This window comes from Pseudorhodoferax sp. Leaf265 (assembly GCF_001422365.1).
In the GTDB taxonomy this organism is placed as follows: Bacteria; Pseudomonadota; Gammaproteobacteria; order Burkholderiales; family Burkholderiaceae_C; genus Pseudorhodoferax.
Genome location: NZ_LMMT01000039.1, coordinates 280,693 through 507,048, shown reverse-complemented (window position 1 = coordinate 507,048; position 226,356 = coordinate 280,693). Strand labels below are relative to the sequence as shown.

The window sequence follows — 226,356 nt, the reverse complement described above, 5'->3', positions numbered from 1 at the left end:
GGTCTCCAGCTGGGCCGGCGCGGCGCCTTCGAGCGACGCGGAGACCTGGATGGTCGGCAGGTCGGTGTCGGGAAAGTCCTGGATCTGCAGCGACCGGAAGCCGATGAGCCCCAGCACCGTGAGCAGGATGAAGGTCAGGACGGCCGGGACCGGGTTGCGGATCGACCAGGACGAGACATTCATCGCGCGGCCTCCTGGCGCGCCACCGTCACCTGCACGCCATCGGACAGGAAGGCGCCGCCGCTGGCCACGACACGCGCATCGGCGGGCATGGGCGACAGCAGCTCGACCCGGCCGTCCTGGCGGCGGCCCGTCGTCACGGCCTGCGCGGACACCTTGTCGTCGGTATCCACGAGGTAGACATAGGCGCGTCCGTCGCGCATCACGATCGCCGACTGGGGCAGCGTGACCGCCGGCACGCTGCCCAGCCGGAGCTGGCCGCTGGCGAACATGCCGGCGCGTGCGGTGCCGCCGCTGTCCAGGCTGACATACACCGTGGCGCGGCCGGTGGTGGTCGACAAAGTCGGCGCCGCGACGCGCACGGTGCCTGTGATGCGTTCGCCGTCGGGCAGCGTCAGCGCTGCCTTCTGCCCGGCTTGCACGGAAGCGATGGCGGTGGCATCGAGTTCGGGCCGCCATTCGAGCCGGCCCTGCCGAACCAGGCGCAGGAGCTCGGTGCCCGCGCTCGCCACGTTGCCGACGATCCCGGTCCTGGACGACACCACCCCGTCGTCCGGGGCCAGCACACGCGTCTGTGCGAGCTTGAGTTGCACGCTGTCCAGGTCTGCCTGCGACGCTTGGAGCGTCGCGCGCGCCGTCGCCTCCGAGATGCGGTACTCCTCGATCTGCTGGTCGGACAGCGAGCCGCTCGCCCCCACGGCGTCGGCACGCCGCACATAAGCGCTGGCCTGTTCGAGGCTGCTGCGCGCTTGCGCGACCACCGCCTGCTGCTTGCGCAGCTCGACCTGCAGGCTGTCGTCCGCCAGACGCGCGAGCACCTGCCCGCGCCGGACCACGGCACCGACATCCACCAGCAACTCGGCCACGCGCAGGCCGCCGGTCTCGGGGCTCACGACGATCTCCTGCCACGGCGCGATGGGCCCGCTGCCGGACAGGGTCTGCGGCCAATCGCGGTGGTCGGGCGCGGTCACCGCTACCGTCATGGCGCTGGCCGGCGTGGAAGCCGCCGGGGCGTTCGCGGGAGGCCGCAGCAGCAGGGCTGCACCGGCGACCGCCAGCACAACGCACACGGCGACGAGGGCGCGGCTTCGGATCCTGGGTTTGGACGGGGTGATCATGGCTTCTCGGTCTGGTCGTCGGCCGTTGTCTGGGGCTGCGCAACCGGGGTGCCGGGTTGCCATCCGCCGCCGACGGCCTTGTAGAGCGCGATCCAGTACTGGACGCGGTTCTGCTGCAGGGTGATCTCGGTGAGCTCGGCCGACAGCGCGGAGCGCCGGGCTTCCTCCAGCGTGAGCAGGCTGGTGCGGCCCGCGCGCCAGTTGCGTTCGCTCGACAGGAAGTAGCTCCGGTATTCGCGCGCGGCGGTGGCGGCCTGGTCCGCGCGCCGGCCGGCGCCGTCCAGGTTCAGCAGCGCTTCTTCCACGTCGCGCACGACGGCCCGCACACCCTGCCGGTAGCTGGCCAGCGCCGACAGGTGGTTGGCCTGGGCGGTGTCGACCGCCGCGCGCCGCTGCCCGCCGTCGAACAGCGGGATCGACAGCGACGGCCCGAACGACCACAGCGTGGCCGGCGAGGCGAGGCTGCTGGCCGACACGCTGACCGAGCCACCGAGGGACAGGCTGGGATACAGATCGGCCTGGGCCGCACCGATCTCGGCGCCCGTGGCGGCCACCTCGCGCTCGAGCGCGGCCAGGTCGGGGCGCTGGCGCAGCACCTGCGCCGGCACCGCCTGCACCTGCAGCGCGGCGGGCTGTGGAATGCGCTCCTCGCCGCCTGCGAGCAGCGCGCGCAACGAAGGCTCGTCGGCCCCTGTGAGGTAGACCAGCGACTTGACGAGCAGGCCGCATTGCGTGCGTTGCTGCAGCAGGCTCGACTGTGCGCTGGCGAGGCCCGCGCGCGCCAGCGCAGCGTCCGATGGCGCGGTGAAGCCGGCCTGCACGGCGGTGGCGGTGGCACGCTCGGTGGCGGCCGTCGAATCGGCTTCGCGCTGGTAGGCATCGGCGAGCAGCATGCAGGCGCGGTACTGCACATAGGTGTCCGCGACCTCGGCCGCGAGCGAGACGCGGGCATCGTGCCAGTCGGCGGTGCGCGCCTCGACCCGCGCCTCGGAAGCCTGGGCGTTGCGGCGCAGCTTGCCGAACAGGTCGATCTCCCAGGAGGCATCGAAGCCGGCGCTGCGCGAGGTGCCTGAGGCCACCGACTGGCCCGACTGCAACTGGTTGCTGCGCGAGGCCGATGCGTTGGCGCTCACGCCCGGCAGCGCCTGCGCCCGCGTGCTGCGCAGCGTCGCACGGGCCTTCTCGATGCGGGCCCAGGCCTGCGTGAGCGTGGGGCTGTCGCGTTCGGCCATCTCCACCAGGCGGGCGATGCGGTCGTCGTCGAACTGCTGCCACCATTGCTGCAGGTCGCCGGCGCTGCCGCCGTGGGGCAACTGCGCCTGCCAGGCCAGCGGCGCGCGCGGCTGCGGCGCGTCTTCGAGGCGGGCCGTGGCGCAGGCGGCCAGGCTCCACGCGACGCAGACCGCCAGGGGCATGGCCAGCAGGAAACGGGGGGGTGCTTTCATCAGATCTTCTTCCTGCGCCGAGCGTAGGAGCGTCTGCTGTTGGCTGCGGTCAGCCAGCGTTAAGCTGGGTAAATGTCGGCTGCCACGCGCCGGCCCACAGCCGGATCGGCGCCATACTCGTGCCGATGCACAGGGTTCTGCTTGTCGACGACGACGTCGACCTCACATCGATGCTGTCGCTGTACATCTCGCGCGAAGGCTTCGAGGTGCGCGTGGCGAACGACGGCGAGGCGGGCGTGCACGAGGCGCTGCGCGGCGGCTACGCCCTCGTCGTGCTGGACATCATGATGCCGCGCCTGTCCGGCATGGAGGCGCTGCGCCGCATCCGCACCGCGAGCAATGTGCCGGTGCTCATGCTCACCGCGCGCGGCGACAACGTCGACCGCATCGTCGGCCTGAACATGGGCGCCGACGACTACGTGCCCAAGCCCTGCACGCCCGGCGAGCTGGTGGCGCGCATCCACGCGATCCTGCGGCGCACCGGGAGCCGCAGCGAACCGGAGGCGGCGAACACGGCGCAGGCGCTGACGGCCGGGGCCCTGACCTTGCATCCCGGCACGCGCCAGGCCATCTGGCACGGCGCGCCGCTGGAGCTCACGGGCACCGAGTTCAGCCTGCTGGAAGTGCTGGCGCGCCACGCCGGGCAGCTGACCAGCAAGCAGGACATCTCGCAGGCTGCCTTCGGCAGGCCGCTCACGCGCTTCGACCGCCGCATCGACGTGCACATCAGCAGCATCCGCCAGAAGCTGGGCCTGCGCGACGACGGCCGCTCGTGGATCCAGAGCGTGCGCGGCCTGGGCTACCAGCTGCTGAAGGATTGAGAACCCATGTCGCGGCCCACGCGCCTGTTCCGCAAGCTGCTGCTCGTGCTGTCGAGCTGCATGATCTCCAGCATCGGGTTCACGGCGCTGTACCTGTGGCTGATCGGGGTGACGCCGCCGCCGGGCGATCCGGTGTTCAAGGTGGGCGGACTCCCGTTGGTGCCGCTCATGATCGCGGTGCTCGCCAGCCTGGTGTTCGGCGCGTTCCTGGCCTGGTATCTCTCGCGGCCGCTCGAACACCTGCGCTGGGGGCTGCAGCGCATGGCCGAAGGCGAGTTGGGCACGCGCGTCGAGCCGCTGATGAACGGGCGCCGCGACGAAATCACCGACCTGGCGCACGACATCGACGGCATGGCTGCGCAGCTGCAGGCCATGATCGCCGCGCGCGACCGGCTGCTGCACGACATCTCCCACGAGCTGCGCTCGCCGCTGTCGCGCATCCAGGCGGCGATCGGGCTGCTCCGGCAGGGTTCGGCGCCGGCTGACGCCATGGTCGATCGCGTGGAGCGGGAGACCGAAGGGCTGGATGCGCTGATCGACGAGATGCTCACGCTGCACCGGCTGACGGCAGCGGCACCGGTCGCGCGCAGCGCGGTCGACGTGGTGGAGATCCTGCACGACATTGCCGCCGACGCGGACTTCGAGGCGCGCGCGAAGAACCGGTCCGTGCGCATCGCAACGCCAGAACACTTTGTGGCCCAGGTCGATGGCGACCTGGTCTACCGCGCGTTCGAGAACGTGATCCGCAACGCGGTGAAGCACACCGCCGAGGGGAGCACGGTGGACGTGTGTGCGCGCGCCGGCGCCGACGGCGCGCAGCTCGAAGTGGTCGTCAGCGACTGCGGGCCGGGCGTGCCGCCCGACATGCTGGAAGCCATCTTCGAGCCCTTCGTGCGCATCGAGCAGCACGACGCGGGCCGGGGTGCCGGCCTGGGGCTGGCGATCGCACGCAGCGCGGTGCTGGCCCACGGCGGCGCGATCGGTGCATCGCTCGCCGACAACGGCGGCCTGCGCATCAGGATCGCACTGCCGCCTTGACAGGCGCTGGCGAAGGCAGGCTGCACCGTGGGCCTGGCTGACGCGCCGGGGGCGATCGCAACCGCGCCGGCGCGCAACTGGTACAACGCATGGCCAGCGCCGGCAGCCCAGGGCCGCGCGCGCCGTTACCGCATCGCTTCCATGACCTCCTCCACCGGACCGACCACACCAGCCCATGCCGCGCGCGAACTCTATGGCGCACTCTGGCGCCATGCCGAGGGCGCACGCGGCCAGCTCCTCGGCGCGCTGACCCTGCTGGGCGGCGCCCAGCTGATCCGCCTGGCCATGCCGTGGCTGGCCGCGCAAGCCATCAACGCGCTGCAACGCACGCAGCTGCAGACCTCGGCGCTGTGGATTGCTGCGCTGATGGCGGTGTACCTGGTGTCCTGGCTGCTGCACGGCCCCGGCCGCGTGCTGGAGCGCAACGTGGCCGTGCACGTGCGCGAGCAGCTCGGCGACCGGCTCTATGCGCGCATCGCGGGCGCGCCGCTGGCCTGGCACGGCACCCAGCATTCGGGCGAGCTGCAGCACCGCGTGCACCAGGCCAGCCGCGCGCTGGCCGACTTCGCGCAGAACCAGTTCGTCTACCTGCAGAACATCGTCAACTTCTTCGGGCCGCTGGTTGCGCTGACCCTGCTGTCGCGCAGCAGCGGCGCGCTGGCGCTGGGCGGCTACCTGCTGATCGCCGTGGTCGTCCTGCGCTTCGACCGCGCGCTGATGCTGCTGGCGCGCCAGGAGAACGACGCCGACCGGCGCTACGTGGCCGCGCTGGTCGACTTCATCGGCAACACCGCCACCGTGATCGGCCTGCGGCTGGCCTCGGCCTCGCGCGCGCTGATGCGGCTGCGCATGCGCGCGGTGTCGGGCCCGCTCAGGCGCGCCACCATCGTCGGCGAAGGCAAATGGTTCACGGTCGACATCCTGGGGCTGGCGCTGACCTGGGGCCTGGTGGTGCTCTACGTGTGGCAGACGCGCACGCCCGGCGAGGCCGTGCTGCTGGGCGGCGTGTTCATGATCTACCAGTACGCGCAGCAGACCGCCGGCGTGATCGGCTCCATGGCCGGCAACTTCCAGAGCTTCGCGCGCATGCACACCGACTACCGCAGCGCCGAGCCGCTGCTGACCGCGCCGCAGCGCGCCGAGGAGGCGGCCGAGGCACTGGACGCGGATGCGCGCTGGCGCCAACTGGCGCTGCGCGGGCTGCACTGGCACTACACCGACAGCGCCCGCGGTGGTGGTCTGCGCGAAGTCGACCTGCAGCTGCAGCGCGGCCAGCGCGTGGCGCTGGTCGGCCCCAGCGGCGGCGGCAAGAGCACGCTGCTGCGCGTGCTGGCGGGCCTGTACCCGCCCACGTCCGGCCAACTGCTGCTGGACGGCCAGCCGCAGGACTGGGCGCAGCTGCGCAACATCGCCACGCTGATTCCGCAGGAGACCGAGGTGTTCGAGGCCAGCGTGCGCGAGAACCTGGCATTTGGCCTGCCGCAGCACGACGCCGACCTGCTGGCCGCGATCCACACCAGCGCCTTCGACGAAGTGCTGGCCGGCCTGCATGGCAATCTGGACACGCCCCTGACCGAGCGCGGCGCCAACCTCTCGGGCGGCCAGCGCCAGCGCCTGTGCCTGGCGCGCGGTGTGCTGGCCGCGCGCGGCAGCTCGCTGCTGCTGCTGGACGAACCGACCAGCGCGCTCGACCCGGCCACCGAGGGGCGCGTGCTGGACCGCATCGCGGAAGCGTTCCCGCAGGCCTGCGTGATCGCCTCGGTCCACCGCATGGGCCTGCTGTCGCACTTCGACCAGGTGGTGCTCATGGAGGCCGGCCGCGTGCGCGATGCCGGGCCGCGCGATGCGGTGCTGGCGCGCCAGCCGCAATTGCGCGCGCAAGCCGCACCGGGCTGAGTCAGTCGATCAGCCGCGCCGAACTCGACACCGCGCGCGCGCACTGCAGCAGTGCCGGCGCCAGCCGCTGCCTGGCCTCCTCCATGGTCCAGCGGCTGGTGGGCGCCACCACGTGCACGGCGGCCACCGGCCGCCCGCGCGCGCCGAGCACCGGCGCGGCCAGTGTCATGTCGCCCAGGTACAGCTCCTCCTGGTTGGTGGCGTAACCGCGTTCGCGGGCCTGGCGCACCGCGTCCATGATGTCGTCCACCTGGGTTTTGGTGGCGGCGGTGTGCGCCACCCGGTCGGAGCGCTGCACCAGCGCGCGCGCCTCGTCCTCGGGCAGCGCGCTAAGCCAGGCCCGCCCCGAGGCGGCGCAGTACATCGGGATGCGGCTGCCGATGGGCATGTGCACCGGCACCGACTGGGCGCTCACGAAGCGCGCCACGTAGACCATGTCCAGCCCGTCGGGCTCGGTCAGGTTGCAGGTCTCGGCCGAGAGCTTGGCCAGTTCGGCCAGGAACGGATTGGCCGCGTCGATCAGCGCATTGGCCGCCAGGTAGGCGAAGCCGATCTCCATGGCCCGCGGCGTGAGCTGGTAGCGCCGCGTGGCCGGATGCTTGCGGATGTAGCCCAGCTGCTCGAAGGTGAAGACCATGCGCTGCGCCGAACTCTTGTTGATGCCGGCGGCTTCGGCGATCTCGGCCAGATGCATGGTGCGGCGCTGGGCATTGAAGGCCCGCAGCACCGCCAGGCCCTTCTCGACCGATTGGTTGAACAACAGGTGGCGCTCTTCGCCGGGAGGAATCTCCGTCATGGATGCTCTCGTCCTAAAAATCGCATATCGATTTGCAAGTGGTGCTTGTCACCATATCAGATTCAACAAGAGATGTTGTTAAATCATTTTGTTGCATGCGTGTTGCATGGAGCAATTTCATCACGCTTGCGTGCCCCATTGTGGTTCCTGTATTCCGCCGTCCAGAAGGAGTTTCACCATGCCATCGTTCACCCGCCGCTTCGCACTCGCCGCCTGCGCCACCGCATTGGCTCCCCTGGCCCCCCTGGCCCATGCCCAGGGGGCCAGGACGCTGAAGATCGGCGCCACGGCGACCGGCATTCCGTTCACCTTCCTGGACGTCAAGTCCAACACCATCCAGGGCATGATGGTGGACACCGCCACGGCGGTGGCCAAGGCAGCCGGCTACCAGGTCGAGGTGCAGCAGACGGTGTTCTCCGCGCTGATCCCCTCGCTCACCGGCAACAAGATCGACGTGATCTCCGCGGCCATGCTCAAGACCGCGGCGCGCGCCGAGGTGGTGGACTTCAGCAGCCCGGTGTACTCCTACGGCGAAGGCCTCATCGTCAAGGCCGAGGACCCCAAGGCCTACACCTCGCTGGACGAGCTCAAAGGCGAGATCGTCGGTGCCCAGGTCGGCACCGTGTTCCTGGACATGCTGAACAAGAAGGGCATCTTCAAGGAGGTGCGCAGCTACGACTCGGTGGCCGACATGACGCGCGACCTCGCGCTGGGCCGCATCAAGGCGGGCCTGGGCGACCAGCCCATCATGGCCTACCAGATCCAGCAGAACACCTTCAAGGGCATCAAGCTCGTCGCCGGCTACCAGCCCGTGAACGTGGGCGATGTCTGCCTGGTGGTGCGCAAGGGCGACGCCGAATTGCTGGCCAGCCTGAACAAGGCCATCGCCGCGGTCAAGGCCGACGGCACGCTGGCCGCCATCGTCAAGAAGTGGGGCATCTGAGCCGCGGCCTGCAGGTTCTGCCATGAATGCCCCGACCTTCCTCCAGCACGCCCGCGACTTCCTGCCCATCCTGCTGCAGGGGGCGGTGGTCACGGTGCAGGTGACCGTGCTGGCCTTTCTGCTGAGCAGCGTGCTCGGGCTGGCGCTGGCGCTGCTCAAGCTCTCGCCCTACCGCCCCGTGGCCTGGTTCGGCGCCACGGTGGTGAATCTGATCCGCGGCCTGCCGATCATCGTGCAGCTGTTCTACATCTATTTCGTGCTGCCCGACCTGGGCATCCAGCTCACGGCCTTCCAGGCCGGCGTGATCGGCCTGGGCATCGCGTACTCGGCCTACCAGGCCGAGAACTTCCGCGCCGGCATCGAGGCGGTGGAGCCGGGGCAGCGCGAGGCTGCGCAGGCCATGGGCATGCGCTCGGCCATGGTGATGCGCCGCGTGATCCTGCCGCAGGCCTTCCGCATCGCGCTGCCGCCCTACGGCAACACGCTGGTGATGATGCTCAAGGACTCCTCGCTGGTCTCCACCATCACGGTGGCGGAGATGACGCGCGCCGGCCAGCTCATCGCCGCCTCCACCTTCCAGAACATGACGGTCTACACGCTGGTGGCCCTGCTCTACCTGCTAATGAGCCTGCCGCTGGTGTGGGCCCTGCGCCAGCTCGAAGCACGCCTGGGCGCGGGGAGAAAGCGATGATCCGCATCGACCAGCTGCACAAGCGCTACGGCGCACACGAGGTGTTGCGTGGCGTGAGCCTGCATGTGGATGCCGGCGAGGTGGTGTGCCTGATCGGACCCTCGGGCTCGGGCAAGTCCACGGTGCTGCGCTGCATCAACGGACTGGAATCCTACGAAAGCGGCCGCATCACGGCCTTCGGCCAGCCGGTGGACCGCGACAGCAAGGGCATCCACGCGCTGCGCAGCCGCATGGGCATGGTGTTCCAGCGCTTCAACCTGTTCCCGCACCGCGACGTGCTGGCCAACGTGATGGAGGGGCCGGTCCACGTCCGACGCGAGGACCCGCGCAAGGCGCGCGAGGCAGCGCTGGCGCTGCTGGAGAAGGTGGGCCTGTCGGACAAAGCGGCGGCGTATCCGGCCCAGTTGTCCGGCGGTCAGCAGCAGCGCGTGGCGATCGCCCGGGCGCTGGCGATGCGTCCGGAGGCCATGCTGTTCGACGAGCCGACCTCGGCACTCGACCCGGAACTGGTCGGCGACGTGCTGGGCGTCATGCGCACGCTGGCCGACGAGGGCATGACCATGGTGGTGGTCACGCACGAGATGGGGTTTGCGCGCGAGGTGGCCGACCGCGTCTGCTTCCTGCATGGCGGCGTGATCGTCGAGGAAGGCTCGGCCGAGCAGGTGCTCGGCGCACCGCGGCAGCCGCGCACGCAGGACTTCCTGCGGCGTGTTCTCAAGGGCGGCGAGGCCGTGGGATGACGAAGCCTGCACTGTCCGGCCCGCGCGAGGCTGCCACCGGCGCCCAGCCCCTGCCGCCATCGCTGTGGGCCGCGACCGCACCGCCGGCCCCACCCACGCCCGCGCTCGCCGACAGCGTGCGCACCGACGTGCTGGTGGTCGGCGGCGGCTACACCGGCCTGTCGACCGCCCTGCACCTGGCCGAGGCCGGTGTCGCCGTGCGCGTGCTGGAGGCACAGGAGCCGGGGTGGGGGGCCTCCGGGCGCAATGGCGGCCAAGTCAACCCCACGCTCAAGCACGACCCGCAGGACCTGCTGCGCCTGTACGGCCCCGAACGCGGGGAGGCGCTGGTGCAGGCCGTCGCGCGCTCGGCCGACCTGGTGTTCGACCTGATCGCCCGCCACCGCATCGACTGCCAACCGGTGCGCCAGGGCTGGCTGCAGGTGGGCTACACCGACGAGGCGGTGGCGGCCATGCACGCGCGCGCGCGCCAATGGACAGCGCGCGGCGAGCCGGTGCAGATGCTGGCGCGCGGCGCGCTGGCGCAGCGCCTGGGCAGCAACGCCTTCGCCGGCGGCTGGCTGGACGGCCGGGCCGGCGCGATCCAGCCGCTGGCCTATGCGCGCGGCCTGGTGCGTGCCGCGCAGGCGGCCGGCGCCATGGTGCATGGCAGCACTCAGGTGGTGCAGCTGCAGCGCAGCGGGCAGCGCTGGCGCGCAACCACCGCCAGCGGTGCCGTGGTGGACGCAGACCGCGTGGTCATCGCCACCAACGGCTACACCGCGGCGCTGTGGCCGGGGCTGCGGCAGACCGTGCTCACGGCCAACAGTTTCATCGTCGCCACGCAACCGCTGCAGGGCGAGGCGGCGCGCAGCATCCTGGCTGGCGGCGAAACGGTCTCGACCTCGCAGCGCCTGCTGCTGTACTTCCGCCGCGACGCCGCGGGCCGGCTGCTGATGGGCGGGCGCGGGCACTTCGCCGACCCACGGGGGCCAGCCGATTTCGCCCACCTGGACCGCTCGCTGCAGCTGCTTTACCCCCAGTTGGGGCCGGTCGACTACGCCTACCGCTGGGCCGGCCGCATTGCCGTCACGCGCGACTTCATGCCGCATGTGCACGAGCCGGCGCCGGGGTTGAGCATCGCCCTCGGCTACAACGGCCGCGGCGTGGCCCTGGCCACCAGCATGGGCAAGCACCTGGCAGCGCGGCTGGTCCAGGCCGGTGCGGACTTTCCGTTTCCGGTCACACCGATCACGCCCATCCCCATGCACCGCTGGCAGCGCTTCTACATCGCAGCGGGCGTGGCCTGGTACAGCCTGCTGGACCGGGTCACGCGCAGCTGAGCGCGCAGGATCAAGGCCGGCGGAAAGCGACGGGCTGGCGCGACCAGTGGGGCCCGTCCAACCGGTCCAGCCGCACCGTGCCGCCCGTGGACGGCGCGTGCACGAAGCGGCCTTCGCCCACATAGATGCCGGCATGCGTGGCACGCGCGCCGAACACCACCAGGTCGCCGGTGCGCAGGATGCTGCGGTCCACTTCGGCACCCCAGCCGGCCAGCTGCGCCACCGTGCGCGGCGCCAGCACGGGCATCATGCCGTGGCGGTAGACGTAGCCGATCAGGCCGCTGCAGTCGAAGCCGCCATCGGGTGTGTTTCCGCCGTAGCGGTAGGGCGTGCCGACCAGTCCGAGCGCGTGGACGGCCACATCGCTTGCGGCGTCGGACGACAGGCGGCTCTCGGCGGGCTGGCGCCCGCGCGGCGGCGTCGTGCCGCAGGCTGCCAGCAAGGTGGCCAGCAGCAGCGGCAAAGCCAGGCGCCGCTGCATCGGTCTACTGGCGCAGCACGTCGGCACCGGCCGGCGGCTTGAACTGGAAGCTGCTGGCCGGCAGCGCCGGGTTGATCTCGACCTGTGTGAAGCGCAGCACGGAGCGCTGGCCGAAGCTGTCGGCGATCTCGAGCGCGGCCAGCTCGGGCCCCTTGTCGCCGGGCTTGAGGCCCACGCGCACGGACGACAACTGGCCGTCCTTGGCCTTGGGCGTGGCCTCGACCCACTGCAGGCCATCCCTGTCGGGCGCGGCCTTCAGGTCGAAGTCGGTGCGCAGCGCGGCCAGGTCGGGGGCGGCCGCCACGAGCGCGGCCGGCGTGGAGCCCAGCACATCGGCCTGCTTGCGCGCCGTGACCTGGTTCAGGTCCACATCGTGCATCCACAGCGTCTGGCCGTCGGCCACGATGGTCTGCTCGAAGGGCTTGGTGTAGTCGAAGCGAAAACGGCTCGGCCGCTGGAACGCGAAGCTGCCGCTGGAGGTCTTGCTGCGGGCCGCCTGGCCTTCGCGCGGCGGCGAGGTGACGGTCTGCGTGAAGGCCGCGCGGCCGCTCTTGACGGTCTTGACGAAGGCTTCGAGGCTGTCGAGCGCGTCGGCGTGGACGGCGGACAGGCCCAATGCGAGCAGACCGCCGATGGCCAGGGTCCGCAGGGGTTTGAATGGCATGGAGTCTGGGAGTCGGCCAGTGCGCACTTGGTTCATTCGGCGCGCTCGGGCACGAGGATCTCGCGCTGCCCGCTGCCGCTCATGGAGCTGACCAGCCCGGCCTTCTCCATGTCCTCGACCAGGCGCGCGGCGCGGTTGTAGCCGATCTTGAGGTGGCGCTGCACCAGCGAGATGCTGGGCTTGCGGTGCTTGAGCACGACCTCCACGGCCTGGTCGTACATCGGGTCCTTCTCGCCGCCATCTCCGCCCTCGCCACCATAGTCGGTGCTCTCGCCGTCGATGGTGCCGCCCTCGAGCACGCCTTCGATGTAGTCGGGCTCGCCTTGGCTCTTGAGGTAGGCCACCACGCGGTGCACTTCCTCGTCGCTGACGAAGGCGCCGTGCACGCGGATCGGCAGGCCGGTGCCGCTGGCCATGTAGAGCATGTCGCCCATGCCCAGCAGCGCCTCGGCGCCCATCTGGTCCAGGATGGTGCGGCTGTCGATCTTCGAACCCACCGAGAACGCGATGCGGGTCGGGATATTGGCCTTGATCAGGCCCGTGATCACGTCCACGCTGGGCCGCTGCGTGGCCAGGATCAGGTGGATGCCGGCCGCGCGCGCCTTCTGCGCCAGGCGTGCGATGAGTTCCTCGATCTTCTTGCCGACCACCATCATGAGGTCGGCCAGCTCGTCGATGATGACCACGATGTGCGGCTCGCGCTTGAGCGGCTCGGGATCGTCCGGCGTCAGGCTGAAGGGGTTGTAGATGAACTCCTCGCGCGCCATGGCCTCGTCGATCTTGGTGTTGTAGCCGGCCAGGTTGCGCACGCCCAGCTTGCTCATGAGCTTGTAGCGGCGCTCCATCTCGGCCACGCACCAGTTCAGGCCATGGGCGGCCTGCTTCATGTCGGTGACCACGGGCGCCAACAGGTGCGGAATGCCTTCGTAGACCGACATTTCCAGCATCTTGGGGTCGATCATCAACAGGCGCACATCGCGCGCCTCGGCCTTGTACAAGAGCGACAGGATCATCGCGTTGATGCCGACCGACTTGCCCGAACCCGTGGTGCCGGCCACCAGCACGTGCGGCATCTTGGCCAGGTCGGCCACGATGGGGTTGCCGACGATGTCCTTGCCCAGGCCCATGGTCAGCATGGACTTGGCCTCGTGGTAGACCTGCGAGCCCAGGATCTCGGACAGCTTGATCGACTGGCGCTTGGCGTTGGGCAATTCCAGCGCCATGTAGTTCTTGCCGGGGATGGTCTCGACCACGCGGATCGACACCAGCGACAGCGAGCGCGCCAGGTCCTTGGCCAGGCCCACGATCTGCGAACCCTTGACGCCCGTGGCCGGCTCGATCTCGTAGCGCGTGATGACGGGGCCCGGCGAGGCCAGCACCACGGTCACGTCGACGCCGAAGTCCTTGAGCTTCTTCTCGATCATGCGGCTGGTCATTTCCAGCGTGTCGTGCGAGACGGTCTCCTGGCGCTGCTGCGCGGCGTCCAGCAGGTCGACCTGCGGCAGGCGCGAATCGGGCATCTCGATGAACAAGGGCTTCTGGCGCTCCTTGACCACGCGCGCGCTGGGCGGCGGCTCGGCCAGTGTCTGCGGCTCGATGACCACCGGGGGCTTGGCCGGCTTGGGCGTGCGCACCAGTCGCGGCGGCTCCTCGCCGGCTTCAATGCGGTCTTCGAGCGCCTCCACCGGGTCCAGCGTGCCCTCGGCGCGTTCGCGCACGGCCTGCTTGCCCAGCGCACGGTCTTCGGCGGCCTCGCGCTTTTCGCGGCGCAGTTCGACCAGCGCATGCACCCGCGCGCCGACGCGCTCGGCCACCTGGGCCCAGGAGAAGCGGAACACCGCCGCCACGCCGATGATGCCGGCCACGATGGCGATCAGGCCGGAGCCAGCGAAGCCCAGCCACTTGGTGGCCAGCGGACCGACCAGGTAACCCAGCACGCCGCCGGCATCGCCGGGCAGGCCGGGTTCCAGCCGGTACAGGCGCGACCACTCCAGCACGCAGCTGGCCAGCAGCAGCACCGCCAAGCCGATGTAAAAGCCCAGCAGGCCCCCGCCGACGGCGCGGCGCGGCGGCTGGGCACCACGCATCCAGCGCGCCAGGTGGGTCAGCCAGGACCGCACGCCAGCGGCGACGCACCACCAGACCGAGTAGCCCAGGGCGAAGTAACTGAGATCGGCCACCAGGGCGCCGAGCCGGCCGCCCCAGTTGCGCGTGCCGCCCGGCCCTCCAGAGGTGGACCAGGCCGCATCCTGCGGCGAGTAGCTGATCAGAGCGATGAACCAGAACGACAGGGCCAAGAGGCCCAGCAGCAGGCTGAACTCGCGCGCGAAACGGACGATGCCCGAGCGCGGCGGCTCCGCGCCCTGTGATGAATTGAGGGTATTGAGCGAATAGGTCATGGGGGCAGCGCGCAAGCTTACCCGATGCCCTCCGGACTCAGGCCAGGCTGGTCAGCCGTTCCTTGATGTGGATGGCGCCGCTTTCCTGCGTCTCGATGTAGCCGCGCTCTTCGAGGTCCTTCATCACCCGGCTGACCATCTCACGCGAGGCGCCCACCATCTTGGCGATGTCCTGGCGCGAAATCTTGTCGCGGATCTGCAGCACGCCGGCCGCATCGGTGCTGGCCTGCTCCAGCAGCGCATGGGCGACGCGGCCGTACACGTCCATCAGGGCCAGCGATTCGATCTTCTGGTCGGCGCGGCGCAGGCGCTTGACCAGGCCCGTCATCACGGCGCGCGCCATCTGCGGGTTGTCGGCCACGCAGCGGTCGAACTCGGCGCGACCCAGCACCAGCACATCGGTCTGCACCTCGGCCAGCACCGTGGCCGAGTGCGGCTCGCTGTCGATCAGGCTCATCTCGCCAATACAGTCGGCCGGCCGCAGCGTGGCGATGATGACCTCGCGGCCACGCGAATCGGTGGTCACCACGCGGCAGCGGCCACTCAGCAGGATGAACAGCGCATTGGTCTTGCGGCCCTGCTCGACGATGGTCTCGCCGCGCTTGACGCGCCGCTTGCTGACCGCCTGCGCCACCAGATTGGCCTGCTCTCCGCTCAGCATGGAGAACAGGGGCACGCGCAACAGCAACTCCAGATTCGACAGCATCGACACGACCATGACTCCTTGTTGTTGGTTGACCCCCGCTCTGCAGAGCAAATGGCGATCAAGGGCAAAATCCACACCCTGCGGCGCGGGCAGGCGCCCTCGCTTGATTCTGTGGGAAAACACCTCACCTGTACACACTATGTGTGCAAATTCCGCTCGAAAGAACCGCTGATGTCGACTGAAAAACACGCCAAAGTCCTGATCCTGGGCTCGGGTCCCGCGGGATATACCGCCGCTGTCTACGCGGCACGCGCCAATCTGAAACCCTTGCTGATCACCGGCATCGCCCAGGGCGGTCAGCTCATGACCACCACCGAAGTCGACAACTGGCCCGCCGACGTGCATGGTGTACAAGGCCCCGAGCTGATGCAGCGCTTCTTGGAGCATGCGGAGCGCTTCAACACCGAGATCGTGTTCGACCACATCAACAAGGTCGACCTCAGCCAGCGCCCGTTCCGGTTGACGGGCGACAGCGGCACCTACACCTGCGATGCGCTGATCATCGCCACCGGCGCCTCGGCCCAGTACCTGGGCCTGCCTTCGGAAGAGGCCTTCATGGGCAAGGGCGTCTCGGCCTGCGCCACCTGCGACGGCTTCTTCTACCGCGACCAGGAGGTCTGCGTGGTGGGCGGCGGCAACACCGCCGTCGAGGAAGCGCTGTACCTGTCCAACATCGCACGCAAGGTGACGCTGGTGCACCGCCGCGACAAGTTCCGCGCCGAACCCATCCTGGTCGACAAGGTCGCGGAGAAGGTCAAGGAAGGCAAGATCGAGCTGCAGCTGTTCCAGACGCTGGACGAGGTCAAGGGAGACGCCAGCGGCGTCACCGGCATCCGCCTGAAGGACCAGCGCGATGGCTCCACCAAGGACATCGACCTCAAGGGCTGCTTCATCGCCATCGGCCACCGGCCCAACACCGAGATCTTCCAGGGCCAGCTGGAGATGAAGGACGGCTACATCGTGACCCAGTCGGGCCTGAAAGGCATGGCCACCATGACCAGCGTGCCCGGCGTCTTTGCCGCGGGCGACGTGCAGGACCACATCTACCGCCAGGCCATCACGAGCGCCGGCACCGGCTGCATGGCGGCGCTCGACGCCCAGCGCTTCCTGGAGCAGGAGTAAACGCGGCTATAATCGCGGGCTTTGCCGGAATCGCCCGGCAAACGACAGGAAACCGCCACCTGCTTCTTGGCGAGGTCAAGCTGCAAAACACCCGGCCGCGTCTTCCGCGCGGCATGGTGCCAGCTGTCATTACGAGGAAGTGACCCATGTCACGCGTATGTGAAGTCACGGGCAAGGGCCCGATGGTCGGGAACAATGTTTCCCACGCCAACAACAAGACCAAGCGCCGGTTCCTGCCGAACCTGCAATACCGCCGCTTCTGGGTGGAGACCGAGAACCGTTGGGTGCGCCTGCGCATCTCCAACGCCGGCCTGCGCCTGATCGACAAGAACGGCATCGACGCTGTGCTCGCAGACCTGCGCGCACGCGGCCAAGCAGCTTAAGCGAAGGGGAATCACCATGGCTACCAAAGGCGGACGCGAGAAGATCAAGCTGGAATCTACTGCCGGCACCGGTCACTTCTACACCACGACCAAGAACAAGAAGCTCATGCCCGAGAAGATGCTGATCACCAAGTTCGATCCCAAGGCTCGCAAGCACGTCGAGTACAAGGAAATCAAGCTGAAGTGATGGCTGGGCTCCGGCCCGCAGCACCCTCCACGAACCCGCTCCACCGAGCGGGTTTTGTTTTTTGGGCGGCCACTGCCGCCGGGGCGACCTTCGAGAATGGAGGGTCCACCTAGAATGCCCGCCGTGCCTTCCATCCTCAACGCCGACCTGCATTGCCATTCCGTCGTCTCCGACGGCACGCTGACCCCGGAGGAGCTGGCGCAGCGCGCAAGCGCCAACGGCGTCGAACTGTGGGCCCTGACGGACCACGACGAGATCGGCGGCCAGCAGCGCGCCGCGGCCGCGGCCAAGGCCCATGGCATGCGCTACCTGACTGGCGCCGAGATCTCCGTCACCTTCGCGGGCGAGACCGTGCACATCGTGGGCCTGGGCTTCGACGCCGAAGACCCGCGCATGCAGCAGGGCCTGGCCGACACGCGCGACGGCCGTGGCCCGCGCGCGCGGGAGATGGCCGAGGGCCTGGCCAAGGTCGGCATCGTCGGGGCCTACGAGGGCGCGCTCAAGTTCGTCGGCAACCCGGCACTGATCTCGCGCACCCACTTCGCGCGCTTCCTGGTCGAGGCCGGCCACTGCAAGGACACGCCCGAGGTGTTCCGCAAGTACCTCACCGAAGGCAAGCCCGGCTACGTGCCGCACCGCTGGGCCAACCTCAGGGACGCCGTCACCTGGATCACCCAGTGTGGCGGCATCGCCGTGATCGCCCATCCGGGCCGCTACAAGTTCAACGCCACCGAGGAATACGCGCTGTTCAGCGAGTTCAAGGCCCACGGCGGCCGCGGCGTCGAAGTCGTGACCGGCAGCCACACGCCAGCCGAGTACGTGGAGTACGCGGGCGTGGCACGCGAGTTCGGCCTCGCGGCCTCGCGCGGCAGCGACTTCCACAGCCCGGGCGAGAGCCATTGCGACCTGGGGGCGCTGCCCTACCTGCCGGGCGACCTGACCCCCGTCTGGGAGCTGCTGGCGGACCGCATCCAGTGAGTCCGGCCGCACCGCCCGCCTCGCCATTGGGCGGCATTGCGCTGGTGCTGTGCGCCGTCGCCTGCTTCGCTGTGCTGGACACCACCACCAAGGCCGTCACCGTGACCGTGCCGCTGCTGATGGGCCTGTGGTTCCGCTACGCATTCCAGGCCATCGCCACCACGGCCATCGTGCTGCCGCGCCAGGGCCTGAAGATGCTGCGCACGGCCCATCCGCGCTTCCAGCTGCTGCGCGGGGTGCTGCTGCTCACCAGCAGCCTGCTGGCCTTCCTGAGCCTCAAGACCATGCCGGTCGGCGAGTTCACGGCCATCGTCATGATCACGCCGCTGGTCATCACCTTGCTGGCCGCGCGCACGCTGGGCGAACGTGTGTCGCCGCAGCGCTGGGCGCTGGTGATCGGCGGCTTCGTCGGCACGATGGTCATCATCCGGCCCGGCGACGAAGCCTTCGACTGGCGGCTGCTGCTGCCGCTGGCCCTGGTGGCGACCAACGCCTGGTTCCAGGTGCTGACCAGCAAGCTCGCGCGCACCGATGCACCGCTGACCACCCACCTGTACACCGGCTGGATCGGCACGCTGGCGGCCTCCATCCCGCTGCCCTTCGTCTGGGTGCAGTTGCCGGATTGGCGGCTGTGGGCCGGGCTGCTGCTCATGGGCATGATGGCCACCGTCGGCCATTTCCTGCTAATCCTGGGCTACTCGCGTGCGCCGGCCGCCACGCTGACGCCTTACCTCTACGGCCAGATCGGCTTCGCCATGCTCGGCGGCTGGCTGGTCTTCTCGCACGTACCGGACGGCTGGTCGCTGCTGGGCATGGCGCTGGTCGCCGTCTGCGGCGCGCTTGGCGCCTGGCTCACGCTGCGCGAGGGCCGTCTTTCCAGGTGACACCATGGCCCAGTACTTCGAACTCCATCCCGAGAATCCGCAGCCGCGCCTGCTCAAGCAGGCCGTGGCGCTGCTCGCCAAGGGCGACGTGATCGCCGTGCCGACGGACTCCAGCTACGCGCTGGTCTGCCACCTGGACGACAAGTCCGCCGTGGACCGCATGCGCCGCCTGCGCGGTGTGGACGAGAAACACCACCTCACGCTGCTGTGCCGCGACCTGTCCGAACTCGCCAACTACGCGCGCGTGGACAACAAGCAGTACCGGCTGCTCAAGTCGGCCACGCCAGGCGCCTACACCTTCATCCTGGAAGCCAGCAAGGAAGTGCCGCGCCGCGTGAGCCATCCCTCGCGCAAGACCATCGGCCTGCGCGTGCCCGAGCACAAGGCGCTGCAGGACCTGCTGGCCCTGCACGGCGCGCCGCTGCTGGCCACCACGCTGATCCCGCCTGGCGAGACCGAGCCGCTGCACGACGCGGCCGAGATCCGCGAGCGCTTCGAGCACCAGCTGGCGGCCGTGCTCGACGCTGGCGCCTGCCCGTCCGAGCCGACCACGGTGATCGACCTGGTGCCCATGGGCACGGGCGGCGAGCCCGAGATCGTGCGCGAAGGCCGTGGCTCCCTGGCCGCGCTGGGCCTGTGAGAATCCGCCCGTGAATTTCGACGCCATCCTCCAGAACCTGCTGATCTTCGCGCTGCCCGTGCTTTTCGCCATCACGGTGCACGAAGCGGCCCACGGCTACGTGGCCCGGCACTACGGCGACAACACCGCCTACCTGCTCGGCCGCGTGACGCTGAACCCGGTCAAGCACATCGACCCCCTGGGCACCATCGTGATGCCCATCATGCTGTACCTGGCGACCTCGGGCGCCTTCGTGTTCGGCTACGCCAAGCCCGTGCCGGTTCAGTTCGGCCGGCTGCGCAACCCCAAGCGCGACATGGTCTGGGTGGCCCTGGCCGGCCCACTGGCCAACCTGGTGCAGGCCCTGCTGTGGGGCGTCGCGTTCTACCTGCTGGTGGCCGTGGGCGTCACCGAGCCCTTCTTCGTCAAGATGTGCCAGGCCGGCATGCTGGTCAACGTGGTGATGTTCGCCTTCAACCTGTTCCCGCTGCCGCCACTGGACGGCGGGCGCGTGCTGGTCGGGCTGCTGCCGTACAAGCAGGCGGTGCTGCTGTCGCGTGTAGAGCCCTGGGGCTTCTTCATCGTCATGGGCCTGGTGCTGGCCGGCGTGGTCGGCACGCTGTGGCTGCGCCCCATCATGGGCCTGACCTTCGAGTTCCTCGACCTGCTGCTGACGCCTTTTTCCCTCCTGATCCGCTGAGACCCCTCCCATGAGCACGCTGCGCGTCCTGACCGGCATCACCACCACCGGCACCCCCCACCTGGGCAACTACGTGGGCGCCATCCGCCCAGCCATCCGCGCCAGCCAGGCGGCCGGCACCGACAGCTTCTACTTCCTCGCCGACTACCACGCGCTGATCAAGACCGACGATCCGCAGCGCATCCAGCGATCCACGCTGGAGATCGCCGCGACCTGGCTGGCCGGCGGGCTGGACCCCGAGCGCGTGACCTTCTACCGCCAGTCCGACATCCCCGAGATCCCCGAACTCACCTGGTTCCTGACCTGCGTGACGGGCAAGGGCATCCTGAACCGCGCCCACGCCTACAAGGCCGCGGTGGACCGCAACGCCGCCGCCGGTGCCGAGCCCGACCACGACGTGACGGCCGGCCTGTTCATGTACCCCGTGCTGATGGGCGCCGACATCCTGATGTTCAACGCCCACAAGGTGCCCGTGGGCCGCGACCAGGTACAGCACATCGAGATGGCGCGCGACATGGCGCAGCGCTTCAACCACGCCTATGGCGAGCATTTCGTGCTGCCCGAGGCGGCCGTCGAAGAAGACGTGGCACTGCTGCCCGGGCTGGACGGACGCAAGATGAGCAAGAGCTACGACAACACCATCCCGCTGTTCGCGCCGCGCGAGCAGATGCGCAAGCTCATCGCCGGCATCGTGACCGACTCGCGCGGCCCCGGCGAGCCCAAGGACACCGAGGGCTCGGCCCTGTTCCAGATCTACCAGGCCTTCGCCGAGCCCGCCGAGACAGACGCCTTTCGCCGCGCGTTCGAAGGCGGCATCTCCTGGGCCGATGCCAAGCAGGCCCTGTTCGAACGCATCGACCGCGAGGTCGGCCCCATGCGCGCCACCTACCAGCGCTGCATCGACGATCCCGCCAGCGTCGAGCGCGTGCTGCTGGCCGGTGCCCAGAAGGCCCGCCGCACGGCCAGCCCCTTCATCGCCACGCTGCGCCACGCCGTGGGCCTGCGCCCGCTCGGCGCCCAGGTGCAAACGGCCAAGCCTGCGAAGGCGGCCAAGGCCGCGCTGCCGGCCTTCAAGCAATACCGTGAGGCCGATGGGCTGTTCTACTTCAAGCTGGTCGATGCGGGCGGTGCGCTGCTGCTGCAAAGCCAGGGCTTTGCGTCGCCCAAGGAAGCCGGCCAGGCCATCGCGCAACTGACGCGCGACGGCGCCGCCGGCCTCACGGCCCTGGCCGCGCAACTCGCGCGCACGGAGCCCGGCGCCGCTGCGGCGTTGGCCCAACTGGCTGCCCCCAAGGCCGACAACGGCTCGGTCGCGGGTGAAGAAGACCCTGGATCTGCGGTCGAACCTCAGGCCTGAAGCGTCGCCGAGAGCGTGATCTCGGGCACCGCGGCCAGCGCCTTGGACAGCGGGCAGCCGGCCTTGGCACCCCGGGCCAGCTCCTGGAATTTGGCCTCGTCCAGCCCCGCCGCCTTGGCGGTCAGCGTCAACGCGATGCGGTCGATCTTGAAGCCCTCACCGTCCTTGACGAGACGCACGCTGGCCTGGGTGTCGGCCTGCTGCAACGCCACGCCGGCTTTCTCGCACGCGAAGGCAAACGCCATCGTGAAGCAGGCAGCGTGCGCGGCGCCGACGATCTCCTCCGGATTGGTGCCACGCCGGTCGTCCTCGAAGCGGCTGGCAAATCCATAGGGGTAGTCCTTCAGCGCGCCGGTCTCGGTGCTGATCGCGCCCTTGCCGGTCTTGCCGGCCCCTTCCCAGTGCACGCTGGCCTTCTTCTCGCTCATGGTGGTTTCCTTTCGGGTTGAAGTGTTCACTTGCACCGCGGGCTGACGAGGCCCGCATCGGGCCGGAGCAGGCGCGCCCGCACGCGCCGCGTGGTCCATGGTTCAGCGCAGATGGCGCGAGGTGGGCACGCTGCCGACCACGGCGTCCAGCCGCGCGGGCTCGATCACGCCGCACAGCACGCGGCCGCCCGAATTGCCGGCCGGGTTGGTCCTGTAGTCGTCTGCGTCGGCGTGCACGACGAGCGAGCGGCCGAGCACGGAGTTCTTGGCCCCCCGCAGCAGCGTGATCTTGGGGTTGGTGAAGCGCAGCACGCCCTTGCCCTGGCCATCGACGAGCAGGTTGGGCACATCCCCGGCATGGCGCTGCGCGTCGTGTTCGGGGTGTCCATGGCGCCCCGTGGCCTCCGGGTCGAAATGCCCGCCCGCGGCACCGAAGGGGATGGTCTTGCCGCTGGGGTCGGGCCCCGGCGCGCACTGGCCGTTGACGTGGATGTGCAGGCCATGCAGGCCCGGCGTGAGGCCCTCGGCGTTCACGACGATCTCCACGCCCTCGGCCACGGAGCTCAGCACGGCCTGCCCGCGCGGCTGGCCGTCGACCGCCACGAGTTTGACCAGCGCACTCGATCCGGCGCGCGGCGTCGGCACGGCGGCTGGATTGCCGACGCCCTGCGCGCAGCCCGCCAGCAGGGCAGCTGCGGCCAGCAGGGTCGGCAAGGGGTGGCGTGCGGGCTGGTTCATGCGGGTCTCCTCGTAAGGCGCGTACGGCGCGGCCAATCTAGCACCGTAGCAATAGCCCGCGCGTAGGAAAGCAGCGCTTGTCACACCAGGTCATGCTCGACTGCGCGACCGGCCGCGCGTGGTACCACCGCATCCGCTTTCCGATGCAATTGCGCGACATGCGGCCAAGTCCGGCGGCCCGGCCCGTAGGCCGCGCCGCCCTGACCACCCTTCACGGACCGGCTTCGAGCACCAGCTCCAGGCCGAGCTTGCCGACCAGGAAGGCGATGGCCGACAGCATGAACAGCCAGGCCAGGGCGAGCAACTGCTCCATGTGGTCACCGGGCGCCAGCAGCATGCCGGCGAACGCCAGGCAGGCCAGCATGATCGCGGCGTAGAAGCCTTCGGTGGTGCGGCGGTTCAGCAGCGCAAGCACGCTGCGGCTCGCATGCGTCATGGACGATTCTCCGGATCGGACGATGGGGACACGGAACAACCGTCACCGTGACGGGTTGCCTGCAGCCTATGACCCCCTCCGAGCGTGCCGGATCGGTGCGCGGCGCAAGCCGCAGTAGGAGAACGCCCTACCCCGCCGGACCCTGCGTCAGCACCATCATGGCGTGGGCCTTGAGCCGCAGCTTGGCACCCGGCGCGATGCGCCGGGCGCGCCGTGCCGGCAGCTGCGCGCGGTCGGTCGCGATGCGCAGCTGCCAGGCCGGGCCGAAGCGCGTCTCGGGCGGAACCGTGAACAGATGCGCCTCGGGCGCACCGTTGAACAGCAGCAGCACCGAGGGGCCGGGCTGCGTCGCACGGCCCTTGGCGTGGTCGGCAGCCCCGTCGAACACGAGTTGCAGGCAGCGCGCACCAGGGTGCTGCCACTCGTCCTCGGTCATGGGCAGGCCCCAGACGCTGTACCAGGTGGCGTCGGGATGCTCGCCATCGCCCACCGGCCAGTGCGGGCTGCGCAGCACGGCCAGCTCCTTGCGCAGCCGGATCAGCTTGGCCGTGAACGCGAACAGCGCGTCGTCGCGCGCGCCGTCGCTCCAGTCGAACCAGGAGATCGGGCTGTCCTGGCAGTAGGCGTTGTTGTTGCCCTGCTGGGTGCGGCCGATCTCGTCGCCGCCCAGCAGCAGCGGCACGCCGCGCGACATGAACAGCGTGGCCAGCAGGTTGCGCTGCTGGCGCGCGCGCAAGGCCAGCACGCCGGCGTCCTCGGTCGGACCTTCGGCGCCGCAGTTCCAGCTGCGGTTGTGGCTCTCGCCATCGCGGTTGTCCTCGCCGTTGGCCTCGTTGTGCTTCTCGTTGTAGCTGACCAAGTCGCGCAGCGTGAAGCCGTCGTGCACGGTCACGATGTTGACACTGGCCGAGGGTGGGCGGCGCGAGGGCGCGAAGATCTCGGGCGTACCGCACAGCCGGGAAGCGAAGGTGGGCAGGCTGTCGTCGGCATTGCGCCAGAAGTCGCGCACCTCGTCGCGGTAGCTGCCGTTCCACTCCGACCAGCCGACCGGAAAGCCGCCGACCTGGTAGCCGTAGTCGCCCAGGTCCCAGGGCTCTGCGATCATCTTGACGCGGCGCAGCACCGGGTCCTGCGCCACGGCCGAGAGAAACGGCGTGCGGTGGTCGAAGGCGCCCGCCGCGTCGCGCGAGATCGCCGGCGCCAGGTCGAAGCGAAAGCCATCCACGTGCATTTCCTCGACCCAGTAGCGCAGGCTGTCCATGACCATGCGCAGCACGGGCGGGTTGCTCACGTCCAGCGTGTTGCCGGTGCCGCTGAAGTCGTTGTAGTAGCGCCGGTCTTCCGTCAGCCGGTAGTAGGCCGCGTTGTCGATGCCCTTGAAGCACATGGTCGGGCCCAGGTGGTTGCCCTCGCAGGTGTGGTTGTAGACCACGTCCAGGATCACCTCGATGCCGGCCTGGTGCAGTGCCTTGACCATGCCGCGGAACTCGGCCACGCCGCCGTCCGTGCCCTTGAAGCAGTAGCGTGGCTCCGGCGCGAAGAAGCCGATGGTGTTGTAGCCCCAGAAATTGGCCAGGCCCGCGTCGACCAGCCGGCCCTCGTCGTTGAAGGCCTGCACGGGCAGCAACTGCACGGCCGTGACGCCCAGGCGCTTGAGGTAGTCGACCGCCGCCTGGTTGGCCAGGCCGGCGAAGGTGCCGCGCAACTCCTCGGGCACGCCCGGCATGCTCTTGGTGAAGCCGCGCACGTTGACCTCGTAGAAGATCGAGTCGGCCATGGGAACGGCCGGCGGCCGGTCGCCCTGCCAGTCGAAATCGGGCGCGATCACGACGGACTTGGCCGCCACGGCCGCGCTGTCGCTGTCGTCGCGCGCGAGGTCCTGCTCCTCATGGCCCAGCGGATAGCCGAAGGTCACGGCATCGCCGCGCAGCGGCCGGTCGATGGCGCGGGTGTAGGGGTCCAGCAGCAGCTTGGCCGGGTTGCAGCGCTGGCCGTTGCCGGGATCGAAGGGCCCCAGCACGCGCACGCCGTAGCGGGTGCCGGGCTCGAGACCGGGCACGAAGCCGTGCCAGATGTCCTCCGTGCGCGCCGGCAGCCGGATGCGCCGCAGCTCCTCGCGCCCCTCGGCATCGAACAGGCACAGTTCGACGGCTTCGGCCGCACTCGAATAAAGCGCGAAGTTCGCACCGCCGTCGCGCAGGTGCATGCCCATGGGCCAGGGAAGGCCCGGATCGCAGGTGTCTGTCATAGGTTCTTGTGGCAAGCAAGCGCCGGGCCGCGGCGCGGGGATCGGGTTCGCGTCCGACTCAACGGACGAACAAGGCGATCAGGATGATGATGGGGATGGGCACGCCGAGAAAGAACAGCAGCAGGGAGCGCATGAAGACCTCCGGGTTGTGTGAAGAGGATGGAAGGGAGAGAACTCAGGCGTCGCGTTCGCGGCCGCCCCAGGTGGCCGCCAGGCTGCCGCTGAAGGCGCCCAGCAGCATGGAGACGAACAACCACAGCGTGGCCGTGATGCCGGCCTTGCGCGCCTTCTCGGCAGCGTCGCGCGCAGCGGCTTCGGCCTCGCGCGCCTTGGCCTGCATGCGGGCCACGGTGTCGGCCACACGCTGCTCGGCCTCCTGCGGGGACAGACCCGTGCGCTCGGTCACGAGCTGCCCCAGGTAGCGCTGGTCTTCGGCCGCCAATGGCTTGTCCTTGCCGGCCTGCGCCAGGATGCGGGCCACCTCGGCCGCGGGCACCGGTTCGGCCGCAGCCACCTCGCCGGCCTGGGCCGGACCCGCCGGGCGGCGGAACATGCTGTCGATGAAATAACTGGCCGGGCCCTCGCCGCCCGATGCGCCCGCGTCCTGCGCGGCTGTCGCCACCGCGGCGGTGGCGGCACCGCCCGCCACCGTGGCCCCCACCTTCACCGCACTGCCCACCACGCTGCCGATGGCGGTCGTCAGCAAGGCGGCCGTGGCCAGCGTGGCAACGGCCCAGGCCAGAAAGCCGTGGGCGGTGTCGCGGAAGAACACCTCGTCGCCCTGCACACCGGCCCAGCGCGTGCGCAGCCGGCCGGCGATGTAGCCGCCCATGCCCGATGCCAGCGCCTGCGTGACCATGACCCAGACGATGGCCGACATGCCCAGCGCCATGGCGCTGGCGCCTGCACCGCCATACGGCGACAGCGAGGTCAGGCCCAGGCCTGCACCCAGGATCAGCAGGATCAGCGAGAGCGCCGCGGCGGCGGCGCCGCCTGCCAGGATGGCGCCCCAGGAAACGGCGCCGGCCGGTGCGTCGACGGCGGTTTCAAGCCGCGTCGATGCCAAGGGAAGGGAAGCTGCCACCGGTCTCTCCTGTTGTTGAGGTCTGCGCCATTGTTCGCAGCGCCCCGCGCGGAATTCGTCGGACGGCGAGGCCGCCGCATGTAGGAAATCAGGCCCGCTTGTGCAGCAGCCGCCTGGCGTTGTTCAGTGCGGTGTGAAGCCGATGGTTTTCATCGCGGTCTTGAGCGAGGTGGCGGCGCGCGCATAGCCCTGCCAGGGCGCGTTGCCCACGTCCAACCGCTCGTGCACGTTGCGCACGTTCCATTGGTCGCTGCTCTTCAGGGAGGCCAGCTCATCCCAGGCCAGCGGCACCGAGGCGCCCATGCCGGGCCGCGCGCGCGCCGACCAGGCGCAGACCGTGGTCGCCCCCTGCCCGTTGCGCAGGTAGTCCACGAAGATCTTGCCGACGCGGTTGCGCGGCCCGCTCTTGGCCACGAAGCGGTCGGGGATGGTGCGCGCGAGGTGCTGCACGACGGCCTGGGCGAAGCCCTTGGCATGGCCCCAGCTGTGCAGCCGCTTGATCGGCACGACCACGTGCAGCCCCTTGCCGCCGCTGGTCTTGAGAAAGGCCGGCAGGCCCAGTTGCTCCAGGAAGGCGTGCACGAGTTCGGCCGCCTCCTGCATCTGGCGCCAGCGCACGCCCTCGCCCGGGTCCAGGTCGAAGACGAGCCGGTCGGGCCGCCCGAAGGACGCGGCCAGGGCGTTCATGGAATGCAGCTCCACCACGTTCCATTGCGCGGCCGACAGCAGGCCGCGCGCGCTGGCCACGGCCAGCAGCGGCGCGTGGCCGGGGTCCAGCGCCGGATCGAGTTGGCGCAGGCCGGGCAGCTTCTCGATCTCGGCATGCTTCTGGAAAAACAGCTGCTTGCCGATGCCGGCCGGCGCGCGCACCAGCGCCACGGGCCGGTGGCCCTTGAGGTGCTCGAGCACCAGATCGCCCACCAGCGCGTAATAGCGCACGAGGTCCATCTTGGTCGTGCCGGTGCTGGCGTCGATCACGCGCTCGGGGTGCGTGACCTTGAGCCTGGTCGACAGCGCGTGGCTGCCGCTGTCGTCCGGTGTCTTGCGTGGTACGGCCTTGGGCGGCGGGGCGGCGCGCTCGCGCACGATGGCCTGGGCCGGCTTGTCGCTGCGCAGGCCGTGGAACACCGCATGGCGGATGCGGCCACTGCGCGTCCATTCGCCGAACGTGACCTCGGCCACCAGTTGCGGCTTCACCCAGTGCGGCTTGCCCTCCACATCGGCCGTGTCCGCCAGCGGGCTGCGTGGCGTGGCCAGGTCTGCCAACTGGCGCGCGAGCTTCTTGAGCGCGGTCTGGTCGAAGCCCGTGCCGACCTTGCCCGCATAGACCAGCTTGCCATCCTTGCCGTGCACACCCAGCAGCAGCGCGCCGAAGCCGGTGCGGCTGCCCTGCGGCTCGGTGAAGCCCACGACCACGAACTCCTGGCGCTGGCTGCACTTGAGCTTGAGCCAGCTGTCGCTGCGGCGCGAAACGTAGGGCGCATCCTTGCGCTTGGCGATCACGCCTTCCAGGCCCAGCTTGCAGGCGGTGCCGACCACCTCGCCGGGCGGTGCGTCGAAGGTGGCCGAATAGAACACGAGGTCGGACTTCTTGCCCTCCAGCAGCGAGGCCAGCAGCGCGCGACGCGCCTGCAGGGGCTGCTCGCGCAGGTCGTGGCCGCCGCAGTAGGGCAGGTCGAACAGGTAGTAGACGATGGATTGGGTCCGGGAGGCGTCGAAGGCCTGCTGCAACGCGCCGAAATCGGGCAGTCCGTTGTGGTCCATCACGACGATCTCGCCGTCGTACCAGCCCTCGGGCAGGTCCAGGCGCAGGAGCTCGGCATGCAGCGCCTTGAGCTTGTGCGTCCAGTCGTTGCCGTTGCGCGTGAACAGCTGCACCCGCTGCTTGCTGGCGCGGCCTTCGACGCGCGCAAGCAGCCGGTAGCCGTCGAACTTGATCTCGTAGACCCAGTCGGCCGGATCGGCCGGCGGCCGGCTCGCGAGCGTCGCCAACTGTGGCACGAGCGTGGCCGGCAACGCGGCCTGCGGCGGCTGCGCCGCCTTCGGCGCTGGCGGCACAGCGAGGGCCTTGACGCTGTCGGGCATCTCGTCGACCACACTGAACTCCGTGGCCGGCCGCTCGAACGCGTCCTTCTCCTTCACCAGCAGCCAGGGCGGCTGGCGGTCCTTGCCCTTGCCGTGCATGCGCACGAGCGCCCAGCGGCCTTGCAGCTTGTGGCCGTGCAACTCGAACTTGAGGTTGCCCTTGGCCAAGCCGGCCGCGGGATCGCCCACCGGGGTCCAGTGGCCCTTGTCCCAGACGATGACCTTGCCCGCGCCGTACTGCCCCTCGGGAATCTGGCCCTCGAAGCTGGAATAGGAGATCGGATGGTCCTCCACCTGCACGGCGAGCCGCTTGTCGTGCGGATCGAGACTGGGGCCCTTGGGCACGGCCCAGCTCTTCATCGTGCCGTCGATCTCGAGCCGGAAATCGTAGTGCAGACTGCTGGCCCAGTGCTTCTGCACGACGAAGCTCAGCTGGCCGGCCGGCGAGCGCTTGCCGCCGCTGCGGGGCTCGGAGGTGCGACCGAAGTCGCGCTTGGCGTGGTAGGCGGCGAGGGCGGCAGGAGTGGCCATGGTCCGACCAGCTTGCCGCCAGACCCGTGCGGACGGCTGTCGTCGCGCAACGCCAAGCCCTGTCAGCCACCGCCGTTCGCCTACAGCCGATGGCAAGCTTGCCCCACAGCCGGCACGCACAATGGCCATCAAGCTCCAGGCTCCTGGAGAATCCTCACATGAGCGCCCTGCCCCAATCCTCACGCCACTTCTCCATGCTGCGCGGCTTCCACCTCGCGGACTTCTTCACGCTGGGCAACGCGGCCTTCGGCATGGCCTCGGTGTTCCTGGCGATGCAATTCCTCGTCACGCGGGACACGGCGCACTTCCTGCTGGCCGCGCTGATGACCCCGATCGCGTTCGTGTTCGACGTGCTCGACGGCCGCATCGCGCGCTGGCGCCAGCAGCATTCGGCGCTGGGGCGTGAGCTCGACTCGCTGGCCGACGTCATCTCGTTCGGCGTGGGTCCGGCCACGCTGGGCTTCGCGGCGGGCCTCACCGGCGGCTGGGACATCGCCGTGCTCGTCTACTTCGTCTGCTGCGGCGTGAGCCGCCTGGCGCGCTTCAACGTGACGGCCGAGGCGCTCGCCGAGGGCAGCGAGGGCGGCAAGGTCAAGTACTTCGAGGGCACGCCGATTCCCACCAGCGTGGTACTGACAGGCGTGCTGGCCTTCGCTGCATGGCAGGGCCGCATCGGCGACGGGCTCTACGGTGGCGCCTGGCTGCTGGGGCCATGGACGCTGCACCCGATGGCCTTGCTGTTCGCGCTGTCGGGCACGCTGATGATCAGCAAGACCCTGCGCATTCCCAAGTGGTGAATGCGGGGGAGCCGGCCGCTCAGGGGCGCCGAGCCGAGCCGGGCGGCACGAGGCCGCGGCGTTCGATGGGGGTGGAGAACACGATGGACGTGCGCGTCTCCCCATAGCCGTTGATGGTCCCGATGAAGCGCTCCAGGTCGGCCAGACCGGTGGCCACGACGGTCATCAGGTAGGAGTCCGCGCCAGCGACGTGGTGGCATTCGATCACCTCGGGCGCGCGCCCGAGCCGCTCCAGCAGCGCCTTCTTGCCAGGCTGGGTGGTGGTGATGCCCACGATGGCCTTGACGGGGTAACCCACCTTCGCCGCATCCACCTCGGCCACGAAGCGCTGGGCGATGCCGGCGTCCTGCAGCCGCCTGAGCCGCTCCGCTGTGGCGGCCACCGAGAGGCCCGCCGCCTCGGCAAGCGCCTTCAACGGCGCGCGCGCGTCCGCCTGCAATGCACGCAGCAGGCGCCAGGCCACTGCATCCAACACCGTCTTGTCCATCTGTGCCATCGGTGGATTTCACCAGAAGAATGCACGGTGAGACCGCGCCATGGCCGTCAAAAAGCACTGTGCGGGCGCGGGCTGGCGGCCGATCATCGTGGACCACTTCGGCTCCAGCGCACCTGCACCATGCTCGACATCCAGAACTACACCAGCTTCGTCACCGCCATCCTCGTGTTCCAGGCCGTCCCTGGCGCGGGCACGATCGCCATCCTCGACGCCACGGCACGCCAAGGCCGCGCGGCGGGCATGGCCGCGGTCCTCGGCACGCTGCTGGGCGACCTGGTTTTCATGGTGGGCGCTGCCCTGGGCCTTGCAGCCCTCATGCAGGCCCGGCCGGTGGTGTTCCAGGCGCTGCAGTGGTTTGGCGTGGCCTACCTGGTCTGGCTGGGTGTCCAGCTGCTGCGCAGCCCGGCCAGCGGCGGCCCGGCCCAGCCGGCACCCGCGCAGCCCGCGGCGGCCTACTTCCGCAAGGCGGTCCTGGTCAGCCTGACCAACCCCAAGGTCCTGCTGTTCTTTGTCGCGTTCTTCCCCTTGTTCCTCAAACCGGGGGCGTCCGCGGCCACGCTGCCTGTGATGATGCTGCACGTCACCGTGCTGAGCCTGGCCTACCAGGCGGCGCTGGTGCTGGTGGGAAACCTCATCGCCGTGCGCCTAGCAGGCTTTGCCGGGGCCAGGAGGGCCGCAACCCGGCTGGCGGGCCTGGCGCTGATCGGATTGGGCGCCAAGCTCGCCAGTGGCGTTCGCTGAGCTGCCGGCTGTTGGCCGGCCGCGGATGCCTCCAGGGCCGTCACGCGAACGCCCAGACCAGCAGCCCATCGTCACCGGGCGCCGTGCGCCCGGCGCGGCCGACAGGGCTGCGGTCGGCGTTGGTCAGCACCGCCAGTGCGGCGGCATCGTGCGGCGGCACGCGCGCCATCAGGCGTGCGCCGGTCGGTGTGCGCGCGATCACCACGCCGTGGGTGGCCTGGCCGTCGCGGCCGTAGATCACGGTGAAGGTCTCCAGCTGCGCCGCGCCGGCGTGGTCCAGCACCAGCGGCGGCACCGCGCCGCGCCGCGCATCCGCCGCAGCCTGCACGCTGTAGTCCTCGGCCAGCGCGCCGGGCGGCGCCGGATCGGCGCCCAGCACCAGCGCATGGTGCTTGGTCACGTACTCGCCCTGGCCGTACAGCAACCCGGCCTTGCCTGGCGCGGCACGCAGCGCCCGCACCAGGCCGCAGGCCGCGTGCGTCATGTAGTTGTTGAGCGGTGCGCCGAAGAAGCTCAGGCCACCGGTGGACGTCATGCGTGCATCGGCCGCCAGGCCCAGCGTGCGGCGTGCCATCTTGGGCACGACCGGGAAGCAGCTGTACAGCTCCAGCATGTCGAAGGCGGCGGCGTCGCCACCGGCCTGCGCCAGCACGGTCTCCATGACCAGGTCTTGCGCGTGCGAGCCGACGTAGTGGTCGCGCTGCAGGTAGTCGCGCGGCTCGCGCGCGGCCGCGCCGCCCCAGAGGTGGACCCAGCGCGCCGGCGGGATGCCCAGGGCGCGCGCCCGGCCTACGCTGGTCAGGAGCACACCCGCGCCCATGTTGACGACCGGGTTGGCCACCATGTGCTTGGTGTAAGGCCAGGCGATCAGCCGGTTGGCGGGGCCGGGCTCGGCCACCTCCTCGGGCGCGAAGCGCCGGTGCAGCCAGGCGTGCGGGTTGTCGGCGGCCACCTCGGAGTAGCGCGCCCACAGCCGGGCCGACTCGGCGTGCGCCTGGCGCGGTGTGAGCCCCCAGTGCGCGAGCGTCGCGTTCTCGTAGAACGGGTAGATCGTGGTGGGCATGAAGGCGCCCAGTTGCACGGCCACGGGATGGCACAGCACGGTGCCGCGCACGAGCTTGACGCTGTCGTCGCGCGGCGTCCAGGGCAGCGCCACGCCGGCCTTGGCCGCGGCGTCCACCGTGTAGCGTGCCTCGGCGCCGACGATGGCCGCCACCTGGCTCTCGCCGCGCGCGATGCGCAGCGCGGCCTCGTGGATGAAGCGCACGGGCGATTCGCCGCCGGTCTCGCCGTAGACGCTATGGGCCGGGCGGCAGCCCAGGCGCGCGGCCAGCAGGCCGGGCGCGTCGCTGTAGGGCCAGGAGTACTCGCACACCACGTCGAGCGCGTCCAGGCCCGCCAGCAGCGGGGCACCGGCGTCCTGCTCGGCTGCGCGCAGCGACTGCTCCATGAGCGCCAGCGGTTCCAGGCCGGGCGGCTCCTTGCTGCGGTGGACGGCCTCGCCGATGCCGACCAGGATGGGGGTGTTGTCGGGCAGCGCCGCCGTCATGCAGCGGCCTCGGCCAGATCGGCCACGCGGCGCAGGTGCCAGGACACCGGGCCGAACAGACCCTCGATCAGCGTGGCGCGCCGCATGTAGTGGCCCACCGCCAGTTCCTCGGTCATGCCCATGCCGCCGTGCAGCTGCACCGCCCCCTGGCCCACGGCCTTGCAGGCCTTGGACGCGGCCACCTTGGCCGAGGACACGGCGCGCGCGCGCTCGGCCGGCGTGAGACCGCCGGCCGCCAGCCGTTCGCCGACCTGGCCCGTCAGCGCGATGGCCTGCTCCAGCGCCATGTGCATGTCGGCCAGCCGGTGCTGCACGACCTGGAAGCTGGAGAGCGCGGCACCGAACTGCTTGCGCTGGCGCACGTAGTCCAGCGTGTCGCGCAGCAGCCGGCGCAGCACGCCCAGCGATTCGGCGCAGACGGCCAACGTGGCTTCGTCCAGCGCCTGCTCGATCTGCGGCAGCGCCGCGCCGGCCTCGCCCAACAGTGCCGTGGCCGGCAGGCGCACGTCGTCGAAGGCCAGTTCGGCCGCGCGGTCGCCGTCGCGCAGCGGGTAGGCACGCAGGCTGAGGCCCGGTGTATCGCGCGGCACCAGCAGCAGTGACACGCCCTGCGCCGCCTCCGGCGCGCCGGCGCTGCGCGCGCTCACGATGAAGTGGCTGGCCCAGGGCGCGGCGTGGACGACGGCCTTGCGGCCGTCCAGGCGCCAACCCTCGCCGTCGCGCGCGAGGCGCGTCTGCACCCAGCTGCGGCTGTGGCGGCCCTCGGCCTCGCCATGCGCGAAGGCCAGCACGGCGCGGCCTGCGACCACCTGTTCCAGCAGCGCATCGGCCGCGGCACCGGGGTGGCGCTGCAGCAGTCCGGCCCCCAGCACCATGGTGGCCAGGTAGGGCTGGGCCGCGAGCGAGGCGCCCAGCGTTTCCATGATGGCCAGGTGCGCGGCCAGGCCCAGGCCGAGCCCGCCCTGGGCCTCGGGCAGCGCGGCGCGCAGCAGGTCGAGTTCGCGCGCCAGGCCAGGCCAGAACGGCGGCGGCGCGGTGTCGGCATCGCGCAGCGCGGACAGGCGCGCTTCGAAGCCGTGGCAGTCTTCCAGGTAGCGGGCCAGGCTGTCCTGCAGCATGACCAGAGTGTCTTCGTGTGCCATGTCAGTTGGAAAGCAGGTGGGCGGCGATCAGGTTGCGCTGAACTTCGTTGGTGCCGGCATAGATGCTCGCAGCCCGGTCGTTGAGGTAGGCCGACATCGCGTAGACGGCCTCTTCGGGCAGCGGCAGCGGGCCGTCCAGGCGGTCGTCCAGCGGCAGGCCCACGGCCGCGTACTGGGCGGCGATCTCCACGGCCAGCTCGTCCAGGCGCTGGCGCAGTTCGGTGCCCAGGGTCTTGCCCATGGACGGCCGGATGCCACGCGGCTCGCCGCGCACCTGCGCGCGCAGGGCGGCCATGTCCATGGCGTCCATCGCGTCGACCGCGCACTCCAGTTCGGCGAGCTGGAGCGCCAGGTCGCCGGCCTCCGCACCGTGCAGGTTCGCCTGCGCGAACGCGCGGCGCTGGCGCCGCAAGCGCGCGCGCAGCTGCGGCGCATAGCTGCCGCCGCGCTCGTGCTGCAGCAGGTACTTGGCAATCGTCCAGCCCTGGTTCTCCTCGCCGATGCGGCCGGACACGGGCACGCGCACGTTGTCGAAGAACACCTGGTTCAGCTCGTGGTCGCCCGAGATGCTGATGATGGGCCGCACCGTGATGCCGGGCGTGTCCATGTCGAAGCACAAAAAGCTGATGCCGGCCTGCGGCTTGCCGCCGGTGGCCGTGCGCACCAGGCAGAACATGCGGTTGGCGTACTGCGCGTGCGTGGTCCAGATCTTGGTGCCGTTGATCACGTAGTCGTCGCCCTCGCGCACGGCGCGGCACTGCAGCGAGGCCAGGTCCGAGCCCGCGCCGGGCTCCGAGTAGCCCTGGCACCAGTAGTCGTCGCCGCTGCGGATGGCGGGCAGCCAGCGCTGCTGCTGCTCGGGCGTGCCGAAGGCGATGATGACGGGCGCCACCATGCCCGGCCCCATGGGTGCGCGGGGGGGCGCGTCGGCCGCGGCCAGCTCGCTCGCGAAGATGTGGTGCTGCACCGGCGTCCAGCCCGTGCCGCCATGCTCCACCGGCCAATGCGGCACGCTCCAGCCGCGCTGCGCGAGGATGCGGTGCCAGCGGTTGCCGTCGTGGTATTCGGTGAAGATGCCGCTGCAGCGCCGGCCGGCCAGGCGCAGCTCGGGTGTCAGCGCGTGCGCGAGGAAATCGCGCACCTCGTCGCGAAACCGCAGTTCTTCGTCGTTCAGTGCCCCAGACACAGGTCTTCTCCCTTCGATGGCCAAGCCTGCACTGTGCGCGCGCGCGACCGCACGCGAATCGTCGGAACGGACGACGGCGTCACCCGGGGGACATCTGATCCGGTCCAGCCCCGGCGAACTGATGCTGTCTTGCCACTGCGGCTTGGGGCATCATCGACCGCCGTGAACACCAGTCCTGCCACGCGCGCTCTGCGCCCAGCCCTGCTCCTTTCCCTGGCACTGCTGGGCGGCGCCGCCCAGGCCGCGCCGCCCACCGTGCAGGACACCATGGCCCAGCGCATGGTGGCCTGCGCGGTCTGCCATGGCCCCGCGGGCCGCGCCGGGCCCGACGGCTACTACCCGCGCATCGCGGGCAAGCCGGCGGGCTACCTCTACCACCAGTTGCTGAACTTCCGCGACGGCCGGCGCCACTATGGCCTCATGACGCAGATGGTGGACCGGCTCAGCGACGACTACCTGCGCGAGATCGCGGGCTACTTCGCGGCGCTGGAAGTGCCCTACCCGCCCCCCGCACCCGCAGCGGCGCCGGCCGCGCTGATCGAACGTGGCCACCAGCTCGTGCAGCACGGCGATGCCGCGCGCGGCCTGCCGGCCTGCGTGCAATGCCATGGCGCGGCCATGACCGGCGTGGCGCCCAACGTGCCGGGCCTGCTGGGCCTGCCACGCGACTACCTGAACGGCCAGCTCGGTGCCTGGAAGACCGGCCAGCGCCGCGCGCTGGCGCCCGACTGCATGGCCCATGTGGCCCAGCGCCTGGCCGATGCCGACGTGGCGGCGGTCTCAGGCTGGCTCGCGGCCCAGCCCGTGCCCGCCGAGGCCAAGGCCGCGGCCCAGGCACCTGCCGGCAACACGCTGGCCTGCGGCAGCGCGCCCGAACTCGGGGGTGCGCGATGAAGCGCCTGTCGCAGCTCCTCGGCGCGCTCGTGCTGCTGCTGGCCGCCGCCAGCGCGCTGGTCTGGTGGCTCAACGTGCGCGGCGAGCCGGACCTCTCCGTGGCCGAGCCGCCCGTGCCGGCCACGCCCGCGTTGATCGCGCGCGGCGCCTACCTCGCCCAGGCCGGCAACTGCGCGGCCTGCCACACGGCGCGCGGCGGCGAGCCGTTCGCGGGCGGCACGCCCATCCCCACGCCCTTCGGCACGGTCTACGGCAGCAACCTCACGCCCGACCCCACGCACGGCCTGGGCGCCTGGAGCGCCACGGAATTCTGGCGCGCCATGCACCATGGCCGTTCGCGCGATGGCCGCCTGCTCGTGCCGGCCTTCCCGTACACGAGCTTCACCGAGGTCACGCGCGCCGACGCGGACGCGCTGTTCGCCTTCCTGCGCAGCCAGCCGGCCGTGGCCCGGCCCAACCTCGCGCACGAGCTGCGCTTCCCCTACAACCAGCAGGCCGCGCTGGCGGTCTGGCGCGCGCTGTACTTCCGGCCCGGCGCGTACCAGCCCGAGCCCGCGCAGACGGCCGAGTGGAACCGTGGCGCCTACCTCGTGCGCGGCCTGGGCCATTGCGCGGCCTGCCACACCACGCGCAACGCCTGGGGTGCCAGCGACGAGCGGCTGCCGCTGTCCGGCGGCCTGATCCCGATGCAGAACTGGTACGCGCCCGCTCTGACCGCCGCCAGCGAGGCCAGCGTGGCCGACTGGCCCGTGGACGAGGTCGTGGCGCTGTTGCGCAATGGCGTGGCGCCGCGCGGCTGGGCCGCCGGCCCCATGGCCGAGGTGGTGCTGCGCAGCACCCAGCACCTGACGACCGAGGACCTCACGGCCATGGCCGTCTACCTGCAGGCGCTGCCGCAGCAGCCGGCCCCGCCGCCGCCCGCGCGCGTGGCGCCCAGCGCGGAGACTGCCACACTGGGCCGCCAGCGCTACGAACAGCATTGCGCCCAATGCCATGGCGAGCGCGGAGAAGGCGCCGGCCTGGCCTACCCACCGCTGGCCGGCAACCGGGCCGTGACCATGGCGTCCACGGCCAACCTCGTGCAGGTGGTGCTGCATGGCGGCTTCACGCCGGCCACGGCCGGCAACCCGCGCCCCTACGGCATGCCGCCCTTCGTGCTGGCATTGACGGACCGCGAGATCGCGGCCGTGCTGACCTATGTGCGCGGCGCCTGGGGCAACCAGGCGGCCAGCGTCAGCGAGTTCGACGTGAGCCGGCTGCGCGCGAGCACGCAGCGCTGATCAGTGCGCCGCGGCGCCGACCGTGGTGCGCTCCACCACGTGGCGCGCCATGGACTGCGCCAGCTCCTGCTCGCCCAGGAACACGCGGCCGGCCTGCTCCTCGTTGAGCAGCCGCGCCTCGGTCTCGCTGTGCGTGCGCACGGCGATCTCGATCCCGGGATTCAGCGCGCGCGCCACCGCGATCATCTGGCGCACGTTGAGTGAATCGGGCGTGGCGATGACCAGCATGCGCGCGCGTGCGATGTGGGCCTGGACCAGCGTGGACGGCTCGGAGGCATCGCCGAACACCGCCGCCACCCCCTCGCCGCGCAGGCGCTCCACGGTCTCGCGGTTCTGCTCGGCCACGACGAAGGGAATGTGGTGTGCCTGCATGGTGGCCGCGATGCGCCGGCCGACGCGGCCGTAGCCCACCAGCACGACCTGCTGGGCCAGGTACTTCTGCTCGGTGTGCGTGGGCAGTTCGGCCATGGGGTCGTCGCGCGCCTCCATGCGCCGCGCCGCGGCCGAGCGCGCGAGGATCCAGCGCTGCATGGGCTCGGAGCAGTAGAAGGCCGCGGGGTTCAGCGCGATCGAGATCAGCGCGCCGGCCAGCACCAGGCTCTGGCCCTCGGGCGGCAACAGGCCCAGCGAGGCGCCCAGGCCCACCAGGATGAACGAGAACTCGCCGATCTGCGCGAGGCTGGCCGAGACCGTCAGCGCCGTGTTGAGCGGGTAGCGGAAGGCCAGCACCAGGGCCGCGGCGGCGATCGACTTGCCGACCACGATGATGCCGACCACGGCGATCACCTGCAGCGGCCGCTGCACCAGCACCATGGGGTCGAACAGCATGCCGACCGAGACGAAGAACAGCACGGCGAAGGCGTCGCGCAGCGGCAGCGATTCCTCGGCTGCGCGGTGGCTGAACTCGGACTCGCGCATGACCATGCCGGCGAAGAAGGCGCCCAGCGCGAACGACACGCCGAACAGCGCGGTGGAACCGAACGCGATGCTGACGGCCGCCGCGACCACGCACAGCGTGAACAGCTCGCGCGAACCGGTGCGCTGCACCTGCCAGAGCAACCACGGGAAGAAGCGCCGCCCGACGATCAGCATCAGTGCGACGAAGCCGCCGACCTGCAGCAGCGTGAGGCCCAGCGTCTTCCACAGCGCGTTGGCATCGGCCACTTCACCACCAGCCAGCCAGCCGCCCAGCGGCGGCAGCAGCACGAGCACCAGCACCATGGCCAGGTCTTCGACGACCAGCCAGCCCACCGCGATGCGGCCGTTGAAGGAATCGAGCACACCGCGGCTCTCCAGCGCGCGCAGCAGCACCACGGTGCTGGCCACCGACAACGACAGGCCGAACACCAGCGCGCCGCCCAGGTTCCAGCCCCACAGCGTGGCCAGCGCCATGCCCAGCGCCGTGGCCACGGCCATCTGCACCACCGCACCGGGCAGCGCGATCTTGCGCACGGCCAGCAGGTCGTCCAGCGAGAAGTGCAGGCCCACGCCGAACATCAGCAGCATCACGCCGATCTCGGCCAGTTGCGCGGCGATCTCGGCATCGGCCACGAAGCCGGGCGTGAACGGGCCGATCACCACGCCCGCCAACAGGTAGCCCACCAGGGCCGGCAAGCGAACGCACGCGGCGAGAAAGCCGAACACCAAGGCCAGGCCCAGACCGACGGCGATCGTGCTGATCAGGGAAACGCTGTGCGGCATGTCGGTGGTCTTTCGGGTTGGTCTGTGGTGCCTGGCCAGGTGCAGGCCAATTTACCGTAGCGCTGCGATGCGTCCGGCCCCGAAACGAAAAAACCCGCCGAAGCGGGTTTGCTGTGACAAGGCCGAGGCCGTGTCAGCCCATGTGCAGGCCGCCGTTGACCGAGAAATCGGCCCCGGTGGAGTAGCCGCCTTCGTCGGAGGCCAGCCAGGCGATGATGGAGGCGATCTCCTCGGGCTGGCCCAGGCGCTTGACGGGGATGGTGGCGACGATCTTGTCGAGCACGTCCTGGCGGATGGCCTTGACCATGTCGGTGCCGATGTAGCCCGGGCTCACGGTGTTGACGGTCACGCCCTTGTTGGCCAGCTCCTGCGCCAGCGCCATCGTGAAGCCGTGCATGCCGGCCTTGGCGGCCGAGTAGTTGGTCTGGCCGGCCTGGCCCTTCTCGCCGTTCACGGAGGAGATGTTGACGATGCGGCCCCAGCCCTTCTCGACCATGTCGCCCACCACCTGCTTGGTGACGTTGAACATGGAGTTCAGGTTGGTCTCGATGACGGCGTCCCAGTCCTCGCGCGTCATCTTGAGGAACATGCGGTCCTTGGTGATGCCGGCGTTGTTGACCAGCACGTCGATGGATCCATGCTCGGCCTTGGCCTTGGTGAAGGCCTCGACCGTGGAATCCCAATTGCCTACGTTGCCCACCGATGCGTAGAAGGTGTAGCCCTGGGCCGCCTGTTCAGCGATCCATTTGGCGTGGTCGCGCGTGGGGCCGCAGCCAGCGATCACTTTGAAGCCTTCCTTGTGCAGGCGCCGGCAGATGGCGGTCCCGATGCCGCCCATGCCGCCGGTGACGTAAGCGATCTTCTGTGTCATTTCAAAAATCTCCGTAGTAGGTCCAACCGACCTATCAAGAACTGTACCGAAGATGAAAACCCCCTCGCCCCAGGAAAACACTGAAGGTGGTATGCGTTTGTCACACGCATTGATGACGGTCATGCTCTTGCACGCACTGCGGCGGTGCACAACGACAGGGGCCACGGGTGCTGGAGCCCACGGCGGTGCCATGGCGATGCGGCACACTCGCGCGCATGCAACGCTTCACCATCTCGCTGGACGATGCGCTGGCCCGGCAGTTCGATGAACTGATCGCGGCCAAGGGCTACGAGAACCGCTCCGAAGCCGTGCGCGACCTGATCCGCTCGCGCCTGGGCGACGCCTCGCTGGCGACCCCGGCCAGCGCGGCCTTCAAGCCCGTGGACCCATGGTGCGTGGCCACGGTGAGCTACGTCTACGACCACCACGACCAGACTGTGGCGCGGCGCGTGCTGGACCTGCAGCACGAACACCACGACCTCGTGGTCAGCAGCCTGCACACGCACCTGGACCACGAGGATTGCCTGGAAACGGCTGTGCTGCGCGGCCCGCTCGCCGCGGTGCAGGCCTGTGCAGAGCGGCTGGTGGCGCTGCGCGGCGTGCGACACGGCGCCATGCACCTGGTGCCGCTGGCGGCCCCGGACCACGGCCACACGCACGGCCATGGGCTGGCGCGGCACCAGCACCAGAAGCCGCTCAGCTGATCAGCGGCCGGTCCAGTTCGGCTTGCGCTTTTCCGCGAACGCGGCCGAACCTTCGCGGGCATCGGACGAGGTGAACACCGGGGCCGCGATGGGCTTTTGGCGCTCGAACATCTCGGCCTGGCTCCAGTCGGCCGATTCGCGCACGATGCGCTTGCTCGTCGCCACGGCTAGGGGGCCGTTGGCGGCCACGCTCTCTGCCAGTTGCAAGGCGCCGGCCAGCGCCTGGCCCGGCTCGGCCAGGCGGTTCACGAGGCCCAGGGCATGGGCGCGCTCGGCGTCCAGCATGTCGCCCGTCAGCGCGAACTCCATGGCCACGTGGTAGGGGATGCGGCGCGGCAGACGGATGAGCCCGCCCGCGGACGCCACCAGGCCGCGTTTGGCTTCGGGCAGGCCGAACTTGGCAGCGCGCGACGCCACCACGAGGTCGCAGGCCAGCACCATCTCGAAGCCGCCGGCCAGCGCATAGCCCTCCACCGCGGCGATCAGCACCTTGCGCGGCGGCCGCTCGGTGAGACCCGCGAAGCCGCGGCCGTCCACGCTCGGCCGCTCGCCACGCAGGAAGCCCTTGAGGTCCATGCCGGAGCAGAAGGTGCCGCCGGAGCCCGTGACGATGCCCAGGCGCAGGTCGTCGCGCGCATCGAGTTCGTCGAGCGCGGCGGCCAGCGCCTCGGCGGTGGCGCGGTCCATGGCGTTGCGCGCCTCGGGCCGGTGCATGGTCATCACGAGCACGTTGCCGCGCACGTCGGTTTGCAGGCTGTCTGCCATGGTGGTGTCCTTTCGATGAGGGTCCGCGACATCGCGATGCGGCGAGTGTTGGAAGCTTTGCGCCGCTGACCTGTTGCCTGTGCGACAGGCTCGGGGTAACCACGGGTCCGTGGTGCTTTGGCAGCACGGGATCATGACTTTCTCAAGCCTTCCACGAGATCCCATGACACCTCCGCTCACCGGGTGGTTGCCCCCCTTGCCGGTCGGCGTCGCAGCCGACAAGCCGGCCTTCATCGACGGCGGCAGCGGCCGCGCTGTCACGCACGGCACACTCGCCCTGCGCGCCGCGCGCATCGGCGGCTGGCTCGTCGGGCTGGGCCTCGCCCCCGGCGACGGCATCGCGATGCTGCTGGAAAACCGCGCCGAGCTCGTCGAGCTGGCGCTGGGCGCCGAACGCGCGGGCCTGTACCACACGCCCATCGGCACGCAGCTCTCGCCGGGCGAGATCGACCACCTGCTGCGCGACTGCGGCGCCCGCGTGTTCGTGGCCTCACAGGCCATGCTGGAAGGACCGGGTGCCGGCCTGGACCTGCCACCCGGCCTGACGCTGGTGGTGCTCGACGGCCCGCGCGAAGGCTGGTCGGACTACGAGGAGGCACTTGCCAGCGTCCCGGCGCAGCAGTTGCCGGCCATCTGGGAGCAGCTCTCGCAGCGCCCGCAAGGGCGCGACCTGCTGTACTCCTCGGGCACCACGGGGCGGCCCAAGGGCGTCAAACGCGCGCTGGTGCCACGCCTGCCCGTGGGGCAGGTGCCGCCCGACATCGACAGCTGGCGCCAGCTCTACGGCTTCGGCGCCGACACGGTCTACCTCTCGCCCGCGCCGCTGTACCACGCGGCACCGCTGCGCTACACGCTGCGCGTGATCGGACTGGGCGGCACGGCCGTGGTCATGCCGAAATTCGATGCCGAACAGGCGCTGGCCCTGGTCGAACGCCACCGCGTGAGCCACAGCCAATGGGTGCCGACCATGTTCGGCCGCCTGCTGCGCCTGCCCGAGGAGGTGCGTGCGCGGTACGACCTGTCGTCGCTGCGCGTGGCCATCCACGCGGCCGCGCCCTGCCCCGTGGAGGTCAAGCGCGCCATGCTCGACTGGTGGGGCGATGTCATCCACGAGTACTACGCCGGCTCCGAGGGCGTGGGCATCACGGTCGCCGGGCCGCAGGAATGGCGGGCGCGGCCGGGCACGGTCGGCAAGGCGCTGGGTTGCGGCGTGCACATCGTCGGCGAGGACGGCGCCGAGCTGCCTGCCGGTGAGATCGGCGCGATCTACTTCTCGGGCATGCCCGGCGCAAGCTACCTCAACGACGCGGACAAGACACGCGGCCTGTACAACGCACAGGGCTGGGCCACCTACGGCGACATCGGCCACCTGGACGCCGATGGCTACCTGTTCCTGAGCGACCGGCGTGCCGACCTGATCCTGTCGGGCGGCGTCAACGTCTATCCAAAGGAGATCGAGGACGCACTGGCGCCGCATCCGGACGTGGACGACGTGGGTGTGGTCGGCGTGCCCGACGCCGACTTCGGCGAGGTGCCCAAGGCCATCGTGCGCCTGCGCCCCGGCCTCAGCGCGGACGCCGCGCGCGCCCAGGCCCTGCTGGCCTACCTGCAGGGCCGCCTGGCGCGCACCAAGCTACCGCGCTCCGTGGTGTTCGATGCGGCCTTGCCGCGCATGGACAACGGCAAGCTGCTGCGCCGCGTGCTCAAGGAGCGCTACCGCGACCAGCCCGGGGCTGGCTTCACATTGCGGCCGCCCGCGCACTGAAGCCTGCGGAACGGCGCCGCCCGGCACGCCAGGGCTGCACGAACGGAGTGGCGAGCAACGTCCTGAAAAAGCTGCAGTCTCCTTTCCGGCTATGCTCGCGCCCTTTTTCGAAGGAATCAGCAATGACCGAAGCCACCTCCCCCAAAAAGCAAACCGCCTTCAACAAGCCCCTGCGCCCCAGTGAAGCACTGGCCCGCGTCGTGGGTGCCGAGCCCATCGCCCGCACGGAGGCCACGAAGAAGCTGTGGGACTACATCAAGGCCCAAAAGCTGCAAAACCCTGCAAACAAGCGCAACATCCTGTGCGACGACGCGCTCAAGGCGGTGATGGGCAAGGACGAGGTGACCATGTTCGAGATGACGGGCCTCGTCGGCAAGCATCTGGCGGCGACCTGAGCCAGGTTCACGGCGCACGCGGTGCCGATCCAGCAACCACGCGTGCGCCGGTTCCCACCAATGCGTTGAATCGGCGCCGCAAACAAAAAAGCCTTGCAAGTCACGACTTGCAAGGCTTTTTGCTTTTGGCGGAGAGGGTGGGATTCGAACCCACGGTACCTTGCGGTACGCCTGATTTCGAGTCAGGTACATTCGACCACTCTGCCACCTCTCCTGAAATCCTTGTGGCACCCGGCGGTCGACCCGGGTTGCGAAGCCCACGATTCTAGCAGGACAAACGCGCGATTCCGCCAAGGTAGGGCCGCAAAACTTCCGGGACCGTCACAGAACCATCTTCGTTCTGGTAGTTCTCCAGCACCGCGACCAGCGTGCGGCCCACGGCCAGGCCCGAACCGTTGAGCGTGTGCAGCAACTCGTTCTTGCCTTGCGCGTTCTTGAAGCGCGCCTGCAGCCGGCGCGCCTGGAAGGCCTCGCAGTTGGAGACGGAGCTGATCTCGCGGTAGGTGTTCTGCGCCGGCAGCCAGACCTCCAGGTCGTGCGTGCGCGCGGCACCGAAGCCCATGTCGCCCGTGCACAGGCACAGCACGCGGTACGGCAGGCCGAGCTTCTTGAGCACGGTCTCGGCGTGGCCGGTCATCTCGTCGAGCGCGGCGTAGCTCTTCTCGGGGTGCACGATCTGCACCATCTCGACCTTGTCGAACTGGTGCTGGCGGATCAGGCCGCGCGTGTCGCGCCCGGCGCTGCCGGCTTCGGAGCGGAAGCACGGCGTGTGCGCGGTCAGCCGGATCGGCAGCTCCGACTCGGCCACGATGCTGTCGCGCACGAAGTTGGTCAGCGGCACCTCGCTCGTGGGGATCAGGTACAGAGCCTGGTGGTCCGGCACGGGCTCGGACTCCTGGCCGCCCTTCTTGGCCGCGAACAGGTCGCCCTCGAACTTGGGCAGCTGGCCCGTGCCCTGCATGCTGTCGGCGTTGACGACGTAGGGCACGTAGCACTCGGTGTAGCCATGCTCCTGCGTCTGCACGTCCAGCATGAACTGCGCGAGTGCGCGGTGCAGGCGTGCGATCTGGCCTTTCATGACGGTGAAGCGCGAACCCGAGAGCTTGACGCCCATCTCGAAATCCAGGCCCAGCGGCGTGCCGATGTCCACATGGTCGCGCGGGGTGAACGCCAGCGGCCTGGGGTCCTGGCCGTCCGGGCTCCACCGGCGCAGCTCCACGTTGCCCTGCTCATCGTCGCCGACCGGCACGCTCTCGTGCGGTAGGTTGGGCACGGCCAGCAGCAGTTGCTGGAGTTCGGGCTGCAGCTGGTCCAGGCGCGCGGCGGAAGCCTCGAGCTCGGCTTTGAGTGCGTTGACCTCGGCCATCACGGCGTCGGCGCTCTCGCCCCTGGCCTTGAGCTGGCCGATCTGCTTGGACAGCGCGTTGCGTTTGGCCTGCAGTTCCTCGGTGCGGGTCTGCAGCGTCTTGCGCTCGGTTTCCAGCGCCTTGAAGGCCGCCACATCGAGATAGGGCTGCGGGCTCTTGCGCTGCGCGAGCCGCGCAACCACGGCGTCCAGGTCTTTTCGGAGAAGGGTGATGTCCAGCATCGGATGATTCTAGTTTTCAGGCCAGGGTGGCCGGGTCCACGTTGGCGCCGCACAGCACCAGGCCCACGCGCTCGTCGGTGCGTGGCACGTAAGCGCCGCTCTGCAGTGCAGCGAGGCCCAGCGCCGCGGCCGGCTCGACGGCCAGGCGCAGTTCGCGCCACAGCCATTGCTGGGCCTGGCGGATGGCGTCGTCATCAAGCAGCAGCGCGGTCTGCACATGCTGCTGCGTGGTGGCCCAGCCGATCGCGCCGATGCGCTTGGCGCCCAGCGAATCGGCGGCCACGCCGCCCACATCGACATCGACGGGTGCGCCGGCTTCGCGTGCACGGAACAGCGTGGGCGCCAGGGCCGGCTCCAGCGCGACGACATGGCAGCGGTCTTCGCACCACGCCGCGATGCCACCGATCAGGCCGCCACCGCCTACGCTGACGAGCAGGCTGTCGGGCAGGCCCCCGGCCTGCTCCTCGATCTCGCGCGCCAAGGTGCCGGCACCGGCCACGACCTCGGGCTGGTCGTAGGCATGGGTCAGCAGCGCACCGGTCTCCTGCGCGCGTGCCATGCAGGCGGCCAGGGCTTCCGAATAGGCCGCGCCGATGACGTGCACCTGCGCACCCAGCGCACGCAGACGCGCCTGCTTGGCCGGCGAAGAGATGGTCGGCACGAACACCTCGCAGCGCACGCCCAGGGCCTGGGCGGCCGCGGCCGTGGCGATGCCGGCGTTGCCGCCTGAGGCGACGATGACGCCGGCCGCAGGAATCGGCTGCGCGAGCAGCCGGTGCAGCATGCCGCGCGCCTTGAAGCTGCCCGAGACCTGCAGCTGCTCGAGCTTGAGCCAGACCTCGGCACAGGCCAGGCCCAGCGCCGCGCCGGGCAGGCGCCACAGCGGCGTGGCACGCAGGAAGTTGGCAGGGCCCTGGCGCAGGCGCTCGTGTGCGGCTTCGATCTCCGCGCGCGTGGTGCCGGCGGGCATCAGTAGCTGTCGTCCGAGCCGGCCGCGAGGCTCTCGAACTTGGTGATGTTGCGCAGGAAGGCGAGCTTGACGGTGCCGGTCGGGCCATTGCGTTGCTTGGCAATGATCACCTCGGCCACGCCGGGCTCCTTGCAGGCGTCCTTGGTGTAGTACTCGTCGCGGTAGATGAACATGATGATGTCCGCGTCCTGCTCGATGGCGCCAGACTCACGCAGGTCGCTCATCATGGGGCGCTTGTCGGGGCGCTGCTCCACGCTGCGGTTGAGCTGCGACAACGCGATCACCGGGCACTGCAGTTCGCGCGCGAGCATCTTGAGGCCCCGCGAGATCTCGCCGAGTTCGGTAGCGCGGTTCTCGTCGCTGCCGCCGCCCGAGCCGCTCATCAGCTGCAGGTAGTCGACCACGATCAGGCCCAGCTTGCCGCACTGGCGCGCCAGCCGCCGCGCATTGGCGCGCAGTTCGCTGGGCGACAGTCCCGGCGTCTCGTCGATGTGCAGCGAGATGCTGCGCAGCTTCTCGATGGCCTCGGTCAGGCGCGGCCATTCGTCGTCGGTCAGCCGGCCGTTGCGCAGGTGGCTCTGGTCGACGCGGCCGATGGAGCCGACGATGCGCACGGCCAGCTGGGACGCACCCATTTCCATCGAGAAGATCGCGACAGGCAAGCCTTCGTTGAGCGCCACGTGCTCGGCGATGTTCACGGCGAAGGCGGTCTTGCCCATGGAGGGGCGCGCGGCCAGCACCACCATGTCGCCGGGCTGCAGGCCCGAGGTCATGCGGTCCAGGTCGTAGAAGCCCGTGGGCACGCCCGTGATCTCGTTCTGCTGGTCGGCCATCTCCTGCACACGGTCCAGCAGGTCGACGACCAGCGACTCCATGGCCTGGAAGCCCTGCTTGTTGCGCGCACCCTCTTCGCCGATGTTGAAGATCTTCTGCTCGGCTTCGTCCAGGATCTTGTCGACCGCGCGGCCCTGGGTGTTGAAGGCGCTGGTGGCGATCTCGTCGCTGGCCGTGACCAGCTTGCGCAGGATGGCGCGCTCGCGCACGATTTCGCCGTAGCGGCGGATGTTGCTCGCGCTGGGCACGAACTGCGCCAGCGAGTTCAGGTAAGACAGCCCGCCCACGTCATCGGCCTTGCCGACGGACTGCAGCACCTCGTAGACCGTGATCACGTCGGCCGGCTTGTTGGCATTCACGAGATCGCGGATGGCCGCGAAGATCAGCCGATGCTCGTAGCGGTAGAAGTCGCCGTCCTTGAGCACGTCGCCGACGCGGTCCCAGGCCGCGTTGTCCAGCAACAGGCCGCCCAGTACGCTGGATTCGGCCTCGATGGAATGTGGCGGTACGCGCAACTGCGCGATCTGGCGATCCTGCGGATCGTCATCGATAGAGAACATGGCAGACATCGGGGTCCTCGAAGACAAGCGCGGCATGCTACGCCGCTACAGCGCTGACCGCATGGACAAGCATGGGACAAGCCTGTGCATAAGCAGTGGAACAGCAGTGACTTACCTGCTGCAAGCTGTGGGAAACGGAGGCCGGAAAAACAAAAAGCCGCCGGGCTCGCGCCTGGCGGCTTCTCTGCAGACCGCAGGGGTCAGGCGGTTTCGCCGTACACCGAGACGTTGATCTCGACGACCACGTCGGTGTGCAGGGCCACGCCCACGGTGCTTTCGCTGACGGTCTTGATCGGACCGTTGGGCATGCGCACTTGCGACTTGGCCACCTTGTAGCCGAGCTTGTCCAGTTCTTCGGCGATGTCGGCGTTGGTCACCGAGCCGAACAGACGGCCGTCCACGCCGGCCTTCTGGGTCAGCTTGACGGTGGTGCCGGACAGCTTGTCGCCTTGCGCCTTGGCTTCGGCCAGCTTGGCAGCGGCGGCCTTTTCCAGCTCCGCGCGGCGCGCTTCGAATTCGGCCTTGGCCGATTCGGTGGCACGGCGGGCACGGCCGGTCGGGATCAGGAAGTTGCGGGCGTAGCCATCCTTGACCTTGACGATTTCGCCAAGGTTGCCGAGGTTCACGACCTTGTCGAGCAGAATGATTTGCATGGTCATCGCTCCTTAGATGCGGTGCTGGTCGCTGTACGGCAGCATCGCGAGGAAACGCGCGCGCTTGATGGCCGTGTTCAGCTGACGCTGGAAGAAGGCACGGGTGCCGGTCAGACGCGCCGGGATGATCTTGCCGTTCTCGGCAATGAAATCGCGCAGCGTGTCGATGTCCTTGTAGTCGATGTGTTCGACACCAGTCACGGTGAAGCGGCAAAAGCGCTTGCGCTTGAACAGCAGCGATTGGGTGTTGCGCTTGGGACGCTTGTCCTTGTTGTTGAAACGCCTAGGTCCGGCCATGGTGGGCTCCTGATGAATCTGTTGAAACTGGTTGAAACTCTTGCACGTGCAGAACGAGACCTTTGCCAGCGCGCGGATTGGTGACGAAGCCAGCGAACCGCCAGCTGCTGCCAACCACCTGCCTGCGCATCCGCTCGGCTACGGCACCGAAGGCCACAGCACGGATGCTTGCCTTGATGTGCCGGGTCTGGCCCGCCTCCTCGACCTCTGACTCGTGTTCCAGCACCAGATCCTGGGCGGGCAAGCCGGCCGGGGTGTAGCGCAGGGCCTTGAGTTCGGCGATCGACGCGGTCAGCAGCAGGTGGTTCATGCCTGCCAAGCCTGCACGCGGCGGTGCGTTGCGTTCTGCTGCAGTGCCGTCCTCAATGCTGGCCGGCGGTCTCGGCCTGCTGGGTCTTGCGGGCTTCTTCGCGCTCGACGGTCTTCATCATCGAAGACGGGCCGGTTTCGGCCTTCTTCAGCTGGACCGTCAGGTGGCGCAGCACGGCATCGTTGAACTTGAAGGCGTGCTCGAGCTCGCTCATCACGGCCTGGTCGGCCTCGATGTTGACGCACAGGTAGTGCGCCTTGGCCAGCTTGTTGATCATGTAGGCCAGTTGACGGCGGCCCCAGTCTTCCACGCGGTGGATCTTGCCGCCGCCGTTGGTGATCATGGACTTGTAGCGTTCCAGCATGGCCGGAACCTGTTCGCTCTGATCCGGGTGGATCATGAGGATGATTTCGTAATGACGCATGAACTCTCCTTAAGAGTAAAGCCCCGCCCTCTTTCAAGGGTTGGAGGCCAAAACCACCCGCGGCGTCAACTGCAGTGTGGCAAGGCAAAGCCGAGCATTATAGCCCGGATTTCCGAGTGAGCAAAGTGGCCACCACAATGGCACCTGTTGCAGCAGCCAGGCCGAACACGCCGGACGCCGCAGGTTGGATGCCGAACCACAGGCCCGACCCGGCAAAGCCGGTCCAGCCGCGCACCACGGGATGGTGAGCCAGCATGTAGCCCAGCGTCACGCCGGCACCGGCCAGCATGCCGGCCACCACGCCGGCGCGCGAGGTGCGACGCCAGAAGATGCCAGCCACCAGGGCCGGGAAGAAGGTCGAGGCGGCCAGTGAAAACGAGGCCGTGACCAGGTACAGGATGTCGGCCGAACGCCAGGCCGCCACGTAGGCGGCCGCCAGCGCCACCATGAGCAGCGCGAACTTGGAAAACACCACGCTGTAGATCGCCCCCACGCGGCGCCGGCCGCTCTGCAGGTACAGGTCGTGGGCAAAGGCGTTGCCCATGGTCAGCAGCAGGCCGTCGGCTGTGGACAGGGCGGCCGCCAGGCCGCCGGCCGCCACCAGCCCGGCGATCACATAGGGCAGCCCGCCGATCTCGGGCGTGGCCAGCATGATGAGGTCCGCGCCGAGGCGGATCTCGGCGAACTGCAGGATGCGGTCGCCGTTCACGTCGGCCACCGAGACGAGCGCGGGGTCGACGCGCGCCCACTGCGCGATCCAGGCCGGCAGGTCATCGAAGCTCTTGCCCACCAGTTCGCTGAGCACCTCGTGCTTGACCAGCACGGCCAGCGCCGGCGCCGCGATGTACAGCAACGAGATGAACAGCAGCGACCAGGCCACCGAACTGCGCGCGCCCGCGACCGAGGGCGTGGTGAAGAAGCGCGTGAGCAGGTGCGGCAGGCCAGCCGTGCCCAGCATCAGGCACAGCATCAGCGCGAGGAAGTTGAGCCGTGCTGTCGAGAAGGCGGCACGCTCAGCCGGCGTACCGTCGGGATGGCCGCCGAAGGGCGTGGCCATGGGCGCCACGCCACCCAGCGGGCGCGAACGCTCGTGCATCTCCGCCAGCGCGCGCGTCCAGCGTTCGCGTGCGGCCTGCTCGGTCGTGGGCAGCGCGTTCAGCACGCGGCTGGCTTCGCGCAACTCGGCATCGGATGCACCAGCCGCGCGCAGCTGCTGCAGACGCTGCTGCGCCTGCAGGCGCTCGCGCGTGAGCGCCGCGGGCACGTCGCGCAGCATGGCCTCGTAAGCGGCGGCGCGGCGCGCGAACTCGGCCACCACGGCCTGCTCGGCCGGCGCCGCGGCGAGCTCGGCCTCGCGCACGGCGATCTGCCCCAGCTGCGGCCCGTAGACGAAGGGCGCCGCCGGATGGCCGAGCTGCTTGTAGGCCAGCCAGGACACCGGGATCAGGAAGGCCAGGATCAGGATCACGAACTGCGCCACCTGCGTCCAGGTGACGGCCCGCATGCCGCCCAGGAAGCTGCAGACCAGCACACCGCCCAGACCGAGCAGGATGCCGATCTCGAACTGCACGCCGGTCAGGCGCGAGGCGATCAGGCCGACACCGTAGATCTGCGCCACGACATAGGTGAACGAGCACAGCACCGCCGCCAGCGCCGCCAGCACGCGCGGCCAGCGGCCGCCGAAGCGCTGGGCGAAGTAGTCGGGCACGGTGTAGATCTCGGCGCGGCGCAGGGCCGGCGCGATCAACAGCGCCACCAGGCAGAAGCCGCCGGTCCAGCCCAGGACATAGGCCAGGCCGCCGGCCTGGCCGGGCAGGCCCGAGAAGCCCTGCAGGTACAGCCCGCCGGCCAGGCTGATGAAGGAGGCCGCGCTCATCCAGTCGGCGGCCGTCGCCATGCCGTTGTAGACGGGCGGCACGCTGCGGCCGGCCACGTAGTACTCGCGCGCGTCCGACGTGCGGCAGAAGATGCCGATGCCCGCGTACAGCGCCAGGCTGGAGAACAGGAAGATGGCGCCGATCCAGGGGCGTGGCAGGCCGGCCCGCTCGGCCAGCGCCATCGCGGCGAGGAAGGCCAGCAGGCACAGCACGTAGAGCCCGAAGATGCGGTGCAGCCGGCCATGGGTGCTGGGCGCGGCGGCCTCGCTGCCGCGCTTGGCCCGCGCGTAGACCGCCACGATGGCGATGAAGCCGAGCACGGCGCCCTGCGCGCAGAGCCAGTAGTTCAGCGGCCAGCCGGCAACGGTGGCGTCGAGGTCGCGGGCGAACCAGGCCGGCCCGAACGCCAGCAACGCCCACAGCAGCAACAGCAGACCTCGCAGCAATCCGTCGTCTCCTCTGCACCACGCACGGGCGCGGCCGTTCTCATAAAAAAGGGCGCCCGAAGGCGCCCCGATGGTGCGGATGGCTGCTGCGCCCTCAGCGCGCCAGCTGCTGCCAGGTCGCGACCACCGTGTCCGGGTTCAGCGAGATCGATTCGATGCCCTGGTCGGCCAGCCACTGTGCGAAGTCCGGGTGGTCGCTGGGGCCCTGACCGCAGATGCCCACGTACTTGCCCTTGGCCTTGCAGGCGTCAATGGCACGCTTGAGCATGGCCTGCACGGCCGGGTCGCGCTCGTCGAAGTCGGCGGCCAGCAGCTCCAGGCCGGAGTCGCGGTCCAGGCCCAGCGTGAGCTGGGTCAAATCGTTCGAACCGATCGAGAAGCCGTCGAAGTACTCCAGGAACTGGTCGGCCAGGATGGCGTTGCTGGGCACCTCGCACATCATGATGACCTTGAGGTCGTCCTGGCCGCGCTTGAGGCCGTGCACGGCCAGCAGCTCGGTCACGCGCTCGGCCTGCTTCAGGGTGCGCACGAAGGGCACCATGATCTGCACATTGGACAGGCCCATGTCGTTGCGCACCCGCTTCAGGGCCTGGCATTCCATCGCGAAAGCCTCGCCGAACTCGGCGCTGATGTAGCGCGCCGCACCGCGGAAGCCCAGCATCGGGTTCTCTTCCTCGGGCTCGTAGCGGCTGCCGCCGATCAGTTTGCGGTACTCGTTGGACTTGAAGTCCGACAGGCGCACGATCACAGGCTTGGGCCAGAAGGCCGCGGCGATGGTCGCCACGCCCTCGGCAACCTTGTCGACGTAGAAGGCGCGCGGCGACGCATGGCCGCGGGCCACCGACTCGACGGCCTTCTTGAGGTCGGCATCGACGTTCGGGTAGTCGAGAATGGCCTTGGGGTGCACGCCGATGTTGTTGTTGATGATGAACTCCAGCCGCGCCAGGCCCACGCCCGCGTTGGGCAGCTGGCAGAAGTCGAAGGCCAGCTGCGGGTTGCCCACGTTCATCATGATCTTGGTCTTGATCTCGGGCATGGCGCCGCGCTCGACCTCGGTCACTTCGGTTTCCAGCAGGCCGTCGTAGATGTGGCCGGTGTCGCCCTCGGCACAGCTCACGGTGACCAGCGTGCCGGTCTTCAGCCGCTCGGTCGCGTCGCCGCAGCCGACCACGGCCGGGATGCCCAGTTCGCGCGCAATGATGGCCGCGTGGCAGGTGCGGCCGCCACGGTTGGTCACGATGGCGCTGGCGCGCTTCATGACAGGCTCCCAGTTCGGATCCGTCATGTCGGTCACGAGCACGTCGCCGGGCTGCACCTCGTCCATCTGGCTGATGTGGTGGACCAGGCGCACCGGGCCGGTACCGATCTTCTGGCCAATGGCTCGACCTTCTGCCAGCACGGCGCTGCGGCCCTTGAGCTTGTAGCGCTGCTCGGCCTTGCCGGCCTGTTGGCTTTTCACGGTCTCGGGGCGGGCCTGCAGGATGTAGAGCTGGCCATCGGTGCCGTCCTTGCCCCACTCGATGTCCATCGGGCGGCCGTAGTGCTCCTCGATCACCAGGGCGTACTGGGCCAGTTGCTCGACCTCGGCGTCGGTCAGCGAATAGCGGTTGCGCAGCTCGGTCGGCACGTCCACGGTCTTGACCAGCTTGCCGCTGGCCTTCTTTTCCTCGGGGGTGGCGAACACCATCTGGATCAGCTTGCTACCCAGGTTGCGGCGGATCACGGCCTTCTTGCCGGCCTTGAGCATGGGCTTGTGGGCGTAGAACTCGTCGGGGTTCACGGCGCCCTGCACCACGGTCTCGCCCAGGCCGTAGCTGGAGGTGATGAACACCACCTGGTCGAAGCCGGACTCGGTGTCGATCGTGAACATCACGCCGGCCGCGCCCAGGTCGGAGCGCACCATGCGCTGCACGCCGGCCGACAGAGCCACCACGTCATGGGCGAAGCCCTTGTGCACGCGGTAGCTGATGGCGCGGTCGTTGTACAGGGAGGCGAAGACCTCCTTCATCTTGTGCAACACGTCCTCGATGCCGACCACGTTCAGGAAGGTCTCCTGCTGGCCTGCGAACGAGGCGTCGGGCAGGTCTTCCGCGGTGGCGGAGGAGCGCACGGCGAAGCTGGCCTGGTCGTTGCCGGCCGAGAGCTTGGCGAAGGCATCGCGCACGCCCTTCTCCAGTGCCGCCGGGAACGGCTGGGCCTCGATCCAGCCGCGGATCTCGGCACCGGCGGCGGCCAGCGCGCGCACGTCCTCAATGTCCAGCGTGGCGAGCCGCTGCGCGATGCGCTGGGTCAGGCCTTCGTGCGCGAGGAATTCGCGGAAGGCGTGGGCGGTGGTCGCGAAGCCCGTGGGCACGCGCACGCCCTGGGGCAGCTGCGAGATCATTTCGCCGAGGCTGGCGTTCTTGCCGCCAACCGCCTCGACGTCGGTCATCCTCAGGTTCTCAAACGGTACGACCAGGGCGGTCGCCTCAAAGAGTGCAGACATGGGAAAGCTCCAAAGGTTGAAAAACCGTCTGCACGCTGCCCGCAGGACACCCCGCCGTCAGCAACGTCGTCCATGCCGGCGGCGCAACGTCGTTGTCGTTGCTGTGTGTGCGCGCACCACATGGTGAAAATCTGGGACATTGGGGCGGCATTGTAGGGGCCAGCCCGCGCGCGGTGTGTAGGCACAGTTCCTGCAAAATGGCCGCGCAGTTTCTGGAGCACCTATGACGACCCGCACCGTATTCTTCATTTCCGACGGCACGGGCATCACTGCCGAAACCTTCGGCAACGCCATCCTGGCGCAGTTCGACATGAAGACGCGCCACGTCCGCCTGCCCTTCGTCGACACCATCGACAAGGCCCACCAGGCCGTGCGCCAGATCAACCACACGGCCGAGGTCGAGGGTCGCAAGCCGCTGGTGTTCACGACCATCGTCAACGTGGAGGTGCTGCAGTTCTTCGAGCAGCACTGCAACGGCATGCTGCTGGACATGTTCGGCACCTTCGTGCGGCCGCTCGAAGTGGAGCTGGGCATCAAGTCCCACCACCGTGTGGGCCGCTTCAGCGACATCAGCAAGAGCCAGGCCTACAACGACCGCATCGCGGCGATCAACTTCTCGCTGGAACACGACGACGGCCAGAGCGACCGCGACCTGCAGCAGTCCGACGTGATCCTGGTCGGCGTCTCCCGCAGCGGCAAGACGCCGACCTCGCTCTACCTGGCCATGCAGTACGGGCTGAAGGCTTCCAACTACCCGCTGATCCCTGAAGACTTCGACCGCAACCACCTGCCACCCGCGCTGGTGCCGCACCGCGCCAAGCTGTTCGGCCTGACCATCAACCCCGAGCGGCTCTCGGAGATCCGCAACGAGCGCCGGCCCAACTCGCGCTATGCCTCGATCGAGAACTGCCGCATGGAGGTGGCCGCGGCCGAATCGATGATGCGGCGCAGCGGCATCCGCTGGCTCAGCACCACGACCAAGTCGATCGAAGAGATCGCCACCACCATCCTGCAGGAGGTGCGGCCCGAGCGGCTCACCTACTGAGCCGCCTGGCGCGCTGACCCGCTCAGGCCCCGACCGGGGCCGAACTGCGGATCAGGTGGTCGAACGCGCTGAGTGCCGCCTTGGCGCCCTCGCCCGCGGCGATCACGATCTGCTTGTAGGGCGTGGTCGTCACGTCACCCGCCGCGAACACGCCGGGCACGGAGGTCTGGCCCCGTGCGTCGACGATGATCTCGCCGTGCTTGGACAGCTCCACCGTGCCCTTGAGCCACTCGGTGTTGGGCACCAGGCCGATCTGCACGAACACACCCTCGAGCGCCACCAGGTGCTCGGCGCCGGTCGCGCGGTCCTTGTAGCGCAGGCCGTTGACCTTGCCGTCGGCACCGGTGATCTCGGTGGTCTGGGCGTTGGTGTGCACCGTCACGTTGGGCAGGCTCAGCAGCTTGCGCACCAGCACGGCATCGGCCTTGAGCTGGTCGGCGAATTCGACCAGGGTCACGTGGCTCACGATACCGGCCAGGTCGATCGCGGCCTCGACACCCGAGTTGCCGCCACCGATGACCGACACGCGCTTGCCCTTGAACAGCGGGCCGTCGCAGTGCGGGCAGTAGGCCACGCCCTTGTTGCGGTACTCGGCCTCGCCGGGCACGTTGACGTTGCGCCAGCGCGCGCCGGTGGACAGGATCACGGTCTTGCCCTTGAGCACGCCGCCGTTGGCCAATTGCACCTGGACCAGCCCACCGGGTTCGGTCGCGGGCACCAGCTTGTCGGCGCGCTGCAGGTTCATGATGTCGACCTCGTACGCACGCACGTGGGCCTCCAGGTTCGCGGCGAACTTGGGGCCATCGGTCTCCACGATGGAGATGTAGTTCTCGATGCCCAGCGTGTCGTTGACCTGGCCGCCGAAGCGTTCGGCCGCGACGCCGGTGCGGATGCCCTTGCGCGCCGCATAGACGGCGGCGGCAGCACCGGCCGGGCCACCGCCCACGATCAGCACGTCGTAGGGGTCCTTGGCCGACAGCTTGGCTCCCTCGCGCGCAGCCGCGCCGGTGTCCAGCTTGGCGACGATCTCTTCGAGCGACATGCGGCCCGCGCCGAACACCTCGCCGTTCAGGAACACCATGGGCACGGCCATGATCTCGCGCTCGGTCACTTCCTTGTGGAAGGCATTGCCCTCGATGACGACGGTCTGCACACGCGGGTTCAGCACGGCCATCAGCGACAGGGCCTGCACCACGTCAGGGCAGTTGTGGCAGTCCAGGCCCATGAAGACCTCGAACTGGTAGTCGCCGTCCAGCGCCTTGATCTGGTCGATCAGGTCCTGCTCGACCTTGGGCGGGTGGCCGCCGGTCCACAGCAGGGCCAGCACCAGCGAGGTGAATTCGTGGCCCAGCGGCAGGCCAGCGAAGCGCAGCTGCGTGTTGGTGCCCGTGCGCTGCACGGTGAACGAGGGCTTGCGCGCGTCGTTGCCATCCAGACGCAGCGCGATCTTGTCGCTGCGCAGGCTCTGGATCGTTTCCAGCAGGCTGCGCATGTCGCGGGCAGTCTCGCTGTCGTCCAGGGAAGCCACCAGTTCGAACGGCTGCGTGACGCGCTCCAGGTAGGCGCCGAGCTGGGTCTTGAGTTGGTCGTCGAGCATGGTGGATTCCTTTCGGTATGGAGTTATGTGGGGATCGAACGGGCGAAAAAAAGCCGGACGGCATGGCGCGTGAACGCCATGACGCTGTCCGGCTGGTGGGGCGCTGCACGCGCCCTGCCGTTGCCGGGGCTACTTAGATCTTGCCGACCAGGTCCAGCGAAGGCGTCAGCGTCTTCGCGCCTTCCTTCCACTTGGCCGGGCAGACCTGGCCAGGGTTGGCGGCGGTGAACTGGGCGGCCTTCAGCTTGCGCAGGGTTTCCGACACGTCACGGGCGATTTCGTTGGAGTGGATTTCCAGCGTCTTGATCACGCCATCGGGGTTGACCACGAAGGTGCCGCGCAGTGCCAGGCCTTCTTCGGGGATGTGCACGCCGAAGGCGTTGGTCAGCTGGTGCGTCGGGTCGCCGACGAGCGGGAACTTGGCCTTGCCGACGGCGTCCGAGGTTTCGTGCCAGACTTTGTGCGAGAAGTGCGTGTCGGTGGTCACGATGTAGACCTCGGCGCCTGCCTTCTGGAATTCGGCGTAGTTCTCGGCAGCGTCTTCGATCTCGGTCGGGCAGTTGAACGTGAAGGCTGCCGGCATGAAGATCAGGACGGACCACTTGCCCTTCAGCGTCGCTTCGGTCACTTCGATGAACTCGCCCTTGCCGGCGCGGTTCACGAAGGCGGTGGTCTTGAAGGGTTGGACTTGCGTGTTGATCAAAGACATGTTGTTCCTATGAAGGCAGTTGGGAAATCGCGAAGCCCGAACTTTAACCCCCGCACCCAGGCGCAGACCAATCGTTTGCCGATATGGGCTGCATTGAAAAAGCCAATGCGCGGCCACCGGTCTGTCACGCTCTGAGCAAGAACGCCTATCAATGTCAGCCGCAGCCACACCGCGAATGCGGGGGCTTTGTCTGGTGCCCGCCTTGGAGGAGCACGAGAATGCGCGGCTTGATCCACACCACAGCAGCATAAGAAGGAATACCCCATGCAAGGCGACCCCCAAGTCATCGCACACCTGCAGGCGCAACTCAAGAACGAGCTGACCGCCATCAACCAGTACTTCCTGCACTACCGCATGCTCAAGCACTGGGGTCTGACCAAGCTGGCCAAGAAGGAATACGAGGAATCCATCGGCGAGATGAAGCATGCCGACAAGCTCATGGACCGCATCTTCATGCTGGACGGCCTGCCCAACCTGCAGGATCTGGGCAAGCTCATGGTGGGCGAAGACGTGCCCGAGCTGCTGAACTGCGACCTCAAGATGGAATACGGCGCGCAGGCCACCATCAAGGACGGCATCGCCCATTGCGAGACCGTGCGCGATTACGTTTCGCGCGACCTGCTGCAAGGCATCCTGGACGACACCGAAGAGCACATCGACTTCCTGGAAACCCAGATCGACCTGGTCCAGAAGGTCGGCCTGCAGAACTACCTGCAAAGCCAGATGGGCGAGCTCGAGTGACGCAGCGCTGAAATCTCCGATGGCAACGGCGGGGTTCTCCCCGCCGTTTTTCATTGGCGCAATGGCTTTACCGCAGCGCCATGTTCGGGCAACACAATGCAGATCGGCTGCGGGCCGTGTGCCGGCATACTCGCGCGCTACTGTCTGTAACAAATTTCAGTCCGCACCTTGCCCTCTACCCGAAAACCCCTTTGGCCCCGCGTGATCGGCCTCGTGGCGGCCGTCGCGCTGCTCGCGGGCGGCAGCTACCTGAGCTGGAAGACCTGGCTCCAGGCAGAGAACCCGCGCGACCAGTACCAGATCGTCCAGGTGCAACGCGGCGACATCGAGGATCTGGTCACCGCCACGGGCACGCTGCAGCCGCGCGACTATGTGGACGTGGGCGCCCAGGTCAGCGGCCAGCTCAAGCGGATCCATGTGGAGGTGGGCTCCATCGTGCAGCAGGGCGACCTGCTGGCCGAGATCGACCCCACGGTGCTGCTGGCCAACGTGGACGCCAGCCGCGCCGGACTGCGCAGCCTGCAGGCCAACCTGCTCGTGCGCGAGGCGGCCCTGGTGCTGGCGCGCGACCAGCACCTGCGCCAAAAGAACCTGATAGCGGCCGACGCCACCACGGTCGAGGCGCTGCGCACGGCCGAGAACAACCTGCGCTCGGCCGAGGCCCAACTGGCGGCGCAGAAGGCCTCGATCGAGCAGACCCAGTCCCTGCTCCGGGCCAGCGAGGCCAACCTCAACTACGCCCGCATCTACGCCCCGATCTCGGGCGCCGTGGTCTCGGTCACGGCGCGCCAGGGCCAGACGCTCAATGCCAACCAGTCCGCGCCCATCATCCTGCGCGTGGCCGACCTGTCGACCATGACGGTGCAGACGCAGGTGTCGGAGGCCGACGTGGGCCGGCTGCGCGTGACCATGCCCGTGTACTTCACGACGCTGGGCAGCCAGGGCCAGCGCTGGTACGGCCGGTTGCGCAAGGTGGAGCCCACACCCACCGTGACCAACAACGTGGTGCTCTACAACGCGCTGTTCGACGTGCCCAACGCCGACCAGCGCCTCATGACCTCGATGACGGCCCAGGTGTTCTTCATCGCAGCCCAGGCGCAGGGCACGCTGCTGGTGCCGGCTGGCGCTGTGCAGAGCCAGCCGCGCGGGCCGCGCCGCCAATCGGGGCCTGGCGGTCCGGCTGGCGCGGCATCGGCGCCCGCGGCCGCCGCCTCAGGCGCGCGTGCACCGACCGAAGGCCAGCCGGCCGATCCGCGGCGCGAACGCGAGGGTGCCGAGGCCGGTCCCCGCACGCCCGTGAAGGCCGATGCGCCGCCGGCCGAGCGTGTGGCCGCCGTGCGTGCACCAAACCAGGCTGCCGAGGCCGTCAACCGTGGCCTGTTCATGGGCCCGACCGGCATGCCGCCGCGCGGACCGCGCCAGGCCACGGTGCGCGTGATCGACGCAGAAGGCCGCACCGAGGAGCGCCGCGTGGAGATCGGCATCGGCAACCGCGTGCAGGTGCAGATCCTGTCCGGCCTGGCCGAGGGCGACGAGGTCATCGCCGGCCTGCGCCAGCCGGCCGGCGCGGCCTCGGGTGCGAGGGGCAACCAGGGCGCCGGCCAACAGCGCTCCGGCCTGCAGGGCGGTGGCGGCATGCCCATGCTGCCACCTGGAGGCCCGCGCTGATGAAGCCGGTGGAAGACCCGGCGCTGACGCCTGCGGCCTTCCCGCCGGGCGCACCGCTGATCGAACTGAAAGGCGTCACCAAGACCTACGCCAACGGCGACCTGTCGGTGCAAGTGCTGCACGGCATCGACCTGACCATTCGCGAGGGCGAGTTCATCGCCATCGTGGGCGCCTCGGGTTCAGGCAAGTCCACGCTCATGAACATCCTGGGCTGCCTGGACCGACCGACCACGGGCAGCTACCACTTCCTGGGCCGCGACGTTTCGCAGCTCTCGCGCGACGAGCTCGCGCTGCTGCGCCGCGACGACTTCGGTTTCGTGTTCCAGAGCTACAACCTCATCGCCACCGCCAGCGCGGCCGAGAATGTCGAGGTGCCGGCCATGTACTCCGGCATGCCGGCGGCCCGGCGCCATGCGCATGCATTGGAGCTGCTGAGCGGGCTGGGCCTGGGCGCGCGCCACCACCACCGGCCCAACCAGCTGTCTGGCGGGCAGCAGCAGCGCGTGTCGATCGCGCGGGCACTCATGAATGGCGGGCGCATCATCCTGGCCGACGAGCCTACGGGCGCACTGGACAGCAGGAGCGGCGCCGACGTGATGGCCTTGCTGGCCGACCTGTCGGCGCGCGGGCATACGGTGATCCTGATCACGCACGCCCGCGAAGTGGCAGAACACGCGCACCGGCTGATCGAGATCAAGGACGGCCACATCCTGTCGGACAGCGGCACCGCCGACCGGCCGCCCGAGACCACCGCCTTCACGCCGCCGCCGCACCGCGGTGGCGGCTCCTTCCTGGGCGACGTGGTCGAGGCCGCCAAGATGGCGCTGCGCTCATTGCGCGCCAACGTGTTCCGCTCCGTGCTGACGCTGCTGGGCATCGTGATCGGCGTGGGCTCGGTGATCGCCATGCTGGCCATCGGCGACGGCGCCAAGCAGGCCGTGATCGACCGCATCAGCGCCATGGGCTCCAACCTGCTGCTGGTGCGGCCGGGCGCCCCCAACCAGCGCGGCTTCAACAGCACGGCCACGCTGGTGCTGCCCGACGTCTACGCCATCGACGCGGTGCCCAATGTGCTGGCCGCCGTGCCGGAGCAGACCAGCACGGCCACGCTGCGGCGCTCGGGCGCCGACTACAGCACGACCGTGACCGGCACCTCGGCCAAGTTCCCGATCGCGCGGCAATGGCCGGTGGCGCAGGGCAGCTTCTTCAGCGAGGAGGACGACCAGACCTACGCCAAGGTGGCGGTGCTGGGCCAGACCGTGGCCAACGCCCTGTTCGCCGACGGCAGCGACCCGGTGGGCCAGTACGTGCTGATCAACAACCTGATCCTGCAGGTGGTGGGCGTGATGTCAGAGCGCGGTGCCTCGCCCACGGGCAGCGACCAGGACGACGTGGTGTTCCTGCCCTATGCGACAAGCAGCCTGCGGCTGTCGGGCCAGCGCTTCCTGCGCAACGTGACGGTGGCGGTGGACGATGTGTCGCGCATCGACGAGACGCAGGAAGCCGTGGAGAAGCTGCTGCTCGAGCGCCACGGCGTGGTGGACTTCCAGATCCGCAACATGGCCTCCATCCTGGCGGCCAGCGCGCAGACGCAGAACACCATGACGATGCTGCTGGGCTCCATCGCCGCGATCTCGCTGTTGGTCGGTGGCATCGGCGTGATGAACATCATGCTGGTCTCGGTGACCGAGCGCACGCGCGAGATCGGCATCCGCATGGCCACGGGCGCCCGCGAGCGCAACATCCTGCAGCAGTTCCTGATCGAGGCGGTGGTGGTCTCCGCGCTGGGCGGCGCCATCGGCGTCGCCGGCGGGCTCGTCACCGCGGCCATCATCGCGGCCTTCGACACGCCGATCCAGTATTCGCTCACGCCCGTACTGCTGGCCTTCGGCTGTGCGTTCGCCACCGGCCTGGTGTTCGGCTGGCTGCCGGCGCGCAAGGCCGCGCGGCTGGACCCGGTCGTGGCCCTGTCTTCCGAATGAGTGATTTCCCCATGCTTTTTCCGCCTTTTCGGCGCACTGCCCTCGCCGCCCTGTTCGCGCTCGTGGCCGCTGGCTGCGCCGCGCCGCCGGTCGAGCCGCCGCGCGCCGAACCCGTCGTGCCGACCCAGTTCGCCGAAGCGCCGGCTGGCCTGGATGCGCTGCAGCCAGACTGGTGGAACAGCTTTGCCGCGCCCGAGCTCGCGGCGCTGGTCGAGCAGACGCTGGCCGGCAGCACCGACCTCGCGATCGCGGCCGAACGCGTGCGCCAGGCCGAGCTGGCAGCGCGCAATGCCGGTGCCTCGCTGTTCCCCTCGCTCTCGGGTGGCGCCAGCACGGCGGACCGCTACACCGATCCCCCGGGTGCCAGCGGCAGCAGTGCGCGCTCCTCGGGTGTGTCGCTGTCGGCCAGCTACGAGATCGACCTGTGGGGCCGGCTGGCCGCCAACGTGGACAGCGCCCAGGCCGCGCTGACGGGCAGCCGCTACGACCTGCAGACAGTGCGCCTGTCCGTCAGCAGCGCGGTGGCCAATGCCTACTTCCAGGTGCTGGCGCTGCGCGTGCGGCTCGCGATCGCGCAGGAGAACCTGGCCATCGCCGAGCGTGTGTTCCGCATCGTGCAGGCGCGCTACGACAACGGCGCGGCCTCGGCGCTGGATCTGTCCCGCCAGCGCACCACCGTGCTGAGCCAGCGCGCCACTATCGAGCCGCTGCAGGTGCAGCAGCGCCAGGCGCTGACCGCGCTGGCCTTGCTGCTGGGCCGCGCGCCGCAGGGTTTCACGGTGGCCGGCATGCCGCTGGACGCGCTGGCCGTGCCGGCCGTGGCGCCGGGCCTGCCGTCGGACCTGCTGTTGCGCCGCCCGGACCTGGCCAGCGCCGAGGCCGCACTGCAGGCGGCCGACGCCAATGTGGCCGCAGCCCGCGCGGCCCTGCTGCCCAGCATCGAGCTCTCGGGCTCGACCGGCCTGGCCAGCAGCGCGCTGCTGTCGCTCGCGAACCCGAGCTTCAGCGTGGGGCTCACGGCCTCGGTGGCGCAGACGCTGTTCGACGGCGGCCGGCTGCGCAACCAGGTGCTGCTGAGCGAATCGCAGCGCCGCGTGCTGGTGGAGAGCTACCGCGCCTCCATCCACAGCGCGCTCAAAGAAGTGGAGGACAGCCTCTCGAACATCGCGCGCAACCGCAGCCAGGAGCAGTCGCAGCTGGCGATCCGCGACGAGGCCCAGCGCTCGCTGCGCCTGGCCGAACTGCGCTACCGCGAAGGCGTGGAAGACCTGCTCAGCACGCTGGACGCGCAGCGCACGCTGTTCTCGGCCCAGGACAGCCTGGCGCAGCAGCGGCTGGCGCGGCTGACCTCGGCAGTGGACCTGTACAAGGCACTGGGCGGCGGCTGGGTGCGGCCGCCACTGTGAGACGTGACGTTGTCGTCACACAACGTCACACTTCCCAAGAAGAATGAGAATAAATATCATCTGTACGCCTTGTGCGGCCGTTGACCGGCGGCACATTCCCTAGCCCGCCACCCGCTCCTTTGCGCCCCTCCGGGGCCGATCTGCGCCAGCCAGCCAGGCCACCCCCGCAGATCCAACGGAGCATCCATGTCTTACATCACCAGCCGCAAGCACCCGCGTGCGGGCAGCGCCGCGGCCGCGACCCTGGTCGCCATGGCCGCACTGCCGGTCGCCGCCCAGACCACGTCCGGCACCTTGCGCGAAGTCCAGGTCCAGTCCACCGCCGAAAGCGAATACAAGGCCGAGCGCGCCTCGTCGCCCAAGCTCACGCAGCCGCTGGTGGACACGCCGCAGACCATCACCGTCATCAAGAAGGAAGTGCTGCGTGACCAAGCCGCCACCACGCTGACCGACGCGCTGCGCAACACGCCCGGCATCACCCTGCAGATGGGCGAGAACGGCAACACGGCCACCGGCGATGCGGTCTACCTGCGCGGCTTCGACGCACAGGGCAGCATCTTCGTGGACGGCATCCGCGACGTGGGCACCATCACGCGCGACATGTTCAACATCGAGCAGGTCGAGGTGGTCAAGGGCCCGGCCGGCACCGACATCGGCCGCGGCTCGCCGAACGGCTACATCAACCTGCAGAGCAAGCTGCCGTTCGCCGAGAACGACGCCAGCGCCACCGTGAGCCTGGGCAGCGGCAGCCACAAGCGCAGCACGCTGGACCTGAACCGCAAGCTCAACGAAACCGGCACGGCCGCGTTCCGCCTGAACCTGATGGCGCAGGACAGCGGCGTGGTCGACCGCGACGAGGTCAAGAACAAGGGCTGGGGCTTTGCGCCCTCGCTGGCCCTGGGCCTGGGCACGCCGACGCGGATCTCCTTCTCGTACCTGCACATGAACCGGCGCAACCGGCCGGACGGCGGCTTCGTGACGACGCGGCTGCCCGGCTGGTCGGCATCCGCGCCGCGTGGGGCGACCAGTTTCCCCGCGGTGGACGAGAGCAACTTCTACGGTTGGTCCTCCGACCACGACGACGTCGATTCCGACATGTTCACGGCCCGCATCGAGCACGACCTCGCGCCAGGCGTGACGGTGCGCAACATCACGCGCTGGGGCCGCACCAAGCAGGATTTGGTGTTGACCGCGCCCTTCTCCAACGGTTTCGCGCCGGGGACGAATGCGGCGGACCCGGCCTCGTGGATGATCCGCGTGCTGCCGCAAGGCAAGCTGCAGCGCAACGAGATCCTGGCGAACCAGACCAATATCACGGCGGACCTGAAGCTCGGCGGGCTGGACCACAGCTTCAGCGGTGGCCTGGAACTGGCGCGCGAGAAGCAGACCAACGGCACCCTGGCCGCGAACATCAACGCCAGCAACGGCGTGCTGATCCCGGCCAGCACCAACCCCACCACCGGCGTCGTGACGCCGGCCAGCTACCAGGCCTTCGCCAGCCTCTACGCGCCGGACATGGGCCGCCCCCTGGTTCCGGTGACACCGAACGGCGCCAGCACCCAAGGCGAGGTGACGACCACTGCAGCCTACCTGTTCGACACCATCAAGCTCAGCCCGGCCTGGCAGGTCAGCGCGGGTGTGCGCTGGGAACACTACCGCACCGAGTACCTGAGCCTGCCGGCCACGGGCGCGACCACGGCCGCCACCAGGCTGTCGGACTCCGACAGCCTGTTCACCGGCAAGCTCGGCGTGGTCTACAAGCCCGCGCCCAACGGCAGCCTCTACGCGGCCTACGCCACGTCGGCGCGGCCGCCAGGCAGCGACTTCGCGCTGAACACCACGGCTGGCAACAGCAACAGCCCGAACATGGGCCCGCAGAAGGCCCGCACCGCCGAGCTGGGCACCAAGTGGGATGTGCTGGACAAGCGCCTGGCACTGACCGCCGCCCTGTTCCGCACCGACAACACCAACGAGGTCGGCACACCCGATCCAGTGACCGGCGCGGTCGACCAGTACGGCAAGACCCGCGTGCAGGGCGTGGAGCTCAGCGCCATCGGCCAGATCACGCCGGCCTGGCAGTTGATCGCTGGCGTGGCCAACACCAGCGCCAAGGTGATCGAGGGCTTGCGCACGGCGACGACGACGGGCGCTGCCGTGCGCTATTCGCCCAAGCTCACCGCCACGCTGTGGAGCACCTACAAGCTGCCCTTCGGCCTGACCGTGGGTGGCGGCGTGCGCTACGTGGACACCCAGGCCCGTTCAACGAATGCGGCGGCAGTGGCCTTCGTGCCGCAGATCCCGAGCTACACCGTGCTGGACGCCATGCTGGGCTACGAGGTCAACAAGAACTTCTCGCTGCAGCTCAACGTGTTCAACCTGACCGACAAGTTCTACATCGCGCGCATCAACAACGCCGGCAACCGGGCCACCATCGGCACGCCGCGCTCTGCCGTGATGACGGCCACGCTGAAGTTCTGAGCCCGGAGACCGCCGTGTTGCTGCATGTTCCCGAGGTGCTGGACGCCGCTGCCGTGCAGGCCATGCGCACTGCGCTGGCGGCCGCCGACTGGCAAGACGGCCGCAGCACGGCGGGCACCCAGGGCGCAGCCGTCAAGCGCAACCTGCAGCTGCCCGCAGGTACGCCCTTGGCGCGCCAGCTGGGCCAGCAGATCCTGGCGGCGCTGTCGCGCTCGGCGCTGTTCCACGCTGCGGCCCTGCCGCGGCGCTTCACGCCGCCGCTGTTCAACCGCTACGAGGGTGGTGGCCAGTACGGCATGCACGTGGACAGCGCCCTACACCACCTGCCCGATGGCAGCAGCTTGCGCACCGACCTGTCATGCACCTTGTTCCTGACCGATCCCGGCGCGTACGACGGCGGCGAGCTCGTCGTGTCCGACACCTACGGCACGCATGCTGTCAAGCTGCCGGCCGGCGACCTGATCCTCTATCCCTCCAGCAGCCTGCACCGCGTGGAGCCGGTCACGCGCGGCACCCGCATCGGCGCCTTCTTCTGGCTGCAGAGCCTGGTGCGCGACGACACCGAGCGCCACATGCTGTTCGAGCTGGACCAAACCATCCAGAAGCTGCGCGCCCGTGGCGGCGACAGCGCCGAAGTGCTGAGCCTGACCGCGCTGTACCACAACCTGGTCCGGCGCTGGGCCGAGACCTGAGCGAGGGCGCTTGCGATACTGGCGGCATGCCTGCAGCCCCACCGCCCGTTCCCGCTGTCGACCGCCTGCCTGCAGGCCTGGCCACGCTGGCAGACCACGAGGTCCATGCCCGCACACGGCTGGACGACAACGCCTGGGCCTACTTCAGCGGCGGTGCGGGCGACGAAATCACGCTGCGCGCCAACCGCGCAGCCTGGGACGCACTGCAGCTGCACCCCCGCGTGCTGCGCCCGCTGCAAGGCGGGCACACACGTGTGGAACTGCTGGGCCGCCAGCTGGCCCACCCCATCCTCGTGGCCCCGGTGGCATTCCAGCGCATGGCGCACGGTGACGGCGAGCTGGCCACAGCCCACGCGGCGTCCGCGCTCGGTGCGGGGCTGGTACTGAGCACCCAGGCCAGCACGCCGCTGGAAACCATTGCCGCAGCCATCGCGCACGCGCCCGACCGCGGCCCGCTGTGGTTTCAGCTCTACCTGCAGCACGACCGCGGCTTCACGCGCGAACTGGTGCAACGCGCTGAGCAGGCCGGCTACGAGGCCCTGGTGCTGACCGTGGACGCGCCGACCAGTGGCGCGCGCGACCGCGAACGCCGTGCCGGCTTCCAGGTGCCGCCCCATGCGGCAGCGGTGCACCTGGCGGGCTTGCCCCCGGCGCCGCCCGTCACGCTGGCGCCAGGCCAAAGCGCGATGTTCGACGCCCTGCTGCGGCACGCCCCGACCTGGGACGATGTGCAATGGCTGCAGTCCATCAGCCGGCTGCCGGTGCTGCTCAAGGGCATCACGCATGCCGATGACGCGCGCCAGGCAGCGGCCTTGCAGCTGGGCGGGATCATCGTGTCCAACCACGGTGGCCGGACCCTGGACACGATGCCCCCCACCGCAGCGTTGCTGCCGCCCATCGTCGACGCGATCGGCAGCGCCCTGCCCGTGCTGGTGGACGGCGGCATCCGCCGCGGAACCGATGTGCTGAAGGCCATGGCGCTGGGCGCTCGCGCCGTACTGGTCGGACGGCCAGTGGTGTGGGGCCTGGCCAACGCCGGCGCAGTGGGCGTGGCCCACGTGCTGCGCCTGCTGCGCGACGAACTGGAGATCGCCATGGCCCTGTGCGGCTGCGCCAGCCCGGCCGATTGCAGCCCGAAGACGCTCTGGCGTCCGGCGGAATGACGCCCCAAAACCCCACTCTGCAACCGCCTTCACGCCAATCAATTGCACAAATGCGATGAATTCGTATTTATAATCGCGAGCAACACTCACCAGCCAGCCACCAACCCGCCTTCACCGCCATGATCGTCTGTGTGTGCAACCGGATCTCCGACCGCGAAATCGTCCGCCATGTGCGGGCCGGTCTGAGCTTCGACGACATCCAGCTCGAGCTCGGCGTGGCCACGCAATGTGGCCGCTGCGAAGGGTGCGCCCGCGAAGTCGTCGACCAGTGCAGCCGCATGCACCCCGTCGCGGCCTTGCACAGCGCCATCGGGCCCGATGACCGCGGTCTCGACGCCCCGGTCCCCAAGCTCGCCAGCAGCATCACGGAAGGCGTTGCATGGACCTGTTCTCTCTCGGCGGCAGCCTGATCCTGGTCGTCGGCTCGGCCTGGTGGATCTTCCGCAGATAGGCCCGGGCCGCCACACTCCGCCTTGCGCGTTTTTCCACCAGGCGCCGCTGTGGCGCCTGCTTCGGCATTTGTCTTTTCCACCATGGCTTCCAGCACCTACCCCGAACGCAGTGGCCTGAGCCGCAACACGGTCATCGTCGGCAGCGTGATCGCCTTCCACGCCGCGGCCCTGTGGGCTCTGCAAAGCGGCCTGCTGGTCCGCGCCGTCGAGGTGATCGTGCCGGTCGAGATCCTGTCGCAGTTCATCGAGCCGCCCAAACCCACGCCGCCCCCACCGCCGCCGCCCGCACCGCCGACACCGCCGAAGGTGACCAAGCCTGTGGTTGCGCCAAAGAAGCCGGCGCTGCCGCCACCGCCGCAGCCCCAGGCGATCCAGGACCCCACGCCGGCACCGGCTGCGCCCACCGGCGTGGTCGCGCCGCCAGCGCCGCTTCCGCCGATCGAGCAGCCTGTCGCGCCGGCGCCCGAACCGCCGCCGCCCGCACCGCCGGCACCGCCCAAGATCCAGCTGCCGTCCAGCGACGCCAGCTACCTGCAGAACCCCAGCCCCGTCTACCCGGCCATCAGCCGGCGCCTGGGCGAACAGGGCAAGGTGCTGGTGCGCGTGTTGATAGGCACCAACGGCCAGCCCGAGCGCGCCGAGATCAAGCGTTCCAGCGGCTTCGAGCGGCTGGACCGCTCGGCCATGGAGTACGTCATGAAGTGCCGCTATGTGCCGGGCAAGGTCAACGGCGTGGTCCAGGCCATGTGGTACGAAGCGCCAGTCAACTACGTCCTCGAATAACTTTTTTCTTCTTTCTCCTGGAGTAACGCATGGAATCCCATTTCGGCCTCGCCAACGTCTGGCAACAAGGCGACATCGTGACCAAGGGTGTGGCGATCATGCTGCTCGTGATGTCGCTGTCGTCCTGGGTCGTGATCCTGATCAAGACGCTGGACATCATCCGTTACAAGAAGATGGCCAACGCTTCCGACGGCTTCTGGCACAGCGAGGACTTCGCCACCGGCATGTCCAAGCTGGGCAAGGACCCGAGCAACCCTTTTCTGCGCCTGGCCGAGGAAGGCCGTGAAGCCACCGCCCACCACCGCAACACCAAGGCCCATCTGCACGACACGCTGGACGTGAGCGACTGGGTCACGCGCACGCTGCGCAACAGCATCGACGCCACCACGGCCCGCATGCAGTCGGGCCTGGCCATCCTGGCCTCGGTCGGCTCCACCGCGCCATTCGTGGGCCTGTTCGGCACGGTCTGGGGGATCTACCACGCGCTGCTGGCGATTGGCCTGTCGGGCCAGTCCACCATCGACAAGGTGGCCGGCCCCATCGGCGAAGCGCTGATCATGACGGCCCTGGGCCTGGCGGTCGCCATCCCCGCCGTGCTGGGCTACAACGCGCTGGTGCGCGGCAACAAGTCGGTGCTGAACAAGCTCAACAGCTTCGCGCACGACCTGCACGCCTACTTCGTCACCGGTGCCCGCGTGGCCACGGGCGGCACGGCCAACGTGGTGGCCATGAAGAAGGGAGCCTGAGATGGCCTTCGGCACCCAGGACGACGCCGACGAGGTGATGAACGAGATCAACATGACGCCGCTGGTCGACGTCATGCTGGTGCTGCTCATCATCTTCATCATCACCATCCCGGTGATGAAGCACGCGGTGAACATCGACCTGCCCCGCGCCAGCAGCGAGCAGGAGGACGCCAAGCCGGAAACCATCCGCCTGTCCGTGGCCGCCGATGGCGGCTACTACTGGAACGAGAACCGCATCACCGACGAGGATCTGCTGCCGCGCCTGCAGGCCGAAGGCAGCAAGGAACCGCAACCGGAGCTGCACATCCGCGGCGACCGCGAAGTGCGCTACGAGCGTGTGGCCCAGGCCATGTCGTTCGCCCGCCAGGCCGGGGTGCGCAAGATCGGCTTCATCACCGAACCCAAGCCTTGACCGTGCAACCCTGATGGAAGAAGGGGCGAAAAAAACATCGCCCCTTTTCTTGACTCTCAACTGCGAATCGTTATCATTAACCTCATCGCAAGTTGACCAAGGGACCAATACCATGCACGCAGCCACCCATCCCCTGATGTCCGGCAACGCCGCAGCGCTCCAACGCTTCGCCGCTGCGGGCATGGCGCAACTCAGCGCGGCGGACGCCATCGCTGTCGACAGCCACGAGTTGCTGCGCGGCCAGAAGGCCGTCGAGATCAAGCACAACGGCGCGATCTACCGCCTGCAGACCACCAAGCTCGGCAAGCTGATCCTGACCAAATAGGTTTCATCGTGGGGCGACTCCAGGACTGATCCTCAGTCTCCAAGGGTCGTTTTTGCCAGCCACCGGGCTTTGCCCCGCCAGCCACGCATTTTTTTCCCCACCAAAACGACAAAGCCGGCCCGAGGGGCCGGCTTTTGTTTTGGGGGACGACGCGATTACAGGCCGATGGCGGCAATGCCGGCGCGGGCGATCTGTGCGTCCTCGGTCGATTTCACGCCGCTCACGCCCACGGCGCCGATGCAATTGCCGTCCTTCAGGATCGGCACACCGCCCTCGAGCAGGCCCTTGAGGTCGGGTGCGCTCAGGAAAGCCGTGCGGCCGCCGTTGACGATGTCCTCGTAGACCTTGCTCTCGCGGCGGCCCAGTGCGGCCGTGTTGGCCTTGGCCGGGGCAATGTGGGCCGACACGGCGGGCGCGCCGTCCAGGCGTTGCAGCCACAGGAGGTGGCCGCCGTCATCGACGATGGCGATGGTCACGGCCCAGTTGTTCTTGAGCGCTTCGGCTTCGGCGGCGGCGGCGATCGCCTTCAGGTCGGACAGTTCGAGAAAGGACTTGGTCTTCATGGTGGCTTTTTGCAAAGGAAAGACGGCGAGCATAAACAAAACCCGCCCCGCTGCCGGCACGAACGGCCCGAAGAAATCCCTTTGCACAATAAGGGTGGACCCTGCAGTGGTATTGCAGCCGGCCTCTTGAATCTCCCTAGAATTCCCGCAACTGCCGATCAAGGCAATGAGGAGCTCGTCCATGACCAATCAAGTACGCACTTACGACGCCGGCTACGGCGGTTTTGAGGTTTCCCAGGAACAGCGCAACAAGGTACTGCGCAACACCTACTGGCTGCTGGCGCTGAGCCTGCTGCCTACGGTGCTGGGCGCCTGGGTCGGCGTGTCCACCGGGATCACGGCCGCACTGAGCGGCGGCCTGGGCCTGATCGTGTTCCTGGGCGGCGCCTTCGGCTTCATGTTCGCGATCGAGAAGACCAAGAACTCGGCCGCCGGCGTGCCGGTGCTGCTGGGCTTCACCTTCTTCATGGGTCTGATGCTGTCGCGCATGATCGCGATGGTGCTGGGCTTCTCGAACGGTGCCGAACTCGTCATGACCGCTTTTGGCGGCACGGCTGGTGTGTTCCTGGCCATGGCCAGCCTGGCCACGGTCATCAAGCGCGACCTGTCCTCCATGGGCAAGTGGCTGTTCGTCGGCGCCATCGTGCTGCTGGTGGGTGGCATCGTGAACGTGTTCGTGGGTTCCACGGCCGGCATGATGGCCCTGTCGGTCGCCGCCATTGGTATCTTCAGCGCCTTCATGCTGTATGACCTCAAGCGCATCATGGACGGCGGCGAGACCAACTACATCAGCGCCACGCTGGCACTGTATCTGGACCTGTTCAACGTGTTCCAGAGCTTGCTGGCCCTGCTGGGCATCATGGGCGGCGAACGCGACTGAGCACCCCTCCCTCGCACGAAAGGCCCTTCGGGGCCTTTTCCATTTGCGCGCACTTTTCGCTCAACGTCTTGGGCACCCGTGCCGATAATGAACGCATCCCCCGTCCGAGGCCGCCCATGTCTGCACGTCTTTTCGCCATCCTGAGCGTCGCCTCGCTGCTGGCGGGCTGCGAGATCCCGGGCATCTATCCCGACCCCAAGGTGCTCGCGCGCGAGGCCGACGCCAAGGCCACGGGCGGCGGCTGCCGCCACGCCCAGCGCGCGCTGGAAGACTGCTACACGCTGAACCCGAAGGCGCCGCGCGCGGCCATCTTCGCCGGTTGGCGCGAGATGGACCAGTACATGCGCGAGAACAAGGTCGAGGGCGTGCGAGCCGTGATCCCCTCGCCCAAGGCCGAGGCCACAGAGGAATCGGTGGCCAGCAGCCCGCCCGAGGGCAAGACCGAACGCCGCAGCGCCCGCGGCTCCTGACGGTCCACCTCAGCGCGGTACCAGTTCGAACTGCGCAATGCTTTCCACGTGCGCAGTGTGCGGGAACATGTTCACCGCGCCAGCGGCCACGCAGCGGTAGCCCCCCTCGTTGACCAGGATGCCGGCATCACGCGCGAGCGTGGCAGGGTTGCAGCTCACATAGACGATGCGCCGGGGCGGCTGCCAGTCGCCGCGCTCGGCCCCCTGGCGCAGCTGCGCCAGGGCCTGGACCAGCGCATGCGCGCCTTCGCGCGGGGGATCGACCAGCCACTTCTGCGCCGTGCCGTCGGCCACCAGTTGCTCGGGCGTCATCTCGAACAGGTTGCGCGCGGCGAAGCGCGTCGGTGCCAGCGGACCATGGCTGCCGCGCGCGGCCGCGTTGCGCTGGTAATTGTCGCGGGACCGGGCCACCAGCGCCTCGCTGCCCTCGATGCCCATCACTTCGCGCGCCTGCGTGGCCAGCGGCAGGCTGAAGTTGCCCAGGCCGCAGAACCAGTCGATCACGCGCTCGTCGCGCTGCACTTGCAGCAGGCCCAGTGCGCGGTGCACGAGTACGCGGTTGATGTGGGCGTTGACCTGCGTGAAGTCGGTCGGCCGGTAGGGCATCTCGATGCCGTATTCGGGCAGGCGGTAGCTCAGCTGCGGCCCGCCCTCGTCCAGCAGGTGCACGGTGTCCGGTCCCTTGGGCTGCAGCCACCACTGCACGCCGTGGGTGCTGGCGAAGGCCCGCAGTTGCGCGAGATCGCCCGCGCTGAGCGGCTCCATGTGGCGCAGCACCAGCGCGGTCACGTCGGCGCCCACGGCCAGTTCGATCTGCGGCAAGGTCTCGCGCGCGTCCATGGCGCCGATCAATGCGCGCAGCGGCAGCAGCAGCGCGCTGACATGGGGCGGCAACACTCGGCATTCGCGCATGTCGGCCACGTAGCGGCTCTTGCGCTCGTGGAAGCCCACCAGCACCTCGCCCTTCTTGCGCACGTAGCGCACCGACAGGCGGCCGCGGTCGCGGTAGCCCCAGGCCGGGCCCTCGATCGGGCGCAGCACCCGCTCAGGCCGCAGCCTGCCCAGGTGCCAGAGGTTGTCTTCCAGCACGCGCTGCTTGACGGCCACCTGCGCCGCCACGTGCAGGTGCTGCATCTTGCAGCCGCCGCAGGCACCTGCGTGCAAGCCGAAATGCGGGCAGGCCGGCTGCACACGCTGGGCAGATTCGCGCAGCACCGCCGTCAGGCTGGCATGCTCGAAATGGCTCTTCTTGCGGTACACGTTGGCCAGCACGCGCTCGGTCGGTAAGGCCCCTTCGATGAACACCACCTTGCCATCCGGGCGCCGCGCCACACCCTGCGCTTCGAGGTCGACCGCATGCACCTCCAGCCAGGGTGGCGGCAAGCTGGCGTCGGTCGCGGTGTCGTGGGGGGCAGCCAAATCAAGGAGAGAAACGTCGGACATGGCCCGATTGTCTCAGGCCACCCCGTGCGGCCGGCCGCGGCTACAGCAGTGCGTCGCGGTCGACGCCGTTGCGACCCAGGTGCTGCTTGAGCTTGCGCAGCGCCTCGTTCTGGATCTGGCGCACGCGCTCACGCGTGAGGCTCAGGCGCTCGCTGAGCGTGTCCAGGGTCTCCGGCTCGCGGTCGTGCAGGCCGAAACGGCCATCCAGCACCTCGCGCTCGCGCGCGGACAGCGCGCCGATCCAGGTCTCCAGCAATTCTTCGACCTCGCGCGAGTGCGTGAGGCTGGACGGGTCGGGCGACTGGTCGTCGGTCAAGGTGTCGACCAGGGTGCCGCTCTCCTCCGTGCGGTCCAGCGAGGCGTCCAGCGAGCGCGGCGTCTCGGCCAGCGCCAGCAGGTCAGCGACCTCCTGCACGTCGCGGCCCAGCAGCGAGGCCACGTCGTCCACGCGCACGCCATCGGGACGCAGCGCCTGGAAGGCCGAATCGTTCTCCAGCGAGCGCCGCGCCCGCAGCACCTGCTGCAGTTCGCGCACCACGTGCACGGGCAGGCGGATCACGCGGCCCTGGTTCATCACGGCCCGTTCGACCGACTGGCGGATCCACCAGGTGGCGTAGGTCGAAAAGCGAAAGCCACGCTCGGGCTCGAACTTGTCGATGGCGTGCATGAGGCCGAGGTTGCCCTCCTCGATCAGGTCGCTCATGGGCACGCCGCGGCCCAGGTAGTTCTTGGCGATGCTGACGACGAGCCGCAGGTTGTGCTCGATCATGGCCTGGCGGGCTTCGAAATCGCCGGCACGCGCGCGCATCGCGGTGTCGAACTCTTCCTGCGGCGTGAACAGCGCGGTGCGCCGCACGTCGCGCAGGTACATGGTCAGGATGTCACTGGATTCGCCGTCGAGCGGTGCATCGTCCAGCAGGGCCGACCGTTCACTGGATGGCGTCGCCTGCGGTTCGGAAGAAGGCGCCTTCAACGCATCCGGCTCGGGGGCTGGGCTGGATGCGTTGCGCTTCTTCATGTCACGGCGCCGGGCGCGGCGGCAGGTACTTGAGTGGATCGACCGGCCGCCCCTGGCGCCGGATCTCGAAGTGCAGCTTGACGCGGTCGGCGTCGCTGTTGCCCATCTCGGCCACCTTCTGACCCTTGCGCACGGTCTGGTCTTCCTTGACCAGCAGCGACTGGTTATGGGCGTAGGCCGTGAGGTAGGTGTTGTTGTGCTTGAGGATGATCAGGTTGCCATAGCCACGCAGGCCGGCACCGGCATAGACCACCTTGCCGTCGGCCGCGGCCAGCACGGCATCGCCGGCCTTGCCCGCCAGATCCACGCCCTTGTTCTTGGCCTCGTCGAAGCCGCCGATCATGCTGCCCGAAGCCGGCCAGATGAAGACCATGTCCTCGCCGCCGCCCGTGGCGGCCACGGCCGGCGGTGCCGCAGGTGCCGGCGGCGTGGGCTCGGCCACCGGTGCGGCGGCCGCGCTCGCGGCAGGTCGCGGCGCGCTGGCCGAAGCAGCCGGGCCCAGCGGCGTCGCCTGCGCGCTGCTGGACGGCGCCACGGGCCGCGAGACCACACCGCTCTCTGCCACATGGGCGCCCGGCGGCACCACGCGGAAGACCTGGCCGACTTCGATCAGGTTGGGGTTCTCGATGTTGTTCCAGCGCACGATGTCGCGCCAGTTCTGGCCCGTGTCCAGGCCGATGCGGATCAGCGTGTCACCGGGCTTGACCGTGTAGTAGCCCGGCTTGCCCGCATTCGGGTCCACCGGTTTGGCCGGCGCCTCCGCCGGCACCGACGCGATCTGTTCGCCTGCGCTGGTGCCGCGGTTTTCCACCGGCGCGCCCCGCACAGGCGCATTGCGGCTCGCGCACGCCCCCAGGGCCAACGCCACCATCAGCGCCACCACCCCGTGCCATCGCCGCCCTTCGCCCAACACCATGTACGCACTCCGTTTAAGCAACGCCGGATTTTAAAGGCACGAAATGCACAGCCTCGAGCAGCTGCTGACGCAGCCCCTGGGCCGTGCGGTCGATCACCACCAACGCCTGCTGTCCACTGTGCCCAGCGACCGGCGCGACCAGGCGTCCGCCGACGGCCAGTTGGTCCAGCCAGGCCTGCGGCACAGCCTCGCCACCGGCCGCGGCGATGATGGCTGCGTAAGGCGCGCCCCTGGCGTAACCGGCCATGCCGTCGCCGAACAGCAGGTGCACATTGGGCAGCCGGAACGGGCGCAGGTTCTCCCGCGCCTTCTCGTGCAGGCCGCGCAGGCGCTCGATGCTGTAGACCTCGCGCGCCAGCAGCGACAGCACGGCCGCCTGGTAGCCGCAGCCCGTGCCGATCTCGAGCACGCGCGCGGGCTTGCCCTCGCGCGCGAGCTCGGCACCCAGCAGGAGTTCGCACATGCGTGCCACCACGTTGGGCTTGGAGATGGTCTGGTTCAGACCGATCGGCAGGCTGGTGTCTTCGTAGGCCTGGGCCACGAGCGCGCTGTCGATGAAGCGGTCACGCTCGACCGTGCCCATGGCTGTGAGCACCGCCTGCGATTGAATGCCGCTGGTCGCCAGCCGCCGCACCATGCGCTGGCGCATGGCACTGAAATCGGCGCGGGCCGGTGCCATCGGCACCGACGGCTGCGTCGTCACGCGTGCGCGCGCAGGCGCAGCCGCGGGGGCCGGGCCGTTGTTCAGACGTGCGGGAAAGCTCGGACGCGTGCCCATCACGCCGCGGAGCGCGCCCCGCCCGATACGCCGGCGAGCAGGTCCGCCCAGTGCGCCAGCCGCGGGTGGTCCGTGAGATCCACCTGCAAAGGCGTGATCGACACATGGCCCTGGGCCGTGGCGTGGAAATCCGTGCCGTCGGCGCCGTCCTTGGCCGCACCGGCGCCGCCGATCCAGTACATGGTCTCGCCGCGCGGGCTGTCCATGGTGATCACGCGCTCTGCGGCATGGCGCCGGCCCAGGCGGCAGACCTTGGCCGGCTTGAGCTGGTCCAGCGGCCGGTTCGGAATGTTCACGTTGAGCAGCCAGGGCGCGTCGCCCACGGCATGGCGCTGCATCAGTTGCTGCACCAGCGCGCGGGCCGTGGCACCGGCAGCGTCCAGGTGCTGCCAGCCCTTCTCGGTCTGCGAGAACGCCAGGGCCGGCACACCGAACAAATAGGCCTCCATGGCCGCGCCCACCGTGCCGGAATAGATGGTGTCGTCGCCCATGTTGGCGCCGTTGTTGATGCCCGAGACCACCAGATCCGGCCGGTAGCCGAGCAGCCCGGTCAGCGCGATGTGCATGCAGTCGGCCGGGGTGCCGTTGACATAGCGAAAGCCGTTGGCGCCCTGGTGCACGTAGAGCGGCGCGTTCAGCGTCAAGGCATTGGACTTGGCGCTGTTGTTCTGTTCGGGTGCGATCACCTCGACCTCGGCGACGTCCTTGAGCGCCTCGTACAGCGCGGCGACGCCGGGTGCCTGGTAACCATCGTCGTTGCAGATCAGGATCTTCATGGGCATGGCTCGAAGTGCCGGCATTGTAGGGGCGCGATGTCTGGCGTCATGGGCGTCGCCGGCGGGACAAAGCACCGCCCGGCCCACCCGAGCCGCCGCCTATCATGCGCCCCATCCGTCAAGGCTGAACCCAAGGAGACACGAGATGCAGGCATGGTTGTGCGAGAACCCGGTGGGCGTGGACGCATTGGTCTGGAAGGAATTGCCGACGCCGCAGCCCGGCCCGGGTCAGGTGCTGGTGCGCATCCACGCGGCCAGCCTGAACTTCCCCGACCTGCTGATCGTTCAGAACAAATACCAGATGAAGCCCGAGCTGCCCTTCGTGCCGGGCTCGGAGTTCGCCGGCGTGGTCGAGGCTGTGGGCGAAGGCGTGCGCAATGTGGCGGTCGGCCAGAACGTCGCCTGCCTGGCCGGCACCGGCGGCTTCGGCACCCACGCGCTGGCGCAGGCCGCCACCTGCATGCCATTGCCGGCCGGCTTTCCGCACGTGGATGCGGCGGCCTTCATCATGATCTACGCCACCTCGCACCATGCGCTGGTGGACCGAGCGCAACTGAAGGCCGGCGAGACCGTGCTGGTGCTCGGCGCGGCCGGTGGCGTGGGCACCTCGGCGATCCAGATCGCCAAGGCCATGGGTGCGCGCGTGATCGCGGCGGCCTCGAGCGAAGAGAAGTGCGCGCTGTGCCGCTCCCTGGGCGCGGATGCGACTATCAACTACAGCGAGCACACCGCCTCGGGCAGCCTGCGCGACGAGATCAAGAAGCTCACCGACGGCAAGGGTCCCGACGTGGTCTACGACCCGGTGGGCGGCGAGTTCGCAGAGCCGGCCTTTCGCTCGATCGCCTGGCGCGGCCGCTACCTGGTGGTCGGCTTCGCCTCGGGGCCCATCCCCTCATTGCCGCTGAACCTGGCCCTGCTCAAGGGCGCATCCATCGTCGGCGTGTTCTGGGGTGGCTTCTCGCGCCAGGAACCCAAGGCCAGCGCAGCCGCCCTGGCCGAGCTGGCGCAGTGGTACGCCCAGGGCAAGATCAAGCCCGTCATCGACAGCACCATGCCCATGTCCGAACTGAAGGCTGCCTATGCCCACATGGGCTCGCGCGGCGTCAAGGGCAAGCTGGTGCTCGTGAACCCCGGAGCCTGAGCGTTCAGGACGCGCTCAGCCGGGCGCCGAAGGCCTCCGGCCGCAACGGCCGGTCGAACAGATAGCCCTGCGCGAAGGTGCACTGCAGGTGCTTCAGCCGCTGTGCGACGGCCTCGGTCTCCACACCCTCGGCCAGCACCGACAGGCCCAGGCTCTGCGCCAGCGAGATGATGCCGCGCACGATGGCGGCGTTGTCCGGGTCGTCGATCAGGTCGCAGACGAAGGAGCGGTCGATCTTGATCTTGTCGAACTTGAAGCGGCGCAGGTAGGCCAGGCTGGAATAGCCGGTGCCGAAGTCGTCCATCGATAGCTTGGTGCCCAGGGCCTTCAGGCGGCGCAGCGTGGCCATGACCGCGTCACCGTCGTGCAGCAGCACGGTCTCGGTCAGTTCCAGTTCGAGCCGGTCGGGCGCGATGCCCGAGGCCACGAGCGCATCCTCCACCTGCTGCAGCACGACCCCGCGCTGAAACTGCCGCGCCGACAGGTTCACCGCCATCATGAGTTCGGTGTGGCCCGCGTCATGCCATGCACGCAGTTGCAGCGCTGCGGTCTTGAGCACCCAGCCGCCCAGCGCCTCGATCAGGCCGCAGTCCTCGGCAATCGGGATGAACACGCCAGGCGGCACGGCGCCGCGCTCGGGGTCGTCCCAGCGGCACAGCGCCTCGGCACCGACGATGCGGCCACTGGCCAGGTGCACCAGCGGCTGGTACTCCAGGCGCAGCGCCTGGTTCTCGATCGCGCGGCGCAGCGAGGCCTCTATCTGCAGCCGGTCGATGGCGGCTTCATTCATGAGCGCGCTGGCGAACTGGTAGGCCGCCCGGCCCTTGCGCTTGGCGGCGAACATGGCGGCATCGGCCCGGCCGAACAGCGTGTCGAAGTCGGTCCCGTCGCTGGGAAACATGGCGATGCCGGCGGAGACCGAGACGTTCACGGGCAGATCGCTCAAGACCACGGGCTGGCCCAGCAGGTCCATCAGCGCACGCACGGCATGGGCGGCCTCGGTCGTGCTGTGCACGCCCGACAGCAGCACCATGAACTCGTCGCCGCTCAGGCGGCCGACCATGGTGCGCTCGCGCGCCTGGCCCAGCAGGCGCGCGCCGATCTCGCGCAGCAGCTGGTCGCCCACGCTGTGGCCCAGCGAGTCGTTGAGCGTCTTGAAGTTGTCGACGTCGATGACGATCAGGGCCACGCGGTCGTTGGTGAGCTCGGCATGCTTGAGCGCCAAGCTGGCCTGCAGCGTGGCCTGGGCGCGGTTGGGCAGGCCGGTGATCACGTCCTTGCTGGCCAGGTAGGCGATCTTCTCCTCCGCCGCCTTGCGCGAACTGAGGTCGGAGAAGGCCGCCACGTAGTGCGTGATCTCGTCCGTGCTGCGCTGGCGCAGTGCCGACAGGCTCAGCCACTGCGGGTACACCTCGCCATTGCGGCGCCGGTTCCAGATCTCGCCGCTCCAGCGGCCCTGCTCGGCCAGCACGGCCCACATCTGCGCGTAGAAGGCCTTGTCGTGCTGGCCGGAGGCCAGCATCCGCGGGTCGCGGCCCAGCACCTCCTCGGCCTGGTAGCCGGTGATCTCGGTGAAGGCCGCATTGACCATGATGATGCGGTTGTCCGCGTCGGTGATGATGATGCCGTCGGTGCTCTGCTCCAGCACGCGACCGGCCAGTTCCAGCTTGGTGGCCGCGACGCGCTGGTCGGTCACGTCGCGCCGCACCACGAGCAGGTGCAGGCGCTGGCCGCGCCGGCCGAAGGTGGGCACGCGGATCACGTCGTAATAGCGCAGGTTGCCGTGGCCGTCGTCGTTGGCCTCCTGTACGTGCGAGAGGCGGCCGGACTGCCAGGTCGCCTCCTCCGTGAGCGCGCTGTGGTTCAGGTCGATGGCCGCCGGGCGGCTCGGCTCGACCACCTCCAGGCTGCTGGAACTGCGGCCCGCCTGCTCGGCCAGGCCCAGCACGGCGCGCGCGGTCGGATTGGCGAGCAACCAGCGGCCCTCGCCATCCTTGAGGTAGACCATGTCGGGAAGGTGGCGGAACACGGAGGTCAGCAGCTTGTCGCGGTCGCGCAGCAGCCGGTGCGACTCCGAATGCGCCGTGATGTCCAGGCCGAGGCACCAGCGCTGGCCGCCCTGCGCGGCCAGGCCCCGGATCGAAGACCAGGCGATGCGCCGCTTGCCGTTGGCCTTGCTGCTCAGTGTCCATTCGAGCCCGCGAAAATGCGGGCCCTGGGCCACGATGTCGGCCGTCTTGCGGGCCAGGTACAGCGGCTCGGGATAGAGCAGCTGCAAGGCGCCGGGATTGCCCACGATCTCGGCGGCGCTGTAGCCGGAGCAGCGCTCGCACTCGTGGTTCCAGTACAGCACCGGCACCTCGGCGCCGAAGTCCATGCAGCAGACCATGACGGGCAGGTTGTCGAACACCGCCACGAGTTCGGCCGGCATGCCTTGCAGGCCCGGCGCCTCGGCACCTTCGTCGAGGTAAAAGTGGTCCGCCGCCAACGCGCCTTCGATGGCATGTTCGCCCGACGGATTCCCACTGCTGTTCAAGCTTCTTCTCCCATGTGCCGGCACGGCGTGCGGACGGTGGACCGCAGGCCCGGCGAAGCAACGGCACACACTAGCACATCCGTGCGGGTTGATGGTCAAGTCTCGCCGCCACTGTTGCAGAAAATGCGCAGCTGTACAGCGCAGCTTGCGATACGGAAAAAAAAATGCCTGACCTCGGAAGGTCAGGCATCTGGCTGGTCAGCCTGCATCACGCAGGCTTCACGGCAATTCGGTGGGGTGACTGATGGGGCTCGAACCCACGACAACCAGAATCACAATCTGGGACTCTACCAACTGAGCTACAGCCACCACGAAAGCTCAGCAGTATAACCCAGCTTTGAGTCTCATTGCGCCGGCATCCCCGCAGGCGCCGCAACTTCCATGCGGACCTTGAGGCGCTCCTTGAGCAGGTTGTAGTAGGCCACGGTCTCGGCCGCTGCCCAGGTCTGCGCGTACTGCTGGCGCACCTGCTGTTCGGCCTCGGCCGGCAGCGCGCGTGGCGGCGCGATCTTGTCGACACGGACCACGGCATAGCCCTGCTCCGCCAGGTCGACACCCAGCAGCGCCGGCAGGGCGGCGGGATCGGCGCGCAGCGCGGCATCGATGAGCTTGGCCGGGAACTGGTGCGTGTCGTCGCGCGCGATGGTCACGGCCGCGGGCAGCTTGGCCTTGTCGCCCTGCGTCTTCCATTCGGCGAGCTGGGCCTCGCCCTTTTGCTTGGCGAGCTCGGCCGCGCGCTGTGCGGTCCAGCGGGCCCGCACCTGGTCCTGCACTTCGGCCAGCGCCTGCGTGCGGGCCGGGCTGTGTTCGACCACCCGTGCGGAAACCAGTTGGTTCGTGCCGACCTCGACGGCCTCGGTGTTGCGCTTTTGCTGCGTGGCGTCGGCCGAGAACACCGCCTCGAGCAGGCGGGCATTCGCCAGAGGACCGGTGGCGCCGGCCGCCGGCACGGGCGTGACGGTGGCGGTCTGGATCTGCAGCTTGAGCTTGTCGGCCACGGGCTTCAAGCTGTCGGACTGTTCGTAGACGGTGTTCGTGAAGGTCTCGGCGGTTTCGGCGAACTGGCGCTGCGCCTGCTGGGTGCGCAGCTCGCCCTCCAGCTGCGTGCGCATCTCCGCAAAGCTCGGCACCTTGGGGGCGCGGATGTCGGTCAGCTGGATCACGTGGAAGCCGAAGTCCGACTCCACCACATCGCTGATGTCGCCCTTCTTGCCGAGGCCGAAGATGGCATCGGCGATGGGCTTGTCGATCGCGCTGCGGGTCAGGTAGTCCAGATCGCCGCCGCCGGCCGCGGAGCCCTTGTCGTCAGAACTCTTGCGGGCCACGTCGGCGAAGCTGGCCGGGTTCTTGCGGACTTCGGCCAGCAGCTGCTCGGCACGGGCCTTGGCCTTGGCGCGCTCATCGGCCGAGGCGCTCTTGGGTGCATCGACCAGGATGTGGCTGGCGCGGCGTTCTTCCTTGCCGGCCAGTTGGGCATTGTTCTGCGTGTAGAAGGTCTTGAGGTCGTCCTCGTTCACCGCGATGTTCTTCTTCACGGCGTCCAGGTCCAGCACCACGTATTCGATCTTGGCCTGCTCCGGCGCGCGGAACTGCTCCACGTGGCCCTTGTACCAGGCCTCCAGTTCGGCCTCGGTCGGCTTGAGCCCGGCGCTGAAGTCGCCGGCCGGGAATTGCGCCACCTGCACTTCGCGCCGCTGCAGGAAGGCACCGAAGGTGGCGTCCGCCGCAGCCGCCACACCGAACGCCGATTCGCCCACGCCGGCCATGACCTGGCGCGTGGAGATCTGGCGGCGCGCGTTGGCCTCGAACATCTCGGGCGTCATCCCTTGGGCGCCCACGAGCAGGCGGTAGCGCTCCACGTCCAGACTGCCGTCCGGCTTGCGCAGGCTGGCGATGGCCGGGTCTTCCTGCAGCGCGCGCGCCAGGCGGCCATCGGTGGTCACGAGATGGGCTTCGTCGGCCGCGACGGCCAGCACGCGGTCACGCACCAGGCGCTCCAGCGTGGCGTACTTGGCTTCGGGCGAATCGAGCAGGCGCGCGTCCAGCGTGGGCGTCTGCGCCAGCATGCGTTGCACTTCGTTGCGGTGCGCGTTGTCCCATTCGATCTGCTTGATCTCCGAGCCGGCCACGCGCGCCACCACATGGCCGCCTTCGTTCATCCGCGTGTAGCCTTCCAACCCGAAGAACACGAACGACGGGATGATCAGAAGGAACAGCAGTCCCATCATGATCTTGGTGTGCTGGCGGACGAAATCGAACATGCAAATGGTCTCGCAGAAAAACGAAAGGCGAACGCAACGTTCGCCTTGGCCGGAGTGGGTGGTGGGTGCTGACGGTCTCGAACCGCCGACCTACGCCGTGTAAAGGCGCCGCTCTACCAACTGAGCTAAGCACCCCACTGCAAATCGGATCAGTTCAGGGCGTCTTTCAACGCCTTGCCCGGACGGAATTTGGGAACCTTGGCAGCCTTGATTTTAATCGCCGCGCCGGTGCGGGGATTTCGGCCCGTACGGGCCGCGCGTTTGCCAACCGCGAAGGTACCGAAGCCCACCAGCGACACCGTGCCACCCTTCTTCAGGGTTTTCTTGACCGCCTCGATGGTCGACTCCAGGGCGCGCGTGGCGGCAGCCTTGGAGATGTCGGCGTTGTTGGCGATGTGTTCGATGAGTTCAGTCTTGTTCACGAGGGTCCCTCACTTGGGTTGTGTGGTCGGATTCGACACGAAATGTTTCCACGGCCCGCACGAGAAGCGGCGCGCATCTGGCTGGGGGAGTGGGAACGAATTGTTGCGGCGTCAGCAATGCCGCGACCACCTCGAAACAGGCTTGCAAGCCATGGTCTCTCGTGCGGCGCGGACGCGGATTCTAGACGCATTTGGGGTGCGCCAAAACGCCTCGCGCGCACCCGCATCCACCAGTTTGCAGGCGCGCTCAGAGCGCCTGCGCAATCGCGCGGCCCAGGTCCGAAGTCGAGGCCTTGCCGCCGATGTCCGGCGTGCGCGGCGCGCCGCTGCCGGGCTGAAGCGCGGCCTCGATCGCCCGGAGCACGGCGTCGTGCGCGTCCTTGTGGCCCAGAAATTCCAGCATCATCGCGCCGCACCAGATCTGGCCGATCGGGTTCGCGATGCCCTTGCCCGCGATGTCCGGCGCGGAGCCATGCACAGGCTCGAACAGCGAAGGTGTGGTGCGCTCGGGGTTCAGGTTGGCACTGGGTGCGATGCCGATGGTGCCGGTGCACGCCGGGCCCAGGTCGGACAGGATGTCGCCGAACAGGTTCGAGGCCACGACCACGTCGAAGAAGTCGGGTCGCTGCACGAAGTGCGCGGTCAGGATGTCGATGTGGAACTTGTCGAGCGTCACGCCCGGATAAGCCTTGGCCATGGCGGCCACGCGCTCGTCCCAGTACGGCATGGTGATCGCGATGCCGTTGGACTTGGTGGCGCTGGTCAGATGCTTCTTGGGCCGCGACTGCGCAAGCTCGAAGGCGAACTTGAGCACGCGGTCCACGCCGTGGCGCGACATCACGGTCTCCTGCATCACGATCTCGCGCGGTGTGCCCTCGTACATGCGCCCACCGATCGAGGAGTACTCGCCTTCGGTGTTCTCGCGCACGATGTACATGTCGATCTCGCCGGGCGCGCGGGCGCTGCCGTCGCGCCGCACCACGGGCGCCACGATGCCGGGCATCAGCCGCGCAGGGCGCAGGTTGATGTACTGGTCGAACTCGCGGCGGAACAGCAGCAGCGAGCCCCACAGCGACACATGGTCGGCAATCTTCTCGGGCCAGCCCACGGCGCCGAAGTAGATCGCGTCGTGGCCACCGATCTGCTCCTTCCAGTCGTCGGGCAGCATCTTGCCGTGCTTCTCGCAGTAGTCCCAGCTGGAGAAATCGAAGTGGTCGAACTGCAGGTCGATGTTGAAGCGGCTGGCGGCCGCCTCCATCACGCGCAGGCCCTCGGGCATGACTTCCTTGCCGATGCCGTCGCCGGCGATCACGGCGATGCGTTTCTTGCTCATGGTGTGCTCCTCTTGGTGGTGGCCGGCGGGCGCACGACCAGCGCCACGCCGAAGGCCGTCAGCGCCGTGCCGGCCAGGGTGAAAACAGTGATGGGCTCGCCGAACAGCAGCCACGCCATGAGCGCGGTGGTCGGCGGCACCAGGTACAGCAGGCTGGTCACGGCCGTGGCCGCGCCGCGCTGGATCATCAGGTACAGCAGCGAACTGCCGCCCAGCGTGAGCACCAGGACCGACCAGGCCATGGCGCCGATGAAGTCGGCGTTGAAGCGGATGGCCTCGGTTTCCAGCAAGAGCGCCAGCGGCAGCGTGACCAGCAGCGCGGCCAGGTTCTGCACACAGTTGGCCGTGGGCACGGCACAGGGCGCAAGGTAGCGCTTCTGGTAGAGCGTGCCGATGGTGATGCTGGCCAGCGCCAGCAAGGCGAGCATGAGGTTCTGTCCGCCGACCTCGCCGTGCCCCAGCTTGTGCCAGACCACCAGCGCCAGGCCACCGAAACCCAGCGCCAAACCGGTCCACTGTCGGCCGGCGACCTGGCCGCCGCGCGAAGCGACCCAGATCGCCGTGAGCACGGGTTGCAGCCCCACCAGCAAGGCCACCAGGCCCGCCCCCATGCCGAGCTTGACCGCGGCCCACACACCACCCAGGTAGCCCGCGTGCATGAACACGCCCGTCGCGGCCAGGTGCAGCCACTGCCGGCCGCTGGCCGGCCAGGCCGCGCGCGCCAGGCGCGCCCAGGCACCGAAGCACAGCAATGCCAGCGCAAAACGCAGGGCCAGGAACTTGAGCGGGGGAGACTGCGGCATGCCGTAGCGCGCCACGATGAAACCGGTGCTCCAGATCAGCACGAACACCACCGGCATGGACCGTACCCAGCCGCTGGACAGGCTCATTTGGCGCGGGCCCGGATCTCGGGGATCGCCTTCTGCAGGTAATAGACCATGGACCAAACCGTCAGCACGGCGGCGACCCATATCAGCACGATGCCCCACAGCGCGGTGTCGACGAAGCCGAACAGCCGGCCGTCGTAGAGCAGGAAGGGGATGGCCACCATCTGCACCGTGGTCTTGAGCTTGCCGATCATGTGCACGGCCACGCTGCGCGAGGCGCCGATCTGCGCCATCCATTCGCGCAGCGCCGAGATCGCGATCTCGCGGCCGATGATGATCAGCGCCACGAACACGTCGGCCCGGTTCAAATGCACCAGCACCAGGAGGCTCGCGCAGACCAGGAACTTGTCGGCCACCGGATCGAGGAAGGCGCCGAAGGCCGAGGTCTGGTTGAGCTTGCGCGCGAGGTAGCCGTCCAGCCAGTCGGTGGCGGCGAACACCACGAACAGCACGGTGGCGATCAGGTTGCAGGTGGCCACCGGCAACGGCAGGTAGAACACCCCCACAATGATCGGGATCGCGACGATGCGCGTCCACGTCATGATGGTGGGAATCGTCCAGAACATGGCGGGCATTGTGGCATGCGACCGAACGCCTTATTTGCGTCCGGCCATGGCGCCGGTCCGGGTCTCAGTGCAAGGCTTTGTAGATGCGTTCGGCGAGTTCGCGCGACACCCCTTCGACGGTGGCGATGTCGTCCACGCTGGCCGCGGCCACACCGCGCACACCGCCGAAGCGCTGCAGCAGCCGGGCCCGGCGCTTGGGGCCGATGCCCGGGATCTCCTCGATGCGGCTACCGCCCGTGCGGACCTTGGCACGCGCCGCGCGCATGCCCGTGATCGCGAAGCGGTGGGCCTCGTCGCGGATCTGGGCCACCAGCATCAGTGCGGCCGAATCGCGCGCCAGTTGGGCCTTGGGCCGGCCGTCGGCGAACACGAGTTCTTCCAGGCCGACCTTGCGGCCCTCGCCCTTTTCGACACCGACGATGAGGCCGATATCCAACCCCAGGGTCTGGAACACCTCGCGCGCCATCGAGACCTGGCCACGGCCGCCATCGACCAGCACGAGGTCCGGCATGCGCGCCTTGGATGGCGGCGCCGCCTCGGCCTGCGGTTCGAGCTGTGCAGCCTTCCCCGCTTCGGCCGCCGCCTCTGCAATGGCCTGCGGCGAGAACTTGGCATAGCGCCGCGTGAGCACCTGGCGCATGGCGGCGTAGTCGTCGCCGCCCGTGATGCCTTCGATCTTGAAGCGCCGGTACTCCGAACTCTGCATCCTGTGCTGCTGGAACACCACGCACGACGCCTGCGTGGCCTCGCCGGCCGTGTGCGAGATGTCGAAGCACTCAATGCGGAACTGCTCCAACGCGTCCGGCGCCAGGTCCAGCGCCTCGACCAGCGCGCGCGTGCGCGCCTGCTGCGAGCCCTCCTCGGCGAGCAGCCGGGCCAGCTGCAGCGCGGCATTCTTCTCGGCCATCTCCAGCCACTGGCGGCGCTGCTCGCGCGGCTGGTGCTGGGCAGTCACGCGCTGGCCGCTGTCGGCCGACAGCGCCGCGATGAGGTCTTTTGAAACAGCCTCGCTGGTGATCAGCAGCGGCGGCACGGCCACACCCGTGTAGTGCTGGGCGATGAAGGCCTCGAGCACCTGCACTTCCACCGGTGTGGCGGCCTGCGCATCGCTCTCGGCCTCGGCCGCCTGCAGCGCCACGGCATCGTCCACATGGCTCGGGAAGTACGGCCGGTCGCCCAGGTGGCGGCCACCGCGCACCATGGCCAGGTTCACGCAGGCGCGCCCGCCCTGCACCTTGACGGCCAGGATGTCGGCGTCCTTGTCCGAACCGGTGTCCACCGACTGCTGGTGCAGCACGCGCGACAGCGCGCCCATCTGGTTGCGCAGTTCGGCCGCCTGCTCGAACTCCAGCTTCTCGGCGTGCGCCATCATGCGTTGCTCCAGGCCCTGCAGCACCTGCTGGGTCTCGCCGTCGAGGAAGCGCTCGGCGTTGCGCACGTCCTCGGCATAGTCGCCCGGGGCAATCAAGTGCACGCAGGGGCCCGAGCAGCGCTTGATCTGGTAGAGCAGGCACGGTCGCGTGCGGTTCACGAACACCGTGTCTTCGCAGGTGCGCAGGCGGAACACCTTCTGCAGCAACAGGATGGATTCCTTGACCGCCCAGGCGTTGGGGAACGGCCCGAAGTAGCGGTGCTTCTTGTCCACCGCGCCGCGGTAATAGGCCACGCGCGGGAAGTCCGTGGGCGCGGTCTGGCGCGAGGTCGACTGCTCGGTCGGCCCGGCACCGGTGATCTTGAGGTAGGGGTAGCTCTTGTCGTCCCGGAACAGGATGTTGTACTTGGGACCGAGCGCCTTGATCAGGTTGTTCTCGAGCAGCAGCGCTTCGGCTTCGGAGCGCACCACGGTGGTCTCCATGCGCGCGATGCTGGCCACCATGTGGCCGATGCGCGTGCCGCCGTGGGTCTTCTGGAAATAGCTGGAGACGCGCTTCTTGAGGTCGCGCGCCTTGCCGACGTAGAGCAACTGGTCGGCAGCGTCGAAATAGCGGTACACGCCCGGCAGTGCGGGCAGCGCGGCCACCTGGGCCAGCAGTTCATCGGAATGCATCGAGGGCATGGCCGTATTGTGGCCGTGCCCCCGCCCCGCTGGCGCCGTGGTGCTACTCGGCTTCGATGCGCGCGCTCTTGACCACCTCGGCCCAGTTGGCCAGGTCGGCCTTGACCTTGGCCCCCAACTGCGCCGGGTCCTGGTAGTCGGCTGTGGCGCCCTGCTCTTCGGCCTTCTTGCGGAATTCGGCGCTCTGCACCACGGTGCGCGCATCGGCCGTGAGCTTGTCGACGATGGCCTTGGGCGTGGCAGCCGGCGCGAACAGCGCGAACCATGAGGTGGCGTCGACCTTGGGCAGGCCGGCTTCCGCCGTGGTCGGAACATCCGGCAGGCTTGGGAGGCGCTGCTTGCCGGTGACGGCCAGCACGCGCAGCTTGCCTGCCTGGATGTGCGGCATGAACGGCGGTGCGGTGCCGAAGGTCAGGTCGACCTGCCCGCCCAGCAGGTCCTGCAGCGCCGGGCCCGTGCCCTTGTACGGCACGTGGACCATCTTGATGCCGCCCTGCTGCTCCAGCATGGCGCCCGTCACGTGCTGCAGCGAGCCGTTGCCCGAGGAGGCGTAATTGAGCTTGCCGGGGTTGGCCTTGGCATAGGCGATCAGCTCGGCCAGCGTCTTCACGGGCAGGCCCTCGCGCACCACGATGATCTGCGGTGCCGAGATCACGTTCGCGACGGGCTGGAAGTCGGCCTGCTCCCACTGGTGCACCTTGGTGAGGTGCGGCGAGATCACGTGGTAACCCGAATACTGCATGAGCAGCGTGTAGCCGTCCGCAGCCGCGCGCTTGGCGATCCCGGCCGCGATCGCGCCGTTGCCGCCGCCCTTGTTGTCCACGATCACGGACTGGCCCAGCACGGGTGTCAAGGCCTGGGCCAGCATGCGGGCCGACAGGTCGGTCGTGCCGCCCGTGGCCGTGGGCACGACCATGGTGATGGGCTTGTTCGGGTAGGCCTGGGCCAGGGCGGCACCAGAGATGGCGCTCAGCGCGGCCAGCGCGAGAAGGGAGCGGCGAATGCGTTGCATGGGTTCATGTCTCCTGGTTTCAAAAAATCAATCCACCTGGGCACCGGTCTCCTTGACCACGCGCGCCCATTTGGGCAGGTCGGACTGCACCAGCGCAGCGAGCTGCTGCGCCGAGCCCTTGAAGGGCTCGCAACCCACGCCGGCCAGCTTCTCCACCGTCTCCTTCTGGTCCAGCGCGGTGGCCACGGCAGCCTGCAGGCGCGCAACGATGGGCGCCGGTGTGCCGGCCGGCGCGAACATGGCGTACCAGGGCGCCTGGCCGAAGCCTTTGAGCGTCTCGCCGATGGTGGGCACCTCGGGCAGCGCGGCCACGCGCTTCTCGTTGACCACGCCCAACACCTTGAGCTTGCCGCTCTTCACCAGGCCGATCACCGACGGCAGGCTCTGCACCGACAGCGGCACCTGGCCGCCGGCCACATCGGCAGCCGCCGCGGCCGAACCCTTGTAGGGCACGTGCTGCAGCTGGATGCCGGCCGCCTTCTGCAGCATCTCGCCGATCAGGTGGTTCAGCGTGCCGTTGCCGGCCGAGGCGTAGCTGTACTTGCCCGGCGCGGCCTTGGCCAGCGCAATGAGTTCGGCCACGTTGTTGGCCGGGAATGACGGGTTGGCCACCACTGTGTAGCCGGCCGTGGCGATGGGTGCCACGGGCGTGAAGTCCTTGACCGGATCGAAGCCCGGGTTCTTGTAGAGCGCGGGGCCGATCACGTGCGCGCTGTCGGCCGTCACCAGCAGCGTGTAACCGTCGGGTTTGGCACGGGCGGTGTTGGCCGTGGCCAGCGTGCCGCCGGCACCGGGCTTGTTGTCCACCACCACGCTCTGGTGCAACTGCTCGGACAGGCGCTGCGCCAGCACGCGGGCGATGGCGTCGTTGGCACCGCCAGCTGCCTGCGGCACGATCAGCGTGATGGGTTTGCTGGGGTAGGTGTCTTGCGCCTGGGCGGCCAAGGCGCTGGCGGCCAGGGCCAGCAGCAGGGTGCGTCGGACGATCATGGTGTGTCTCCTTGAAAAATGGATTCAGGCACGGGCCAGGGCCCGGGCACGCGTGGCGGCGAAGCCCGCAGGCACGGGGTGCAGGTCCAGTCGCCGGCCAGCCTTGACGATCTGGCCCGGCAGTTCATGGCCGATCAGTGCCGGCAGGCGCTGGGCTGCGGCAATCAACAGCGCCAGGTCCACGCCAGTGTCGTACCCCATGAGCTGCAGCGCATGCACGATCTCCTCGCTGCAGACATTGCCGGACGCACCGGGCGCGTAAGGGCAACCGCCCAGGCCGCCCAGCGAGGTGTCGTAGCAGTCCACGCCGGCGGCGATGCCAGCCAGCACGTTCGCCAGGCCCATGCCGCGCGTGTTGTGGAAGTGCAGCGTGAACAGCACCCCGGGCCAGCGGGCACGTGCGGTGGCGGCCAATGGCAGCACCTGCGACGGGTAGGCCATGCCGGTGGTGTCGCACAGCGTGATGCCGGCCACACCCAGTTCGGCGAAGCGCTGCACCCAGCCGAACACGGCCTCGGTTGCCACATCGCCCTCCATCGGGCAGCCGAACACACAGGAAAGCGACACATTGACCGGCACGCCCGCGGCCTGGGCCGTGGCGATGACCTGGGCCAGCGCCGCGAAGGACTGCTCCTGCGTCATGCGCAGGTTGGCCAGGTTGTGCGTCGCACTGGCCGACATGACCAGGTTGAGCTCGTCGGTGCGGGCCTCGATGGCACGCTCGGCCCCGCGCACATTGGGCACCAGCGCGGTGTAGACCACGCCGGGGACCCGGGTGATCTCGCGCATCACGGTCTCGGCATCGCGCAGCGCGGGAATGGCGCTGGGCGAGACGAAGGACGTGACCTCGATCTTGGACAGCCCCGCCGCCGACAATGCGTTGGCCAGCGCGATCTTGTCTTCGGTCGGCACGAAGGCCTGCTCCATCTGCAGGCCGTCGCGCATGCCGACCTCCTGGATGTGGATGCGCCGGCCGGCGCCTTGCCAGATGTCGGTCGTCATGCAATCACTCCTTTGCTGCGCAACAGCGCGATCTGTTCGCCCGTCAGTCCGGCCTCGGCCAGCACCGCGTCGGTGTCGTCGCCCAGGCGCGGCGCGCTCGTGCGGATGCGGCCCGGCGTGGCCGAGAGCTTGGGCACGATGCCCGGCACGGTCACGGTGTCGCCATCGCGCGTGGTCTGCTCCAGCAGCATGTCGCGCGCCCGGTAGTGCGGGTCTTCGGCGATGTCGCGCGCGGTGTAGACCTTGCCGGCCGGCACGCGCGCCTCGCCCAGCGCGTCCAGCACCTGCTGCACGGTGCGCGCCGCCGTCCATGCACCGATGGCCGCGTCGATTTCGGCCACGCGCGCCACGCGGCCGGCGTTGTCGGCCAGGTCGGGCGCTGCGCCCAGGTCGTCGCGGTCGATGGCGGTCATCAGGCGCTTGAAGATGCTGTCGCCGTTGCCAGCGACCAGCACCCAACCATCGGCACAGGGGTAGGCGTTGCTGGGCGCGATGCCGGGCAGTGCACTGCCGGCGGCCTCGCGCACGGCGCCGAAGGCGCTGTACTCGGGCACCAGGCTCTCCATGCAGTTGAACACGGCCTCGTGCAGCGCCACGTCGATGACCTGGCCCTGGCCGCCGTTGACCTTGCGGTGGTACAGCGCCGTCAGCACACCGATGGCGCCGTGCAGCGCGGCCAGTGTGTCGCCGATCGAGATGCCGCAGCGCACCGGCACGCGGCCCGGCTCGCCGGTCAGGTGGCGCAGCCCGCCCATGGCCTCGCCAACCACGCCGAAGCCGGGCATGTCCCGGTAGGGGCCGGTCTGGCCGTACCCCGAGATGCGCAGCATGACCAGGCCAGGGTTGAGACTGTGCAGCGACTCGGGCGACATGCCCCAGCCCTCCAGCGTGCCGGGGCGGAAGTTCTCGATCAGCACGTCGGCCTCGGCGATGAGCTTGCGCGCGATGTCCTGGCCCTCGGCCTGCCGCAGGTCCAGCGCCAGCGAGCGCTTGTTGCGCGACTGCACTTGCCACCAGACCGAGGTGCCATTGCGCAGCATGCGCCAGTTGCGCAGCGGGTCGCCGCCGCCGGGCGCCTCGATCTTGACCACGTCAGCGCCGAACTCCGCGAGCGTCTTGCCGCAGAAGGGGCCGGCGATCAGCTGCCCCATCTCGACCACGCGCACGCCGGCCAGGGCCAGCGGCTTGTCTGTCTCCATCGTCTCGTCTCCTGCGTTGCAAACGGCGCGCATCATGCGCCAGGCCGCTGCCGGTGCAAAATCCCGATGCGCGAAGCTGCCATCGCGATCCGGCATGGCGGCTACGATCGCAGCCCATGAAGCTGGACCCGGTCTCCTTGCGCCTGTTCGTCGCCGTGATGGAAGAGAGCGCCATCGCGCGCGCCGCCGCACGCGAGAACATCGCGCCTTCGGCCGCGAGCCGGCGCCTGGCCGAGCTGGAGCAGCAGCTGCGCGTGGAGCTGTTCGCGCGCAGCAACCGCGGCATGCAGCCGACCGACGCGGCCTGGGCGCTGCTGAACCTCGCACGCGGCGTGCTGCATGACCTGGACGGCATCGCGCTGCAGATGCGCGAGTACGGCAGCGGTCTGCGCGGCCAGGTGCGGCTGGTGGCCAACATCTCGGCCATCACGCAGTTCCTGCCGGGCGAACTGCAGCGTTTCATGGCCAGGCACCCGGGCGTGCAGGTGCAGTTGCAGGAGCAGATCAGCAGTGCCATCGCGCGCAGCGTGGCCGAGAACGCGGCCGACCTGGGCATCCTCAACGAGGGCAGCTACGGCGCCCATCTGCGGCTCCTGCCCTACCGCGAGGACGAACTGGTGCTGGCCCTGCCGGCCGGCCATGTGCTGGCGCGGCGCAAGCAGGTGCGGCTGGCCGAGGTGCTGCCCTACGAGCTCGTCGCCACGCACCCGGGCAGCGCCATCCACCACCAGCTGCAGCGCGGGGCCGCCGAGGCCGGGCTGCCGCTCAAGTTGCGCATGCAGGTCTCGGGCTATGACGCGCTGTGCCTGATGGTCGCGGCCGGCATGGGCCTGGGCGTGCTGCCGCGCGGCAGTGCGCAGATCTACAAGAGCGCGCTGTCGATCCGGCTCGTGGCGCTCGACGAGGCCTGGGCCCGGCGCCGGCTCATGCTGTGCCTGCGCGCGGACGAGCAGCCGGGCGGTGCGGCGCGGCTGCTGGTCGAGCACCTGCAGGCCGATGCAGGGGTGCCGGCATGACCTGGGACATCCTGTGCCGCGTGGTGGACAACCACGGCGACCTGGGCGTGTGCTGGCGGCTCGCGGCCGACCTGGCGCAGCGTGGCGAGCACGTCCGCCTGTGGTGCGACGACGCCAGCGCGCTGGCCTGGATGGCGCCGCAGGGCCAGGCCGGCGTGCAGGTCCACCCCTGGCCGGAAGCGGCGCCGGCCGGTGGCCTGGGCGAGGTCGTGGTCGAGGCCTTCGGCTGCGAGCCGCCAGCGGCCTGGCTCCAGGCCTTCGGCCAGGCGGAGCCACCTCCGGTCTGGATCAACCTGGAGTACCTCTCAGCCGAGGCCTATGTGGCGCGCTGCCACGCCCTGCCCTCGCCGCTGATGACCGGCCCAGCCACGGGCCGCACGCGTTGGTTCTACTACCCCGGCTTCACGCCCGACACGGGCGGGCTGCTGCGCGAGCCCGACCTGCTGCAGCGCCAGGCCGCATTCGACAGGACCGCCTGGCGCCGCCAGCAGGGCCTGGCGGACGGCGGCCTGGCCGTCTCGCTGTTCTGCTATGAGCCACCGGCCCTGCCGGCGCTGCTGCAGCGCGTGGCCGAGGCCAGCGCCCAGTTGCTCGTCACGCCGGGGCGCGCAACGGCCGCGGTGCGCGCTTTGCACCTCCCACCCGGCCTGCGCGTGCACTGGCTGGCGTCCCGGCCCCAGCCGGAATTCGACGCGCTGCTCTGGGCCTGCGACCTCAACTGCGTGCGGGGCGAGGATTCGCTGGTGCGCGCGCTGTGGGCTGGCCAGCCCCTGGTCTGGCAGATCTACCCGCAGCATGACGGTGCCCACCACGAGAAGCTGCAAGCCTTCTTGGACTGGCTCCAGGCCCCGCCCTCGCTGCGTGCCTTCCACGCCGCCTGGAACGGGCTGGCCAGCCCCGCGCTGGCGCCGCTGAGCGCCGCCCTGCTGAGCGAATGGGGCGCCTGCGTGCAATCGGCGCGCGAAAGACTGCTCGCACAACCCGACCTCGTCGGCCAGTTGCGCCACTTCGTTGCCGAAAGGCGATAAAATCGCGGGCTTTGCGAAATTTCCCAAAGAAATCTCGCAACCTTGACGCAGCCCGCAGAGTACAGGGTTGCGCCCCGGCACCCTAACGGGCCGGGCAACCAACCTCTCCGCAGAACGCTTATGAAGATCGCTCAAGAAATCCGCGCCGGCAACGTGATCATGCACGGCAAGGACCCCATGGTCGTGCTGAAGACCGAATACAGCCGCGGCGGCCGCAACTCCGCCACCGTGCGCATGAAGCTCAAGAGCCTGATCGCCAACTTCGGCACCGAAGTGGTGTTCAAGGCCGACGACAAGATGGACCAGATCGTGCTGGACAAGAAGGACTGCACGTACTCCTACTTTGCCGACCCGATGTATGTCTGCATGGACTCCGAGTACAACCAGTACGAAGTCGAAGCCGAGAACATGGGCGACGCACTGAACTACCTGGAAGACGGCATGGAGCTGGAAGTCGTGTTCTACGACGGCAAGGCCATCTCGGTGGAACTGCCGACCAGCGTCGAGCGCGAAATCACCTGGACCGAGCCGGCCGTCAAGGGCGACACCTCGGGCAAGGTGCTCAAGCCAGCCAAGATCGCCACCGGCTTCGAAGTGCCGGTGCCGTTGTTCGTGGCGCAAGGCGACCGCATCGAAATCGACACCCGCACGGGCGAGTACCGCAAGCGCGTCTGAGCGAGCGGCTCCCCCATAAAAAAAGCGCCCTCGGGCGCTTTTTTGTTGCCCGCGCCATGATGGCACGGGATCTGGCAAGCACCGATCAGCGCTTGAGCAGCACCTTCAGCACGTTCTGCACCCTCCGGGCGGTGCCTGCGTCGTAGGGGCTCGCCAGCACCTTGGCGGTGTCCTGCGCCCAGGTCTGGGCCGGTGACGGGTCGTTGCGGCGCGTCAGCAGTTGCAGCTGCAGCATGCGGCGCGCGCTGATCTGCTCGGCCGGCGTCGGCGCCTCGGCAGCGATCTCCAGGCGCAGCAGCGCTTCGGCAGCCGCCTTGTCATCGCCGGCAGGCGCAGCGATGCTCTGCACCCACTGGCCGCGCACCGCCGAATTGACGCCGCCGCCCAATTCCTGCGCGCTGGGCACCTGCTCGGCGGCGCGCTTCTCCCAGGCACCCAGCAGATTGGTCAGCACTTCGCCGTGGGCCTGGGCCGCCAGCTTGCGCAGCGCGGCCTGGGCGTGTTCGGTCGCCTCGCGCTGGGCGCGGAAAGCAGCATCGCCCAGGCGCGGGCCGCGGTCTGCCATGGGCGGGCGGTCGCCGAAGCGGCCACCGTCACGGCCGTCGCGGCGCGGCTCGAAGCGGTTGTCACCGGGGCGTGCGGAGCCGCGATCCCGGTCGCCGAAGCGCGCGCCGCCGCGGGCGGGCGCTGGCTGGGCCTTCTGCATGCCGGGGCGGTCGTCGCCGCGCATGGCCACCACGGGCTTGCGCACGGGAGCCGGTGCGGGCGCTGGAGCCGGCGCTTCGGCGGTGGCTTCGCCTTCGGGCGCTGCGTCGGCCGGTGCATCGGCCGATGTGGCGGCTGCGTCTGCAGGCGCTTCGGCAGCCGCAGGCGCGGCCACCGGCGCCGCTGGCACGGCCGCCGCCGCAGCGGCAGCGGCCTGGCCACGCGTGGCAGCCTCCAGCGCGGCCAGCGCGCTGCGGATCTTCTGTGCGTCACCGCTTGCGTTGGCGGCCTCCACCGCACGGGCCGCATCCAGCACGGCACGGTCGACCTGGCTCATGGCACCGGCGGCCTTCTCGCGCTCTTCGGTCTTGCGCTGGAAGGCTTCGTCGATCGGCTTGCGGAAGGCATCCCACAGCTTCTGCTCGAACTTGCGCTCCAGCGGAATGGTCTGCGCCTCGGACTGCCAGCGCTGCTGCAGCGCCTTGACGGCATCGATGCGCAGCATGGGGGCCGCGCCCAGGACCTTGGCTTCCTCGATCAAGGCACGGCGGCGGTCGATGCTGGCCTGCTGCGCCTGTTCCAGCGGCGCCGCAGTGGCCTGGATGGCTTCCTTCCACTGGTTCTGCAGGTCAGCAAAGGCCTTCTCGCCCAGATGACCGGCTTCGCGCCAGCGGTTCTCGAACTGGTGCAGGGAACGGCCTAGCAGCTTCCAGTCGGTCGATGCGGCATGTTCTGCGGCCCAGGCCTTCAGTTCTTCCAGCAACGCCAGACGCTGGGCCTTGTGCTCGGCGGCTTCGGTCTTGCGCTTGTCCAGCCACTCTTCGACGACCTTGTGGGCCGCGTTGCAGGCTTCGTCGAAGCGCTTCCACAGTGCGTGGTTGGCGGGGCCGCCCTGGTCGGTCTGCTTCCACTGCTCGCGCATCTGGCGCAGCGTGTCCTGCATCTTGCGGCCGCCCAGCGCATGGCCTTCGGGCCGCTTGAGCAGGCCTTCGGCCTTGATCACGAGCTCTTCGCGCAGTTGGTCGGCGCGCCAGCGCTGCCAGCCTTCGAGTTCACCGGCCGAAACCAGCGCGGTGTGGACTTCGGCCTCGAGCTTGTCGCCGACATGGCGGCCATGGTCCTTGAGCACGGCACGCAGCGCGGTAGCGGCGGCGCTGCTGGCCTTGCCGTGGCCTTCGGCCACTTCCTGCTGCAGCTTGGCCAGGGCCTCGCTCACGCGCGCCTCGGCTTGCTCACGCTGGGCCGGATCGACGGCGGGGCGCGCCGGCTTGGGCGCCGCAGCCGGGGCAGCCACGGGCTCGAGCACTTCGCCGCGCGCCAGGCGCAGCGCATCGGCCCAGACGCGCACGGGCGGCAGCGGCGCATCGGCGTCTTCCGAAGCCAGGCGGGCTTGCTCCAGCGAAGCCTGGAAGGCATCCCAGACCACCAGCAACTGGGCCTTGGAGGCGTCCAGCAACGGCGGGAACTTGCCGTCCACGCTGGCCCAGTTGGTGTCCTGCGCCAGCGTGTCGGCCTGTTGCTGCCAGGCGGCGACGTCGGTGCGAAGGGCTTCCAGCGCGGCCTGTGCGTCCTGCCAGGGCTTGGTCGACAGCACTTCGATGCGTTGGGCCAGCAGCACGGCGGCCTCGCGCTGCACCTGCACGCGGTGCTGGAGGTCCTCGATGCCGCGCACGCGCTCGGACAGCTGCGTCCTGAACGAGGACAGAGGCTCCTTGGACAGCGGTGCGCCGGCCTTGGCCGCGTCGCGCTGCCAGGCCATGGCGTCGGCGATGTTCAGACGCGGCAATTCCAGCAAGGCCTGGGCCTTGGCGGCCCATTCCGATGCGAGGGCTTCCTGGCCACGCGCGCGCTTGATCTCGTCGAGCTTCTCGCGCAGTGGCTTGGCAGCACCGCGGTCGCGCACGCTGAGCTCCTGGAACACCTGCTGGATCAGCTCGGCATCCGGGTTGCCGGCCAGCCAGTCGCGGATGCGCGCAGCGCGCTCGCCCGAGGTCGGCGCGGAGAAAGCACCACCGGTCAGGGCGTCCAGCGCCTGGGAGTCATGGGATTTGGAAGGAGTCGTTGTCACCACGGGTGTTCTGCGAAAAGAAGCGGCCGCCTCGGCAAATCGGGCGGCCGCAGGATCCATGAGGGGCGCACCGGTCGGCGCGCCAAGCCCGCCATTTTCGCTGGTTTTGCGCCGGTACCGCTGTGCGGTGGTTTCAGGGCGTGGCCAGCTCCAGTTCCGCGTGCGGTGCCCAGCCGGTTCCGGACGCCACGGTGCGCGGCGCGCCGAGGAACAGGCGCTCCAGCGGAACCTGCTGCGCGGCCAGGTAGTCGCGCACGGCCACGCTGCGCTGCACAGCCAGGTTGCGCACGGATTCGTCGGAGACCTGCATGTCGGCCAACAACAGTGCCTCCATCTCGGGCACGGGCAGTTCCTTGGCCATGCCCAGCGCATTGCGCGGCTTGTCGGCCAGCTCGGCGCGGGCGTAGAGCGACTTCAACAGGGCCGGGTACTCCTCTGCGCTGACCGCGGTCGGCGGGGCGCCGACCCCCTGCGCAGGCAGCGGCTGGCCCGCGGCCACGACTTCGCGGCGCTTTTCGGCCTGCACCAGGCGCCCGAGCCGTGCGCGCTTCAAGGCCTCGCGCTCGGCCTCGGGGCTGGCCGTGCCGATCACCGAGAGTTTGAGGCCCGGCCGGTCGGTCAATGCACGCGCGACCTTGTCGAGCCGCTGCTCGGCGTCCTTGTCGAGCGTGGCGAGGCCAGGCGCGAAGGCCACCTTGCCGAGCTCCTCCCCGCCACCGCCGAAGGCACTGGCCAGCAGGCTGAACGGCGCGGTCACCGCCTTGAGGATCAGGTTGCCGAGGATTTTCAAGATCACCGGTCCGATGCTGAACTGCGGGTCGTTGAGCGAGCCCTGGATCGGCAGGTTCAAGTCGATCACACCATTGCGATCGGCCAGCAGGGCCGTGGCCAAGCGCACGGGCAGGCTGGCCGGCGCGCCCGGCACCGGATCGCCGAAGGTCAGCTGGTTCAGCACCAGGCTGTTGCTGGCCGTGAGCTGGCCGTTGGGCAGCACCTCGTAGTGCAGGTCCACGCTGAGCTTGCCACGCTGGATGCCGTGGCCGGCGTACTTGACGGAGTACGGCGACAGCGGCGGCAGCTCCAGATCGCGCACCTTGGCACGGATGTCCAGCGCCAGCGGCTTGGCCAGCGGGTTGAGCTTGCCGTCGATCTCCAGCGAGGCCGTGCCCTCGGCCCGGCCGCGCAGCGTGAGGTCGGCCATGGCCGGCTGGCCGCCCACGGCGCCGGCCGAATCGAAGGCGCTGAGACGGCCCTGCAGCTCAGTGAGGTTGGCCGTGTAGTTGGGCTTGACGAAGCGGTCGGAGAACAGCACACGGCCGCCCTGCACCTGGATCGGCCCGAAGCGGATGTTGGGTGCCGGGCCGGCCGGCGCGGCAGTGGCCGTGGCATCCGCGGGCGCGGCCTTGACCAGGTCCTGCAGGTTGATGCGGCCGGTCTCGTCGACGATCACGCGCGCGTAAAAATCACTGAGCGCCGTTTCCTTCACGGCCAGAGCGAGCGCCGCGCCGGGAGCCATCTCGAGCGCCAGGCCGCGCATGCGCAGCGTGTTCCAGGTCAGCAGGTCGCGCCCGCCGGCGGCTTGCGCGGCGTCGGCAGTGCCCTGCTGGGCGCGCAGGTCGTCGATGCCCAGGTCGCCCGCCACGCGCAATGCCGGGCCGCCGCTCTGCGCCGCGTAGCGCAAGCTGCCCTTGAAACTGGTGTCGGCGCGCTGCAGCCGCACGTTGAGCGCCTCGCCGAAGTAGGGCTCCAGGGCGTGCAGGGGCAGCGACTGCAGGTCAAGGTCGGCCTGCAAGACCGTCGGTTCCAGCGCCAGCTGGCCGCGCAGCGACAGCCTGCCCGGCGCGCTCTTGCCGGCAGCGACGGCGGCCGACAGTTCCACGGGCATCGCACGCGCGCGCTGGTCGAGCTGCAAGGGACCGGCGCGCAACTTGAGCGCCGAAACGGCCAGCGCGACCGGCCTCGCCGTGGACTGGTCGGCGTAGCCCAGCGTACCTTCGTCGACTTCGATGGAACGCAGACCGATGTGCCAGGGCACACCTTCCGACGCCGACGCAGGCGCGGGCTCGGCGCGCGCGGGCACCAGCCACTCCTCGAACATCCAGCGCCCCTTGGCATCGCGCGCGAGCGCCAGGCGGGGCCGTTCCACCTGCACACGGCCCACATCCACAGAGCGGTTGGCCAGATCGACGCGGGCGTCGCGCACTTCCAGCTTGCGGATGTCGGTGGGCTCGGCGGTGGCCAGCGCGAGCTGCGTGACGCTGAGCTGCTCGGCGTTGAGCACCAGGCCGCCCTCGGCCTTCCAGGCCAGCGCCAGGCGCGCCGACAACTCGCCCTTGAGGCGCGGCTTGACCACGCCCGCCAGGTAGGGCGCGCCCAGTTCCAGCGGAGCCTTGTCAAGCGTGGCATGCAGGTCTGCGGCCTGGTCGGTCGCACTGCCCTCGAAGGCCAGCGCGGCGGCACCGCCGATCTGGGCCGAGCCCTGCAGGCGCATCGGCTGGGCGAAGGGATAGGCCAGGTCCTGCAGCGCCAGCGTCAACTGGTCCACCGCGAGTTCGGCCGGCGGCCCGCCGGGTGCCGCCAGTTGGTCGCGCCAGGCGATGCGCCCGCCTTGCAGCGCGGCCTTGTCCAGCACCACCGACCAGGCCGGCGCAGAGGCGGCCGGCTCGGCGGCTGGCGCAGGCTCTGCTGTCGCTGGCGCAGCAGGCAACAGGTTCAGCCGGCCGGCGCCGTCACGCTCCACCCGCAACTGCGGTCCGTCGACCTCGAGCGAGGCCAGCCGCAGCACCCGCTGCAGCGGGCGCAACTCGGCCACGTCCAGCGCGATGCGCTCGACCTGCAGCAGCTCGCCACCGCCAGCGTCCTGCAGTTGCAGGCCATGCAGGCCCAGCTGGCCTTTGACGACCACCGAGGCCGCCGGTGTCTGCTCGAAATCCATGGCCAGGTCGGCCTCCAGAACGCCGGCTTGCAACTTGACCGGTAGCCCGTGCGGCCAGTAAGGCAGGTAGGGCTGCACGTCGAAACCACGGATGGAGAAGTGCGCCGCCGTCTTGCGCGAATCCAGGAACGGCGTGCTCTGGGCTGAAGAGTCGAAGGTGCTGCCGTTGAGCGTGAACGCCAGCCGCGGCTGGGTCTGGATTTCGCGGTCGGCCTGCAGGTTGCTCAGGAAGGGCAGGCTCAGCTGGAGCCCACGCAGGCTGTGCTGGCGACCCACCACGTCATCCTGGAATTCGACGGCCCCGTCCATGAGTGCCAGGTTGTAGAGCGCGAACTTCGGTGGCTCGCCCGGGGGCTTGTCCGAAGGCGCCGACAGGCGCGCCAGGATGTCGTCGATGTCGTAGTGCCCCTGCGACTGCTGGCGCAGCTGCAGCCGCGGCTGGCTCACTTCCAGCGCATCGAGCACGGGTGCCAGGCGCCAGAGCGAGGCCAGCGCCGCGTTGACGTAGATCTGGCCGATGTGCAGCTGGTCGCCTGCGCCGTCCTGGGTGCGCACGGCCAGATCCTGCAGTGTGAGTTCCAGGCTCCAGGGGCGGAATTCCACCTTGCCGATCTGCACGCTGCGGCCCAGCGCATCGCCGATGGCGTGCTCGGCCTGGGGCTTGAGCAACCACGGCACCCACAGCATGCCGGCGCTCCAGAAAAACGCCAAGACAAGGAGAGCCAGGGCCAGGCATTGCAGCCAGAGGGGAAGACGGGAGCGAAGCGCTGCGAGCATGCCCGCATCCTACTGCGCCGGCCCAACAAGAAAGCCCGGCGCCAGGAAGATCCTGGACGCCGGGCCGGGCAGCGGACTCATCGTCTTTCGCCGCCGTTTTCGCAGGCTGGAGGTCAATGTCCTGCCATGCGGTGGAAGCAAGGGATTGCCTCCAAGGGGTGACCGGGGCTGCAACCCTTGGCACGAATGCCGCAGAACTGCTCCTACCGGTGGAATGCTCGCTGTCAGGCAAGCGCCTTCACTCTAGTCGCCACAACAAGCTCTGGCAAAGCCGGTATTTCAATGACAAAAGTGTTCGCCATTGATGCGCTTGTGTTGACACAAACCGCCTGGCGCGCCCACTTTTAAAATTCCCACAGAGAATAACGAATAAATTTGATATTCTTGACTTGTTATTAAAGCCACTTCTAGAATCCGCCAGCCCCAACAGGGGCCCCTGGGGTTTTCCCGTAGTGCCACAAGGCCAAGAGTCGCATCCTTCTGCAGGAACACCGCGATTCCGGACATGGACCCCATCCGATCGACAAGCCCTTCCGCCACAGCCCCGCGCCGTGGCGGCGGGCTTCTGAGAGAAGGAAGGCTATGGAGCTTTTACAGAACATCGGGCAAGGGCTGAGGACGTTCGCGTCCGACGTCGCCCAAGGGTTCTTCGAGATCACCCACAACGGCTTCGCCCTGCTGGGATTGGTCGTGGTGGTGTGTGCCGGTACCGCATTGGCGCGGCCCGACCTGCGTCAGTCCGCGGAAGTGGAGTTGATGGGCTGGCTGCAGGAGCGCCACATCGCCACCACCGAAGCCGCCTGGCAACCGTCCGAGCCCGGCGCGATCGAGCGCGCCACCGCCACCAACCCGGCCGAGCTGCCCAAGCAGCAGGCCGCCGTGGCGTTCTGGCTCAGCAAGAAGTACCGCGTCGCGCCCGAGCCGCTCGGCGCGCTGGTGGCAGAAGCCTACGAGGTGGGCCGCCAGACAAAGCTCGATCCGACCCTGATCCTGGCCATCATGGCGGTCGAGTCCGGCTTCAACCCGTTTGCGCAGAGCACGGTGGGGGCCCAAGGCCTGATGCAGGTGATGACGCGCGTGCACACCGCCAAGTACGACCGCTTCGGCGGCACGCTGGCGGCCTTCGATCCGGTCACCAACCTCAAGGTCGGCGTCAAGGTGCTGCAGGAGTGCATTGCCCGCGCTGGCTCCATCGAGGGCGGCCTGCGCCACTACGTGGGCGATGGCCTCGGTGAACAAGGCCAGAACTACGCGCTCAAGGTGCTGGCCGAGCATGCCCGGCTATTCCAGGTGGCGACCGGCCGCACGCTGCCGCCGCCCGAGCCGCGCGTGATCCCCGCAGCTGCGCCGGCCACCGACCCGCAGATCGATCCGGTGCAGACCAAGGCCGACGACACGCTGCTGTCGCTGTCCCAGAGCGCCTCCTGATGCAGGCGGCCGGGCCGGTGGCTCGGCTACACTAGCGCCCGTACGCAACTGGCGATAGGCAACGGTCAAGCGCAGACCGCATGCTGACGTGGAACCGCCGGACTTTCATAAGCTCCTCGACAACCACTGGGAAGCGTACCGCAGGATCCTTGTGATCCCCCGCGTTCAGCCGTTCGCCTGGGCAGCCCTTGTACTGATACAAGGCCATACCTCTGAGGACTGCCATGTACGACCGCAACATCCTGATCGAGCAAACCGACCCCGAGCTGTACGCTGCCATCCTGGCCGAAAACCGTCGCCAGGAAGACCACATCGAGCTGATCGCCAGTGAGAACTACGCCTCGCCCGCCGTCATGGCCGCGCAGGGTTCGCAGCTGACCAACAAGTACGCCGAAGGCTATCCCGGCCGCCGTTACTATGGTGGCTGCGAGTACGTGGACGTGGCTGAGCAACTTGCCATCGACCGCGTCAAGCAGCTGTTCGGCGCGGACGCCGCCAACGTGCAGCCGCACTGCGGTGCCTCGGCCAACCAGGCCGTGTTCCTTGCCTTCCTCAAGCCCGGTGACACCATCATGGGCATGAGCCTGGCCGAAGGCGGCCACCTGACCCACGGCATGGCGCTGAACATGAGCGGCAAGTGGTTCAACGTGGTGAGCTACGGCCTCAACGCCAAGGAAGAGATCGACTACGACGCGATGGAGCGCCGTGCGCACGAAACCAAGCCCAAGCTGATCATCGCTGGCGCCTCGGCCTACAGCCTGCACATCGACTTCGCGCGCTTCGCCAAGGTGGCGCGCGATGTCGGCGCGATCTTCATGGTCGACATGGCGCACTACGCCGGCCTGGTCGCCGCGGGCGTCTACCCCAACCCGGTGCCGCATGCCGACGTGGTGACCTCCACCACGCACAAGAGCCTGCGCGGCCCGCGCGGCGGCATCATCCTCATGAAGTCCGAGCACGAGAAGGCCATCAACAGTGCCGTGTTCCCCGGCCTGCAAGGTGGCCCCCTGATGCACGTGATCGCCGCCAAGGCCATTGCCTTCAAGGAAGCCCAGGCGCCCGAGTTCAAGGCCTACCAGCAACGCGTGCTCGACAACGCCCGCGTGGTGGCCGAAACGCTGACGGCGCGCGGCCTGCGCATCGTCAGCGGCGGCACGCAAAGCCATGTGATGCTGGTCGACCTGCGCGCCAAGGGGATCACCGGCAAGGAAGCCGAGGCTGTGCTGGGCGCTGCCCACATGACCATCAACAAAAACGCCATCCCGAACGACCCGGAAAAGCCGATGGTCACGAGCGGCGTGCGCGTCGGTACCCCGGCCATGACCACGCGCGGCTTCGGTACGGACGAGGCCCATGCCACGGCCCACCTGATCGCCGACGTGCTGGACAACCCGCGCGACGAAGCCAACCTCGCCCAGGTGCGCATCAAGGTCGCCGCGCTGACCAAGCGCTTCCCGGTCTACCGCTGAATCAGCGGCCAAGCAAAGCCCCCCGTGCGCTGCCCCTTCTGCGGCCACGCCGAAACCCAGGTCGCAGAGACCCGGGTTTCGGAAGACGGCGACTTCATCCGCCGGCGCCGGCGCTGTGCCGGCTGCGACAAGCGTTTCACGACCTACGAGCGCGCCGAAGTCAGCTTTCCGGCCGTGGTCAAGAAAGATGGCCGGCGCACCGAGTATTCGCCGGTCAAGCTGCGTTCGTCCTTCGCGCTGGCGTTGCGCAAGCGGCCCGTCAGCACGGAGCAGATGGACGCAGCGATCGAGCACGTCGAAGAGAAATTGCTGAACCTGGGCGTGCGCGAAATTCCATCGCAATCCATTGGCGAACTCGTCATGCGCGAGTTGAAGAAGCTCGACAAGGTGGCCTACGTGCGCTTTGCCAGCGTCTACCGCAGCTTCGCCGACATCGAGGAGTTCAAGACACTCGTTGACGAGGTCAAACGCTGAAAAATTCGCAAATCGTATGCAAAGAGATTCTCTGTGAACTTTGCATCTTTTTTGTAAGCAATTGAATCCTTAGACTGCCTCCTGCCACTGCGCTGAGAGGTTGTCATGAGGCTCTTCCATTTGAGGATTGGCGCGCACAGCGCCATTGCAGGCATGACCTTGGTCGAGACCATGGTCTGCCTGTTGATCGTCGGCGTGCTGGCCTCGCTGGCAGGGCCTGCGTGGCGCGATCTGTTGCAGCGCCAGCGCGTCGCCACGGTGCGCACCGAACTGACCAGCGCAATGCAGTTGGCACGCTGGGAGGCGGTGCGACGCAACGCCCCGGTCGCACTGCAGCGGCGGATCGACTGCGGTGCGCTGCTGGCCACCGTGCACGACTGGAGCTGCGGTTGGGATGTGCAAGCGGCACTGCCGGACGAAGCACGGACACTGCAGCGCTTCGTTCCGCCACCCGGCGTTCGATTGACGCACCCAGGCGGCGGACCCGCGATGGAGTTCGGCCGAAGCGGCGTGCCTGTGCTGGTTGCCCACAAGTTTGTCATTGCTCCAGCAGCAGAAGTCACACCGATGACCACCGTCTTGTGCGTCAACCGCACAGGACGTGTGCGCACCGTCACGGGGACGGCCACATGCTGAACCGCAACCACCGCACGCACCAGACCGGTATCACCTTGCTGGAATCGCTGGTGGCCATGCTCGTGCTGTCGGCCGGCATCGGTGCGCTGGCCTGGACCCAGGCGCGGCACCTGGCCGATGGCCGCGACACCGCCGCACGTAGCATGGCGCTTCTCCTGACCGAGGATCTCGCAGACCGCATGCTCTTCAACCGCAACGCAGCAGCAAGCGGTAGCTACCAGCTGGCTTGGGGCGAGCGTCCGGCGCCGGCGGATTGCCGCAGCGCGCCCTGCCTGGGCAGCGCATTGGCACGCGCCGACTTGTCGGCATGGCGCGATGCCTTGGCGCAAGCGCTTCCTGGCAGCGACGCCCATGTGTTCGCCGCGGGCGGAAGCGCTCGACAGATGGGCATCGCCATCTCCTGGCGTTCAACCGGCGCCAGCGCCTTGGCGCCAGCGACGGGCCTCGATTGCCCTGTGCAGAGCAACTGCCATGTCACCTACGTCCCATTCTGAGCGGCAAGGCGGCCGCATGCTGCTGGAACTCGTCGTGGCGCTCGCAGTGGGAATGGGTGTCGTGCTGACGGCCATGGGAACACTGGCATTCGTGCAGGCCAGCGCCGCCGTCCACGGCGATGCGCTCCGATTGCAGCAGCGCGCGGACACCGCGCTGCGCACCATCGGCATGCAACTGCGCCAAGCTGGCGCCGTCGATCTGGTGGAGAACACCGACGGCAGCGTGCGCTTCAGCACCGCGTTCGACGGCTATGCGACCGGTGGCTACGCCGTGCAGGGCGAGAATGGCCGCCCGGGCGCGCCCGACGCGTTGAGCGCCAGCTACCAAGACAACGGCGAGGCACACGATTGCCTTGGCAATCGCCCGGATGCCGCGGCCCAAGGCATTCGCATCGACAGCCGCTTTTCCGTGGTCAACGGCAGCCTGCGCTGCCTCGGGGCGCAGGCTGCCAGCGGTAGCCAGGTCATCGTGGACGGCGTGGAGGACTTCCAGGTGCTTTATGGGATCCGCTCAGCCGGCTCCGGTGGCGACCAGTTCCGGTTCGTCGACGCCGACGGTGTGGCCGGCCGGTGGGCCGACGTGGCTGTCGTCCAAGTCTGCTTGCAGCTGCGCAGCGAGGGTCCGCACCCACAGGCGACAAGCGTGCGCGACTGCCAGGGCGTGGACCAGGCCGCAGATGGCCGGCTGCACCGCGTGGCCTACGCCACATTCAGCCTGCGCAACCTCCATTCCACTGGCCAGTGAGATCAGCATGCAAGAACGTGGCATCGCTCTGCTGAGCGTGATGGTGGCCCTGGTGCTTGCCGGTCTGGCGGTGCTGGCCGGCGCCCGCGCCGGATTGCTGCACGAGATGGTGGCTGGGCACCAATCCGACCGCCTGCGCGCGCAGGCCATGGCCGAGGCCTTGCTGTTGGACGCCGAGGCCGACATCCTCGGACGCCGTGGCGATGCGCCCTGCCGCCCCAGCCCTGCGGAGCCGCAGCGCACTGCGAGCGGCTTCATCGGCTGCCGCGAACGCGGCACGGCATCGGTCGCCACGGCCCCCTATTTTCCGCAAGATACCGAGGAGTTCGACGAGGTGCGCGCCCTGCTCCAGGTCGGCGCGGCGGTGCCCTGCCGCGATGGCATCTGCGTGCCCAGCAGCCTGCAGGCCTTGGCCCGCACCGGCGCCCTGCCACAACCGCTCGGCGCTCGTCTTGGGCAGTTCACCCTGGCGAGCGATGGCGCGGCGCCGGAACCCAGTGTGCGCGGCTGGTACTGGGTCGAGATTTTCCTGTTCCGCGGCGCAGGACCCACACCGGCCCACCTACAGCATGCCTTGCCGGACCCGGCGCGCCCGTTCGTCTACCGCATCACCGCACTGGCAGAAGGCCACAAGCCGGGCACGCAGGTGGTGCTCAGGAGTCTGTTCGTACCCCATCCCAGGAGCCAGCTGCAATGAAACCGCCCCTGCGCGCCTGTGCTGCCTTGCTCAGCGTACTCGCGACCAACGCCACGGCCGAGCCACTGCCCAGCACGGTCGCCGCCGCCTCCGGCAACCAGATGCAGAGCCAGCAGCTCTTCGTCGGCTGGTACGACAACGCTACCGGCGATGTGCAAGCCCTGGACAGCCTAGCGGCAAGCCATCCGCGCTGGAGCGCTGCCAGGCAGTTGCAAGGCCTGAGCGCTGCATCGCGCGTCCTGGCCAGCGCAGGGGTGGAGCGCCGCAGCGCCGATTGGTCCGCATTGGTCGCGCAGTACGGCGACGCGCCCTTGGGCGCGGTGCGCAACGCCAACCTGTGGTTCGTCGCGGGGCGTGCCGGCGCCCAGGCACGCCCTGCCATGGTCTATGCCGGCGCCACCGACGGCATGCTGCACGGGTTTGCCGCAGACGATGGCAGCGAGCTGCTGGCCTATGTCCCGCGCCGACTACTGCAACGCCGGCCCGGCACGGCCGCGGTCGATGGACCGCTGTTCGGCGGCGAAGCCCCTGTCGGCCCACAAGCTGCGCCGCGCAGCCTGCTCGTCGCCGGTCTCGGCATGGGCGGGCCGGGCTACGTGGTGCTGGATGTGGGCGCGCCCGACCGCTTCGCCTCGGCCAGCGGTGCCGACCTCGTCGTCGCCGACACCACCGACGGCACGGATGCCGACATCGGCCAGTTGCATGCGCCGCCCGTGCTCGACGACGCAAACGCCAACCGCGCCCGCCACATCGTGCAGATGGCCAACGGCCGCTGGGCGCTCGTGATCGGCAACGGTTACTTCAGCGGCGCAGGTCGGCCGGTTCTGCTCGTGCAGTACCTCGACCAGGCCCGTGAACTGCTGCGCCTGTCGCCCTGCATGGCGGATGGACCATGCGCCTACGCGGGCAACAACGGCCTGACCATGCCAAGACTGCTCGACAGCGACGGCGATGGCCGCGTGGACCTGGCCTACGCGGGCGATCTCCAGGGGCAGTTGTGGCGCTTCGACCTGGGCGGTGCAGAAAGCGGTTGGCGCGCCAGCCGCATCTTCACCGCCTGCGACGCGCAAGGCCGCCGCCAGCCCATCACCACGGCGCCCTATGCGCAGCCGCATCCCCAGGGGGGATGGATGCTGGCATTCGGCACCGGCCGCCACCTGTTGGACCATGACGGCCCCATCACCAACCCGCAGTCGCTGTACGGCCTGCATGACCGCGGCCCGTCCGACCCGCTGCAGCCCGACGAAGCCGCCTGCCGGCGCCCCGACACGCTGAGCGCGTTGGCCTACGGCGAGGCCAGCATCTCGCAAGGCACGGACTACCACCGCATCCTGAGCCTGGCGCAACCCGAGGGCGCGGCACGGCCGCGCGGATGGTGGATCGATCTCCCGCACCCCGGCCAGCGCGTGCTGCACAACCCGCAGCTGTTCGAAGGCTACAAGCTGCTGGTGCGCAGCGTGGCGCCCTTCGGCGGCAGCGGGCCGCGCAACGCGGGGCGCAGCTGGGTGTCGGTGCTGAACCTGTTGACCGGCATGCCGCCGGCCCAGCCGCCCTTCGTGCTGGCCGACACCAGTCTGCAGGCGCAGCCGCTGGCCATGGCCAGCGCGCCGGCCGGCCCGGCGTTGCTGTCGCGCCGCCTCGGCCACCGCGACGCCTTGCTGCGCTCCGCCTCCGGCCAGCAAATGGCGCTGCGCACCAGCGCGACCGTGGGCGCGCGGGCCGGCTGGCGCGAGCAGCCCTGAGCGATCCCCGACAATCCGGGCGTGACCCCCGATTTCATGCCCGAGGCAATGGCGCTGGCCGAACAGGCGCTGACCCTGTCCAATCCCAACCCACGCGTCGGCTGTGTGCTCAGCGACGCCCACGGCCGCGTGCTCGGGCGTGGCTTCACGCAGCAGGCCGGTGGGCCGCATGCGGAAGTCATGGCGCTGCGCGACGCCCAGGCGCAAGGCCATTCGGTGGTGGGCGCCACAGCCTGGGTCACGCTGGAACCCTGCGCCCACCATGGCCGCACCGGCCCCTGCTGCGATGCGCTGATCGCCGCCGGCGTGGCCCGCGTCGTCGCGGCCTGCGAAGACCCCAACCCCAAGGTGGCCGGCCAGGGCCTGGCTCGCCTCGTGGCGGCCGGCGTCGCAGTCGAGTGCGGGCCGGGTGCCGCCGCTTCGCGCGCGCTCAACATCGGCTTCTTCAGCCGCATGGTCCGCGGCCAGCCCTGGGTGCGCATGAAGATCGCCGCCTCGCTGGACGGCCGAACGGCGCTGGACGATGGCCGCAGCCAGTGGATCACCGACACGCCCGCCCGCACCGACGGCCATGCCTGGCGCGCGCGTGCCTGTGCCGTGCTGACCGGCATCGGCACCGTGCTGCAAGACGATCCCCAACTCGACGTGCGCCTGGTGCCGAGCACGCGCCAGCCACACCTGGTGCTGGTCGACAGCCGGCTGCAGCTGCCGCTGACGGCCAAGCTGTTCGGTCCCGAGCGCCAGCTGCTCATCTACACCGCCAGCGACGATGCGGCCAAGGCCGATGCGCTGCGTGCGCGCGGCGCCACTGTCACCGTCTTCCCCGGCCCGACACCGCAGACCGCGGCCAAGGTCGACCTGGCCGCCCTGCTGCGCGATCTGGCCGCGCGCGAAGTCAACGAAGTCCACGTGGAGGCCGGCACCCAGCTCAACGGCTCGCTGCTGCGAGAGGGGCTGGTGGACGAGTTGCTGGTCTACCTCGCCCCCAAGCTGATCGGCCAGGGCATGGGCATGGCCCGCCTGGGGCCGCTGGACAACCTGGCCCAGGCCCAGGCGCTGGAATGGGGCACCGTAGAGCGCGTCGGCGCCGACCTGCGCATCCTCGCCCACATCCCCGGTCGCGACCGGTTCTGACCCCACGCGCCCGGCGCGGGCGCAAAGCCTGCGAAAATGCGCGGCTATGTTCACGGGAATCATCACCGGAGTGGGGCGCATCGCCGCCGTCCACGACCTCGGCAGCTCCTCCAGCTACGGCAAGCGGCTCGTCGTCGAGACGCCGGCCGCCTACCTCGACGACGTGGGCCTGGGCGACAGCATCGCGCTCAACGGCGCCTGCATGACGGTCACGACGCTGGACGTTCCCGGCCTGCGCTTCACGGTCGACGTGTCGGCCGAGTCGCTGGCCCGCACCGCGGGACTGGCCGACACGGGCCGCGTCAACCTCGAGAAGGCGCTGCGTGCGCACGACCGGCTCGGCGGCCACATCGTCTCGGGCCATGTCGACGGCCTGGGCCATGTGCAGCGCTTCGAGCAGGTCGGCGAAAGCTGGGCGCTGGACATCCTGGCGCCCACCGAACTGGCCCGCTACATGGCCTACAAGGGCTCGGTCACGGTCCAGGGCGTCAGCCTGACGGTCAATACCGTCGAGGATGTGGCCGGCGGCTGCGTGATCCGCATCAACCTGATCCCGCACACCGTAGAGCACACGACCCTGGGCGACCTGCGCCAGGGCTCGCCCGTGAACCTCGAGATCGACACCATCGCCCGCTACGTGGAACGCATGTTGCGGCTGGGCAAGGACAACAACGCATGACATCCCCTACCCCCGCTCCGATCTCCCCGGTGCAGGACATCGTGGCCGAGCTGCGCGCCGGCCGCATGGTCATCCTCGTGGACGAGGAAGACCGCGAGAACGAAGGCGACCTGGTGCTGGCCGCCGACCACGTGACGCCCGAGGCCATCAACTTCATGGCCCGGCATGCGCGCGGCCTGATCTGCCTGACGCTGTCGCGCGAACTGTGCGAGCGCTTGCGCCTGCCGCCCATGGTGGCGCGCAACGGCGCCAAGCATTCGACGGCTTTCACCGTTTCCATCGAAGCCGCCGAGGGCGTCACCACAGGCATCTCGGCCGCCGACCGCGCGCGCACCGTGCAGGCCGCCGTGGCGCCGAACGCGCGCGCCGAGGACCTGGTACAGCCCGGCCACATCTTCCCGCTGCAAGCCGTGGACGGCGGGGTGCTCATGCGCGCCGGCCACACCGAAGCCGGCTGCGACCTCTCCGTCATGGCCGGCTGCAGTCCCGCCTCCGTGATCTGCGAGGTCATGAACGAGGACGGCACCATGGCCAGGCTGCCGGACCTGCAGCTCTTCGCCGCCCAGCATGGCCTGAAGATCGGCACCATCGCCGATCTGATCGAGCACCGCAGCCGCACCGAATCGCTCGTCGAGCGCGTGGGCAGCCGCGAGATCCAGACCGCGTATGGCCCGTTCACCGCCCACGCCTACCAGGACAAGCCCAGCGCCAGCGTGCACCTGGCCCTGGTCAAGGGCAGCTGGAGCCCGGACACCAGCGTGGCCGTGCGCGTGCACGAGCCGCTGTCCGCGCTCGACCTGCTGGAAGTTGACCGCTCCATGCACTCCTGGACGCTGCCGTCCAGCCTGGAGCACATCGCGCGCGAAGGCGCTGGCGTGGCCGTGCTGCTCAACTGCGGCGAAAGCGCGGCCGAGCTGCTGGCCCAGTTCGAGGGCACGGCCCGCGCCGCCCAGGCGCCCGAACGCGGCCGCATGGACCTGCGCACCTACGGCGTGGGCGCGCAGATCCTGCGCGACTGCGGCGTGCAGCGCATGCGCTTGATGGGCAATCCGCGCCGCATGCCGAGCATGACCGGCTACGGCCTGGAAAACACGGGCTATCTGACGCCCGGCCAAGACAAGGAACACGCATGAAGGGCGCCAACCAGGGCGAGCTCGCTGGCAACGACCCGCGCATGGACGGCCGTGGCCTGTCCATCGGCATCGTGCAGGCCCGCTTCAACGCCGGCATCACGGACGCGCTGGCCAACGCCTGCAAGCAGGAACTGGCCGCGCTGGGCGTGGAGCCCGAACAGATCCGCCACGAAACCGTGCCCGGCGCGCTGGAAGTGCCGATCGCACTGCAGGCCATGGCCGCCTCGCGCCGCTACGACGCACTGGTCGCGCTGGGCTGCATCGTGCGCGGCGAGACCTACCACTTCGAACTCGTGGCCAACGAATCGGGCGCCAGCGTGAGCCGCATCGCACTGGACCACAGCATCCCGATCGCCAACGCGATCCTGACCACCGAAAACATGGAGCAGGCCGTCGCCCGCCAGACCGACAAGGGCCGCGACGCGGCCCGCGTGGCGGTCGAGATGGCACGCCTGCTCGAACAACTGCGCCCATGACCGAACCCCAAGACGACAGCGCTCCCGAGGCCCCGCAGGGCCACCAGACCCGCACCGGCCGCACCGCCACCGGCGCGCGCAAGGCCGCGGCCAAGAACGCACGCAGCCGCGCACGCGAGTTCGCGCTGCAGGCGCTGTACCAGCACGTGGTGAGCGGCAACGACGCGGCGGCCATCGACGTCTTCACGCGCGACCTGTCGGGCTTCCACAAGGCCGACGCCGTGCACTACGACGCCCTGCTGCACGGCTGCATCGCCGAGGCGGGTCAGATGGATGCGCTGATGGAGCCGCTGCTGGACCGCACCATGGAGCGCATCTCGCCGATCGAGCATGTGATCCTGTGGATCGGCATCTACGAGATGCGCCACTGCCCCGACGTGCCCTGGCGCGTGGTGCTCAACGAGTGCATCGAGCTGGCCAAGGAATTCGGCGGCACCGACGGCCACAAGTACGTCAACGGCATCCTGAACGGCCTGTCGCCGCAGCTGCGCGCCACCGAGGTCGAGGCCGACCGCGGCAAGAAGAAGCCGCCAAGCGCATGAGGATCTCGCGCCGGGCCCAGGCCATCGAACCCTTCTACGTAATGGAGGTGGCCAAGGAGGCCGCCGCACTCGCGCGCGAGGTGGCCGGCGGATCGCAGCCCATGGTGTTCCTGAACATCGGCGAGCCCGACTTCACGGCGCCGCCGCTGGTCCAGGAAGCCGCAGCACGTGCCGTGCGCGATGGCCGCACGCAGTACACCCAGGCCACCGGCCTGCCCGAGCTGCGCGAACGCATCAGCGCCTGGTACGCCGAGCGTCTGGGCGTGCAGGTGCCGGCGCGGCGCATCGTGGTCACGGCCGGTGCCTCGGCCGCGCTGCAGCTGGCCTGCCTGGCGCTGATCGAGGCCGGCGACGAAGTGCTGATGCCGGACCCGAGCTATCCCTGCAACCGGCATTTCGTCAGCGCCGCCGAGGGCCGCGCCGTGCTGCTGCCAACGACCGCCGCCGAGCGCTTCCAGCTCAGTGCCGACAAGGTCGCAGCGGCCTGGAACGCGCAGACGCGCGGCGTGCTGCTGGCCTCGCCGTCCAACCCCACCGGCACCTCGATCGCGCCGGACGAGCTGGCCCGCATCCACGCCCAGGTGCAGGCGCGTGGCGGCATCACGCTCGTCGACGAGATCTACCTGGGCCTGTCCTACGACCCGGCCTTCGGCCGCAGCGCGCTGGCGCTGGGCGAGGACGTGGTCAGCATCAACAGTTTCTCCAAGTACTTCAACATGACGGGCTGGCGGCTGGGCTGGCTGGTCGTGCCCGATGCGCTGGTGCCGGTCGTCGAGCGCATCGCGCAGAACCTGTTCATCTGCGCCAGCACCGTCGCACAGCACGCCGCGCTGGCCTGCTTCGAGGCCGAGAGCCTCGCGCTGTACGAGCAGCGCCGTGCCGAATTCCGCGCGCGGCGCGACTACTTCGTGCCGGCGCTCGACGCGCTGGGCCTCAAGGTGCCCGTGATGCCCGACGGCGCCTTCTACGCCTGGGCCGATTGCAGCCAGGCCTGCGAACGCCTGGGCGTGCAGGGCAGCTGGGACCTCACGTTCGCGCTCATGCGCCAGGCCCACCTGGCCGTGACGCCGGGTCGCGATTTCGGCCAGGCCGACACCGGCCGCTTCATCCGCTTCTCCACCGCCAGCTCCATGGCCCACCTGCAGGAAGCCGTGGCGCGCCTGCGCACATTGCTCGCATGACGGCCGATGTCTTTCACTTCCCGGTGCGCGTGTACTGGGAAGACACCGATGCCGGCGGCATCGTGTTCTACGTGAACTACCTGAAGTTCTTCGAGCGCGCCCGCACCGAATGGCTGCGCGCGCGCGGCATCGGCCAGCGTGCGCTGAAGGACGCCAGCGGCGGCATGTTCGTCGTCAGCGCGACCGAGGTGCGCTACCTGCAGCCCGCACGGCTGGACGACGAACTTCTGGTCACCGTGCGCGTGGAACGTTTCGGCGCCGCCTCGCTCCTACTGGCCCAGCAGGTGCTGGCAGGGCCGGCGCCCGGCGGGCCTGTTCTTTGCGAGGGAAGCATCCGCATCGGTTGGGTCCAGGCCGACACGCTGCGCCCTGCGAGAATCCCGCCCTCGGTTTTGAACGTGCTCGAACAAACATGACGCCTATCCTGTGCCCGTCCGTCCGGAGTTCCCGATGAACCAGGACATGTCCATCCTGCATCTGGTGCTCAACGCCAGCTTCGTCGTCCAGTTCGTGATGGCGCTGCTGGTCTGCGTCTCCATCGCCAGCTGGGCGGCGATCTTCCGCAAGCTGTTCGCGCTCAAGAAGGTGCACGCGCTCAACGAGGAATTCGAGCGCGACTTCTGGTCCGGCAGCAACCTCAATGAGCTGCACGCGGCCGCCACGCAGAACGCCAAGAGCGCCGGCCCCATGGAACGCATCTTCGCCAGCGGCATGCGCGAGTACCAGAAGCTGCGCGAGCGCCGCATCACCGACGCCGGCACACTGATGGACGGCGCCCGCCGCGCCATGCGCGCCAGCTTCCAGCGCGAGATGGACGTGATCGAAACCAACCTCTCGTTCATGGCCTCGGTCGGTTCGGTCTCGCCCTACGTCGGCCTGTTCGGCACGGTCTGGGGCATCATGCACGCCTTCACGGGCCTGGCCAGCATGCAGCAGGTGACGCTGGCCACGGTGGCACCCGGCATCGCCGAAGCCCTGGTGGCCACGGCCATCGGCCTGTTCGCCGCGATCCCGGCCGTGGTGGCCTACAACCGCTTCGCACGCGACATCGACCGTACCGCGATCCGCCTGGAAACCTTCATCGAAGAGTTCTGCAACATCCTGCAGCGCAACGTGGCGACGCAGTCGCCATCCGGGCACTGACATGCCGGGAACGATCTCCAGAGGCCGCGGCCGCCGCACCATGAACGAGATCAACATGGTGCCCTTCATCGACGTGATGCTGGTGCTGCTGATCATCTTCATGGTCACGGCCCCCATGGTCACGCCCAGCCTGATCGACCTGCCCAGTGTGGGCAAGGCCGGCCGCCAGCCCGACAAGATCATCCAGGTCGTCATCAACAAGGACGAGCGGCTGGAGGTCAAGGGCGGTGACGGCAGCCAGCAGGTCTCGCAGCGCGAACTGGCCGCAGCCGTCAAGCGCGCGCAGGGCGAAGACACCAATGCACCCGTCGTGATCAGCGCCGACCGCAACGTGAAATACGAGACCGTGGTCAAGGCCATGGACGCACTGCAGCGCGCCGGCGTCGCACGGGTGGGCCTGTCGGTGCAGCTCGGCCAGTAAGCGAGGGCTATGGCCACCTTGACCCACGCCGCGCTGGACCCGTCCAGCCTCGCACCACCGCAACAGGGCGGCCTGCTGCGCGCCGTCGGCCTGGCGCTGGTGGCGCATGCGCTACTGATCGCCGCGCTGACCTGGGGCGTGAACTGGAAGTCGCAGGACACCCCGGCCGTGGAAGCCGAGATCTGGTCGTCCGTGCGCCAGCAGGCGGCGCCGCGTGCCGTCGAACCGCCGGCCGTGCAGCCCGAGCCCGAACCGCCCAAGCCCGAACCCAAGGTCGAGCCGCCGACGCCACCAGCACCGCCCAAGGCCGCCCCGCCGCCGGACACCAGCGTGCGCGATGCGCAGATCGCGCTGGAGCGCGAGAAGCAGGAACGAGAGCGCAAGGAGCGTGAGCGCGAACTGGTCGAGCGGCGCGAACAGCAGAAGAAGGCGGCGGCCGAGAAGCAGCGCCAGGAAGACCTGGCCGAAGCCAAGCGCGAAGCCCAGCAGAAGGCCGAGGCGCAGAAGAAGCTCGAAGCCCAGAAGAAGGCGGAAGCGCAGAAGAAGGCCGAGGCCGAGGAACGCAAGGCGGCCGAGGCCGCAGAGGCCAAGCGCAAGCAGCAGCAAGCCGCGGCCAAGGCCGCCGAGGAAAAGGCGGCCGAGGCCCGCCGCCAGGAGAACATCCGCCGCATACAAGGCATGGCTGGCGCAAGCGGTAGCCCTTCTGCCACGGGCAGCGCATTGCAGTCCTCGGGGCCCTCCGCCACCTACGGTGGCAAGGTGGCGGCGCGCGTGCGCCCGAACATCGTGTTCCCCGACAACGTACCGGGCAACCCCGCCGCCGAGGTCGAGGTGCGCACTGCGCCGGACGGCACCATCGTCGGCCGCCGTCTCACCAAGTCCAGCGGCATCAAGGCCTGGGACGACGCCGTGCTGCGCGCGATCGACAAGACCGAGACCATGCCGCGCGACACCGATGGCCGCGTGCCTTCGCCGATGACCATCAGCTTCCGGCCCAAGGACTAGGGGTTCCTCCACCCACCAAAGAAAAAGCCCGCGATGCGGGCTTTTTCTTTGGTCAGCGGGCTGTACGCCCGCCGGAGGTCAGGCCGAGACCTTCTCCGCCACTTCCGTGTAGTCCTGAATCTTGTCGAAGTTCAGGTACTGGTAGATCTGGCCGCTGGCGGCCGTCAGCACGCCCATGTCGGCCAGGTACTCTTCCTTGGTCGGAATGCGGCCCAGCTTGGAGCAGATCGAGGCCAGTTCGGCCGAGCCCAGGTACACGTTGGTGTTCTTGCCCAGACGGTTCGGGAAGTTACGGGTGCTGGTCGACATGACGGTCGCGCCTTCGCGCACCTGGGCCTGGTTGCCCATGCACAGCGAGCAGCCCGGCATTTCGGTACGGGCACCGGCATTGCCGAACACGCCGTAGTGGCCTTCTTCGGTCAGCTGGTGCGCGTCCATCTTGGTCGGCGGGGCGATCCACAGCTTGACCGGGATGTCGCGCTTGCCTTCGAGCAGCTTGGAGGCGGCGCGGAAATGGCCGATGTTGGTCATGCACGAGCCGATGAACACTTCGTCGATCTTGGCGCCGGCCACGTCGGACAGCGTCTTCACGTCGTCCGGGTCGTTCGGGCAGGCCACGATGGGTTCGTGGATGTCCGCAAGGTCGATCTCGATGACCGCCGCGTACTCGGCGTCGGCATCGGCCTTGAGCAGTTGCTGGTCCTTGAGCCAGGCTTCCTGTGCGGCGATGCGGCGTTGCAGCGTGCGCGCGTCGGCATAGCCCTCGGCGATCATCCACTTCATCAGCGTGATGTTGCTGTTGATGTACTCGGCGATCGGCTCCTTGTTCAGGTGCACCGTGCAGCCGGCAGCGGAACGCTCGGCCGAGGCATCGGACAGCTCGAATGCTTGTTCGACCTTCAGGTCCGGCAGGCCTTCGATCTCGAGGATGCGGCCCGAAAAGATGTTCTTCTTGCCCTTCTTCTCGACCGTCAGCAGGCCTTGCTTGATGGCGTACAGCGGGATCGCGTTGACCAGGTCACGCAAGGTCACGCCGGGCTGCATCTTGCCCTTGAACTTGACGAGCACGGACTCAGGCATGTCCAGCGGCATCACGCCGGTGGCGGCCGCGAAGGCCACCAGGCCAGAGCCGGCGGGGAAGCTGATGCCGATCGGGAAACGCGTGTGCGAGTCGCCGCCTGTACCCACGGTATCGGGCGTCAGCAGGCGGTTCAGCCAGCTGTGGATCACGCCGTCGCCCGGGCGCAGCGAGATGCCGCCGCGGTTGGCCATGAAGTCCGGCAGTTCGTGGTGCATCTTCACGTCCACCTTCTTGGGGTAGGCGGCCGTGTGGCAGAACGACTGCATGACCAGGTCGGCCGAGAAGCCCAGGCAGGCCAGGTCCTTCAGCTCGTCGCGCGTCATCGGGCCGGTCGTGTCCTGCGAGCCGACCGAGGTCATCTTGGGTTCGCAGTAGGTGCCCGGGCGCACGCCCTGGCCTTCCGGCAGGCCGCAGGCGCGGCCGACCATCTTCTGCGCCAGCGAGAAGCCCTTGCCCGAATCCACGGGCGCTTGCGGCAGGCGGAACAGCGTGGACGCCGGCAGGCCCAGCGCTTCACGCGCCTTGCCCGTGAGGCCACGGCCGATGATCAGCGGAATGCGGCCACCAGCACGCACTTCGTCGAACAGCACGTCGCTCTTGACCTGGAACTCGGCGATGACCTTGCCATCCTTCAAGGCCTTGCCTTCGTAGGGGCGCAGTTCGACCGTGTCACCCATGTTCATCTGGCTCACGTCCAGCTCGATCGGCAGCGCGCCTGCATCTTCCATGGTGTTGTAGAAGATCGGCGCGATCTTCGTGCCCAGGCACACACCGCCGAACTTCTTGTTCGGGATGAAGGGGATGTCCTCCCCCGTGAACCACAGCACCGAATTGGTGGCCGACTTGCGCGAAGAACCGGTGCCGACCACGTCGCCCACGTAGGCGACCGGCAGGCCGCGGGCCACCAGTTCCTGGATGAACTTGATCGGGCCGCGCTTGCCGTCTTCCTCGGGCACGAAAGGCGCGCCTTCGCGCTTGTTCTTCAGCATGGCCAGCGCGTGCATCGGAATGTCCGGGCGCGTGGTGGCGTCGGGCGCGGGCGACAGGTCGTCGGTGTTGGTCTCGCCCGGCACCTTGAACACGGTGAAGGTGATGCTCTGCGGCACTTCCGGGCGGCTCGTGAACCACTCCGCATCGGCCCAGCTTTGCAGCACGGCCTTGGCGTTGGCATTGCCGGCGTCGGCCAGTTCCTTGACATCGTGGAACTGGTCGAACATCAGCAGCGTCTTCTTGAGGCCGTCGGCGGCCACGGTGCCGACCTCGGCATCCTTGAGCAGGTCGACCATGGGGCCGATGTTGTAGCCGCCCAGCATCGTGCCCAGCAGCTCGGTGGCCTTGGCGCGCGAGATCAGCGGGCTCTTCTCGGTCCCGTGCGCCACGGCCGCCAGGTAGCTGGCCTTGACCTTGGCGGCGTCATCCACACCGGCCGGCACGCGGTGGGTGATCAGGTTCAGCAGGAACGCCTCCTCGCCCGCGGGCGGTGCCTTCAGCAGCTCGATGAGCTCGGCCGTCTGCTTCGCCGACAAGGGCAGCGGCGGGATGCCGAGCGCGGCGCGCTCGGCAACATGTTCACGGTAGGCTTGCAACATGGCGTTCTTCTCCGGTTCTGGGATGTGGGGAAAGGGGTGCGCGCGCGGTCAGCGGTTGGCCGCCGGCTGCGCAGCAACGGCCGTGCCAGCGGGCAGTTGGGCCGGTGCCGGCGCGGCGTCGAGCACGCTGGGCGGCGGTGTGAGCTTGAACTGCTCGGCCACGGCCACCTGCTGCGGGCTCTTGCATTCGTCGGCCATGCGCTGACCGAGCTTGTGGTTCATGAGCATGGACTTGTTGGCCAGCTGCAGCCAGACGGCGCCGGAATGCGCGTCTTCCAGGCGGATGGCGCCGGTGGTGGTGGCCACAGGAATCAGGCGGTAGCGTGTCTTGGCGATCTGCAGGTCGAAGTAGCCCGGCTTGGCAGCATCGGCCGTCAGCTGCACGGTGTTGCCCAGTTCGCAGGGCAGCGCACCGACGTGCACACGTTCGGCGATCGCCAGTTCGGCGGCGCCCAGCACGGCTTCGGTGGCGGGCGTGTGTGCAGCCAGCTGGTCCACGTCGAGCTTGCCCTTGGCGGGCGCGGCCTTCTTGGCGGTGGTCGTCTTGGCCGTGTTCGTCTTGGTGCTGCTGGCGGGCGCCTTGGCCGCGGTGCTCTTGGCGGCCGGCTTGGCCGCCGCCCTCGCAGGCGCCTTGGCGGCGTCGCTCTGGGCCAATGCAACACCGGCCGAGGCGGCCAGAACCAGGGTCAACAGCGTGGACTTCATCATGCTCATGCCTCCTTGGCCGGCGCGGTCTGGGCCGGATGGTCGGAAAAATAGGACTGCATTTCGGCTGGCAGGCGCCGGCCGGTCTGGTGTGCACGTTCCAGCACCTGCCAGAAATAGCGGTAGCTGGCACGGTCGTGCAACTGCTTCTCGAACGCGACAGGCGCCCACTCGGCCGACACCGCGGCCTCGATCAGGCGGCTCGCGGTATCGATCTCTTCGGCGCTGGGGGCCAGTGCCTCGACGATGGGACGGATCTGCGCGGGGTGGATGCTCCACATGCGCGTGTAGCCGAACTCGCGCGCGGCGCGGCGGGCGGCCGCGCGCATCGCGTCGGCGTCGCTGAACTCGGTGACCACACAGTGCGAGGGCACCTTGCCATGTGCGTGGCAAGCCGAGGCGATCTCGAGCTTGGCACGCACCACCAGCGGATGCGTGAACTGGCCCTGGGCGCTCATGCCCTCGGCCGGGATCGCGCCCGCATGGGCAGAAACGAAGTCCATGAGCCCGAAGCTGATGGACTGCACGCGCGGATGCGCGGCGATGTCGAAGGCGCGGTGCACGGCGCCGGGCGATTCGACGAGCACCTGCAGCGGCAGGTCGGCGGCACCGGCGGCCAGCAAGGCGCGCTCGGCCCGTTCGACGTCCTGCACGCTCTCGACCTTGGGCACCATGATGTGGGCAAGCCGGCCGCCGACCTGGCCGGCGATGGTCGCCATGTCGGCCTCGAAGCAAGGATGGTCCACCGGGTGCACGCGCACGGCCACGCGGGCACGCGGGCCGGCGGCCTGCGCGAGGGCGACGACCAGCGCGGCGTGGTCGGCCTCGCCGCCGACGGGGGCGCCGTCTTCGCAGTCCAGCGTCACGTCGAACACGCAGGCGCCGAACTCCTCGATCATCTCGGCCTGCAGCGCCAGGCTCTTGCGCATGCGCAGCTCGACGCCGCTGTAGTGGTCGCACACCGGCAGCACGATCTGGCCGGCGTGTGCGCCCAGCAGCACGTCGCGTGGATGGGCGGGGCTCGAACGGGTCATGGCGCGGAGTCTTCGGCCTTGCGGGCCACGAGAAACAAGCGCGGGAAGGCCAGCAGGCGCTGGCCGTCTGCGCGCAGCGGATAGGCCGCGTCGATGCGGCGCTCGTACTCGGCCAGGAAGCCGGCCCGCTGCGCATCGGACAGCGGATCGACGAAAGGCCGCAGGCCGGTGCCGCGCAGCCATTCAACGATGGCACCAGGACCGGCCATGCGGTGCTGGTAGATGGTGTGCCAGACATCGACCTCGGCCGCCAACGGCGCCAGCAGGTCGTAGTAGCGGCCAATGCCCAGCAGCGGCGTGCGCAGGCTTTCCGCATCGCCGATCTGGGCGGCCCATGCCGCGTCGCGCGCGACTTCGCGCATCAGGCGGTGCGAGGGCTCCTGCCAGTTGTCGGGCATCTGGATGGCCAGCACGCCACCCGGGGCCAGCAGGCCGAACAGGCGCGGCAGCAGTTCGGCATGGTCAGGCACCCATTGCAGTGCCGCATTGGCGAACAGCAGGTCGGGCGCCTCGCCCGGAGCGGGCGTCCAAGCGGCAATGTCGGCCTCTGTGAATTCGGTGTCGGGCAGGCGCGCGCGCGCGCTGACCAACATGGACGCCGAGTTGTCGACGCCCAGGGTGCGGGCCTGCGCAAAGCGCTTGACCAGCAATTCGGTGGAATTGCCCGGGCCGCAGCCCAGGTCCACCGCGAACGTCGCACGTCCCAAAGGCACACGGGCCAACAGCTCGGCCGCCGGACGCGTGCGCTCGTCCTCGAAGCGACGGTACAACGCAGGATTCCAGTCGGCCATGGGAGCGTGCGAACGTCCGAGGATCAGAGCAGGTGGGCGACGCCGGCCTGCTCGTCCTGCAGTTCCTTCAGCGTCTTGTTGATGCGCTCCTGGCTGAACGCGTCGATCTCCAGGCCCTCGACCAGCTTGTACTCACCGTTTTCGCAGGTGACGGGGAAGCCGAACATCACATCCTTCGGAATGCCGTACTGGCCATCCGACGGGATGCCCATGGTGACCCACTTGCCGTTGGTGCCCAGGGCCCAGTCGCGCATGTGGTCGATGGCGGCGTTGGCGGCCGAGGCAGCCGAAGACAGGCCACGGGCTTCGATGATGGCAGCGCCGCGCTTGCCGACGGTGGGCAGGAAGGTGTCCGCGTTCCAGACCTGGTCATTGATCAGCTTGGCCACGCTCTCGCCCTTGATGGTGGCGAAACGGTAGTCGGCGTACATCGTCGGCGAGTGGTTGCCCCAGACGGTCAGCTTCTCGATGTCGGCCACGGGCTTGCCGGTCTTGGCGGCCAGCTGGCTGGCAGCGCGGTTGTGGTCCAGGCGCAGCATGGCGGTGAAGTTCTTGCGCGGCAGGTCCGGCGCACTCTTCATGGCGATGTAGGCGTTGGTGTTGGCGGGGTTGCCGACCACCAGCACCTTGACGTTGCGGCTGGCGACGGCGTTCAGTGCCTTGCCCTGGGCCGTGAAGATGGCGCCGTTGACGGCCAGCAGTTCGGCACGTTCCATGCCGGGGCCACGCGGACGCGAGCCGACCAGCAGCGCGTAGTCGGTGTCCTTGAACGCGGTCATCGGGTCGCTGTGGGCCTCGATGCCGACCAGCAGCGGGAACGCGCAGTCGTCCAGCTCCATGATCACGCCCTTGAGCGCCTTCTGGGCCTTCTCGTCCGGGATCTCCAGCAATTGCAGGATCACCGGCTGGTCCTTGCCCAGCATTTCGCCCGACGCGATGCGGAACAGGAGGGCGTAACCGATTTGACCAGCTGCACCAGTGACGGCCACGCGGACAGGCTTTTTGCTCATGAGGAAGGCTCCGAAAAGGAAGGAGGGAGAAACACCCCCGCCCAGGCGACGGAACAGTGAGCGCGCAGGCCCGGGGGACAGCCCTAGAGTTTACCCGTGTTCCATGAAAGTGGTCAATTTGTCTTATGTCTTATATAAGATAAGATTGCCCACCCCGCAGCCGCGCGCTGCGGCGCCGCGTGCGCGGGCATGGAAGGCTGGCGGAGACGCCGGCCGTCCGCGCGTCACCCAACCCCGCCAGGCGTTCCGACTCCCGGCACCTGCCCCAAGTTCCATGCCCGCACCCACCCCTGGCAACGCCGCCGAGCCCCCCCTGGAAACGGGTCCGAATGCCACACCGGCCTTCAGCCCGCTGTACCAGCAGATCAAGGGCCTGATCCTGCAGCGGCTGCAGGCCGGCGAGTGGAAGCCCGGAGAGCTGATCCCGAGCGAGATCGAGCTGGCCGCCCGCTTCCGCGTGAGCCAGGGCACGGTGCGCAAGGCGGTCGATGAACTGGCTGGCGAAAATCTACTGGTGCGGCGCCAGGGCAAGGGCACCTTCGTCGCGACGCACACCGAGCAGCATGTGCGCTACCGCTTCTTGAAGCTCGTGCCCGACGACGGCGACGTGGACCGCGAAGGCCCGGCGCAGCGCAGCTTCCTCGAATGCAAACGCACCCGCGCCAACGCCGAGATCGCGCGCGCGCTCGGCCTGCGCGGCGGCGATGCGGTGATGCAGGTGCGCCGTGTGCTCTCCTTCGCCGCCGATGGCGGCGCCCAGACGCCGACCATCCTCGAAGACCTGTGGCTGCCAGGCGGCCCCTTCAAGGGCCTGACGGCCGAGCGCATGGCGGGCTTTCGCGGCCCCACTTACGCGCTGTTCGAAACCGAGTTCGGCGTGCGCATGGTGCGCGCCGAAGAGAAGATCCGCGCCGTGCTGCCCGACACCGAGCAGGCCGCTATCCTGCAGGTCGCACCCGCCACGCCGCTGCTCAGCGTGGAGCGCGTGGCCTATACCTACAACGACACGCCGATGGAGCTGCGGCGCGGCCTCTACCGCACCGACACGCACCACTACCGCAACGATCTGAGCTGACCTTCGCACAGCGCCAGACGCATGCGCGACTGGCTTTGCAAAGCTTCGTCGCGTTTGCCCTGTTGCATTGCAATAGAATTTTGGGTTAACCGCCGCGACACAATTACAAGGCAGTTACATCCACGAAAGCGCATTCATGACAGAAGCCGCCTCCTCAGCACGACCCAAACGCCCCGAGTTCCGCAACATCAACGCCCTCACCGATCTGCCGACCTACCGGCTGCCGGCCGCAGGCTGGGTGTCCATCCTGCACCGCGCCAGCGGCGTGCTGATGTTCCTGTTGATGCCCTTCATCATCTGGATGTTCGACACCTCGGTCACCTCCGAGCTGTCGTTCGCACGCTTCAAGGCCGCATTCAGCACCGGCCTGGGCTTCGCACCCGGCTGGTTCCTCAAGCTGGTGGTGCTGGCACTGATGTGGGCCTACCTGCACCATTTCATCGCAGGCCTGCGTCATCTGTGGATGGACGTGAGTCACAACGCCGTGAACAAGCAGTTCGGCAAGACCTCGGCCGTCACCGTGCTGGCGCTGAGCCTGGGCCTCACGCTGGTGCTGGGTTTGAAGCTGTTCGGCGTCTACTGATCACAACAAGGAAAAGTCTCCCCATGGCTGTCAACTACGGATCCAAGCGCATCGTCGTCGGTGCGCACTACGGCCTGCGCGACTGGCTCGCGCAGCGCGTCACCGGCGTGCTCATGGCGCTGTTCACCGTCATCGTGCTGGCGCAGCTGCTGCTGACCAAGGGCCCCATCGGCTATGACCTGTGGGCCGGCATCTTCGCGGCCCAATGGATGAAGGTACTGACCTTCTCCGTCATCGTCGCCCTGCTCTACCACGTGTGGGTGGGCATGCGCGATGTGCTGATGGACTACATCACCGCAGCAGTCTGGCTCCGTCTCGTGCTCCAGATTTTCACCATCGTCTGGCTGGTCGGCTGTGCCGGCTGGGCCATCCAAGTCCTCTGGAGACTGTGAGCATGAGCTACACCAAGCAGAACATCAACAAGCGCAAGTTCGACGTCGTGATCGTCGGCGCCGGCGGCTCCGGCATGCGCGCCGCACTCGAACTCTCGCGCGCCGGCCTGTCCGTCGCCTCGCTGTCCAAGGTCTTTCCGACGCGTTCGCACACCGTGGCAGCGCAGGGCGGCGTGTCTGCCTCGCTGGGCAACATGTCCGAGGACAACTGGCACTACCACTTCTACGACACCATCAAGGGCTCCGACTGGCTGGGCGACCAGGACGCCATCGAGTTCATGTGCCGTGAAGCGCCCAAGGTCGTGATCGAGCTCGAGCACTTCGGCATGCCGTTCGACCGCAACCCCGACGGCACGATCTACCAGCGCCCCTTCGGCGGCCACACCGCCAACTACGGCGAGAAACCCGTGCAGCGCGCCTGCGCCGCGGCCGACCGCACCGGCCACGCCATGCTGCACACGCTGTACCAGCAGAACGTCAAGGCCAAGACCAACTTCTTCGTCGAGTGGATGGCGCTGGACCTGATCCGCGACGCCGATGGCGACGTGGTCGGCGTGACCGCCCTCGAATTGGAAACCGGTGAGCTCTACGCGCTGCAGGCCAAGGCCGTGCTGCTGGCCACCGGCGGTGCCGGCCGCATCTTCGCGGCATCGACCAACGCCTTCATCAACACCGGCGACGGCCTGGGCATGGCGGCACGCGCCGGCATCCCGCTGCAGGACATGGAGTTCTGGCAGTTCCACCCGACCGGCGTGGCCGGTGCCGGCGTGCTGCTGACCGAAGGCTGCCGCGGCGAAGGCGCGATCCTTCTGAACAGCAACGGCGAACGCTTCATGGAGCGCTATGCGCCCACGCTGAAGGACTTGGCACCGCGCGACTTCGTCTCGCGCTCCATGGACCAGGAAATCAAGGAAGGTCGCGGTTGCGGTCCCAACAAGGACTACATCCTCATGAAGCTGGACCACCTGGGCGCCGACACCATCCGCAAGCGCCTGCCCTCGGTGGAAGAGATCGGCCACAACTTCGCCAACGTCGACATCACCAAGGAACCGATTCCCGTGGTACCGACCATCCATTACCAGATGGGTGGCATCCCGACCAACATCAACGGCCAGGTGGTCACGCACGACGGCCAGCAGAACAACATCGTCAACGGCCTGTACGCGGTCGGCGAGTGCTCCTGCGTGTCGGTGCACGGCGCCAACCGCCTGGGCACGAACTCGCTGCTGGACCTGCTGGTGTTCGGCAAATCCGCAGGCAAGCACATCGTCGAGTTCGTCAAGGGCTCGGGCGAGCACAAGCCGCTGCCGGCCGACGCGGGCGACAAGACGCTGGCCCGCCTGAACCAGCTGCAGGACTCCACGGGCGGGGCCTACGCGCAGGACGTGGCCAACGACATCCGCGCCACCATGCAGCAGCACGCTGGCGTGTTCCGCACGCAGGCCAGCATGGACGAGGGCGTGACCAAGGTGAACGCCATCCGTGACCGCGTCTCCGGCGTCACGCTGAAGGATAAGTCCATGGTCTGGAACACGGCCCGCATGGAAGCCCTGGAAGTCGACAACCTGATCGAAGTCGCCCAGGCCACCATGACCTCGGCCGCCGCCCGCAAGGAATGCCGCGGCGCCCACACCGTCTACGACTACGAGCACCCGGCCGACCACGCCGAGTTCCCGCTAGGCCGCAACGACAAGGAATGGATGAAGCACACGCTGTGGCACAGCGAAGGCAACAACCTGACCTACAAGCCGGTCAACCTGAAGCCCCTGACGGTCGATTCGATCCCGCCCAAGGTCCGTACGTTCTAACAAGGTCCCACACGATGAAGCGCACATTCCAGATCTACCGCTACGACCCGGACAAGGACGCCAAGCCCTACATGCAGACCGTCGAGATCGAACTCGACGGCAGCGAACGCATGCTGCTGGACGCCCTGGTCAAGCTCAAGCAGCAGGACCCGACGATCTCGTTCCGCCGCTCCTGCCGCGAAGGCGTCTGCGGCTCGGACGCGATGAACATCAACGGTAAGAACGGCCTGGCCTGCCTGACCAACATGAACACGCTGAAGGACCCCGTGGTCCTGAAGCCGCTGCCCGGCCTGCCCGTGATCCGCGACCTGATCGTGGACATGACGCAGTTCTTCAAGCAGTACCACTCCATCAAGCCCTACCTCATCACCGAGAGCCTGGCACCCGACAAGGAACGCCTGCAATCGCCCGAGGAGCGCGAGGAGCTGAACGGTTTGTACGAGTGCATCCTGTGCGCGAGCTGCTCCACGAGCTGCCCGAGCTTCTGGTGGAACCCGGACAAGTTCGTCGGCCCGGCCGGCCTGCTGCAGGCCTACCGCTTCATCGCCGACAGCCGCGACGAAGCCACGGCCGAGCGCCTGGACAACCTGGAAGACCCGTACCGCCTGTTCCGCTGCCACACGATCATGAACTGCGTGGACGTGTGCCCCAAGCATCTGAACCCGACCAAGGCCATCGGGAAGATCAAGGAGATGATGGTGCTTCGCACCGTCTGATGCCGTGGCCCAAGCGCAGGAAGTTCTCGACGAACGCGCGCTGGCGATGCTGCGCTGGCGCTGCCGGCGCGGCCTGCTGGAGAACGATCTGTTCCTGGAACGATTCTTCGAACGCCACGGTCCAACGGTCACGGCGGCACAGGCCCAGGCCCTGTCGCAATTGATGGAATTGGGAGACCACGACCTGCTCGACCTGCAACTGGCACGCAAGACGCTGGAACAGGTCAGTCCTGCGCTGGACAACGCGGAGACGCGCGCTGTCCTGAATCTGTTACGAGAAAACCGCTGAAAGGGTGAACATGAAACTAGCCGAAAACAAAGCCACGCTGTCGTTCAGCAATGGCAGTCCGAGCGTCGAGTTGCCTGTGTACCAGGGCAACGTCGGTCCGGATGTCGTGGACATCCGCAAGCTCTACGCGCAGACCGGAATGTTCACCTACGACCCGGGCTTCCTGTCCACGGCGTCGTGCCAGTCCGCCATCACCTACATCGACGGCGACAAGGGCGAACTGCTGTACCGCGGCTACCCGATCGAACAGTTGGCCACCAACTGCGACTTCCTGGAAACCTGCCACCTGCTGCTGTACGGCGAACTGCCGAACACCGAGGAAAAGAGCAAGTTCACCAAGCTCGTGACCAACCACACCATGGTCAACGAGCAGATGCAGTTCTTCCTGCGTGGCTTCCGCCGTGATGCGCACCCGATGGCCATCATGACGGGCCTGGTCGGCGCGCTGTCGGCCTTCTACCACGACAGCACGGACATCAACAATCCCGAGCACCGCAACATCTCCGCGATCCGCCTGATCGCCAAGATGCCGACGCTGGTCGCGATGGCCTACAAGTACACCATCGGCCAGCCGTACATGTACCCGCGCAACGACCTCAGCTATGCAGGCAACTTCCTGCACATGATGTTCGCCACGCCCTGCGAGGAGTACAAGGTCAGCCCGGTGCTGGAACGCGCGCTGGACCGCATCTTCATCCTGCACGCCGACCACGAGCAGAACGCATCCACCTCCACGGTGCGCCTGTGCGGCTCCTCGGGCACCAACCCGTTCGCCGCCATCGCCGCCGGTGTCGCCTGCCTGTGGGGCCCCGCCCACGGTGGCGCCAACGAGGCGGCGCTGAACATGCTCTACGACATCCAGAAGGAAGGTGGCGTGGAGAAAATCGGCGAGTTCATCAAGAAGGTCAAGGACAAGAACTCCAGCGTCAAGCTGATGGGCTTCGGCCACCGGGTCTACAAGAACTACGACCCGCGCGCCAAGCTCATGCAGGAAACCTGCAACGAGGTGCTGACCGAGCTGGGCCTGGAAAAGGACCCGCTGTTCAAGCTGGCCAAGGAACTGGAAAAGATCGCCCTGGAAGACGAGTACTTCGTCTCGCGCAAGCTGTACCCGAACGTGGACTTCTACTCGGGCATCGTGCAGCGCGCCATCGGCATCCCGGTGCCGCTGTTCACGGCCATCTTCGCGCTGGCCCGCACGGTCGGCTGGATCGCCCAGCTGAACGAGATGATCGGCGACCCCGAGTACAAGATCGGCCGTCCGCGCCAGCTGTTCACGGGTTCCACCAAGCGCGACGTGCAGCCGCTCGCCAAGCGCTGATCGACTGCCGCCACTAGGTTCACCAAGCCCCGCCGGCCTGCTGGCCCGCGGGGCTTTTTCTCGTCCACGGCCGGCAGGAGAGGCATCGTGATCCGCGATGCCCTGCGCACGAAAACCGTAGGAAAATGGCCGCCCCGTCGCCACAGGCGATGCCCCACCATGATGAAGCCTTCCGAACGCAACTTTGCCCGCCGCATCGACCTCACGTCCTTGCAGCTGTTCGTGGCCGTCTACGAATTGGGCAGCATCGGCAAGGCGGCGGAGCGCGAATTCATTGCCGCCTCGGCCGTCAGCAAGCGGCTGTCGGACCTGGAAACCCTGCTGCAGACCACGCTGCTGTACCGCCATGCGCGCGGCGTGGACCTCACGCCGGCCGGAGAGAGCCTGCTGCACCACGCCCGCTCGGTGCTGTTCAGCCTGGACCGCATGCAGGGTGAGCTCAGCGAGTACGCCGACGGCGTGCGCGGCCATGTGCGCGTGCACGCCAGCATCTCGGCCATCGTGCAGTTTCTGCCCGAGGACCTGGGCGCCTTCGTGCGCGCCCATGGTGGCATCAAGATCGACCTGGAGGAGCACCTGTCCAGCGAGATTGTGCGCGCCGTACAGGAAGGCGCGGCCGACTTGGGGCTGTGCAATGCCGCGGCCGCCGAATCCGCTGGCGAGGCGCTGCAGACGCGCGCCTACCGGCGCGACCGGCTCGTGCTGATCGTGCCGCGTGGCCATGCGCTGGCCGGCCGCGGCGCCGTGCCGTACGAGGCCTCGCTGGCCTTCGACCAGGTCGGCCTGCCCAGCAACAGCTCCATCCACCTGGCCACCCGCAGCGCCGCCGCGCAGCTGGGCCACGCCATCAAGCTGCGCATCCAGGTCACGGGCCTGGACGCCATGTGCCGCATGATCCACAACGGCCTGGGCATCGGCGTGATGCCGCAGCGCGCGTTCGAGCTCATGCACGGCGTCGGCGACCTCGAACACGTGCCGCTCAGCGACACTTGGGCCGAGCGCCAGATCCGCATGGTGGCGCGCGACTTCTCCACGCTGCCTGTCACGGCGCGGCTGCTCGTCGAGCACCTGGCGCCGCCACCCGAAGCCATCGGCGAGCCGCAGTCCACGGACCAGGCCGTCGCCGTTTGAACCAATCAGTCCCCCACGAAAGAAGCCCATGAGCCTCACCACCAGCCAAGCGGGTGCGCGCACCCTCTACGACAAGATCTTCGACGAGCACACCGTCCACACCGAGGAAGACGGCACGGCGGTGCTGTACATCGACCGGCACCTGGTGCATGAGGTCACGAGTCCGCAGGCCTTCGAGGGCATCCGCCAGGCCGGCCGCAAGGTCTGGCGCGTGAGCTCCATCGTGGCCACGGCCGACCACAACACGCCGACCACGGGCTGGGAACAGGGCTACGACGGCATCGCCGACCCGATCAGCAAGGAGCAGATCACCACGCTGGACAGCAACATCAAGGAGTTCGGCGCGGCCGCGTTCTTCCCCTTCATGCACAAGCGCCAAGGCATCGTGCACGTGATCGGCCCCGAGAACGGCGCCACGCTGCCAGGCATGACCGTCGTCTGCGGCGACAGCCACACCTCCACCCACGGCGCCTTCGGTGCGCTGGCGCACGGCATCGGCACCAGCGAGGTCGAGCACGTGATGGCCACACAGACGCTCTTGGCCAAGAAGGCCAAGAACATGCTGGTCAAGGTGGAGGGCCAGCTGGCCAAGGGCGTGACCGCCAAGGACATCGTGCTGGCCATCATCGGCAAGATCGGCACGGCCGGCGGCACGGGCTACACCATCGAGTTCGCCGGCTCGGCCATCCGCGGTCTGTCCATGGAAGGCCGCATGACGGTGTGCAACATGGCCATCGAAGGCGGCGCACGCGCCGGCCTGGTGGCGGTGGACGACAAGACCATCGAGTACGTCAAGGGCCGCCCGCTGGCACCTACCGGCGTGGCCTGGGACCAGGCCGTGGCCTACTGGAAGACGCTGCACTCCGACCCCGGCGCGAAGTTCGACACCGTGGTCGAACTGGACGCCACGCAGATCGTGCCGCAGGTCACCTGGGGCACCTCGCCCGAGATGGTGCTGGGCATCGACGGCCGCGTGCCCGATCCCGACAAGGAGAAGGACGCCAACAAGCGCGGCGCCATCGAGCGCGCGCTGACCTACATGAACCTGGAGCCGGGCAAGGCGCTGGACGACATCTTCGTCGACAAGGTCTTCATCGGCAGCTGCACCAACAGCCGCATCGAGGACATGCGCGAGGCCGCCGCCGTGGTCAAGAAGCTGGGCCAGAAGGTCGCCAAGAACGTCAAGCTCGCCATGGTCGTGCCGGGCTCGGGCCTCGTGAAGGAACAGGCCGAGCGCGAAGGCCTGCACGAGATCTTCAAGGCCGCAGGCTTCGAGTGGCGCGAGCCGGGCTGCTCCATGTGCTTGGCCATGAACGCCGACCGGCTGGAGCCGGGCGAGCGCTGTGCCTCCACGAGCAACCGCAACTTCGAAGGCCGCCAGGGCGCCGGCGGCCGCACCCATCTGGTCAGCCCGGCCATGGCTGCGGCCGCGGCGGTGCACGGCCATTTCGTCGACGTGCGCCAGTTCGCCTGAAGGAGCCACACACCATGAGAGCCACCACTGCACTGCTGCTGGCCGCCGCCCTCGCGCTGGCCGCCTGCAACACCGTCAAGGGTGTTGGCAAGGACGTGCAACGCGCCGGCGAAGCCATCGAGCGCTCGGCCAAATAAACCCAGGAACATCGCCATGCAGAAATTCACCATTCACAAGGGCCTGGTCGCGCCCATGGACCGCGAGAACGTCGACACCGACGCCATCATCCCCAAGCAGTTCCTCAAGTCGATCAAGAAGACCGGCTTCGGCGTGAACCTGTTCGACGAGTGGCGCTACCTTGACAAGGGCGAGCCCGGCGTGCCGGAATCCGCGCGCAAGCCGAATCCCGACTTCGTGTTGAACCAGCCGCGCTACAAGGGCGCCTCCATCCTGCTGGCGCGCAAGAACTTCGGCTGCGGCTCCTCGCGCGAGCATGCGCCCTGGGCGCTGGACCAGTACGGCTTCCGCGCCATCCTGGCGCCGAGCTTCGCCGATATCTTCTTCAACAACAGCTTCAAGAACGGCCTGTTGCCCATCGTGCTGCCCGAGGCCACGATCGCCCAGCTGTTCGACGAGTGCTTCGCCTTCCCGGGCTACCAGCTGACCGTGGACCTGGAGCGCCAGGTCATCGTGCGGCCGCAGGGCGAGGAGATCGCGTTCGACGTGCAGCCTTTCCGCAAGTACTGCCTGCTCAACGGCTTCGACGACATCGGCCTGACGCTGCGCCATGCCGACAAGATCCGCGCCTTCGAGGCCGAGCGCCTGGCGGCCAAGCCCTGGCTGGCCAACACCATGCTGTCCGCCTGATCCTTCAACCAACTTTCTACGCACATGAAAATCGCAGTTCTGCCGGGTGACGGCATCGGCACCGAGATCGTCGAACAGGCCGTCCGCGTGCTCAACGCCCTCGACCTGAAGCTCGAGATGGAGACCGCCCTGGTCGGCGGCGCAGCCTACGACGCCCACGGCCACCCGCTGCCCGAGGCCACACTCAAGCTGGCCAAGGAAGCCGACGCCGTGCTGTTCGGCGCCGTCGGCGACTGGAAGTACGACACGCTGGACCGCCCGCTGCGGCCCGAGCAGGCCATCCTGGGCCTGCGCAAGAACCTGGGCCTGTTCGCCAACTTCCGCCCCGCCATCTGCTACGAGCAGCTCGTGGGCGCCTCCAGCCTCAAGCCCGAGCTGGTCGCGGGCCTGGACATCCTGATCATCCGCGAGCTGACCGGCGACATCTACTTCGGCCAGCCGCGCGGCCGTCGTGTCTCGCCCGACGGCCACTTCCCCGGTGCCGAGGAAGCCTTCGACACGATGCGCTATTCGCGCCCGGAGATCGAGCGCATTGCGCGCGTGGCCTTCGAGGCCGCCCGCAAGCGCAACAAGCGCGTGACCAGCGTGGACAAGGCCAACGTGCTGGAGACCTTCCAGCTCTGGAAGGACGTGGTCACCGAGATCGGCAAGGAGTACCCGGACGTTGCACTCGACCACATGTACGTGGACAACGCCGCGATGCAGCTCGTCAAGGCGCCCAAGAAGTTCGACGTGGTCGTGACCGGCAACATGTTCGGCGACATCCTGTCCGACGCCGCCGCCATGCTGACCGGCTCCATCGGCATGCTGCCCTCGGCCAGCCTGAACAGCAGCAACCAGGGCCTGTACGAGCCCAGCCACGGCAGTGCCCCCGACATCGCCGGCCAGGGCGTGGCCAACCCGCTGGCCACCATCCTGTCGGCCGCGATGATGCTGCGCTTCTCGCTGAACCAAGTGGCCGCTGCCGACCGCATCGAGGCGGCCGTGCAAAAGGTGCTGGCGCAGGGCCTGCGCACGCCCGACATCTACAGCGAAGGCACGACCAAGGTCGGCACGCGCGAGATGGGCGATGCAGTGCTGAAGGCGCTGGGCTAGAATCTCGCCCCATGTCCGCCGCCGCCTGCTCCGCAATCCTGTCCATGCCGCTCGGCATGGCTGCGGCGGCCGACATCTCCACCAAAACCACGACCACCATTACGGGCTGACGCAGCCTGGTTCGTCGTGCGCCCTTCCTGGCCTCCGACGCGCCAGGCGAGCAGTCCATCAGGCGCTGTTTGTTTTTTTACTTGAAAGGGCAATGTGATGAAGGTAGGTAATCTGGTCGGCCTCGTCGGCTGGCGCGGCATGGTCGGCTCGGTCCTGATCGATCGCATGCAGGCCGAGGGCGATTTCGCACTCATCGAACCGGTGTTCTTCTCGACCTCCAACGCAGGCGGCAAGGCGCCTGCGCAGGCCAAGAACGAAACCACGCTGCAGGACGCCTACGACATCGCCGCGCTCAAGCGCTGCGACATCATCATCACGGCCCAGGGCGGCGACTACACCACCGAGGTCTTCCCCAAGCTGCGCGCCGCCGGCTGGAACGGCCATTGGATCGACGCCGCCTCCACGTTGCGCATGAAGGACGACGCCGTCATCGTGCTCGACCCGGTCAACCTGCCCGTGATGCAGCGCGCGCTGGCCAAGGGCGGCAGGAACTGGATCGGCGGCAACTGCACCGTGAGCTGCATGCTGATGGGCGTGGGCGCGCTGTACAAGGCCGGCCTGGTCGAGTGGATGAGCACCATGACCTACCAGGCCGCGTCCGGCGGCGGTGCCCAGCACATGCGCGAGTTGCTGACGCAGTTCGGCAGCATCCACGGCGAGGTGCGCGACCTGCTCAACGACCCCAAGTCCGCCATCCTCGAAATCGACCGCAAGGTGCTGGCCAAGCAGAAGGCCCTGACGGCGGATGAGACCGCCAACTTCGGCGTGCCGCTGGGCGGCAGCCTGATCCCCTGGATCGACAAGGACCTGGGCCTGGGCAAGTCGCAGGACGATGCCGAATGGGGCATGTCCAAGGAAGAGTGGAAGGGCGGCGCCGAGACCAACAAGATCCTGGGCCAGGGCCCGTCCTTCGGCACGGGCATCACCCCGGTCGACGGCTTCTGCGTGCGCATCGGCGCCATGCGTTGCCACAGCCAGGCGCTGACCTTCAAGCTCAAGAAGAACGTGCCGCTCGCGGACATCGAAGCCATGATCGCGCAGGACAACGACTGGGTCCGCGTGGTGCCGAACACCCGCGAGGACACGCTCAAGGGCCTGACGCCCGTGGTCACCACCGGCACGCTGAACATCCCGGTCGGCCGCATCCGCAAGCTGGCCATGGGCCCGGAATACGTGGGCGCCTTCACGATCGGCGACCAGCTGCTGTGGGGCGCGGCCGAGCCGCTGCGCCGCACGCTGCGCGTGCTGCTGCAGGCCTGAACTGCCCACGCCCATGACACGGCCCGCCCCTGGCGGGCCGTTGTCGTCTGGCAACATCGCAGTGCAGCGAGAATGCGCGCTCCAATGCAGCGCCGGCTCCCAAGCCGCTTGAGCTTGTCAGCCTAAAGCATTGCTGCTACCGTTCTTTTTAGTAACCAAGTCGGCCCGTCCATTTGCATGATCAAACGTTCCAATGCTGTTGAACAGGCTGATGACAAACCAAAGTTGAAGCTGGCGTCGCAGAGCTGGAAGCGCAGCATGGTGGCGGCGACCGCCACCGCGGCCCTCTTCGCCCCGCTGCAGCAGGCCCAGGCTTTGACGCTGGGCCGGGCCACGGTGCAATCGGCCCTCGGCGAGCCCTTGCGCGCCGAGATCGAGCTGCCGGACATCACGGAAGAAGAGTCCCGCACGCTGCAGGCCGCGATCGCCACGCCGCAGGCTTTCCGCGCGGCCGGCCTCGAGTACAACGCCGCCTTGGGCACGGTGCGTATCGAACGTGCGCGACGGGCCGATGGCCGCGCCGTGTTGCGGCTCAGCAGCGACCGCCCCGTCAGCGAACCCTTCATCGACCTGATCCTGCAGGCCAACTGGGCCTCTGGCCGGGCGGTGCGCGACTACACCTTGCTGCTGGACCCACCGCAGCAGCGCCAAGCCGCTGCGCCGACGGCCCCGCAGTTGCCGCCCAGCGCCGCCGTGGCACCGCCGCCCGCTCGCCCGCCGGCGCCCCCCCCGGCTGCTGCAGTGCCGACGCCAGCGCCGAACCCTGCGTCGACCCCTGTCCCAGCGCCGGCCCCAACGCCAGCTTCCGCAGCGCCGCCGGCGCCGGCAGCACGGGCGGCGGCATCGGCACCAGTGCCCAGCGGCGTACCCGGCACCGCCACGGTGCGCCGCGGCGACACCGCCAGCCGCATCGCCTCTGCCAACAAGCCGCCCAACGTCTCGCTCGACCAGATGCTGGTCGCCATGCTGCGCAGCAATCCGAACGCCTTCATCGACGGCAACGTCAACCGCCTGCGCGCAGGCGCGGTGCTGGACCTGCCCAGCGCGAACCAGGCTGCCGCCGTTCCCGCGGACGAGGCCACGCGCACCATCGCGGCCCAATCGCGCGACTTCAATGCCTACCGCAGCCAGCTGGCGGGCCAGGTGCCATCGGTCCCTGGCAGCGCCCAGCGTTCGGCCAGTGGGCGCGTGCAGGGCAAGGTCGAAGACAACCGGCCCGCGGCGACGGCGCCGGACCGGCTCACCCTGTCCAAAGGCGGCGTGCAGAGCCGCGCGCAGGACGAAAAGATCGCCCGCGACAAGGCCGGCAAGGAAGCGGCGGACCGCGTCGCGGAACTGTCGCGCAACATCGACGCGCTCAACAAGCTGGGCGCCGGTGGCGCAGCCCCGACCGCATCCGCGCCGGCTCCAGCGCCTGCTCCCGCACCGGAGCCGACGGCCTCGGCTCCAGCACCGGCCCCGGGCCCCGCAACAGCCGCGCCGCCCGCGCCCGCGCCGGAACCTGCCGCACCGGCACCCGCCGCAGAGCCGGCCTCCGCCGCCAAGGCCTTGCCAGCGCCCGGACCCGCGCCGGCCGTGCAGGAAGACGGCGGCCTGCTCGACAGCCTGCGCCACAGCCCCTTGCTGCTGGCTGCGGCAGCGGCACTGATCGCCTTGCTGGCCGCGCTGGGCATCTACCGTGCGCGCCAGCGCCGCCAGGTGGCCGAGGAAGAAAGCCGCCTGAAGGAGCCAGTGGAGTCGTTCTTCGCGAGCAGCGGCGGCCAGCACGTGGACACCGCCGCCGAGAGCGAGGCGGCGGCCTCGGCCGTGTACTCGCCGAGCCAGTTCGACACCAGCAGCGAGGTCGACCCCGTGGCCGAGGCCGAGGTCTACATGGCCTATGGCCGTGACCTGCAGGCCGAGGAAATCCTCCAGGAAGCCCTGCGCAGTACGCCCCAGCGCGTGGCCATCCACGCCAAGCTGGCCGAAATCTACGCCAAGCGCCGCGACGCGATCGCACTGCAGGCCACGGCCGAGAAGGCGCATGCGCTGACCGGCGGCACAGGTCCCGAGTGGGAGGCCATCGCCGCGCTGGGCCGCGAGCTGCAACCCGAGCACCCGCTCTGGCGCGGTGGCGCAGTGGCCGGCCTCGGCGCTGCAGCCGCTGCTGCCGCCGTCGCAGGTGCTGCTGTGGCGCCGCGCCCGGCTGCGGCCGAAGACAGCGACGAATCGCTGTGGCCGGACCCCGTGCTGACGCCCCCCGCGCCACCGGCGCCCGCGCTGCAGCCCATGCCAGACATCAGCCTGGACCTCGGCGACGACGACAGCCCAACCCCGCTGCCCGTGCCAGCCAAGCCCGCGTCCGACGCTGACGAGCCCCTGGCGCCGCCCATGGCCGAGGCCATGGACCTCGATTTCGACGTGCAGAGCACCTACAAGGCACCGCTGGCGGCGCCCACGCCCGCACCGGCCGCCGATTCCGACCTGCTGCCCTTCGACCTGGGCTCGCTGTCGCTGGATCTGGGTGAACCTGATGGCAAGGCCGCGGCTGCCGAGCCCGCCGCCGAACCGGAGGCCGACGACCCGCTGGCCACCAAGCTGGCCCTGGCCGAGGAGTTCCAGGCCATCGGCGATGACGACGGCGCGCGCGCGCTGGCCGAAGAAGTACTGGCCGAGGCCACCGGGCCGCTCAAGGCCCAGGCCCAGCGCTTCCTGGCCGCCCTCGGCTGAGCGGCGCGCGGGCAAGGGGATCGCTGGTGCGTCTGGCACTCGGAGTCAGCTATGCGGGCCAGGCCTACGACGGCTGGCAGAGCCAGCCTTCGGGCAAGACCGTGCAGGACAAGCTGGAGCAAGCGCTGGGCAACTTCGCGCAGCAGGACATCGGCACCATCTGCGCCGGCCGCACCGATGCCGGCGTGCACGGGCTCATGCAGGTCGTGCACTTCGACACCACCGTCGCGCGTGAAACCCATGCCTGGGTGCGAGGCACCAACAGCTACCTGCCCGGCGACATCGCCGTGCAGTGGGCCCACCCGGTCACGGAGCAGTTCCACGCGCGCGCCAGCGCCATCGGCCGGCGCTATGCCTACGTGCTCATGGAGTCGCCCGTGCGGCCCAGCGTGGAGCGTGGCCGCATCGGCTGGGTGCACCGCCCGCTGGCGCAGGCCCCCATGCAGGCCGCCGCCGCGCTGTTGCTGGGCGAGCACGACTTCACCTCATTCCGCGCGTCGCAATGCCAGGCGCGCACGCCGGTCAAGACCATGCGCCGCATCGAGGTCTCGCGGCGTGGTGCCTACTGGCGCTTCGAGTTCGAGGCCGACGCCTTCCTGCACCACATGATCCGCAACCTCATGGGCTGCCTGTTGGTCGTGGGCAAGGGCGACCAGCCCGTGGCATGGATGGCCGAGGTGCTGGCCGCACGCGACCGCCGCGTGGCCGCGCCCACCTTCTCGCCCGACGGCCTGTACTTCCTGGGGCCACGCTACGAAGACCATTGGGGCCTGCCGGAACGCACGGCTGCCTATGATTGGCTCCCCTGAGCGCTGCCCCGCCTGAGAGAGCGCCCCACTGCCGCCCACCTGGGCAGAGGTTTCCCCATGACCAGAACCCGCATCAAGATCTGCGGCATCACGCGCGAGCAGGACCTGGAGGCCGCCGTCGCTGCCGGTGCCGACGCCGTCGGCTTCGTGCTCTACGACAAGAGCCCGCGCTACGTCACACCGCGCCGCGCAGCCGAGCTCGCCCGCCGGCTGCCACCCTTCGTCACGCCCGTGCTGCTGTTCGTCAACACGCCGCCGCAAGAGGTGGCCACCACCTGCGACCAGGTCCCGGGCGCCATGGTGCAGTTCCACGGCGACGAAACGCCGGCCCAGTGCCTGGCCGCCACGGCCCACCCTGCCCGCCCCTTCGTGCGCGCGGCCCGCATCCCGCTGGATGAAAACGCAGCCCCCTTCGACTTGGTAAGATTCGCAGCCGAATTTTCCCAAGCCCAGGCCATCCTGCTCGACGCCCATGTCGAGGGATACGGCGGCGGCGGCAAGGCATTCAATTGGTCACTCCTGCCAACAAGCGTCGACTCTCACCTCGTCTTGAGTGGTGGACTCACGCCTGCAAACGTGACCGATGGCATCTTGCAGGTGCGGCCACGCGCGCTGTCGCTGGCCGTTGATGTGAGTTCCGGCGTCGAGGCCTCCAAGGGCATCAAGGACGCCGACAAGATCAACCGCTTCGTCGCGGCCGTCCGCGCCGCCGACGCGCACTTTGCAAAGATTCAACATGTCGACCCCTTATCAACAGCCTGATGCCTCGGGCCATTTCGGCATCTACGGCGGCAGCTTCATCTCCGAGACGCTGACCCACGCCATCGCCGAACTGCGCGAGGCCTACGCCCGCTACCAGAACGACCCCGAATTCATCGCCGAATTCAAGAGCGAACTGGCCCACTTCGTCGGCCGGCCCTCGCCCGTCTACCACGCCGCGCGCAGCAGCCGCGAACACGGCGGCGCGCAGATCTTCCTCAAACGCGAAGACCTCAACCACACCGGCGCGCACAAGATCAACAACGTGATCGGCCAGGCCATGCTGGCCAAGCGCATGGGCAAGCCGCGTGTGATCGCCGAGACCGGCGCCGGCCAGCACGGCGTGGCCACGGCCACCATCTGCGCGCGCTACGGCCTGGAGTGCGTGGTCTACATGGGCAGCGAGGACGTCAAGCGCCAGAGCCCCAACGTGTTCCGCATGAAGCTGCTGGGCGCCACCGTGGTGCCCGTGGACAGCGGCAGCAAGACGCTCAAGGACTCGCTCAACGAAGCCATGCGCGACTGGGTCGCCAACGTGGACAACACCTTCTACATCATCGGCACCGTGGCCGGTCCGCACCCCTACCCGATGATGGTGCGCGACTTCCAGAGCGTGATCGGCAACGAATGCCTGGTGCAGATGCCCGAGATGCTGGCGGCGGCGGGATGCAAGAACGACCAGCCCGACGCCGTGCTGGCCTGCGTGGGCGGCGGCAGCAACGCCATCGGCATCTTCTACCCGTACATCGACCATGCAGGCACCCGCCTGATCGGCGTGGAAGCCACTGGCCAGGGCCTGGACAGCGGCAAGCACGCCGCTTCGTTGCAACGCGGCAGCGCCGGCGTGCTCCACGGCAACCGCACCTACCTGCTGCAGGACGAGAACGGCCAGGTGACCGAGACGCACAGCATCAGCGCCGGCCTGGACTACCCGGGTGTGGGGCCGGAACATGCCTTCCTGAAGGACATCGGCCGCGCCGAATACGTCGGCGCCACCGACGCCGAAGCGCTGGATGCCTTCCACTATCTGTGCCGCACCGAGGGCATCATCCCTGCGCTGGAGTCGGCCCACGCGTTCGCTTACGCGCGCAAGCTGGCACCAACCATGCGCCCGGACCAGAGCATCCTGGTGAACCTGTCCGGCCGTGGCGACAAGGACATCGGCACCGTGGCCGACCTGTCGGGCGAGGACTTCTACGACCGCCCCTCCATGCGCGGCCACGCCGTGAAGGGAGGCCAGGCATGAGCCGCATCGCCACCACCTTCGCGCAGCTGAAGCAGCAAGGCCGCAAGGCCCTGATCCCCTACGTCACGGCCGGCTTCCCCTACGCCGACGTCACGCCCGAACTCATGCACGCCATGGTCGCGGCCGGCGCCGATGTGATCGAGCTCGGCGTGCCGTTCAGCGACCCCATGGCCGACGGCCCGGTGATCCAGGCAGCCGGCGAGAAAGCCCTGGCGCTGGGCGTTGGCATGGTCCAGGTGCTCGCGATGGTCAAAGCCTTCCGCGACAAGGACCAGCAGACGCCCGTGGTGCTGATGGGCTACGCCAACCCGGTCGAGCGCTACGAGCAGCGCCATGGTGCCGACAGCTTTCCGCGCGATGCGGCGGCCGCCGGTGTCGACGGCGTGCTGGTCGTCGACTACCCGCCCGAGGAGTGCGTGGACTTCGCGGCCCGCCTGCGCGCCAAGGACATCGACCTGATCTTCCTGCTCGCGCCCACGTCCACCGACGAGCGCATGCGCCAAGTGGCCGAGGTCGCCAGCGGCTACGTCTACTACGTCTCGCTCAAGGGCGTGACGGGCGCCGGCACGCTGGACACGGCCGCGGTCGAGGCCATGCTGCCGCGCATCCGCCGCCATGTGCAGCTGCCCGTGGGTGTCGGCTTCGGCATCCGCGACGCCACCTCGGCCCAGGCCGTGGGCCGCGTGGCCGACGCCGTGGTCATCGGCAGCAGGATCATCCAGCTGCTCGACGACCAGCCCCGCGCGCAGGTCGCCCCCACGGCGGCCGCGTTCCTGCGCGGCATCCGTTCGGCGCTCGACGCATAATCCCCACCCCGTTCGTCCCTCCGGAGTAGCCAATCCCATGTCCTGGCTCGAAAAACTGCTTCCCGCCAAGATCCAGCCCAGCGACCCCGCCGAGCGCCGCCAGGTGCCCGAGGGCCTGTGGATCAAGTGCCCGAGCTGCGAGAGCGTGCTCTACAAGACGGATCTGGAAAAGAACCTGAACGTCTGCCCGACCTGCGGCCACCACCACCGCATCGGCGCACGCGCGCGCCTGGACAGCTTCCTGGACCCCGAAGGCCGCTACGAGATCGGCCACGAAGTCCTGCCCATGGACCCGCTCAAGTTCAAGGACAGCCGCAAGTACCCCGAGCGGCTCAAGGAAGCGCTGGACAACACCGAGGAGACGGATGCGCTCATCGTCATGGGCGGCGCGCTCCATGGGCTGAACGTGGTGGTGGCCTGCTTCGAGTTCGAGTTCATGGGCGGCAGCATGGGCAGCGTGGTGGGCGAGCGCTTCGTGCGCGGCGTGCACGCGGCCATCGACCAGAAGGTGCCCTTCATCTGCTTCACCGCCACCGGCGGCGCGCGCATGCAGGAAGGCCTGCTGTCGCTGATGCAGATGGCCAAGACCAACGCGTCCCTGACGCGCCTGGCCAAGAAGGGCCTGCCCTACATCAGCGTGCTGACCGACCCGACCATGGGCGGCGTGAGCGCCGGCTTCGCCTTCGTCGGCGACATGGTCATCGCCGAACCCAAGGCGCTGATCGGCTTCGCCGGCCCGCGCGTGATCGAGTCCACCGTGCGCGTGACGCTGCCCGAAGGCTTCCAGCGTGCCGAGTTCCTGCAGCAAAAGGGTGCGGTCGACCTGATCTGCAACCGCAAGGACCTGCGCCGCACCATCGCCAGCTCGCTGGCCATGCTGCAGCGCCAGCCGGCCGACGCGGTCAGCGCCAGCTGATTCTCAGAAGCTCATGCCGCCCAGCACGCCGCGCAAGGCGTGCTGCAGCACGATGGACGCCACCTGCAGCAGCACCAGCAGGATCAGCGGCGTGAGGTCCATGCCCCCCACCAGCGGCACCATGCGCCGCAGCGGCCGCAGCGGCGGCGCCAGCAGGCGGGACAGCACGTCGTAGAGCGGCGACTGCGTCTGCACCCAGGACATCACGGCGTAGACGATCAGCAGGCCCGTGAGGCCGTAGATCACGAGGCCGATCACGCCGAACAAGGCCATGACCGGCACCACGACGAGTGCGCCGCCCGTCATGAGCCACAGCAGGAAGTATTGGGCGAGCTTGAGCAGGAATGCGCCAACCAGGCTGGCCAGATCCCAGCGGCCCACCGGACGCACGACCTTGCGCAGCGGCAGCACCAGCCAGTCCGTCAGCGCGAACACCAGGCTGCCGATGGGATTGCCGAACGGGATGCGCTGGTGCTGCATGTACAGCCGCAGCAAGCAGGCGCTGCCCAGCAAGCCGGCGACGACCTCGAGCAGAAAAGCGAAGATTTGGTACAGCATGCGGCCCTATGAAAAGCGCATGGGATGATAGCGGCTGCAACAATCCGGCCGGCCCCTTGATCCCCTCACCCCTGCCACTGTTTCCGCTGTCCACCGTGCTGTTCCCGGGCGGCCTGCTGCCGCTGCGCATTTTCGAGGTGCGCTACCTGGACATGGTCGGCCAGTGCCAGCGCGAGGGCCGTCCCTTCGGCGTGGTGGCGCTGCACCAGGGCAGCGAGGTGCGCCGCGCCGGCGCGCCAGCGGAGGAGTTTTTGCAGGTCGGCACGCTGGCCCATGTGCGCACGGTCGAACGGCCGCAACCGGGGCTCATGAACATCGTCTGCGAGGGGGGTACGCGCTTTCGCATCGGGGCGGCACGCCAGCTGCCGCATGGGCTGTGGACAGCCGATGCACAAGCGCTTCCCGACGACGCGCCCGTGGCCGTGCCGGATGACCTGCGCGAGGTGGCGACCGGACTCGAACAGCTGCTGGACAGTTGGCGCGCGCGCGCCATCCCCGAGGAGCAGTGGCCATTGCGCGCGCCCTGGCACTGGGACGACTGCGGCTGGCTGGCCAACCGCTGGTGCGAGTTGCTGCCCTTGCCGCTAGCCGTGAAGCAGCAGCTCATGGAGCTGGACAACCCGCTGGTGCGGCTGGAGCTGGTGGGCGATCTGCTGGCACGGCACGACAAGGCCTGATGCCGGCAGCGCGCAGCTCTTCCGCCGTGCTCGGCTGGCCACGCGCCGTCAAGCGCGCAGTGGTCGTGGCCACGGACGTGTTCCTGTCGTTGGCCGCGACCTGGCTGGCCTTCACGCTGCGCCTGGACACTTTGCACTGGCCCGAGCAAGATCAGTGGGCCGTGTACACGGTGGCACCGCTGCTGTCGGTGCCCGTGTTCGTGCGCTTCGGCCTGTACCGCGCCATCTTCCGCTATACGGGGGTGGCCACGCTGGTCGCCACGGCCCAGGCCATTGCGCTGTACGCGCTGATGCTGCTGGCCGCACTGGCCGTGATGCAGAACGCGGGCCTGTCGGTGGTACCGCGCAGTTTGGGCATCCTGCAGCCATTGATTTTCCTTCTGCTGGTGCTGGCCAGCCGCACACTCGCGCGCGCATGGCTCGACGCGCAAGCACGGCACGGCCTGCGTGCCCCGCGTCGGCTCATGGTCTACGGCGCAGGCCAAGCGGGCGCCGAGGCCGCTGCCGCGCTGCTGAACGGCCACCAGCCCTACCGGCTGCTCGGCTTCATCGACGACGACGCGGCCAAGGTCGGCCGCAGCATCCACGGCGTGCGCGTGTTCGCGCCGCGCGAGCTGCCCGCGCTGGTCGCACGCCTGCGCGTACAGGACATCCTGCTGGCCATCCCGAGCGCGGCCCGCGAGCGCCGCAACGACATCCTCAAGAGCCTGCAGCCGCTGCCCGTGCACGTGCGCACGCTGCCCAGCCTGGCCGACCTGGCCAGCGGCCGCGTGAGCGTGCAGGACATTCACGAGCTCGACATCGAAGACCTGCTGGGCCGCGAGCCGGTACCGCCGCGGCCTGAACTGCTGGCGCGCAATTTGGCCGGCTGCACGGTGCTGGTCACGGGGGCAGGCGGCAGCATCGGCGGCGAGCTGTGCCGCCAGATCCTGCGCGAACGGCCGAAGCGGCTGGTGCTGCTGGACCACAGCGAGTTCGCGCTGTACAGCATCCACGCGGAGCTGCAGAGCCTGGTCGCGCGGCAAGGCGGTGGCGTGGAACTGGTGCCCGTGCTGGGCAGCGTGGTGCACTACGCCCGTCTGGCAGCGCTGTTCCAGCGCTGGCAGCCCACCACGGTCTACCACGCCGCGGCCTACAAACACGTGCCGCTGGTCGAGGACAACGCGGCCGAAGGCGTCATGAACAACGTGCTGGGCACCTTGAATCTCGCGCGCGCGGCCATGGCCAGTGGCGCCGAGCACTTCGTGCTGATCTCCACCGACAAGGCCGTGCGGCCCACCAACGTGATGGGCGCGAGCAAGCGGGTGGCCGAGCTGATCCTGCAGGCGTTGGCGGCCACCCCCGTGGCGGCCTTCGACACGCCGCGCAATGCGCCGCCGGCCGAACTGCGCAACAACACGCGCTTTTCGATGGTGCGCTTCGGCAACGTGCTGGGCTCCAGCGGCAGCGTGGTGCCGCTGTTCCGCCGGCAGCTTGCGGCCGGCGGGCCATTGACCGTCACCCATGCGGAGGTCACGCGCTACTTCATGACGATTGCCGAGGCCGCGCAACTGGTGTTGCAGGCGGGCGCCATGGCGCGTGGGGGTGATGTGTTCGTGCTGAACATGGGGCAGCCCGTGAAAATCATGGACCTAGCGCTGCGCATGGTCGCCCTGTCAGGCTTGCGCGTGCGCGATGCAGCGCATCCGCACGGCGATGTCGCCGTGACGGTCACGGGACTGCGACCGGGGGAGAAGCTCTACGAGGAACTGCTCATCGGCGACAACCCAGAGCCGACGGAGCATCCGCGGATTCTGCGAGCGCAGGAAGAGTATCTGCCATGGCCGAGGCTGCAGACCCCGCTGAAGGCTCTGCTGGATGCAGCTTGCCAAGGCCGCCCCGACCGGTCGCGCGCGCTGCTGCGCGAGCTGGTGCCAGGCTTTCTGCCGAGCCAGTCGCCCTAGCATGAGGGTACACGCCATCCACGTTGCTGGACGCGGCCAGGCCTGGCCGCGCGAGCGGCCCGCGCACCGAATGGCGACCCGCGGTCGCTGCCAGTGCTATCGGGTTGATCCATCCGGAGTCCTGGTCGCAGGACAGCGCATCTCCAACTGAAGCATCGGAGCAGCCGACTGCCAACCCACACCGATGCGCAACTTCCTGAGTGCCCTCGCGCAACTGCTGGCCCCTGGCGGTACGACGCCGTCCAGTGCCGACGGCCGCTCTGCCGAACGCTACCGCCTTGCCGCCTTGAACAGCCTCAGCAATGCCTTGAGTTCTGCGGCGGGCGTGGCCAATCTGCTGATCCTGGTGTCACTGACGCTGCCCGCACTGCAGCCAGAGCGCTTCGGCATCTGGATGAGCGTAGCCAGCGTCGCCAACGTGCTCATGTTCCTGGACCTCGGCGTCGGCAACGGCCTGGTCAATCGCGTGGCTCGGGCCCGGGCCGTCGAATCGGCACACCGCCTGCGGCAGATCGTCGCCCGCGGATTGCTGCTGCTGACGGCGATGGGGCTGGTCGCAGGCGTGGCGCTCATGGCACTGACCCATCTGTTTTCCCTTGATCGCCTCATCCGGGTCAGCTCAGATACCTTGCGGGCCGAGACGCGGCAGACCGTGGACACCTTCATAGGGCTGTTTGCCATCGGCCTGCCACTGTTCGGGGTGCAGCGCGTCTTCTTCGGCCTGCAGCACGTCTGGATCGTTCACCTCACGCGAGCCGCCGGCTACGTGGTGTCGCCGCTGTTCGTCTACCTGCTGGTCCAACATGACGCCTCGATCCCGTGGCTACTGTTTGCCACCTACGGCTTTCAGACCTTGCTGCCCCTGGCACTGTTGCCCTTGTTATGGCGCAAGCTGCGTCCCGCGCGCTGCGAAGCCCCTGACGGACCGCACGTTTCGGGGCGCAGTGACTTGCGCAGCCTGATGGGCATCTCCAGCGTCTTTCTGGCCTTGCAGATCGGCAGTGCGATCGGCTGGCACAGCGATGCTTTAATCGCGGCATCAGTGGTCGGCGCCGCAGCAGTGACACCGATGGTGCTCGTCCAAAGACTGTTCCAGTTCGTCACGGTTCCGTTGAGCGTCGTGAACACACCACTGTGGGTTGCCTACGCCGATGCCCAAGCGCGCGGCGATGCAAAGTTCCTACGCCAGACACTGCTGCGCTCCATGAGGTGGACGCTGGTCTATGCAACGGTGGCCAGCGTCACACTGGGGCTGCTCGCAGAACGTCTGATCGCGCTGTGGCTTGGGCCGGGGCAAACCGTGCCCACGCGCCTCGTCGTCCTGTTTGGGATTTGGGTGGTCCTCGAGGCGCTGGGACATTGCATCTCGATGTACTTGAATGGCCGCAGCCTGATGAAATTCCAGTTGATCGTGACCATGGCGTTCTGCACCGTCGCTCTGCCGCTGAAGTTATGGCTGCCATCGACCCTCGGCGTCGACGGGATTGTCGGCGCGACCGTGGTGGGCTACGTGCTTTGCATCATGCTCCCCTACGCCGTGTTCCTGCTGCGGCATCTTCGGGGTACGCCATGAGGTCGCCTGACGCCGGCTATGTCCAGGCATGCACCCGGCCCTTGCTGATCGTCGGCGTTGCGCGCAACATCGACCGGCACGTCGCGGCTGAGATCGGCGCCTTGCAATCCGCCTTTGCCGGCTTCACGCACCGCCAGTGGCTGATTGTCGAGTCCGACAGCACAGATCGCACCGTCGAAGTGCTGCAGGCCATGGGCGCCAGCATGCCCGGCTTGCGGACGCTTTCGCTGGGCCACCTGCGCACGCGGCTACCGCTGCGCACCGATCGGATCGCGCACTGCCGCAACCGCTACCTGCAGGAGATCGACAACAACCCCTTGTATGCCTCGGTCCAATGGGTCGTGGTGGCAGATCTCGATGGCACCAACCATCTGCTGGACCGCAACGCCGTGGCCTCATGCTGGCGCCGCGGCGACTGGGATGTCTGCTGCGCCAACCAGCGCGGTCTGTACTACGACATCTGGGCATTGCGCCATCCGACGTGGAGCCCCGACGACTGCTGGGCGCGTTACCGCCAGTTGGTGGCTCAAGGAACGCCCCGGTACGCGGCGCGCTGGTCGGCCGTTTACTCCAGAATGCGCCACATCGCTCCGGACCAGCCCTGGATTGCAGTGGACTCCGCCTTCGGCGGTCTGGCCATCTACCGCCGTTCGGTGCTGTCGGGCGCGCGCTATTGCGGCGTCGGCCCGGCGGGCGAAGAGGTGTGCGAGCACATTGCCCTGCATGCGCAGTTGCGGGCACGAGGCCACACGATCATGCTCAACCCCGCCTTGCTCAATCTGGATGAATCCGAACACACCCGGCCTGCCCGCATGGGCCGTGTCGGCCGCTGGCTCGACCAACTGCGCTGCGACGTTGCCGGACCACTGCTCGGCCGCTGAACGGAACTTGCACATGCATCACCGGAGCTGTCCCAAGGTCAGCGTGGTCACGATTACGCTCAACAACCGCGAAGGCTTACGCAGCACGATGGCATCGGTGTTCGCTCAGACCTATCCGGCTTTGGAGTACATCATCGTGGACGGCCAGTCCACCGACGGCTCCGTCGCGCTCATCGAATCGCAGGCGCAGCGCATCGCCCGCTGGGTCAGCGAACCCGACAACGGCATCTACGATGCGCTCAACAAAGGCATTGCCCTGAGCCAGGGAGAGTGGATCATCTTCATGAACGCAGGCGATGTCTTCTTCGACGCCAGCACCTTGCGAACGGTGTTCGCCAATCCCATTGCGCCCGGCGCCGTGTTTCTCTACGGGCATCACCACACACGGTATCCGGACCACATCATGCCGAGAACCGCAGGTGCGCTGCGCGACTTCTGGCGAGGACCGCCGTTCTCCCACCAGGCGCTGCTGGTGCGCAGCGCCTTCCAGAAGGCGCACCGCTACAACGTGCGCAACCGCATCGCTGCAGACTTCGAACTGCTGTTCGGAGCGTTCCAGCGCGGCTATGGCTTCCAGGCCATCGATACCCCCATTGCCATCGTTGCGGCCGGTGGTGTGTCCGACCGAGATCGGCTCCAGAGCATCTGGTCGCACTATGGCGTGGTGCGCACGTTCGACGCCAGCACCAGAGTGCATGCGTACTACCTTGGCGCCGCTCTTGCCTGCTTGCTCAAGCAGGGCATCGCGGCCGTCCTGCCACGCTCCTGGACCGACCGGATCCGCCGGCATCGCCATCTGAGTTGATGCACACGACCGTCATCACCGTGAGCTTCAACAGCGCGGCGACTCTGGCGCGCACCCTGGCGTCCGTCGCCACGCAAAGCTACCCGTACGTGGAGCACATCGTGGTGGATGGCGGCTCCACCGACGGCACCGTCGATCTCGTGCACCAGCACGGCGCACATCTGGCCCACTTCATCAGCGAGCCCGACCGCGGCATCTACGACGCGATGAACAAGGGCCTGCGCATCGCCAGCGGCGATGTCATCGCGTTCCTCAACGCAGACGACCGGTACGCGAACGGACAAGTGCTGGAGCGCGTTGCCGCGTTGATGGAGCGGGAGGGGCTTGACGCCCTGCTCGGCGACGTGGCCTTCTTCCATGCCCAAGCGCCGGACCGTCTCGTCCGCCGCTACGATTCCGGCCGGTTCCGGCCCGAGCGATTGGGCTGGGGCTGGATGCCCGCGCACCCCGCGTCCTTCTTCCGGCGCAGCGTGTTCGTTCAGACAGGCGAGTTCAGGACCGACTACCGCATTGCCGGAGATTACGAGTGGATTGCGCGCGCCTTCCAGCGCAGCCCGCTGCGCTACCGCCATGTTCCCGAGGTCTTGGTGCACATGCAGACCGGCGGCATCAGCACACGCGGCTGGCGCAGCACGCTTGTATTGAACCAGGAGGTGCTGCGCGCCTGCCGCGAGAACGGCATTCCAACCCACTGGGCCAAGATCCTGTCGAAGTACCCTCGCAAGCTGCTGGAGTGGATGCGGAGATGAGCACGTTGCTGACCGGCGCAAGCGGTTTCGTCGGGAGCGCCCTGCTGGCGCGGCTGGCGACGCGCGCGCAAGAGCAGACTGTCGTCGCCTCGCGAGGGCCCTTGCAGCAGACCTTGCCGTTGGTGCGTGTCCATGACGTCGGCGATGCCACCGGCTCGCCGGATTGGTCTGCGGCGCTGGAAGGCGTGGCCGTTGTAGCCCACCTTGCAGCGCGTGCACACGTGTTGAACGACCAAGCCGGCGACCCGCTCGCGGCCTACCGGGCCGTCAACACCCTGGCGACGCTGCGTCTTGCCCAGCAAGCCGCCTCCGCCGGCGTACGCCGTTTCGTCTTCGTCAGCACCGCCAAAGTGCATGGCGAACTCTCGCCGTCCGGCCGGCCCTTCACCGAAGCCATGCCCCCGATGCCTGGCGACCCCTATGCCCTCAGCAAATGGGAAGCGGAACAGGGCCTGGCCGCCATTGCCGCGCGCACCGGCATGGAGGTTGTCATCGTGCGCCCCCCGCTGGTCTACGGTCCAGGCGTCAAGGCCAACTTCGCCACGCTGCTGCACGCTGTCGCACGCGGCTCGCCGTTGCCACTGGCGACCATTGACAACCAGCGCAGCCTGGTTGGCCTGGACAACCTTGTGGACTTCCTGCTGCTGTGCCTGGAGCATCCCGCCGCTGCGAACCAGACCTTTCTGGTCAGCGATGGCAAGGACCTGTCCACACCGCAGCTCCTGCAGCGTCTGGGTCAGGCCATGGGCCGCTCCGCGCGCCTGTGGCCCATGCCAGCCGCGTTGCTGATGGCCGGAGCCACGCTGCTGGGCCGCGGCGCGGTTGCGCAACGCCTGTGCTGCAACCTGCAGATCGACATCACCAAGGCCCGCACAATGCTGAACTGGTCGCCACCAGTCAGCGTCGACGAGGGACTGCGCCGTGCGGTCCAAGGGCTTGCGCCATGAAACGCCTGCTCGACCTCCTGCTGGCTCTGGCCCTGCTTCCCATGCTCGCCCTGCCCTTGCTCTCCGTCGCCCTGGCCGTCCGCCTCACCTCCCCCGGCCCCGCCCTCTACTGGTCCGACCGCGTCGGCCGCCACAACCGCATCTTCCGCATGCCCAAGTTCCGCAGCATGCGCACCGACACCCCTGCCGTCGCCACGCACCTGCTCGAACGCCCCGAGCAGTACCTGACCCCCATTGGCAGCTTCCTGCGCAAGAGCAGCCTGGACGAGCTGCCCCAGCTCTGGAGCATTCTCCTGGGCGACATGAGCTTCGTCGGCCCCCGCCCGGCCCTGTTCAACCAGCACGACCTGGTCGCACTGCGCACGCAACACGGTGTCGATGCACTGGCGCCCGGCCTCACGGGCTGGGCGCAGATCAACGGCCGCGACGAGCTGCCGATCCCCGCCAAGGTCGCGTTCGACCACTGGTACCTGCAGCACAGCAGCCTGCGGTTGGATCTGCTGATCCTGTGGCGCACCGCGCGCAAGGTGCTGGCCCGCGACGGGGTGTCCCATTGAGCTTCTAAAATGGCGGGTTCGCCGCAGGCAGCCCGCCCGCGCGCCACCCGTTCTTTTCAGCCATGTCCGAACCCACCAGCACGCCCACCGCCACCGACGACAACCAGCTCATCGCCGAGCGGCGCGAGAAACTCAAGGCCTTGCGCACGCTGCAAGCCGAAGGCGGCGGCGTGGCCTTCCCCAACGACTTCAAGCCGCAGGACAAGGCCGCCGCGCTGCAGGCCGCGCACGAAGGCGTGGCCAACGACGCGCTCGAGCCCCAGGCCGTGCGCGCCGTAGTGGCCGGCCGCATGATGCTCAAGCGCGTCATGGGCAAGGCCTGCTTCGCCACGCTGCAGGACGCCACCGGCCGCATCCAGCTCTACATCACGCAGGACCTCGTCGGTCCCGAAGTGTTGGCGGCCTTCAAGCACTGGGACCTGGGCGACATCGTCGGCTGCGAGGGAACGCTGTTCCGCACCAAGACCGGCGAACTCTCGATCAAGGCCACCAGCGTGCGCCTGCTGACCAAGTCGCTGCGCCCGCTGCCCGACAAGTTCCACGGCATGCAGGACCAGGAGCAGAAGTACCGCCAGCGCTATGTGGACCTGATCACCGACGCCGACGCACGCGCGCGCTTCACGGCGCGCAGCCAGGCCGTCTCCGCCATCCGCGGTTTCATGGTGGAGAACGGCTTCCTGGAAGTGGAGACGCCCATGCTCCACCCGATCCCGGGCGGTGCCAATGCCAAGCCCTTCGCCACGCACCACAACGCGCTCGACCAGGAGATGTTCCTGCGCATCGCGCCCGAGCTGTACTTGAAGCGCCTGGTCGTCGGCGGCTTCGACCGCGTGTTCGAGATCAACCGCAACTTCCGCAACGAAGGCATCTCGGTTCGGCACAACCCCGAGTTCACGATGATGGAGTTCTACGCGGCCTACTGGAACTACCGCGATCTGATGGACTTCACCGAGGCGCTGGTCCGCCACGCCGCGCAGACCGCCTGCGGCACGCTGGCCCTGACCTACGGCGACAAGCCGGTGGACCTGGCCCAGCCGTTCGCACGCCTGACGATCCGCGAGGCCATCGTGGCCCACACCGAAGCCGGCGACAAGGTCGACAGCACCGAGTGGCTCATCGCCGCACTGCGCAAGCTGGGCATGACCGAAGAGAAGGACCGCCTGTCCAAGCGCAGCCTGGCCAGCCTGCAGGTGCTGTACTTCGAGGAGACCGTGGAAGAGAAGCTCTGGCAGCCGACCTTCATCATGGAGCACCCGACCGAGATCTCGCCGCTGGCGCGCGCCAACGACGCACGGCCCGAGGTGACCGAGCGCTTCGAGCTATACATCACGGGCCGCGAGTTCGGCAACGGCTTTTCCGAGCTCAACGACGCGGAGGAACAGGCCGCCCGCTTCCAGGCGCAGGTGGCCGCCAAGGACAGCGGCGACGACGAGGCCATGTACTTCGACCACGACTTCGTGCGCGCGCTCGAATACGGCATGCCCCCCACGGGTGGCTGCGGCATCGGCATCGACCGGCTCATGATGCTGCTGACCGACAGCCCCAGCATCCGCGACGTGATCCTCTTCCCCGCTTTGCGCCGCGAGGGCTGAGTTGTTGCGCTTGCGCGAGTACCTGCCCCTGTGGGCGCACGAGTGGATCGACGTCATCGTGCCGGGGCTGCAGATCGTCGGCATTCTGGTCGTGGCCTGGCTGTTGCAGTACCTGCTGCGCCGCCTGGTCTCGCGCGTGGGCCTGCGCTACCAGCTGCCAACCGATCTCGTCGCGCCCGTGCGCAACATGCTGCGCTACCTGATCTACGGTGCAGCCTTCCTGCTCGTGATGGAGCGCCTGGGCGTCTCGGCCACGGTGCTGTGGACCGGCTTCACGGGCTTCGTGACGGTGGCGGCCGTGGCCTTCTTCGCGGCCTGGAGCGTGCTGTCCAACCTGTTCTGCGCAGTGCTGATCTTCAGCACGCGGCCGTTCCGGCTCGGTGACGTGGTGGAGCTGATCGACTCGGGCGACAAGCCCGGCATCAAGGGCCGCGTGATCGACATCCAGCTGGTCTACACCACGCTGGAAGACGTGACGGCCGAGCACGCCGGCGCGCTGCTGCAGGTGCCCAACGCGCTGTTCTTCCAGAAGTCGCTGCGCCGCTGGCGTACCGACCCGGGCACGCTGTCGCTGTGAAGACCTCCGCGCCGGCACTCGGCATCGACTTCGGCACCTCCAACTCGGCCGTCGCCTGGGTGGGCGCCAATGGCCTGGCGCAGGCCCTGGCTGTGGAAGGTGCGGCCACCACGCTGCCCACGGCCGTCTTCTACAACACCGAGGAAGGCCAGCGCCACTTCGGTCGCGACGCCATGGAGCAGTACCTGGCGGGCCTGGAAGGCCGGCTCATGCGCTCGCTCAAGAGCGTGCTGGGCAGCGCGCTGATGCAGGAGACCACGGCCATCGGCGACCAGCTGGTGCGCTTCGAGGACGTGGTGGCGCTGTTCCTGTCCGAACTGGCATCGCGCGCCGAACGCCAGTTGGGTGCGCGTCCGCGCCGCGTGGTGCTGGGCCGGCCTGTGCACTTCGTCGACGACGATGCCGCGCGCGACCGCCAGGCCGAGGACAGCCTGCGCGCCGCCGCGCTGACTGCCGGCTTCGAGAACATCGCCTTCCAGTTCGAGCCCATCGCCGCGGCGCTGGACTACGAGCGCCGCATCGCGGGCGAATCGCTGGTGCTGGTGGCCGACATCGGCGGCGGCACCTCGGACTTCACGGTCGTGCGGCTCGCGCCCGGCCGGGCCGATGCCACCGACCGCAGTGCCGACGTGCTGGCCACGCGCGGCGTGCACATCGGTGGCACCGACTTCGACCAGCGGCTCAACCTCGCGCGCGTGATGCCCGCACTGGGCTTCGGTCACCACGGGCCGGACGGACGCGAGGTGCCCAGCGGCATGTTCTTCGAGCTGTCGTCCTGGCACCTGATTCACTGGGTGTCGGGACCGCGGGCGCTGCGCGAGGCGCGCGCACTGCGCGTGAACTACAGCGATTTGCGCCTGCACGACCGCCTGCTGCACGTGGTCGGCGAAGGCCAGGGCCACCGGATTGCCGAGACCGTGGAGCGGGCCAAGATCGAGGTTTCGCTGCGCGATGCCGAAGCCTCGATGGCGCTGGCTGACATCGAACCCCGCCTGGCCATCGCGCTGACGCCTGCGCAGTTGGCGGAAGAACTCGACGCGCTGCTCGCCCGCGTGGTCGTCTGCGCGCAGGACTGCGTGCGCGCGGCCGGCATCGCACCGGGCGATCTGCAGGCCATCTACCTGACCGGCGGCTCGTCGGCACTGCGGCCGTTCCAGGCGGCCTTGCGGGCCGGCTTCGTGGGTGTGCCGCTGGTCGAGGGCGACCTGTTCGGCGGTGTGGCCGCCGGCCTGGCCTACCAGGCGCGCACGCTGTACGGCGCCTGAAGCGTCAGGGCAGCTTCCAGAGCGCCTGCATGTAGGCCGGCAGCGTCATGAGCGCATCCCAGTCCGCGGCCGGCGTGCGCGGCAGCAGGGCCAGGCGGCGCTGCTCGGAGGCCTCTGACGGTTGCCAGCGGCCCTCGATCTGCGCCCGGGCCAGGCCATTGATGAGTTCATCCAGGGCGGCGCCCTCGCCCAGCGACTGGTTGCACAGCAGCGCGAGGTCGCAGCCCGCCTGCAGCGCGGCCTGTGCCGCCTCGGTGTAGCTGAGCGTGCGGCCGTCGAGCTGGCGTGCGCCGGCCATGCTGAGGTCGTCGCTGAACACGGCACCGTCGAAGCCCAGCTGGCCACGCAGGATGTCCTGCAGCCAGCGTGGCGAGAAGCCGGCCGGGCGCGCGTCGACCTTGGTGTAGACCACGTGCGCGGGCATCACGGCCGTGAGCACGCCCTCCAGCCAGCGGTAGGGCTGGGCGTCGTCGGCCAGGATGGCCTTGAGGCTGCGGCGGTCGATGGGGGTGTCGGTGTGCGAATCGGCACGAACGAAGCCGTGGCCGGGGAAGTGCTTGCCGCAGTTGGCCATGCCGGCCTGCAGCAGGCCCTGGGCGAGCCCGCGCCCCAACATGGCGACCACGCGCGGGTCGCGCGCAAAAGCGCGGTCGCCGATCACGCCGCTGCCGCCGTGGTCCAGGTCGAGCACGGGCGTGAAGCTGAAATCCACGCCACAGGCACGCAGCTCGGCACCCAGCACATAGCCGCAGGCGGTGGCAGCGGCCATGGCGGCCATCGCGCCTTCGCCGGGCTGCTGCTCGTCGGCGCGCAACCAGAGCTCGCCCAGCGCGCGCATGGGTGGCAGGTGCGTGAAGCCATCGCTCTTGAAACGCTGCACGCGGCCGCCTTCGTGGTCCACGCAGATCAGCAGGTCGGGGCGCAGTGCGTGGATCTCGGCGCACAGCGCCGTGAGCTGGGCGCGGTCCTGCCAGTTGCGCGCGAAGAGGATCATGCCGCCCACAAGCGGATGGCTCAGGCGGCGGCGGTCGTCGTCGGAAAGTTGGGTGCCGGCGATGTCGAGGATCAGGGGAGCGTGTTGCATCTTCAGTTTTTTTCCACGACGACAAAGCTCGCCGCGTAGTCGGTCTCGTCGGTCAGCGTGACGTGTGCCGTCAGGCCCTGCGCCTCGAACCAGGTCTTGAGCACGCCGTGCAGCACGATGACGGGCTGGCCGCTCGCAAGGTTGGCGATCTCGCAGCTGCGCCAGGTCATGGGCATGCGCATGCCCAGGCCGATGGCCTTGCTGAAAGCCTCCTTGGCCGAGAAGCGCGTCGCCAGGTAGCGCAGGCCGCGGTCGGGCCAGCGTGTGCTGCGGCGGCGGTAGACGGCCAGTTCGGCCTCGCTGAGCACCTTCTCGGCAAAGCGCTCGCCATGGCGCTCCACGCTCTCGCGGATGCGCCGCACATCGCAGATGTCGGTGCCCAGGCCGTGGATCATGCGGTTGCTATGCAGGCCAGGTAGGCGCGCACGGTCTCGGCGTAGCCCAGCTCCAGCGCGTCGGCGATCAGCGCATGGCCGATGGAGACTTCCTGCACGGTCGGGCAGGCGGCCAGGAAGGGTGTGAGGTTGTCGCGGTTGAGGTCGTGGCCGGCGTTGACGCCCAGGCCAGCGGCAGCGGCGGCTTGTGCCGACTGCGCGAAGGCCTGCAGCACCGCGGCCTGGCGCGGACCGCCGAAGGCGGCCGCATAGGGCTCGGTGTAGAGCTCCACACGGTCGGCACCGACGGCACGGGCCGCGGCCATGGCGCCCGGTTCCGGGTCCATGAACAGGCTCACGCGCACGCCCAGGGCCTGGGCCTCGGCGATCAGCGGGCGCAGGCGCTCACCGTCCTTGGCCAGGTCCCAGCCATGGTCGCTCGTGAATTGGTCTTCGCCATCGGGCACGAAGGTGCACTGCGCAGGCCGCACGGCGCGCACGAAGTCCATGAGGTTCTGGAACGGGTTGCCTTCGATGTTGTACTCGCGGCCCGGCCAGGCCTGCATCAGCGTGGCCAGCTCGTGCACATCGTCCGCGCGGATGTGGCGCGCATCGGGCCGCGGGTGCACGGTGATGCCTTGTGCGCCAGCTTGCAGGCACAGCTCGGCCGCACGCAGCACGCTGGGGATGCCCAGGTGCCGTGTGTTGCGCACCAGCGCGACCTTGTTGACGTTGACGGACAGCGCGCAGCGCTGCGGGGAGTGAGAAGTCATAGGGCTTGCAGGTCCATCATCAGCTGCCGGGTGTGCAGCGGGGTACCGCCGCAATGGTAGTGCAGCAGGGTGCGCAGCTGCGGCTTGAGCGCAGACGCCAGGTGGGCGCTCGCATGCAGCGTGGCCATGAAGGGCGCGGCGTCCAGCAAGGCATCGTGCAGCGCAGCCCATTGCGCGCCCGACAGACCGGCGCGGTCGTCGCCATGGCGCTCGCGCAGGCCGCCTTCGGGCACCAGCGTGTACTGCGTGTCCTGATCGAGCGGCGCCAGCGTGGCAGTCTGCAGGTCCAGCGCGGGCAGCACGCCGGTCTCGCGCAGCAGCAGCAACTCGAAGCTGCGCAGCACAGGCTGCAGCGCCTCGCCGTGCTCGGAGGCCAGCAGTGCCACGGCCTGACTGTAGGCATCGAACAGTTCGGGGTGCGCGTCCTCGCGCGCGAGCAGGCGCTGCAGCAGCTCGTTGAGGTAGTAGCCGGCCAGCAGCGCGTCGCCGGTCGGCATGACATGGCCGCCGCCCCACTCCGCGCCCTTGAGCGTGCGGATCTCGCCATCGCCGCCGAAGGCCAGGCGCAGCGCCTGCAGCGGCAGCAGCACGGGGCGGAAGCTGGAACTGGGCCGCTTGGCGCCTTTGGCCACCAGCGCCACGCGCCCATGGCGGCGCGTGAACACGTCTAGGATCAGGCTGGACTCGCTCCAGTCGTAGCGGTGCAGCACATAGGCCGGCTCGTCGAGAACCCGTCGGACGGCCACATGCTCACTCGTAACCGAACGAGCGCACGCGCGCTTCGTCGTCGGCCCAGCCCGAGCGCACCTTGACCCACAGCTCGAGGAAGACCTTGGCGTCCATGAGCTTCTCAAGCTCCACCCGCGTCTCGGTGCCGATGCGCTTGATGCGCTCGCCCTTGTCGCCGATCACCATGGCCTTGTGGCCGTCGCGCTCGACCACGATGGTCGCAGCGATGCGCACCAGGCGCTTGTTGGGGCCGCGGCCCGGCTCCTCGCTGTACTGGTCGATGATGACGGTCGAGGTGTAGGGCAGTTCGTCGCCGGTCAGGCGGAACAGCTTCTCGCGCACGGTCTCGGTGACGAGGAACTTCTCGCTGCGGTCGGTCAGCTCGTCCTCGGCGTAGAACCAGGCCTGTTCGGGCAGGTACTTCTCGCAGATGCCGAACAGGCGCTCGATGTCCTTGGCGTTCTTGGCCGACATGGGCACGAACTCGGCGAACGCGTGGCGCTCCTGCATGGACTTGAGCCAGGGCGCGATCTCGGCGCGCCGGTGCACGTTGTCCAGCTTGTTGGCCAGCAGCACCACGGGTGTGCCCTCCTTGAGCAGCGAGAGCACCTTGGCGTCGGCCAGCGTGAAGCTACCGGCCTCCACCACGAACAGCACCAGGTCCACATCGCCGACCGCGCCCAGCACGGTCTTGTTCAACGAACGGTTCAGCGCGTTGTCGTGCCGGGTCTGGAAGCCCGGCGTGTCCACGAACACGAACTGCGTGGCCCCGCGCGTGCGCATGCCGGTGATGCGGTGGCGCGTGGTCTGCGCCTTGCGCGAGGTGATGCTGATCTTCTGGCCGACCAGCGCATTGAGCAGCGTGGACTTGCCCACGTTGGGCTTGCCGACGATGGCGATCAGGCCGCAGCGCTGGCCCTCGGCGCCCGGCGCTGGCGGGATCTCGGGCAGAGGGGGATTGGCTTCTTCGCTCATGGCTTGCTCACTTTCAGTTTGGCCAGCATGGCGGTGGCGGCGGCCTGTTCGCCGGCACGGCGCGAACCGCCGATGCCGCGTTCGCGCAGGCCCATCTCCTCGATGGCGCACTCCACGTCGAAGGTCTGGCTGTGGGCCGCGCCCAGGATGCTGACCACGGTGTAGGCAGGCAGCTTCATCTTGCGGCCTTGCAGCCACTCCTGCAAGGCCGTTTTCGGATCCTTGCCGATGGCCTGCATCTGCGGGTTGATGGCGACCTTGGCGAACAGGCGCTGCACCAGGGCCTCGCCCGCGGCGAAACCACCGTCCAGGTAGGTGGCGCCGATCACAGCTTCCAGCGCATCGGCCAGGATGGACGGCCGCCTGAAGCCGCCCGAGCGCGCCTCGCCCTCGCCCAGGCGCAACACTGCCGCCAGGTCCAGGCCGACGGCGATGCCGTGCAGCGTGTCCTGCTTGACCAGGTTGGCACGCACGCGCGAGAGGTCGCCTTCGGGCAGGTCGGCCAGGCGCTGGTACAGCAGGCCTGAGATGGACAGGTTCAGCACCGAATCGCCCAGGAATTCCAGGCGCTCGTTGTGGTCGGCCGAAAAGCTGCGGTGGGTGACGGCGCGCAGCAGCAGGCGTTCGTCGGAGAAGCGGTAATGCAGGCGCTGCTGCAGCGCCGCGAGGTCAGGGTTCACGCGGAAACACTAGCGGGACCGGCCCTGGTACTTGAGCAACAGGTAGGCCGGGCCGAACAGCTCGATCTCCTTGTTGTAGGCGAAGGACACGACGACCTTCTCGCCTTCCTTGCTGACGGCCAGGTCCGTGCCTTTGATGGACGAAATGTCATCCACGGCAGCGGAACGGTCGAACAGGGATCGCACCTCGGCCACCGTCGTACCCGCGGCAGCGCGGTCGGCTGCCTTGCGGATGGCCTGGTACTCCACCACGGTCGGCACGATCTTGGCGCCGACCACGAAACAGAACACCACGATGGCGCCGAGGATGACAACGCCGAAGAAGCTCAGGCCGGTCTGCCGGCCACCCAGACGCCGATGCTGCGAAAGAGTCCCCACTGTCCGCCTCCTCAATTGAAGGCGCCGATGCGCCCGAAACTGCCGAAGTTCATCCAGATGAAGAAGGCTTTGCCGACGATGTTGGCGTCCGGCACGAAGCCCCAGTAGCGCGAGTCCAACGAGTTGTCGCGGTTGTCGCCCATCATGAAGTAGTTGCCCTCGGGCACCTTGCAGACCACGCCCTCGACACTGTAGCGGCACTGGTCCTTGCCGGCGAAATTCTCCACGCCGGGGATGAAGGCGGGGCGATCGTCGTCGATCAGCAGGCGGTGCGGCTTCTCGCCGAGCTTTTCCTCGTACTGCTTGAAGTAGCGCATCGCGTCCTGGTCGAAGAACTCGGGCACGGAACTGGTGGGCACGGGCTGGCCGTTCACGGTCAGGCGCTTGTTCAGATAGGCCACTTCGTCGCCAGGCACGCCGACCACGCGCTTGATGTAGTCCAGGCTGGGCTTGGGCGGGTAGCGGAACACCACCACGTCGCCGCGCTGCAGCGGATTGCCTTCCGTGATCTTGGTGTTGATGACCGGCAGGCGCACGCCGTAGTGGTACTTGTTGACCAGGATCAGGTCGCCCACGAGCAGCGTCGGGATCATCGAGCCCGAGGGGATCTTGAACGGTTCGAACAGGAAGGAGCGCAGCAGGAACACCACCAGGATCACCGGGAACAGGCCGGCTGTCCAGTCCAGCCACCAGGGCTGCATGAGCAGGCGGCTCTTGGCCTCGGCCAGGTCCACGTTGTCGACCTGGGTGATGCCCTTGGCGGCCAGGTCCTGCTTGCGTTGCGCGGTCTGCTGCTCAAGGAGTGCCACGGCCTTGCGCCGTCGCGGCAGGAAATAGAGGCGCTCGGCCAGCCAGTACAGGCCCGTCACGAAGGTTGCGAGGAACAGCAACAGTGCGAAGTTGCCTTCGAGGCGCCCAAGGTACCAGGCCCCCGCGTAGGCGACGAAGCCGGCGAGGATGGCGGTGGTGATGACCGGCATCAGTCTTCCACCTGCAAAATGGCCAGGAAGGCCTCCTGAGGAACTTCCACCGAGCCAATCTGCTTCATGCGTTTCTTGCCAGCCTTTTGTTTTTCGAGGAGCTTGCGCTTGCGGGAAATATCGCCGCCGTAGCACTTGGCCAGGACGTTCTTGCGCAAAGCCTTGATTGTCTCACGCGCGATGATGTTGGCCCCGATGGCAGCCTGGATCGCCACGTCGTACATCTGGCGCGAAATGATCTCGCGCATCTTGGCCACGACCGCACGGCCGCGGTACTGCGACTGGCTGCGGTGCACGATGATGGACAGCGCATCGACCTTGTCGCCGTTGAGCAGGATGTCGACCTTCACGACGTCGGAGGCGCGGTACTCCTTGAACTCGTAGTCCATGGACGCGTAGCCGCGGCTGACGGATTTGAGCTTGTCGAAGAAGTCCAGCACGATCTCGCCGAGCGGCATCTCGTAGGTCAGCACCACCTGGCGGCCCTTGTAGGCCATGTTCATCTGCACGCCACGCTTCTGGTTGGCCAGCGTCATGACCACACCCACGTATTCCTGCGGCATGTACAGGTGCACGGTGACGATGGGCTCGCGGATCTCGGCCGTCTTGCCGATGTCGGGCATCTTGGACGGGTTCTCGACCATGATCACTTCGCCGTCGTTCTTCATGACCTGGTAGACCACGCTGGGCGCGGTCGTGATCAGGTCCTGGTCGAACTCGCGCTCGAGCCGCTCCTGCACGATCTCCATGTGCAACAGGCCCAGGAAGCCGCAACGGAAGCCAAAGCCCAGCGCCTGGCTGACCTCGGGCTCGTAGTGCAGCGAGGCATCGTTGAGCTTGAGCTTCTCGAGCGCGTCGCGCAGCGAGTCGTACTCGCTGGCTTCGGTCGGGTACAGGCCGGCGAACACCTGCGGCTGGATCTCCTTGAAGCCCGGCAACGGCGCCTCGGCCGGGCCCAGGTTGTTGGGGAGCTTCTTCTCCAGCGTGACGGTGTCGCCGACCTTGGCGGCCTGCAATTCCTTGATGCCCGCGATGATGTAGCCCACCTCACCCGCTTCGAGCGCAGGACGCGGCTCGTTGGCCGGTGTGAAGACGCCAAGGTTGTCGGCGTTGTAGGCCGCGCCCGAGGCCATCATCTTGAAGCGTTCGCCCTTGACCAAGCGGCCGTCGACCACGCGCACCAGCATGACGACGCCGACGTACGAATCGAACCAGCTGTCAATGATCATCGCGCGCAGCGGTGCATCGGCATTGCCCTTGGGCGCGGGCACGTTGGCGACCACGGCCTCGAGGATCTCGTCGATGCCGACGCCGGTCTTGGCCGAGCAGGGAATCGCATCGGTGGCATCGATGCCGATCACGTCTTCGATCTCGGCGCGCGCGTTGTCCAGATCGGCGTTCGGCAGGTCGATCTTGTTGAGCACAGGCAGCACCTCCACACCGAGGTCCAGCGCGGTGTAGCAGTTGGCCACGGTCTGTGCTTCGACGCCCTGCGACGCATCCACCACGAGCAGCGCGCCTTCGCATGCAGACAGCGAGCGGCTCACCTCGTAGGAGAAGTCGACGTGGCCCGGCGTGTCGATTAGATTGAGGTTGTAGACCTTGCCGTCACGCGCGGTGTACTTCAATGCCGCCGTCTGTGCCTTGATAGTTATCCCACGCTCTTTTTCGATGTCCATCGAGTCGAGCACCTGGGCTTCCATCTCGCGCTCCGCGAGGCCGCCGCAGCGTTGGATCAGGCGGTCTGCGAGCGTCGATTTGCCATGGTCGATGTGCGCGATGATCGAAAAATTTCTGATGTGCTGCATCAACGGGAAGCTTTAAGTAATTGAATTTAGAGGGCGCACAAAAAGAAAAAGGGCGCGTCGATCAACGACGCGCCCAGAACCAACAATCTTTGGCAACTGCGATAGTTGGAACTTCATTGTAGGCAAAAAGGCTGAACTGCATAGCCGAGGGAACTGGTCCAAGGGGTCGTTGCAGGGTCACAACAAGCATTTTATCTACAACTTATCCACAGGATTCCTGGATAGGGCTCTGGACAACTTGTGGGCGCCCTGTGGATCGCCGGGTGGTTGCCTGTTGGCATCCCGCATCGTGGATTGGCAGACGGTTCAATATGCCCAGTCCGCCAACATCGCACGCTTAATTCTATCCAAACCGCTTGATGGCCTGAAAAAGCTGGCGGGCGCTAACTTCCAAGTCAGAAAAAAATACTGTTGAAAAAAACAGCCAAGAGTCGCATCGGCGCCACCATTGCCAGCCCCATACCCTGCAAACCTGAGCAGAGACTGGGGCCTTTATCAGCGGCAATCCGCTCAGCGCTGCGCGCGAATGAGCGCGTACTGTGCCCAGTCTCCGCGCCGGAACAATACGTTCACTGGCTTGCTGCGGTCGACCTTGGCGATCACGGCCTCGAAGTCCTTGACGCCCGCGATCTCCGTGTTGGCGATCGCGACGATCACGTCACCCTCACGCAGGCCCGCCTGGGCAGCACCCTCGGTGGCAGCGTCGACCTTCACGCCGCCCTTGACGCGCATCTCCTTCTTCTGCGCATCGGGCACCTCGCTGACCACCAGGCCCAGGGCTTGGCCCGCGGCGGAACCGCGTGGGCGCTCTTCCTTGGCCGGGGCTTTGGCAACCGGCGTTTCGGCTTCGATCTCGGCCACGAGAATGCTGAGCTCCTTGGTCGCGCCGCGGCGGAACACGGTGATCGCGCTCTTGGTACCGGGCTTGGTATTGCCGACCTGGCGCGGCAGCTCGCCGAAGCGTTCGATCACACGGCCTTCGAAGCGCGTGATGATGTCGCCCGCTTCGATGCCGGCCTTCTCCGCCGGCGAGCCGGGCTCCACGCTGCGCACCAGCGCACCCTGCGGCTTGCCCAGGCCGATGGACTCGGCCACGTCCTTGGTGACCTGCTCGATCTGCACGCCGATCTTGCCGCGCGAGACGCGACCGGTCGCGCGCAGCTGTTCGCTCACGCGCGTGGCCTCGTCGATCGGAATCGCGAACGAGATGCCCATGAAGCCGCCCGAGCGCGAGTAGATCTGGCTGTTGATGCCCACCACCTCGCCGCGCATGTTGATCAGCGGCCCGCCGGAGTTGCCGGGGTTGATCGCCACATCGGTCTGGATAAAGGGCAGGTAGTCACCCGTGTCGCGCTGCTTGGCGCTGACGATGCCGGCCGTCACCGAGTTCTCCAGGCCGAACGGCGAGCCGATGGCCATGACCCACTCGCCCACGCGCAGGCGGTTGACGTCGCCCAGCCTGACGGCCGGCAGGCCCGTGGCTTCGATTTTCACGACGGCCACGTCGGTGCGCTTGTCCGAGCCGATCAGCTTGGCCTTGAACTCGCGCTTGTCGGTCAGCGTGACCAGCACCTCGTCGGCGCCGTCGACCACATGGTGGTTGGTCATGATCAGGCCGTCGGCGCTCAAGATGAAGCCCGAACCCACGCCACGCGGCTGCGAATCGCCATCAGGCTGCTGCGGGCGCGGGCCCTGGCGCGGAACGTTGGGCAGCGGAATGCCGAAACGGCGGAAGAACTCCAGCATCTCCTCGTCCGTGCCACCCGGGCCCGGGCGCGCGGCCGCGCGCTCGACCGTCCGGATGTTCACCACCGAGGGACCGACCTGGTCAACCAGGTCGGTGAAGTCCGGCAGCGCGCGCACCTGCTGCGCCAGGACCGGCGTGTGCGGCGCGAGCGCCAGGGTTGCGGTGAGCGCCATGGCCCAGGCCATGGCCTGCACGCGCAGTTGTCGTCCGGCGAAGCTCGACATCGTCATCCACCTCTCTCCATCACATGGTTCACAGGGGCCTGCGCCCCATTGCTCGTCTATTTGCGGGTGCGCTGCAGCGCTGCGGCAAAGCTCTTGAGCGTGGCCACCGGGACCTCGCCCACGGCGGTCAGCCACCAGTCCTCGCTGCGGCGCATCAGGGATTGTGTCGCGCCCATTCCCACCAGCCCCTCCTTGAGGTGGCGCTGTGCATCGTACGGCTCCACGAACAAGGACACCGAGGCCAGGCCGTCGGAGAACACCCATTGCATGGTGCTGGGCGGCATGCCCGGCTGCGGCGCGCGCTTGATGCAACTCATGGAGCGAAAGCCCGGCACGGGCTCGCTCAGCGCCCAGCCCTCGGCAGCAGGGTCTGCCACCAGCGTCTCCACGCGCTCGGTGCGGTAGCCCGCTGTCTTGTTCATCATGCGCGCCAGGCTGTCCAGGCGCACAGGCGCGTCGATCTGCAGCTCGGAGAAGGCGGCCTGCTCGAGCACCTTGCCGTCCACATCCAGCGTCTGCAGCTTGATGACCAGGCCGGACTTCTTCTCGCTCCAGACCCGGTAGCCGAAGCGCAGTTTGTCTTTGGGCTTGAGCAGCACGATGTCGGCCTCAAAACCAGCCACGCGGTCCTGCCCGAGCCGTTTGGCGCCGTAGAACTCGGCGATCGAGGTGTCGGCGGCTTGCAGCAGATTGGGGAACAGCCCCAGGGCCTCGCGCTTTTCCATGCGCGCGACCTTGCTGTCCTGCAAGAAGGTGACGACATGGTCATTGCGCCTGAAGGTGGTGCGCGGCGGGCCCGTCAACGCGTCCACGCGCTCGATCTGTTGCTCGCCTTCGCAGGCGTGCCAGATGCGCGCGCTGGCCAGCATGGCCTCCGACGACACGACGAAGGTGCCGGTGTAGGCGCGCTTGCGCGAGGCATCATGCATGCGCGTCAGCCACTCGCCGATGCTGCGCTGCTCCACCGCCGCAGGTGCGGCGTCCACCGTCGCTGGAGCGGCCTGCGCCAGCGCGGTGCAGGCGGCCAGACCCAGGGAAACCACGGCCACCGCAGCGCGGCCGGACGACAGCATGGACATCGACAGCAAACTCACCCTTGACCGGCCATCAACGCTCCGGCGCCGTGAACGTGGCGCTGCGCAGCAGGCCGGCGGGCACGGGCATCTGCAACGCGCTGGAACTGCCCGCCTGCTTGTGTGCGGCCAGCAACTCGTCCAGGCGCGCATCACGCAACATCACCTGCGCCTCGCCGCTGGGCAGCCGCACTTCCTGCTCGACGACCTGCGGCGCCGCCTTGGCCTCCACGACGGGCGACTCGACGGCGGCCACCTGGGGCTGCGGCACGGGGGAACCTGCGCCACCGACCACAGTCCAGGCCAGCGCCGCGACCGCGACGAAGGACGCGCAACCCGCCACCATCTTCCAGCGGAAGCTCGCATCGTTGGCCGGCTCGCGGCCATGCACCACCACGGCCACCGACTCTGCCACCGGCATGGCCACTGGGCGCGCAGGCACCAGTGGCGGCTCCTGCGCCAGCCGTGTCTGCAGGCGCGACAGGAAGTCGGAAGAGGCGTGCACGGCGGTCTGCTCGCCACCGCGCAGCACGTCGCCGATCAGGTGGTAGGTCTGCCAAGTCGCGTGCAGGCCATCGCGCCCGGCCCGGGGCGCCGCCATCAGCTGCGCGGTCTCGTCGCCATCGAGTTCGCCGTCGGCCAACGCCGAAAGCCGTTCGTGCAGCTTCAACACATCGTCCTGGTTCATCGTCGTCACCTGCATCACTGTTTCCGCCGCGCTGTCACCAGCGCTTGCCCGACTGGTTTTCCAGCAGGGGCTTGACCTTGGCCGAAATCGCCTCGCGCGCACGGAAGATGCGGGAACGCACCGTTCCAATGGGGCAATCCATGGCTTCGGCAATTTCTTCGTAGCTGAGACCTTCGATCTCGCGCAGCGTCACGGCCTGGCGCAAATCCTCGGGCAAGGCTTCCATGGCCATGTTCACCACCGAGGAGATTTGCTTGGCCGCCAGCACGGTGTCCGGCGTCTCATGGCTGATTGGTTCGGTTTCGCCGCGGTAAGTTTCATCGTCGTCGTCACCGGAGCGCAACGCGGCCTCCGCAACGGTGGGATCGCGCTTGAAATCCATCAGCGTCTTCTTGGCCGTGTTGACCGCGATGCGGTACAGCCAAGTGTAAAACTGTGCATCGCCGCGGAACTTCGGCAGCGCGCGGTAGGCGCGGATGAAGGTTTCCTGGGCGATGTCTTCGACGAGGTCCACATCGCGCACCATGCGGGCGATGAGCCGCTGAATGCGGCGCTCGTACTTGAGCACCAGCAGTTCAAACGCGCGCTGGTCGCCGGCAACCGCGCGCTCGACCAGCACAAGGTCGCTGTCGCCGGCCGGGGGCGTCGCCCCGCTCACCGCTGAGGCTCCGGCGACGTGGGTGCCGCAGCGCGGCGCTGGCACAGGGCACGGCGCAGGGCGCTCCAGCCGGCAGGCGCAGCGGCACGCTCCAGCCAGCGCCAATGCACGCGGCCGGGCGCGCCCACCATGCGCACGAGCACGGCCGCTTGCAGGTCCAGGTGAAGGGCCACGGTCACGGCGCGCTCATCCGTCTGCGCAGCGGCGTCCGGCAGCCACCACCAGGCCTGACCGTCCCAGCGCAACTGCCCGGCATGCATGCCGCGCCATTGGAGAAAGAGGACGGCCGCTGCCAGCAACCAGCTGGCACCGACGACAGCCAGTGCCGCTGCCGACAGGCCGGATACCCAGCAGTACAGGTAGGGAGCGGCCGGCATCAGGCATAGCCATGCCAGTGCGTGGCCGGCGCGCGCGGACCGCGGCACCGGATAACGGACCGCCGGAGCGCTGTGCATGCCGAACAGGATGGGTGCGGATGGCTCAGATGCGCTTGAACACCAGCGAACCGTTGGTGCCGCCAAAGCCGAAGTTGTTCTTCAGCGCCACATCGATGCGGGCATCGCGGGCCGTGTTGGCGCAGTAGTCCAGGTCGCACTCCGGGTCCGGATCGGTCAGGTTGATCGTCGGCGGAATCTTCTGGTGGTGCAGCGCCAGAATCGTGAACACGCTCTCGATGCCACCCGCGCCGCCCAGCAGGTGGCCGGTCATGGACTTGGTCGAGTTGACCGCCAGCTTGTACGCGTGCTCGCCGAACACCGCCTTGACGGCGTTGGTCTCGTTCGCGTCGCCCAGCGGCGTGGAGGTGCCGTGCGCGTTCAGGTGCTGGACCTGGTCCGGATTCAGGCCCGCGTTGCGCAGCGCCATCTGCATGGAGCGGCGCGGGCCGTCCACGTTCGGCGCAGTGATGTGGTACGCGTCGCCCGACATGCCGAAGCCAACGACTTCGGCGTAGATCTTGGCGCCGCGGGCCTTGGCACGCTCGTACTCTTCGAGGACGACCACGCCGGCCCCCTCGCCGAGCACAAAGCCGTCGCGTCCCTTGTCCCACGGACGCGAGGCGCCCTTGGGATCGTCGTTGCGCGTGCTCAAGGCACGTGCGGAAGCGAAGCCTGCGATGCCCAGCGGCGAGACCGTGGATTCGGCGCCGCCGGCCACCATCACGTCGCAATCGCCGGACTCGATCATGCGGGCCGACAGGCCGATCGCATGCAGGCCGGTGGTGCAGGCCGTGACCACGGCGATGTTCGGGCCCTTGAAGCCGTACTTGATCGAGACGTGGCCGGAAATCATGTTGATGATCGAGGCCGGCACGAAGAACGGCGACACCCGGCGCGGGCCGCGGTTCACCAGTTCGGCGTGGGTCTGTTCGATCATGGGCAGACCGCCGATGCCCGAGCCGATGTTGCAGCCGATGCGCGTGGCCTCTTCCTCGCCCAAGGCTTCGCCCGTGGCCAGGCCGGAGTCCGCGACCGCCTGGCATGCCGCAGCAATGCCCAGGTGCATGAAGCGGTCCATGTGGCGCGCTTCCTTGTCGGGGATGTAGCTGGCGACGTCGAAGCCCTTGACTTCACCTGCGAACTTGCAGGCCAGGTTGCTTGCGTCGAAGCTCTGGACCAGATCGATGCCGGACTGGCCGGCCAGCAAGGCCTGCCAGGACGACTCCACCGTTGCTCCAACCGGGCTCAGGCAGCCCAGACCTGTGACGACGACACGACGACGCGACATAAGCGGCGGTTCCCTTCGGCCTCAGGCCTTCTGGTGGCTGTTGGCGTAATCGATGGCGTTCTGCACCGTGGTGATCTTCTCGGCGTCTTCGTCCGGGATCTCGATGCCGAACTCATCTTCCAGCGCCATGACCAGTTCAACAGTGTCGAGCGAGTCGGCGCCCAGATCGGCAACGAACGACTTCTCGTTCGTGACTTGCGACTCCTCCACCCCCAGTTGCTCGGCAATGATCTTCTTGACGCGTGCTTCGATATCGCTCATGGTTCCCTCTTAGGGTTTGTAAAGAATCGGTGATTTTAGCGAGGCGGCTTCACCGGCAGTTGTCCCCCGCTGCGCAGGGAATCCGCCGGCTGACCCACCGGCTACATGTACATGCCGCCGTTGACGTGCAGTTCCTGCCCCGTCACGTAGGCCGCCTCGGGCGAGGCGAGATAGGCCACGGCATGGGCCACATCGGATGGCTTGCCCAGTTGGCCCAACGGGATCTGGCCGAGCAGCGCCTTGTGCTGCTCGTCCGAGAGCTTGTCGGTCATGTCGGTGGCGATGAAGCCCGGCGCGACGCAGTTGACCGTGATGCCGCGCGAGCCGAGCTCGCGCGCCAGTGCGCGCGTCATGCCGGCCACGCCGGCCTTGGCGGCCGCGTAGTTGGCCTGGCCCGGGTTGCCGGATGCACCCACCACCGAGGTGATGTTGACGATGCGGCCGTAGCGCTGTTTCATCATCGCGCGCATGACGGCGCGGCTCATGCGGAAGACAGCCTTGAGGTTGGTGTCCAGCACCGCATCCCAGTCCTCGTCCTTGAGGCGCATGGCCAGCATGTCGCGCGTGATGCCCGCGTTGTTGACCAGCACGTGCAAGGCGCCATGCTCCTTGGCGATGGCCTCGACCAATGCTTCGCCAGCCTTCGCATCGTTGACGTCCAGCACGCGGCCGCTGCTGCCGGCATGGCCGGACAGCGCCTGCGTGATGTTGGCAGCGCCGGCTTCGCTCGTGGCCGTGCCGACCACCTTGAAGCCGCGTTGCGCGAGCTCCAGGGCAATGGCGGCGCCGATGCCGCGCGAGGCACCCGTGACCAGCGCGACCTGTTCGGAAATGGCGGGTGCGCTCATGCCGTCGCTCCTTCGACCTGTGCCCTGGCCTGGGCCAGCGTGGCAGGGTCGTAGATGGCGGCCGAGGCCAGTTCGGCGTCGATGCGCTTGACCAGGCCGGCCAGCACCTTGCCAGGGCCGCACTCGATCAGCGTGCCGATGCCGCGCGCCTTGATGGCCTGGACGCACTCGACCCAGCGCACCGGACCGAAGGCCTGGCGGTACAGCGCATCGCGGATCGCGTCGGCTTCCTGCTGCACGGCCACGTCGATGTTGTTGAGCACGGGAATCTGCGGCGCAGCCAGCGCGAGACCGGCCAGGCGTTCACGCAGGCGCTCGGCAGCGGGGCGCATCAGGCTGGAATGGAACGGCGCGGACACGGGCAGCGGCAGCGCGCGCTTGGCGCCCTTGCTCTTGAGCAGCTCGCAAGCCTTCTCGACCGCCAGCTTGCTGCCGGCGATCACGGTCTGCGCCGGGTCGTTGAAGTTCACGGCCTCGACGACTTCCCCTGCTTGGCCGAGCGCGGCCTGCGCCTCGGCGCAGCCGGCCGCGACCTGGGCACTGTCCATGCCCAGGATGGCAGCCATCGCGCCGGCTCCCACGGGCACGGCCTCCTGCATCGCCTGGGCGCGAAAGCGCACCAGCGGCGCCGCCTGGGCCAGCGTCAGCACGCCGGAGGCGACCAGCGCCGAATATTCGCCCAACGAGTGGCCCGCGACCACAGCCGGCGCCAGACCGGTCTCGGCCATCCAGGCACGGTAGGCGGCCACACCGGCCACCAGCATCACGGGCTGGGTGTTGGTGGTCAGCGCCAGGGCTTCCTTGGGACCTTCGTGGATCAGCCTGGCGACATCCTCGCCCAGCGCCTCGGAGGCCTCGGCCAGCGTCTGGGTCACGACGGCGTGGCCTTGCCAGCCGTCCAGCATGCCGACGGCTTGCGAGCCCTGGCCCGGAAAAACGAATGCGAATGGTGTGGTCATGTGGCATGGAAGGCGCGTGGAAGCCTTGGCAGGCGCCCGTCGCGCACGGTTTCCTCAGAAATTCAGCAGGACGGCGCCCCAGGTGAACCCACCGCCGACGCCTTCGAGCATCAGCAGATCGCCCTTCTTGACCTGGCCCTGGCGCACGGCATGGTCCAGGGCCAGCGGAATCGAGGCCGCCGAGGTATTGCCATGCTGGTCCACGGTCACGACGACCTTGTCCATCGGCAGCTTCAAGCGCTTCGCCGTGCTCTGCATGATGCGGATGTTGGCCTGGTGCGGAATCAGCCAGTCGATCTGGTCCTGCGTCTTGCCGGCCTTGGCCAGCGTGGCACGCGCCGCGTCTTCGAGCACGCCAACGGCCAGCTTGAACACCGCCTGGCCATCCATCTTGAGCAGTGGATCGCCCAGCACCGCGCCGCCGGACACGTGGCCGGGCACGCACAGGATGCCGACATGCTTGCCATCGGCATGCAGGTCGCTGGCCAGGATGCCCGGCGTCTCCGACGCCTCCAGCACCACAGCGCCGGCACCGTCGCCGAACAGCACGCAGGTCGTGCGGTCGTTGAAATCGAGGATGCGTGAGAACACCTCGGAACCGACCACCAGCGCGCGGGTGGCGTTGCCGGCGCGGATCATTGCGTCGGCCACGGTCAGAGCGTAGACAAAGCCGCTGCACACGGCCTGCACGTCAAAAGCCGGGCAACCGGCGATGCCGAGCTTGTGCTGCAGGATCGCGGCAGCCGAGGGGAACACCATGTCCGGCGTGGACGTGGCCACGATGATGAGGTCGATCTGCTGCGGCGCGATGCCCGCGGCTTCGATGGCCGCCTGCGCGGCCGGCACGGCCAGGTCGCTGCAGGTCACGTCCGGCGCTGCGAAGTGGCGCGCCCGGATGCCGGTGCGCTCGACGATCCATTCGTCGGAAGTCTCGATACCCTTGGCGGCCAGTTCGGCGGCCAGGTCAGCGTTGCTCAGGCGGCGCGGCGGCAGGTAGCTGCCGGTCCCCGTGATGCGGGAATAGGTGGGCATGGATGCTTGTCAGTGGGCTGCCAGCTCGACCGGGGCCGAAATTCCCGAATCGAGAGCCTGCTGCGGCGCGGTCTTGGCGATGCGTGCCTGCACCTGCTCCAGCAGCTTGTTGCGCGCCGCATCATAGCCGCGGTTCAACGCCTGCTCGAACGCAAAGGCGTCAGCCGAGCCATGGCTCTTGAACACCAGGCCACGCAGCCCCAGCAGCGCCGCGCCGTTGTAGCGCCGGTGATCGAGCCGGCCCTTGAGCGCCTGCAGCACCGGATAGGCGACCAGCGCAGCGGCCTTGGTCCAAACGCTGCGCGAGAACTCGGCCTTCAAAAAGCCGCTGATCATCGACGCCACGCCTTCGCTGCTTTTGAGCGCGACATTGCCGACGAAACCGTCGCAGACGACGATGTCGGTCGTGCCCTTGTAGATGTCGTTGCCTTCCACATTGCCATGGAAGTTCAGATGGCCGGCAGCGTGCGCGGCCTGGAACAGCTCGCCCGCCTGCTTGATGACCTCGCTGCCCTTGATCGCCTCTTCGCCGATGTTGAGCAGGCCGACCGTGGGCTCGTCGTGCCCCTTGAGCACCGACACCAGCGCAGCACCCATGAGGCCGAACTGCAGCAGGTGTTCGGCCGTGCAGTCCACGTTGGCCCCCAGGTCCAGCACCGTGGTAACGCCACCGCGTGCATTGGGCAATTGGGTGGCGATGGCCGGGCGGTCGATGCCGGGAACGGTCTTGAGCAGGTAGCGTGCGATCGCCATCAGCGCGCCGGTGTTGCCGGCAGACACGGCCACGTCAGCCGCCTGGTCCTTGACCTGGGCAATCGCCACGCGCATGGACGAGTCGCGCTTCTTGCGCAGCGCCACCTCCACCGGGTCGTCCATGCCGACGACCTCGCTGGCCGGAACGGCGCGCGCACGCGGGTGCGAGAAGTCCTTCAGGGCTTCGGGCAGGCCGACCAGCAGCAGTTGTGCATCGGCATGCTTCGCCAGGAACGCCTGGCACGCCGGCAGCGTGATGCCGGGGCCATGGTCGCCCCCCATACAGTCGACAGCCACAGTGATCATGGGCGCGACTGTACGTCCACGGGACGCACGAATTCGAGATGAAAGTGAACGGTCACCAAAACAAAGGCCCGTCGGCTACGCGAGGCAGCCACGGGCCTTGTGGGCGAAACGATCAGGCTTCGGACTTGTTCTTGAGCACCTGGCGGCCACGGTAGAAGCCGTTCGGGCTGATGTGGTGGCGCAGGTGGGTTTCGCCGGTGGTGGGTTCCACGGCGATGCCGGGCACGTTCAGCGCGTTGTGCGAACGGTGCATGCCGCGCTTGGACGGCGATTTCTTGTTTTGCTGGACTGCCATGCTTGGCTCCTTGGGTCAAAGTAGAGGTTTGCGGGGATCGCAACCCGAAAACTCTCACCGAGGGAGATATCTGGAGCGATCTGGCCAAAATCGAGCCCGACAACATCAGGCCCGCGGCACGCGAAGCCGGCCATTATAGCCCGGCTTCGAACACTTCGGCTAGCGAGCGTCCCCGCCGGGCTTTCGCTTGAAGTCGGCCAACACCTCGAAAGGGTTGGGCTTGTCGGCCAGGGCCTGCGCAAAGCCGGGATCGGTCACCTCCATCCGCACCTCGCCGGGGCAGTGTTCGTGGCGCGGCACCAGCGGCAGCGCCATCAGCAACTCGTCCTCGACCAGGGCCTGCAGGTCGAAGGCCGGGTCCAGCACCAGCACATCCTCGTCGGCATCCTCGTCCTCGCGCGCAGCCTGTGCCTCGTCGGCCACGAAGCGGAACCAGCGGTCCACCGCCAGCGGCTCGTCCACCGGCTCCAGGCAGCGCTGGCAGGTCAGCGGCAGCTCGGCTTCGGCCATGAGATGCAGCCAGATCTGCGGCGCCACGCCCGCCGCATCGCGCATCTGGCCCACGGCGCGCCAGCGCACGGGCCGGTCGGCGCCACGGCCCGAGGCCTCTTCCAAAAGTCGCGGGTGGTCGGCGAGTCGGTCTTCCTGCTGGCGATCGCCACCCGATTGGGCGAAGGCCTTGATGTCCAGGCCACGTGCCTGCTTGGGGACTGTCATGCGGGGCAGTGTAAGAGAATCGCGCCATGCCACGCCTCATCCTGGGATCGACCTCGCGTTACCGCCGCGAACTGCTGACACGTTTGCGCATCGCCTTCGACGTGGTGGCGCCCGAGGTCGACGAAACCCCGCTCGCCGGCGAAGCGCCGGCCGACCTCGCCCGCCGCCTGGCCCTGGCCAAGGCCCAGGCCGTCGCCACCCAACATCCGGACGCCGTGGTGATCGGCTCCGACCAGGTCGCCGACCTGCACGGCCAGCCGCTCGGCAAGCCCGGCGACCATGCGCGCGCCACCACCCAACTGCGCGCCATGCGTGGCCAGACCGTGGTGTTCCAGACCGCGCTGTCGGTCGTGCACGCCGCGCAAGGCTTCGCACAGACCGCCCTGGTGCCCGTGCAGGTGCGCTTTCGCAACCTGGACGACGCCGAGATCGAGGCCTACCTGCAGGCCGAGCAGCCCTACGACTGCGCCGGCAGCGCCAAGAGCGAAGGCCTGGGCATCGTGCTGCTGGACGCCATCACGAGCGACGACCCGACCGCCCTGATCGGCCTGCCGCTGATCCAGACCAGCCGCATGCTGCGGGCCGCCGGCGTGAAACTGTTGTGACCGGCCGCCTGTACCTGGTGCCAGCACCGCTGGACTTCGGCTGCGCCGAGCAAGCCCCGCTACAGGACGCGGTGCCGCTGGGCACGCTGCAGGTGGCGGCGCGCCTGTCGCACTGGATCTGCGAGAACGCCAAGAGCACGCGCGCCTACCTCAAGCGCGTCGACGGCGTCGTGCCGCTCAGCATGCCGCTGCAGCAGCAAACGATGACGGAGTTGCCGCGCGAAGTGCACAAGAAGGGCGACCACGGCCCCGGCTTCGACGCGACGCCACTGCTGGCGGCTGCGCTGCAGGGCCACGACATCGGCCTCGTCAGCGAAGCCGGCATGCCCGCGGTGGCCGATCCGGGCAGCTCGGTGGTGCGTGCTGCCCATGCCCTGGGCGTGGCGGTCGTGCCGCTGGTCGGACCCAGCGCGCTGCTGTTGGCGCTGGCCGCGAGCGGCCTCAACGGGCAGAGCTTCGCCTTCGTCGGCTACCTGCCGCAGGATGCCGAGGCCCGCACCGAGCGCGTGCGCCAGCTCGAAGCCCTTGCGCTCAAGACCGGCCAGACCCAGCTGTGCATCGAAACACCTTACCGCACGGAGACCCTGCGCCGCGCACTCGTGCAGACGCTGCAGCACAACACGCGGCTGGCGATTGCCACCGGCCTGACGCTGGACAAGGCCAGCATCCTGAGCCAGACCGTGAAGGCCTGGCGCCAACACGCCGAGCCCCTGCCCAACGCGCCGGCGGTCTTTGCGATCGGGCGCTGAAAGCGCTCAGCGCAGCGCCGGCACCGACTGGAGCGCGCGCAGGGCGCCCTCGCCCATGGCCGCACCGAAGCGCTTGGCCAGCCGCTCGGCCACGTTCTCGCGGCGCGTGTAATCGACGATCTCCTCGGCCTTGATCACGTCGCGCGCGACGTAGTCCAGGCTGCCCAATTGGTCCGCCAGACCCATCTGCACCGCCTGCTCGCCGCTCCAGAACAGGCCGCTGAAGGTCTCGGGCGTTTCCTTGAGCCGGTCGCCGCGGCCCTTCTTGACCACGCCGATGAACTGCTGGTGGATGGTGTCCAGCATGTTCTGGGCCAGCGTGCGCTGGTGTTCGCTCATGGGGCTGAACGGGTCGAGGAAGCCCTTGTTGGCACCCGCCGTCAGCAAGCGGCGCTCCACACCCAGCTTGTCCATGAGGCCGGTGAAGCCGAAGCCGTCCATCAGCACGCCGATGCTGCCGACGATGCTGGCCTTGTCGACGAAGATCTTGTCGGCGCCCACGGCGATGTAATAGGCGGCCGAGGCACAGGCCTCCTCCACGACGGCGTAAACCGGCTTATTGTGCTTGGCCTTGAGCCGCAGGATCTCGTCGTTGACCATGCCGGCCTGCACCGGGCTGCCGCCGGGCGAATTGCACAGCAGCACGACGGCCTGGGCACCTTGGTCCTCGAAGGCGCTGCGCATGGCAGCCACGATGGATTCGGCGCTGGCATCGGCACCGGAGGCGATCTCGCCCTTGATCTCGACCACGGCGGTGTGCGTGGACGAAGTGTCGGTCGTCGGCGCGGCCCGCAGCAGCAACAGCCAGGCCAGCGCGATGAAGAAGCCCAGCCAGGCCAGCCGCGTGAAGATCTTCCAGCGGCGGGCAGCGCGCTGCTCTTTCAGCGATGCAAAGGCCAGCCGCTCCAGCAGGCTGCGCTCCCATTGCGGATCGGACGGGGGGGAGCCGGCGGGGTGCGGGTCACTCATGGCGTTAAGGCTACTAAAAGAAAACGGGTTGCAATTGGGGCTGAGTATGCCAATGCACGACGCCGTCCGACTCGGACAGCGCAATCTTGACCAGACCACCGCGGCATGGGCCGCCGCCGCAGGCCCCGGAATCGGGCCGGTAGGCGGCGCCGTGGGTGGCGCACAACAGCCACTCGCCGCTGTCGTCGAAGACGCGGTTGGGCTGGTAATCCATCTCCATGGCCACGTGCGTGCAGCGGTTCAGGTAGGCGTGGGCCTGGCCGCGCCAGCGCACGGCGAATGCGCGGCAGGTCTGGCCCTGGTAGAGCACATCGAAGGGCACGGCCTCGCCGCCCTCGGCGAGGTCACGGGAATTGCACAGGGCGACGCGGTCCATGGCGGCGCTGCTTGCAAGCTTCAGGCCGGCACCAGCAGCCAGTCGTGCAATTCGCGGACCGAATGGGCCACGAACAGCGGCTGCAGCGCGGCGAATTCGCCGTGGGGATGCGCACCATAGCCCACGCCCACGCTGGAGCAGCCGGCGTTCAGCGCCATCTGCAGGTCGTGCGTGGTGTCGCCGACCATGAGAGTGCGCTCGGGCGCCACGTCGAATTCGCGCATGAGTTCGTGCAACATGCGCGGATGCGGCTTGCCGGCGGTCTCGTCGGCCGTGCGCGAACCGTCGAACAGGCCTTGCAACTCCACCACGCGCAGGGCCTCGTCCAGGCCGCGGCGCGACTTGCCGGTGGCCACGGTCAACAGGATCTGCTGCTGCTTGAGCGCGCGCAGCAGCTCCAGCACGCCGTCGAACAGCACGATGTCGTTCTGGTGCTGCATGTAGTGCACGCGGTAGCGCGCTGCCAGTTCGGGGTAGCGCTCGCGCGGAACGTCCGGTGCGGCATGGGCAAGCGCCTGCGGCAGCGCCATGCCGATCACGAAGGAAGCTGCGGTGTCCGTGGGCACGGTGCCGCCGACATCGCGCACTGCCTCCTGGATGCAGCGCGTGATGATGGCCGTCGAGTCGAACAGCGTGCCGTCCCAGTCGAAGGCGATCAGGTCAAAGCGTCTGGCTTGCATGCGGCGATTGTCACCCCTGGACCGTGACAACAGGCCGGCAGGCAGCCAGGAAACCGGTCAGCTCCGGCGGCAATGCCGCCTCCAGCTGCACCGTCTCGCCACTGGCTGGGTGCGTGAGCCGCAGCCGCCAGGCGTGCAGGAACATGCGCGACAGCCCCTGGCGGACCAGCGCCTTGTTCAGTGCGAAATCGCCGTACTTGTCGTCGCCCGCGATTGCATGGCCCTCGCTGGCCAGGTGCACGCGGATCTGGTGCGTGCGGCCGGTCTTGATGGTCACTTCCAGCAGGCTGTAGTCGGCAAAGGTCTCGGCCACCCGCACCAGCGTGATGGACCGCATGCCCTGCGGATCGTCAGCGGCCGCGATGCGCACACGGCGCTCGCCCTCGGTGCCGGGCTTGCCAGGCAACAGGTAGCGCACCAGCGGCTTGTCCAGCACCTTGCGCCTGGCCGGCCACTGGCCCAGCGCCAGCGCGAGGTAGGTCTTGCCGGTTTCTCGCTCGCGGAACTGGTCTTGCAGCTGCCGGAGCGCGCTGCGCTTCTTGGCCACCAGCAGCACGCCCGAAGTCTCGCGGTCCAGCCGGTGCACGAGTTCCAGCATGGGTGCGCCGGGCCGGGCCATGCGCAGCTGCTCGATCACGCCGAAATCCACACCGCTGCCGCCGTGCACGGCCACGCCGGCCGGCTTGTCTATGGCCAGGAAGGCCTCGTCCTCGTACAGCACCGGAAAGCTGCGGGCCGGCGTGCTGCGTGCCATGGCATCGGCCTTTTCCTCGGCGCGCTCGGACAGGCGCAAAGGAGGCAAGCGCACGCTGTCGCCCAGTGCCAGCCGCGTGGCGGCCTCGGCGCGGCCCTTGTTCACGCGCACCTCGCCGCTGCGGATGATGCGGTAGACATGGGTCTTGGGCACGCCCTTGAGCACGCGCAGCAGGTAGTTGTCCAGGCGCTGGCCCTCGGCATCGGGGCCGATTTCAACGAACTGTGCAGCCGGCGCTGACGGCCCCTGCGCTGCACCTATAATATTTTTCACCAGCGTCTCGGCCTAAGTGCTTGATAAACCACGAGTTTAGAGCACGACCCCGAAGACACTGGGAGGCGATGCCACTTGCAGGCGTCGGCAGCAGACCCCCGGCCCGCGCGGCCTCAGGTGGCAGCCGGTGGCTTGTGAGGCGGGCTGACGCAATTGAAACCCTGATACGGAATACCCCAAACCGGCCTGGCCGGGCTGCCCATGGCAGCGCAGCCAGGCTGGCGGATCAAAGCAAGAACATGGTGTGGAGGCCCCCTTCCCGAACCTGCCAGCCCGGGCGCGCGCCCGCCTGGCCGGGTTTGCGCGCAAGCCACGCACCACCCCGGCACGCCTGGCCGACCGCCGCACACGCGGCCCGGACAGGCCCTGCACAACCCTTGCTCCATCCACGCGCCCATGCCCCATTGCGCGAGCCCGATGGCTCGTGAATGACGGCTCTCCGGCAATTCCCTTCGTTTCAAGCGCGTTCGTTCAGGCATCAAACAGGTTCCCACGGGACCACGACGTTTTGACGACACACCGGGCTCCGCTGGAGCCCAGAGGACGCTACCCATGAAACGGATGCTGATCAATGCCACGCAGGCCGAAGAGCGCCGCCTGGCCATCGTTGACGGGCAAAAACTGCTCGATTACGAAATCGAGATCGAAGGGCGCGAGCAGCGCAAGGGCAACATCTACAAGGCCGTGGTCACACGGGTCGAGCCTTCGCTCGAAGCCTGCTTCGTCGACTACGGCGAAGACCGCCACGGCTTCCTGCCGTTCAAGGAAATCTCCCGCCAGTACTTCGCAGAAGGCGTCTCGGTCAGCCAGGCGCGCATCAACGATGTGATCCGCGAAGGCCAGGAACTGGTCGTGCAGGTCGAGAAGGAAGAGCGCGGCAACAAGGGCGCGGCCCTGACCACCTTCATCTCGCTGGCCGGCCGCTACGTGGTGCTGATGCCCAACAACCCGCGCGGCGGCGGCGTCTCGCGCCGCATCGAGGGCGACGACCGGGCCGAGCTCAAGGAAGCCATGGACCAGCTCGAGTACCCCAAGGGCTCGAGCATCATCGCGCGCACCGCCGGCATCGGCCGCAGCGCCCCCGAACTGCAGTGGGACCTGAACTACCTGCTCAAGCTCTGGAAGGCCATCGACGAAGCCGCCAAGAGCCTGCGCAAGCCCGAACTGATCTACCAGGAATCCAACCTGGTGGTGCGCGCACTGCGCGACTACTTCAACCACGACATCGGCGACATCCTGATCGACACCGACGACGTGTACGAGCAGGCCCAGCAGTTCATGGCGCACGTGATGCCCGAGCACGCACCGCGCGTGAAGCGCTACCGTGACGACGCCCCGCTGTTCAGCCGCTTCCAGATCGAGCACCAGATCGAATCGGCCTACGCGCGCACCGTGACCCTGCCCTCCGGCGGTGCCATCGTGATCGACCACACCGAGGCGCTGGTCTCCGTCGACGTGAACTCGGCCCGCTCCATCCGCGGCGGCGACATCGAGGAAACCGCGACCCGCACCAACCTGGAGGCCGCCGAAGAAGTGGCGCGCCAGATGCGCCTGCGCGACCTGGGCGGCCTGATCGTGATCGACTTCATCGACATGGAGGAGTCCAAGAACCGCCGCGACGTCGAGAACCGCCTGCGCGATTCGCTGCGCCAGGACCGCGCCCGCGTGCAGTTCGGCACGATCAGCAAGTTCGGCCTCATGGAGATGAGCCGCCAGCGCCTGCGCCCGGCCCTGTCCGAAGGCGCCTCCATTCCCTGCCCGCGCTGCGGCGGCTCCGGCCACATCCGTGACACCGAGAGCTCGGCGCTGCAGATCCTGCGCATCATCCAGGAGGAGTCGCAGAAGGACAACACGGCCTCGGTGCTGTGCCAGGTGCCGGTCGAGGTCGCCTCGTTCCTGCTCAACGAGAAGCGTGCCGAGATCGCCAAGATCGAACTGCGCCAGCGCATCAGCGTGCTGATGGTGCCCAACAAGACGCTGGAAACGCCGAACTACCGCATGGAGCGGCTCAAGCACGACGATCCGCGCCTGGACCAGATGCAGGCCAGCTACAAGCTCGCCGAAGAGGTCGAGGACCGCACCGGCGTCACGCGCCGCTCGCAGGAACCCACCAACAAGCAGACCCCGTTGATCAAAGGCGTGCTGCCCGACGCACCGGCCCCGCAACCCGTGGCCAAGCCCGTCGAGGCACCCGCCCCGGCACCTGCGCCGGCACCCGCCGCCTACGTGCCGCCCGTGCACGAGGAAAAGGGCTTCCTCGGCTTCATCAAGAGCCTGTTCGGCGCCCGTCCGGCCCCCGCGCCGGCGCCCGTGGCGCCCGCGCCCGTGGCTGCGCCCGCACCCGCGGCTGCGCCCAAGGCGGAAGGCCGTGGTCCACGCGGCGAAGGCCAGGGCCGTGGCGGCCGTGGCAACCGTGGCCGCAACGGCGAAGGCCGCGAAGGCCGCGAAGGGCGCGAGCCGCGCGAAGGCCGCGAAGGCCGTGAACCGCGCGAGGCCCGCGAGCCACGTGAACCCCGCGCACCGCGCGCCGACGAGGTCCGCGGCGAAGGCGCCGAGGCCCGCGGCCGTGGCCGCGGTGAACGCCAGGGCGGACGCCAGCGCGCCGATGCCGACGCCCGCAACGAAGGGCAGGCTGCGCTGCCGCTGAACGGCGAAGCAGGCGCAGACCAAGCCCCGGCCGAGCGCCAGCGCCCGCCGCGCAATGCCGAGCGCAGCGAGCGCGGCGAAGCACGCGAGCCGCGTGAACCCCGTGAGCCGCGCGAGCCACGCGAAGGCGGCCGGGGCCGCGGCCGGGGCCGTGGCGAGCGCGAGGAACGCATGGGCGGCGATGCCGAAGTCACCGGCAACACCGGCGAAGAGGCGGTAAACGATGCCCCAGCCCGTGCGGAGCGCGCCGATCGCGCGTCCTACTTCTCGGCACCGCAGGCGCCGGAAGCCGCACCACAGGCCGAAGGCACCGCCGAAGCCCCGTCCGCTGACGCCGATGAAGCCGCCCCGCGTGCCGATGCAGAAGAAGCGCCGCGCCGCGAGAAGCGGTCGCGCGACCGCTACGGCCGCGACCGCCGCGAGCGTGGTGGCGAGCGCGGTCCGCGCCCGGCCGACCAAGCCGATGGCGAGGCCGCCGACGCGGCACCCGCCACGCCCGTCGCGCCGCAAGCCGCGGCCGCATCGGAACCTGTGCAAGCGGCGGTGGCTCCACCCGTGGTGGCCGCACCGGCACCGGCACCGGCACCCTTGCCCGCACCGGCTCCCGTCGCCGCGGCACCCGCCGCGGCCGTCCTGCCCCAGGTGCCGGCCTTCACGCTGCCGGTCGGCGAACTGGAGCAGATCGCGCTTGGCTCCGGCCTGCAGTGGATCTCCACCGACACCGCCAAGAGCGCTGCCGTGCAAGCCGCCATCGCCGCCGAGCCCAAACCCGTGCATGTGCCGCGTGAGCGCCCGCCCGTGGTCCAGATCTCCGACGAGCCGCTGATCCTGGTCGAGACCCGCCGCGACCTGGGCAGCATGCAGCTGCCGTTCTGAAGCCGGTAGCGCCCCAACGAAAAGACCGCCTCTCGAGGCGGTCTTTTTTTGCCCGGCGTTTTCAGCACACCAGGCTGAGGTCCGGCATGGGATGCGCGGCGTCACCGTGGACGGCGTGCAGAGCGCGGCGCCGGGGTGCAGTCACCAACTCCGGCAGGAGGGCGACGTTGTCGCAGCGCCGCACGCCCGCGGCGGCCTTCGCCGAGCCGGGATCTACAGCAGCGCAGCCTCGCGCAGCGCCTGCTGCGAAGCGGCGCTGTCGCCGCGCTGCTCGGCCAGCGCCGCCAGCGCGCGCCAGGCATTGCGCCTGAGCTCCGCATCCTGCAGCCGGCCCTGGGCCTGCGTGAGCAGTTGCTGGGCCTTGCCCCACAGCTGGTGGCGCAGGCAGGCGATGCCAGCCAGGTACTTGAGTTCGGCGCTCTCGGGATGCTGGCGCTGGGCGGCTTCGATGCGTTCCAGCCATTGCAGGTCGCTCGCGCCGGCTTCTGCGCCGAAGCCTTCCTCCAGCGCATGGATGAGCTTGACCAGCACCGGCACCTGCTCGCGCAGGTTGGGCGCGCGCAGCAACTCGTCCCACACCGGCAGCAGCCATTGGCGCGACAAGGCCACATCGCCCTCCAGGGCCGCGAGGCGGTGGCCGGCCTGGATCGCGACCTCGGCCATGGTCTGCTCGGCCGGCTCCAGCTCGGCCCAGGCGCGCTGCAACTGCACGGGATCGTGTGCGCCCTGGATCAGCTCCAGGGCCAGGCCCTTCAGGATCAGGTGCGCGGCCTCGGGCGAGAACGCCCGGTGCTTGGCCAGCAACCGCGCCGTCTCCAGCGCCGGCAGGGTCTGGCGCGACAGCCGCGTGGCCTTGAGCCGCGCCCGCAACGCCAGCGTGCGGCGCGATGCGCCCTGCGGCATCGCGTCCAGCCACTGCAGCGCAGCCTGCGGATCGCGGTCGGCCAGCGCCCAGCGCGCGGCCTGCAGTTGCACGCCTTCGCGCGTCTCCTGCGCTTCACGCGCATCGGTTTCCTTGAGCAGCTGCTGCAGGTGCGTTTCGCGCGTCGTGCGGTCCTGCAGCGCGTGGGCACTCTCGGCGGCCACGAGGTGGGCGGTGGCCCGCAGCTTGCCGGCATGCTGGACCGGATGCCCACTGGCCGCCAGCATCTCTTCCTGCTGCAGCGCCGCCTCGGCCGCCTTGCGGGCCCGCAGGAAGCGGCCGGCCTGCTGGTGCGTCAGCGCATCCAGCACGGCGGCGTGCATGGCGCGCTCGCGCTGCTGCAGGCGCCAGCGCTGGGCCTGGCGCGGCATCGAGAACAGGGCCGACAGGCCGCGCAGCGCCAGGTGCAGCAGCACGAAGCCCAGCGCCAGCGTGGCCAGCACCAGGTTCAGCGACAGGTCGACACGGTAGGGCGGCAGGAACAGCGTGACCGTCCCCTGGTTGTTGCCAGCCAGCAGCGCAGCACCGGCCGCCAGGCCGAACAGCGCGAGGAACCACAGCAGGGCGCGCATCATGCGGTTCAGCGCCCCGCTGCCGCCGTGGCCAGGGCCGACAGCGTTTCGTCGATGCGCGGCAGCTCCACCGCCTTCAGTTGTGCCTGCACCTCGGACAGCGTGTTGGCGAACTGCTGCGTGCGCCGCGCCGCCGGATCGAAGTAGCGGTGCAGCATGAAAGCCGCGGCCGCTGCATCGGCGCGGGCCGACGGAAATTGCCGCGCCAGCAGGCCCATGCGCACGTTCAGCAGGCGCAGCTTGAGGTTCTCGCGCAGGAAGTAGGTCTGGTCGGGCGCGAGCAACGCGGCTTCGGGCTGGTCGATGCGCGACACGCGCATGAGCCGCGCGGCCTCGGTCCGCACCAGTTGCCAGATGCGCAGCCACCACTGCTCGGAAGGCGGCTCGGCCTCCACCTGCCCCTTGGCGAGGTTGGCGGCCAGCACGGCGTTGAGCATGGGCACGTCGTCGATCTGGCGCACCAGGTCGTCGAGCTTCTCGAGGATGGTTTGGGTGTCGGCGATCTGCGTGGAGCGAATCGCCTCGGTGTCGCGCGCAACCGCGCGGCGCACGGGCTCCAGCCGCGGCTGGGCCGCGCGTTCGAGGCGTTGGTCGGCCGTGCGCAGCGCCGCCAGCAAGGGCTCGGCCGTCAGCGTCAGCTGGGCCTGCTGCTGGGCCAGCCGCAGCGAGGACTCGAGGTCCACGACCAGGGTCTCGTCACGCGAGCGCGACAGGCTCGCGAGCAACTCGTCGATCTGCCCACGCTGCAGCGTGGCTTCGCCGAGCTTGGTGTCGGTCACGGCCTGGCGGGCGGCGGTCTCGCGGGCCAGGTCCTGCGCTTCGCGGGCCGCCGCCCGGGCTTCCATGGCGCGAGCCTGCGTGTCGGCACTTTGCCGGGCGAGGTTTTCCTGCATGCCGCCGACCTTCTGCCACAGCAGGCCGACCGCAGCCAGGGCCAGAACAACCAGCAAGGCCAGGAACAGCACGAGCACCCGCGGTGCGGTGGTGGCCGGCGGCCGGGCTTGGGGGGCTGGCCCTGCAGCGGCTTGGCCCGGCAGGGGTTCTGAAGACAGCTCGGCAGCGTTCATCGGGCGGATTCTATCGACGCGACCATGTCGTCCAGAGCGGGGCGCACGGTGTCGACCCGGCCGAAACCGGCCGCGCGTGCCGCCTCGGCGATGCGCGCATGCGTGGCCAGCGCGCGCGTGGTGCGCCAGTCGGCGCCAGGCAGCAGTTGCTGCAAGTGGCGCACCGCGTCGGAACTGCTGAACAGCCACAGCGCGTCGGTCGCGCCCGCGGCACGTTCACGCGTGGCCACATCCCAGCGCGGCAACTGGCGCGCATAGGCGGCCAGCGCATGCACGGTCGCGCCGACGGCTGCGAGCTGGTCGGCCAACCAGGGCCGGCCCGCCAGGCGGCCATCGGCATCGGTGCCTCGCACGATCAGCACCTGGGCACCGGCCAGGCTGGCATCGGTGCCGACCAGGCACCACAGCGCCTCGGAATCGAACTGCGGCGCATCGGCAGGCGGCGCGACCAGGGCCTGCGCCGGCACGCCGGCCGCCCGCAGAGCGCGCGCCGTGCCGGGGCCGGTGGCCCAGGCCGCCGTCTGCGCGGGCCAGCCGAGTGCAGCAGGCTTCGCCGCAAAGAAGGCCTCGACCGCATTGGCGCTCACGAACATCGCGGCGCGGCAGTCCGCCAGCTGGCCCCAGGCCGCGCCCACGGGTGCGGGATCGGCGGGTCGGATGTCGATCAGCGGCAGCGGCTCGGCCGCGAGGCCACGTGCGCGCAGCTGCTCACACCAGTGCTGCGCTTCGCGCAGCGGCCTCGTGACCAGCACGCGCATGCGCGCGTCAGCCCGCTTTGCGGGCACCACCGGCCTGCAAGGCCTCGGCCACCTGCAAGCCCAGCGCCTCGGCGGCGGCCAGGCTGTCGACCGGCCCCGCGACTTCTGCCCGCACGATGGCCCCCTGGCCATCCTGGTCGCCCCAGGCGGCACGCAGCTGCAGGCCACCATCGGTCCAGCGCGCATGCGCGGCCAGCGGCATCGAGCAGCTGCCGCCCATGGCACGGCTCACGGCACGCTCGGCAGCCGTGGCCAGCCAGGTCGGTTGGTGGGCCAGCGGCGCCAGCAGGGCCAGCAGGTCGGCACGGTCGGACCGCACCTCGATGCCCAGCGCGCCCTGCCCGGCCGCGGGCAGCATGCTGTCCTGCGCGAAGACTTCGCGGATGCGCTCCGCGAGACCCAGGCGCTTGAGGCCGGCCGCAGCCAGCACGATGGCCGCGAACTGGCCTTCGTCGAGCTTGCGCAGCCGCGTGTCCAGGTTGCCGCGCAGCGGCTGGATGTCCAGGTCGGGCCGCAGCGCCCGCAGCAGCACGGTGCGGCGCAGACTGGAAGTGCCGACCACGGCGCCCTGCGGCAAGGCGTCCAGCGACGCGTGGTGCGGCGAGACGAAGGCGTCGCGCGGATCCTCGCGCTCGAGCACGCAGGCCAGCACGAAGCCGGCCGGCAACTCCATCGGCACGTCCTTGAGCGAATGCACGGCGATGTCGGCGCTGCCATCCTCGAGCGCGGCTTCGAGCTCCTTGACGAACAGGCCCTTGCCACCCACCTTGCTCAACGAGCGGTCCAGGATCTGGTCGCCGCGGGTGGTCATGCCCAGCAGCTCCACGCGGTGGCCGCGCTGCGCCAGCAGGGCCTGCACATGTTCGGCCTGCCACAGCGCGAGGCGGCTTTCCCGGGTGGCGATGACGATGGTGGAAGAGGGAGAGGAGCGCACGCAGGTAACCAGTTCGTAATCGGCCACGGGGGCCGGATGCTAGCATGGGGTCAACCCGCATCAGGGCATGGCATTCTTCTTGCAGGGCGCTTGCACAGCCCCCGTTCCAACATGAAAACACAAGACCAGGCGCCCTCTTCCACCGCTGCGGCCGCAGCCCCCGCCAACGACGAGACGCCCCAGCGCAGCCGTGCCGCGGCGCGCGATGCGGAGCGGCCCCTGGTCGAGGACATCCGCCTGCTGGGCCGGCTGCTCGGCGACGTGATCCGCGAGCAGGATGGCGCGCCCGCCTTCGAACTCATCGAGCAGGTGCGCAAGCTCTCGGTCGCCTTCCGCCGCGACGCCGACGAAGAGGCCGACAAGGCGCTCAAGAAGCTGCTCAAGAGCCTGACGGCCGACCAGACCGTCAGCGTGATCCGCGCCTTCACCTACTTCAGCCACCTGGCCAACCTGGCCGAGGACCGCCACCACATCCGCCGGCGCGCCGTGCACGAGCGCGCCGGCAACACGCAGGAGGGCAGCATCGACGTGGCGCTGTCGCGCCTGCGCTGGGCCGGCATCTCGCCCAAGGCCATCGCGATGACGCTGGCCACGAGCTATGTCTCGCCCGTGCTCACGGCCCACCCCACCGAGGTGCAGCGCAAAAGCATCCTGGACGCCGAGCGCGACATCGCCCAGCTGCTCACCGCGCGCGACGAAGTGCGCCAGCGTGCTCAGCTGGCCGGCGCTGGCCGCGACGCGCTGACGCCACGCGAACTCGCCGCCAACGAGGCCCAGTTGCGCGCCCGCGTGATGCAGCTGTGGCAAACCCGGCTGCTGCGCTTTTCCAAGCTCACGGTGGCCGACGAGATCGAGAACGCGCTGTCCTACTACGAGGCGACCTTCCTGCGCGAGATCCCCAAGCTCTACGCGCAGCTCGAGCGCGAGCTCGGCCAGCAGAACGTGGCCAGCTTCCTGCGCATGGGCCAGTGGATCGGCGGCGACCGCGACGGCAACCCCAACGTCAGCGCCGAGACCATGGAATACGCCATGCGCCACCAGGCCGAGATGGCGCTGCGCCACTACCTGACCGAGGTGCACCACCTGGGCGCCGAGCTCTCGCTGTCGGCGCGCCTCGTCGACATCCCCGCCGAAATGCAGGCCCTGGCCGAGCGCTCGCCCGACACCAGCGAGCACCGCAAGGACGAGCCCTACCGCCGCGCACTGACCGGCATGTACGCCCGCCTGGCGGCCACGCTCAAGCAGCTGACCGGCGGGGACGCCGCGCGCCACGCCGTGGCGCCGCAGAACCCCTACCTGAAGGCCGAGGACTTCCTGGCCGACCTGCGCACCATCGAGGCCTCGCTCAAGTCGCACCACGGCGCGGCCTTCGCGGCGCAACGCCTGCACCCCTTGATTCGCGCCGTCGACGTGTTCGGCTTCCACCTGGCCACGCTGGACCTGCGCCAGAGTTCCGACAAGCACGAAGAAGTGGTGGCCGAACTGCTGGCCACGGCGCGCCTGGAGCCGAGTTACGCCGGGCTCGACGAAGCCGCCAAGCGTGCGCTGCTGCTGCGCCTGCTCAACGACGCGCGCCCGCTGCGCGTGCTGGGCGCGCAATACTCCGAGCTGGCGCGCCACGAGCTCGCCATCTTCGAGAACGCGCGCAGCGTGCTGCAGCGCTATGGCCGCAACGCCATCCGCCACTACATCATCAGCCACACCGAGACCGTCAGCGACCTGCTGGAGGTGCTGCTGCTGCAAAAGGAAGTGGGCCTCATGCACGGCCTGCTGGAAGACAACAAGGGCCAGGGCGCCAGCTGCGAACTGATCGTGGTGCCGCTGTTCGAGACCATCGAAGACCTGCGCAACGCCGCGCCCATCATGCGCGAGTTCTATGCGCTGCCGGGCATCGCGCGCCTGGTGCAGCGCTCCGGTGGCGAGCAGGACATCATGCTGGGCTACTCGGACAGCAACAAGGACGGTGGCATCTTCACGAGCAACTGGGAGCTGTACCGCGCCGAGCTCGCGCTCGTGGAGCTGTTCGACGAACTGTCCAGCAGCCACGACATCACGCTGCGCATGTTCCACGGTCGCGGCGGCACCGTGGGCCGTGGCGGCGGCCCGAGCTACCAGGCCATCCTGGCACAACCGCCCGGCACCGTGCGCGGCCAGATCCGCCTGACCGAACAGGGCGAGGTGATCGGCTCCAAGTACGCCAACCCCGAGATCGGCCGGCGCAACCTGGAGACCCTGGTCGCCGCCACGCTGGAGGCCACGCTGCTGCAGCCCACCAAGGCTGCCACGCCGGCCTTCCTCGACGCAGCCGCCCTGCTCTCCGAGGCCAGCATGCGCGCCTACCGCCACCTGGTCTACGAGACGCCCGGCTTCACCGACTACTTCTTCGAGTCCACGCCGATCCGTGAGATCGCCGAGCTCAACATCGGCTCGCGCCCGGCCTCGCGCAAGGCCAGCCAGAAGATCGAAGACCTGCGCGCCATCCCCTGGGGCTTCAGCTGGGGCCAGTGCCGGCTCACGCTGCCGGGCTGGTACGGCTTCGGTTCGGCGGTCGAGACCTTCCTGGCCGGCGACGGGCAGGACGAGGCCGCCGCGGGCCGCAAAAAGGTGACCGCTGCCAAGGACCGCCTGGCCCTGCTGCAGAAGATGTACCGCCAGTGGCCCTTCTTCCGCACGCTGCTGTCCAACATGGACATGGTGCTGGCCAAGAGCGACCTGCAACTGGCCTCGCGCTATGCCGAACTGGTCAGCGACGCGCGGCTGCGCAAGAAGGTGTTCGGCGCGATCGAGGCCGAGTGGCAGCGCACGGCCCAGGCGCTGGCGCAGATCACGGGCGAGAAGCAGCGCCTGTCCGGCAATGCATCGCTGCAGCGCTCGATCCGCCACCGCTTCCCCTACATCGACCCGCTGCACCACCTGCAGGTGGAACTGGTGCGCCGCTACCGTGCCGGCCAGACCGACGAGCGCGTGCGCACCGGCATCCACATCTGCATCAACGGGATCTCGGCCGGGCTGCGCAACACCGGCTGATACGCCGGTGGCGGCTCAGGCGTAGACGTCGAGCCGCGTGCCCAGCATGCCCTGCGGCACGGGCGGTGGCGGCGGCAGGGATTCGATCAGCGCAGCCGCCGCGGCCTCCTGCGCGTCCAGGGCCTTCTTCAGCACGCGCACCTGGACGCTGGCCTGCACCCCATCGGCCGGCGCCGACGACGATGCCGCACTGGCCGTGGCGGCCTGGACGGCGGGCGTGCTGGAGATGTTCATTGCGAACGGCCGTAGACGTCCTCGAAGCGCACGATGTCGTCCTCCCCGAGGTAGCTGCCCGACTGCACTTCGATCATCTCCAGCGGCAGGCGGCCCGGGTTCTCCAGCCGGTGCGTGGAGCCCAGCGGGATGTAGGTCGACTCGTTCTCGGAGACCAGGTAGCTTTCCTTGTCGCGCGTGACCCTGGCTGTGCCCGACACCACGATCCAGTGCTCGGCGCGGTGGTGGTGCATCTGCAGCGACAGCTGGCCGCCCGGCTTGACCACAATGCGCTTGACCTGAAAGCGCGCGCCGTTGTCCACGCTGTCGTACCAGCCCCAGGGCCGGAACACCTTGCGGTGCAGCTGGCCTTCGGAGCGGCCTTCGCGCTTGAGCGCGTCGACGATCTTCTTGACGTCCTGCGTCTTGTCCTTGTTGGCCACGAGCACCGCGTCGGCGGTCTCCACCACGATCAGGTTGTCCACGCCCACGCAGGCGATCAGCCGGCCTTCGGACAGCGCGAGCGTGTTGTGGCTGTCGTGCAGCAGCACATCGCCCTGCTTCACGTTGCCGCTCTCGTCCTTGGGCAGCACCTGCCACAGCGCGTCCCAGGCGCCCACGTCGGACCAGCCGGCCGACAGCGGCAGCACCACGCCGGCAGGCAGGTCTTCGCGGCCACCGGCGGCCAGGCGCTCCATGACGGCGTAGTCGATGGAATCGCTCGGGCAGGCCGTGAAGGCGGCCTTGTCCACGCGCAGGAACTCGCCATCGGCCGAGCCCTTGGCGAAGGCGTCTTCGCAGGCGGCCAGGATGTCGGCGCGGCAGGCCGCGATCGCCGCCAGCCAGACCGAGGCCTTGAGCATGAACAGGCCGCTGTTCCAGGCGTAGCCGCCCGCGTCCAGGTAGCCCTGGGCCGTGGCGCGGTCGGGCTTCTCGACGAAGCGCGCGATGCGGTGCGCGCCCCCCTCGAAGGCCGCGCCGGACTGGATGTAGCCGTAGCCGGTCTCGGGCGTGTCGGGCGTGATGCCGAAGGTCACCACGGCGCCGGCCTCGGCCAGCTGCGCGCCCTGCACCACGACGGCCTGGAAGGCCGGCACATCGACGATCACATGGTCGGCCGGCATCACCAGCAGGACCGGGTCGGCGCCGTCGCGGCGCGCCGCCAGCGCGGCCAGGGTCAGCGCGGGTGCGGTGTTGCGGCCAGAAGGCTCCAGCACGATGGTGCCGGGCTTGCCCATCAGGCGCAGCTGCTCGGCGATGACGAAGCGATATTCCTCGTTGGAGACCACCATGGGCGCGGCCACGGACACACCGACCAGGCCCTCGACACGGCGCACTGTGGCCTGCAGCAGCGAGTCCTCGCCGATCAGCGGCAGCAGCTGCTTGGGGTACTTCTCGCGCGACAGCGGCCACAGGCGGGTGCCGGAGCCACCGGACAGGACAACAGGTTGGATCAGCATGGTTGCTTCAGACGGAGTTGGAATGGGGTTCAGGCGGCGTAGCCGTTGGGGTTGCTGCTCTGCCAGCGCCAGGCGTCTTGGCACATGGCGACGAGGTCGCGCTCGGCACGCCAGCCCAGCACGGCCAGCGCCGCGGCCGGGTCGGCATAGCAGGAGGCCACGTCGCCAGCGCGGCGCGGGGCCAGCTGGTAGGGCACGGGCTTGCCACTGGCCTCTTCGAAGGCGCGCACCATGTCGAGCACGCTGTAGCCGGTGCCGGTGCCCAGGTTGACGGTGAGACCGCCCGCCTGCGCCTGCAGGCGCTCCAGCGCACGCAAATGGCCGACGGCCAGGTCCACCACGTGGATGTAGTCGCGCACGCCGGTGCCGTCGGGCGTCGGGTAGTCGCTGCCCCAGACCTGCAGCTGCGCGCGCCGGCCGATGGCCACCTGCGCCACGTAGGGCATCAGGTTGTTCGGCACGCCGCGCGGGTCCTCGCCGATCAGGCCGCTGGCATGCGCGCCGACCGGGTTGAAGTAGCGCAGGATGGCGATGCGCCAGGACGCGTCGCTCACCTGCAGGTCGCGCAGCATGTCCTCGATCATGAGCTTGCTGCGGCCATAGGGGTTGGTGGCAGAGAGCGGGTGGTCCTCGGTCAGCGGCAGGCGCTGCGGGTCGCCATAGACCGTGGCCGACGAGCTGAACACCAGCTGCTGCACACCGCACTCGCGCATGGCCTCCAGCAGGCGCAGCGTGCCCACGACGTTGTTGTCGTAATAAGAGAGCGGCTGCTCCACCGATTCGCCCACGGCCTTGAGCCCGGCGAAGTGGATCACGGCGCTCGCGCCGCTCGTCTTCAGTGCATCGACGAGCGCGGCCCGGTCGCGGATGTCGCCACGCACCAGTCTGGGCGCCTTGCCCGCGATGCGTTCGATGCGCGCCACCGACTCGGGGTTGCTGTTACAAAAATTGTCAAAAATGGTGACGTCGTGGCCGGCTTGCAGCAGTTCGACGCAGACATGGGAGCCGATGTAGCCGGCGCCGCCGGTGACAAGAATCATGTGGTGTTCTTTGCAATGCCGGCGCGGGCCGGCGGGAGATGGTTCTTGCCGCGCCGTCCGAGGCTCTGGGCCCTCCGGCGACTGTGGCGCGGCAAGAATAGCATGGGCCGTGCCAACCCTTGTGTCAGCCATGCGGCGGCCAGGGAAGGCCCCGTCAGCCTTGCAGCGCCTCCAGGAAGGCCCCGCGAAACCACTGCGACGCCGGGTCCGCATCGGCCGTCGCATGCCAGTACACGAAGGTCTCCAGCGCCGGCAGCGCCACCGGCAGGGCCAGCACCTGGATGCCGGCCTGGGCGTTGTCCAGTTCGGCCTGCGAACGCGACATGGTGGCCAGCAGGTCGGTGCGCGCGACGATGGCACTGGCGGCGCCGTGGCGCTGGCAGCGCACGCGGATCCGGCGCCGCATGCCCAGGCGGCCGAGCGCCACGTCTTCGAGCCCGACGCCGCGCCGGCGCCCCGTCACCAGCACATGCTCCTGCGCCAGGTAGGCCTCCATGTCGAAGCCCGGGCCGATGGCCGGATGGCCGATCCGGGCCAGCACCACGAGTTCGCTCGCGCCGATCTGCTGGCGCCGGATCTCTGCCGTCAGCGGCAGGCCGATGTCCAGCGCCAGGTCGAGCTCGCCGCTGCGCAGGTCTTCCTCCAGATTGCCGCGGTCGGCCCGCACCGTGGCCAGACGGATGCCGGGCGCCTCGCGCGCCACGCGCTCGGCCAGGTCCGGCAGGAAGGACAGTTCGGCCGAACCGCTGGTCGCCACCTTGAACAGCCGCTGGCTGCTGGCCGGGTCGAACTGCCCGACCTGGCGCAGCGCCTGGTCCAGCCCGCCGAGCGAGGAGCGCACCGTGCCGGCCAGGCTGCGCGCCATTGGCGTGGGCGTCATCACATTGCCCTGGCGCTCGAACAGCGGGTCGCCCAGCAGTTCGCGCAAGCGCGCCAGCGCATGGCTCACCGCGGGCTGCGACAGATGCAGCTGGCGCGCGGCCGCCGTGATGCCACGCTCGCGGTAGATCGCGTCGAAGACGGCGAACAGGTTCAGGTCGATTCGGGACAGCTGCATGGTCTCGCGCCAGGGTTGGGCAGGCTATGCACGCGGCACATACCGCGTGATGCGCACATTGCATTCGCCATCGGAAGGCACCGCTGGCAAGCTGCGGGTCTCCCCGGCCTGCCGTCAGCGGGCCATTGTCCTTCCTCAGCAACGCCGCTCCACCCGTGAACCTGCACGCACCCGCCGTCTCCGACCGCTTCGTTCCGCTGCACGCCCTGGTCTGGCGCCCCGAGCCTGGCTCGAACGCCAACCTGCGCTCCTGGACGCTGGAGCGGCCACGGCCGCCCCTGGCCTCACCGGCGCAGCAGCGCACCCTGCTGGCGGCCGATTGGCTGGCCGACGTGGGCAGCGCCGCACGCGAAGCGCTCGTGGAATCGCTGCAGCCCAGCTCGATGAAGGCCGGCGAGCAGATCCTGCACCAGGGCGCACAGGCCACGGCCTGGCATGGCGTGGCCAGCGGTGCGGTGCGCCTGAACAGCGTCAGCGCCTCGGGCCGGCAGCTCAGCACCGCGCTCGTCGCGCCGGGCGAATGGTTCGGCGAAGGCGTGGCCGGTGACCTGCCCGAGGCCTGCAGCGCGCACGCCCATGTCGACAGCGTGGTCGTCTCGCTGCGCGCCGATGCACTGCGCCGGCTCACCGCCCACCATGCCGACCTGCGCCATGCCTTGCTGCGCTGGAGTTCGGCCCGCCAGAGCGCCTGGATGCAGGCCGTGGTCGAAGCCGCGAGCGCGCCGCTGAGCCAGCGCCTGGCCGCCTGCCTGCTCGACCTGGGCCAGCGCTTCGGCCAGCCGCAGGACGAGGGCTTTCGCCTGGCGCTGCCGCTCACGCAGACCGACCTGGCGCAACTGGTCGCCACCAGCCGCCAGCGCCTGAACCAGGGCATGCAGGACCTGCGCCGCATCCGCGTGCTGGACACGCAGGACGGCCAGCTCAACGTGCTGTCGACCGAAGTCCTGCAGCGCCGCGCCGGCCTGTTCGGCTGAACGTCATTCCAGCCCCATCAGCAGGGGCCGCACGTAGAGTTCCACGGCCGCCTGCGGCGTCGTGCCCGGCACGAAGCGCTGCAGCTCCGCCGCGGCGTTGATGCCCACCATTGCCAGCTGCGCCGCCTGCATCGGGTCCAGCGGCCGGACCGAGCCGTCCACCATGCCGCCCACCACCAGCGAGGCCAGCCGCTCGCCGATGCGGCCCAGCGCCTGGCGGATGCGGCTGCGCTCGGCCGCATCCGGCAGCGCGGGCACGGCCGACCACTGCAGCAGCGGGCTGCCGTCCGGCGTGATCTGGAACAGCACCAGCGCGCGCACCACCGCGCTGAGCCGCTCCCAGCCGCACGCCTCCATCTGCTCGGCCTGGGCCAGCGCCTGGCGCACGATGGCGAAGGTCTGGTCGAAGCAGCAGGCGACGAGGTCGTCCTTGGTCTCGTTGTGGTAGTAGAAGCCGCCCTTGGTCATGTTCAACCGCTCGGCGATGCGGTTGACCGATGCACCGCGGTAGCCCTGCTCGTTGATGAGCTGCGTGGCCGTGCGCAGGAAGGCAGCCGAGGGCGAGAGGTCGGCCGAGCCCAGTTGCCAGCGCGCCTCGCAACCCTCGGCCTGCCAGCGCGCACCGGGCGCCATGAGTCCGCGCAGCAACAGCCCCAGCATGCTGTCGGCCACGGCGCCGAAGCGCTCGGGCTCGTGCCGCAGCAGCCACACGCGCTGCGCGTTGACCACGCCCAGCACGATGTGCGTGCGCGCATTGGCGGCGCTGCGGTCCGCCGTGGCCTCGTCGTCGTTGAGCAGGCGGCGCAGCCGGCGGAACATGTCTTCGTAGGCCGCGTACACGGGCACCATGTGCTCGCCACGCAGCGCACGCAGGTCGTGGAAGCGCGTCACGGGCGCATGCCGGCCCTGCTCCACGGACGCCTGCAGCTCCGCGTGCGCCCGCAGCAGCGCGCCCAGCCGCGCGGGCAGGCCGGTCTGCGCCATGGCCTCGTCGGTCAGGCGGTTGTACAGCGCGATGCTGCGCAGGTAACAGGCCGCCGCCAAGTCTTCCTTGCGCCGGAAGTAGTAGGTGACGCTGTTCTTGACGAGGCCGACGCCCTCGGCCACGGCCGACAGCGTGGTGCCGCGGATGCCGTGCTCGTTGAGCAGGCCGGACGCAGAAGCGATCAGCGCCTCGCGCTTGTCGGCGAACTTGGTGGTCTGGGCGGGAGAGGTGTTCATGGGGCGGCCGCGATTGTCCGCGAGCCGCCGCCGTTCAGTTCCGGAACACCGCCGCCATGCTGGCGTCGTCGTCCTTGCCGCCTTCGTGCATGCGGATCTCGTTGCGGCCCACCACCAGGTGGTGCACCTCGTCCGGGCCGTCCGCCAGGCGCAGCGTGCGCTGCTGCGCATACATGTGGGCCAGCGGCGTGTGCTGCGACACGCCCAGCGCGCCATGCATCTGGATCGCCTGGTCGATGATCTTGCAGACGCGCTCGGGCACCATGGCCTTGACCATGTGCACCCACTGGCGCGCCTCGCGGTTGCCCAGCACGTCCATGGCCTTGGCCGCCTTGAGCACCATGAGCCGCATGCTCTCGATCTCGATGCGCGCGCGCGAGATGATCTCCACGTTGCCGCCCAGCCAAGCCAGTTGCTTGCCGAAGGCCTCGCGCGAGATGCCGCGCTCGACCATCAGGTCCAGCGCCTTCTCGGCCGCGCCGATGGAGCGCATGCAGTGGTGGATGCGGCCCGGGCCCAGGCGCAGCTGCGAGATTTCGAAGCCGCGGCCCTCGCCCAGCAGCATGTTGGACTTGGGCACGCGCACGTTGTCGAACACGATGTGCATGTGGCCGTGCGGCGCATGGTCCTCGGCGAACACGTGCATGGCGCCGACGATCTTCACGCCCGGCGTGTCCTTGGGCACGAGGATCATGGACTGCTGCTTGTGCGCCGGCGCATCGGGGCTGGTGCGCACCATCGTGATGAAGATCTTGCAGCGCGGACTGCCGGCGCCGGAGATGTAATGCTTCTCGCCGTTGATGACCCACTCGTCGCCGTCCAGCACCGCGCTGGTGGCCACGTTCTTGGCGTCCGAGGAGGCATGGTGCACCTCGGTCATGGCGTAGGCCGAGCGGATCTCGCCGTTCAGCAGGGGCTTGAGCCAACGCTCCTTCTGCTCGGGCGTGCCCACGCGCTCCAGCACCTCCATGTTGCCGGTGTCGGGCGCGGAGCAGTTCATGCTCTCGCTGGCCAGCGGCACCTTGCCGAGCTCGGAGGCGATGTAGGCGTAGTCCAGGTTGGACAGCCCTTCGCCCGTCTCGGCGTCGGGCAGGAAGAAGTTCCACAGGCCTTCCTTCTTGGCCTGGTCCTTGGCGGCGTTGAGCAGCTCCAGCTGGCCGGGCGCGTACTGCCAGCGGTCTTCGCCGTAGCGGTTCTTGCCCAGCGCCTCGTACTTCTCGGCCATGGGCGTCACGGTCTCGGCGATGAAGCGCTTGACGTGCTCGTACAGCGGCATGGCCTTGGCGGACATGCGCAGGTCGTTCAGTTCGTCGGTGGGATTGAACCCGAATGCCGGGGTGGGTTTGCTCATGGTCGGAGGGTCTCCAGGCGTGCTGTTGATCGGTGTGTCTGCGGTGGTTTCAGACATGCAGTATGGAAGATCGCCATGCGCTGCGGAGTCCAATCCGCGACAGCGATTTGCAGGGTTTGCACCGAGCAGAATGGCCGACTGCACCGCTACCATTTTTGGCGTTTCATCCCTGAGGTACGGCCTGTCCCGCACCGGACACGCAGCCCGCCCCGCGCCCTTCATCCCCAACCCACAGGACACCCCATGCGCCAAGCCGTCATCGTCTCCTATGCCCGCACCGGCCTCGCGAAGGCCGGCCGCGGCGGCTTCAACGACACGCCCGCCATGACCATGCTGGGCCATGCCATCCGCCATGCCGTGCAACGCTCGGGCGCCGACCCGGCCGAGGTCGAGGACGTGATCGCCGGCTGCGTGGCCTCGTCGGGCAACGTGGCGCGCGCCGCCGCGCTGCTGGCCGGCCTGCCCGTCACCACAGCCGGCATGACGCTGCACCGCGCATGTTCCTCGGGCCTCAACGCCATCGCCGTGGCAGCGCACCACATCGTCGAGGGCAACGCCGATGTCATGGTCGGCGGCGGTGTGGACTCCATCAGCCTGCAGGGCGGCGGCGGCGGTGGCCGCGACCCCCTGCTCGAGCAGCAGCACCCGGCCTTCTGGATGCCCATGATCGACACAGCCGACATCGTGGCCGAGCGCTACGGCCTGTCGCGCCAGTACCAGGACGAGTACGCGCTGCGCTCGCAGCAGCTCATGGCCGCGGCCCAGGAGGCCGGCAAGTTCAAGGACGAGATCATCTCGGTCAAGACCCGCATGAAGGTCGTCGACAAGTTGACCAAGGCCGAGAGCTACGTCGATGCCGTGGTCGACCGCGACGAGTGCAACCGCCCCGACACCACGCTGGCCGGCCTGGCCAAGCTCGAACCCGTCAAGGGCCCGGGCAAGTTCGTCACCGCGGGCAACGCGAGCCAGCTGTCCGACGGCGCCGCCGCCGTCGTGCTCATGGAGGCCAAGGAGGCCGAGCGCCGCGGCCTGCAGCCGCTGGGCGCGTTCAAGGGCTGGGCCGTGGCCGGCTGCGAGCCCGACGAAATGGGCATCGGCCCCGTGTTCGCGATCCCGCGTCTGCTGGAGCGCCACGGCCTGAAGATCCAGGACATCGACCTCTGGGAGCTCAACGAGGCCTTCGCGAGCCAGTGCCTGTACAGCCGCGACAAGCTGGGCATCGACCCCGACATCTACAACGTCAACGGCGGCTCCATCGCCATCGGCCACCCCTTCGGCATGACCGGCGCACGCCTCACGGGCCATGTGCTCATGGAAGGCAAGCGCCGCGGCGCCAAGCATGTCGTGGTGTCCATGTGCATCGGCGGCGGCATGGGCGGCGCGGGCCTGTTCGAGGTGTTGTGACGGCGGCCACCACCGCTGCAGCACGGCCCGCACGCCGACGCCCGGCCGCCCAGGCGCCGGCCAGCCGCACCACCGACCGCTTCCAGGTCAAGCGCGAGGCCATCCTGGCCGCCGCCGCCGAGGAATTCAACCGGCACGGCATGAAGGGCGTCACGCTGGCCGGCGTGGCCGAGCGCGTGGGCCTGCACAAGGCCAGCGTGGGCTACTACCACCGCCGCAAGGAAGACCTCGCGGCCGACTGCATGCTGCAGGCTGTTGCAGCCATGCAGGAGGTGGTCAAGGCCGCCCTGGCCGAGCCCACACCCGAGCGCCGCATCCGCGCCTTCCTGCGCGGCGAGGCCGCGCTGCTCGCCGACATCGCCACGGGCCGGCGCGGCGCACTGGTCTCGTTCAACGAGATCCGCGCGCTGGCGACGCCACAGGTCGACCAGGTCGTGGCAGCCTACAACACGCTGTTCCGCAGCCTGCGCCAATGCTGGCCCAGCGCCGGATGGACCCAGGCCCAGCGCAACGCGCGCACGCACCTGCTGCTGGCCCTGGCCAACATCATGCGCACCTGGATCGACCGCTACGAGCCGCACGACTATCTGCGCGCCGCCGACGCGCTGGCCGAGCTGCTGATCGGTGGCCTGGCCGCCGACCCGCGGCGCTGGCAGGCCCAGCCCGGCCCCCAGCTGCAGGCCGCGCCCGCCGAAGGCACCGAGGTGCGCGAGGCCTTCCTGCGCGCGGCCACCGCGCTCATCAACGAGCAGGGCTTTCGCGGCGCCTCGGTCGATGCGATCTCGGCCCGGCTGCACCTGACCAAGGGCTCGTTCTACCACCACCATGCAAGCAAGGACGAGCTCGTCGCGCAGTGCTTCGAACGCAGCTTCGGTGTGATCCGCCAGACCCAGCTGCAGGCCATGGCACAGACCGCCTCGGGCTGGGAGCGGCTGGTGGCCAGCAGCTGCGCGCTCGTGCGCTTCCAGCTGTCCGAGGCCGGGCCGCTGCTGCGCTCGTCGGCGCGCAGCGTGCTGGCCGAGGGCGCGCGCCACGACCCCATCCAGCGCGGCAACCAGCTGACCGAACGCTTCGGCCTGTTCATCGTGGACGGCATGCGCGAAGGCGCCATCCGGCCCGTCGACGCGAGCCTGGCCGCGCAGCAGGTGGCCGGCATGGTCAACGCCGCCTCGTCGCTGCGCACCTGGGTGGCCGGCATCGGCATGGACGATGCTGTGCCGCTCTACGCCCAACCGCTGTTCACCGGCATCCTGGCGCCACCGGAACATTGAGATGCAGATGGCTTGCCCATCCACACTCCCGTGCGGCCGAGCGCAGCGAAGGCCCGAACCCCAGGCCGAGCGCAGCGATGGCCCGGATCGAAAAATCCCCTGTGCCCCTGCCGAGGAGCGCAGCGCGATGGGCTGCGCGGGGAACCTCGCGCTTCAACATCTGACTCATTGCGCTTGTCCGAGCGCAGTGAACGCAGTGAACGMAGCGAGTTGCGCAATGCAGCCCATGGCGCGAGCACCGCAGGTTGCCCGGAGCGCYAGCGSAGGGWCAGGGGCRCCGGGGTCGCCTTCTTTTGCCTACTTTTCTTGGCGAAGCAAGAAAAGTAGGTCGGGGCGTGGGGGTGAAGCCCCCACCTCCTCACCTCGATCAACCGTAGTGTCATTTGCTGGAACCAGAGGCCGGGATTGCCCCCGGCAGTGCAGTCACTTTCTCTTGTTTCGCCAAGAGAAAGTAACCAMAGAGAAGGCGMYCCCGGTCCGCGCTCCGGGCAACCTGCGGTGCTCGCGGCCTGGGCGCATTGCACAACTCGCACCACTCACTGCGTTCGTTCAGCTCGAACAAGTGCAATGAGTCAGATCACAAAGCGCGAGGTTCCCCGCGCCACCCAGGCCACTGCGCTCCTCGGCGTGGGAACAGGGGCCCCGGGAAGCGGGAACCGACTCGGGCCATCGCTGCGCTCGGCCCCGTCCCTTCCGTCACCGCCCATCGATCACTGAAACGACAACCCACTTCGGAGACATCCCATGACCGCTGCCACCGCTCCCACCCGCACGCTCGCCATCGAAGGCGACATCGGCGTCCTCACGCTGAGCTACCCGCCCGTCAACGCGCTCTCGCAGCTCATGCGCGAGGCCATCGTGGAAGGCGTGCGCGAGGCCAATGCCAACCCTGCGATCAAGGCCATCGTGCTGGTCTGCGACGGCCGCACCTTCCTGGCCGGCGCCGACATCACCGAGTTCGGCAAGCCACCCAAGGCGCCCTCGCTGCGCGAGGCGCAGGACCAGATCGAGAACGCGGGCAAGCCCGTCATCGCCGCCATCCACGGCACGGCCCTGGGCGGCGGCCTGGAGGTGGCCCTGTGCTGCCACTACCGCGTGGCCGTGCCGAGCGCCAAGTGCGGCCTGCCCGAAGTGCACCTGGGCCTGCTGCCCGGCGCAGGCGGCACGCAGCGCCTGCCGCGGATCGTGGGCGTGGAGCAGGCACTCGACATGATCCTCAACGGCAGCCATGTGCCCGCCAAGAAATGCCTGGAGATGGGGCTGGTCGACGCGCTGGTGCCCGAGGGTGAACTGCGCGCCGGCGCCATCGCCTTCGCGCGCACCGTGCTCACCGAGAACCGGCCGCTGCGCAAGGTGCGCGACAACGACGACAAGCTCATCGCCGCGCGCGCCCATCCCGAGATCTTCGCCAAGGTGCGCCAGGCCAATGCGCGCAAGTTCCGCGGCTTCCCGGCCCCCGAGGCCAACATCCAGTGCGTCGAGGCCGCCGTCAACCTGTCCTTCGAGGAAGGCCTGGCCACCGAGCGCCGGTTGTTCACCGAACTCGTGGCCGGCACGCCTTCCATCGCGCAGCGCTACGCCTTCTTCGCCGAGCGCAAGGCCACCAAGATCCCCGACGTGCCCGAGGACACGCCCACCGCCCGCGTGGCCAAGGTCGGCATCATCGGCGCCGGCACCATGGGCGGCGGCATCGCGATGAACTTCGCCAACGTGGGCATCCCGGTCGTGCTCGTGGAAACCCAGCAGGCCGCGCTGGACCGCGGCCTCGCGGTGGTGCGCAAGAACTACGAGAACTCCGCCAGGCGCGGCCGCTTCACCACCGAGCAGGTCGAGCAGCGCATGGCCCTGTTGACGGGCAGCCTGCAGATGGAAGACCTCGCCGACTGCGACCTCGTCATCGAGGCCGTGTTCGAGAACATGGCCATCAAGAAGGAGATCTTCGGCAAGCTCGACCGCATCTGCAAACCCGGCGCCGTGTTGGCCACCAACACCTCGGCGCTCGACGTGAACGAGATCGCGAGCGCCGCCACCTCGCGGCCCGAGGCCGTGGTGGGCATGCACTTCTTCTCGCCGGCCAATGTCATGAAGCTGCTCGAAGTCGTGCGTGGCGCTAGGACCAGCCACACCGCGCTGGCCACGGCCATGCAGATCGCCAAGAAGATCGGCAAGGTCGCGGCCGTCTCGGGCGTGTGCCCGGGCTTCATCGGCAACCGCATCCTTGCCGCGCGCAGCGCCCAGGCGCAGGCCATGGTGCTGGAAGGCGCCATGCCCTGGGACATCGACGAGGTGCTCTACGACTTCGGCCTGCCCATGGGCCCCTTTGCGATGAGCGACCTGGCGGGCCTGGACATCGGTTGGAGCAAGGAGACCAGCAAGAGCGCGACCATCCGCGAGCGGCTGTGCGAGATGGACCGGCGCGGCCAGAAGAACGGCGCCGGCTACTACGACTACGAGGTGGTGGACGGCACGCGCACCGCCAAGCCCAGCGAGGTCACGCGCGGGATCATCCGTGACCTCATGGGCGAGCAGGGCAAGGTGGCGCGGGAGATCGGCAAGGAGGAGATCCTCGAGCGCTGCGTGTACGCCATGGTCAACGAGGGGGCCAAGATCCTGGACGAGGGGATCGCGATCCGGGCCAGCGACATCGACGTGGTGTGGGTCAATGGGTATGGGTGGCCGGTGTACCGGGGTGGGCCGATGTTCTATGCGGATACGGTGGGGCTCAAGACTGTCGTCGAGAAGCTCAAGGCGTACGGGGAGCGGATGGGGGCAGGGTTCAGCGTGTCGCCGTTGCTGGAGAGGATGGCGGCGGACGGGAAGTCGTTCACCAGGTGAGAACGGCGCCGACGCTGCTGTGCTGCTGGCCAATGCGCGAGGCCGCCTGAGACTGGTTGCGGCGGATCGGCGTCGACCGGTTGAATCCGCCGCCCGAAGCGGCTGTACGGTCTGCTCTGAAGCAGTCCCTCAGTGATGAGCGAAGGATTCAACGCCGTGGACAAGCATCCCCGCCGCCTTTCGATTCAGGTGGCGTCAGCCAAGGCGATAGCGTCAGCCCCTGCCGCGAAGCGCAGCCGCTCGGATCGGTCGTTGGCAGCCTGCCAGACCACCTCCGCCACATCCTGCTCGGTGGTGACGGCCGCCGGTTGAGCAAAGGCCGCGAAGATCGGGCCTGCGAAGGGCATGTAGGCCTCCGGGATCAGGCCCTGGATGCGCGCGGCGCCGTTCTCGGCAAAGCGGGTCGTGGGGGCATACCCCGGCTCGACTAGCTTGACGCGCACATCGAAGGCCGCGAGTTCCAGAGCCACCGAGCCGGTCAGGCCGGTGATGGCGGTCTTGCTGGCCGTGTACACGCCGGCGAGCGGCATGGCCGCCAGGGTGACGCTGGAGGTCACGTTGACGATGACGCCCGTGCGACGCTCCCGGAACTGTGGGATGACGGCCTGCATCATGGCCATGACGCCGAAGGTGTTGGTCTCGAACACTTCCCGCGCCAGCGCCATCGACGTTGCCTCGAAGGCGCCGACGACGCCGATCCCGGCGTTGTTGACCAGCACATCGATGGGGCCTGCGGCTTCGATGGCCGCGGCAATGCTGCCGGGCTTGGTCACGTCGAGCGCCAGCAGGCGCAATCGGTCCGACCTCGGCAGGAGCGCTTCGCGTGGCGTCCGCATGGTAGCGATGACATTCCAGCCCTGGGCGAGGAAGTGGCGGGCAGTTTCCAGGCCATAGCCCGAGGAGCAGCCGGTGATCAGTACGGTTTTCATGTGCGGTCCTTGTGGAGTGCTGAGTGGAGTCCTCACGGTATCCACACCAAACCGGACTTGAAACCTGAAAGAATCCCTTCTTTTTTAGCCAACGTCCAATCCATCGCGTATGAGCATGGGCGATCCGCTCACTGAAGTCGTCCGGCTGCTGAAGCCGCGCGCCGTCTTTGCCAACCTCATCAGCGGCAAGGGGGACTGGGCGGTACGTTATGCCGAATACGGCCAGCCCAGCTTCTGCATCATGTTGGAGGGCCACTGCCTGTTGGCGGTCGACGGGCACGAACCGGTGACGCTCAGCGTCGGCGACTTTGTGCTGTTGCCGTCGACCCCGCCCTTCACCCTCTCCAGCTTCGGCCCGGCCCCGATGGTTCATATCGATCCCAAGGTTGTGCCCGGTGGCGAGGGCGAGCGGCGCCACGGCGACATGGCGGGCGAGCCAGACATGCGTTCGCTGGGCGGCGCCTTCCTGTTCGACGGCGCGGACCCCAAGCTGCTCGTCACCCTGCTGCCGCAGGTGGTCCATGTAAAGGGTTCGCAACGACTGGCGCAGCTCGTGCGGATGGTGGGCGATGAGTACGAAGACCCGCGACCGGGCAAGGAGCTCGTGCTGTCGCACCTGATCGGCGTGCTGCTCATCGAAGCGATGCGCTGGACCACGGCCGGCGCCGCGCCACCCGGCCTGCTACGCGGATTGGGCGACACGCGCCTGGCACCGGCACTCGAGCAGATGCATGCGGACGTGACACGCGCCTGGACCGTGGCGCAGCTGGCGGAAATCGCCGCCCTGTCCCGTTCGGCGTTCTTCAACCGGTTCACCCGCACGGTCGGCGCCCCGCCGATGGACTACCTGCTGCGCTGGCGCATGGAGATCGCCAAGAGCCTGCTGCGTCACGAACGCATGGCGGTCGCCACCGTGAGCGAGCGCGTGGGGTATGGCTCGACGAGCACCTTCAGCGTCGCGTTCACCCGGCACGTCGGGCAATCGCCCAGCCGCTACGCACGGGACGGCCCGCCTGTCGCGTAAGTTGCAGCATTGGCCACGACACCCATCCGCCGCCAGGAAGGGAAGTCGATGTTTCAAGCGTGCTTTCGCTCGCGCTGATGAAACTTGATTCCGAGCAGAGGATGCTTCACCCAAACGTCGGGTTTTGGCCGAAGACAGTCGCTCGGCGCTGCGAAGCAGCTAGCCCCCCGCAAGGCTAACCATCGACGCGCCGTCCCATGCTGATGCGATCCTCCACAAGATAGCCCAGCGATTCGTAAAACGGCACAACTCCCGTGTTGCTGCCGACCACCTGCAAGTTGACCTTCATACAGCCGCGTGAAACCAGGGCACGCTCCGCATGTCGTACAAGCTCTGCGCCGACCTTGGATCGCCGAAAAGCGGGGTCAACAGCAACCGAATAGAGCCAACCCCGGTGGCCGTCGTACCCGGCCAAAGTCGTTCCCACGACGCGTCCGCCAACCGTTGCCACGAAGAACAGCCCATCGTTGACTGCCAGCTTCTTGTCGATGCTGAGCCGAGGTTCGTTGTGACCTATACCTGACCCAAACGCTACTGCCCAAAGGTCGACGACAGCCTGTCGGTGGACACGGTCCTCATACGGAACGATGCTGTGCATGCGCTTACGCCTTCAAGTGTTGACGATGACTCGCGGGCGAAGAGACGAACCGCACCGGAACACACCGAAGCCCTTGTTTTTCATCATGTTCCAGTAGCTCACACAGGGCAACGCACGATCCCGGCGATGTCGTGCTGACAAAAGCTGAAGATCGCGTCACGCTGCCGGACTGCGGCCCCGTGGTCGCAGCCATCTTCCCCTGCCAGGCCAGCCCACCTACTTCAGCGAATTCAACAAAACCTCCCGGATCTTCCCGTCCTCCACCACCGCTGCCCGCCCATCCGCCTCCGAGCTGCCCGTGGCATCAACCCCCGACACCCCGAACATGTTCTCCCTGCGCGGCATGGTCTTGAAGGCCTCGCTGAGCTTGGCGCGGATGGCCGTGGCGTCGGTCACGCTGCCGGCCAGCTTCATGGCCAGGGCGGTGGCATGGACGGCGCTGTAGTTGAGCGAGGTCTCCGAGGTCACGAGCCGGTTCGGGTAGAGCTTCTGGAAGCGCTGCACGAACGCGACCGACTCGGGCAGCTTGTCTTCCATCACGGGCAGCACGCCGATGGCACCGTTGAGCGAGGCGTAGCCGCCGCTGACCTTGGCCACCTCGTCCAGCTTGGCCTGGTCGATCAGGATGAAGCCGCCCTTGAAGCCGAGTTCGCGGGCCTGCTTGACCACGAGACCGGTCGGCTCCGAGGGCCCGCCGATGAACAGCACGTCGGGCTTGCCGGCCAGCGCGCGGCTGACACCGCTGTAGAAGTCCGTCGCCCGCGTGTAGCTCATGGGGTTGTCGGCCACCACCTTGCCGCCGGTCTTCTCGAGCAGGGGCTTGAACGCAGCGTTCCAGGCCTTGGCGTAGTCGTGGTCGGCATCGGCGATGGCCACGTTCTTGCCGAACTTCTTGGTCGTGTAGTGGATGAAGGGCTCGATGTAGGACGTGAAGTCCGGCGGAATCCGCAAGGTCAGCTTGTTGCCGCGGGCGGTGATCTGCGGCGTGCTGCTGTAGGCCAGCACCAGGTACTTCTGCGCTTCGTTGTTGGTCTGCAGCGCGTAGATGCCGCCCGAGTGCGGCACGAGGATGGCCGGCGTCTTGCTCTCCTGCACGAGGCGCTGCGCGTTGATGGCGGTCTCCGACGGGTTGTACTTGTCGTCCAGCGCGGCGATCTCCAGCTTGTACTTCTTGCCGGCCACCTCGAAGCCTGCGGCATTGATCTCGTCCACGGCCATGTTCATGCCGTCCAGCACGTTCTTGCCGTACAGGGCAGCGCCGCCGCTCAAGGGGCCCGAGAAGCCGATCTTCACGACCTCCTGCGCCCAGGCAGGGGCGCTGAGCACCAGCCCAGTAGCAAGTGCGGTGGCAAGACGGGTGGGGTGCAAACGCATGGCAGTCTCCTTCGTGTGTAAAAAAATAGACGCTCAGGCACCGATGTAGGCGCGCCGCACGGCTTCGTTGTTGAGCAGGCTGTCGCGGTCGCCTTCGAGCACGATGCGCCCACGCTCCAGCACGTAGGCGCGGTGCGCGATGCGCAGTGCCGCGAACGCGTTCTGCTCGGCCAGCAGCACCGTGGTGCCGGCCTGGTTGATGCGCTGGATGACCTCGAACACCATCTTGACCACCAGGGGCGCGAGGCCGAGCGAGGGTTCGTCCAGCAGCAACGCCTTGGGCCGGCCCATCAGCGCGCGGCCGATGGCCACCATCTGCTGCTGGCCACCGCTCAGGGAGCCGGCCGGATCGTCCTTCTTCTCGGCGAGGATGGGAAACATCCCCAGCACCTCGTCCAGGATCTTCTGGTTGCCGGCACGGTCGCCGCGGTGCACATAGGCGCCCAGTGTGAGGTTCTTCAGCACCGACATCTGCGGGAACAGCTTGCGTCCCTCCGGACACTGCACCACGCCGGACGCGACGATCTGCGACGGCTTCATGCCGACGAGTTCCTGGCCCTTGAATTGGATGCTGCCGCCGGCTGCCTTGTGCAGGCCGCTGGCGGTCAGGAAGATCGAACTCTTGCCGGCGCCGTTTGCCCCCAGCAGCACCACGAGTTCGCCCTCGCGCGCATGCAGGCTCACGCCGTCCAGCGCACGAAAGCTGCCGTAGTTGAGGCTGACCTGGTCAAGCGCGAGCATCGGTGGACTCCAGGTGGTCGATCCCCGCGTGGTCGGTGCCCAGGTAGGCATCGATCACGGCCGGATTGCTGCGGATCTCGGCCGGCGTGCCTTCGGCGATGCGCTCGCCATGGTTCAGCACCAGGATCTTGTCGGCCAGGCTCATGATCATGTCCATCTTGTGCTCGATCAGGCAGACGGTCAGGCCGCTCTTCACCATCTTGCGGATCAGCTCGGCGAGGCCGAGCGTCTCGTCCGGGTTGACGCCGCCGGCGGGTTCGTCCAGCAACACCAGTGACGGGTCGGTCGACAGGGCCAGCGCGAAGGCCAGGCGCTTGCGCTCCTCCTGCGAGATGTCGCCGGCCACCCGGTGCTCCAGGTGGGCCAGGCCGACGAAGTCGAGCGCCGCACGCGCCTTCTCGCGGCAGACCTGCTCCTCCTGCCGCAGCCGCCGGGAGCCGACCACCACGTCCCAGAGGCCGGAGCGCGTGCGCAGCCGGTGCCCGACGATCAGGTTGTCGAGCACGCTGGCCACGTCGAACAGCGTCGTGGTCTGGAACGTGCGCGCGATGCCCAGGCGTGCCATCTGGTCCGCCGGCAGGTTGGTGACGTCCTGGCCCTGGAAGACGATGCGTCCGCTGGTGGGCCGGTGCACGCCGTTGATGAGGTTGAAGAAGGTGGTCTTGCCGGCGCCGTTGGGGCCGATGATGGCGTTGATGCGGCCGGCCTCGATGGTGGTGCTGACGTCGTGGACGGCCGCCAGGCCGCCGAAGCGCTTCGTGAGGTGGCTGATCTCAAGCATGGCGATCTCCTCCAACCGACGCAGCCGGCGCGCGCTGCGCCGCGGCGCGGCGCACGCGCCAGGCCAGGAAGCTGCCGACGATGCCGTGCGGCACGAAGATCACCAGCAGGATCAGGATGGGCCCGAACACGATGAAGCGGTACTCCTGCAGGAACTGCAGGTACTGCGCAAGCCAGGGCATCATGATGGCGCCGACCAGCGGCCCGAGCAGAGTGCCCAGGCCACCGACGATCATCGATACCGTCATGTCGAAGGTGGTCTCCACACCCGCCAGGCCCGGCCCCAGGAAGCGCACGAAGCCGGCGTAGAGCCCGCCGGCCATGCCCGCGTAGAACACCGACAGCATGAAGGCCAGCAGCTTGGTGCGCATCAGGTTGATGCCGATCGACTCGGCCAGCGCGTCGCTGTTGCGGATGGCCATGAACGAGCGTCCGAGCAGCGAGCGCGTGATGCGGTGCATCAGCCAGACGCCCACCATGAGCACGGCGAACACGAGGTAGTACAGCGACAGCGGCGTCTCGAAGCGCAGCGGGCCGATCGGCGAGGGCACCGGGATGCCGATGATGCCGACCGGGCCGTGCGTCAGGCTGTCCCACTTCTCGATGACGAGGAACATGATGTAGCCCACCGACATCGTGAAGATCGAGAAGAAGTGCCCCTTCAGCCGCAGCGACACGATGCCGACGAAGAAGCCCAGCACGGTGGCGAAGACACCCGACAGCGCAAACGCGATCCAGAACGGCACCTGGTGGTCGACCGTCAGGATGCCCACGGTGTAGGCACCGACCGCCATGAAGCCGCTGTGGGCCAGGTTGAACTGGCCCGTGTAGCCCACGATGAGGTTCAGGCCCAGGGTGGCCAGCGCGAAGATGTAGGCGGTCGACATCACCGTGAGGTGGTAGTCGTTGCGGGCCAGCAGGGGGAACGCCAGGCCGGCCGCGAACAGGACGGCCCAGCCGATGCGTGCAGCGCTCGGACTCATCAGTGCGCTCCCTTCGAGAAGATGCCCTGCGGGCGCAGCGACAGGATCAGCACCAGGATGGCGAAGGCGATGATGTCCTTGTAGTCGGTCGAGATGTAGAAGGCGCCAAAGCTCTCGGCGAAGCCGATGATCAGGCCGCCGACGATGGCGCCCGGCACGCTGCCCATGCCCCCCAGGATGATGATGACGAAAGCCTTGGTGATGACCAGGTTGCCCATGGCCGGAAAGACCAGGTTGATCGGCGCGAACAAGGCCGCCGCGACGGCGGCGAGCACGCCCGAGATCGCGAACGTCAGCATGGCGACGCGGTTGGCGTCGATGCCCACCAGCGAGGCACCGTCGCGGTTCTGGGCCATGGCGACGATGGTCGAGCCCATGACCGTGCGCGTGAGGAACAGGTGCAGTGCCAGCATCAGCGCAAAGGCGGCGCCGATGATCAAGAGGCGCTGCACCGGCGCGGTGACGCCGGCCACCTCGACCATGCCACCGTAGGGCGTGGGCATGCGGTGGAAGTCGGCGCCCCAGATGGCCTGCGCACCGGCCTCCAGGAACAGCAGCAGGCCGATGGCCGCGATCATGGGGTGCAGCCCGCTGGCGTTGCGCAAGGGGTGGAACACCAGGCGTTCGGCCAGCGTGGCGAGCGCCGCCACGCACAGCGCGGCACCGGCCATGGCCACCCAGTAGTTCAGCCCCCACGCCACCATGAGGTGGAAGGAGACGAAGGCGCCCACCATGTAGAACGCGCCGTGGGCGAAGTTGGGCACATGCAGGATGCCGTAGACCAGCGTCAGCCCGAGCGCCACCAGGCTGTAGATGCCGCCCAGCGTCAGGCCGTTGAGAACCTGCTGAAAGAAAAGCTCCATCTCGTCTCCATTCCTTGAGGGGTGAGCCGCCGCGCGGGGGATCTGCTGCAGCGTTCAGATCCGGTACACCCGCTGGGCCGTCCCCCAGAACATCGCCTCCTGCTCCCCTGCCGAATACCCCTTGGCGATCTTCTTCATCGCGTTCCAGTAGCTCACATAGGGCAGCGAGCGCCGGTCCACCGGAAAGTTGCTTTCGAACATGCAGCGCTGCGGCCCGAAGCACTCGATGGTGTGGCGGTAGTAGCGGCCCTGGGCCTCGACCAGTTCGTCCGAGTTCGCAGGCAGCGCGCGCCGGTCCCAGCCGAAGCCGTTGTCGGGCATGGCCAGGCCGCCGAGCTTGGCGACCACGTTGGGGCAGCGCGCGATCTCTTCGATGTCGCGCTGCCACTGGCTGAAGATCGCATCGCGCTGGCCCGCGTAGCCGCCCACGCCCAGCGGCGTGCCGAAGTGGTCCAGCACCAGCGTCGTGCCCGGCACCGCGCGCGCGAGCGCGGCGAAGGCCGGGTTCTGGTGGTGGTAGTGCCAGGTGTCGTAGGTGTGGCCCAGACGGCCCAGCAGGGCCACGCCGGCGCGGAAGTCGGCGTCGGCGTACAGGCCCTCGCTGCCGCGGCCGGGAATGGTCAAGGCCTCGGGGTGGGGGTCGCGCGCACCGGCATGGCGGATGCCGCGGAACAGGCCTTGCGCCGCGTCGGCCTGCGCGGCCAGCACCTCGCGCAGCTGGGCTTCGCCCTGGCGCAGGTCGGTGTGGCCGACGAAGCCCGCGATCTCGGCGCCACCACCACCTTCCCGGCTCGCGCGCGCGATGCCAGCCACGAATTCAGCCTCGCCCACGCTGCGCAGGTGTTCGGGTCCGTCGGCGCGGTAGCTCGCCCGGCATTCGATGAACACGGTCTTGCGGATGTTGTGGCCGGCGCCTGTGTCGGCCCACAGCTGGCCGAGCAGGTAGGGGCCCCAGTCGCCGCGCGAGTGCCACAGGTGGTGGTGCGGGTCGATGATGGGGCGGTCCGGATCGATGGGTTCTTCGCGCACCTGGTGCAGCCAGGCGTCGGAACCGGGGGCGGGATGGGTCATGGTCAGGTCTCCTGAACGTGGATCTACACGAGGTTGCGCGCGGGCTTGGGCGACAGGCCGATCACACCCTCGGCCACCAGCGCGTCGAAGCGCGCCGCGCCGATGCCGGCATGGGCCTGCAGCGCGGCCTGGCTGTGCTCGCCGAGCAGGGGCGCCGGGCTGTGCGCACCCAGGCGCTGGCCGTCCTGGCGAATGGCCGGGCCGACCTGGCGCTGCGGGCCGGACACGGCGCGCTCCAGATCGATGAACAGGTCGGCACCGGCCAGGTCGGGGTCGGCTTCCAGCTCGTCGGCGCGCAGCACCGGTGCCGCGGCGATGCCGGCCGCACGCAACGCGGCTGCGGCCGCGGCGGGCGCCTGCGGGCGCGACCAGGCGGCGATGGCCGCGTCGATGGCGTCCTCATGCGCACGCCGGCCGGCCAAAGTGCGCAGCGTCGGGTCCCGCACCCAGTCGCTGCGGCCCAGCAGCTGGCACAGCGCGGCGAAGCCCTGCGCATCGGCCACCTCCAGCGCCAGCCACTGGTCGTCGCCGGCGGCCGGGTAGATGCCGTGCGGCACGGCATGGCCGCGCCGGTTGCCGCGCCGCAGTGGTGCGGTGGGCGCCAACTGGTGCGCCAGCAGCGCCGGCGTGGTGAACTGCAGCATGGCCTCGACCATGCTGATGTTCACGTATTGCCCCTGGCCGTGCCGGCGGCGGTGCACCAGCGCGGTCAGCAGGCCGGCGCAGCCGTAGAGGCCGCCGACCGGGTCGCCGTGCGCCAGGTGCGTCATGGTCGGCGCGGTGCCGGGCGTGCCCGTGAAGCTGGGCAGGCCACTGCCCTGCTCCAGCGTGGAGCCATAGGCCCGCGTGCCGGACCAGGCGTTGCCCGTGCCGAAGCAGGACATGGACGCCATCACCACGTCGGGCCGCACTTCGCGCAGCTGTGGGTAGTCGAGCCCGAACTTGGCCATCACGCCGGCGGCCTGGTTCTCGACCACGGCGTCGGCGCCGCGCACGAGGTCGAGTGCGATCTGCCGGCCGGCCGGGGTGGTCAGGTCGATGCTGACGCCCTGCTTGCCGCGGTTCATGCCGCAGAAGATGCTCGACAGCTCGTAGCCGCGCTCGGCGATGAACTCGGGCGTCCAGTTCATGCCGCGCCACCAGTCGGGGTAGCGCGCCGCCTCGATCTTGACCACGGTGGCGCCCAGATCGGCCAGCAGGCGCGCGGCCAGCGGCCCGGCCCAGCCCATGGAGAAGTCGACCAGCGTGATGCCCTGCAGCGGCGGCGTGTGGGCGCCCGCGGACGCTGCGGCATCAGCCTGCGCCTGGCTCGCCGGGTGGTCGGCCGCCACGGCGCGCGCGGGCGCCAGCGCGTTCGGCACCGGCGTTTCCGTGAGGCCGAAGGGCGTGCGCGGCACCTGTACCGCGCCGCCGGGCAGCGCGAGCCGGCTCATCGATGCGCGCGCGCCGAAGACCGGGTGCTGCAGGATGCCCTCGGCATCGGGCACCACGACGATGGGCACGCGGTACTCCCGCCCGACCGCGGCCCATTCGGTGGCCGTGCGCCGGGCCAGCGCGGCGCACAGGCCCCGCTCCACCTCGTCCAGCCGGCCGAAGCGCAGCTCGCGCGTGGCCAGGCCCTCGTCGGCGGCCATGGCCCGCAGGTCCAGCGCCTCGCACAAGGCACGCCACTGGTCGGGCGTGGCCACGGTGATGCCGACCCAGCCCTCGCGGCACGGGTAGATGCCCACCGGGCTGTTGGGCGCGAAGCGGTTGATGCCCCAGCGCCGCATCGGCTGGCCGTCGCGCTGGAAGAAGTACATGTGCATCTCGGCCAGCACCAGGTTGGCCTCGGCGATGGACACCTCGAGGCGGCGCGGCGCGCCCGCAGGTTCGGCCAGCAGCGCGGCACAGGCGGCGATGTAGGCCGTGACACCGCCGACCATGGTGGCCTGCCGGTCGCCGTTGGCCAGCGGCGGGCCGTCCTCCTTGCCGACCATCTGCGGCATGCCGTTGAGCGCCTGCACGACCAGGTCGCTGCCGGGCCAGCCGTGGCGTGGGTCCCAGCGGCCGAACCACGACAGATCGACGCTGGCCACGCGCGGCTGCAGCGCGCCGGCATCGCACTGCGAGACCTCGCCCACCAGCACCAGGTCGAAGCCACGGCTCAGCGCCTGCAACGCGTCTTGCCCCATGGTCGGCAGCAGCGCCTTGCCGGCCGCGAGCCAGTGGCCGTAGGCATGCTCGACGGGGTCGTCGGCGCGCACGATGCCGGCCAGGCGCAGCGGCTCGCGCAGGGCCGTGCTGCAGACCTCGGCGCCGGCATCGGCCAGCAGCCGGCCGCAGTAGGCCGCGGCCGCGCCGCCGCCGATCTCCAGAACGCGCAGGCCGGCCAGAGCGGCACGCTGGGGTGTGGCGCCCGTCATCGGCCGCCCCTCACGGCCGCATGGCCGGGCCGCTGCGGCCCGGCGTGCGCAGCGGCTCAGCCAGGTGCACGAAATCGACCAGGCGCTCGCGCGTGGCGCGCGGGTCGATGATCTCTTCGACCCAGAACTTCTCGGCGCTGCGGAACGGCGAGCGCAGCGCGTTGAGGCGGGCCTCGATCTTGCGCAACTCGGCCGCCGGGTCTTCGGCCGCGTCGATGTCGGCGCGGTAGGCCGCCTCGATGCCGCCCTCCAGCGGCAGCGAGCCCCAGCTGGCCGACAGCCAGGCATAGCGCAGCGACAGCCGGCCGCTGGGCTGGTGGGCCGCGCCCGCCACGCCGAAGGCGTTGCGCACGATCACCGTGCACCAGGGCATGGTCGTCTGGTTCATCGCGGCCATGGCGCGCACGCCGTGGCGGATGGTGGCCGTGCGCTCGGCCTCCTGGCCGATCATGAAGCCCGGGCAGTCCATCAGGTAGACGACAGGCAGGTGGAAGGTCTCGGCCAGGTCGACGAAGCGCACCAGCTTCTGGCAGGCGTCTGCGCTCCAGGCGCCGCCGTAGTGGTAGGGGTCGCTGGCCAGCAGCAGCACGGGGTGGCCGTCGATGCGTGCCAGCCCGGTGATGATGCTGCGCCCGAACTGCGCGCCCATCTCGAAGAAGCTGCCAGCATCGACCACCGAGGCGATGATGGGCCGCATCTTGTAGACCTGCCGCTTGTTGCGCGGCACGGCCTGCATGAGCGCCTCGTCGACGCGCGCGGGGTCGTCCTGGCTGGGCAGCACGGGCGGCACGCCGTGGACCGAGGACGGCAGGTACGAGAGAAAGCGGCGCACGCAGTCGAAGGCCTCCTCCTCGGTGTCGACCACCTGGTCGATCGCGCCGCTCCTGGCCTGGATGTCGGCCCCGCCGAGTTCCTCTTTGGACAGGCTCTGCCCCAGCCGCGCCACGAGCGGCGGTCCCGCAACGAACATGGCCGAGCTGCGCGTCATGACCGAGTAGTGGCTGGAGGCCAGCCGCGCCGCGCCGAGCCCGGCCACCGAGCCCAGGCCGAGGCCGACCACGGGCACCTCGCCCAGGTTGGCCGTCATCATGTAGAAGCCGCGCGTCTGGTCCACGCCGCCCGGCAGGTTGGACGCGCCCTTGGTCTCGATGGTCTTGACCGAGCCGCCACCGCCCGAGCCTTCGATGATGCGCACGATGGGCAGGCGGAAGGTGGCCGCCATGTCTTCCGCCATCATCGGTTTGGCGGCGATGGACGCATCGGCCGAACCGCCGCGCACCGTGAAGTCGTCGCCGACCAGCACCACGGGCCGACCGTCCACGCGCGCGCGGCCGAACACGCAGTTGGCGGGCGTCACCTGCTGCAGCCGGCCCTCGGCATCGTAGGCCCCGATGCCGGACAGCTCGCCCACCTCGTGGAAGCTCCCGGCATCGGCCAGCCGTGCGATGCGCTCGCGCACCGTCAGCCGTCCGGCAGCGTGCTGGCGCTGCACCTTGTCGGGCCCGCCCATCTGCCGGGCCATGCCCTGGCGCTGCTTCAGTTCCTCGAGTTCGGGGGTCCAGCTCATCGGTGTGTCTCCTTGTCGTTCAGCGTTTGGTGGTCGGGTCCAGCGCCACGCGCAGGGACTCGCCCAGCGTGTTGAAGGCCAGCGCGGTCAGCAGGATGGCCATGCCGGGCGCGTACATCTGCTCGGGGGCCAGTTCCATGTTCTGGTAGGCCCGCGCCAGCATCGAGCCCCAGCTCGGGCTGGGCGGCTGGATGCCCAGGCCCAGGAAGCTCAGCGAGGCCTCGGCCAGCAGCGCCGCCGCCAGCAGCAGCGTGACCTGCACGATCACGGGCTGCACGGTGTTGGGCAGCACATGGCGCCACAGGATGCGCGCCGTGCTCGCGCCGAAGCAGCGCGAGGCATCGACGTACAGGTCCTGCCGCACCACCAGCGCGCGCGCCCGCACCAGCCGCGCCAGCTGCGGCGAGAACACGATGCCCACCGAGATCATCCCGTTGGTCAGCCCGATGCCGAGTGCGCCGGTGACGGCAATGGCGAGAACGATGGACGGGAAGGACAGCAGCGCGTCGATGAAGCGGCTGATGCCATCGTCCACCCAGCCGCCCCGGTAGCCGGCCAGCAGGCCCACGGGCACGCCCAGCACGATGGCGATGCCGACCGCCAGCAGGCTGGCGTACAGCGTGCTGGCGGCGCCGTGCAGCATGCGGCTGAACACGTCGCGGCCCAGGTCGTCGGTGCCCAGCAGGTGCGCGGCGCTGGGCGCGGCCAGTGTGTTGTCCAGGTCCTGCGCCTCCACGGTATAAGGCGCGATCAGCGGTGCGGTGAGCGCAAGCACCACCAGCGAGGCCAGGAACGCCAGGCTCAGCGCGGCCCGCAGGTCGCTGCGCAGCCAGGCCAGCAGGCGGCGGATGCCGGTCGGCCGGGCCGCCGGCTGGCGGACCACGGTGCCGACACCTTGGAGAGGTTGGACGGTGCTCATGCGATGCGCGGGTCGAGGAAGGTGTAGAGCAGGTCGGCCGTGAGGTTCACCGCGATGACCACCAGCACCATCACGAACACCACGCCCTGCACCACGGGCAGGTCGCGCGTCAATGCAGCGTTGACGATCAGGTTGCCCATGCCCGGGATGGCGAACACGGCCTCGACCACCACGGTGGCCGCCAGCATGCGGTTGAACAGCAGCATGACCACGGTCAGCAGGTTGACCCCGGCGTTCTTGAGGCCGTGCTTCCACAGGATGGCCGCGGGGCTCAGGCCCTTGGCGCGCAGCGTGCGCACGGGCGGCGAGGACAGGATCTCGACCAGCGAGCTGCGCAGCTGACGCGAGACCTCGGCCACGCCGCCCGCGGCCAGCGCCAGCGCCGGCAGGATGGCGTGGTGCAGCGCGGGCCACAGGCCGTCCTGCAGCGGCTTGGCGCCGGTGGCCGGGAACCAGCCGAAGTCCAGCGCCAGCCAGGCCACCAGCAGCATGGCGAGCCAGAAGTTGGGCACGGCGATGCCCAGCGAGGCGATGGAGGTCACGGCGCGGTCGCGCAGCCCGTCGGGCCGGCTGGCTGCCAGCATGCCCAGCGGGACGCCGAGCAGCAGCGCCACGCCCATGGCCAGCACCACGATCAGCAGCGTGTTCGGGAAGGCCCGCGCGATCGAGCGCGCCACCTCCTCGCCGGTGGCCAGCGAGCGCGACAGGTCGCCCTGCACGGCATGCGCGAGCCAGCTGCCGTACTGCACGAGGAAGGGCCGGTTCAGGCCGTAGATCTCGCGGATCTCGTGGATGCGGGCCTCGGTCGCGTTCTCGCCGGCCAGCGTGATCGCGATGTCGCCCGGCATCAGCTTGAGCAGGCTGTAGACCACGAAGGTGGCCAGCACCAGCACCGGCAGCGCCTGCAGCAGCCGCCGCCGCACCACGCGCAGGCGGCCGGCGCTCAGCATGGCGCGGCCCCGCTCTTGTGGGTGGCAGCGTTCATTGCAGTGCGATGAACTCGTACTTGGGCTTGCCCAGCAGGTTGGACGCGTAGCCCTGGACCTTGGACGAGGCCGCCACCAGCTCGTACTGGAAGGCCAGCGGCACCACCAGCGCGTTCTCCATCACATGGCGCTGCAGGCGCCGGAAGATCAGCGTGCGCGACTCGATGCGCTCGGCCACGCGGCTCTCGGCCAGCATGTCGGCCAGCTCCTTGCCGGTGTCCACGCGGCCGGCGTTGAAGTAAGCGTCTTTGCTGTACATCAGGCTGTAGGTCATGCTCGGATCGGGCCGGCCGGTCCAGGCCGACAGCAGCATGTCGAACTTTTTCTCGGTGCCGAAGAACTGGCCGCTGATCTCGGGGATGGTGCCGGTGATGAACTTGAGCCGGATGCCGGCTTCGCGCAGCTGTTCCATGACGATCTCGCTGCGCCGCACCGAGTCCTGGTCGGTGTAGCTGCCGACGCTTAGCTCGATGCCGTCCTTGTAGCCGGCTTCGGCCAGCAGCGCGCGCGCCTTGGCCACGTCGCGCGGGTACAGGCCCACCAGGCTGTCGTCGAAGGCCCAATGGCTCTTGGGCAGGTTCATGTAGGCAGGCTCGCCCACGCCGGCCAGCGTGCCCTTCACGAAGGCCTGGCGGTCCACGGCATGGTTCAGCGCCTGGCGCACCTTGAGCTTGTCCAGGCCCGGCTTGGCCAGGTTCAGGTACAGCTGCAGGCAATACAGCGTGGGGCCGCTGATCTGGCGCAGCTGCTTGGCCTTGGTGATGATGGGGATCAGCCGCGGCGGCACCTGGTAGGCGAAGTCGTTCTGCCCGCTGACCACCGCGCGCAGGCCCGTGGCCAGCTCGGGGATGATGAAGAACTCGATGCCGTCGACGAAGCCACGGTCCTTGCGCCAGTAGTTGTCGGCGCGCGTGACCTCGACCTTCTCGTTGGCCGACCAGCGCACGATCTTCCAGGGGCCCGCGCCCACGGGCTTGCGGTCGTGCTCGGCGCCCAGGGCCTGCACGGCCTTGGGCGAGACCATCATGCCCGCGCGGTCCGACAGGATGGCCGGCAGCGCGGTGTCGGGCCGCTGCAGCTTGACCGTCACCTGCAGCGGGCCGCTGACCAGCACCTCGCCGACGTTCTGCAGGTCGGCCTTGATGTTGGAGCGCGGGTCCTGCCGGTTGCGGTCGAAGTTGAACTTGACGGCTTCGGCGTTCATCGGCGTGCCGTCGTGGAAGACGATGCCGGGCTGGATGTCCAGCACCATGGTCAGCGGGTCCGGGAAGCTGTACCTGGCCAGGCCCGGCTTGGTCTTGAGCGTCTGGTAGTCCCACTCGACCAGGGTGTCGAAAATGGTCCACAGGAAGGTGTGGTCGGAGCCCGCGCCGCCCGTGGCCGGGTCCAGGCTGGAGGGGTTGGCGTTGGCCGAGACCTTGAGCACGCCGCCGCGCTTGGGGGCCGCCGCCTGGGCCCAGGCGCCGCCCGCGGCGGCTGTGGAGGCAATGGCGCCTGCCATCACCATGAGGTCTCGGCGCGACAACGCCATGGGGCCTGGCCCGGACGCACGGTCGGTTTCGGATGCGGATGCTGGCTGGCTCATGCTTGTCTCCTTCTGTGGTGTTCTGGAACGCTGTGCCGCGGGCCGCCCGCTCAGGGGCCGTGTCGCTGTGGCGGCCCGTCGGCCGTGGCGTAGTGGCAAGCTGCCCAGTGCGCGGGCCGTAGCTCGCGCCAGGCTGGCACCTCGTCCGTACAACGCTGCTGCGCGCTGGGGCAGCGCGTGCGGAAGCGGCAGCCCGAGGGCGGATCGATCGGGCTCGGGATCTCGCCCTGCAGCACGATGCGCTTGTGGGTGCGCAGATGCGAGGGCAGCGGCAGCGGGTCGGCCGACATGAGCGCCTCGGTGTAGGGGTGCAGCGGGCGTTCGCCCACGGCCTCGGTCGGCCCGACCTCCATGAGCCGGCCCAGGTAGGTCACGGCGATGCGGTCGCTCACATGCGAGACCACCGACAGGTCGTGCGTGATGAAAACGTAGGTCAGGCCCAGCTCGCGCTGCAGGTCGGCGAACAGGTTCAGCACGTCGCCGCGGATGGACACGTCCAGCGCGGCCACCACCTCGTCGCAGACGATGAGCTTGGGTTGCAGCGTGAGCGCGCGCGCGATGTTGATGCGCTGCTTCTGCCCGCCCGACAGCATGTGCGGGTAGCGCTGCGCGTACTCGGCCGCGATGCCCACCCGGTCCAGCGCCTGCAGCGCGCGGCGCTCGCGTTCGGCCGCGCTCAGGCCGCCGGCGATCTCCAGCGGTTCGCAGACGCTGTCGAGCACGCGCTGGCGCGGGTTCAGCGCGGCATGCGGGTCCTGGAAGATGATCTGGTAGTCGCGCCGGTGCGCGCGCAGCGCGCGTGCGCCCAGCGTCTGCGGGTCCACGCCGGCGTGCAGCACCTGGCCTTCGGTCGGCGGCAGCAGGGATACCAGGGCGCGGCCCAGCGTGGTCTTGCCCGAGCCCGACTCGCCGATGATGCCGAAGGTCTCGCCGGCCAGCACGTCGAAGCTCACGCCGTCGACGGCGTGCACGGTCTGGCCGCGCTCGGGCAGCGGGAAGCGGATGGCGAGGTCGCGCACGCTGAGCAGCGGCGGCGCGCCGGCGGCGCTAGCGAATGCAGTCAACTCGGCTCTCCCCGGCACGTCACGCCATCTCGCAGAGCACGCAATCGGCTCGCAAACAGAGGTTCGAAAGGCCGCGGAGCAGGCGATGCCAGCGGACGCCGCGGAACTGGCTCTGCCAGGCCGCTGGCGGCGCCCCTGGAGGCGGATGGAATGGCTACACGCAGTGAGCCATTCAAACGGGGTGGTCTCATTGCAGCACCCCCGGCAGGCGCAATTCTGCGGCGCGTTCGCAGCGTGCGAGGTGGCCGGCCTCGACCTGCTGCGCCACCTGCTCCTGGCTGCAATGCGGCAGGGCATGGTCGCAGCGTTCGCGGAAGCGGCAGCCCGCGGGCATCTCGCTCGGCGAGGGCACGCGGCCGCGGATCGAGGGCAGGACCCCGCGCCGCTGGGCCAGCCGCGGCAGCGAGCGCAGCAGTCCCGAGGTGTAGGGATGGCGCGGCCGCACGAGCGCCGCGTCGACCGGGCCGTCCTCCACGATCTCGCCCGCGTACATGGTCAGCATGCGCGTGCAGACCTCGGCCACCACGCCCAGGTCATGGCTGATGAACATGAGGGCCGTGCCGGCACGCTCGCTGAGCTCGCGCAGCAAATCGGTGATCTGGGCCTGTACCGTCACGTCCAGCGCGGTGGTGGGTTCGTCGGCGATCAGCAGCTTGGGCTCGCAGATCAGGGCCATGGCGATCATCACGCGCTGGCGCATGCCGCCGGAGAACTGGTGCGGGTACTCGTCGAAGCGGCGCGCGGGCGAGGGAATGCCGACGCGCGCGAGCGCCTGGACCGCGCGCTCGCGCGCCTCGGCCGCGCTCACCGGGAAGTGGCAGCGGTAGGCCTCGGCGATCTGGTGGCCGATGCTGAACACCGGGTCGAGCGCCGTCATCGGCTCCTGGAAGATCATCGCGATGTCGCGCCCGCGGATGGCCTGCATGCGCGCCTCGGACAAGCCGACCAGGTCCTGCCCCTGCATGCGCACGCGGCCCTCGATCACGGTGTTCTGCGGCGGCAGCAGCCGCAGGATGGACAGGCCGGTGACCGACTTGCCGCAGCCGCTCTCGCCCACCACGCCGAGCCGCTCGCCGGCCGCGATCGAGAAGTTCAGCTTGCGCGTGACCGCCACCCGACCATGCGCGGTGAGGAAGGACACGGAGAGATCCTGGACTTCGAGCATGGTGGGGCGGTGTGGGTGTCCGGGCCTCAGAGCACCTGGCGGCGGAAGGCATCCGCGTCGTCGGCGTCCATGAGTCCCAGGTAGTGCAGGACCTCGTCGCGGGTGTTGGTCATGATCTTGCGCATCAAGGCCTCGGCCGCATCGGCGTCGCTGGCGCGGATCTTCTCGAGCAGTTGCGCGTAGTCCTCGTAGGTGGCGGTGCGCCGCGCCGAACTCTCGTAGTCTGGCGGCGTGGGCTTGACCCACAGCATGCGCCACAGCGCATCGTGCGGCAGGTCGCGGTAGGTGGTCTGCAGCACCTTGGGGCTGCGGCAGGCGGCCAGCAGGCCCATGGCCACGCGGCCGGTGGCCTGCGCGAAATCGAGCAGCGAGGGCTTCTTCTGTCCGGCCAGCCTGCGCAGCTGCGCCAGCCGCGGATCGACCTCGGCGAGGCCGGACTTGTCGGGGTTGCGCGAGAGGTAGCGCACCGCCAGGCCCAGCAGCACGCCGCGCACGTTGAAGATGTCGGCGACCTCGTTGTGCGAAAGATGGCGCACGCGTGCGCCGCGGCGCGCCTGGATCTCGATCAGGCCCTGGCGTTCGAGGATGCGCAGCGCATCGCGCACGGGCCCGCGGCTGACCGAGAACATCTCGGCCACAGCCTGCTCGCCGACGCGCGCGCCGACCGCGTGGCGGCCTTCGAGGATGGCCTGGCCGAGCTGCTTGGCGATCTGCTCGCCGGTGGTGGCGGTGGTGGCCGTCGTCGCCGCGGCGGCGGTCTTCGCGGCCTTGCGCACGGTGCGCCCCGTCGACGTTCCAGCGGTGCTGGACGAGACCTTTGCAGCGGTTTTGGCAGGGGTCTTGCGGGCGTGTGGCATCTCTGACATGCACCTTGGCGCGTTGATTCTAGAAATCCGAGGTGCCCATTGAAACTGTCATTTGTTAACAATTTCGGAGTGTTTTCCCCTATGTCTCGCAGACCCGCGCGCCGGTCCAATCGAGCAGCCATTCGCACTGGAGACACCACACCATGGGCATGCACCGCATCGAATCCCCCGTCACCGGAAAAGTCTGGAAGCTGGAGCGCCAGGTCGGCGACCAGGTCGCCGCCGGCGACACGCTGCTGATCCTCGAATCCATGAAGATGGAGATTCCGCTGGACGCCACCGCCAACGGCGTGCTCCAGCAGCTGCTGGTCGGCGAAGGCGACGAGGTGCAGGAAAACCAGGTGCTGGTCATCGTCGCCTCCTGAGGCGCGGCTACTCGCCGAAGTGCGTATCGGCCGCGGCGGCGGCCGCCGCCGTGCTGGCCAGAGGACTCAGCATCAGCGGCCTGCGCCGCCAGCCGCCCCAGCGGAAATAGGCCCAAGCCAGCAGCGCCGAGGTGATGCTGCCGAACGGAAAGCTCCACCAGATCGCCGCGCTGCCCAGCCAGGGTTCCAGCCACACCGCGAACGGCACACGGAACAGCCACATCGTGACCACGAAGACCAGCGTCGGCGCCAGCATGGCCCCGTTGGCGCGCACCACGGCGAACAGGCCCATGGTGATGGACAGCGCGATCCAGCCCCACAGCGCGATGAAGTTGATGCGGCGCGCCTGCGCCAGCACCTCGCCATCCGCATCGCCGTCGCGGATGAACAGGCGCAGCGGCAGGTCGTCGAAGGCCGCGCCCAGCGCGTAGATCAGCAGCGTGGCTGTGGTCGAGACGGCCAGGCTGGCCAGGCAGCCGCGCAGCGCGATCTGCTCCACGCGCGGCCAGCGGCCCGCGCCGATGTTCATGGCGGCCATCGCCGACATGGAGGCGGCCAGCGCGTTGCCGGGCACCTGCACATAGGTCCAGAGCTGGGCCGCGCCCGCGTAGGCCGCGGCCGTGGCGGCGCCGTAGCGGTTGACCAGGCCCAGCAGCGCGAAGTAGGCGCCCTGCGTGACGATGGATTCCAGCGCCATCGGCACGCCGCGGCGCAGCATGAGCAGCAGCAGCGCGCGCTCGGGCCGCAGGTGGCGGATGTCGTCGCCATGCAGCGCGATGGGCAGGCGGCGGCGGTAGATGGTGCGCAGCAGCGCCGCCAGCGCGGTGCCTGCGCTGAGCAGGTTGGCCAGGCCCACGCCCGCGATGCCGAAGGCGCGCAGCAGCACTGGCACCAGCAGCAGCGACAGGCCGATCCAGACCAGCGTGAAGCGGAACGGCGTGCGCGCATCGCCGCTGCCGCGCAGCATCATGACCAACACCAGGTAGACGAAGATGGCCGGCATCGACAGACAGGTGAAGCGCAGGTGCACGACCGCGTAGGTGCGCACCTCGGCAGGTGTGCCCAGCGCGTCGATCAGCAGCGGCGCCAGCACCCAGCCCGCTGCCGCGACGATGAGCGAAAAGCCGGTGACGAAGGCCAGCGCGCAGCCCGCCACGCGCTTGACGGCATGCAGGTCGCCCGCCCCCAGCGACTGGCCGATGGCCACGCCGGCAGCCGTGCCCATGCCCATCACCGCGCCCATCAGCATGAACAGCAGCACGGCGGCGGTGGCCACGGCCGGCAGCGCGCTGGCGCCCAGCAGCTGGCCGACCCACACCGCCGCCCAGGTGCCGGTCGCCGCGTGCAGCAGGTTGGTGGCCAGCAGCGGCAGCGCAAAACGCATCAGCGTGGGCGCGATCGGCCCGGCGACGAAGCGGCTGGCCAGGCTGTGACTGGACGCGGTGACGGGGGCGCTCACACGCTGGCGGCGTGGCCCGGGTGTTCCGCCAGCGCTGCCTGCCGGATCTGGCGCTTGAGGATCTTGCCGGACGGCGTGCGCGGCAGCGGCCCGGGCGCCACCCGGATGTAGCGCGGGATCTCGAACCGCGCCAGGTGCTGGGCCAGAAAGTCGCGCAGGGCCTCTGCGTCCAGGCCCGGCGCGCCGTACACCGTGGCGCCCACCTCCTCGCCCATGCGCTCGTCGGGCACGGCGTAGACGGCAGCCTCGTGCACGTCGGGGTGCAGCAGCAGCGCGGCCTCCACCTGGCCGCAGCCGATGTTCTCGCCGCCGCGGATGATCAGGTCCTTGATGCGGTCGACGATGAACAGAAAGCCTTCTTCGTCCAGATAGGCCACGTCGCCCGTGCGGAACCAGTCGCCGTCGACGAAGCTGCGCGCATTCGCCTCGGGCCGGTTCCAGTAGCCCGGGAACACCGAGGTGCCGCGCACCAGCAGTTCGCCGCGCTGGCCCGCCGGCAGGGTCTGGCCGGTCTCGTCGACGATCCGCAGCTCCAGCACCTGGGCGCAGCGGCCCGAACTGGCGGGCCGGGCCAGGTAGTCCTCGCCGCCGATGCCGGTGCCGATGGCGTTGGTCTCGGTCATGCCCCAGCCGGTGTTGGGCAGGGCCTGGCCGAAGCTTGCGCCGATCTGGCGCACCTGCTCGGGTGCGCGTGGCGCGCCGCCGCCGCCCACGGTCACCAGCGAGGCCAGGCTGTGCTTGTTCTGCCGGGCCACGCGGACCAGATCGCCGGTCATCGCGGCGGGCGCGTTGACCGAGGTCAGGCGTTCGCGCGCGATGAGCTCGGCGGCCTGCTCGGCGTCCCAGCGGTACATGGCCACCATGCGCCGCTGCATGCGGTAGCCGACCAGGTAGGAGGCGTGCAGCCCCGACACATGGAACAGCGGAATGGCCAGCAGCGTTCCGGGCTGAGGCGGTGGCACGGCGGGGGGCTCCAGACCGGCCATGCTCTCGGCCACGGCGCGGTCGAGCTCCCAGGACAGCAGGGCCGACAGGATGTTGCGGTGGGTGGAGACCACGCCCTTGGGGTGGCCGGTCGAGCCCGAGGTGTAGAGGATGGTGGCGTAGTCGTCGGGCGCGATGTCGGCCGCGGGCATGGGCACCTCGCCTGCGGCGTCCGTCAGTGCCTGCAGCGCGCGCACACCGGCCGGCAGCTCGGGCGTGCGCACGGCCAGGCACTGCAGTTGCGGCAGCGCCGCGCGCACCTGGGGCTGGGCGAGACGGGCCAGGCGTTCGGCATCGGCCAGCACCACGCTGGCGCCGCTGTCCTGCAGGCCGTAGAGCAGCTCGTCGGCCTGCCAGTGGCCGTTCATGGCCACGGCCACCGCGCCGATGCTGGTGATGGCCGTGAAGGCCAGCACCCACTCGGGGTAGTTGCGCATGGCGATCGCCACGCGGTCGCCCTGGCGCACGCCGCAGCCGTGCACCAGCACATGGCCGATGCGGCTGGCCGCCAGCCAGGCCTCGCGGAACGTCATGCGTTCGTCCTGGTAGACCAGGAACGGCAGGTCGCTCGCGGTCTCTTCGTACAGCGCGCGCAGCGATGCGGGGGCATTGGCGAACACGCGCACGCGGCGGCCCAGCGCGGTGGCCTCTTCCAGCGCATAGGGCATGCCGGGCGCGGTCAGCGCGGCGATGGCGTCGGCGCGTGTGGTCGGCTGGGCCATGTCAGCGGCCGTTGAACACGGGTTCGCGCTTGGCGACGAAGGCCTTGGTGGCCTCGCGGTGGTCCTCGGTCTGGCCGCAGTGCACATGGTGCGTGGCCTCCAGGTCCATGCAGTCGTCGACCTCGCCGGCCAGCGCGCGGTTGAGGTTTTCCTTCATGTAGCGGTAGGCCACGGTGGGGCCGGTGGCCAGGCGCAGCGCCAACGCGCGCGTGCGCTCGGCCAGTTCCTCGGGTGCGCAGACCCAGTTCGTCAGGCCCAGGCGCAGCGCCTCGTCGGCACCCACGCGCTCGGACAGGAAGTACAGCTCGCGCGCCTTGGCCGTGCCCACCAGCTGCGTGAGGAAGTAGCTGCCGCCGTAGTCGCCCGAGAAGCCGACCTTGGCGAAGGCCGTGGTCATGACGGCCGTGCTGGCCATGATGCGCAGGTCGCAGGCCAGCGCCATTGCCAGGCCGGCGCCGGCCGCCGCACCGGGCAGCGCGGCGATGGTGGGCTTGGGCATCTTGAACAGCTCGCCGGCCGTGGCGCGCTGGTTCACGCGCTGGCGGTGGATGGCCTGGTCGATGGTCTGCGCGCCCACGGTGCCGTCGCCGCTGGCGGCCATGCCCTTCACGTCGCCGCCGGCGCAAAAGCCCTTGCCGGCGCCGGTCAGCACGATGCAGCGCACGGCGTGGTTGAACTCGGCCAGCGCCAGTTGCTCCTGCAGCGCGGTGTTCATGGCGCGGCTCATGGCGTTGCGCGCGTCGGGGCGGTTGAGCGTCAGCGTCAGCACGCCGGCGTCGAGTTGGGCCAGCAGGTCGGGCGTGCCGGTATCGATCACGGTGGGTTCGGGCATGGAGGGGCTCCTGGTGGGTTTCAGTGGTAGCGGAAGCTGGCGTTGGAGACGACGGTCTTGTCGCCCACCCGCCCTTCGAAGACCAGTTGGCCGGGGCCGTCGTGCCAGCCAAGGATGCGCAGCCGGTCGCCCGGGTAGACCGGTGAGGAAAAGCGCAGGCCGAGCGCATGGAAGCGCGCCGCGTCGCCGCCACACAGCGCGCCCAGCAGCAGCTGGCCGCAGTGGCCATAGGTGCACAGGCCATGCAGGATGGGCTGCTCGAAGCCGCCGAACCGGGCCGCCTCGGGCGCGATGTGCAGCGGGTTGTAGTCACCCGAGAGCCGGTAGATGTGGGCCTGGTTGGCCGGGATGTCCACCGACAGATCGAGGTCGGGCGCGCGCTCGGGCATGGTGCGCTTGGTCGAGCGCGCGATGCCGGCGCCCTCGAAGGGCTCGATGTCGCCCAGCGCCGCCACGCCGCGCCGGAACGAGCCGCTGACCATGCGCACGCAGACCCGTCCGCTGGCATCGATGACCTCGGCCTCGACCTCGGCGAAGGCCGCGCCGCGCGGGCGCGGATGCACGGACAGCAGCCGCGCGCGCACCTGCACGGTGCCCTCGGTGGGCAGCGGCGCCAGCTGTTCCAGGTAACGCTCGGCGTCCAGCATGAGCGGGCCCGGCGAGTTCGGGATGGCATCGGTGTCGAGCTTGAGGCCGGCCGCGCCCCAGCGGATCGCGAAGGTGGGGAACACGGCGAACTGCGGATGCTGCTCGTAGACATGGCGCAGGTCGCTGCAGCCGATGCCCACGGCGTACAGCAGCACGTCGCGCTGCGCGTAGGCGATGGAGACGGGATCGCTCCAGGGGCCGGGTTGGTCGTCGGGCAGCAGCGCGCGCGGGCGGTAGGTGGGCATGGGCTTGTCTCCTTCGGAATGCGTTCAGGCTTGTTGTGCCTGTTGCGCCCATTGCCAGGCACGCCGCGCGCGCGGCGCGGCGCTGGCGCCGGCCGCCTTGGCCTGGGCGCTGGACGCCGTGCCGGCCTCCACGCGCTTGGCGATGCCCTGGGCGATGGCCGCCAGGCGGAACAGGTTGTAGGCCATGTAGAACGACCAGTCCTGGCGCAGCACCGCGGGCGTGCTCAGGCCGCTGTTGGCGCAGTACATGGCCATGTAGGCGTCCAGCGAGGGGATGCCCAGCGCCGCCAGGTCCAGCCCTTCCAGGCCGCGCTGCGTGGACGGCTCCACATGCCAGACCATGCAGTGGTAGCTGAAGTCCGCGAGCGGGTGGCCCAGCGTGGAGAGCTCCCAGTCCAGCACGGCCAGCACGCGTGGCTCGCTGGGGTGGAAGATCATGTTGTCGAGCCGGTAGTCGCCGTGCACGATGCAGGCCTTGTCGTCGCGGCCGCTGGCCGGGATGTTCAGCGGCAGCCAGGCCAGCAGCGCGTCCATCTCGGGGATGGGCTGCGTGATCGAGGCCTGGTACTGCTTGCCCCAGCGGCCGATCTGGCGCTCCAGGTAGTTGCCGGGCTTGCCGTAGCCTGCCAGGCCACGTT

213 protein-coding genes, 3 tRNA genes and 1 riboswitch (2 of these 217 cut by a window edge) are annotated in these 226,356 nt (G+C 68.9%); of the genes, 99 read left to right on the top strand and 117 right to left on the bottom strand.

Annotated elements, in window-relative coordinates; translation table 11 throughout:
• The 3 genes in view from ASF45_RS31300 to ASF45_RS31290 are tightly spaced (each overlapping or abutting the next) and all read right to left on the bottom strand, a layout consistent with a single transcriptional unit that may run on beyond the window.
• Positions 1-183, bottom strand: the 5' end (the start) of a protein-coding gene (locus tag ASF45_RS31300; RefSeq protein ID WP_056672785.1) for an efflux RND transporter permease subunit. 2,892 nt of this gene lie to the left of the window's left edge; 183 of the gene's 3,075 nt are visible here — the first part of the coding sequence; the start codon lies at positions 181-183; its stop codon lies off the left edge, out of view.
• The gene (locus ASF45_RS31295; protein WP_056672784.1) at positions 180-1,298 is read right to left on the bottom strand and encodes an efflux RND transporter periplasmic adaptor subunit; all 1,119 of its coding nucleotides are present in this window, start codon (positions 1,296-1,298) and stop codon (positions 180-182) included. The genes ASF45_RS31300 and ASF45_RS31295 overlap by 4 nt, the downstream gene beginning before the upstream one ends.
• Positions 1,295-2,743 carry an efflux transporter outer membrane subunit gene (locus tag ASF45_RS31290; protein ID WP_056672783.1) on the bottom strand — a complete coding sequence of 483 codons (1,449 nt, stop codon included), beginning with the start codon at positions 2,741-2,743 and terminating at the stop codon, positions 1,295-1,297. Before ASF45_RS31290 ends, ASF45_RS31295 begins: the two co-directional genes overlap by 4 nt.
• A gap of 125 nt (positions 2,744-2,868) precedes the next feature.
• On the opposite strand from ASF45_RS31290, the gene ASF45_RS31285 reads away from it, so the two are divergent.
• From ASF45_RS31285 to ASF45_RS31275, 3 genes are all read left to right on the top strand, one after another.
• Positions 2,869-3,564, top strand: coding sequence for a response regulator transcription factor (locus tag ASF45_RS31285; protein ID WP_056672782.1), 696 nt, complete (start codon positions 2,869-2,871; stop codon positions 3,562-3,564).
• A gap of 6 nt (positions 3,565-3,570) precedes the next feature.
• On the top strand, positions 3,571-4,602 hold the full coding sequence (locus tag ASF45_RS31280; protein WP_056672781.1) for an ATP-binding protein: 1,032 nt from the start codon (positions 3,571-3,573) through the stop codon (positions 4,600-4,602).
• A gap of 141 nt (positions 4,603-4,743) precedes the next feature.
• Positions 4,744-6,498: an ABC transporter ATP-binding protein gene (locus ASF45_RS31275; protein WP_056672925.1), complete on the top strand. Its 1,755-nt coding sequence runs from the start codon at positions 4,744-4,746 to the stop codon at positions 6,496-6,498.
• A 1-nt stretch (position 6,499) separates the two neighbouring features.
• Here the strand turns inward: ASF45_RS31275 and ASF45_RS31270 are convergent, their stop codons facing one another.
• Positions 6,500-7,294 (bottom strand): IclR family transcriptional regulator, encoded by a 795-nt coding sequence (locus ASF45_RS31270; RefSeq protein WP_056672780.1) that lies wholly within the window; start codon positions 7,292-7,294, stop codon positions 6,500-6,502.
• Between the two features lie 178 nt (positions 7,295-7,472).
• Here ASF45_RS31270 and ASF45_RS31265 point away from each other — a divergent pair, with 178 nt between their 5' ends.
• The 4 genes from ASF45_RS31265 to ASF45_RS31250 are packed head-to-tail and all read left to right on the top strand — an operon-like array spanning position 7,473 to position 10,990.
• Positions 7,473-8,237, top strand: coding sequence for an ABC transporter substrate-binding protein (locus ASF45_RS31265; protein ID WP_056672779.1), 765 nt, complete (start codon positions 7,473-7,475; stop codon positions 8,235-8,237).
• A gap of 22 nt (positions 8,238-8,259) precedes the next feature.
• A complete protein-coding gene (gene ehuD / locus ASF45_RS31260) occupies positions 8,260-8,928 on the top strand; it encodes an ectoine/hydroxyectoine ABC transporter permease subunit EhuD (RefSeq protein WP_056672778.1) in 669 nt (222 codons plus the stop codon).
• Entirely contained in the window at positions 8,925-9,668 is a 744-nt protein-coding gene (locus ASF45_RS31255; protein WP_056672777.1) for an amino acid ABC transporter ATP-binding protein, read from the top strand. The genes ehuD and ASF45_RS31255 overlap by 4 nt, the downstream gene beginning before the upstream one ends.
• A complete protein-coding gene (locus ASF45_RS31250) occupies positions 9,665-10,990 on the top strand; it encodes an FAD-binding oxidoreductase (RefSeq protein WP_056672776.1) in 1,326 nt (441 codons plus the stop codon). Before ASF45_RS31255 ends, ASF45_RS31250 begins: the two co-directional genes overlap by 4 nt.
• 10 nt (positions 10,991-11,000) lie before the next feature.
• Here ASF45_RS31250 and ASF45_RS31245 read toward each other — a convergent pair whose 3' ends face one another.
• Genes ASF45_RS31245 through ASF45_RS31230 form a run of 4 tightly spaced genes read right to left on the bottom strand, consistent with a single transcriptional unit; the run spans position 11,001 to position 15,252 of the window.
• A complete protein-coding gene (locus ASF45_RS31245) occupies positions 11,001-11,471 on the bottom strand; it encodes a C40 family peptidase (protein ID WP_056672775.1) in 471 nt (156 codons plus the stop codon).
• A 4-nt stretch (positions 11,472-11,475) separates the two neighbouring features.
• Entirely contained in the window at positions 11,476-12,135 is a 660-nt protein-coding gene (lolA, locus tag ASF45_RS31240; RefSeq protein ID WP_082551378.1) for an outer membrane lipoprotein chaperone LolA, read from the bottom strand.
• A 32-nt stretch (positions 12,136-12,167) separates the two neighbouring features.
• Entirely contained in the window at positions 12,168-14,534 is a 2,367-nt protein-coding gene (locus ASF45_RS36990) for a DNA translocase FtsK (RefSeq protein ID WP_056672774.1), read from the bottom strand.
• 37 nt (positions 14,535-14,571) lie between these two features.
• On the bottom strand, positions 14,572-15,252 hold the full coding sequence (locus tag ASF45_RS31230) for a Crp/Fnr family transcriptional regulator (RefSeq protein WP_056672773.1): 681 nt from the start codon (positions 15,250-15,252) through the stop codon (positions 14,572-14,574).
• A 159-nt stretch (positions 15,253-15,411) separates the two neighbouring features.
• Between ASF45_RS31230 and trxB the strand changes: the two genes are divergently transcribed.
• The 8 genes from trxB (at position 15,412) to ASF45_RS31190 (ending at position 21,470) form a co-directional block, all read left to right on the top strand.
• On the top strand, positions 15,412-16,362 hold the full coding sequence (gene trxB / locus ASF45_RS31225; protein WP_056672772.1) for a thioredoxin-disulfide reductase: 951 nt from the start codon (positions 15,412-15,414) through the stop codon (positions 16,360-16,362).
• 146 nt (positions 16,363-16,508) lie between these two features.
• The gene (gene rpmB, locus ASF45_RS31220; RefSeq protein WP_056672771.1) at positions 16,509-16,745 is read left to right on the top strand and encodes a 50S ribosomal protein L28; all 237 of its coding nucleotides are present in this window, start codon (positions 16,509-16,511) and stop codon (positions 16,743-16,745) included.
• A gap of 16 nt (positions 16,746-16,761) precedes the next feature.
• Positions 16,762-16,932 carry a 50S ribosomal protein L33 gene (rpmG, locus tag ASF45_RS31215; protein ID WP_056672770.1) on the top strand — a complete coding sequence of 57 codons (171 nt, stop codon included), beginning with the start codon at positions 16,762-16,764 and terminating at the stop codon, positions 16,930-16,932.
• A gap of 123 nt (positions 16,933-17,055) precedes the next feature.
• Entirely contained in the window at positions 17,056-17,910 is an 855-nt protein-coding gene (locus ASF45_RS31210; RefSeq protein ID WP_056672913.1) for a 3',5'-nucleoside bisphosphate phosphatase, read from the top strand.
• Positions 17,907-18,794: a DMT family transporter gene (locus ASF45_RS31205; RefSeq protein WP_235581083.1), complete on the top strand. Its 888-nt coding sequence runs from the start codon at positions 17,907-17,909 to the stop codon at positions 18,792-18,794. The genes ASF45_RS31210 and ASF45_RS31205 overlap by 4 nt, the downstream gene beginning before the upstream one ends.
• 4 nt (positions 18,795-18,798) lie before the next feature.
• Entirely contained in the window at positions 18,799-19,434 is a 636-nt protein-coding gene (locus ASF45_RS31200; protein WP_056672769.1) for an L-threonylcarbamoyladenylate synthase, read from the top strand.
• A gap of 10 nt (positions 19,435-19,444) precedes the next feature.
• Positions 19,445-20,113: a site-2 protease family protein gene (locus tag ASF45_RS31195; RefSeq protein ID WP_056672907.1), complete on the top strand. Its 669-nt coding sequence runs from the start codon at positions 19,445-19,447 to the stop codon at positions 20,111-20,113.
• A 10-nt stretch (positions 20,114-20,123) separates the two neighbouring features.
• Positions 20,124-21,470: a tryptophan--tRNA ligase gene (locus ASF45_RS31190; RefSeq protein WP_056672768.1), complete on the top strand. Its 1,347-nt coding sequence runs from the start codon at positions 20,124-20,126 to the stop codon at positions 21,468-21,470.
• Here the strand turns inward: ASF45_RS31190 and ASF45_RS31185 are convergent.
• From ASF45_RS31185 to ligD, 6 genes are all read right to left on the bottom strand, one after another.
• A complete protein-coding gene (locus ASF45_RS31185; RefSeq protein ID WP_056672767.1) occupies positions 21,461-21,898 on the bottom strand; it encodes an OsmC family protein in 438 nt (145 codons plus the stop codon). The genes ASF45_RS31190 and ASF45_RS31185 overlap by 10 nt on opposite strands.
• 102 nt (positions 21,899-22,000) lie before the next feature.
• Positions 22,001-22,636: a superoxide dismutase family protein gene (locus ASF45_RS31180; RefSeq protein WP_056672766.1), complete on the bottom strand. Its 636-nt coding sequence runs from the start codon at positions 22,634-22,636 to the stop codon at positions 22,001-22,003.
• A 211-nt stretch (positions 22,637-22,847) separates the two neighbouring features.
• A complete protein-coding gene (locus ASF45_RS31175; protein ID WP_056672765.1) occupies positions 22,848-23,072 on the bottom strand; it encodes a hypothetical protein in 225 nt (74 codons plus the stop codon).
• Positions 23,073-23,199: 127 nt separating this feature from the next.
• Entirely contained in the window at positions 23,200-25,320 is a 2,121-nt protein-coding gene (glgX, locus tag ASF45_RS31170) for a glycogen debranching protein GlgX (protein ID WP_056672764.1), read from the bottom strand.
• A gap of 175 nt (positions 25,321-25,495) precedes the next feature.
• Positions 25,496-26,404 (bottom strand): hypothetical protein, encoded by a 909-nt coding sequence (locus ASF45_RS31165; RefSeq protein ID WP_200932236.1) that lies wholly within the window; start codon positions 26,402-26,404, stop codon positions 25,496-25,498.
• A 123-nt stretch (positions 26,405-26,527) separates the two neighbouring features.
• The gene (gene ligD / locus ASF45_RS31160; RefSeq protein WP_056672762.1) at positions 26,528-29,020 is read right to left on the bottom strand and encodes a DNA ligase D; all 2,493 of its coding nucleotides are present in this window, start codon (positions 29,018-29,020) and stop codon (positions 26,528-26,530) included.
• 158 nt (positions 29,021-29,178) lie between these two features.
• On the opposite strand from ligD, the gene ASF45_RS31155 reads away from it, so the two are divergent.
• The gene (locus ASF45_RS31155; RefSeq protein ID WP_056672761.1) at positions 29,179-29,817 is read left to right on the top strand and encodes a phosphatidylcholine/phosphatidylserine synthase; all 639 of its coding nucleotides are present in this window, start codon (positions 29,179-29,181) and stop codon (positions 29,815-29,817) included.
• Positions 29,818-29,836: 19 nt separating this feature from the next.
• Here the strand turns inward: ASF45_RS31155 and ASF45_RS31150 are convergent, their stop codons facing one another.
• Positions 29,837-30,304: an Lrp/AsnC family transcriptional regulator gene (locus tag ASF45_RS31150; protein ID WP_056672904.1), complete on the bottom strand. Its 468-nt coding sequence runs from the start codon at positions 30,302-30,304 to the stop codon at positions 29,837-29,839.
• Between the two features lie 129 nt (positions 30,305-30,433).
• On the opposite strand from ASF45_RS31150, the gene ASF45_RS31145 reads away from it, so the two are divergent.
• On the top strand, positions 30,434-31,054 hold the full coding sequence (locus ASF45_RS31145) for a LysE family translocator (protein ID WP_056672760.1): 621 nt from the start codon (positions 30,434-30,436) through the stop codon (positions 31,052-31,054).
• Positions 31,055-31,094: 40 nt separating this feature from the next.
• Here ASF45_RS31145 and ASF45_RS31140 read toward each other — a convergent pair whose 3' ends face one another.
• From ASF45_RS31140 to ASF45_RS31130, 3 genes are read right to left on the bottom strand one after another with little or no spacing between them, the layout of a single operon-like run.
• Entirely contained in the window at positions 31,095-32,603 is a 1,509-nt protein-coding gene (locus ASF45_RS31140) for an acetyl-CoA acetyltransferase (protein ID WP_056672759.1), read from the bottom strand.
• A complete protein-coding gene (locus ASF45_RS31135; protein WP_056672758.1) occupies positions 32,600-33,745 on the bottom strand; it encodes an acyl-CoA dehydrogenase family protein in 1,146 nt (381 codons plus the stop codon). The genes ASF45_RS31140 and ASF45_RS31135 overlap by 4 nt, the downstream gene beginning before the upstream one ends.
• A gap of 1 nt (position 33,746) precedes the next feature.
• Positions 33,747-34,931: an acyl-CoA dehydrogenase family protein gene (locus ASF45_RS31130; RefSeq protein ID WP_056672757.1), complete on the bottom strand. Its 1,185-nt coding sequence runs from the start codon at positions 34,929-34,931 to the stop codon at positions 33,747-33,749.
• A 162-nt stretch (positions 34,932-35,093) separates the two neighbouring features.
• Here ASF45_RS31130 and ASF45_RS31125 point away from each other — a divergent pair, with 162 nt between their 5' ends.
• A complete protein-coding gene (locus ASF45_RS31125) occupies positions 35,094-35,825 on the top strand; it encodes a c-type cytochrome (RefSeq protein WP_056672756.1) in 732 nt (243 codons plus the stop codon).
• The gene (locus ASF45_RS31120; RefSeq protein ID WP_056672755.1) at positions 35,822-37,105 is read left to right on the top strand and encodes a cytochrome c; all 1,284 of its coding nucleotides are present in this window, start codon (positions 35,822-35,824) and stop codon (positions 37,103-37,105) included. The genes ASF45_RS31125 and ASF45_RS31120 overlap by 4 nt, the downstream gene beginning before the upstream one ends.
• Here the strand turns inward: ASF45_RS31120 and ybaL are convergent, their stop codons facing one another.
• Both ybaL and phbB read right to left on the bottom strand, forming a co-directional pair.
• Positions 37,106-38,806, bottom strand: a complete 1,701-nt coding sequence (ybaL, locus tag ASF45_RS31115) for a YbaL family putative K(+) efflux transporter (RefSeq protein ID WP_056672754.1) — start codon at positions 38,804-38,806, stop codon at positions 37,106-37,108.
• 133 nt (positions 38,807-38,939) lie between these two features.
• On the bottom strand, positions 38,940-39,677 hold the full coding sequence (phbB, locus tag ASF45_RS31110) for an acetoacetyl-CoA reductase (protein WP_056672753.1): 738 nt from the start codon (positions 39,675-39,677) through the stop codon (positions 38,940-38,942).
• A gap of 215 nt (positions 39,678-39,892) precedes the next feature.
• Between phbB and nikR the strand changes: the two genes are divergently transcribed.
• A complete protein-coding gene (nikR, locus tag ASF45_RS31105; RefSeq protein WP_056672752.1) occupies positions 39,893-40,381 on the top strand; it encodes a nickel-responsive transcriptional regulator NikR in 489 nt (162 codons plus the stop codon).
• Here nikR and ASF45_RS31100 read toward each other — a convergent pair whose 3' ends face one another.
• Positions 40,382-41,146: a crotonase/enoyl-CoA hydratase family protein gene (locus tag ASF45_RS31100; RefSeq protein ID WP_056672751.1), complete on the bottom strand. Its 765-nt coding sequence runs from the start codon at positions 41,144-41,146 to the stop codon at positions 40,382-40,384.
• A gap of 163 nt (positions 41,147-41,309) precedes the next feature.
• Between ASF45_RS31100 and ASF45_RS31095 the strand changes: the two genes are divergently transcribed.
• Together ASF45_RS31095 and ASF45_RS31090 are read left to right on the top strand one after the other, a co-directional pair.
• Positions 41,310-42,911 carry an AMP-binding protein gene (locus tag ASF45_RS31095; RefSeq protein ID WP_056672750.1) on the top strand — a complete coding sequence of 534 codons (1,602 nt, stop codon included), beginning with the start codon at positions 41,310-41,312 and terminating at the stop codon, positions 42,909-42,911.
• Positions 42,912-43,033: 122 nt separating this feature from the next.
• Positions 43,034-43,306 carry an SWIB/MDM2 domain-containing protein gene (locus ASF45_RS31090; RefSeq protein ID WP_056672749.1) on the top strand — a complete coding sequence of 91 codons (273 nt, stop codon included), beginning with the start codon at positions 43,034-43,036 and terminating at the stop codon, positions 43,304-43,306.
• Positions 43,307-43,432: 126 nt separating this feature from the next.
• Here ASF45_RS31090 and ASF45_RS31085 read toward each other — a convergent pair.
• The 10 genes from ASF45_RS31085 to ppsA all read right to left on the bottom strand — a co-directional run bounded on the left by ASF45_RS31085 (position 43,433) and on the right by ppsA (position 53,750).
• Positions 43,433-43,520, bottom strand: a tRNA-Ser gene (locus tag ASF45_RS31085).
• A 51-nt stretch (positions 43,521-43,571) separates the two neighbouring features.
• Positions 43,572-44,894 carry a serine--tRNA ligase gene (serS, locus tag ASF45_RS31080; protein ID WP_056672748.1) on the bottom strand — a complete coding sequence of 441 codons (1,323 nt, stop codon included), beginning with the start codon at positions 44,892-44,894 and terminating at the stop codon, positions 43,572-43,574.
• A 16-nt stretch (positions 44,895-44,910) separates the two neighbouring features.
• Positions 44,911-45,864, bottom strand: a complete 954-nt coding sequence (locus ASF45_RS31075; RefSeq protein WP_056672747.1) for a threonine/serine dehydratase — start codon at positions 45,862-45,864, stop codon at positions 44,911-44,913.
• Positions 45,864-47,267, bottom strand: coding sequence for a replicative DNA helicase (gene dnaB, locus ASF45_RS31070; protein WP_063887829.1), 1,404 nt, complete (start codon positions 47,265-47,267; stop codon positions 45,864-45,866). Before dnaB ends, ASF45_RS31075 begins: the two co-directional genes overlap by 1 nt.
• Positions 47,268-47,458: 191 nt before the next feature.
• The gene (gene rplI, locus ASF45_RS31065) at positions 47,459-47,911 is read right to left on the bottom strand and encodes a 50S ribosomal protein L9 (protein ID WP_056672897.1); all 453 of its coding nucleotides are present in this window, start codon (positions 47,909-47,911) and stop codon (positions 47,459-47,461) included.
• 12 nt (positions 47,912-47,923) lie between these two features.
• Positions 47,924-48,208: a 30S ribosomal protein S18 gene (gene rpsR, locus ASF45_RS31060; protein WP_056186748.1), complete on the bottom strand. Its 285-nt coding sequence runs from the start codon at positions 48,206-48,208 to the stop codon at positions 47,924-47,926.
• Positions 48,195-48,518, bottom strand: a complete 324-nt coding sequence (gene priB, locus ASF45_RS31055) for a primosomal replication protein N (protein WP_056672745.1) — start codon at positions 48,516-48,518, stop codon at positions 48,195-48,197. The genes rpsR and priB overlap by 14 nt, the downstream gene beginning before the upstream one ends.
• A gap of 52 nt (positions 48,519-48,570) precedes the next feature.
• Entirely contained in the window at positions 48,571-48,942 is a 372-nt protein-coding gene (rpsF, locus tag ASF45_RS31050; RefSeq protein WP_056672744.1) for a 30S ribosomal protein S6, read from the bottom strand.
• A 97-nt stretch (positions 48,943-49,039) separates the two neighbouring features.
• Positions 49,040-51,265, bottom strand: a complete 2,226-nt coding sequence (locus tag ASF45_RS31045) for a VC_2705 family sodium/solute symporter (protein WP_156473245.1) — start codon at positions 51,263-51,265, stop codon at positions 49,040-49,042.
• Positions 51,266-51,359: 94 nt separating this feature from the next.
• Positions 51,360-53,750, bottom strand: a complete 2,391-nt coding sequence (ppsA, locus tag ASF45_RS31040) for a phosphoenolpyruvate synthase (RefSeq protein WP_056672743.1) — start codon at positions 53,748-53,750, stop codon at positions 51,360-51,362.
• A gap of 223 nt (positions 53,751-53,973) precedes the next feature.
• On the opposite strand from ppsA, the gene ASF45_RS31035 reads away from it, so the two are divergent.
• Positions 53,974-54,795, top strand: a complete 822-nt coding sequence (locus tag ASF45_RS31035) for a pyruvate, water dikinase regulatory protein (protein WP_056672742.1) — start codon at positions 53,974-53,976, stop codon at positions 54,793-54,795.
• A 22-nt stretch (positions 54,796-54,817) separates the two neighbouring features.
• On the opposite strand, the gene ahpF is transcribed toward ASF45_RS31035, so the two are convergent.
• Complete coding sequence (gene ahpF, locus ASF45_RS31030; RefSeq protein WP_056672741.1) at positions 54,818-56,392, bottom strand: alkyl hydroperoxide reductase subunit F; 1,575 nt, start codon at positions 56,390-56,392, stop codon at positions 54,818-54,820.
• Positions 56,393-56,525: 133 nt separating this feature from the next.
• On the bottom strand, positions 56,526-57,101 hold the full coding sequence (gene ahpC, locus ASF45_RS31025) for an alkyl hydroperoxide reductase subunit C (protein ID WP_056672739.1): 576 nt from the start codon (positions 57,099-57,101) through the stop codon (positions 56,526-56,528).
• Between the two features lie 264 nt (positions 57,102-57,365).
• Here ahpC and bfr point away from each other — a divergent pair, with 264 nt between their 5' ends.
• The 12 genes from bfr (at position 57,366) to hemP (ending at position 69,949) form a co-directional block, all read left to right on the top strand.
• Positions 57,366-57,842 (top strand): bacterioferritin, encoded by a 477-nt coding sequence (bfr, locus tag ASF45_RS31020; protein WP_056672737.1) that lies wholly within the window; start codon positions 57,366-57,368, stop codon positions 57,840-57,842.
• A gap of 201 nt (positions 57,843-58,043) precedes the next feature.
• On the top strand, positions 58,044-59,510 hold the full coding sequence (locus ASF45_RS31015; RefSeq protein WP_235581082.1) for an efflux RND transporter periplasmic adaptor subunit: 1,467 nt from the start codon (positions 58,044-58,046) through the stop codon (positions 59,508-59,510).
• Entirely contained in the window at positions 59,510-61,492 is a 1,983-nt protein-coding gene (locus ASF45_RS31010) for a MacB family efflux pump subunit (RefSeq protein WP_056672734.1), read from the top strand. Before ASF45_RS31015 ends, ASF45_RS31010 begins: the two co-directional genes overlap by 1 nt.
• 11 nt (positions 61,493-61,503) lie before the next feature.
• On the top strand, positions 61,504-62,898 hold the full coding sequence (locus ASF45_RS31005; protein ID WP_056672733.1) for an efflux transporter outer membrane subunit: 1,395 nt from the start codon (positions 61,504-61,506) through the stop codon (positions 62,896-62,898).
• A 186-nt stretch (positions 62,899-63,084) separates the two neighbouring features.
• Positions 63,085-65,376 carry a catecholate siderophore receptor Fiu gene (locus ASF45_RS31000; RefSeq protein WP_056672732.1) on the top strand — a complete coding sequence of 764 codons (2,292 nt, stop codon included), beginning with the start codon at positions 63,085-63,087 and terminating at the stop codon, positions 65,374-65,376.
• 14 nt (positions 65,377-65,390) lie between these two features.
• The gene (locus tag ASF45_RS30995; RefSeq protein WP_056672731.1) at positions 65,391-66,068 is read left to right on the top strand and encodes a Fe2+-dependent dioxygenase; all 678 of its coding nucleotides are present in this window, start codon (positions 65,391-65,393) and stop codon (positions 66,066-66,068) included.
• Between the two features lie 26 nt (positions 66,069-66,094).
• Positions 66,095-67,231 carry an alpha-hydroxy acid oxidase gene (locus ASF45_RS30990; RefSeq protein WP_082551375.1) on the top strand — a complete coding sequence of 379 codons (1,137 nt, stop codon included), beginning with the start codon at positions 66,095-66,097 and terminating at the stop codon, positions 67,229-67,231.
• Positions 67,232-67,350: 119 nt separating this feature from the next.
• Positions 67,351-67,641, top strand: coding sequence for a bacterioferritin-associated ferredoxin (locus ASF45_RS30985; RefSeq protein WP_056672729.1), 291 nt, complete (start codon positions 67,351-67,353; stop codon positions 67,639-67,641).
• Positions 67,642-67,764: 123 nt separating this feature from the next.
• Complete coding sequence (locus ASF45_RS30980) at positions 67,765-68,466, top strand: energy transducer TonB (protein WP_056672727.1); 702 nt, start codon at positions 67,765-67,767, stop codon at positions 68,464-68,466.
• 29 nt (positions 68,467-68,495) lie between these two features.
• On the top strand, positions 68,496-69,212 hold the full coding sequence (locus ASF45_RS30975; RefSeq protein WP_056672726.1) for a MotA/TolQ/ExbB proton channel family protein: 717 nt from the start codon (positions 68,496-68,498) through the stop codon (positions 69,210-69,212).
• 1 nt (position 69,213) lies between these two features.
• Entirely contained in the window at positions 69,214-69,624 is a 411-nt protein-coding gene (locus tag ASF45_RS30970) for a biopolymer transporter ExbD (protein WP_056672725.1), read from the top strand.
• Between the two features lie 112 nt (positions 69,625-69,736).
• A complete protein-coding gene (hemP, locus tag ASF45_RS30965) occupies positions 69,737-69,949 on the top strand; it encodes a hemin uptake protein HemP (RefSeq protein WP_056672723.1) in 213 nt (70 codons plus the stop codon).
• 155 nt (positions 69,950-70,104) lie between these two features.
• Here hemP and ASF45_RS30960 read toward each other — a convergent pair whose 3' ends face one another.
• Positions 70,105-70,512 carry a heme-binding protein gene (locus ASF45_RS30960; RefSeq protein ID WP_056672721.1) on the bottom strand — a complete coding sequence of 136 codons (408 nt, stop codon included), beginning with the start codon at positions 70,510-70,512 and terminating at the stop codon, positions 70,105-70,107.
• Positions 70,513-70,693: 181 nt separating this feature from the next.
• On the opposite strand from ASF45_RS30960, the gene ASF45_RS30955 reads away from it, so the two are divergent.
• Together ASF45_RS30955 and ASF45_RS30950 are read left to right on the top strand one after the other, a co-directional pair.
• Positions 70,694-71,392: a Bax inhibitor-1/YccA family protein gene (locus ASF45_RS30955; RefSeq protein WP_056672719.1), complete on the top strand. Its 699-nt coding sequence runs from the start codon at positions 70,694-70,696 to the stop codon at positions 71,390-71,392.
• Positions 71,393-71,508: 116 nt separating this feature from the next.
• Positions 71,509-71,862, top strand: coding sequence for a hypothetical protein (locus tag ASF45_RS30950; RefSeq protein WP_056672716.1), 354 nt, complete (start codon positions 71,509-71,511; stop codon positions 71,860-71,862).
• Positions 71,863-71,871: 9 nt separating this feature from the next.
• Here ASF45_RS30950 and rlmD read toward each other — a convergent pair whose 3' ends face one another.
• Genes rlmD through surE form a run of 5 tightly spaced genes read right to left on the bottom strand, consistent with a single transcriptional unit; the run spans position 71,872 to position 76,793 of the window.
• Complete coding sequence (rlmD, locus tag ASF45_RS30945; protein WP_056672714.1) at positions 71,872-73,305, bottom strand: 23S rRNA (uracil(1939)-C(5))-methyltransferase RlmD; 1,434 nt, start codon at positions 73,303-73,305, stop codon at positions 71,872-71,874.
• Positions 73,306-73,345: 40 nt separating this feature from the next.
• Positions 73,346-74,323: an RNA polymerase sigma factor RpoS gene (gene rpoS / locus ASF45_RS30940; protein ID WP_056672713.1), complete on the bottom strand. Its 978-nt coding sequence runs from the start codon at positions 74,321-74,323 to the stop codon at positions 73,346-73,348.
• Between the two features lies 1 nt (position 74,324).
• Positions 74,325-75,239 (bottom strand): peptidoglycan DD-metalloendopeptidase family protein, encoded by a 915-nt coding sequence (locus ASF45_RS30935; RefSeq protein ID WP_056672711.1) that lies wholly within the window; start codon positions 75,237-75,239, stop codon positions 74,325-74,327.
• A gap of 13 nt (positions 75,240-75,252) precedes the next feature.
• Positions 75,253-76,017 (bottom strand): protein-L-isoaspartate(D-aspartate) O-methyltransferase, encoded by a 765-nt coding sequence (locus tag ASF45_RS30930; RefSeq protein WP_056672709.1) that lies wholly within the window; start codon positions 76,015-76,017, stop codon positions 75,253-75,255.
• Positions 76,017-76,793: a 5'/3'-nucleotidase SurE gene (gene surE, locus ASF45_RS30925; RefSeq protein ID WP_056672889.1), complete on the bottom strand. Its 777-nt coding sequence runs from the start codon at positions 76,791-76,793 to the stop codon at positions 76,017-76,019. Before surE ends, ASF45_RS30930 begins: the two co-directional genes overlap by 1 nt.
• 145 nt (positions 76,794-76,938) lie before the next feature.
• On the opposite strand from surE, the gene ASF45_RS30920 reads away from it, so the two are divergent.
• A complete protein-coding gene (locus tag ASF45_RS30920; RefSeq protein WP_056672707.1) occupies positions 76,939-77,934 on the top strand; it encodes an NADPH:quinone oxidoreductase family protein in 996 nt (331 codons plus the stop codon).
• Between the two features lie 4 nt (positions 77,935-77,938).
• On the opposite strand, the gene ASF45_RS30915 is transcribed toward ASF45_RS30920, so the two are convergent.
• The 13 genes from ASF45_RS30915 to ASF45_RS30855 all read right to left on the bottom strand — a co-directional run bounded on the left by ASF45_RS30915 (position 77,939) and on the right by ASF45_RS30855 (position 92,198).
• The gene (locus ASF45_RS30915) at positions 77,939-80,470 is read right to left on the bottom strand and encodes an EAL domain-containing protein (RefSeq protein ID WP_056672705.1); all 2,532 of its coding nucleotides are present in this window, start codon (positions 80,468-80,470) and stop codon (positions 77,939-77,941) included.
• Between the two features lie 233 nt (positions 80,471-80,703).
• Positions 80,704-80,779: transfer RNA gene (locus tag ASF45_RS30910), tRNA-His, on the bottom strand.
• 35 nt (positions 80,780-80,814) lie between these two features.
• Positions 80,815-82,731: a SurA N-terminal domain-containing protein gene (locus ASF45_RS30905; protein WP_056672703.1), complete on the bottom strand. Its 1,917-nt coding sequence runs from the start codon at positions 82,729-82,731 to the stop codon at positions 80,815-80,817.
• Between the two features lie 59 nt (positions 82,732-82,790).
• Positions 82,791-82,866, bottom strand: a tRNA-Val gene (locus ASF45_RS30900).
• Positions 82,867-82,880: 14 nt separating this feature from the next.
• Complete coding sequence (locus ASF45_RS30895; protein WP_056672701.1) at positions 82,881-83,153, bottom strand: HU family DNA-binding protein; 273 nt, start codon at positions 83,151-83,153, stop codon at positions 82,881-82,883.
• A 247-nt stretch (positions 83,154-83,400) separates the two neighbouring features.
• A complete protein-coding gene (locus ASF45_RS30890; RefSeq protein WP_056672700.1) occupies positions 83,401-84,486 on the bottom strand; it encodes a tartrate dehydrogenase in 1,086 nt (361 codons plus the stop codon).
• Positions 84,483-85,376, bottom strand: coding sequence for a DMT family transporter (locus ASF45_RS30885; protein ID WP_056672698.1), 894 nt, complete (start codon positions 85,374-85,376; stop codon positions 84,483-84,485). Before ASF45_RS30885 ends, ASF45_RS30890 begins: the two co-directional genes overlap by 4 nt.
• Positions 85,373-85,939 carry a CDP-diacylglycerol--glycerol-3-phosphate 3-phosphatidyltransferase gene (pgsA, locus tag ASF45_RS30880; RefSeq protein WP_056672887.1) on the bottom strand — a complete coding sequence of 189 codons (567 nt, stop codon included), beginning with the start codon at positions 85,937-85,939 and terminating at the stop codon, positions 85,373-85,375. The genes ASF45_RS30885 and pgsA overlap by 4 nt, the downstream gene beginning before the upstream one ends.
• 64 nt (positions 85,940-86,003) lie before the next feature.
• The gene (uvrC, locus tag ASF45_RS30875) at positions 86,004-87,995 is read right to left on the bottom strand and encodes an excinuclease ABC subunit UvrC (RefSeq protein WP_056672696.1); all 1,992 of its coding nucleotides are present in this window, start codon (positions 87,993-87,995) and stop codon (positions 86,004-86,006) included.
• 43 nt (positions 87,996-88,038) lie between these two features.
• On the bottom strand, positions 88,039-89,007 hold the full coding sequence (locus tag ASF45_RS30870) for a tripartite tricarboxylate transporter substrate binding protein (protein WP_056672694.1): 969 nt from the start codon (positions 89,005-89,007) through the stop codon (positions 88,039-88,041).
• A 27-nt stretch (positions 89,008-89,034) separates the two neighbouring features.
• Complete coding sequence (locus tag ASF45_RS30865; RefSeq protein WP_056672692.1) at positions 89,035-89,997, bottom strand: tripartite tricarboxylate transporter substrate binding protein; 963 nt, start codon at positions 89,995-89,997, stop codon at positions 89,035-89,037.
• A gap of 24 nt (positions 89,998-90,021) precedes the next feature.
• Complete coding sequence (locus ASF45_RS30860; RefSeq protein ID WP_056672690.1) at positions 90,022-90,999, bottom strand: hydroxymethylglutaryl-CoA lyase; 978 nt, start codon at positions 90,997-90,999, stop codon at positions 90,022-90,024.
• Entirely contained in the window at positions 90,996-92,198 is a 1,203-nt protein-coding gene (locus ASF45_RS30855) for a CaiB/BaiF CoA-transferase family protein (protein ID WP_056672688.1), read from the bottom strand. Before ASF45_RS30855 ends, ASF45_RS30860 begins: the two co-directional genes overlap by 4 nt.
• Before the next feature lie 116 nt (positions 92,199-92,314).
• On the opposite strand from ASF45_RS30855, the gene ASF45_RS30850 reads away from it, so the two are divergent.
• The 3 genes from ASF45_RS30850 (at position 92,315) to efp (ending at position 94,917) form a co-directional block, all read left to right on the top strand.
• Positions 92,315-93,214 carry a LysR family transcriptional regulator gene (locus ASF45_RS30850; protein ID WP_056672686.1) on the top strand — a complete coding sequence of 300 codons (900 nt, stop codon included), beginning with the start codon at positions 92,315-92,317 and terminating at the stop codon, positions 93,212-93,214.
• Positions 93,211-94,242 carry an elongation factor P maturation arginine rhamnosyltransferase EarP gene (gene earP, locus ASF45_RS30845; RefSeq protein ID WP_056672684.1) on the top strand — a complete coding sequence of 344 codons (1,032 nt, stop codon included), beginning with the start codon at positions 93,211-93,213 and terminating at the stop codon, positions 94,240-94,242. The genes ASF45_RS30850 and earP overlap by 4 nt, the downstream gene beginning before the upstream one ends.
• Positions 94,243-94,362: 120 nt before the next feature.
• A complete protein-coding gene (gene efp, locus ASF45_RS30840; protein WP_056672682.1) occupies positions 94,363-94,917 on the top strand; it encodes an elongation factor P in 555 nt (184 codons plus the stop codon).
• A gap of 85 nt (positions 94,918-95,002) precedes the next feature.
• On the opposite strand, the gene ASF45_RS30835 is transcribed toward efp, so the two are convergent.
• Both ASF45_RS30835 and ASF45_RS30830 read right to left on the bottom strand, forming a co-directional pair.
• Positions 95,003-97,750: a DUF349 domain-containing protein gene (locus ASF45_RS30835; RefSeq protein ID WP_056672680.1), complete on the bottom strand. Its 2,748-nt coding sequence runs from the start codon at positions 97,748-97,750 to the stop codon at positions 95,003-95,005.
• 73 nt (positions 97,751-97,823) lie between these two features.
• Complete coding sequence (locus ASF45_RS30830) at positions 97,824-101,312, bottom strand: DUF748 domain-containing protein (RefSeq protein ID WP_056672678.1); 3,489 nt, start codon at positions 101,310-101,312, stop codon at positions 97,824-97,826.
• A gap of 672 nt (positions 101,313-101,984) precedes the next feature.
• On the opposite strand from ASF45_RS30830, the gene ASF45_RS30825 reads away from it, so the two are divergent.
• The 18 genes from ASF45_RS30825 (at position 101,985) to tolA (ending at position 116,801) form a co-directional block, all read left to right on the top strand.
• Positions 101,985-102,830, top strand: coding sequence for a lytic transglycosylase domain-containing protein (locus ASF45_RS30825; RefSeq protein ID WP_082551374.1), 846 nt, complete (start codon positions 101,985-101,987; stop codon positions 102,828-102,830).
• A 34-nt stretch (positions 102,831-102,864) separates the two neighbouring features.
• Positions 102,865-103,020, top strand: a riboswitch (ZMP/ZTP riboswitch).
• A 34-nt stretch (positions 103,021-103,054) separates the two neighbouring features.
• A complete protein-coding gene (gene glyA / locus ASF45_RS30820) occupies positions 103,055-104,299 on the top strand; it encodes a serine hydroxymethyltransferase (RefSeq protein ID WP_056672676.1) in 1,245 nt (414 codons plus the stop codon).
• Between the two features lie 24 nt (positions 104,300-104,323).
• On the top strand, positions 104,324-104,773 hold the full coding sequence (gene nrdR, locus ASF45_RS30815) for a transcriptional regulator NrdR (RefSeq protein ID WP_056672674.1): 450 nt from the start codon (positions 104,324-104,326) through the stop codon (positions 104,771-104,773).
• Positions 104,774-104,878: 105 nt separating this feature from the next.
• Positions 104,879-105,409 (top strand): GspH/FimT family pseudopilin, encoded by a 531-nt coding sequence (locus ASF45_RS30810; RefSeq protein ID WP_082551373.1) that lies wholly within the window; start codon positions 104,879-104,881, stop codon positions 105,407-105,409.
• Positions 105,403-105,903, top strand: a complete 501-nt coding sequence (pilV, locus tag ASF45_RS30805; protein ID WP_056672670.1) for a type IV pilus modification protein PilV — start codon at positions 105,403-105,405, stop codon at positions 105,901-105,903. Before ASF45_RS30810 ends, pilV begins: the two co-directional genes overlap by 7 nt.
• A 16-nt stretch (positions 105,904-105,919) precedes the next feature.
• Positions 105,920-106,648: a PilW family protein gene (locus ASF45_RS30800; RefSeq protein ID WP_056672668.1), complete on the top strand. Its 729-nt coding sequence runs from the start codon at positions 105,920-105,922 to the stop codon at positions 106,646-106,648.
• A gap of 7 nt (positions 106,649-106,655) precedes the next feature.
• Positions 106,656-107,345 carry a hypothetical protein gene (locus tag ASF45_RS30795; RefSeq protein ID WP_056672666.1) on the top strand — a complete coding sequence of 230 codons (690 nt, stop codon included), beginning with the start codon at positions 106,656-106,658 and terminating at the stop codon, positions 107,343-107,345.
• Positions 107,342-109,087: a pilus assembly protein gene (locus tag ASF45_RS30790; protein WP_056672664.1), complete on the top strand. Its 1,746-nt coding sequence runs from the start codon at positions 107,342-107,344 to the stop codon at positions 109,085-109,087. Before ASF45_RS30795 ends, ASF45_RS30790 begins: the two co-directional genes overlap by 4 nt.
• A 36-nt stretch (positions 109,088-109,123) precedes the next feature.
• On the top strand, positions 109,124-110,221 hold the full coding sequence (ribD, locus tag ASF45_RS30785; RefSeq protein ID WP_056672661.1) for a bifunctional diaminohydroxyphosphoribosylaminopyrimidine deaminase/5-amino-6-(5-phosphoribosylamino)uracil reductase RibD: 1,098 nt from the start codon (positions 109,124-109,126) through the stop codon (positions 110,219-110,221).
• Positions 110,222-110,267: 46 nt separating this feature from the next.
• A complete protein-coding gene (locus tag ASF45_RS30780) occupies positions 110,268-110,900 on the top strand; it encodes a riboflavin synthase (RefSeq protein WP_056672659.1) in 633 nt (210 codons plus the stop codon).
• The gene (gene ribBA / locus ASF45_RS30775; protein WP_056672657.1) at positions 110,897-112,033 is read left to right on the top strand and encodes a bifunctional 3,4-dihydroxy-2-butanone-4-phosphate synthase/GTP cyclohydrolase II; all 1,137 of its coding nucleotides are present in this window, start codon (positions 110,897-110,899) and stop codon (positions 112,031-112,033) included. Before ASF45_RS30780 ends, ribBA begins: the two co-directional genes overlap by 4 nt.
• Positions 112,030-112,509, top strand: a complete 480-nt coding sequence (ribH, locus tag ASF45_RS30770; RefSeq protein WP_056672655.1) for a 6,7-dimethyl-8-ribityllumazine synthase — start codon at positions 112,030-112,032, stop codon at positions 112,507-112,509. The genes ribBA and ribH overlap by 4 nt, the downstream gene beginning before the upstream one ends.
• The gene (gene nusB / locus ASF45_RS30765) at positions 112,506-113,051 is read left to right on the top strand and encodes a transcription antitermination factor NusB (protein WP_056672653.1); all 546 of its coding nucleotides are present in this window, start codon (positions 112,506-112,508) and stop codon (positions 113,049-113,051) included. The genes ribH and nusB overlap by 4 nt, the downstream gene beginning before the upstream one ends.
• Positions 113,048-114,232 (top strand): pyridoxal phosphate-dependent aminotransferase, encoded by a 1,185-nt coding sequence (locus tag ASF45_RS30760; RefSeq protein ID WP_056672651.1) that lies wholly within the window; start codon positions 113,048-113,050, stop codon positions 114,230-114,232. Before nusB ends, ASF45_RS30760 begins: the two co-directional genes overlap by 4 nt.
• Entirely contained in the window at positions 114,229-114,648 is a 420-nt protein-coding gene (gene ybgC / locus ASF45_RS30755) for a tol-pal system-associated acyl-CoA thioesterase (RefSeq protein WP_056672650.1), read from the top strand. The genes ASF45_RS30760 and ybgC overlap by 4 nt, the downstream gene beginning before the upstream one ends.
• Before the next feature lie 34 nt (positions 114,649-114,682).
• The gene (tolQ, locus tag ASF45_RS30750; protein WP_056672648.1) at positions 114,683-115,375 is read left to right on the top strand and encodes a protein TolQ; all 693 of its coding nucleotides are present in this window, start codon (positions 114,683-114,685) and stop codon (positions 115,373-115,375) included.
• 1 nt (position 115,376) lies between these two features.
• Positions 115,377-115,796, top strand: coding sequence for a protein TolR (gene tolR, locus ASF45_RS30745; protein ID WP_056672646.1), 420 nt, complete (start codon positions 115,377-115,379; stop codon positions 115,794-115,796).
• A 9-nt stretch (positions 115,797-115,805) separates the two neighbouring features.
• The gene (gene tolA / locus ASF45_RS30740) at positions 115,806-116,801 is read left to right on the top strand and encodes a cell envelope integrity protein TolA (RefSeq protein WP_056672644.1); all 996 of its coding nucleotides are present in this window, start codon (positions 115,806-115,808) and stop codon (positions 116,799-116,801) included.
• A 78-nt stretch (positions 116,802-116,879) separates the two neighbouring features.
• On the opposite strand, the gene ASF45_RS30735 is transcribed toward tolA, so the two are convergent.
• The 5 genes from ASF45_RS30735 to ASF45_RS30715 are packed head-to-tail and all read right to left on the bottom strand — an operon-like array spanning position 116,880 to position 123,011.
• Positions 116,880-119,471: a bifunctional aconitate hydratase 2/2-methylisocitrate dehydratase gene (locus tag ASF45_RS30735; RefSeq protein ID WP_056672642.1), complete on the bottom strand. Its 2,592-nt coding sequence runs from the start codon at positions 119,469-119,471 to the stop codon at positions 116,880-116,882.
• A gap of 48 nt (positions 119,472-119,519) precedes the next feature.
• The gene (locus tag ASF45_RS30730; protein WP_056672884.1) at positions 119,520-120,176 is read right to left on the bottom strand and encodes a hypothetical protein; all 657 of its coding nucleotides are present in this window, start codon (positions 120,174-120,176) and stop codon (positions 119,520-119,522) included.
• A gap of 5 nt (positions 120,177-120,181) precedes the next feature.
• Complete coding sequence (locus tag ASF45_RS30725; protein ID WP_056672640.1) at positions 120,182-121,210, bottom strand: CoA ester lyase; 1,029 nt, start codon at positions 121,208-121,210, stop codon at positions 120,182-120,184.
• Positions 121,207-122,001, bottom strand: coding sequence for a trans-aconitate 2-methyltransferase (gene tam, locus ASF45_RS30720; RefSeq protein WP_056672638.1), 795 nt, complete (start codon positions 121,999-122,001; stop codon positions 121,207-121,209). Before tam ends, ASF45_RS30725 begins: the two co-directional genes overlap by 4 nt.
• A gap of 23 nt (positions 122,002-122,024) precedes the next feature.
• Positions 122,025-123,011, bottom strand: coding sequence for a malate dehydrogenase (locus tag ASF45_RS30715; protein WP_056672636.1), 987 nt, complete (start codon positions 123,009-123,011; stop codon positions 122,025-122,027).
• A 274-nt stretch (positions 123,012-123,285) separates the two neighbouring features.
• On the opposite strand from ASF45_RS30715, the gene ASF45_RS30710 reads away from it, so the two are divergent.
• From ASF45_RS30710 to accD, 19 genes are all read left to right on the top strand, one after another.
• Positions 123,286-124,086: a GntR family transcriptional regulator gene (locus ASF45_RS30710; RefSeq protein WP_056672633.1), complete on the top strand. Its 801-nt coding sequence runs from the start codon at positions 123,286-123,288 to the stop codon at positions 124,084-124,086.
• 136 nt (positions 124,087-124,222) lie between these two features.
• Complete coding sequence (gene sdhC, locus ASF45_RS30705) at positions 124,223-124,669, top strand: succinate dehydrogenase, cytochrome b556 subunit (protein ID WP_056672631.1); 447 nt, start codon at positions 124,223-124,225, stop codon at positions 124,667-124,669.
• A gap of 23 nt (positions 124,670-124,692) precedes the next feature.
• Positions 124,693-125,061, top strand: a complete 369-nt coding sequence (sdhD, locus tag ASF45_RS30700; RefSeq protein WP_056672629.1) for a succinate dehydrogenase, hydrophobic membrane anchor protein — start codon at positions 124,693-124,695, stop codon at positions 125,059-125,061.
• 2 nt (positions 125,062-125,063) lie between these two features.
• Positions 125,064-126,869, top strand: coding sequence for a succinate dehydrogenase flavoprotein subunit (sdhA, locus tag ASF45_RS30695; RefSeq protein WP_056672627.1), 1,806 nt, complete (start codon positions 125,064-125,066; stop codon positions 126,867-126,869).
• 14 nt (positions 126,870-126,883) lie between these two features.
• On the top strand, positions 126,884-127,585 hold the full coding sequence (locus ASF45_RS30690) for a succinate dehydrogenase iron-sulfur subunit (protein ID WP_056672626.1): 702 nt from the start codon (positions 126,884-126,886) through the stop codon (positions 127,583-127,585).
• Positions 127,586-127,589: 4 nt separating this feature from the next.
• The gene (locus ASF45_RS30685) at positions 127,590-127,874 is read left to right on the top strand and encodes a succinate dehydrogenase assembly factor 2 (protein WP_369802193.1); all 285 of its coding nucleotides are present in this window, start codon (positions 127,590-127,592) and stop codon (positions 127,872-127,874) included.
• 10 nt (positions 127,875-127,884) lie between these two features.
• On the top strand, positions 127,885-129,195 hold the full coding sequence (locus tag ASF45_RS30680; protein ID WP_056672624.1) for a citrate synthase: 1,311 nt from the start codon (positions 127,885-127,887) through the stop codon (positions 129,193-129,195).
• A gap of 162 nt (positions 129,196-129,357) precedes the next feature.
• On the top strand, positions 129,358-130,326 hold the full coding sequence (locus tag ASF45_RS30675) for a LysR substrate-binding domain-containing protein (RefSeq protein ID WP_056672880.1): 969 nt from the start codon (positions 129,358-129,360) through the stop codon (positions 130,324-130,326).
• Positions 130,327-130,354: 28 nt separating this feature from the next.
• The gene (gene leuC / locus ASF45_RS30670; protein ID WP_056672622.1) at positions 130,355-131,800 is read left to right on the top strand and encodes a 3-isopropylmalate dehydratase large subunit; all 1,446 of its coding nucleotides are present in this window, start codon (positions 130,355-130,357) and stop codon (positions 131,798-131,800) included.
• A 14-nt stretch (positions 131,801-131,814) separates the two neighbouring features.
• The gene (locus ASF45_RS34140; RefSeq protein ID WP_063887827.1) at positions 131,815-131,937 is read left to right on the top strand and encodes an entericidin A/B family lipoprotein; all 123 of its coding nucleotides are present in this window, start codon (positions 131,815-131,817) and stop codon (positions 131,935-131,937) included.
• A gap of 16 nt (positions 131,938-131,953) precedes the next feature.
• On the top strand, positions 131,954-132,607 hold the full coding sequence (leuD, locus tag ASF45_RS30665; RefSeq protein ID WP_056672620.1) for a 3-isopropylmalate dehydratase small subunit: 654 nt from the start codon (positions 131,954-131,956) through the stop codon (positions 132,605-132,607).
• Between the two features lie 24 nt (positions 132,608-132,631).
• Entirely contained in the window at positions 132,632-133,702 is a 1,071-nt protein-coding gene (leuB, locus tag ASF45_RS30660) for a 3-isopropylmalate dehydrogenase (protein ID WP_056672618.1), read from the top strand.
• 207 nt (positions 133,703-133,909) lie between these two features.
• Positions 133,910-135,073, top strand: a complete 1,164-nt coding sequence (gene asd / locus ASF45_RS30655; protein ID WP_056672616.1) for an aspartate-semialdehyde dehydrogenase — start codon at positions 133,910-133,912, stop codon at positions 135,071-135,073.
• Positions 135,074-135,331: 258 nt separating this feature from the next.
• Positions 135,332-137,782, top strand: a complete 2,451-nt coding sequence (locus ASF45_RS30650) for a FimV/HubP family polar landmark protein (protein ID WP_063887832.1) — start codon at positions 135,332-135,334, stop codon at positions 137,780-137,782.
• Positions 137,783-137,808: 26 nt separating this feature from the next.
• Positions 137,809-138,591 carry a tRNA pseudouridine(38-40) synthase TruA gene (gene truA / locus ASF45_RS30645; RefSeq protein ID WP_056672612.1) on the top strand — a complete coding sequence of 261 codons (783 nt, stop codon included), beginning with the start codon at positions 137,809-137,811 and terminating at the stop codon, positions 138,589-138,591.
• Between the two features lie 57 nt (positions 138,592-138,648).
• A complete protein-coding gene (locus tag ASF45_RS30640) occupies positions 138,649-139,353 on the top strand; it encodes a phosphoribosylanthranilate isomerase (RefSeq protein WP_056672610.1) in 705 nt (234 codons plus the stop codon).
• Positions 139,328-140,596: a tryptophan synthase subunit beta gene (gene trpB, locus ASF45_RS30635; RefSeq protein ID WP_056672608.1), complete on the top strand. Its 1,269-nt coding sequence runs from the start codon at positions 139,328-139,330 to the stop codon at positions 140,594-140,596. Before ASF45_RS30640 ends, trpB begins: the two co-directional genes overlap by 26 nt.
• A complete protein-coding gene (gene trpA / locus ASF45_RS30630) occupies positions 140,593-141,402 on the top strand; it encodes a tryptophan synthase subunit alpha (RefSeq protein WP_056672606.1) in 810 nt (269 codons plus the stop codon). The genes trpB and trpA overlap by 4 nt, the downstream gene beginning before the upstream one ends.
• Before the next feature lie 37 nt (positions 141,403-141,439).
• Complete coding sequence (gene accD / locus ASF45_RS30625) at positions 141,440-142,318, top strand: acetyl-CoA carboxylase, carboxyltransferase subunit beta (RefSeq protein ID WP_056672604.1); 879 nt, start codon at positions 141,440-141,442, stop codon at positions 142,316-142,318.
• A gap of 3 nt (positions 142,319-142,321) precedes the next feature.
• Here accD and ASF45_RS30620 read toward each other — a convergent pair whose 3' ends face one another.
• Complete coding sequence (locus ASF45_RS30620) at positions 142,322-142,876, bottom strand: YggT family protein (protein ID WP_056672602.1); 555 nt, start codon at positions 142,874-142,876, stop codon at positions 142,322-142,324.
• An 8-nt stretch (positions 142,877-142,884) separates the two neighbouring features.
• On the opposite strand from ASF45_RS30620, the gene ASF45_RS30615 reads away from it, so the two are divergent.
• The 11 genes from ASF45_RS30615 to ASF45_RS30565 all read left to right on the top strand — a co-directional run bounded on the left by ASF45_RS30615 (position 142,885) and on the right by ASF45_RS30565 (position 154,442).
• Positions 142,885-143,553 (top strand): LON peptidase substrate-binding domain-containing protein, encoded by a 669-nt coding sequence (locus tag ASF45_RS30615; protein ID WP_056672600.1) that lies wholly within the window; start codon positions 142,885-142,887, stop codon positions 143,551-143,553.
• The gene (locus ASF45_RS30610; RefSeq protein WP_056672598.1) at positions 143,553-145,496 is read left to right on the top strand and encodes a nucleoside-diphosphate sugar epimerase/dehydratase; all 1,944 of its coding nucleotides are present in this window, start codon (positions 143,553-143,555) and stop codon (positions 145,494-145,496) included. Before ASF45_RS30615 ends, ASF45_RS30610 begins: the two co-directional genes overlap by 1 nt.
• 184 nt (positions 145,497-145,680) lie before the next feature.
• Positions 145,681-147,069 carry a lipopolysaccharide biosynthesis protein gene (locus ASF45_RS30605; protein ID WP_056672596.1) on the top strand — a complete coding sequence of 463 codons (1,389 nt, stop codon included), beginning with the start codon at positions 145,681-145,683 and terminating at the stop codon, positions 147,067-147,069.
• A 41-nt stretch (positions 147,070-147,110) separates the two neighbouring features.
• A complete protein-coding gene (locus tag ASF45_RS35920) occupies positions 147,111-147,950 on the top strand; it encodes a hypothetical protein (protein ID WP_056672595.1) in 840 nt (279 codons plus the stop codon).
• Positions 147,951-147,963: 13 nt separating this feature from the next.
• Positions 147,964-148,755: a glycosyltransferase family 2 protein gene (locus ASF45_RS35915; protein ID WP_162244071.1), complete on the top strand. Its 792-nt coding sequence runs from the start codon at positions 147,964-147,966 to the stop codon at positions 148,753-148,755.
• Entirely contained in the window at positions 148,755-149,504 is a 750-nt protein-coding gene (locus ASF45_RS30590) for a glycosyltransferase family 2 protein (RefSeq protein ID WP_056672592.1), read from the top strand. Before ASF45_RS35915 ends, ASF45_RS30590 begins: the two co-directional genes overlap by 1 nt.
• Positions 149,501-150,451, top strand: coding sequence for an SDR family oxidoreductase (locus ASF45_RS30585; protein ID WP_056672590.1), 951 nt, complete (start codon positions 149,501-149,503; stop codon positions 150,449-150,451). Before ASF45_RS30590 ends, ASF45_RS30585 begins: the two co-directional genes overlap by 4 nt.
• The gene (locus tag ASF45_RS30580) at positions 150,448-151,008 is read left to right on the top strand and encodes a sugar transferase (protein ID WP_056672588.1); all 561 of its coding nucleotides are present in this window, start codon (positions 150,448-150,450) and stop codon (positions 151,006-151,008) included. The genes ASF45_RS30585 and ASF45_RS30580 overlap by 4 nt, the downstream gene beginning before the upstream one ends.
• A 62-nt stretch (positions 151,009-151,070) precedes the next feature.
• A complete protein-coding gene (gene lysS, locus ASF45_RS30575; protein WP_056672586.1) occupies positions 151,071-152,600 on the top strand; it encodes a lysine--tRNA ligase in 1,530 nt (509 codons plus the stop codon).
• Between the two features lies 1 nt (position 152,601).
• Positions 152,602-153,177, top strand: a complete 576-nt coding sequence (locus tag ASF45_RS30570) for a mechanosensitive ion channel family protein (RefSeq protein WP_056672584.1) — start codon at positions 152,602-152,604, stop codon at positions 153,175-153,177.
• Positions 153,174-154,442, top strand: coding sequence for an Hsp70 family protein (locus ASF45_RS30565; protein ID WP_056672582.1), 1,269 nt, complete (start codon positions 153,174-153,176; stop codon positions 154,440-154,442). The genes ASF45_RS30570 and ASF45_RS30565 overlap by 4 nt, the downstream gene beginning before the upstream one ends.
• Positions 154,443-154,446: 4 nt before the next feature.
• Here ASF45_RS30565 and nagZ read toward each other — a convergent pair whose 3' ends face one another.
• The 22 genes from nagZ to ASF45_RS30455 form a co-directional block, all read right to left on the bottom strand.
• A complete protein-coding gene (nagZ, locus tag ASF45_RS30560) occupies positions 154,447-155,526 on the bottom strand; it encodes a beta-N-acetylhexosaminidase (RefSeq protein WP_056672580.1) in 1,080 nt (359 codons plus the stop codon).
• A 2-nt stretch (positions 155,527-155,528) separates the two neighbouring features.
• Positions 155,529-155,921: a holo-ACP synthase gene (gene acpS, locus ASF45_RS30555; protein ID WP_056672578.1), complete on the bottom strand. Its 393-nt coding sequence runs from the start codon at positions 155,919-155,921 to the stop codon at positions 155,529-155,531.
• Positions 155,918-156,673, bottom strand: coding sequence for a pyridoxine 5'-phosphate synthase (locus tag ASF45_RS30550; RefSeq protein ID WP_056672576.1), 756 nt, complete (start codon positions 156,671-156,673; stop codon positions 155,918-155,920). Before ASF45_RS30550 ends, acpS begins: the two co-directional genes overlap by 4 nt.
• Positions 156,670-157,419: a DNA repair protein RecO gene (gene recO, locus ASF45_RS30545; RefSeq protein WP_056672574.1), complete on the bottom strand. Its 750-nt coding sequence runs from the start codon at positions 157,417-157,419 to the stop codon at positions 156,670-156,672. Before recO ends, ASF45_RS30550 begins: the two co-directional genes overlap by 4 nt.
• A 4-nt stretch (positions 157,420-157,423) precedes the next feature.
• Positions 157,424-158,377, bottom strand: coding sequence for a GTPase Era (era, locus tag ASF45_RS30540; RefSeq protein WP_056672572.1), 954 nt, complete (start codon positions 158,375-158,377; stop codon positions 157,424-157,426).
• Complete coding sequence (gene rnc / locus ASF45_RS30535) at positions 158,374-159,057, bottom strand: ribonuclease III (protein ID WP_056672570.1); 684 nt, start codon at positions 159,055-159,057, stop codon at positions 158,374-158,376. The genes era and rnc overlap by 4 nt, the downstream gene beginning before the upstream one ends.
• A gap of 9 nt (positions 159,058-159,066) precedes the next feature.
• The gene (locus ASF45_RS30530; RefSeq protein WP_056672568.1) at positions 159,067-159,435 is read right to left on the bottom strand and encodes a DUF4845 domain-containing protein; all 369 of its coding nucleotides are present in this window, start codon (positions 159,433-159,435) and stop codon (positions 159,067-159,069) included.
• An 11-nt stretch (positions 159,436-159,446) separates the two neighbouring features.
• A complete protein-coding gene (gene lepB, locus ASF45_RS30525; protein WP_056672566.1) occupies positions 159,447-160,415 on the bottom strand; it encodes a signal peptidase I in 969 nt (322 codons plus the stop codon).
• Positions 160,415-162,223, bottom strand: coding sequence for a translation elongation factor 4 (lepA, locus tag ASF45_RS30520; protein WP_056672564.1), 1,809 nt, complete (start codon positions 162,221-162,223; stop codon positions 160,415-160,417). Before lepA ends, lepB begins: the two co-directional genes overlap by 1 nt.
• 510 nt (positions 162,224-162,733) lie before the next feature.
• On the bottom strand, positions 162,734-164,200 hold the full coding sequence (locus ASF45_RS30515) for a DegQ family serine endoprotease (RefSeq protein ID WP_369802192.1): 1,467 nt from the start codon (positions 164,198-164,200) through the stop codon (positions 162,734-162,736).
• Between the two features lie 50 nt (positions 164,201-164,250).
• Positions 164,251-165,273 (bottom strand): MucB/RseB C-terminal domain-containing protein, encoded by a 1,023-nt coding sequence (locus tag ASF45_RS30510; RefSeq protein ID WP_200932235.1) that lies wholly within the window; start codon positions 165,271-165,273, stop codon positions 164,251-164,253.
• A 28-nt stretch (positions 165,274-165,301) separates the two neighbouring features.
• The gene (locus ASF45_RS30505; RefSeq protein ID WP_056672872.1) at positions 165,302-165,955 is read right to left on the bottom strand and encodes a sigma-E factor negative regulatory protein; all 654 of its coding nucleotides are present in this window, start codon (positions 165,953-165,955) and stop codon (positions 165,302-165,304) included.
• Positions 165,956-165,989: 34 nt separating this feature from the next.
• On the bottom strand, positions 165,990-166,613 hold the full coding sequence (gene rpoE / locus ASF45_RS30500; protein WP_056672562.1) for an RNA polymerase sigma factor RpoE: 624 nt from the start codon (positions 166,611-166,613) through the stop codon (positions 165,990-165,992).
• Positions 166,610-166,990: a hypothetical protein gene (locus ASF45_RS30495; RefSeq protein ID WP_056672560.1), complete on the bottom strand. Its 381-nt coding sequence runs from the start codon at positions 166,988-166,990 to the stop codon at positions 166,610-166,612. The genes rpoE and ASF45_RS30495 overlap by 4 nt, the downstream gene beginning before the upstream one ends.
• 103 nt (positions 166,991-167,093) lie before the next feature.
• Positions 167,094-168,338 carry a beta-ketoacyl-ACP synthase II gene (gene fabF / locus ASF45_RS30490; protein WP_056672558.1) on the bottom strand — a complete coding sequence of 415 codons (1,245 nt, stop codon included), beginning with the start codon at positions 168,336-168,338 and terminating at the stop codon, positions 167,094-167,096.
• Positions 168,339-168,359: 21 nt separating this feature from the next.
• The gene (gene acpP / locus ASF45_RS30485) at positions 168,360-168,599 is read right to left on the bottom strand and encodes an acyl carrier protein (protein WP_056672556.1); all 240 of its coding nucleotides are present in this window, start codon (positions 168,597-168,599) and stop codon (positions 168,360-168,362) included.
• Positions 168,600-168,700: 101 nt separating this feature from the next.
• Entirely contained in the window at positions 168,701-169,447 is a 747-nt protein-coding gene (gene fabG / locus ASF45_RS30480) for a 3-oxoacyl-ACP reductase FabG (protein WP_056672554.1), read from the bottom strand.
• Positions 169,444-170,406: an ACP S-malonyltransferase gene (fabD, locus tag ASF45_RS30475; RefSeq protein WP_056672553.1), complete on the bottom strand. Its 963-nt coding sequence runs from the start codon at positions 170,404-170,406 to the stop codon at positions 169,444-169,446. Before fabD ends, fabG begins: the two co-directional genes overlap by 4 nt.
• Before the next feature lie 54 nt (positions 170,407-170,460).
• The gene (locus tag ASF45_RS30470) at positions 170,461-171,438 is read right to left on the bottom strand and encodes a beta-ketoacyl-ACP synthase III (protein WP_056672551.1); all 978 of its coding nucleotides are present in this window, start codon (positions 171,436-171,438) and stop codon (positions 170,461-170,463) included.
• 9 nt (positions 171,439-171,447) lie between these two features.
• On the bottom strand, positions 171,448-172,497 hold the full coding sequence (gene plsX / locus ASF45_RS30465; RefSeq protein WP_056672549.1) for a phosphate acyltransferase PlsX: 1,050 nt from the start codon (positions 172,495-172,497) through the stop codon (positions 171,448-171,450).
• A 112-nt stretch (positions 172,498-172,609) separates the two neighbouring features.
• The gene (rpmF, locus tag ASF45_RS30460) at positions 172,610-172,792 is read right to left on the bottom strand and encodes a 50S ribosomal protein L32 (RefSeq protein ID WP_005794249.1); all 183 of its coding nucleotides are present in this window, start codon (positions 172,790-172,792) and stop codon (positions 172,610-172,612) included.
• Positions 172,793-172,951: 159 nt separating this feature from the next.
• Positions 172,952-173,509, bottom strand: coding sequence for a DUF177 domain-containing protein (locus ASF45_RS30455; RefSeq protein WP_056672547.1), 558 nt, complete (start codon positions 173,507-173,509; stop codon positions 172,952-172,954).
• Positions 173,510-173,535: 26 nt separating this feature from the next.
• Here ASF45_RS30455 and ASF45_RS30450 point away from each other — a divergent pair, with 26 nt between their 5' ends.
• Positions 173,536-174,114: a Maf family nucleotide pyrophosphatase gene (locus tag ASF45_RS30450; protein WP_056672545.1), complete on the top strand. Its 579-nt coding sequence runs from the start codon at positions 173,536-173,538 to the stop codon at positions 174,112-174,114.
• Positions 174,111-174,863 carry an SAM-dependent methyltransferase gene (locus ASF45_RS30445; RefSeq protein ID WP_056672543.1) on the top strand — a complete coding sequence of 251 codons (753 nt, stop codon included), beginning with the start codon at positions 174,111-174,113 and terminating at the stop codon, positions 174,861-174,863. The genes ASF45_RS30450 and ASF45_RS30445 overlap by 4 nt, the downstream gene beginning before the upstream one ends.
• Before the next feature lie 6 nt (positions 174,864-174,869).
• Here the strand turns inward: ASF45_RS30445 and ASF45_RS30440 are convergent, their stop codons facing one another.
• From ASF45_RS30440 to ASF45_RS30425, 4 genes are read right to left on the bottom strand one after another with little or no spacing between them, the layout of a single operon-like run.
• Positions 174,870-175,832: a S49 family peptidase gene (locus ASF45_RS30440; RefSeq protein ID WP_082551367.1), complete on the bottom strand. Its 963-nt coding sequence runs from the start codon at positions 175,830-175,832 to the stop codon at positions 174,870-174,872.
• A 13-nt stretch (positions 175,833-175,845) separates the two neighbouring features.
• On the bottom strand, positions 175,846-176,208 hold the full coding sequence (locus ASF45_RS30435; protein ID WP_056672540.1) for a Rieske 2Fe-2S domain-containing protein: 363 nt from the start codon (positions 176,206-176,208) through the stop codon (positions 175,846-175,848).
• A gap of 20 nt (positions 176,209-176,228) precedes the next feature.
• The gene (locus tag ASF45_RS30430; protein ID WP_056672538.1) at positions 176,229-176,888 is read right to left on the bottom strand and encodes an HAD family hydrolase; all 660 of its coding nucleotides are present in this window, start codon (positions 176,886-176,888) and stop codon (positions 176,229-176,231) included.
• A 10-nt stretch (positions 176,889-176,898) separates the two neighbouring features.
• Positions 176,899-177,915: an RluA family pseudouridine synthase gene (locus tag ASF45_RS30425; RefSeq protein ID WP_056672537.1), complete on the bottom strand. Its 1,017-nt coding sequence runs from the start codon at positions 177,913-177,915 to the stop codon at positions 176,899-176,901.
• Positions 177,916-178,467: 552 nt separating this feature from the next.
• Here ASF45_RS30425 and ASF45_RS30420 point away from each other — a divergent pair.
• Complete coding sequence (locus ASF45_RS30420) at positions 178,468-181,437, top strand: Rne/Rng family ribonuclease (protein WP_056672535.1); 2,970 nt, start codon at positions 178,468-178,470, stop codon at positions 181,435-181,437.
• Positions 181,438-181,650: 213 nt separating this feature from the next.
• Here the strand turns inward: ASF45_RS30420 and ASF45_RS30415 are convergent, their stop codons facing one another.
• From ASF45_RS30415 to hemC, 4 genes are read right to left on the bottom strand one after another with little or no spacing between them, the layout of a single operon-like run.
• Positions 181,651-182,931, bottom strand: coding sequence for a heme biosynthesis HemY N-terminal domain-containing protein (locus ASF45_RS30415; protein ID WP_056672867.1), 1,281 nt, complete (start codon positions 182,929-182,931; stop codon positions 181,651-181,653).
• 8 nt (positions 182,932-182,939) lie between these two features.
• Entirely contained in the window at positions 182,940-183,998 is a 1,059-nt protein-coding gene (locus ASF45_RS30410; RefSeq protein ID WP_156473244.1) for a uroporphyrinogen-III C-methyltransferase, read from the bottom strand.
• Positions 183,995-184,756: a uroporphyrinogen-III synthase gene (locus ASF45_RS30405; RefSeq protein WP_056672533.1), complete on the bottom strand. Its 762-nt coding sequence runs from the start codon at positions 184,754-184,756 to the stop codon at positions 183,995-183,997. Before ASF45_RS30405 ends, ASF45_RS30410 begins: the two co-directional genes overlap by 4 nt.
• A 7-nt stretch (positions 184,757-184,763) precedes the next feature.
• A complete protein-coding gene (gene hemC, locus ASF45_RS30400) occupies positions 184,764-185,690 on the bottom strand; it encodes a hydroxymethylbilane synthase (protein ID WP_056672865.1) in 927 nt (308 codons plus the stop codon).
• A gap of 111 nt (positions 185,691-185,801) precedes the next feature.
• Between hemC and ppc the strand changes: the two genes are divergently transcribed.
• Positions 185,802-188,717, top strand: coding sequence for a phosphoenolpyruvate carboxylase (gene ppc / locus ASF45_RS30395; RefSeq protein WP_082551366.1), 2,916 nt, complete (start codon positions 185,802-185,804; stop codon positions 188,715-188,717).
• 15 nt (positions 188,718-188,732) lie between these two features.
• Here the strand turns inward: ppc and ASF45_RS30390 are convergent, their stop codons facing one another.
• The 4 genes from ASF45_RS30390 to ASF45_RS30375 all read right to left on the bottom strand — a co-directional run bounded on the left by ASF45_RS30390 (position 188,733) and on the right by ASF45_RS30375 (position 192,487).
• Entirely contained in the window at positions 188,733-188,951 is a 219-nt protein-coding gene (locus ASF45_RS30390) for a putative motility protein (RefSeq protein WP_056672531.1), read from the bottom strand.
• A complete protein-coding gene (locus ASF45_RS30385) occupies positions 188,948-190,390 on the bottom strand; it encodes a mannose-1-phosphate guanylyltransferase/mannose-6-phosphate isomerase (RefSeq protein ID WP_056672529.1) in 1,443 nt (480 codons plus the stop codon). The genes ASF45_RS30390 and ASF45_RS30385 overlap by 4 nt, the downstream gene beginning before the upstream one ends.
• Before the next feature lie 29 nt (positions 190,391-190,419).
• Positions 190,420-191,430: a UDP-glucose 4-epimerase GalE gene (gene galE, locus ASF45_RS30380; RefSeq protein ID WP_056672527.1), complete on the bottom strand. Its 1,011-nt coding sequence runs from the start codon at positions 191,428-191,430 to the stop codon at positions 190,420-190,422.
• Between the two features lie 154 nt (positions 191,431-191,584).
• Positions 191,585-192,487, bottom strand: a complete 903-nt coding sequence (locus ASF45_RS30375; RefSeq protein ID WP_056672525.1) for a LysR family transcriptional regulator — start codon at positions 192,485-192,487, stop codon at positions 191,585-191,587.
• A gap of 155 nt (positions 192,488-192,642) precedes the next feature.
• On the opposite strand from ASF45_RS30375, the gene ASF45_RS30370 reads away from it, so the two are divergent.
• Positions 192,643-193,461, top strand: a complete 819-nt coding sequence (locus ASF45_RS30370) for a Crp/Fnr family transcriptional regulator (RefSeq protein ID WP_056672523.1) — start codon at positions 192,643-192,645, stop codon at positions 193,459-193,461.
• A gap of 3 nt (positions 193,462-193,464) precedes the next feature.
• Here the strand turns inward: ASF45_RS30370 and ASF45_RS30365 are convergent, their stop codons facing one another.
• The gene (locus ASF45_RS30365; RefSeq protein WP_056672521.1) at positions 193,465-194,682 is read right to left on the bottom strand and encodes a TetR/AcrR family transcriptional regulator; all 1,218 of its coding nucleotides are present in this window, start codon (positions 194,680-194,682) and stop codon (positions 193,465-193,467) included.
• 34 nt (positions 194,683-194,716) lie between these two features.
• On the bottom strand, positions 194,717-195,973 hold the full coding sequence (locus tag ASF45_RS30360) for an acyl-CoA dehydrogenase family protein (RefSeq protein WP_369802198.1): 1,257 nt from the start codon (positions 195,971-195,973) through the stop codon (positions 194,717-194,719).
• A gap of 303 nt (positions 195,974-196,276) precedes the next feature.
• Between ASF45_RS30360 and ASF45_RS30355 the strand changes: the two genes are divergently transcribed.
• From ASF45_RS30355 to ASF45_RS30345, 3 genes are all read left to right on the top strand, one after another.
• Positions 196,277-197,437, top strand: coding sequence for an acetyl-CoA C-acyltransferase (locus ASF45_RS30355; RefSeq protein ID WP_056672517.1), 1,161 nt, complete (start codon positions 196,277-196,279; stop codon positions 197,435-197,437).
• A complete protein-coding gene (locus ASF45_RS30350; RefSeq protein WP_056672515.1) occupies positions 197,434-198,708 on the top strand; it encodes a TetR/AcrR family transcriptional regulator in 1,275 nt (424 codons plus the stop codon). The genes ASF45_RS30355 and ASF45_RS30350 overlap by 4 nt, the downstream gene beginning before the upstream one ends.
• A gap of 744 nt (positions 198,709-199,452) precedes the next feature.
• Entirely contained in the window at positions 199,453-201,543 is a 2,091-nt protein-coding gene (locus ASF45_RS30345; protein ID WP_056672513.1) for a 3-hydroxyacyl-CoA dehydrogenase NAD-binding domain-containing protein, read from the top strand.
• Positions 201,544-201,728: 185 nt separating this feature from the next.
• On the opposite strand, the gene ASF45_RS30340 is transcribed toward ASF45_RS30345, so the two are convergent.
• Positions 201,729-202,472 carry an SDR family oxidoreductase gene (locus ASF45_RS30340; protein ID WP_056672511.1) on the bottom strand — a complete coding sequence of 248 codons (744 nt, stop codon included), beginning with the start codon at positions 202,470-202,472 and terminating at the stop codon, positions 201,729-201,731.
• 115 nt (positions 202,473-202,587) lie between these two features.
• Between ASF45_RS30340 and ASF45_RS30335 the strand changes: the two genes are divergently transcribed.
• Positions 202,588-203,496: an AraC family transcriptional regulator gene (locus tag ASF45_RS30335; RefSeq protein ID WP_056672860.1), complete on the top strand. Its 909-nt coding sequence runs from the start codon at positions 202,588-202,590 to the stop codon at positions 203,494-203,496.
• 175 nt (positions 203,497-203,671) lie between these two features.
• Here ASF45_RS30335 and ASF45_RS34865 read toward each other — a convergent pair whose 3' ends face one another.
• The 15 genes from ASF45_RS34865 to ASF45_RS30265 form a co-directional block, all read right to left on the bottom strand.
• Positions 203,672-204,094 carry a GNAT family acetyltransferase gene (locus tag ASF45_RS34865; RefSeq protein WP_082551365.1) on the bottom strand — a complete coding sequence of 141 codons (423 nt, stop codon included), beginning with the start codon at positions 204,092-204,094 and terminating at the stop codon, positions 203,672-203,674.
• Positions 204,095-204,310: 216 nt separating this feature from the next.
• A complete protein-coding gene (locus ASF45_RS30330; RefSeq protein ID WP_056672509.1) occupies positions 204,311-205,468 on the bottom strand; it encodes an ABC transporter substrate-binding protein in 1,158 nt (385 codons plus the stop codon).
• A 33-nt stretch (positions 205,469-205,501) separates the two neighbouring features.
• The gene (locus ASF45_RS30325; RefSeq protein WP_056672507.1) at positions 205,502-206,209 is read right to left on the bottom strand and encodes an ABC transporter ATP-binding protein; all 708 of its coding nucleotides are present in this window, start codon (positions 206,207-206,209) and stop codon (positions 205,502-205,504) included.
• A complete protein-coding gene (locus tag ASF45_RS30320; RefSeq protein WP_056672504.1) occupies positions 206,196-206,990 on the bottom strand; it encodes an ABC transporter ATP-binding protein in 795 nt (264 codons plus the stop codon). The genes ASF45_RS30325 and ASF45_RS30320 overlap by 14 nt, the downstream gene beginning before the upstream one ends.
• Positions 206,983-207,972 carry a branched-chain amino acid ABC transporter permease gene (locus ASF45_RS30315; RefSeq protein ID WP_056672503.1) on the bottom strand — a complete coding sequence of 330 codons (990 nt, stop codon included), beginning with the start codon at positions 207,970-207,972 and terminating at the stop codon, positions 206,983-206,985. Before ASF45_RS30315 ends, ASF45_RS30320 begins: the two co-directional genes overlap by 8 nt.
• On the bottom strand, positions 207,972-208,835 hold the full coding sequence (locus ASF45_RS30310) for a branched-chain amino acid ABC transporter permease (protein WP_056672501.1): 864 nt from the start codon (positions 208,833-208,835) through the stop codon (positions 207,972-207,974). Before ASF45_RS30310 ends, ASF45_RS30315 begins: the two co-directional genes overlap by 1 nt.
• Positions 208,836-208,889: 54 nt before the next feature.
• Positions 208,890-209,906: an amidohydrolase gene (locus ASF45_RS30305; RefSeq protein WP_056672498.1), complete on the bottom strand. Its 1,017-nt coding sequence runs from the start codon at positions 209,904-209,906 to the stop codon at positions 208,890-208,892.
• Between the two features lie 23 nt (positions 209,907-209,929).
• On the bottom strand, positions 209,930-212,311 hold the full coding sequence (locus ASF45_RS30300; protein ID WP_056672496.1) for a CoA transferase: 2,382 nt from the start codon (positions 212,309-212,311) through the stop codon (positions 209,930-209,932).
• 10 nt (positions 212,312-212,321) lie between these two features.
• The gene (locus tag ASF45_RS30295; protein ID WP_056672494.1) at positions 212,322-213,878 is read right to left on the bottom strand and encodes an acyl-CoA carboxylase subunit beta; all 1,557 of its coding nucleotides are present in this window, start codon (positions 213,876-213,878) and stop codon (positions 212,322-212,324) included.
• A gap of 19 nt (positions 213,879-213,897) precedes the next feature.
• A complete protein-coding gene (locus tag ASF45_RS30290) occupies positions 213,898-214,797 on the bottom strand; it encodes an ABC transporter permease (protein WP_082551364.1) in 900 nt (299 codons plus the stop codon).
• A complete protein-coding gene (locus ASF45_RS30285; protein ID WP_056672474.1) occupies positions 214,794-215,747 on the bottom strand; it encodes an ABC transporter permease in 954 nt (317 codons plus the stop codon). Before ASF45_RS30285 ends, ASF45_RS30290 begins: the two co-directional genes overlap by 4 nt.
• Before the next feature lie 31 nt (positions 215,748-215,778).
• The gene (locus ASF45_RS30280) at positions 215,779-217,368 is read right to left on the bottom strand and encodes an ABC transporter substrate-binding protein (RefSeq protein WP_235581081.1); all 1,590 of its coding nucleotides are present in this window, start codon (positions 217,366-217,368) and stop codon (positions 215,779-215,781) included.
• A 50-nt stretch (positions 217,369-217,418) separates the two neighbouring features.
• The gene (locus ASF45_RS30275) at positions 217,419-218,432 is read right to left on the bottom strand and encodes an ABC transporter ATP-binding protein (RefSeq protein ID WP_056672470.1); all 1,014 of its coding nucleotides are present in this window, start codon (positions 218,430-218,432) and stop codon (positions 217,419-217,421) included.
• A 187-nt stretch (positions 218,433-218,619) separates the two neighbouring features.
• Complete coding sequence (locus ASF45_RS30270) at positions 218,620-219,597, bottom strand: ABC transporter ATP-binding protein (protein WP_056672468.1); 978 nt, start codon at positions 219,595-219,597, stop codon at positions 218,620-218,622.
• Positions 219,598-219,623: 26 nt separating this feature from the next.
• Positions 219,624-220,373: a GntR family transcriptional regulator gene (locus tag ASF45_RS30265; RefSeq protein ID WP_056672464.1), complete on the bottom strand. Its 750-nt coding sequence runs from the start codon at positions 220,371-220,373 to the stop codon at positions 219,624-219,626.
• Between the two features lie 233 nt (positions 220,374-220,606).
• Between ASF45_RS30265 and ASF45_RS30260 the strand changes: the two genes are divergently transcribed.
• The gene (locus ASF45_RS30260) at positions 220,607-220,828 is read left to right on the top strand and encodes an acetyl-CoA carboxylase biotin carboxyl carrier protein subunit (protein WP_082551361.1); all 222 of its coding nucleotides are present in this window, start codon (positions 220,607-220,609) and stop codon (positions 220,826-220,828) included.
• Between the two features lie 7 nt (positions 220,829-220,835).
• Here ASF45_RS30260 and ASF45_RS30255 read toward each other — a convergent pair whose 3' ends face one another.
• The 5 genes in view from ASF45_RS30255 to ASF45_RS30235 are tightly spaced (at most 24 nt apart) and all read right to left on the bottom strand, a layout consistent with a single transcriptional unit that may run on beyond the window.
• Positions 220,836-222,287: an MATE family efflux transporter gene (locus ASF45_RS30255; RefSeq protein WP_056672462.1), complete on the bottom strand. Its 1,452-nt coding sequence runs from the start codon at positions 222,285-222,287 to the stop codon at positions 220,836-220,838.
• Positions 222,284-223,993, bottom strand: a complete 1,710-nt coding sequence (locus tag ASF45_RS30250) for a class I adenylate-forming enzyme family protein (RefSeq protein ID WP_056672460.1) — start codon at positions 223,991-223,993, stop codon at positions 222,284-222,286. The genes ASF45_RS30255 and ASF45_RS30250 overlap by 4 nt, the downstream gene beginning before the upstream one ends.
• Position 223,994: 1 nt before the next feature.
• The gene (locus ASF45_RS30245; protein WP_056672458.1) at positions 223,995-224,825 is read right to left on the bottom strand and encodes an enoyl-CoA hydratase; all 831 of its coding nucleotides are present in this window, start codon (positions 224,823-224,825) and stop codon (positions 223,995-223,997) included.
• Between the two features lie 20 nt (positions 224,826-224,845).
• Positions 224,846-225,718, bottom strand: coding sequence for a MaoC/PaaZ C-terminal domain-containing protein (locus tag ASF45_RS30240; protein ID WP_056672455.1), 873 nt, complete (start codon positions 225,716-225,718; stop codon positions 224,846-224,848).
• Positions 225,719-225,742: 24 nt separating this feature from the next.
• Positions 225,743-226,356, bottom strand: the 3' portion of a protein-coding gene (locus ASF45_RS30235; protein WP_056672453.1) for a phosphotransferase. It continues 454 nt past the right edge of the window; 614 of the gene's 1,068 nt are visible here — the last part of the coding sequence; its start codon lies off the right edge, out of view — the gene reads right to left on this strand; the stop codon is at positions 225,743-225,745.

Coding starts and splice junctions, on each gene's coding strand:
- ASF45_RS31295 (WP_056672784.1), bottom strand. CDS start 1,298: ATGATCACCCCGTCCAAACCCAGGATCCGAAGCCGCGCCCTCGTCGCC.
- ASF45_RS31290 (WP_056672783.1), bottom strand. CDS start 2,743: ATGAAAGCACCCCCCCGTTTCCTGCTGGCCATGCCCCTGGCGGTCTGC.
- ASF45_RS31285 (WP_056672782.1), top strand. CDS start 2,869: ATGCACAGGGTTCTGCTTGTCGACGACGACGTCGACCTCACATCGATG.
- ASF45_RS31280 (WP_056672781.1), top strand. CDS start 3,571: ATGTCGCGGCCCACGCGCCTGTTCCGCAAGCTGCTGCTCGTGCTGTCG.
- ASF45_RS31275 (WP_056672925.1), top strand. CDS start 4,744: ATGACCTCCTCCACCGGACCGACCACACCAGCCCATGCCGCGCGCGAA.
- ASF45_RS31270 (WP_056672780.1), bottom strand. CDS start 7,294: ATGACGGAGATTCCTCCCGGCGAAGAGCGCCACCTGTTGTTCAACCAA.
- ASF45_RS31265 (WP_056672779.1), top strand. CDS start 7,473: ATGCCATCGTTCACCCGCCGCTTCGCACTCGCCGCCTGCGCCACCGCA.
- ehuD (WP_056672778.1), top strand. CDS start 8,260: ATGAATGCCCCGACCTTCCTCCAGCACGCCCGCGACTTCCTGCCCATC.
- ASF45_RS31255 (WP_056672777.1), top strand. CDS start 8,925: ATGATCCGCATCGACCAGCTGCACAAGCGCTACGGCGCACACGAGGTG.
- ASF45_RS31250 (WP_056672776.1), top strand. CDS start 9,665: ATGACGAAGCCTGCACTGTCCGGCCCGCGCGAGGCTGCCACCGGCGCC.
- ASF45_RS31245 (WP_056672775.1), bottom strand. CDS start 11,471: ATGCAGCGGCGCCTGGCTTTGCCGCTGCTGCTGGCCACCTTGCTGGCA.
- lolA (WP_082551378.1), bottom strand. CDS start 12,135: ATGCCATTCAAACCCCTGCGGACCCTGGCCATCGGCGGTCTGCTCGCA.
- ASF45_RS36990 (WP_056672774.1), bottom strand. CDS start 14,534: ATGACCTATTCGCTCAATACCCTCAATTCATCACAGGGCGCGGAGCCG.
- ASF45_RS31230 (WP_056672773.1), bottom strand. CDS start 15,252: ATGGTCGTGTCGATGCTGTCGAATCTGGAGTTGCTGTTGCGCGTGCCC.
- trxB (WP_056672772.1), top strand. CDS start 15,412: ATGTCGACTGAAAAACACGCCAAAGTCCTGATCCTGGGCTCGGGTCCC.
- rpmB (WP_056672771.1), top strand. CDS start 16,509: ATGTCACGCGTATGTGAAGTCACGGGCAAGGGCCCGATGGTCGGGAAC.
- rpmG (WP_056672770.1), top strand. CDS start 16,762: ATGGCTACCAAAGGCGGACGCGAGAAGATCAAGCTGGAATCTACTGCC.
- ASF45_RS31200 (WP_056672769.1), top strand. CDS start 18,799: ATGGCCCAGTACTTCGAACTCCATCCCGAGAATCCGCAGCCGCGCCTG.
- ASF45_RS31190 (WP_056672768.1), top strand. CDS start 20,124: ATGAGCACGCTGCGCGTCCTGACCGGCATCACCACCACCGGCACCCCC.
- ASF45_RS31185 (WP_056672767.1), bottom strand. CDS start 21,898: ATGAGCGAGAAGAAGGCCAGCGTGCACTGGGAAGGGGCCGGCAAGACC.
- ASF45_RS31180 (WP_056672766.1), bottom strand. CDS start 22,636: ATGAACCAGCCCGCACGCCACCCCTTGCCGACCCTGCTGGCCGCAGCT.
- ASF45_RS31175 (WP_056672765.1), bottom strand. CDS start 23,072: ATGACGCATGCGAGCCGCAGCGTGCTTGCGCTGCTGAACCGCCGCACC.
- glgX (WP_056672764.1), bottom strand. CDS start 25,320: ATGACAGACACCTGCGATCCGGGCCTTCCCTGGCCCATGGGCATGCAC.
- ligD (WP_056672762.1), bottom strand. CDS start 29,020: ATGGCCACTCCTGCCGCCCTCGCCGCCTACCACGCCAAGCGCGACTTC.
- ASF45_RS31155 (WP_056672761.1), top strand. CDS start 29,179: ATGAGCGCCCTGCCCCAATCCTCACGCCACTTCTCCATGCTGCGCGGC.
- ASF45_RS31150 (WP_056672904.1), bottom strand. CDS start 30,304: ATGGACAAGACGGTGTTGGATGCAGTGGCCTGGCGCCTGCTGCGTGCA.
- ASF45_RS31145 (WP_056672760.1), top strand. CDS start 30,434: ATGCTCGACATCCAGAACTACACCAGCTTCGTCACCGCCATCCTCGTG.
- ASF45_RS31140 (WP_056672759.1), bottom strand. CDS start 32,603: ATGACGGCGGCGCTGCCCGACAACACCCCCATCCTGGTCGGCATCGGC.
- ASF45_RS31135 (WP_056672758.1), bottom strand. CDS start 33,745: ATGGCACACGAAGACACTCTGGTCATGCTGCAGGACAGCCTGGCCCGC.
- ASF45_RS31120 (WP_056672755.1), top strand. CDS start 35,822: ATGAAGCGCCTGTCGCAGCTCCTCGGCGCGCTCGTGCTGCTGCTGGCC.
- ybaL (WP_056672754.1), bottom strand. CDS start 38,806: ATGCCGCACAGCGTTTCCCTGATCAGCACGATCGCCGTCGGTCTGGGC.
- phbB (WP_056672753.1), bottom strand. CDS start 39,677: ATGACACAGAAGATCGCTTACGTCACCGGCGGCATGGGCGGCATCGGG.
- nikR (WP_056672752.1), top strand. CDS start 39,893: ATGCAACGCTTCACCATCTCGCTGGACGATGCGCTGGCCCGGCAGTTC.
- ASF45_RS31100 (WP_056672751.1), bottom strand. CDS start 41,146: ATGGCAGACAGCCTGCAAACCGACGTGCGCGGCAACGTGCTCGTGATG.
- ASF45_RS31095 (WP_056672750.1), top strand. CDS start 41,310: ATGACACCTCCGCTCACCGGGTGGTTGCCCCCCTTGCCGGTCGGCGTC.
- ASF45_RS31090 (WP_056672749.1), top strand. CDS start 43,034: ATGACCGAAGCCACCTCCCCCAAAAAGCAAACCGCCTTCAACAAGCCC.
- serS (WP_056672748.1), bottom strand. CDS start 44,894: ATGCTGGACATCACCCTTCTCCGAAAAGACCTGGACGCCGTGGTTGCG.
- ASF45_RS31075 (WP_056672747.1), bottom strand. CDS start 45,864: ATGCCCGCCGGCACCACGCGCGCGGAGATCGAAGCCGCACACGAGCGC.
- dnaB (WP_063887829.1), bottom strand. CDS start 47,267: ATGTCTGCCATGTTCTCTATCGATGACGATCCGCAGGATCGCCAGATC.
- rplI (WP_056672897.1), bottom strand. CDS start 47,911: ATGCAAATCATTCTGCTCGACAAGGTCGTGAACCTCGGCAACCTTGGC.
- rpsR (WP_056186748.1), bottom strand. CDS start 48,208: ATGGCCGGACCTAGGCGTTTCAACAACAAGGACAAGCGTCCCAAGCGC.
- priB (WP_056672745.1), bottom strand. CDS start 48,518: ATGAACCACCTGCTGCTGACCGCGTCGATCGCCGAACTCAAGGCCCTG.
- rpsF (WP_056672744.1), bottom strand. CDS start 48,942: ATGCGTCATTACGAAATCATCCTCATGATCCACCCGGATCAGAGCGAA.
- ppsA (WP_056672743.1), bottom strand. CDS start 53,750: ATGTCTGCACTCTTTGAGGCGACCGCCCTGGTCGTACCGTTTGAGAAC.
- ASF45_RS31035 (WP_056672742.1), top strand. CDS start 53,974: ATGACGACCCGCACCGTATTCTTCATTTCCGACGGCACGGGCATCACT.
- ahpF (WP_056672741.1), bottom strand. CDS start 56,392: ATGCTCGACGACCAACTCAAGACCCAGCTCGGCGCCTACCTGGAGCGC.
- ahpC (WP_056672739.1), bottom strand. CDS start 57,101: ATGTCTTTGATCAACACGCAAGTCCAACCCTTCAAGACCACCGCCTTC.
- bfr (WP_056672737.1), top strand. CDS start 57,366: ATGCAAGGCGACCCCCAAGTCATCGCACACCTGCAGGCGCAACTCAAG.
- ASF45_RS31010 (WP_056672734.1), top strand. CDS start 59,510: ATGAAGCCGGTGGAAGACCCGGCGCTGACGCCTGCGGCCTTCCCGCCG.
- ASF45_RS31005 (WP_056672733.1), top strand. CDS start 61,504: ATGCTTTTTCCGCCTTTTCGGCGCACTGCCCTCGCCGCCCTGTTCGCG.
- ASF45_RS31000 (WP_056672732.1), top strand. CDS start 63,085: ATGTCTTACATCACCAGCCGCAAGCACCCGCGTGCGGGCAGCGCCGCG.
- ASF45_RS30990 (WP_082551375.1), top strand. CDS start 66,095: ATGCCTGCAGCCCCACCGCCCGTTCCCGCTGTCGACCGCCTGCCTGCA.
- ASF45_RS30985 (WP_056672729.1), top strand. CDS start 67,351: ATGATCGTCTGTGTGTGCAACCGGATCTCCGACCGCGAAATCGTCCGC.
- ASF45_RS30980 (WP_056672727.1), top strand. CDS start 67,765: ATGGCTTCCAGCACCTACCCCGAACGCAGTGGCCTGAGCCGCAACACG.
- ASF45_RS30975 (WP_056672726.1), top strand. CDS start 68,496: ATGGAATCCCATTTCGGCCTCGCCAACGTCTGGCAACAAGGCGACATC.
- ASF45_RS30970 (WP_056672725.1), top strand. CDS start 69,214: ATGGCCTTCGGCACCCAGGACGACGCCGACGAGGTGATGAACGAGATC.
- hemP (WP_056672723.1), top strand. CDS start 69,737: ATGCACGCAGCCACCCATCCCCTGATGTCCGGCAACGCCGCAGCGCTC.
- ASF45_RS30960 (WP_056672721.1), bottom strand. CDS start 70,512: ATGAAGACCAAGTCCTTTCTCGAACTGTCCGACCTGAAGGCGATCGCC.
- ASF45_RS30955 (WP_056672719.1), top strand. CDS start 70,694: ATGACCAATCAAGTACGCACTTACGACGCCGGCTACGGCGGTTTTGAG.
- ASF45_RS30950 (WP_056672716.1), top strand. CDS start 71,509: ATGTCTGCACGTCTTTTCGCCATCCTGAGCGTCGCCTCGCTGCTGGCG.
- rlmD (WP_056672714.1), bottom strand. CDS start 73,305: ATGTCCGACGTTTCTCTCCTTGATTTGGCTGCCCCCCACGACACCGCG.
- rpoS (WP_056672713.1), bottom strand. CDS start 74,323: ATGAAGAAGCGCAACGCATCCAGCCCAGCCCCCGAGCCGGATGCGTTG.
- ASF45_RS30935 (WP_056672711.1), bottom strand. CDS start 75,239: ATGGTGTTGGGCGAAGGGCGGCGATGGCACGGGGTGGTGGCGCTGATG.
- ASF45_RS30930 (WP_056672709.1), bottom strand. CDS start 76,017: ATGGGCACGCGTCCGAGCTTTCCCGCACGTCTGAACAACGGCCCGGCC.
- surE (WP_056672889.1), bottom strand. CDS start 76,793: ATGAAGATCCTGATCTGCAACGACGATGGTTACCAGGCACCCGGCGTC.
- ASF45_RS30920 (WP_056672707.1), top strand. CDS start 76,939: ATGCAGGCATGGTTGTGCGAGAACCCGGTGGGCGTGGACGCATTGGTC.
- ASF45_RS30905 (WP_056672703.1), bottom strand. CDS start 82,731: ATGTTCGATTTCGTCCGCCAGCACACCAAGATCATGATGGGACTGCTG.
- ASF45_RS30890 (WP_056672700.1), bottom strand. CDS start 84,486: ATGAGCAAGAAACGCATCGCCGTGATCGCCGGCGACGGCATCGGCAAG.
- ASF45_RS30885 (WP_056672698.1), bottom strand. CDS start 85,376: ATGAGCCTGTCCAGCGGCTGGGTACGGTCCATGCCGGTGGTGTTCGTG.
- pgsA (WP_056672887.1), bottom strand. CDS start 85,939: ATGTTCTGGACGATTCCCACCATCATGACGTGGACGCGCATCGTCGCG.
- uvrC (WP_056672696.1), bottom strand. CDS start 87,995: ATGCCCTCGATGCATTCCGATGAACTGCTGGCCCAGGTGGCCGCGCTG.
- ASF45_RS30870 (WP_056672694.1), bottom strand. CDS start 89,007: ATGCAACGCATTCGCCGCTCCCTTCTCGCGCTGGCCGCGCTGAGCGCC.
- ASF45_RS30865 (WP_056672692.1), bottom strand. CDS start 89,997: ATGATCGTCCGACGCACCCTGCTGCTGGCCCTGGCCGCCAGCGCCTTG.
- ASF45_RS30860 (WP_056672690.1), bottom strand. CDS start 90,999: ATGACGACCGACATCTGGCAAGGCGCCGGCCGGCGCATCCACATCCAG.
- ASF45_RS30855 (WP_056672688.1), bottom strand. CDS start 92,198: ATGGAGACAGACAAGCCGCTGGCCCTGGCCGGCGTGCGCGTGGTCGAG.
- ASF45_RS30850 (WP_056672686.1), top strand. CDS start 92,315: ATGAAGCTGGACCCGGTCTCCTTGCGCCTGTTCGTCGCCGTGATGGAA.
- earP (WP_056672684.1), top strand. CDS start 93,211: ATGACCTGGGACATCCTGTGCCGCGTGGTGGACAACCACGGCGACCTG.
- efp (WP_056672682.1), top strand. CDS start 94,363: ATGAAGATCGCTCAAGAAATCCGCGCCGGCAACGTGATCATGCACGGC.
- ASF45_RS30835 (WP_056672680.1), bottom strand. CDS start 97,750: ATGGATCCTGCGGCCGCCCGATTTGCCGAGGCGGCCGCTTCTTTTCGC.
- ASF45_RS30830 (WP_056672678.1), bottom strand. CDS start 101,312: ATGCTGTGGGTGCCGTGGTTGCTCAAGCCCCAGGCCGAGCACGCCATC.
- ASF45_RS30825 (WP_082551374.1), top strand. CDS start 101,985: ATGGAGCTTTTACAGAACATCGGGCAAGGGCTGAGGACGTTCGCGTCC.
- glyA (WP_056672676.1), top strand. CDS start 103,055: ATGTACGACCGCAACATCCTGATCGAGCAAACCGACCCCGAGCTGTAC.
- ASF45_RS30810 (WP_082551373.1), top strand. CDS start 104,879: ATGAGGCTCTTCCATTTGAGGATTGGCGCGCACAGCGCCATTGCAGGC.
- pilV (WP_056672670.1), top strand. CDS start 105,403: ATGCTGAACCGCAACCACCGCACGCACCAGACCGGTATCACCTTGCTG.
- ASF45_RS30800 (WP_056672668.1), top strand. CDS start 105,920: ATGCTGCTGGAACTCGTCGTGGCGCTCGCAGTGGGAATGGGTGTCGTG.
- ASF45_RS30795 (WP_056672666.1), top strand. CDS start 106,656: ATGCAAGAACGTGGCATCGCTCTGCTGAGCGTGATGGTGGCCCTGGTG.
- ASF45_RS30790 (WP_056672664.1), top strand. CDS start 107,342: ATGAAACCGCCCCTGCGCGCCTGTGCTGCCTTGCTCAGCGTACTCGCG.
- ribD (WP_056672661.1), top strand. CDS start 109,124: ATGCCCGAGGCAATGGCGCTGGCCGAACAGGCGCTGACCCTGTCCAAT.
- ASF45_RS30780 (WP_056672659.1), top strand. CDS start 110,268: ATGTTCACGGGAATCATCACCGGAGTGGGGCGCATCGCCGCCGTCCAC.
- ribBA (WP_056672657.1), top strand. CDS start 110,897: ATGACATCCCCTACCCCCGCTCCGATCTCCCCGGTGCAGGACATCGTG.
- ribH (WP_056672655.1), top strand. CDS start 112,030: ATGAAGGGCGCCAACCAGGGCGAGCTCGCTGGCAACGACCCGCGCATG.
- nusB (WP_056672653.1), top strand. CDS start 112,506: ATGACCGAACCCCAAGACGACAGCGCTCCCGAGGCCCCGCAGGGCCAC.
- ASF45_RS30760 (WP_056672651.1), top strand. CDS start 113,048: ATGAGGATCTCGCGCCGGGCCCAGGCCATCGAACCCTTCTACGTAATG.
- ybgC (WP_056672650.1), top strand. CDS start 114,229: ATGACGGCCGATGTCTTTCACTTCCCGGTGCGCGTGTACTGGGAAGAC.
- tolQ (WP_056672648.1), top strand. CDS start 114,683: ATGAACCAGGACATGTCCATCCTGCATCTGGTGCTCAACGCCAGCTTC.
- tolR (WP_056672646.1), top strand. CDS start 115,377: ATGCCGGGAACGATCTCCAGAGGCCGCGGCCGCCGCACCATGAACGAG.
- tolA (WP_056672644.1), top strand. CDS start 115,806: ATGGCCACCTTGACCCACGCCGCGCTGGACCCGTCCAGCCTCGCACCA.
- ASF45_RS30735 (WP_056672642.1), bottom strand. CDS start 119,471: ATGTTGCAAGCCTACCGTGAACATGTTGCCGAGCGCGCCGCGCTCGGC.
- ASF45_RS30730 (WP_056672884.1), bottom strand. CDS start 120,176: ATGAAGTCCACGCTGTTGACCCTGGTTCTGGCCGCCTCGGCCGGTGTT.
- ASF45_RS30725 (WP_056672640.1), bottom strand. CDS start 121,210: ATGACCCGTTCGAGCCCCGCCCATCCACGCGACGTGCTGCTGGGCGCA.
- tam (WP_056672638.1), bottom strand. CDS start 122,001: ATGGCCGACTGGAATCCTGCGTTGTACCGTCGCTTCGAGGACGAGCGC.
- ASF45_RS30715 (WP_056672636.1), bottom strand. CDS start 123,011: ATGAGCAAAAAGCCTGTCCGCGTGGCCGTCACTGGTGCAGCTGGTCAA.
- ASF45_RS30710 (WP_056672633.1), top strand. CDS start 123,286: ATGCCCGCACCCACCCCTGGCAACGCCGCCGAGCCCCCCCTGGAAACG.
- sdhC (WP_056672631.1), top strand. CDS start 124,223: ATGACAGAAGCCGCCTCCTCAGCACGACCCAAACGCCCCGAGTTCCGC.
- sdhD (WP_056672629.1), top strand. CDS start 124,693: ATGGCTGTCAACTACGGATCCAAGCGCATCGTCGTCGGTGCGCACTAC.
- sdhA (WP_056672627.1), top strand. CDS start 125,064: ATGAGCTACACCAAGCAGAACATCAACAAGCGCAAGTTCGACGTCGTG.
- ASF45_RS30690 (WP_056672626.1), top strand. CDS start 126,884: ATGAAGCGCACATTCCAGATCTACCGCTACGACCCGGACAAGGACGCC.
- ASF45_RS30680 (WP_056672624.1), top strand. CDS start 127,885: ATGAAACTAGCCGAAAACAAAGCCACGCTGTCGTTCAGCAATGGCAGT.
- ASF45_RS30675 (WP_056672880.1), top strand. CDS start 129,358: ATGAAGCCTTCCGAACGCAACTTTGCCCGCCGCATCGACCTCACGTCC.
- leuC (WP_056672622.1), top strand. CDS start 130,355: ATGAGCCTCACCACCAGCCAAGCGGGTGCGCGCACCCTCTACGACAAG.
- ASF45_RS34140 (WP_063887827.1), top strand. CDS start 131,815: ATGAGAGCCACCACTGCACTGCTGCTGGCCGCCGCCCTCGCGCTGGCC.
- leuD (WP_056672620.1), top strand. CDS start 131,954: ATGCAGAAATTCACCATTCACAAGGGCCTGGTCGCGCCCATGGACCGC.
- leuB (WP_056672618.1), top strand. CDS start 132,632: ATGAAAATCGCAGTTCTGCCGGGTGACGGCATCGGCACCGAGATCGTC.
- asd (WP_056672616.1), top strand. CDS start 133,910: ATGAAGGTAGGTAATCTGGTCGGCCTCGTCGGCTGGCGCGGCATGGTC.
- ASF45_RS30650 (WP_063887832.1), top strand. CDS start 135,332: ATGGTGGCGGCGACCGCCACCGCGGCCCTCTTCGCCCCGCTGCAGCAG.
- ASF45_RS30640 (WP_056672610.1), top strand. CDS start 138,649: ATGACCAGAACCCGCATCAAGATCTGCGGCATCACGCGCGAGCAGGAC.
- trpB (WP_056672608.1), top strand. CDS start 139,328: ATGTCGACCCCTTATCAACAGCCTGATGCCTCGGGCCATTTCGGCATC.
- trpA (WP_056672606.1), top strand. CDS start 140,593: ATGAGCCGCATCGCCACCACCTTCGCGCAGCTGAAGCAGCAAGGCCGC.
- accD (WP_056672604.1), top strand. CDS start 141,440: ATGTCCTGGCTCGAAAAACTGCTTCCCGCCAAGATCCAGCCCAGCGAC.
- ASF45_RS30620 (WP_056672602.1), bottom strand. CDS start 142,876: ATGCTGTACCAAATCTTCGCTTTTCTGCTCGAGGTCGTCGCCGGCTTG.
- ASF45_RS30615 (WP_056672600.1), top strand. CDS start 142,885: ATGAAAAGCGCATGGGATGATAGCGGCTGCAACAATCCGGCCGGCCCC.
- ASF45_RS30610 (WP_056672598.1), top strand. CDS start 143,553: ATGCCGGCAGCGCGCAGCTCTTCCGCCGTGCTCGGCTGGCCACGCGCC.
- ASF45_RS30605 (WP_056672596.1), top strand. CDS start 145,681: ATGCGCAACTTCCTGAGTGCCCTCGCGCAACTGCTGGCCCCTGGCGGT.
- ASF45_RS35915 (WP_162244071.1), top strand. CDS start 147,964: ATGCATCACCGGAGCTGTCCCAAGGTCAGCGTGGTCACGATTACGCTC.
- ASF45_RS30590 (WP_056672592.1), top strand. CDS start 148,755: ATGCACACGACCGTCATCACCGTGAGCTTCAACAGCGCGGCGACTCTG.
- ASF45_RS30585 (WP_056672590.1), top strand. CDS start 149,501: ATGAGCACGTTGCTGACCGGCGCAAGCGGTTTCGTCGGGAGCGCCCTG.
- ASF45_RS30580 (WP_056672588.1), top strand. CDS start 150,448: ATGAAACGCCTGCTCGACCTCCTGCTGGCTCTGGCCCTGCTTCCCATG.
- lysS (WP_056672586.1), top strand. CDS start 151,071: ATGTCCGAACCCACCAGCACGCCCACCGCCACCGACGACAACCAGCTC.
- nagZ (WP_056672580.1), bottom strand. CDS start 155,526: ATGCAACACGCTCCCCTGATCCTCGACATCGCCGGCACCCAACTTTCC.
- acpS (WP_056672578.1), bottom strand. CDS start 155,921: ATGATCCACGGCCTGGGCACCGACATCTGCGATGTGCGGCGCATCCGC.
- ASF45_RS30550 (WP_056672576.1), bottom strand. CDS start 156,673: ATGACTTCTCACTCCCCGCAGCGCTGCGCGCTGTCCGTCAACGTCAAC.
- era (WP_056672572.1), bottom strand. CDS start 158,377: ATGAGCGAAGAAGCCAATCCCCCTCTGCCCGAGATCCCGCCAGCGCCG.
- lepB (WP_056672566.1), bottom strand. CDS start 160,415: ATGCCGGTCATCACCACCGCCATCCTCGCCGGCTTCGTCGCCTACGCG.
- lepA (WP_056672564.1), bottom strand. CDS start 162,223: ATGCAGCACATCAGAAATTTTTCGATCATCGCGCACATCGACCATGGC.
- ASF45_RS30515 (WP_369802192.1), bottom strand. CDS start 164,200: ATGACGATGTCGAGCTTCGCCGGACGACAACTGCGCGTGCAGGCCATG.
- ASF45_RS30510 (WP_200932235.1), bottom strand. CDS start 165,273: ATGTCCATGCTGTCGTCCGGCCGCGCTGCGGTGGCCGTGGTTTCCCTG.
- ASF45_RS30505 (WP_056672872.1), bottom strand. CDS start 165,955: ATGAACCAGGACGATGTGTTGAAGCTGCACGAACGGCTTTCGGCGTTG.
- ASF45_RS30495 (WP_056672560.1), bottom strand. CDS start 166,990: ATGCCGGCCGCTCCCTACCTGTACTGCTGGGTATCCGGCCTGTCGGCA.
- fabF (WP_056672558.1), bottom strand. CDS start 168,338: ATGTCGCGTCGTCGTGTCGTCGTCACAGGTCTGGGCTGCCTGAGCCCG.
- acpP (WP_056672556.1), bottom strand. CDS start 168,599: ATGAGCGATATCGAAGCACGCGTCAAGAAGATCATTGCCGAGCAACTG.
- fabG (WP_056672554.1), bottom strand. CDS start 169,447: ATGAGCGCACCCGCCATTTCCGAACAGGTCGCGCTGGTCACGGGTGCC.
- fabD (WP_056672553.1), bottom strand. CDS start 170,406: ATGACCACACCATTCGCATTCGTTTTTCCGGGCCAGGGCTCGCAAGCC.
- ASF45_RS30470 (WP_056672551.1), bottom strand. CDS start 171,438: ATGCCCACCTATTCCCGCATCACGGGGACCGGCAGCTACCTGCCGCCG.
- plsX (WP_056672549.1), bottom strand. CDS start 172,497: ATGATCACTGTGGCTGTCGACTGTATGGGGGGCGACCATGGCCCCGGC.
- rpmF (WP_005794249.1), bottom strand. CDS start 172,792: ATGGCAGTCCAGCAAAACAAGAAATCGCCGTCCAAGCGCGGCATGCAC.
- ASF45_RS30455 (WP_056672547.1), bottom strand. CDS start 173,509: ATGACAGTCCCCAAGCAGGCACGTGGCCTGGACATCAAGGCCTTCGCC.
- ASF45_RS30450 (WP_056672545.1), top strand. CDS start 173,536: ATGCCACGCCTCATCCTGGGATCGACCTCGCGTTACCGCCGCGAACTG.
- ASF45_RS30440 (WP_082551367.1), bottom strand. CDS start 175,832: ATGAGTGACCCGCACCCCGCCGGCTCCCCCCCGTCCGATCCGCAATGG.
- ASF45_RS30435 (WP_056672540.1), bottom strand. CDS start 176,208: ATGGACCGCGTCGCCCTGTGCAATTCCCGTGACCTCGCCGAGGGCGGC.
- ASF45_RS30430 (WP_056672538.1), bottom strand. CDS start 176,888: ATGCAAGCCAGACGCTTTGACCTGATCGCCTTCGACTGGGACGGCACG.
- ASF45_RS30420 (WP_056672535.1), top strand. CDS start 178,468: ATGAAACGGATGCTGATCAATGCCACGCAGGCCGAAGAGCGCCGCCTG.
- ASF45_RS30415 (WP_056672867.1), bottom strand. CDS start 182,931: ATGCGCGCCCTGCTGTGGTTCCTCGCGCTGTTCGGCCTGGCGGCCGGT.
- ASF45_RS30410 (WP_156473244.1), bottom strand. CDS start 183,998: ATGAACGCTGCCGAGCTGTCTTCAGAACCCCTGCCGGGCCAAGCCGCT.
- ASF45_RS30405 (WP_056672533.1), bottom strand. CDS start 184,756: ATGCGCGTGCTGGTCACGAGGCCGCTGCGCGAAGCGCAGCACTGGTGT.
- ppc (WP_082551366.1), top strand. CDS start 185,802: ATGAAAACACAAGACCAGGCGCCCTCTTCCACCGCTGCGGCCGCAGCC.
- ASF45_RS30390 (WP_056672531.1), bottom strand. CDS start 188,951: ATGAACATCTCCAGCACGCCCGCCGTCCAGGCCGCCACGGCCAGTGCG.
- ASF45_RS30385 (WP_056672529.1), bottom strand. CDS start 190,390: ATGCTGATCCAACCTGTTGTCCTGTCCGGTGGCTCCGGCACCCGCCTG.
- galE (WP_056672527.1), bottom strand. CDS start 191,430: ATGATTCTTGTCACCGGCGGCGCCGGCTACATCGGCTCCCATGTCTGC.
- ASF45_RS30375 (WP_056672525.1), bottom strand. CDS start 192,487: ATGCAGCTGTCCCGAATCGACCTGAACCTGTTCGCCGTCTTCGACGCG.
- ASF45_RS30365 (WP_056672521.1), bottom strand. CDS start 194,682: ATGAACACCTCTCCCGCCCAGACCACCAAGTTCGCCGACAAGCGCGAG.
- ASF45_RS30360 (WP_369802198.1), bottom strand. CDS start 195,973: ATGTCCGCCAAGGCCATGCCGCTGTACGAGCACGTCAAGCGCTTCATC.
- ASF45_RS30355 (WP_056672517.1), top strand. CDS start 196,277: ATGCGCCAAGCCGTCATCGTCTCCTATGCCCGCACCGGCCTCGCGAAG.
- ASF45_RS30345 (WP_056672513.1), top strand. CDS start 199,453: ATGACCGCTGCCACCGCTCCCACCCGCACGCTCGCCATCGAAGGCGAC.
- ASF45_RS30340 (WP_056672511.1), bottom strand. CDS start 202,472: ATGAAAACCGTACTGATCACCGGCTGCTCCTCGGGCTATGGCCTGGAA.
- ASF45_RS30335 (WP_056672860.1), top strand. CDS start 202,588: ATGGGCGATCCGCTCACTGAAGTCGTCCGGCTGCTGAAGCCGCGCGCC.
- ASF45_RS34865 (WP_082551365.1), bottom strand. CDS start 204,094: ATGCACAGCATCGTTCCGTATGAGGACCGTGTCCACCGACAGGCTGTC.
- ASF45_RS30330 (WP_056672509.1), bottom strand. CDS start 205,468: ATGCGTTTGCACCCCACCCGTCTTGCCACCGCACTTGCTACTGGGCTG.
- ASF45_RS30325 (WP_056672507.1), bottom strand. CDS start 206,209: ATGCTCGCGCTTGACCAGGTCAGCCTCAACTACGGCAGCTTTCGTGCG.
- ASF45_RS30320 (WP_056672504.1), bottom strand. CDS start 206,990: ATGCTTGAGATCAGCCACCTCACGAAGCGCTTCGGCGGCCTGGCGGCC.
- ASF45_RS30315 (WP_056672503.1), bottom strand. CDS start 207,972: ATGAGTCCGAGCGCTGCACGCATCGGCTGGGCCGTCCTGTTCGCGGCC.
- ASF45_RS30310 (WP_056672501.1), bottom strand. CDS start 208,835: ATGGAGCTTTTCTTTCAGCAGGTTCTCAACGGCCTGACGCTGGGCGGC.
- ASF45_RS30305 (WP_056672498.1), bottom strand. CDS start 209,906: ATGACCCATCCCGCCCCCGGTTCCGACGCCTGGCTGCACCAGGTGCGC.
- ASF45_RS30300 (WP_056672496.1), bottom strand. CDS start 212,311: ATGACGGGCGCCACACCCCAGCGTGCCGCTCTGGCCGGCCTGCGCGTT.
- ASF45_RS30295 (WP_056672494.1), bottom strand. CDS start 213,878: ATGAGCTGGACCCCCGAACTCGAGGAACTGAAGCAGCGCCAGGGCATG.
- ASF45_RS30290 (WP_082551364.1), bottom strand. CDS start 214,797: ATGAGCACCGTCCAACCTCTCCAAGGTGTCGGCACCGTGGTCCGCCAG.
- ASF45_RS30285 (WP_056672474.1), bottom strand. CDS start 215,747: ATGCTGAGCGCCGGCCGCCTGCGCGTGGTGCGGCGGCGGCTGCTGCAG.
- ASF45_RS30280 (WP_235581081.1), bottom strand. CDS start 217,368: ATGAGCCAGCCAGCATCCGCATCCGAAACCGACCGTGCGTCCGGGCCA.
- ASF45_RS30270 (WP_056672468.1), bottom strand. CDS start 219,597: ATGCTCGAAGTCCAGGATCTCTCCGTGTCCTTCCTCACCGCGCATGGT.
- ASF45_RS30260 (WP_082551361.1), top strand. CDS start 220,607: ATGGGCATGCACCGCATCGAATCCCCCGTCACCGGAAAAGTCTGGAAG.
- ASF45_RS30250 (WP_056672460.1), bottom strand. CDS start 223,993: ATGGCCCAGCCGACCACACGCGCCGACGCCATCGCCGCGCTGACCGCG.
- ASF45_RS30245 (WP_056672458.1), bottom strand. CDS start 224,825: ATGCCCGAACCCACCGTGATCGATACCGGCACGCCCGACCTGCTGGCC.
- ASF45_RS30240 (WP_056672455.1), bottom strand. CDS start 225,718: ATGCCCACCTACCGCCCGCGCGCGCTGCTGCCCGACGACCAACCCGGC.